The sequence below is a fragment of the Photobacterium sp. TLY01 genome (assembly GCF_021432065.1).
Taxonomy (GTDB): domain Bacteria; phylum Pseudomonadota; class Gammaproteobacteria; order Enterobacterales; family Vibrionaceae; genus Photobacterium; species Photobacterium halotolerans_A.
Window position 1 is genome coordinate 513,352 of the sequence record NZ_CP090364.1, and the last position, 230,686, is coordinate 744,037.

Consider the following 230,686-nt stretch of genomic DNA (forward strand, 5'->3'; position numbering starts at 1 on the left):
AGCCGCATCGGAGGCATAGACTGATCGGGAAAAAATGACATCTCCTGTACAAAGACTCCAGCGTAAGCTGGGACACGAATTTAAGAACAGTGAATTACTGACCCTGGCGCTCACTCATCGCAGCGCCAACGGGACGCACAATGAGCGTCTGGAGTTTCTGGGTGACTCTATCCTGAGCTTTGTGATTGCCGATGATCTGTATCATCGCTTCCCTAAGGTCGACGAAGGCGACATGAGCCGCATGCGCGCCACGCTGGTCCGGGGCAAAACGCTGGCGGAATTAGGCCGTGAATTCGAGCTGGGTGACCATCTGTTGCTGGGGCCGGGCGAACTGAAAAGTGGCGGTTATCGCCGTGACTCCATTCTGGCAGATTGTGTCGAAGCCATTATCGGGGCAATTTATCTCGACAGTGATATCGAATGTGTCCGCCAGATTGTGTTGCGCTGGTACCAGAGTCGTCTGGATACGATTCAGCCGGGTATCAACCAGAAAGACCCGAAAACCCGTCTGCAGGAATGTCTTCAAGGGCGTCGTTTGCCGCTGCCGGCATATACTGTAACTAAGGTGCAGGGTGAAGCGCACAATCAGGAATTCACTGTACAGTGCGACGTCTCGGGGCTGGATAACCCTGTGGTTGGTAAAGGCGGTAGTCGGCGCAAGGCTGAGCAGGCTGCGGCAGAACTGGCATTGAAGCAGTTAGAATCATGACAGAGAAAACACATTGTGGCTTTATTGCCATCGTTGGCCGTCCGAATGTCGGTAAATCAACACTGCTGAATCGTCTGGTCGGGCAGAAGTTGTCGATCACCTCGCGCAAGCCGCAAACCACTCGCCACCGGATTATGGGTGTGGACACCCGAGATGGTTACCAGGCGGTCTATGTGGATACCCCAGGGCTGCATATCGAGGAAAAGCGCACCATTAACCGCCTGATGAACCGTGCGGCCAGCAGCTCGCTGACCGATGTGGAATTAGTGCTGTTTCTGGTGGACGGCACCATGTGGACGCCGGACGATGAAATGGTGCTCAACAAGCTGGCGAAAAGCGGCCTGCCTGTGGTGCTGCTGGTCAACAAAGTTGATAACGTCAAAATGAAGTACGATCTGTTCCCGCATATGCAGGAGCTGGCGAAAAAAATGGACTTCAAGGCCATTGTCCCGATTGCGGCCAAACACGGCACCGGGATTGATGATGTCGAGAAGATCGTCCGCGATTGTCTGCCGGAAGGGGAGTATTACTTCCCGGAAGAGTATGTGACTGATCGCTCGCAGCGCTTTATGGCCTCGGAAATTATCCGTGAAAAACTGATGCGCTTTACCGGCGAAGAACTGCCCTATTCTGTGACCGTTGAAATTGAACGCTTTGACTACAACCCGGAGACCGATGGTTTTGATATCAACGGCCTGATCCTGGTCGAGCGTAAAGGCCAGAAGAAGATGGTGATCGGCAAAGGTGGCGAGAAGATCAAAACCATTGGCCGCGAAGCCCGTCTGGACATGGAAGATCTGTTCGAGCGCAAGGTGTACCTTGAGCTGTGGGTGAAAGTGAAATCCGGTTGGGCAGATGACGAACGCGCCCTGCGTAGTCTTGGCTATATCGACGATCTTTAAGGACAGCGATGGAAGGGTTGCAGCGCTGTTTTGTTCTGCACTCTCGTCACTACAGTGAGACGAGCCTGATCCTGGACGTCTTCAGCGAAGAGTCCGGCCGGATCACCCTGATGGCTAAAGGTGCCCGCCGTAAGCGCTCCAATCTCAAAGGAGCGCTTCAGCCATTTACCCCACTATTCATGAAATGGACTGGCCGTGGCAGTATGCCGGTGCTGACCCATGCCGAACCTATCAGTATCGGGCTGCCCATGCGCAGCTATATCCTGTATTCCGCCTTGTATGTGAATGAGATCCTGGCCCGGGTGCTGGAAGTTCAGACGCCTTATCCTGCGCTGTTTCTGGATTATCTCAATGTATTGCGGGAGCTTGCTCAGGCAGACAATCCCGAACCGGCATTACGGCGTTTTGAGCTGGCATTGCTGGATCACTTGGGCTACGGGGTGGATTTCCTACATTGTGCAGGCAGCGGGCTGCCTGTTGACGATGAAATGACCTATAACTATCGGGAGCAAAAAGGGTTTATGGCTTCAGTGGTGAGCGGGCAGCTGACGTTTACCGGTCGACAACTCAAAGCCATTGCCGCCCGGCATTTTGAAACCCAGGATCAGCTCAGGGCCGCAAAGCGCTTTACACGCATGGCCCTGAAACCGTATCTTGGCAGCAAACCATTAAAAAGCAGGGAATTGTTTATCCCTAGAGGAAGGAGTACCGCTACATGAAGAATATACTGCTCGGCGTCAATATCGACCACGTTGCAACTTTGCGTAATGCCCGCGGCACCCGGTATCCGGATCCGGTGCATGCAGCAGAAGTGGCAGAACGCGCAGGCGCTGATGGTATTACCATTCATTTACGCGAAGACCGTCGTCATATTACTGACCGCGATGTCCGTATTCTGCGTGACACCATTCAGACGCGTATGAATCTGGAAATGGCAGTGACCGATGAGATGGTGCAAATAGCACTGGACACTCAACCTGAGTTCGTCTGCCTGGTACCGGAAAAGCGCGAAGAGCTGACCACAGAAGGCGGTCTGGATGTGGTGGGTCAGCTGGACAAAGTGAAAGCGGCGACCGAGAAACTCTCTGCTGCAGGTATTCTGGTTTCCCTGTTTATTGATGCCGATCGCGCGCAGATTGATGCCGCGGTGGCCTGTGGCGCACCTTATATTGAGCTACACACCGGCCATTACGCGGATGCGACATCGGAAACTGAGCAACAGGCCGAGCTGAAGAAAATTGCCGCCGCCGCCAGTTACGCCCATGATCAGGGTATCAAGGTCAATGCCGGCCATGGCCTGACTTATCACAATGTCAAACCGATTGCGGCTCTGCCGGAGATTTACGAGCTCAATATTGGTCATGCCATCATCGGTCGCGCCGTGTTTGACGGCCTGCATAAAGCCGTGGCAGACATGAAAGCCGTGATGCTGGAAGCGCGCTGGTAACATGGCGATCGTCGGTCTGGGAACAGACATTGCTGAAATTGCCCGTGTCGAGCATGTACTCGACCGTGCCGGTGAGACGTTTGCCCGGCGGGTACTGACACCTGAAGAGTTAATCATTTTCAGTCAGCATAAGCAGGCTGGCCGCTACCTGGCCAAGCGTTTTGCGGTCAAAGAAGCGGCCGCCAAAGCGTTGGGTACAGGCATTGCCTGTGGTGTTTCGTTTCAGGATTTTATCGTCACCAATAACGAACGCGGTAAGCCAGAGTTAACATTGGCCGGGAAAGCGGCCGAACTGGCCGCGCAGATGGCGGTCCGCCATATTCACCTGACCATTGCCGATGAAAAACACTATGCTGTCGCGACTGTAATCCTGGAAACGGGCTGAGGCAGCGATGTGCATTTCAGGCAATTGAACAAAGGCCAGACGTCAGTCTGGCCTTTTGTTTTCCTGGACTCCGTTGTTACTGCCGGTAGGCCTGTGACGCCCTGACCACATTGTTCATTTCGTCGATTAGCTCGAACAGCTCCGGTTCCAGCTCGGTCGCTGAACTCCCGGCTTTGAGCTGGGTTTCCAGGGTGTAACAGAGGTTTTTCAGTCTTGGCACGCCACTGTAGGCGCAACTGCCATGCAGTTTGTGGATAGACGGCCACAGGTCAATGTCTTTGCCGTCCAGCACTTCATTGACCAGCATTTCCACTTCGGGCATAAAATCGAGCAGCATCTGCAGCATGTCCCGGGCCAGTCCTTCTTTGCCGGCAGCCTGTTTCAACGCCAGATCCCAGTCCCAGCTGACGTTATTGTTCGCTGTATCTGGTTTAACTGTTGGCGCTGCGGAAGCCACTGCAGGTACTGAACTGTTGTTCTGGGGCTGCGGAATCCATTTTGCCAGCATCTGCTGCAAAATCTGCTCTTCAATCGGCTTGGTCAGGTAATCGTCCATCCCGGCACGAAGCAAGCGCTCGCGTTCGCCGGCCATGGCATGGGCGGTGACCGCAATCACGGGCGTATGGCTGTTCAGTGTGGTTTCATGAATCGCCTCGCAAGCTCTGACGCCATCCATCTCAGGCATCTGAATATCCATGAAGATTAAATCAAAGGCTTTCTGCTGCGCGTATTCCACGGCTTTTCGGCCGCCGGTGGCGGTAATCACGGTTTCGACCCGTTCACTGAGCAGGGCGGCGATCAGCTTCAGGTTCGCCGGGTTGTCATCAACCGCCATCACAGTAAGAGGCAGCAGAGCATCGTTCGCGGCAGCCAGTGGCAGTGGCTCAGGCTCTTCCTGCGGATCGGTCTGGCCAATCAAGGCATCGAACAGTTTACGGCGGGCCAGCGGTTTACCCAGGCAAGCTGTCACTCCGGCACTGAGCAAGCGTTCGGACAACGCCAGTTCTGTGGTGGGCAGACATACCAAGACTTTGTCGGCCAGTTGCTCGGCTTTAAAGACTTTATCCAGAATGGTGGCCAGTGGCGGCTGTTCGCCTGGCGACAGGCAGAGCAGGGCAAAGTCGTGATGTTCGACATCGTCCTCCGGCATGTCGGCCCGGTAGGTCACATCTAGCCCGGCTTGCAGCAGGCGTTGCTGCAGCACGTTGGCCGCCTGCAGGTTGGGTTCGATCAGCAGCAGGTGGCGGTTTTTCAGCTCGCTGGTATCAATGGGTTGCGATACCGGCAGATCCGTTTTGGTGAGTTTGAGGGTAAACCAGAAGGTTGAGCCCTGATGCAGACGACTGGTCAGGCTGATTTCGCCCCCCATCTGAGTGACCAGTTTCTGGGTGATCACCAGCCCCAGCCCGGTTCCGCCGTAGCGACGTGAAATACTGGCATCAGCCTGGCTGAAGGCCTGGAATAATTGCGCTTGCTGGCGCTCTGAGATCCCAATCCCGGTATCGCGGACCATAAATTGCAATTCGAGGCTCTCATCGCGATCGGCTTTGAGCTCGACGGCAATGTCGATATTGCCGCGCTCGGTAAATTTCACTGAGTTACCGATCAGGTTGGTCAGCACTTGCTGAATTCGCAGCGGATCGCCAATCAGGCCGGTTGGGATGCGCTGATCAACCCGCAGGGTCAGTTCCAGACCTTTTTCGTGGGCGCTGGGAGCCAGCAGTCGCATGACTTCATCCAGCGAGTCGGTGAAGTCGAACGGAATATTTTCCAGCAGCAGCTTTCCGGCTTCCAGCTTGGAAAAGTCCAGAATGTCATTGATGATAGTCAGCAGGTTGTTGGCGGATTTTTCGATCGTCAGCAGGTAATCGTGCTGACTGGCACTGAGCCGGGTTTTGAGCATCTGGCGGGTAAAGCCGATGACGCCGTTTAGTGGGGTTCGCAACTCATGAGACATATTGGCCAGAAATTCGGATTTGACCCGGGCGGCTTCCTGCGCGCGCTTTTTGGCGATATCCAGCTCGACGTTCTGGATCTCGAGCTGCTCTAAGGTTTCACGCAGATCGGACGTGGCCTGATCGATGCTTTGCTGCATTTCGATGTGGTAGTCCGACAGCGAAATGGCCATGGCATTGATACCGTTTTTCAGGTTATCCAGCTCGCCCAGCAGTTCCCCTTCAATCCGGATATCGAGATGCCCGCGGCGGATCCGGTCCACCACACTGATCATGTGCGAAATCGGGCGGGTGACATCGCGCATCAGGCGATAGGCAAATAAGCCGGACAGGATCAGTCCCAGCAGCAAGACCATCAGCGCCGTAAAGACTTCCTGATACTGCTGCAACCGCAGCGGGCTCATGTCCATTTCAATGGCAATGTAACCCAGCGCTCTGGCCTGAAACCCGGGGGCGGACAGGTTACTTTGCTGGGCTTCTGTCAAAATCGGCGCCCGCATGATCATGGTGCTGTCATTGATGATGATATCAGGCAGGAAGGGGATCGGTTGATCATCGGGAAACATCAGCGCCTCAAAGTTCCGATGGAAATTTGAGGTGACAAACAGCTCATTGTTACCGTCGAACACCGCAATACTGCGTACAATATCGGAATGCTTGCGATGGGCATAGCTGATGGTGCGTCTCACCGCTTCGCGGTTATGGTCGGCCATGCCGTATTCAGTCGCAATCGCCAGCGGTTCGATGATGCTGGCCCCGGTATCAATCAGCTGATGCTCCAGATCACGATAGCGGCTCAATGTGAAAAATGCGCTCAATAGCAGGCCAATGATCAGGGTTGGTGCTAATGTCAGGGTGAAAACCCGGGCGCGAAGTCCGTATTTGGTCATGGTTACAAGAATTCGATTCTGTGGGAGAATTGCTGTCTATGCTGGTCACGCAAGCATGTTCCAGCCCTTAGCTTAATGAATCTTTACCGTAGCGACAATTGATGTCGATCCGGCGTTGCCCTGAAAAGGCGACAAAACACCGTGAGTTACAACATTATGGCACGCTTTTTTAAGCCGACTAAACGAATTGTCAGCGACACCAAACACAAAGAAGTGACGGTTACACGTCTCGACCATCTGGGCGCAGGTATCGCCCATCTTGATCGCAAGCCGGTTTTTATTCCGGGCTTGCTGCCTGATGAGCGTGCGCTGGTTCAGCTCACTGACAATAAAAAACAGTATGCCCGGGCGAAAGTTATCAAACGGCTGACGGACAGTCCTGAGCGCATTACACCTCAGTGTCCTGTTTATGACCAGTGCGGCGGCTGTAACTTGCAACATCTCTCTCATTCTGCCCAGGTATCAGCCAAGCGTCAGTCGCTGGGGGAGCTGATGGCGAAATTTGCGTTGGGCGCTGACAAGGAGACGGCAACAGCATTCGAGCAGGAAGCGCCGGTGACCGGAGAGACGTGGCAGTACAGACGAAGCGCGCGTTTCAGTCTCAGGGTGGAATCCGGTAAAGGGCTGTGTTTCGGTTTTCGCCAGGAGCAGAGCAAAGCCATCGTGGATATTGACCATTGCCCTGTGCTGGCCACTTCGCTGAACGCGCTGCTGCCGCCTTTGCGTGAATTGCTGGCGCAATTGCAGGGCCGCCGGAACCTGGGACATGTTGAGCTGGTCGAAGCCGATAATGGCCCTGTGGTGCTGATCCGGCATCTCAAGCCATTTTCTGACCCGGATATGACGAGAATTCAGCAATTTGCTGACAGTCATCATGTTATGCTTTTCCTCGCTCCGGAACCGGATGAAGTGATCCAGCTCACGGGTGACATGCCCAGCTATACAGTGAACGGCCTGACGCTGCAGTTCTCGCCCAAAGATTTTATTCAGGTCAATCGGACGGTGAATGCCCGGATGATTGCGCAGGCACTGGACTGGCTCGATATTCAGCCGCAGGACAGAGTCCTGGATCTTTTCTGTGGTCTGGGGAATTTCAGTTTGCCGCTGGCGCAGAAAGCACAGCAAGTTGTCGGTGTGGAAGGTGTTGAAGAGATGGTACAGCGGGCCAGTGCCAATGCTGCACTCAATCAGCTGACGAATACAGCTTTCTATCAGGGAAATCTTGAACAGGGCATTGAGTCGTTCAGTTGGGCCAGAGACGGTTTCGACAAAGTGTTGCTGGATCCGGCACGGGCAGGTGCCGCCGGGGTGATGAAAGAAGTGGCAGCGCTATCGCCCAGCCGGATTTTATATGTGTCCTGCAACCCGTCCACACTGGCGCGGGACAGTCAGGTCCTGTTGCTACAGGGCTATCAGTTGCAACGGTTGGGAATGCTGGATATGTTTCCCCATACGGGGCACTTAGAATCTATGGCGCTGTTTATCCGAACCTGATACCAGGCAGAGCCGACGAAGGCCGCTGGAAGTAAACAGGACGCCATCCGTAATCACGCTATACAGGACAGAATCATGGTCGCAGTTCGCGGTGCGCATTTAAAGGAAAACGCTAAATTTGAGTTGGTACCCTGGGTAGAGAGTCTGCTGCAGGATGCTAAAACCTCGGACCGTCTGATCCAAACCTATCAGCGCTGTGAAGCGCATCTGGACAACAAGGAAGCCGCCAGCCAGCTATTGTGGCGTGGCCGGGAGATGGTTGAAATTCTGGTGATGCTCAGTATGGATACCGACACCTTAGTGGCGGCCCTGCTGTTTCCGCTCGTGGAAGCCGGCTTCTATAAGAGTGATGAGATCAAAGAGGAATACGGTCAGACCATTTTGCAAATGGTCAAGGGCGTCAAACAGATGGCGGCGATCAGCCAGCTGAATGCCATCAAAGAAGGCGCGGCGCAATCGGCACAGGTCGATAATATTCGTCGCATGCTGCTGTCGATGGTGGACGACTTCCGCTGCGTGGTGATCAAACTGGCTGAGCGTATTTGTAATCTGCGCGAAGTCAAAGACGAGCCGGACAACGTACGTCGTGCGGCGGCGCGGGAGTGTTCCAATATCTATGCGCCGCTTGCTAACCGTTTAGGGATCGGTCAGCTGAAATGGGAAATTGAAGATTACGCGTTTCGCTACAAACATCCGGACACTTATAAACAGATCGCCAAACAGCTGTCTGAGCGGCGTATCGACCGGGAACACTATATCGACCATTTCGTAAAGGATCTGGACGAGTCGATGAAAGCCTCGAATATCAAGGCTGAAGTACATGGACGTCCTAAGCATATCTACAGCATCTGGCGCAAAATGCAGAAAAAGAATCTCGCCTTTGATGAGCTGTTCGATGTGCGTGCGGTGCGCATTATTGCGGATCAGCTGCAGGACTGCTATGCGGCGTTGGGGGTGGTGCATACCAAATACCGCCACCTGCCTAAAGAATTCGATGACTATGTGGCCAACCCAAAACCTAACGGTTATCAGTCGATCCACACTGTGGTGATCGGCCCGGAAGGCAAAACCATTGAGATCCAGATCCGTACCAAACAGATGCACGAAGAGTCTGAACTCGGGGTCGCCGCGCACTGGAAATATAAAGAATCCGGCACCTCCGCCGGCGCCCATTCCGCCTACGATGAGAAAATCAACTGGCTGCGCAAATTGCTGGCCTGGCAGGAAGAAATGTCCGACTCTGGCGAAATGCTCGAGGAACTGCGCAGTCAGGTCTTCGACGACAGGGTCTATGCCTTTACCCCGAAAGGGGATGTGGTGGACTTGCCCCTGAATGCTACGCCGCTGGATTTCGCCTACCATATTCACTCTGAAGTGGGGCATCGTTGTATCGGTGCCAAAGTGGAAGGGCGGATTGTGCCTTTCACTTATCATCTGCAAATGGGGGATCAGGTCGAAATCATCACCCAGAAAGAGCCGAATCCGTCCCGTGACTGGCTGAATCCGAACCTGGGCTTTGTCAATTCCAGCCGGGCGCGCGCTAAAGTCCATGCCTGGTTCCGCAAGCAGGACAGGGACAAAAACATGGCAGCGGGTCGGGAAATTCTGGAGCAGGAGCTGCAGAAAATCGGCGCCACCATGAAAGATGCCGAGTCCTACGCCCTGAAACGTTTTAACGTGAACTCGACCGATGAGTTGTTCGCCGGGATCGGGAGCGGTGATCTGCGGATCAATCAGGTCATTAACCACATCAATGCGCTGGTCAATAAACCCACAGCGGAAGAAGAAGATCAACAGCTGCTGGAGCGCTTAACCGAAGCGGGCAGCAAAGCCAGCCAGAAAAAACCGCAGCGTGATGCCGTGGTGGTGGAGGGGGTGGATAACCTGATGACCCATCTGGCCCGTTGTTGTCAGCCGATTCCCGGCGATGACATCGTCGGCTTTGTCACCCAGGGACGGGGGATTTCGGTGCACCGCAGCGACTGTGAGCAGCTGGAAGAGCTGCGTCATGTCGCACCGCAGCGGATCATTCATACCGTCTGGGGCGGCAGTTTTGCCGGCCGTTACACGCTGACCGTCCGGGTCACCGCTTCTGAGCGTAACGGCTTGATTAAAGATCTGACCAACACCATGCACAATGAAAAGGTGAAAGTGGCCGGCGTGAAAAGCCGGATCGATTTCAAAAAGCAGATGGCGATTATGGATTTCGATATCGAGCTGACCGATCTCGACAGCCTGGGCAGGCTGATCCTCCGCTTGGAGCAGGTGAAAGATGTCTTTGAAGCCAGACGACTGCACTGATCTCATCCTATCGACAAAACGGGCTCCGGCCCGTTTTGTGCTAAACAACAACCCGATACAGAGCACAGGAAAACCATCATGAGCGACAAGCCCATCAGCACCTTACTTTCTATCATGACGCAGCTGCGCGACCCGCAGCGGGGGTGCCCCTGGGATCTCAAACAGGACTTTGCCTCGATTGTGCCCCATACGCTGGAGGAAGCCTATGAAGTGGCTGATGCCATTGCCGAAGAGAACTGGGGGGATGTGAAGGAAGAGCTGGGCGATCTGTTATTTCAGGTGATCTTTTACAGCCAGCTGGCGAAAGAGCAAGGTTTGTTTGATTTTGATGAAGTGGTCGGCGCGATAAATCATAAACTGATTCGTCGTCATCCTCATGTTTTTGCAGATAAAGATTTCGCCGATGAAGCTGCAATACATGCGAACTGGGAAGCGGAAAAGGCCAAAGAGCGTGCAGAAAAAGGGCAGGATGACAGTATTCTGGCTAATATCCCTAAGGCAATGCCTGCGCTGAACCGGGCCGATAAAATCCAGAAACGTTGTGCCCAGTTTGGCTTCGACTGGCCAACACTGGGGCCGGTCGTTGACAAAGTACAGGAAGAAATTGACGAGGTGATGGAAGAAGCCCATCAGGCGGTACCCAATCAGGAACGCATCGAAGAGGAAGTCGGTGATCTGCTGTTTGCTGTGGTGAACCTGAGCCGTCACCTGAAAGTGAAACCGGAAATGGCCTTGCAGAAAGCGAACCGTAAGTTCGAACGCCGGTTTCGCGAAGTAGAACGCTGTGTGCGGGAACAGGGCAGGTCGATCGACGCTTGTTCCCTGGATGAGCTGGACGCGGAGTGGGAAAAGGTTAAGCGCAAGGAAAAGTCTGTTTCAGCATCAAAGTGAGCACTAACCCGCAAGCGGACTTTTCATCAAAGATAGTGGGCTTGATTTGGAACAAAAAGCGTCTGGGTTTACTGTGATAGTTTTCACGTTGTGGCAATAAAATGTGTCTGGTATACTAATTTCCCGTCCAGATACTTTTTATCCTCTACACCAATCTTCCAGGTTAAACATGACAACGAATTACATTTTTGTGACGGGCGGTGTTGTATCCTCCCTAGGTAAAGGTATTGCTGCAGCCTCACTGGCGGCCATCTTAGAGGCCCGTGGTCTGAAAGTGACCATGATGAAGCTAGACCCTTACATTAACGTTGATCCAGGCACCATGAGCCCGATTCAACACGGTGAAGTATTCGTTACGGAAGACGGTGCAGAGACCGACCTTGACCTTGGTCACTATGAGCGTTTCATCCGGACCAAGATGACCAAGCGCAACAACTTTACCGCCGGCCGTGTCTATGAAGACGTGCTGCGTAAAGAGCGCCGTGGTGACTATCTGGGTGCAACCATTCAGGTTATTCCTCATATTACTAACGCGATTAAAGAGCGTGTGATTGCCGGTGCTGAAGGCCACGACGTCGCGATTGTCGAAGTGGGCGGTACGGTTGGTGATATTGAATCCCTGCCATTTATGGAAGCGATTCGCCAACTGGGCGTGCAACTGGGCCGTGAGCGTGCGATGTTTATGCACCTGACTCTGGTGCCTTACCTGGCCGCGGCCGGCGAAGTGAAAACCAAACCAACTCAGCATTCTGTGAAAGAACTGCTGTCTATCGGTATTCAGCCGGATGTGCTGATCTGCCGTTCTGACCGGATGATCCCGGCCAATGAGCGTGCCAAGATTGCCCTGTTCTGTAACGTGCCGGAAAAAGCCGTTATCTCCATGAAAGACGTTGACTCGATCTACAAGATCCCTCAACTGATCAAGTCGCAGGGGCTGGACGAGCTGGTGTGTCAGCGCTTTGGTATTACCGCTCCGGAAGCTGATTTGAGCGAATGGGAGCGCGTGATTTATGAAGATGCCAATCCGACTGGTGAAGTGACAATTGGTATGGTGGGCAAATACACCGAACTGCCGGATGCGTATAAGTCAGTCAACGAAGCACTGAAGCATGCGGGCCTGAAAAACCGCCTGTCTGTGAATATCAAATATGTCGATTCGCAGGATGTTGAATCAAAAGGCGTAGAAATGCTGGCAGGTCTGGATGCGATTCTGGTACCGGGCGGTTTTGGTGGTCGTGGTGTTGAAGGCAAGATCATGACCGCGCAATATGCGCGTGAAAATAACATCCCTTATCTGGGCATCTGCCTGGGTATGCAAGTCGCATTGATCGAGTTTGCCCGTCATGTGGCGGGTATGAGCGGTGCTCACTCGACGGAATTTGATGCCAAGTCACCATACCCGGTTGTGGGCCTGATCACTGAGTGGGTCGACAGCGACGGTAACGTGGAAGAGCGCACGGAAGAGTCGGATCTGGGCGGTACTATGCGTCTGGGCTCTCAGCTGTGCCACCTGGAAGAAGGCAGCAAAGCCCGTGAAATGTACGGCAGTGCAACCATTCACGAGCGTCACCGTCACCGCTATGAAGTGAACAACAACCTGTTGCCTCAGCTGAAAGAAGCCGGCCTGAAAATCTCTGGTCTGTCTGCGGACAAGAAGTTGGTTGAGATCATCGAAATACCGAACCACCCTTGGTTCGTGGCGGCTCAGTTCCATCCTGAGTTCACCTCAACACCTCGCGATGGCCATCCTTTGTTTGAAGGTTTCGTCAAAGCCGCTGGACAGAACCAGCGTGGTGAGCTAGCCGAGAAATAAGTTACAAACAGCTGTTGCACATGGAGTGCGGCAGCTTTTTTTTCGCTTTTTTAAATCAAAATAAAGCAAGAGGAAACACTATGTCTAAGATCGTTAAAGTTTTGGGTCGTGAAATCATCGACTCACGCGGCAACCCAACCGTGGAAGCTGAAGTTCACCTGGAAGGTGGTTTCGTTGGTATGGCTGCGGCGCCATCTGGTGCATCAACGGGTTCCCGCGAAGCTCTGGAGCTGCGTGACGGCGACAAATCTCGTTTCCTTGGCAAAGGTGTACTGAAAGCCGTTGAAGCGGTGAACGGTCCTATTGCTCAGGCGCTGGTTGGTAAAGACGCGAAAAGCCAAGCGGACATCGACCAAATCATGATCGACCTGGACGGCACCGAAAACAAATCTAAGTTTGGTGCGAACGCTATCCTGGCTGTCTCTCTGGCAAACGCAAAAGCAGCAGCGGCCGCAAAAGGCATGCCTCTGTACGAACACATTGCTGAACTGAACGGCACTCCGGGCCAGTTCTCTATGCCTCTGCCAATGATGAACATCATCAACGGTGGTGAGCACGCAGACAACAACGTCGACATTCAGGAATTCATGATCCAGCCAGTGGGTGCGAAAACCCTGAAAGAAGGTCTGCGTATCGGTGCTGAAGTGTTCCACAACCTGGCAAAAGTACTGAAAGCCAAAGGTCTGAGCACAGCTGTTGGTGACGAAGGTGGTTTCGCACCAAACCTGGAATCCAACGCTGCAGCACTGGCTGCAATCAAAGAAGCGGTTGAAGCGGCAGGTTATGTGCTGGGTAAAGACGTAACGCTGGCGATGGACTGTGCTGCTTCTGAGTTCTACGACAAAGAAGCCGGCAACTATAACATGAAGGGCGAAGGCAAAATCTTCACCTCTGAAGAATTTAACTTCTACCTGCAGGATCTGGCGAACCAGTACCCAATCGTATCGATTGAAGACGGTCTGGACGAGTCTGACTGGGATGGCTTCAAGCACCAGACAGAACTGCTGGGCGATAAACTGCAACTGGTGGGTGACGACCTGTTCGTAACGAACACCAAGATCCTGAAAGAAGGGATTGAGAAAGGCATCGCGAACTCTATCCTGATCAAGTTCAACCAGATCGGCTCTCTGACTGAAACACTGGCAGCGATCAAGATGGCGAAAGATGCAGGCTACACCGCTGTTATCTCTCACCGTTCTGGCGAAACTGAAGATGCAACGATTGCTGATCTGGCAGTGGGTACAGCTGCAGGTCAAATCAAGACCGGTTCTATGAGCCGTTCTGACCGTGTTGCTAAGTACAACCAGCTGATCCGTATTGAGGAAGCGCTGGGCGAGAAAGCACCGTATCACGGTCTGAAAGAAGTGAAAGGTCAGGCATAAGTCTGAAGCTTCACTTGTGTCACTTTGAGTGACCCCGGATGATAAGCCGCTCAACAGAGCGGCTTTTTTCTGTCCGAATGGCGGGTCCGGAACTGGTCACCTAAGGCGCTTTGTGGGATTATTACCGCCTCAGAGGCTGATGAGATAGCCCGTCGACTTGTATTTATCATCCGAGAATGAGGCGAGCATGCGTGTTTTCAGTGCAGTGTTACTGCTGGTATTTGCCTGGCTGCAGTACGAATTCTGGTCCGGTAAGAATGGCATGTCTGATTATATGGCGCTTAAAAACAATGTGGCGTTGCAGCAAAAAGCCAATGCCGAACTGGTTCAGCGTAACCAGCAGATGTATGCCGAAATCAATGATTTGCACCAGGGCTTGGAAGCGGTAGAAGAACGGGCCCGGCATGAGCTGGGGATGATCAAACCCGGCGAAACTTTTTTCCGCATAGTCGGTGACCATTCCCTGTAGGGATCGTCACGCAGCGTTAATTTGACAGTAAACCCATCATGACTCAAACCTTAACCGCAGTCGTACCTGCTGCAGGTGTCGGCAGCCGTATGCAGGCCGACAGGCCGAAGCAGTATCTGGTGATTGCAGGCAAAACGATACTGGAACATACGGTAGACAGCCTGTTACAACACCCGGACATCGGGCGGGTAGTCATCGCAATTAGCGACGGCGATCCTTATTTTCATCAGCTGCCTTTGGCCCGTCGCCCGGAAATCGTCGTGGTATCGGGCGGCAGTGAACGGGCGGATTCAGTGTTTTCCGGCCTGGCCACACTGGCAGACGATGACTGGGTGCTGGTGCATGACGCGGCGCGTCCCTGCCTGCATCAAGATGATTTATCCCGTCTGATTGAACAGGCGCAGCAGCATGCCTTTGGTGCCATACTGGCCGCGCCGGTCCGCGATACCATGAAACGTGGCGATGGCCTGCAGTCTATTGCGTCGACAGTGGATCGTACCGACCTCTGGCATGCACTGACCCCGCAGATGTTTCGGGTCAGACAGCTCAGGGAGGCGATGGTCAAAGCTCTGGCACAGGGGGCGGTGCTCACAGACGAAGCATCAGCACTTGAATTTTGCGGCTTTTCGCCGCGGCTGGTGCCCGGGCGGGCTGATAACCTGAAAGTCACTCAGCCTGAAGATCTGGCACTGGCTGAATTTTACCTGCAGCAACGACAAAAGGAGCAGGCATAATGCGAATCGGACACGGTTTTGATGTACATAAATTTGGTGGTGATGGCCCGGTGATTATTGGCGGGGTGGCCGTGCCTTACGAGCAGGGTCTGATTGCGCATTCTGATGGTGATGTGGCTCTGCATGCCGTCTGTGATGCACTGCTGGGCGCGATCGGTGCCGGTGACATCGGGCGTCACTTCCCGGATACCGATGCGGAGTGGGCGGGGGCAGATAGCCGTCTGCTATTGCGTGACGTGTACGCCAAGGTGAAAGCGAAAGGCTATCGCCTGGGCAATCTGGATGTCACAATTATTGCGCAGGCACCGAAAATGGCGCCCTATATTGAACAAATGTGCCAAACCATTGCCGACGATCTCGACACCACGGTCGATAATATTAATGTAAAGGCCACAACGACTGAACGTTTGGGTTTTACGGGCCGCAAAGAAGGCATCGCCTGCGAAGCGGTTGTTTTGCTGCGCTCGATCTGACGCCGCCCCTTCCTGTGTAACGGAAAGAATATGACAATTGATATGGACAGCCTGAGCTGGCTGAATGGTAAGCCTGTCTGCCAGGGACAAAGTAAAGTTTGCCCGGAAGATTTTATCGTTAAAGAGCAACTGGGCTTTGACTTCACCGGCAGCGGTGAACATTTCATGGTGAAGATCCGCAAAACCGGCGAGAACACCAAATATGTTGTCAACGAGCTGGCCAAAGCGTGCGGGGTAAAATCCCGCGATGTCAGCTGGGCTGGCCTGAAAGACCGACATGCAGTGACAGAACAGTGGCTGAGTGTCCATCTGCCGGGGAAAGCCGACCCGGATTTGACGCAATTTGTCGCTGAGCACCCCGGTGTCGAAGTGCTGGCAACCGATCGTCATGACAAAAAACTGCGTCCCGGCGATCTGGCGGGGAATCATTTTGAGTTGCGTCTGACCGGTCTGGATAACCCTCAGGATCTGGAAGCGCGGCTAAAGCAGATTCAGCAGCAGGGCGTTCCGAACTATTTCGGGTCGCAGCGTTTCGGCCATGACGGTAATAACGTGGTCAAAGCCAGAGCCTGGGGCAATGATGAGTTTCGTGTCAGGGACAAGAGCAAGCGTAGCTTCTATCTGTCAGCTGCCCGTTCCTGGCTGTTTAACCTGGTGGTGTCCCAGCGGATTGCCGACGGCAAAGCTGCGACCTTATTCGCGGGCGACTGTGTTCAGCAAGTCGGCCGGGAAGACTGGCAACTGGTTGAGCAAGTCACGCCGGAATGGCAGGCAAAGGTGGATGCAGGCGAATGGCTGATTACTGCGCCAGTGACGGGTGACAATGCACTGCCCAGTCAGGGGGAAGTGGCAGCGTTCGAAATGGCTGTGATAGAACAAGAGCCATTGCTGCTGAAACTGATCCGCGATAACCGGATGCGGCACGAACGTCGTCCGCTGATGCTGCGCCCGGCAGACATGAGCTGGCAACTGCATGCTGATCAGCTGGAAGTAGCGTTCTCTTTGCCAGCAGGATGTTTTGCGACCGCGGTCCTGAGAGAGCTGATTGATGAGCCAGAACAAAAGGATGGCAGATATGCGAATTTTGATCAGTAATGATGATGGCATCTTTGCTGAAGGAATCAACACGCTGGCCGATACCCTTAAAGAGCTGGGTGAGGTGTATGTGGTGGCACCGGATCGTAATCGCAGCGGTGCTTCCAATTCCCTGACCCTGGAAACGCCTTTGCGTGTCCGTGAAGAAGGCATCCGGCGTATGTCGGTGGAAGGGACGCCAACGGACTGTGTACACTTCGCGCTGAACGAGTGGCTGACTGAAAAGCCGGATATCGTGGTGGCCGGGATTAATCACGGCGCAAACCTGGGTGATGATGTGCTGTATTCAGGGACAGTGGCTGCTGCGACGGAAGGGCATTTTCTCGGCGTACCGGCCATTGCCGTGTCTTTAGTCGGGCGTGAACATTTTGCCACCGCCGCCCAGGTCGTCAAAGAAGTGGTGGGGCGTCTGATGGCTCAGCCGCTGCCGAGCAATAAAATACTGAATATCAATGTGCCGGATGTGCCTTTGTCTGAACTGGGCGAATGGCAGGTGACGCGCCTGGGTGCCCGTCACCGTGCAGAAAAAATGGTCAGGGATGTCGATCCCCGCGGCAAAACGATTTACTGGCTTGGTCCTCCCGGGAGTTGTCAGGATGCAGGACCCGGTACAGATTTTTATGCGATTGAACACAAGCAAGTATCAATGACACCGCTTCAGGTTGATCTGACAGCACACGATGCGCTGGACGACCTGGCACAGTGGATGAAACAAGTGGAGAGTGACTGATAATGCGCTATGCGGAACAACGCCATAGCCTGATGGAATATTTGTCTCAGCAGGGGATAGCAGACCGTAGGGTATTGCGGGTCATGGATACGGTTCCCCGTGAGCATTTTATTGATGAAGCCTTGTCGCACAAGGCTTACGAGAATAATGCCCTGCCCATCGGGCGCGGGCAGACCATCTCACAGCCTTATATTGTGGCCAGAATGACAGAGTTGCTTGCCTTGCAGCCCGGCACGCGAGTGCTGGAGATTGGTACAGGCTCTGGCTATCAGACCGCAATTCTGTCGCGTATGGTCGAGCATGTGTACTCGGTGGAACGCATTAAGGCTTTGCAGTGGCAAGCCAAGCGCCGTTTCAAACAGCTGGACTTACATAATATCTCGACCAAGCACGGTGACGGCTGGCAGGGATGGGCAAGTAAAGGGCCATTTGATGCCATCATCGTGACTGCCGCCGCGGAGGTTGTTCCGCCTGCCTTGCTGGCGCAGTTGTCCGAAGGGGGGCGACTGGTGATCCCTGTCGGTGAGCAGCACCAGATGCTGAAACGTGTCCGTTTACTGGATGGCCACTATGTGACAGATGAAATTGCGCCGGTTCGCTTCGTGCCTCTGGTGTCAGGGGAGCTGGCGTAGCGCATGACAGGGTTTAGCGGAAAGAAGCACAAAATATCTATGGTACTGACAGCCTGTTTGTTGCTGTCGGCCTGTGCCACTTATCCGCCTGATGGCGCGAACTACGACAACACCCGGCCTGGTAGCTACCGGGGCAGTTACTACGAAGTGCAGAAAGGGGACACTCTTTATTTTATCTCTTACCTCTCGGGTCGTGATGTCAACGACTTGATTGCACTGAATCAGCTGGCTCCGCCATATACAATCTACCCCGGTCAGAAACTGTTTCTGTGGAAGTCCAAATACGTCGCCCCTCAGTTTGGTCACCGAGTGGCAGCTCAACCTGCGCCAGTCATCAACAAGAAACCGCCTGTGCCACCGAAGCGTGAAATTGTGCCGTATCAGCCAGCTGCTGTGGTCGGTCCAGTTTCTACTGCAGCTGTCGCTTCCGGTGCTGCGGGGGGGGCTGCAGTCGTGGTGGCTGCAAAACCACCAGTAAAATCAACGCCCCCGGCAAGTAAATCCGTCAATAAACCTGCGCCTGCTGCGAGCAATTCGGTGACAACACCTGCAAAAACCGTGCAAAAAAGCGTCAATAAAGATGTTGATCGCGCTCCCACAAAAGAGTACTCTCAAGACTCAAAAAGTAACAAAGTTGTTACAAGTAAGGCTGGTACAAGTGACAAGGCAGGCAAGACGCCAGCGTCTGTTGCTGACAAGGTTGATAACTGGGTTTGGCCGGCGAAGGGAAGAATTATTTCCCGCTTTTCCAGCAGTGATAATGGTAACAAAGGCATTGATATCGCAGGCCAGAGAGGGCAGGACGTCAACGCAACGGCTGCAGGGAAAGTGGTCTATGCCGGCAATGCATTACGGGGTTATGGCAACCTTGTCATTATTAAGCACAATGACGATTACTTAAGTGCTTACGCACATAACGACAGAGTACTCGTCAGGGAGCAAGATACGGTAACCGCAGGGCAAAAAATTGCTTTGATGGGCAGCTCGGGAACCAACAGTGTCCGACTGCACTTTGAGATCCGTTATAAAGGCAAGTCAGTGAATCCGCTCAAGTACCTGCCAAACTGACAGACGGCTCGGGCGTGATGAACCGGATTTGCAATACGCTATCTGGGAGGCGCTATGAGCAGAAGTAATGCAGCTACTGATATCGAAAACTATGAAGAGTTTGATGATGAGATGGAGCTCGATGTTGAAGAGCAGGAAGCCGACGTTTCAGCAAAATCAGACTCAGAGGTTGATGACGCAGACGAAGATTTAGACATCTCGTCCTACAATGTCACTCAGAAAGCACTGGATGCAACTCAGCTTTATCTCGGTGAAATCGGCTTTTCTCCTCTTTTGACTGCCGAAGAAGAAGTTCTCTATGCCCGCCGCGCACTGCGTGGTGACGAAATCGCCCGCAAACGCATGATCGAAAGTAACCTCCGTCTGGTGGTGAAGATCTCCCGCCGTTACAGTAACCGTGGTCTAGCGCTGCTGGATCTCGTTGAAGAAGGTAACCTGGGGCTGATCCGCGCGGTGGAAAAGTTCGATCCTGAGCGCGGTTTCCGTTTTTCCACGTATGCCACCTGGTGGATCCGTCAGACCATTGAACGGGCGATCATGAACCAGACCCGGACAATCCGTTTACCGATTCATGTGGTGAAAGAGCTGAATGTCTACCTGCGTACGGCACGTGAGCTGGCTCAGAAGCTGGATCATGAACCCACAGCGGAAGACATTGCTTTGCAGCTGGATAAATCGGTGGATGATGTCAACCGCATGCTGCGTCTGAATGAGCGGGTCGGTTCGGTCGACAACCCGATTGGCGGTGATACTGAAAAAGCGCTGCTGGATATTATCCCGGATGAGCGTTGCGGTGGCCCGGAAACCTCCACGCAAGATGATGATATGAAAACCTCTATTGTCACCTGGCTGCAGGAATTGAATCCGAAACAGCGTGAAGTGTTGGCGCGACGTTTTGGTCTGCTGGGTTATGAAGCATCGACGCTTGAAGATGTCGGTCGCGAGATTGGCCTGACCCGGGAGCGTGTACGTCAGATCCAGGTTGAAGGCTTGCGCCGTTTGCGTGACATGCTGACCCATCAGGGCCTGAACATCGAATCTCTGTTTAATCAGGAAATGTAAGCCGGTTGAACTGAAAGACAATTTGAAAGACTGTCTGCAAAGAGAGTTTGAGAAAGGACGTCAACTGGCGTCCTTTTTTCTTGTCATCCCGAAACCACCGCCGATGGCGGTGGTGATTGTTTGGGCGTGCAGGCAGGCTGCTTACAGCAATGCTTTTAAACGATAAAGCTCATCCAGCGCTTGTCTCGGTGTCAGCTCATCCGGATTCAGACGTGCCAGCGCTTCTTCGACTTCGCTGGGTTCAGGGATCAGTGACAGTTGCTGAGTCTCGCTGCGGTTCTGATTTGGCTGCTCAATGGCCTGCTGATGGCCCGTGGCTTCCAGCTGTTGCAATTTCTGTTTGGCCCGCTTGATGACAGATTTAGGAACCCCGGCCAGACTGGCAACCGCAAGGCCGAAAGACTTGCTGGCAGCCCCTTCCTGCACGGCGTGCATAAAGGCAATCTCATCCCCGTGTTCAATCGCATCCAGATGGACATTGGCCAGCCCGGGGATCAGTGACGGCAACTCTGTCAGCTCGAAATAATGGGTGGCAAACAGTGTCATGGCGGCGATTTTTTCCGCCAGCCATTCGGCGCTGGCCCAGGCCAGAGATAGCCCGTCATAGGTGCTGGTACCACGGCCGATTTCATCCATCAGTACCAGACTGTTTTCCGTGGCGTTGTGAAGAATATTGGCGGTTTCCGTCATTTCCACCATGAAGGTGGAGCGGCCGGAGGCCAGATCGTCCGAGGCACCGATCCGGGTGAAAATCCGATCCAGAGGCCCAATAGTGGCAGAATCTGCCGGCACGTAAGATCCGACATGGGCCATCAGGGCGATCAGGGCAGTTTGACGCATATAGGTGGATTTACCGCCCATGTTTGGCCCTGTGATGATCAGCATACGGCGATCCTGGTGTAACGCGATCGGGTTGGCAATGAAAGGTGCATCCAGCACCTGCTCGACGACTGGGTGACGGCCGGCATTGATATCTAGGCCGGGTTTATCGCTCAGCGTCGGGCGGCAGTAATTCAGGGTGTCGGCGCGTTCTGCCAGATTTGCCAGCACATCCAGTTCAGACAGCGCGGCTGCGGTCTGCTGCAACTGGGCCAGATGCGGCAGCAGGCTGTCAAACAGGGCTTCCCAGAGCTGTTTTTCCAGCGCCAGTGCTTTGGACTTGGAGTTCAGCACTTTATCTTCGTGCTCTTTCAGCTCAGGGATGATGTAACGTTCGGCATTTTTCAGCGTCTGACGGCGAACATAGTGGCTCGGGACTTTGTGGCTCTGGCCGCGACTGATCTGAATATAGAAGCCATGCACCTGATTAAAGCCGACTTTCAGACTGTCGATGTCATGGCGCTCACGCTCGCGTTCTTCCAGTTCAGCCAGGAATTTGGTGGCACCATCGGCCAGATCGCGCCATTCATCCAGCTCGGCATTGTAGCCGGGCGCCAGCACGCCACCATCACGGATAATGACAGGCGGGTTTTCAACAATAGCGTGCTCCAGCAGGCTGCAAATCTCGTCCATTGGCTGACTTTGCTGCGCCAGCTGGCGCAGTGATTCGCTGTTCAACTCGGCCAGCAGCTCAGCCAGTTCGGGCAGATGCTGCAGTGCCGTCCGCATACGGGCCAGATCCCGGGGCCGGGCCGAACGCAGTGCCAGTCGGGCCAGGATCCTTTCCAGATCGCCCATGTGGCGCAGCACGCCGGCCAGCTCGGCGAACAGGCCACTGTCTTTGAGGTTGCCGATGGCATCCAGACGCAGATTTAACTGCTGACGGTTTCTGACGGGCTGATGCAGCCAGCGTTTGAGCAGGCGGCTGCCCATCGGGGTGGCCGTCTGATCCAGCACGGAAGCCAGCGTATTGTCTGTGCCGCCAGCCAGGTTCTGGGTCAGTTCCAGATTACGGCGGGTCGCGGCGTCCAGGATCACCGACTGCTCCTGGGTATCCCGGGTGATGGCACGAATGTGCGGCAGCGCGGTGCGCTGCGTATCTTTCACATATTGCAGCAGGCAGCCGGCCGCACACAGGCCGAACTCATCGTTTTCAACACCAAAACCCACCAGATCGCGGGTGCCGAATTGCAGGGTCAGCTGCTGACGGGCAGTATCCAGATCAAACTCCCACACCGGGCGGCGGCGGGCACCTTTCATGTGGCTGAAAAGACCCGGCAGAGGAAAATCTTCCGGATACAGCAGTTCGACCGGGCTGGTGCGCTGCAGTTCAGCCTGCATGGCTTCTTCGGTTTCGGGCTCAATCAGCATGAAGCGGCCGGAGGTGATGTCCAGCGTGGCATAGCCGAAGCGGCCACTCTGACAGAAAATCGCCGCAATCAGGTTATCGCGTCTCTCCTGAAGCAGCGCTTCATCGCTGACGGTGCCCGGTGTGACAATACGGACAACCTGACGCTCAACCGGCCCTTTGCTGGTGGCAGGATCGCCAATCTGCTCGCATATCGCGACGGAAACGCCTAACTGAACCAGCTTGGCCAGATAACCTTCAACGGCATGATAAGGCACACCTGCCATAGGAATGGGCTGACCGTTGCTTGAGCCTCGTTTGGTGAGCGAAATATCGAGCAATTGAGACGCTTGCTTCGCATCATCAAAGAAGAGTTCATAGAAATCCCCCATGCGGTAAAACATCAGCACATCAGGGTTTTCAGCTTTAAGCCGCAAGTATTGCTGCATCATGGGGGTGTGTGTTTCTAAACCTTTTACTGTCACGCTGTTGCCCGCTTCAAACCGAGAAAAATCAGGCCGTCTAGGATACGTGAAAGCGGAAAAGGGGCAAAGGGGGGAAGTTCAATTTCATGTCGCGACAAATGCTTGAAGCCCTCAGATCATCCTAGTAAGGTGTCGGCATTGATTGTGTCCGGAGGAAAACCGATGGTGACGACATCTTTACCAGCACGGCTGGGGCAGGCGCTGAAATCCAAACAATGGCTCGCCACCACAGCGGAATCCTGTACCGGTGGTGGTGTCTCGGCCGCGATAACCGATATTGCGGGCAGCTCTGCCTGGTTCGACCGAGCATTTATTACCTACAGCAATGCAGCCAAGCAGGAGATGCTGGGCGTTCAACCTGACACCCTGGCTCAGTACGGCGCGGTGAGTGAGCCTGTGGTGCAGGAGATGGCGAAAGGTGCGCTGGCCCATTCACTGGCCTCGATTAGTGTCGCGATCAGCGGGATTGCCGGGCCGGATGGCGGCACGCCGGATAAACCGGTCGGCACGGTCTGCTTTGCCTGGGCGGACAGCACAGGCTGGCTTGTCGCCGAAACCTGTCATTTTCACGGCGACCGACAGGCGGTCCGTGTGCAGGCGGTCGATCGCGCATTGCAAGGCTTACTGGATCGCCTGAACACTCTGCAGTGAAGATCACACTCTGGGCCGGCCTGGCCGCCGGTCAGGAAAAAAATGCCATACAGTGCTAGACACTGTATGAATAGACAGTATACTAACCAGTAATTTGAATCTTGAATTAGCATCCGTTGGAGAGTCGAATGGACGACAACAAACAGAAGGCTCTTGCCGCTGCCCTGGGTCAGATCGAAAAGCAGTTCGGTAAAGGCTCCATTATGAAGCTGGGTGATAACCGTACGATGGATATTGAAACCATCTCAACCGGTTCCCTGTCTCTGGATATCGCACTGGGTGCCGGCGGCCTGCCAATGGGTCGTATCGTCGAAATTTATGGTCCGGAATCGTCAGGTAAAACAACCCTGACGCTGGAAACTATTGCTGCCGCACAGCGTAAGGGCAAAACCTGCGCCTTTATCGATGCTGAGCACGCACTGGATCCGATTTATGCCAAGAAGCTGGGTGTGGATATTGATCAGTTGCTGGTGTCACAGCCGGATACCGGCGAGCAGGCACTGGAAATCTGTGATGCGCTGGCCCGTTCCGGTGCTGTCGATATGATCGTGGTCGACTCCGTTGCCGCCCTGACCCCGAAAGCCGAAATTGAAGGCGAAATGGGTGATTCGCACATGGGCTTGCAGGCGCGTATGCTGTCCCAGGCGATGCGTAAACTGACGGGTAACCTGAAACAGTCTAACTGTATGTGTATCTTCATCAACCAGATCCGTATGAAGATCGGTGTGATGTTCGGTAACCCGGAAACGACCACTGGTGGTAATGCCCTGAAATTCTATGCCTCCGTTCGTCTGGATATCCGCCGTACCGGTGCGATTAAAGAAGGTGACGAAGTGGTGGGTAACGAAACCCGCATTAAAGTGGTCAAGAACAAGATCGCCGCACCGTTTAAACAAGCGGATACGCAAATCCTGTACGGACAAGGTTTCAACCGTAATGGTGAGCTGATTGACTTGGGCGTGAAGCAAAAACTGATCGAAAAAGCGGGCGCCTGGTACAGCTATAAAGGCGACAAGATTGGTCAGGGTAAAGCCAACGCGTGTAAGTACCTGACTGAAAATCCTGAAATCGCTCAGATTATTGATCAGCAATTGCGAGAGCAACTGCTGAACCCGGCCAATGTGTCAGAAGCCGATGCTGAGCTGGTCAGTGCCGATACTGATGCAGTTGATGCTCAGGATGAGGCTTTTTAATCACAACGTATGATGTCACGGCTGGATAGCTGAAGTCATTCTTTAACGGGCGCTGTACAAAGGTGAAAACACCAATGTCAGTGCCCGTTTTGTATTAACAGCCAATGTACCTGAGTATCCAGAGAGTACCGGGGCGGGGGCAGTAAGGCATCTGCCGGGTAAACGTGAATCGGGGAGGGAGAAAGGTGAAAAGGCCAGCGCCTAAAATCTCAGCGAAAGAAGCGGCTGTGGGCTATCTGTCACGGCGGGACCATGCCAAGCGCGAGTTGCAGCAAAAGCTCAAGCAACGGGGTTATAGCGAACAGGAAGTTAGTGACGCTGTCGCCTATTGCCAGGATTACAACTGGCTGGATGATGCCCGATATGCAGCCATGGCGGTGCGTAACGGGGTATCAAAAGGCTGGGGCATGCTGCGTATCAAGCAGGAAATGAAGATGAAAGGGGTGCATGATTTGTGTATCAAGCAGGCACTGGAAGAGGCTGAAGTGGATTGGTTTGAACAGGCCAGAGCGGTGGCACAACGCAAATTCGGTGACACTCAGATGGACACACCGAAAGAAAAAGCCCGCCGGCTGCGTTTTATGCAATCGAGAGGTTTTGACTTCGAGCAGATTCGCTATGCACTCGCGGTCGAAGATGAATACTGAAGCGGATTCGCCCATTGTGCTCACAGAACATTTCCCGTCAAACCCGCGTTGTTTTACAATAGCCGGTAAACCTTTTATCTTAGATTGATTAAACCTGCATGTTGGCTGAACTTTGGTGTTTGGCCTCAGGCAACTGGGCGCAGTTGCAGGCAGGGGGATTAACACAGCATTATTCAGGATTGTCCAATGTACATGAGCACTGATGAGATTCGCCGTGCGTTTCTTACGTTTTTTGAAAGTAAAGGCCACCAGATCGTCGAAAGTTCGTCGCTGGTTCCTGCCAACGACCCAACCCTGCTGTTTACGAATGCGGGGATGAACCAGTTTAAAGATACGTTTCTGGGTCTGGAAAAGCGTAATTACTCCCGAGCGACCACAGCGCAGCGCTGTGTCCGTGCTGGTGGTAAACACAACGACCTGGAGAATGTTGGCTTTACTGCCCGTCACCATACCTTCTTTGAAATGCTGGGTAATTTCAGTTTTGGGGATTACTTCAAAGAAGAAGCAATTCAATATGGCTGGGAATTTCTGACTGGCGTCCTGAAACTGCCGAAAGAGCGTTTGCTGGTTACTGTCTATCAGACTGATGATGAAGCCTTTGATATCTGGCACAAAGTGATTGGCCTGCCGGAAGACCGGATTATTCGTATCGGTGATAAAACCGGCGGTAAGGCGTATGAGTCGGATAACTTCTGGCAGATGGGCGACACCGGCCCGTGTGGACCATGTACTGAAATTTTCTATGACCACGGTGATCATATCTGGGGTGGTCCTCCGGGGTCGCCAGAAGAAGACGGCGATCGCTTCATTGAAATCTGGAACATCGTATTCATGCAGTTTAACCGCCAGGCTGATGGCCAGATGGATTCACTGCCTAAGCCCTCTGTGGATACAGGTATGGGGATCGAGCGTTTGGCTGCGATTATGCAAAACGTTCACTCTAACTATGAAATTGATATCTTCCAGACACTGATCAAAGAAGCTGCAGCCGTCATTGGTTACGACGATTTGTCGAACCAGTCTCTGCGTGTGGTGGCTGACCATATCCGTTCCTGTGCGTTTCTGATTGTGGATGGTGTCATGCCGTCGAACGAAGGACGCGGTTATGTGCTGCGTCGTATCATTCGTCGTGCGGTGCGCCACGGTAACAAACTGGGTGCAAGCGGTGCATTCTTCCATAAGCTGGTTGGCCCGCTGGCTGAGGTCATGGGCAGCGCAGGTGAGACACTGAAGCAGCAACAGGCCATGGTCGAGAAAGTGTTGAAGATCGAAGAAGAAAACTTTGGTCGCACCCTGGATCGCGGTATGTCCATCCTGAATGAAGCGATTGACGCTTTGGATGGCAAAGTGCTGGACGGTGAAACTGTCTTCAAACTGTATGATACCTATGGTTTCCCTGCCGATCTGACCAACGATGTTGCGCGTGAACGTGGTTTCAGTATTGATGAAGAAGGCTTCAACAATGCCATGGAAGCTCAGCGTCAACGCGCCCGTGAAGCTGGTCAGTTTGGGATTGATTATAACGACAGCGTCAAAGTGGATGCGGAAACTGAGTTTTGCGGCTACGACGGTACTCAGGGTGAAGGTCAGGTTGTAGCACTTTTCCGTGACGGTGAAGCGGTGGATTCAGTGGTTGCCGGTGACAAAGCGCTGATCATCCTGGATCACACGCCGTTTTATGCCGAATCGGGTGGTCAGTGTGGTGACACAGGGCTGCTTTTGGCTGACGGTGTTATTTTCTCGGTCGAAGACACTCAGAAGTTTGGTGACGCGATTGGTCATCAGGGCATCCTGAGCGAAGGTGCTCTGGCTGTCGGTGATCGTTTGACTGCTCAGGTTGACGCTAAGCGTCGTGCCGCGATCAGCCTGAACCACTCGGCCACGCACCTGTTGCATGCCGCGCTGCGTCAGGAGTTGGGTGAGCATGTGACTCAGAAAGGCTCACTGGTGAAGCCAGATGGTCTGCGTTTTGACTTCTCACATCTGGAGTCAGTGAAACCTGAGCAACTGCGTAAGATTGAACGCATTGTGAACGAACAAATCCGCCTGAACCATGTGATTGAAACCCATGTCATGGACATTGAAGCGGCGAAATCCAAAGGGGCGATGGCGCTGTTTGGCGAGAAGTACGATGACGAAGTGCGCGTACTCAGCATGGGCGATTTCTCGACTGAGCTGTGCGGCGGTATTCATGCTCGCCAGACAGGTGATATCGGCCTGTTCAAAATCGTGTCGGAAGGTGGGATCGCCGCAGGTATCCGGCGTATCGAAGCTGTAACGGGCGAAGGCGCCATTGCAGCTTTGCATGCACAAGACAGCCTGCTGGCAGAAACAGCCAGCCTGGTGAAATCTGATTCAGCGTCTGTGGCCATCAAAGTGAATGCCTTGGTTGCCCACAGCAAGCAGCTGGAGAAGGAAATCCAGCAACTGAAAGATAAGCTGGCCGCTCAGGAGAGCGCCGATCTGATCAATCAAGTAAAAGAAATTAATGGTACTAAGGTCTTGATTGCTAAGCTGGACGGTGCAGATAATAAAGCACTGCGTGGTATGGTAGACGAGCTGAAAAACAAGCTGGGAAGCGGTGTTGTTGTCTTGGGGAACGTTAGTGATGGCAAGGTTGGCCTGATCGCTGGTGTCACCAAAGATGTGATCACGAAAGTGAAAGCTGGTGATCTGGTGAATATGGTGGCTCAGCAAGTTGGCGGTAAAGGCGGCGGTCGTCCTGATATGGCTCAGGCCGGCGGTACAGATGCCGGCGCTTTACCGGCCGCACTGGACAGTGTGTCGCCTTGGTTGACCGAGCGCCTTTAATTCAGCGCTCTGACTGCAGAACGGCGATTTAAGTGTTGATGTTGACTGTGTTACAGTCGACATCAACCATGAAAAAACTGCTACAATTACAGTCAATTGAGTCGTTGAACCTGACAGAAAATGCAATGGTGGATGGTCAAGTACCGTTTTGGGGCTGATCTGAGTGGTACGCCGGATGCAGAAAGTGTTTGTGGTTGATTGTTAAAGTCTGGATAATCGCCCACTTCTCGCTGTTTCTTGAGCAGTGACCATGAACTCTATGGGCTTTTTTGCGTAAAAAAGCTTAATAAACACTAATTACAAGTAAGATTACTCAAGGAGCAATCGAATGCTAATTTTGACTCGTCGCGTAGGTGAGACGCTGATGATCGGTGACGAAGTCACCGTGACCGTACTTGGCGTTAAGGGAAATCAGGTTCGCATCGGTGTGAATGCGCCGAAAGAAGTGTCTGTTCACCGTGAAGAGATCTACATGCGTATACAGGCAGAAAAAGATACCGGAACACAAGGTTCAGGGAACTACTAATTCCTGTTTGATAAAGAGGTCGGCTATTGAGCTGGCCTTTTTTGTTTTTGCTCGCTGACAACAGGCCAGCTCAGTGAAAATGATGATGAAGGCAGCCCCCAGGCAGCTTTTGTTAGCGGTTTGGTGATTAAGTGTTCAGCCGGGTCTGGAATGGCGCTTTTTCTCAATAAAGTGTTTGACTTATTTCTGCCTGACAGTAATATGAGCGACCGCAAGACGGTGAGGTGGCCGAGAGGCTGAAGGCGCTCCCCTGCTAAGGGAGTATACGGTTTATCCCGTATCGAGGGTTCGAATCCCTCCTTCACCGCCATTTCTTTCAACAGCTTGAAAGTCATGGTATTTGCAATTTGCGCGTCCGTAGCTCAGCTGGATAGAGTACCTGGCTACGAACCAGGCGGTCGGAGGTTCGAATCCTCCCGGACGCGCCATATTTTTGAGGCAGGGCTCAAGGGCTCTGCTGAATAACTGTTTCTGCGCGCTCGTAGCTCAGCTGGATAGAGTACCTGGCTACGAACCAGGCGGTCGGAGGTTCGAATCCTCCCGAGCGCGCCATTATACAGTGTGGTGAGGTGGCCGAGAGGCTGAAGGCGCTCCCCTGCTAAGGGAGTATACGGTTTATCCCGTATCGAGGGTTCGAATCCCTCCTTCACCGCCATTCTTTCTTCAGTGTTTGCACTGACAGTAAGAAGTAAAGCCTGCGCGTCCGTAGCTCAGCTGGATAGAGTACCTGGCTACGAACCAGGCGGTCGGAGGTTCGAATCCTCCCGGACGCGCCATTATTGAAATTGCAATGTCACGCATTGTAAAAACACAAGTTTCTGCGCGCTCGTAGCTCAGCTGGATAGAGTACCTGGCTACGAACCAGGCGGTCGGAGGTTCGAATCCTCCCGAGCGCGCCATTATTTGTGTGGTGAGGTGGCCGAGAGGCTGAAGGCGCTCCCCTGCTAAGGGAGTATACGGTTTATCCCGTATCGAGGGTTCGAATCCCTCCTTCACCGCCATTCTTCCCAATAGCTAGAGTCCCTTTAGATATTGTGTAAGACCCTGCGCGTCCGTAGCTCAGCTGGATAGAGTACCTGGCTACGAACCAGGCGGTCGGAGGTTCGAATCCTCCCGGACGCGCCATATTTGATCAAGTATCAATGGACTGCTACTTCAAAAACTGATTCTGCGCGCTCGTAGCTCAGCTGGATAGAGTACCTGGCTACGAACCAGGCGGTCGGAGGTTCGAATCCTCCCGAGCGCGCCATCATTCCAAGTCGTGATAATTCACGCAGAAAATTCTGTGCGTCCGTAGCTCAGCTGGATAGAGTACCTGGCTACGAACCAGGCGGTCGGAGGTTCGAATCCTCCCGGACGCGCCATTATTTTCAAGTCTCAACGGACTGCTGCTTCATCAACAGATTCTGCGCGCTCGTAGCTCAGCTGGATAGAGTACCTGGCTACGAACCAGGCGGTCGGAGGTTCGAATCCTCCCGAGCGCGCCATCCTTTCGTACCGTGATCACATCACGAACACAATCTGCGCGTCCGTAGCTCAGCTGGATAGAGTACCTGGCTACGAACCAGGCGGTCGGAGGTTCGAATCCTCCCGGACGCGCCATTCTTGTTAACCCAGCCCCGGCTGGGTTTTTTTATGCCCAGCATTCCCCATGGTTTCTTTCTCTTTTCAGCGCGACCTCAACCACTGGCATTTCTGGATGGAAAGGGGTAGCTTTGGCTTGCCTGTACCATGAAGGCGATGGACTCCACCGGATGATAAGGAAAAGAACCATGACAATTCAACAGCTTGCTATTACCGCTTTTGGCGATGCCGATTGCCTTCAGCTGCAACCGGCCACGATCCCTGCACCTGAAGCACGTCAGGTACTGATCAATGTCGCTTATGCCGGCGTGAACCCGATTGATGCCAAAACCCGGGCAGGTTTAGGTTGGGCTGCGCAGCAAAACCGGGACAAACTGCCTTGGGTGCCGGGCTACGATATTGCCGGTGTGATCGCCGCCGTTGGTGAGGAAGTCACTGAATGGCGCGAAGGACAGCGCGTGTGCGGTTTTATCGGGTTTCCTTTACAAGGCGGTGGATACAGCGAGCAGGTACTGGCTGATGCGGACAGCCTGAGTCAGGTGCCGGACAGCGTCTCTTTAGCCGAAGCCGCGGCGTTACCATTGGCGGGGCAGACGGCTTGGCAGGCGCTGGAAAAAGCATCTGTGCAAGCCGGTGAGCGCGTTTTGATCTTAGCCGGTGCAGGCGGTGTCGGGCATCTGGCGATACAGCTGGCATGTCGCAAAGGGGCTGAGGTTGTAGCTAGTTGTTCGGCGGCAAATCTGGCATATCTCACTTCTTTGGGCGCACAGGCTGTGGATTATCAAAAGGGGGAGTTGGCCAGTCAGTTGCAAGCGGTTGATGTGCTGATCGATCTGGTTGGCGGTGATATAGGCATGGCGGCGTTGTCTTGTGTCAAACCGGGTGGTCGTGTGGTCACTGTACCGACCATCACGGCAGAAAGCGTGACAGCGGCAGCAAAAGTCACCGGTTTGCACGCACAAGGTATGCTGGTGTCACCTTCAGTGGCGCAGAACGATCAAATGCTGGCGATGATGGCAGAAGGCGCCCTGACCGTATTGATTGCAGACCAATTCCCGCTGGCACAGGGCGAGGAAGCACATCGTCAGATTGAAACCGGTCGCACCCGCGGCAAAATAGTTCTGGCGATGAAAGACTGACAATGGATTGGAGTTGGTCTGGCGAAGCCTTGTTGTGGGGGCTGTTTTTCACTGGCCTGCTCAGTGCAACCTTGCTGCCGGGAGGCTCGGAGGCCGGCCTTCTGGCCGCTCTCAGTGCTCAGTCACAGCCTGTATGGCTGCTGGTTACCGTGGTCACGGCAGGCAATACTGTCGGGGGTATGGTGAGTTTTTATCTGGGACGTTGCATACCCGATAAAACTTCTGAAGAAAATCAGAGTCATACTAAAGCAGTTACCTGGATAAAAAAATACGGTTACTGGAGCCTGTTGCTCAGCTGGGTCCCTGTGGTAGGTGACCCACTTTGCTTAGCCGCAGGCTGGCTGCGGATGCGGGCAGGACTCTGTGCCTTGTTGATTCTTATTGGCAAAGCCGTGCGGTACGTCATACTGGTGCTGCTGTTTTGATTTTTCACTCTGAAATAAATAGAAGGAAGGCGAACGTGCAAAAGCGGATTCTGAGCCTTGTGTTGCTGGTCTTGAGCGGATGCAGCAGTCAGACGCCCCCCGAACAGGCACAGTCACTGCCTGATGGTGTGCATTTAGTCGAAAGTGTATCGGACACCAGTGGTGACGTCGTGATCCCTTACAGCAAATATGTGCTGGATAATGGCCTGACGGTGATCCTGCATGAGGATAACTCAGATCCTATCGTGCATGTCGATGTGACTTATCATGTGGGATCTGCCCGCGAGCAATTGGGCAAATCGGGTTTTGCTCACTTCTTTGAACATATGATGTTCCAGGGCTCCAAACATGTCGGTGATCAAGAGCACTTTCGCCTGATCACCGAAGCTGGCGGCACCATGAACGGTACCACCAACCGAGATCGCACCAATTACTTTGAAACTGTCCCCTCGAATCAATTGGAAAAAGTACTCTGGCTGGAATCCGACCGGATGGGCTTCTTGCTGAGTGCAGTATCCCAGCACAAATTTGAGATTCAGCGTGCCACGGTCAAAAACGAGCGCGCGCAGCGCTATGAAAACCGTCCGTACGGCATGGTGAATGAGCGGATTGGCGAGGCGCTCTTCCCGCGTACTCATCCGTATTCGTGGCAGCCAATTGGTTATGTCGAAGATCTGGATCGGGTTGATGTCAACGATCTGAAAGCTTTCTTTCTGCGCTGGTACGGGCCCAATAACGCCACGCTGACCATTGGTGGTGATATTGATAAAGCGGAAACACTGGCATGGGTACAGAAGTATTTCGGCGGTATTCCGCGTGGACCGAAAGTCGACAACCCACCGAAAGTGCCTGTCACACTGGATGCTGATCGCTATCTGACTCTGGAAGATAATATCCAGCAGCCGATGCTGATGATGGCATGGCCGACCTCGTACAAAGGAGCGCCGGATGATGCGTCACTGGATATGCTGGCGAAAGTCATCGGGGGCGGGAAGAACAGTATTTTGTACCAGGCGCTGGTGAAAACCGGAAAAGTGGTGGATGCCGGTGCTTACCACGATTGTGGTGAGCTGGCCTGTACGCTGTATGTCTATGCCATCGGCCAGAGTGGTGAGCAGGGACGGCTGGACCGCATTTATGACGACGTGAGCACTGTGCTGAGCAGTCTGGCTCAGCGCGGTGTCAACCAGCAAGAACTGGACGAAATGAAAGGGATGGCCGAAGCTTCTGCCATTTTTGGCCTGCAGAGTGTGCATGGCAAAGTGGCGCAGCTGGCGGCTTACCAGACCTTTTACAGTGATCCAAACCGTTTGGGCACAGAGCTGGCCAACCTGCGCAGCGTGAAACCCGCGGATGTGGAGGCGGTTTATCAGCGCTATGTGGCCAATCAGCCCAAAGTGGTGCTCAGCACAGTGCCCAACGGGCGTACAGAAATGGCCGCAGCCAAAGCCAACTACAGTCCGGCAGAGCGGCTGATCCCCGAGCACAAATCCGTACAAAACGCTGAGCTGAACCTGCGCGAGCCACAGCACGAAAGTTTTGATCGCTCAGTCATGCCAGAGCCTTCTGAGCCGGTGACGGCTCAGGTGCCTGAGTTATACCGCTTCCAGCTGGCGAACGGTATTGAAGTACTGGGAACCCAGTACGACGAAACTCCGACCGTAGAATTACAGTTAGTTTTACCGGCAGGCCGACGCTATGAACCTGAAGGGAAAGAGGGGCTGGCTGAACTCACTGCCGCCATGCTGGCAGAAGACAGCAAACGTCATTCTGCCGAAGCGCTGGTTTCCCGCCTCGACAGGCTGGGCAGCACAGTTACTTTCTCGTCAGGTATGTACGGTGCTGTGGTTTCTGTCACGACCCTGAAGAAGCATCTGACTGAAACGCTGGCCATTATGCAGGAGCGCTTGTTTGAACCGGCTTTCAATGAAGATGATTTTTCCCGGGTGAAACAGCAGGCGCTGGAAGGCCTGGTGTATGATCATCAGCGCCCGAGCTGGCTGGTCAGTCAGGCCACCCGCGAGGTGCTGTACGGCAATACTGTGTTTGGCCGCCCTTCGGACGGCACGCTGGCGTCTGTCCAGTCAATGACATTGGCAGATGTGAAAGCTTTTTATCAGCGTTTCTACACCCCCAATGGGGCACAACTGGCTGTTGTTGGTGATGTCCAGCCCGCCGCGCTGACATCAGAGCTGGCGTTTCTGGCAAGTTGGCAGGGAGCACCTGCACCCAGTTATGTTACCCCAGTGCTGCCCACCCGGGCGAAACCGGCCATCTGGCTGGTCGATAAGCCGGGAGCACCGCAAAGCACAGTGCGCTTAGTGCGTCATGCGCTGCCGTATGATGCGACAGGGGAGCAGTTCGAGCTGCAACTGGCGAACTTTAATCTGGCCGGTAATTTTAACAGCCGGATGAATCTCAATTTGCGCGAGGATAAAGCCTACACCTATGGTGCCGGCGGCTATCAGAGCGGCAATAAAGAAGCCGGGCTTTCTGTGTTTTATGCCGAAGTGCGTGCGGATGTGACCTTAGCGTCGATCAAAGAGATGTTGAAAGAGCTGGACAATTACAGCCGTAATGGTGTGACGGATGATGAGCTGGCCTTTATGCGCCTTGCGGTCGGACAGCAAGAAGCACTGAGCTATGAAACACCGAGTGATAAAGCGGACTTGCTGCGGCAGATCATGACCTATCAGCTGGAGGATAATTTTGTGTCGCAACGCAATGCGATCACGGCCTCAATCAGCAAAGACAGGCTCAATGCATTGGCAGCCAAATGGTTTAATCCGAACGACTATCAGATTATTGTGGTGGGGGATGCGCAGTCATTACTACCGCAATTAAAAACACTGAATATGCCGGTTCATCCATTAAAACCTGTGCAATAAAAAACAGCATAATGACCGGCTGATTAAGCCCTGATTCAGATAAAGATATCAGCCGATACCCAATGTATCGGCTTTTTTTATGGCTGCCGTTACCCCAGGCAGGAAACCCTTTGCTAAATCAACAATAATCATGGTAATCAGCAAGAATTATGATTACCCTAGCTTCCCTGTGATAGTGATGATTGAGAACAGCCTGATGGATTTTTCACAAAGGTTAGAGAGGGTGTCGGCCAATCCGCAAGCGCTGACACAATTCGGTCGTGGCCTGGAAAGGGAAGCGTTACGAATCACCCCGCAAGGGAAGTTATCCACTCAACCGCACCCTGTCGGTCTGGGGTCGGCCCTGACTAATCAATGGGTCACGACGGACTTTGCTGAGTCTCTGCTGGAGTTTATTACTCCGGTATCACGAGATGTCGATGAGCTGTTATCTCAATTGTCCGATATCCATAAGTTCAGCTATAGCCAGCTGGGCAGTGAAATGCTCTGGCCTATGTCTATGCCTTGCTATGTCGGCGATGAGTCGGATATCGAACTGGCGCAATATGGCAGCTCCAATATTGGCCGGATGAAGACCCTCTATCGTGAAGGGTTGAAACGCCGCTACGGCAGCATCATGCAGATTATCTCAGGTGTACATTTCAACTTTTCTTTTCCGGATAGTTTCTGGCAACAGTTGTTTGGTGATCAGAGCGAAGATGAGCGGCAGGCTTCCGTGTCCGAGTCGTATTTTGCCTTGATCCGAAACTACTACCGGTTTGGCTGGCTAATCCCGTATCTGTTCGGTGCTTCTCCGGCGCTGTGTGGCTCATTCCTGAAAAAAGACGGCGCTAAGCTCGATTTTCAAAAAACAGGGAAAGGCACCTATTTTCTGCCGAAGTCGACCGCACTGCGTCTGAGCGATCTGGGGTATACCAATCATGCCCAGAGTGCCTTGAAGATTGGTTTTAATCATCTGGCTCAGTATCTGGACGGCTTACAGAAAGCGATTCATACACCGTCTGAAGAATTTGCGGACATTGGTGTGAAGGTTGACGGCCAGTTACGTCAGTTGAATACCAATGTGCTGCAGATTGAAAATGAGCTTTACGCACCGATTCGTCCCAAGCGAGTAACTAAGAGCGGCGAGAAACCGTCTGAAGCGCTGGCGCGGGGCGGGGTGGAATACATTGAAGTACGCTCACTGGATGTGAATCCGTTCAGCCCAATCGGTATTACGGCCGAACAGGTTCGCTTTTTGGATCTCTTCCTGACCTGGGCGGTATTGTCGCCTTCAGATGATATGGATGATGCTGAACTGGCTTGCTGGCGTGATAACTGGAAGAAAGTGGTATTGCAAGGGCGGGAGCCTGAGCTGCAATTGCAAATCGGTTGTCGCGGGGAACGTCTGCCGCTGCGTGACTGGGCGTTGCGGGTTTTCTCTGAGCTGGAGCAGGTCGCTGTGGCCATGGATCAGGCAAACGGTGGCAACCACTACCAGCAAACACTGACCACCCTGACTGGTTGGGTCAGTGATCCTGAGCTGACCTTGTCCGCGCAAGTCTTGCGTCACATTGAAGCCAACGAAGGCATCGGTAAGTTTGGTCTGGAATTAGCCGCTAAGCATGCGCAGTGGCTGGAGAAGCAGAGTTACAGCCGGTATTCCCAGGCCGAGTTTGAGGCAGAAGCGGCAGCCTCTGTGCTGAAACAGCAGCAAATCGAGCAGGCTGATGAGGTTTCTTTTGAAGCGTTTCTGGCCGATTATTTTGCGGATCTGCAACAAAATCCGTTTAAGAATGCCTGACAACAGAGATAAAAAAACGGGCAGCGACCTTGCTGCCCAATAAAATTACAATTTCGCAGGGATGACGACAGTTTGCACTGCCAGTCATAATATCAGACCTGCCGTTTTCACTTTGGTTCCAATTCAGGGAGTGAAAAATGCTTTTGGCAACAACAAAAGGGTTGGCACTGATATTGTTGGCTTTCATAACAACCGGTTGCGCAACACCTCCACCAAAGAATCAATCGAATTTATGCGACATTTTCCGTGAAAATCCCGACTGGTATGAAGATGCGGTCGACATGGAGAAGCGGTGGGGAACGCCCATTCAGGTCGCGATGGCTTTTATGCGCCAGGAAAGCGCTTTCCGCCATGATGCCCGTCCTCCCCGTCCCTATGTGTGGGGCTTTATCCCCTGGTTTCGCAGCAGCAGTGCCTATGGCTACGCGCAGGCACAAGACCCTGCCTGGGAAGATTACCAGCGTGCGACTGGCAGCTGGAGTTCACGGACCAGCTTTGACGACTCGCTGATGTTTATCGGCTGGTATACCGATGAAACACAGCGACAGCTGGGAATATCCAAGTGGGATGCTTACAACCAGTATTTGGCCTATCATGAAGGGCGAGGCGGCTATCGCCGCGGGACTTATCGCCAAAAGCCAACGCTGCTGCAAGTGTCCCGTAAAGTGGATCAGCAGGCGAAATCTTATGGCTGGCAATTGAAGCAATGCCGGCAGGAATTGGAAGATAACCGCAGCTGGTGGCCGTTCTGATCGGAAAGGACTGCCAGGCTATGACATGACAGGCAAAGGAGAAGGACACCATGCCATTATTAGATAGTTTTACCGTCGACCACACCAAGATGCATGCGCCGGCTGTGCGTGTTGCCAAAACGATGCAGACACCTAAGGGTGATACGATTACTGTGTTTGACCTGCGTTTCTGCCGCCCGAATCAGGAAATTCTCTCCGAGCGTGGTATTCACACGCTGGAGCATTTGTTTGCCGGCTTCATGCGTGCCCATTTGAATTCAGGGGCCGTGGAAATCATCGACCTGTCGCCCATGGGCTGTCGTACCGGTTTTTACATGAGCCTGATTGGTGAGCCGAGCGAGCAGCAAGTCGCTGAGAGCTGGCGTGCCGCGATGGAAGATGTGCTGACAGTGGCGTCTCAAGCGCAAATTCCTGAGCTGAATGAGTACCAGTGTGGGACTTACAGCATGCACTCACTGGACGAAGCCAAACAGATTGCGCAGGATATTCTGGATCGTGGCATTGATGTGAATAAAAACGATGAGTTAGCACTGCCAGACAGTATGCTGCAGGAGCTGAAAGTTAAGTAACTGTGATTGGCTGACAGTTTCAGGATGAAAAAAGCCACCTGTGACCCAGGTGGCTTTTTACTTGGATGCAAAGCGGATTAACCGGTTTTCTGCAACTGGGCCGGCAGAATTTTAACCAGTTTGATCATGTTATCGGAGATTTCAACAATCTCCATTTGATACCCGGCCACTGACACACTGAGGATACTGTCCGGGATATCTTCCAGATGTTCCAGAATCAAACCATTCAGGGTTCGCGGACCATCGGTCGGCAAATCCCAGTTCAGACTCTTGTTCAGTTCGCGGATATTGGCTGTGCCTTCAATCAGCAAACTGCCGTCACTTTGCGGGGTAATCTCTTCTGCCAGGGTGGGTGAGATCGAGGTGGTGAATTCACCGACAATCTCTTCCAGAATATCTTCTAAGGTAATCAGGCCCTGAATATCGCCGTATTCATCCACAATCAGGCCAATCCGCTCTTTGCGGCGCTGGAACTTCAGCAACTGGATATTGAGCGGCGTGCCTTCCGGAATGAAATACACTTTGTCGGCGGCACGCAGCAGATTTTCTTTGCTGAAATCGTTTTTATCCATCATCAGACGGTAAGCTTCCCTGACGCGCAGCATGCCAACGACTTCATCGATGTTGTCCCGGTACAAAACGATTCGGCCATGAGCCGCATGGCTGAGCTGGCGGACGATGGATTTCCAGTCATCATTGATATTGATGCCGACAATTTCATTACGCGGCACCATCAAATCTTCCACGGTGACGTTTTCCAGATCCAGGATCGACAACAGCATGTCCTGGTGGCGACGGGGGATCAGGCTGCCCGCTTCATTGACCACAGTGCGTAACTCATCTGAGCTCAGGGTGGCGTCGTTCATATTATCGACGCGCATGCCGAGCAGGCGCAGGAAACCATTGGTGATACCGTTGACAAACCAGACCAGCGGATACAGGAGTTTCATCAGGATCCGGAGCAGGATACTGCTGGAATAGGCGACTTTTTCAGGGTACAGCGCGGCCAGAGTCTTGGGCGTAACTTCAGCAAAGACCAGGACGGCCATGGTTAGTGCGCCGGTGGCGATGGCCACACCCAGGTCGCCGTACAGGCGCATTCCCAGGATGGTCGCGATAGCTGAGGCTAGAATGTTGACCAGGTTGTTGCCGATCAGAATCAGGCCGATCAGTCGGTCAGGCCGGTCGAGCAATTTTTCAACCCGCTTCGCCCCGCGGTGGCCCTGGCTTGCCAGGTGGCGCAGTTTGTAACGGTTGATCGACATCATGCCGGTTTCAGAGCCGGAGAAGTATCCGGAAATCAGGAGTAGTAATACCAGAAGGGAGAATAACGCTCCCGTGGATATATCGTCCAAAAAGTCAGTTCCTTGTATCGCTGTGGATGTGTACTCTGTACTGAATATGAGTAAGGGTGTCAAGACTGGGTCGTGAAGATGCTAACGGCCCGGCCAGGATTCATCCTGCTTAAGCATGGATAGTGTTGGTTCAATTGTCATCAGCTGCCGATAATGATTTCTTTGACAAAGCGGCTGCCGAAATAGGCCAGCGTTAGCAGAAATGCGCCAATCAGGCTGAACCAGACGACTTTCTTGCCCCGCCAGCCCATCCGGTAGTGCCCCCAGAGCAGCACGCTGTAAACCCCCCAGGCCAGAATCGAAAGGACCGCTTTGTGGGTTTTACCCTGAGCAAACATATCTTGCAGGAAAATAAAGCCAGTGATCAGTGTGACCGTCAGCAGTATATGACCGACCAGAATGATCTTAAACAACTGCCGTTCAACCAGCATCAGCGGTGGCAGATTCGGATTAAAAGCCAGCTTTTTATGTTTGAGCTTATAGTCCAGCCACGCCAGCTGAATCGCGTACAGTGTAGCGATCATCAGGGTCGAGTAGGCAAAGAGCGCCAGAGAAATATGTAACAGGATTTGAGGATGTGCCTCCAGGTGCGTAATGAAGCCCCCGGGTAGCACAGCCGCCGCCGCAAGATTAATCGCAGCAAAGCTGTAAATCACGGGCAACAGAAACCAGATCCGCATTTTGACCATCGCAAGAGTGGTGATAACGGCGATAATCAGACTGATGAGCGAGGCGACATTTAAGATACTCAGGTTCTGGCCGACGCCGCCCAGGATCAGATCTTTCAGAAACACAATATGTAAGATGATCGCCACTGTGGCACTGAAAAACACTGGCCGGGCCTGAATGCCATTATTATGGCTGAGCCCAGGTACGATAAACGCCAGCGCAAGCAGATAAAAACCAGCAGCAGAAAAGGCAATCAATATGTCCATAACACCTGAAAAGATCGTGAATCCGAACTGGTGAGTATACCTTGTGAACGGATAGCACGACAATGATACAAAGGGAACAATCGTGTGGGACAGAGCGCACTTTGCGGTCTGTTTCTGCGTTTTCAGCACGAATGTCTGGTGGATTTGTGCGACAGAAATGGCAAGAATTCTGTCACAGGCTGCATGTATGGCATGAAACCGGGTCACTGATTGCGGTATACTGGCCCGAAATGAGTGCGTAACGAGCGAGTCACACATGTTTGACAATTTAACCGAGCGTTTGTCGTCAACGCTGAAAAATATCAGCGGCCGTGGCCGTCTGACGGAAGACAATATTAAAGATACCCTGCGTGAAGTGCGCATGGCATTGCTTGAGGCAGATGTCGCGCTGCCGGTTGTCCGTGATTTCGTCAAGCGGGTGAAAGAACGCGCTGTCGGAACTGAAGTCTCTAAGAGCCTGACGCCAGGCCAGGAATTTATCAAAATCGTTCAGGCGGAATTAGAAGCCGTCATGGGCGAGACCAACGAAGCGCTGGACTTAGCCAGCCAGCCACCTGCGGTCATCCTGATGGCCGGCTTGCAGGGTGCCGGTAAAACCACCAGTGTGGGTAAGCTGGGTAAATTACTCAAAGAGCGTAATAAAAAGAAAGTACTGGTTGTTTCCGCCGACGTATACCGTCCTGCCGCGATTAAGCAACTGGAAACCCTGGCTGCTGATATCGGTATTGATTTTTTTCCGTCCAGCCCGGATCAAAAACCGGTGGCGATTGCCCAGGCGGCTATCGAGCACGGCAAGCGCAAATTTTATGATGTGGTAATTGTCGATACCGCAGGCCGTCTGCACGTCGATGAAGCCATGATGGACGAAATCAAGGCCGTTCATCAAATTGCTAATCCGGTCGAAACCCTGTTTGTGGTCGATGCCATGACAGGTCAGGATGCGGCCAATACCGCTAAAGCCTTTAACGAGGCGTTGCCGCTGACCGGTGTGATTCTGACCAAGGTCGACGGTGATGCCCGGGGTGGTGCGGCGCTGTCGGTGCGTCATATCACAGGTAAACCGATCAAGTTTCTGGGTGTGGGTGAGAAAACCGATGCGCTGGAGCCTTTTCATCCGGATCGTGTCGCCTCCCGTATTCTGGGGATGGGCGATGTCCTGTCACTGATTGAAGATCTGGAACGCAACGTTGATAAGGAAAAAGCCGAGCAGCTCGCGAAGAAATTCAAAGAGAAGAAAGGCTTTGATTTAGAAGACTTCCGTGGCCAGCTTCAGCAGATGAAGAATATGGGTGGCATGATGGGCATGCTGGATAAGCTGCCTGGAATGTCTCAGCTACCCGGCAATGTCAAAGACCAGGTGGATGATAAAATCTTCGTTCAGATGGAAGCGATTATTAACTCCATGACAGCAAAAGAGCGTGAGCGCCCGGAGCTGATTAAAGGTTCGCGCAAGAAACGTATTGCTGCCGGCTCCGGTACTCAAGTGCAGGACGTCAACCGTTTGCTCAAGCAATTTACCCAAATGCAGAAGATGATGAAAAAAATGCAAAAGGGCGGCATGAAGAACATGATGCGCAATATGAAAGGCATGATGCCGGGTGGCGGCATGTTCCCTGGACGCTAATTGCTTCAATTGCTTGTTTTTTGGTCTCGGTCGGCGATTTTACTGGTGAAAAAGTAGCTAAAGCAGTTGCATTCGCGGGGTGAAAGAGTAAAATTCCGAGGCTTTATTTGGCACGGGCCCCGTTTTTATGGCGGGGCCACTTTTATTTACAGTAATGCAAAGAGGACGATATGGTAACCATTCGTTTGGCACGTCACGGCGCGAAAAAGCGTCCATTTTATCACATCGTTGTTGCTGACAGCCGCGCTGCGCGCGACGGTCGTAACATCGAGCGTGTAGGTTTCTTTAACCCACTAGCTACTGGTCAGGAAGAGCGTCTGCGTCTGGACCTGGACCGTGTAAATCACTGGGTTGGTCAAGGTGCAACTGTATCTGACCGCGCAGCGAAACTGATCAAAGACGCTGCGAAAGCCGCTGCTTAAGATTGGTGAATGGGTAGTAGAGAAGCAATGAGTTCACACAACCAAGACCAAGTTGTTGTCGGTAAAATCGGTGCCACTTACGGTATCAAAGGGTGGCTCAAAGTTTTTTCCTACACAGAACAAGCCGAGAGCATTTTCGCTTATCAGCCATGGCTGATAAAGATGAAAGGGGAATGGCAGACCTTCCATGTAGAAGCATGGAAACGTCATGGCCAGGGGTTAGTTGCCAAGTTGCAGGGGCTGGATATCCGAGAGGATGCTCAGGTCATGACCAACGCGGAGATCAACGTCCCTGCCGACCAATTACCGGCGCTGTCAGATGAAGAATTCTACTGGCGCGAACTGATGGGCATGACTGTTGTGACAACTCAAGGTTACGACCTGGGTAAAGTAACAGACATCCTGGAAACCGGTTCAAATGACGTTTTAGTGGTGAAAGCCAACCTGAAAGATGCTTTCGGACAGAAGGAACGCTTAATTCCGTTCCTCGATGAGCAGGTCATCAAGTCGATTGATCGCACTGCTCAACGGATCGAAGTTGACTGGGATCCTGGATTTTAACCCATCAGTAAGAGCGTAAAGAACCATGCGGGTAGGAATAATTAGCCTATTCCCTGAAATGTTCCGGGCTATTACTGAGTTTGGGGTGACAGGTCAGGCGGTAAAAAAAGGCCTAGTGACGGTAGAGACGTGGAACCCCCGCGACTTTACCCACGATAAGCACCGTACGGTCGATGACCGACCTTATGGTGGCGGACCCGGTATGCTGATGATGGTACAGCCTTTGCGCGATGCCATTCATGCTGCCAAACTGTCTGCCAAAGGCCAGGCGAAAGTGATTTACCTCTCTCCTCAGGGCCGTAAGCTCGATCAGACGGGTGTTGAGGAACTGGCACAGAACCAGAATCTGATTCTGATTTGTGGCCGGTATGAAGGGGTAGATGAGCGCATTATCCAACAAGAGGTAGACGAAGAATGGTCTATCGGGGATTTTGTGCTGACGGGTGGTGAGTTGCCAGCCATGACCTTAGTTGACGCAGTCGTGCGGTTTGTACCGGGCGTTCTGGGTGACTTTGCGTCAGCAGAAGAAGATTCTTTTGCGAATGGCTTGCTGGATTGCCCGCATTACACGCGTCCTGAAGTGTTAGATGGTCAAGCTGTACCTCCGGTGCTCTTGTCCGGTAACCATAAGGAAATTAGCCGCTGGCGATTGAAACAATCGCTGGGCCGTACCTGGCTTAGAAGACCAGAGCTCCTGGAAAACCTAGCTCTGACTGACGATCAGGAGTGTTTGCTGGCGGAGTTTATCCGCGAACATCGGCAAACCATGAGTTAATTTAGTATCAGTTTATTCTAGGGTATATACCAATGAGTAATATCATCAAAGCTCTTGAGCAAGAGCAAATGAAAAAAGACCTGCCTGAATTCGCACCAGGTGACACTGTTGTTGTTCAGGTGAAGGTAAAAGAGGGTGACCGTGAGCGTCTGCAGGCGTTCGAAGGTGTTGTTATCGCCAAGCGTAACCGTGGTCTGCACTCTGCTTTCACTGTTCGTAAGATTTCTAACGGTGAAGGTGTTGAGCGTGCATTCCAGGCTCACTCTCCAATCGTAGACAGCATTACTGTTAAGCGTCGCGGTGCAGTACGTCGTGCCAAGTTGTACTACCTGCGTGAGCGTTCAGGTAAAGCGGCTCGTATTAAAGAGAAGCTGACCAAAAAATAAGAACGCGACACGAAAGACGCGTATTGAGAGGCCCGCCAATTTGGCGGGCCTTTTTTTGTCGCGACGAACCTGCCACCGCCGGGAAATAGTGAACCTACATGTGGTCTTACTCGCACGGGTACTTCTGCTTCATCATCGCAATATGCTGGTTCAGCATCTCTCTCAGTACTGACAGATTGATATCTTGCAGGCGTTTGATATACAGGCAGGACTTTCCCAGTTTATGTTTGCCGAGTTGTTCAAGCTGAGCCTGATGCGCGGCGAACCCCAGCATGAAGTACAGCGTCATTTTCCCCTGCCGTGGCGAGAAGGCGATCATCGGCCAGCTGAAGTGCTTACCGGCAGTGTTGCTGTAAAAGTAGGTGCCAAAGCCAATCAGGCTGTCTCCCCACAGCACAGCTGTTTTGCCGCTCAGTTCGTTCAAGAGTGCCAGTAACTGATGGCTATCTGCCTGTTGCTGGCTGTCGCTGAGTGCTGCGATAAAGGCGGTGACGCTGGCTTGGGTGGGACGGGTTTTGAGTGTGCTCATTGTATGATTCCTGAACTTGGGTCTGTGGCGAGTATAGTCGGGCAGAGAAACGGAGATGAGATAAAAAGTCAGGGTCGGAAACAGGGGATAAAAAAACCAGCCCGGAGGCTGGTTTTCAGTGATGTGCAAGATTAAGCGGTTTCCAGCTTGCCTTTGCTTTCACTTTCTTCTTGATCCAGGTCGATGTCGCCTTTGCCTTTAGATTTCACAATGACATAGGCTGTGATACCAAGCGTTGCGATCAGGCCGATAATTGTCGAGACCATCATGGGCAGACCGAAGCCCAGGGTGCTGTTGTTCAGAATAAAGGTGATCACAACTGTGGTCATGAAAATCGCCGGCACAGTGGTCACCCAGTGCAGTTTGTTGTGGCGCAGCAGATAAGCAGAAGCGGTCCACAGCATCATGACAGCCGTGGTCTGGTTCGCAAATCCGAAGTAACGCCAGATAATCCCGAAGTCAACCTGAGTCAGAATCCCACCGATAACAAACAGAGGCACGGCCATCAGCAGACGGTTACGCAGGCTCTTCTGCTCCATGTTGAAGTATTCAGCCAGAATCAGGCGGCTTGAGCGGAAGGCTGTATCACCGGATGTAATAGGCAGAATCACCACACCCAGGAAGGCGACCACGCCACCCACAACGCCCAGCAGGCCAAAGGATGCGCTGTAAACCACGTTGCCCGGTCCACCGTTTGCTACGGCATCAGACAGGTTTTCAACAGAGCCGAAGAAAGACAGTGCCAGCGCACACCAGATCAGGGCAATCACGCCTTCACCGATCATGGCACCGTAGAACACGAAGCGGCCGTTTTTCTCATTTTCCATACAACGCGCCATCAGTGGCGACTGAGTCGCGTGGAAACCTGAGATAGCACCACAGGCAATGGTGATAAACAGAGCTGGCCACAACGGCAGATCATTCGGGTTCATGTTGGTGAACATCTGGCTGACTTCATAGTCGCCCAGCAGGGTGTATTCGCTGGAAACGGCAATGGCAGTGATCAGGCCGACCGACATGAAGATCAGCAGGAAACCGAACAGCGGGTAGAAGCGGCCGATGATCTTATCAACCGGGACTATGGTGGCGATGATGTAATAAGCAAAGATGATCGCGACCATGGATCCCATAGAAACGGTCATGTCGGTTTGCTCGTTGACCAGGTTGGTGATCATGCCTGCCGGAGCAGAAACAAAGACCACGCCGACCAGCAGTAGCAGCACAATGGCGAAGATGTTCATGAAATGTTTGGCGCCATTGCCCAGATATTTGCCGGAAAGCGTTGGCACGGAGGCGCCGCCATTGCGCACCGACAGCATGCCTGAGAAATAGTCGTGCACGGCACCGGCAAAGATACAGCCCAGTACAATCCACAGCATGGCAGCCGGACCGTACAGTGCGCCCATGATGGGGCCAAAAATCGGGCCAACCCCAGCAATGTTCAGCAGTTGTACCAGGTACACTTTTTTCTTGGACATGGGCACATAGTCAACGCCATCCTGCATCGTGTATGCAGGTGTCTGGCGCTTTTCGTTAATGCCGAACAGTTTTTCAATAAAGGTACCGTAAATAAAGTAACCGCCAATCAAAGCAGCGACGCAAATCAGAAACCAGGCCATATCTGTGCCTCTCTCAGTGTAGGTAGTAGGGTTATTGAATCTTTTATCAGGCTGGCATCTTAACCGGTTGCGGCAAAGACACACGGCCTAAAAGACTGAGTGGCAGTATGGCGTGACTGAGTGGTCAATAAAGCGGTTGAGCGGCGGCGACAGAGGCCGAACGGCTGTGATTGAAATGAAGCGGTAGGTACTTAAGTGATGGGCTGCTAAGCGGATCAAGTCAGGGACTGACCAAGCGGAGTGGCTGTCCCTGATGATTGCTCAGCTCAGCCCGTAGCGATCTTTGATCTCTTTCAGATATCGCCGGCTCACCGGCACCTGCTGGCCATGTTGGGTTGTAATTTCTGCCAGTCCGTTCTCCAGCAGCTTGATCTCACGAATCGCCTGCGGGTGCACCAGATACTGGCGGTGGCATCGGATGAGCGGGGTTTTTTCTTCCAGCACTTTGAGGGTCAGCTGTGTGGTGGCCTTGGTGTCTTTGGTAACCAGGTGCACACCTGATAAATCAGAATGCGCCAGTTCGATATCTGCCGGGCTGAGCAGCAAGATACGGTGATGGCCACTGCAAGGAATCAGCTCGAGCATGTCGCTGATCAAAGGGGTGTAATCCGGCTGGCGCAGCTCGCGCTTCAGCTTGGCCAGCGTTTTTTCAAGCCTTGCCGGTTCGACCGGTTTTAACAGGTAGTCAAAGGCATTATCTTCAAACGCTTTGATGGCGTAGTCGTCATACGCGGTGACAAACACAATTTTGGGCATGGTCTCCGGATCCAGCATGCTCAGGAGCTCGATCCCTGTGATTTGCGGCATCTGAATATCCAGAAATACGACTTCGGGCTTGAGCAGATGAATCATCTTCAACCCTTCGATAGCGTTGGCGCCGCTGCCAATAATTTCGATGTCGCCGCTGTCATGCAGCAGCGCCATCAGCTCCTCTCGGGCATAAGGTTCATCGTCGATGACAAGTGCTTTGATCATGGTTGTCCGTTCTCCTTTGGCAGCGTGATGGTGGCCAGTGTCCATTGATTGGCTTCCCAGCTCATTTGCAGGCCATATGCTTTGCCATAGCGGTTTTTCAATCGTTTATCGACAATTTTCATGCCCAGACCGCTCTCTTCACCCACCGGCTGATACAAGCCTGCATTATCGCGCACTTCCAACACAATACGTTCATCATTCTGGTAAGCCTTGATGGTCAGTTTACCGCTGGCCAGCAAGTTTGACGTACCATGCTTGATGGCATTTTCGACCAGTGGCTGCAGGGTAAAGGTCGGAATTGTGATATTCAATAAGGCATCATCAATGTTGACTTCCACCTCGAGCCGGTCGGCAAACCGGGCGCGTTCAATTTCCAGATAGGCGTGTACGTGCTGCAGTTCCTCTTCCAGCGTGACAGTTTCTATATTCTGCTTCAGATTGCGACGGAAAAACTGGGACAAATGCTGAATCAACTGTCTGGCTTTATCCGGATCACGCCGGATCACTGCATTAATGGTATTGAGCGCATTGAACAGAAAGTGTGGATTCACCTGTGCCTGCAGCAGCCGCAGCTCAGCCTGAGTCAGCAGGGTTTGCTGGCGGTTATAGCGCCCGGTCAGGATCTGGTTCGACAAGAGTTTGGCAATGCCTTCCCCCAGGGTCAGATTGATGGTGGAAAACAGTTTACGTTTCGGCTCATAGAGTTTAATCGTGCCAATCACCTCATGGTTGCCGCCGATTAAAGGAATCACCAGCGCCGAGCCTAATTTGCACTTGTCGTAAAGCGAGCAGCAGTAGGGCACTTCATACCCGTCGGCATAGACCAGCTCGCAGTGTTCAATGGCTTGTTTGGTATGCTTGGAGGAAATCGGGGTACCCGGCAGATGATGATCATCGCCGATCCCGATAAAGGCGAGAATTTTATCTCGGTCCGTAATCGAGACGGCACCGACCCCGGTTTCTTCGTAAACGATACGGGCAATTTGCTTGGAGTTTTCCTGGTTAAATCCCTGACTGAGTATGCCTACCGAACGTTGGGCGATTTTCAGTGCCCGGCTGGAAAACGCGGCTGAGTATTTCTCATAAATGGTTTTTTTATCGCGGATAATGCTCATGAACAGGGCTGCACCCACTGAGTTGGCGATCACCATAGGCAAAGCAATGGCGCTGACCAGACTGTAGGCTTTATCAAAAGGTTCGGCCACCGCCAGAATAATCAGCATCTGCAGGATCTCGGCAACCAGGGTGATCGCAAATACGGTTAATGGTCGGAAAATGGCGTCGAAATTACTGCGGCGGACAAAATAGCTGTGCATGATACCGCCGATCAGTCCTTCCACTGTGGTGGAGATAGCACAGGCGACGTCGGTAAAGCCGCCCATACTGTATCTGTGCATACCACCGGTCAGGCCCACGGCAAAGCCCACAACCGGGCCCCCCAGCAGGCCCCCCATCACAGCACCGATGGCCCGGGTATTGGCGATGGCATCTTCGATGTGCAGACCAAAATACGTGCCTAAAATACAGAAGAGAGAAAACAGCACGTAGCAGGCAAAGCGTTGTGACAAACGGCCAGATACCGTGGTGATCGGCATAAACAGTGGTGTTTTGCTTAACAGGTAAGCCAACACCAGATAAACACTGAGCTGCTGCAGCAGGGAAAGGATGAGTTCCATAACGGTATCGGAAGTAAGCTAAATGGATGTTTATGGTAGCTGTCTTTGCCCCAAAGGCAATAATCTTGCTGTGTGTAAATATAAATTTACGAATGGTATTTTTTCTTTACAGGGTGTTGCTCCATGAAATATCAGTTGTTATTGTCTGTTTACTGACAGGGGAAATCCTGTTGTAACTAAAAATTTACGCCCAGGTATCGCAAAATCAGGATGGCCCCATGCAGAAAGATGTATTGAATAATGTCCACATTCAGGATGAACAAGTTCTTATTACGCCACAACAGTTAAAAGATAAATTGCCAGTCAGCGAGGCTGCGCTGTCGTTTATCGAGCAATCGCGTAAAACGGTTGCCGACATTATCCATAAGCGGGATCACCGTCTGCTGGTGGTCTGCGGTCCTTGTTCTATTCATGACGTCGAAGCGGCCAAAGATTATGCCCGTCGATTTAAAGAACTGGCAGCCGAGTTGGATGACCAACTGTACCTGGTGATGCGTGTGTACTTTGAAAAACCGCGGACGACAGTCGGCTGGAAGGGTCTGATCAACGACCCGCATCTGGATGGTTCTTTTGAGATTGAAGAAGGGCTGCACATTGCGCGCCAGCTGTTGATTGATTTGGTGGAAATGGGTATCCCGCTGGCCACAGAAGCACTGGATCCGATCAGCCCGCAGTACATCGGCGATTTGTTCAGCTGGGCCGCGATTGGTGCCCGTACCACGGAATCCCAGACCCACCGTGAAATGGCCAGTGGTCTTTCGATGCCGGTGGGTTTCAAAAATGGCACCGATGGCAGCCTGGGTACCGCGATCAATGCGATGCAGGCGGCCGCTTCCGGTCACCGTTTCATGGGGATTAACCGTGAAGGCCAGGTCGCACTGCTCAACACGCAGGGCAACCCGGATGGCCATGTCATTCTTCGCGGCGGGAAACAGACCAACTATGATTCAGTGTCGGTTTCTGAATGCGAAACTGAGATGAAGTCTGCGGGCCTTAATCCTGCCTTAATGGTAGACTGCTCTCATGCGAACTCTCGCAAGGATTACCGCCGCCAGCCGCTGGTTGCCGAAGATGTGATTCATCAGATCCGGGAAGGGAATCATTCCGTCATTGGTCTGATGCTGGAAAGTCATCTCAATGAAGGCAATCAAAGTGCTGATCTGGCGCCAGGAGAGATGGCGTATGGTGTGTCGATCACAGACGCCTGCATAAACTGGGAAGATACCGAAACCCTGCTGCGTCGCGCTCGTCAGGAATTAACCCCTTTCCTACAACAACGCATTAAATAATGGATTAAGAGACGAATGGTTGCGGAACTGAGCACACTACGAGATCAAATTGATGAAGTCGATAAGCAGATGGTCGCGCTGTTGGCGCGCCGTCTGGCTTTGGTAGAAGAAGTCGGTCATGTCAAAAGCCAGCACGGTCTGCCGATTTATGCCCCGGATCGTGAAGCCGCCATGCTGGCCTCACGGCGACAGGAAGCGGCTGACCAGGGCGTGCCGCCGGATCTGATTGAAGATATTCTGCGCCGCACCATGCGTGAATCTTATGCCAGTGAAAATGATTCGGGTTTCAAATGTCTGAAGCCGGAATTGCGCCCGATTGTCGTTGTGGGCGGTCATGGACAGCTGGGCCGTCTGTTCTGCCGCTTGTTTGAGTTGTCGGGTTATCAGGTACGTATCCTGGGCAGTCAGGACTGGGACAAAGCGGATGAATTGCTCAAAGATGCCGGCATGGTTGTGGTGACCGTACCGATTCATCTCACCGAACAAGTGATCCGCCGCCTGCCTCAACTACCGGATGACTGCATTCTGGCAGATCTGACCTCGATTAAGAGCGGGCCGGTGCAGACCATGCTGGAAGTGCATCAGGGACCTGTGGTGGGATTACACCCTATGTTTGGCCCGGATATCAGTAGTCTGGCCAAGCAAGTGGTGGTTTACTGTGATGGCCGTAACCCGGAAAGCTACCAGTGGCTGCTGGAGCAGATCCAGATTTGGGGCGCGAGTCTGAACCGGATCAGTGCCATCGAACATGATCAGGGGATGACCCTGATTCAGGCACTGCGGCATTTCACTTCGTTTGTGTATGGGGTTCATCTGGCCGAAGAAGATCCGCGCTTAGATCAGTTATTGTCGCTCAGCTCGCCGATTTACCGCCTGGAACTGGCGATGGTCGGACGGCTGTTTGCACAGGACGGGCAGCTCTATGCCGATATTATTATGTCTTCGCCGCAAAACCTGGCCATGATTAAGCGTTTTCACCAGCGCTTTGGGGATGCCATTGCCATATTGGAAAACAAAGATAAAGCGGCGTTCAAGCAGGCCTTTGATCAGGTGGAAGGCTGGTTTGGCGACTATGCCGGACGCTTTTTGAAAGAAAGCCAGTCGTTACTGCGTCAGGCGAACGATGCGACCCACAGAGGCTGATCGGATTGATGGTTGTTTAGTGATTGATTACTGTTGATCCAGAATGAGAAGGCCAGCGTTTGCTGGCCTTTCTGCGTTTATTCTTCCGGATAGTCGACTTCGGTTGGTTTGACGTTTTCGCTGGGATAACAGCCTAACACCTTGATAAATCGTGTCAGTCGGGTCAGCTCTTCCAGTGCCTGCTGCATGGCCTCAGATTTCAGATTCGTTTCAACATCCACATAGAACATTTCTTCCCATGGATTACCGATCACAGGGCGGGATTCCAGTTTTGCCATATTGATGTTGAGATTGCGTAGCACCAGCAGGCATTCAACCAGTGAACCGGGTTTCTGGCCGGTCGACATGATCAGTGTGGTCTTGGCCGGGATCAGCGGCGTGACATCGACAGCTTTCCGGGCGACAACAATAAAACGGGTAAAGTTTTCCTGCTGGTTGGCAATACCGGTTTTCAATGGCGTTAAGCCATACAGCTCGCCGCTGGAAGCATTGCCAATGGCGGCCACGTTGGGCAATTGCAGCTCGGCAACCTGCAGCATGGCATCGGCTGTGCTGGAAGTATATTCCTGCCTGATATCGCCCATGGTGCGCAGGTACTCACTGCATTGCTGGTGGGGCTGCGGATGGGAATACAGGGTATCAATTTGATCCAGCGAAGTCGGCACGGCTGTCAGCAGGCAGTGTTCGATCGGCTGGGTAATCTCGCCCACAATCGACAGGCTGGTGTGCTGCAGCAAATCGTACACTTCGTTAATCGATCCGGAACTGGTGTTCTCAATCGGCAGGACGCCATAGTCTGCCTGACCGGTTTCGACCACATTCACCACATCACGGAAATTGGAACAGCTCATCTCAACCAGCTTGGTTTGCTTGCGGCTGAAATACTGACGGCTGGCCAGGTTGGAATAGGATCCTTTGGCGCCCAGAAAAGATACGCGCACCACAGGCTGAAGGCTGTCAGGGTTGGTCAGCTTTTGCAGATACGCCTGTTGGAAGAGCACAGAATCTTCAATAATGGTGTGAAAGATTTGCGTGACGTAATTGGCATCCAACTGGTGTTGTTTACCTTCGTCTATCAGTCTGAGTAACAGTGCTTGCTCTCTTTCCTGATCCCGGACAGGCTTGGTGGTTTTGATTTTGCTTTTGGCGACTTCCAGGCTCAGCTGACGCCGTTCTGCCAGAAGTGCCAGAATTTCATTGTCTATCCGAGTGACATGGGTTCGGATCTCGTCCAGTGAGTGATAACTTTTGGTCATTCTGGTTCCCTGTCTGTACTTATTTTATTGTTGTGCTTACAAAAAAGCCTCCCGGTTGGGAGGCTTGCTGTTCGTCTTTCGCTTCTTTCTTGCGTAACGATAGCCCCCACTTATGGTGAGCGAAAAAAGAAGTGAAAGAAAAACAGTGCATATTGAATCATGTGTCAGTCAGTCTCGTGAATATGCTGGCTAAATATTGTCTAGGAATCACCCTATGGTCAGTCGATGATCTTGTCAAGAATAAAAAGCCCCGCCATGCGGCAGGGCTGGATAGGAAGGGTTCAGGCTTCGAAGTCTTCTTCTGCCATTTCGGCTTCAGTCAATACAGGCTTCTGGCTGTGACTGGCTCGACGGGCTTCCGATTTGTGGGATTGTTTGCTCAGCTGTCGCTCCAGTTTCTGATACATGTCTTTAATGGCGGCGTACATATTTTCCTGTTCAGAGGATGCCACTATGTTCCCCCCTGGAATGCCGGCTGTTGCTTCCACCTTGAAGTGCCGGTTGGGTTCTTGGCTGATCACAGCATGCTTGCCGATCAGCGGGACTTGAAAGCGCTCTAACTTACTGAATTTTTCTTCAATGCGCTCACGGATAGCAGGGGTGACATCAATGTTTTTGCCTGTGACTTCTACTTGCATAGTCTCTCTCCTGTTTTGCTACCCCTTGGTGGGTTAACTTCAGATTACTCTTCTTAATCGTGAATAAAGTGATCTGGATCAACTTTAATAAGTAAAATAATTCACCAATATATTTCTGTGACTTGTTCTGCTTTGTGACAAGAAAATGAATAAAAACCCCTTGTCGGGGACATAATGAATGCGGCAGTATGGAGTGAGTTGATGACTGGCGGCCAGTGCTGCTCAGGGGCGTTTTTCGGCCTGAAGCTAAGTGCTTACTTAGCCTTCAATGGCCAGAACGTGGTGTGATGAGATGCAGTGCGGTAATCTGCAAGAACAAAAAACGGCAGCCTTCTGGCTGCCGTTTGTCGTTTTCATTGCTCAGGGATCAGACCGGATTCAGATCAATCAGTCGCTGAGCATGTTCGGCCGGCGTTTCCAGACCAAGCTTTTCATATGCGGTTTGCATCAGCGGCAGCGACTGGCGTGCCGCTTCCGTATCCGGATACAGTCGCTGAATTTGCTGGCAGCGGTTCACGGCGGCCACCCAGGCTTCACGGCGGATATAAAAGTCGGCAGCGGCTAACTCGTAATTGGCCAGACGGTTTTTCAGATAAACCAGTCTGGCTTTGGCGTCTGCGGCGTACTGGCTGCTCGGGTAACGATCCAGCAGGCGCTTAAAGTCACGAAATGCCTGGCGAGCCGGTTCCGGATCTCTGTCGTGGCGATCAATATCAAACACATCGTGCATGAAAGAACGGTCCTGGGCCATGTGTGTCAGACCGCGCATATAGAGCACCCAGTCGGCTTTTTCATGGGTGGGATTTAATCGGGTAAAGCGATCTATGGTTGCTTCGCCCAGCGCCAGATCATCGTTCTTGTAATAAGCGTAAATCAGATCAAGCTGCACCTGCTCTGAATAAGCACCGAACGGATAACGGGAGTCCAGTGCTTCTAATCTTTCTATGGCGGTGACCCAGCTACCACTTTGTAAGGCTTGCTGAGCACTGCCGTACAGCTCAGAAGGCGGAATATCCGGTACCACTTCCTCTGTACTGGAGCAACCAGACACAATAGCGGCGGCAAGAAAGGTCGTGATTATCAGGCGTTTCATTGCGGCGTCAGTTTCCTTGGTCATAATTTATTTCTGTGATCCATTACGGTCAGCGCCGTTAACAGATACAATGACAACTAATATCTGTCATTTTACGCAGCGTTTAGGCTTTAGTCTCACGCTTTTTGAAAAAGTTCTTTATGGCACAGCAAATAGAGTTAAGCAACATAGTAAACGATAGTCAGCTTGGTCAACGTCTTGATCAGGCGCTGGCTGAACTGTTTTCCGATTATTCCCGTTCACGGATTAAAGACTGGATTCTCAATGGCAGCGTCTGCGTCAATGGCACAGTGGTGACCAAGCCTCGCCTGAAAATGATGGGCGGTGAAAAACTCACGGTTGTGGCTGAGATTGAAGATGAGGAGCGCTGGATCGCGCAAGACCTCCCGCTCGACATTGTCTATGAAGATGAGCATCTGCTGGTGATAAACAAGCCGCGCGATTTTGTGGTTCACCCGGGAGCCGGCACACCGGATGGCACTGTGCTGAACGCACTGTTACATCACTGCCCGTCTCTGGCAGAGGTACCGCGAGCCGGTATTGTGCACCGTCTGGATAAAGACACCACGGGCCTGATGGTCGTGGCGAAAACGATTCAGGCTCAGACCCGGCTGGTTCGTGCGCTGCAAAAACGCAAAATCACCCGTGAATATGAAGCCGTTGCCATGGGCAAAATGACCGGCGGTGGTGTGGTTGAAAAACCGATTGGCCGTCATTCGACGAAGCGTACCTCGATGGCGGTGCATGAACTGGGCAAGCCGGCGATTACCCATTACCGGGTTGCGGAGCATTTTCGTGAACACACCAGCCTGGTGCTGCGTCTGGAGACGGGACGGACCCATCAGATCCGTGTTCACATGGCATATCTGTCGCACCCGCTGGTGGGGGATACCCTGTACGGCGGTCGTCCGCGTCCGCCGCGAAATGCTTCTCCGGAAGTGATCCAAGCGCTCCGGGCGTTTGATCGTCAGGCGCTGCACGCTCGTATGCTGAGGCTTGATCACCCGATCACCGGAGAGTTAATGGAATGGCACGCAGAGACCCCCAAAGATATGGTGGCGCTTGTCGAGATCCTGCGTCAGGACAAACTTGACCATCCAGAGGATGATTACTGAGATGTGGATAACCCCAGACTGGCCAGCGCCTGAGAATGTCAAAGCCATCAGTACCACCCGCTCCGGGGGGATCAGCCTGGGGCCTTATGCTGGTCTCAATCTGGGGGATCATGTCGGCGATGAGCCGGCAGCCGTTGCGCACAATCGTCAATGGTTACAGCAACAACTGGGCTTAGTGCATGCACCCGCCTGGTTGTCGCAAACGCATAGCACCCGAGTGCTGGATCTGCATGAGCCGCTCACCCAGATCCCGAATGCGGATGCCAGCGTGACCCGGGAAACCGGTATTGCATGCACTGTGATGACGGCAGATTGTTTGCCGGTATTGCTGTGCGATCGACAGGGCACTCAGGTGGGAGCCGTGCATGCCGGGTGGCGTGGACTGGCTGACGGTATTCTGGAAGAAACGGTCAGGACATTTTCTGCTGAAGCTGATCAGATTCTGGCTTGGTTGGGGCCAGCCATCGGCCCGGCTGCTTTTGAAGTGGGTGGCGAAGTCAGAGCGCAATTCCTGGCCGATGATCCTGCAGCGGAAGCTGCATTTCAGCCTAAAGGTGAAAAATGGCTGGCGGATCTTTATCAACTGGCCCGATTGCGGCTACAGCGGCAGGGTGTAACCCAGATATTTGGCGGGACTGAATGTACCTATGCTGACCCAGCCCGCTTTTATTCTTACCGGCGTGATGGTGTGACCGGCCGACAAGCCAGCCTGATCTGGCTGTCACATTAATCTTCTCTCAATATTAAAAAGCGGCCTTGAGCCGCTTTTTAATATCCCTACAATTTATGCTTGAAAAGCACACGGCGCGCAACCATATACAAAGATAATGACAAGGTCATATCTAGAGTGGAGGACTTATGCGTCTTGACCGGTTTACAAGCAAATTTCAATTAGCGATTTCTGATGCGCAGTCGCTGGCTTTAGGACGAGACCATCAGTACATCGAACCTGTGCATTTGATGATGGCACTGATGAATCAGGACAGCAGCACCACGCGCCCGCTGCTGACTCTGCTGAATGTAGATATTACCCAATTGCGCTCCAGTCTGTCTGAACAACTCGACCGTTTACCTAAAGTCAGCGGTATCGGCGGCGATGTGCAGTTGTCTCATGGCATGGGCGTGTTGTTTAACATGTGTGACAAGCTGGCGCAGAAACGCAAAGACAAATACATTTCTTCCGAGCTGTTCATTCTGGCGGCGGTGGACGACAAAGGCCCGTTGGGCGAGTTATTGCGCAAGTTTGGCTTAAGTGCTGAAAAAGTTGAACAGGCGATTGAGAAAATCCGCGGTGGCCAGAAAGTTGATGACCCCAATGCCGAAGAAAACCGTCAGGCGCTGGAAAAGTTCACCATTGATCTGACCGAGCGTGCCGAGCAAGGCAAGTTGGATCCTGTGATTGGCCGCGATGAAGAAATTCGCCGAACCATTCAAGTTCTGCAACGCCGTACAAAGAACAATCCGGTCCTGATTGGTGAGCCGGGTGTCGGTAAAACGGCAATTGTTGAAGGTCTTGCCCAGCGTATTGTCAATGGCGAAGTGCCTGAAGGGCTGCGCAATAAGCGAGTGCTGTCTTTGGATATGGGGGCACTGATTGCTGGTGCCAAATATCGTGGTGAGTTTGAAGAACGCCTCAAATCAGTTTTGAACGAACTGGCGCAGGAAGAGGGCAGCGTCATCCTCTTTATTGATGAGCTGCATACCATGGTGGGCGCCGGTAAAGGTGAAGGCGCCATGGATGCGGGCAATATGCTGAAACCTGCGCTGGCTCGTGGTGAGCTTCATTGCGTCGGGGCGACAACACTGGACGAGTACCGTCAGTTCATTGAAAAAGACGCCGCGCTGGAGCGCCGTTTCCAGAAAGTGCTGGTGGAAGAGCCAAACGTTGAAGATACCATCGCGATTTTACGGGGCCTGAAAGAGCGTTATGCCCTGCATCACCATGTCGAGATTACCGATCCGGCAATTGTCGCGGCGGCCAGCTTGTCGCACCGCTATATCTCTGATCGTCAATTACCGGATAAAGCGATCGATCTGATTGATGAGGCAGCATCCAGCATTCGCATGCAGATTGATTCCAAACCGGAATCGCTCGACCGTCTTGAGCGCCGGATCATTCAACTGAAAATTGAGCAGCAGGCACTGTCAAAAGAAAACGATGATGCCAGTCAGAAACGATTGGCTGTTCTGAGTGAAGAGCTAGCTGGAAAAGAAAAAGAATACGCAGAACTGGAAGAAGTCTGGAACGCCGAAAAGGCAGCGCTATCCGGCACCCAACACATTAAGGCTGAACTGGAGCAGGCACGTACCGATATGGAAATTGCCCGTCGTGCTGGTGATCTGAACCGGATGTCTGAATTGCAGTACGGCAAGATTCCTGCGCTTGAAAAGCAATTGGATCTGGCGGCTCAGGCTGAAATGCAGGAAATGAGCCTACTGAAAAACCGGGTCACGGATGCTGAAATTGCGGAAGTTCTGTCCCGTCAGACCGGTATTCCTGTATCCCGTATGCTGGAAGGCGAACGCGATAAACTGCTGCGAATGGAAGCAGCACTGCATCAGCGGGTGATCGGTCAGGACGAAGCGGTGAATTCAGTGGCGAATGCGATTCGTCGCAGCCGGGCAGGATTATCTGATCCGAACCGGCCGATTGGTTCTTTCCTGTTCCTCGGCCCGACCGGGGTCGGTAAAACCGAGCTGTGTAAAGCGCTGGCGAACTTCATGTTTGACAGTGATGACGCCATGGTGCGAATTGATATGTCCGAATTCATGGAAAAGCATTCGGTTGCCCGGCTTGTTGGTGCACCTCCGGGTTATGTGGGCTATGAAGAAGGGGGGTACCTGACTGAAGCGGTTCGCCGGCGTCCTTATTCTGTCATTTTGCTGGATGAGGTTGAAAAAGCGCACCCGGACGTGTTCAACATTTTGCTGCAAGTGCTGGATGATGGCCGTCTGACTGACGGACAGGGCAGAACGGTCGACTTCCGGAACAGTGTTATTATCATGACATCGAACCTGGGCTCTGATCGGATTCAGGAACATTTTGGTGAGCTTGATTATGACGGTATCAAACAGTTGGTGATGGACGTTGTCGTTCATCATTTCCGTCCGGAGTTTATCAACCGGGTTGATGAAACCGTGGTTTTCCATCCACTGGGTGATAAGCACATTAAAGATATCGCGCGGATTCAGATTGGTCGTCTGAGCGCTCGACTGGAAGAAAAAGGCTTTGAACTGAAAGTTGATGAGTCTGCCCTGGATTTGATTGCAAGTGCAGGTTTCGATCCGGTTTATGGGGCTCGACCGCTGAAACGCGCGATCCAGCAATACATTGAAAACCCATTGGCTCAGGATATTCTTTCCGGGAAATTAACGGTTGATAAGCCCATTGTGCTTACAGCGAAAGATGAGCATATCTCTACCAGCCAATAAATTATGATGTTCACGTGAGAAAAGCCTGCCTTGAGCAGGCTTTTCTGTTTTTTGGCTTGAATTTGTAGATGTATTGGTCGTTAATTTACTTTTTGGTTAAATTTTGCTCTGTCGAAATTATTTTATGATTTTACGCTTGCCAAGATGAATGAACTCTCTATAATGCGCCTCCGTTGTCACGATAAACCGCACGGCTTAACGAGATAACAAAACGTTCTTTAACAATTTGACCATGCAATCTGTGTGGGCACTCGACAATGATACAGTCATCAAAGATTTTATCAGTGAACTGAGTGACCAAATGGTAGCGCTTTCTCGAAAGAGTTACCGGCACAGTCAATTCGTTTCAACTTCGGTTGGAACATCAGTAATCACTGAGCCGCTTCTCTTTAGAGAAGCAACAAAACTTTAATTGAAGAGTTTGATCATGGCTCAGATTGAACGCTGGCGGCAGGCCTAACACATGCAAGTCGAGCGGCAGCGACATCAACAATCCTTCGGGTGCGTTGATGGGCGGCGAGCGGCGGACGGGTGAGTAATGCCTGGGAACATGCCTTAGTGTGGGGGATAACCATTGGAAACGATGGCTAATACCGCATAATGTCTTCGGACCAAAGCGGGGGACCTTCGGGCCTCGCGCGCTAAGATTGGCCCAGGTGGGATTAGCTAGTAGGTGGGGTAATAGCTCACCTAGGCGACGATCCCTAGCTGGTCTGAGAGGATGATCAGCCACACTGGAACTGAGACACGGTCCAGACTCCTACGGGAGGCAGCAGTGGGGAATATTGCACAATGGGGGAAACCCTGATGCAGCCATGCCGCGTGTGTGAAGAAGGCCTTCGGGTTGTAAAGCACTTTCAGCAGTGAGGAAGAGGTGGTGTTTAATAGATGCCATCTTTGACGTTAGCTGCAGAAGAAGCACCGGCTAACTCCGTGCCAGCAGCCGCGGTAATACGGAGGGTGCGAGCGTTAATCGGAATTACTGGGCGTAAAGCGCATGCAGGCGGCGTGTTAAGCCAGATGTGAAAGCCCGGGGCTCAACCTCGGAATCGCATTTGGAACTGGCATGCTAGAGTCTTGTAGAGGGGGGTAGAATTTCAGGTGTAGCGGTGAAATGCGTAGAGATCTGAAGGAATACCGGTGGCGAAGGCGGCCCCCTGGACAAAGACTGACGCTCAGATGCGAAAGCGTGGGGAGCAAACAGGATTAGATACCCTGGTAGTCCACGCCGTAAACGATGTCTACTTGGAGGTTGGTGTCTTGAACACTGGCTTTCGGAGCTAACGCGTTAAGTAGACCGCCTGGGGAGTACGGTCGCAAGATTAAAACTCAAATGAATTGACGGGGGCCCGCACAAGCGGTGGAGCATGTGGTTTAATTCGATGCAACGCGAAGAACCTTACCTACTCTTGACATCCAGAGAACTTTCCAGAGATGGATTGGTGCCTTCGGGAACTCTGAGACAGGTGCTGCATGGCTGTCGTCAGCTCGTGTTGTGAAATGTTGGGTTAAGTCCCGCAACGAGCGCAACCCTTATCCTTGTTTGCCAGCACTTCGGGTGGGAACTCCAGGGAGACTGCCGGTGATAAACCGGAGGAAGGTGGGGACGACGTCAAGTCATCATGGCCCTTACGAGTAGGGCTACACACGTGCTACAATGGCGTATACAGAGGGCAGCAAGCTAGCGATAGTGAGCGAATCCCACAAAGTACGTCGTAGTCCGGATTGGAGTCTGCAACTCGACTCCATGAAGTCGGAATCGCTAGTAATCGTGGATCAGAATGCCACGGTGAATACGTTCCCGGGCCTTGTACACACCGCCCGTCACACCATGGGAGTGGGCTGCACCAGAAGTAGATAGCTTAACCTTCGGGAGGGCGTTTACCACGGTGTGGTTCATGACTGGGGTGAAGTCGTAACAAGGTAGCCCTAGGGGAACCTGGGGCTGGATCACCTCCTTACCTAAAGACTGTGTCGTTGATGCAGTGTCCACACAGATTGCCTGGTCGAAATGTAGAGAGCCACTCATGCTGCCCAACAGCATGGGTACGAATTAGCGAAACATGTTTCGCTGACAGAATTAGAGTCCCATTCGTCTAGAGGCCTAGGACACCGCCCTTTCACGGCGGTAACAGGGGTTCGACTCCCCTATGGGACGCCACGGGTCGTTAGCTCAGTTGGTAGAGCAGTTGACTTTTAATCAATTGGTCGCAGGTTCGAATCCTGCACGACCCACCATTCCTGCCACAGGAATGTAAAAATACAGTGGGCGATTAGCTCAGTTGGGAGAGCACCTCCCTTACAAGGAGGGGGTCACTGGTTCGAGCCCGGTATCGCCCACCACTCTCTAAATACTTTCTGCACGGATACGCAGATTCAATAGCTGAATTGTTGTTGGACCGATTTTCTGACGCTGAAAGCCTTTAGAAAGTGGTTATTGAAAGATAATTCACATGCTCTTTAACAATCTGGAAAGCTGACTAGTAAATTCAATCTTTGAGATTGAATCAAAAACTGTTTCGAGAGAAACAGAGTTCTCAAGCAACACACATTCAAGTGTCTTGTGTAAGAGTCCGGCGAATAAACCAATTGTCTCTTTGTCAGAGACGAACCTTGGTTGTTTGAACATACGAAACCTCTTGGGGTTGTATGGTTAAGTGACTAAGCGTACACGGTGGATGCCTGGGCAGTCAGAGGCGATGAAGGACGTACTAACTTGCGATAAGCGGTGATGAGGCAGTAAGAGCCACTTGAGTCACCGATTTCCGAATGGGGAAACCCAGCTGCATAAGCAGTTATCATCAGGTGAATACATAGCCTGGTGAGGCGAACCGGGGGAACTGAAACATCTAAGTACCCCGAGGAAGAGAAATCAACCGAGATTCCGGCAGTAGCGGCGAGCGAAACCGGATTAGCCCTTAAGCGTGTTTAGTGTCAGGTGAAGGTCCCTGGAAAGGGCCGCGATACAGGGTGACAGCCCCGTAACCGACGATGCTTTACACGTGAAAACGAGTAGGACGGGACACGTGTTATCCTGTCTGAACATGGGGGGACCATCCTCCAAGGCTAAATACTCCTGACTGACCGATAGTGAACCAGTACCGTGAGGGAAAGGCGAAAAGAACCCCTGTGAGGGGAGTGAAACAGAACCTGAAACCGTGTACGTACAAGCAGTAGGAGCAGGCTTGTCCTGTGACTGCGTACCTTTTGTATAATGGGTCAGCGACTTAATTTCAGTAGCAAGGTTAACCGTATAGGGGAGCCGTAGGGAAACCGAGTCTTAACTGGGCGTACAGTTGCTGGGATTAGACCCGAAACCAGGTGATCTAGCCATGGGCAGGTTGAAGGTGAGGTAACACTTACTGGAGGACCGAACCGACTAATGTTGAAAAATTAGCGGATGACTTGTGGCTAGGGGTGAAAGGCCAATCAAACCTGGAGATAGCTGGTTCTCCCCGAAAGCTATTTAGGTAGCGCCTCGGACGAATACTACTGGGGGTAGAGCACTGTTAAGGCTAGGGGGTCATCCCGACTTACCAACCCTTTGCAAACTCCGAATACCAGTAAGTACTATCCGGGAGACACACGGCGGGTGCTAACGTCCGTCGTGGAGAGGGAAACAACCCAGACCGCCAGCTAAGGTCCCAAAGTATCACTAAGTGGGAAACGATGTGGGAAGGCTCAGACAGCCAGGATGTTGGCTTAGAAGCAGCCATCATTTAAAGAAAGCGTAATAGCTCACTGGTCGAGTCGGCCTGCGCGGAAGATTTAACGGGGCTAAGTGATACACCGAAGCTGCGGCAATGCAATTTATTGTATTGGGTAGGGGAGCGTTCTGTAAGCGGTTGAAGGTGTGCTGTAAGGCATGCTGGACGTATCAGAAGTGCGAATGCTGACATGAGTAACGACAAAGGGGGTGAAAAACCCCCTCGCCGGAAGACCAAGGGTTCCTGTCCAACGTTAATCGGGGCAGGGTAAGTCGACCCCTAAGGCGAGGCCGAAAGGCGTAGTCGATGGGAAACGGGTTAATATTCCCGTACTGCTTATTATTGCGATGGGGGGACGGAGAAGGCTAGGTGGGCCAGGCGACGGTTGTCCTGGTTTAAGGGTGTAGGCTGCAGAATTAGGCAAATCCGGTTCTGCATTAAGGCTGAGACCCGATGTCGAGTCACTACGGTGATGAAGTCATTGATGCCATGCTTCCGGGAAAAGCCTCTAAGCTTCAGATAATAAGCAATCGTACCCCAAACCGACACAGGTGGTCGGGTAGAGAATACCAAGGCGCTTGAGAGAACTCGGGTGAAGGAACTAGGCAAAATGGTACCGTAACTTCGGGAGAAGGTACGCTCTTGGCGGTGAAGTCCCTCGCGGATGGAGCTACTGAGAGTCGCAGATACCAGGTGGCTGCAACTGTTTATTAAAAACACAGCACTGTGCAAAATCGAAAGATGACGTATACGGTGTGACGCCTGCCCGGTGCCGGAAGGTTAATTGATGGGGTTATCTTCGGAGAAGCTCTTGATCGAAGCCCCGGTAAACGGCGGCCGTAACTATAACGGTCCTAAGGTAGCGAAATTCCTTGTCGGGTAAGTTCCGACCTGCACGAATGGCGTAATGATGGCCACGCTGTCTCCACCCGAGACTCAGTGAAATTGAAATCGCAGTGAAGATGCTGCGTACCCGCGGCTAGACGGAAAGACCCCGTGAACCTTTACTACAGCTTGGCACTGAACATTGACCCTACATGTGTAGGATAGGTGGGAGGCTTCGAAGCAGGTACGCCAGTATCTGTGGAGCCGTCCTTGAAATACCACCCTTGTCGTGTTGATGTTCTAACGTCGCCCCGTTATCCGGGGTGCGGACAGTGCCTGGTGGGTAGTTTGACTGGGGCGGTCTCCTCCCAAAGCGTAACGGAGGAGCACGAAGGTGGGCTAATCACGGTCGGACATCGTGAGGTTAGTGCAATGGCATAAGCCCGCTTAACTGCGAGAATGACGGTTCGAGCAGGTGCGAAAGCAGGTCATAGTGATCCGGTGGTTCTGAATGGAAGGGCCATCGCTCAACGGATAAAAGGTACTCCGGGGATAACAGGCTGATACCGCCCAAGAGTTCATATCGACGGCGGTGTTTGGCACCTCGATGTCGGCTCATCACATCCTGGGGCTGAAGTCGGTCCCAAGGGTATGGCTGTTCGCCATTTAAAGTGGTACGCGAGCTGGGTTTAGAACGTCGTGAGACAGTTCGGTCCCTATCTGCCGTGGGCGCTGGATGATTGAAGGGAGTTGCTCCTAGTACGAGAGGACCGGAGTGAACGAACCGCTGGTGTTCGGGTTGTGTCGCCAGACGCATTGCCCGGTAGCTAAGTTCGGCATCGATAACCGCTGAAAGCATCTAAGCGGGAAGCGAGCCCTGAGATGAGTCATCCCTGAGGCTTTAAGCCTCCTGAAGGGCTGTTCGAGACTAGAACGTTGATAGGCAGGGTGTGTAAGCGTTGTGAGGCGCTCAGCTAACCTGTACTAATTGCCCGTGAGGCTTAACCATACAACACCCAAGGGGTTTTAGCGGACTCCATAAGCACTTGAATGATGTGCTGAGAACTTAAGTCAGATTTTCCAAGATTGTTGAACAAATTTTGCTTGGCGACCATAGCGCTGTGGACCCACCTGATCCCATGCCGAACTCAGACGTGAAACGCAGCAGCGCCGATGGTAGTGTGGGGTCTCCCCATGTGAGAGTAGGACATCGCCAGGTTTTCATTGCCCATCTTGGGTGATAGCTCGCATCTTTTGATACTTGCGATACTCATGTGCTAATGCACACTGCGCTTCTCAGTTCAAAATCTGCATCGCATCACGCAAGATGACCGAAACAAAGCAGTGCAGCGTAAGACTTTGTTGGGCAGAAAAATTGAGTGGAGCGGTAGTTCAGTTGGTTAGAATACCGGCCTGTCACGCCGGGGGTCGCGGGTTCGAGTCCCGTCCGCTCCGCCACTTCTTAGAGAAACCCAGTCAGCAATGGCTGGGTTTTTTGCTATCTGGAGATTGCAGTGCCTTTGGTTGTTCGTCACTGATGGATTGCCCAGAATGGGCGCCCCAAAAGTGCGTTGCACTTTGGTCGCGGGCCGGAATGCCGGACCATCGAGTCCCGTCCGCTCCGCCACTTATCAGAGAAACCCAGTCAGCAATGGCTGGGTTTTTTGCTGTCTGGCGATTGCAGTGTCGCCGGTTTTTCCTTGCTTATTGAAACCTCATGATCTGTCTTTGAACTCGCTATAGCAGAGGTAGAAACTGGTTACAATTTGGTTGGTTAAGCGCTTGCCTTCGATGTGAGGCTGTGAGAGGGTTAGGGCAATTTTTCTGGGACGATGAAAGACAATTTGCCATGAGTTTATTCTATGAGCGACAAGAAACCGCTGATGCTGTCACGATTACACTGAAACCGCATTCTTTGTACCTGATGCTGGTCATGCTTGCAGTCTGGTTAGGGAATGATTTCTTGTTAAAATCAGCGCCGATAGCGCAAATTATCATGCCGATATTTATTGTATTTATGGTGATACGTTTCTTTTCGTTAGTCAGAATACAGCGTGAAGTGCTGGTTGCCATGAAGCAGGGCCGGGTTACCACTCAGGGCAGCAAGTTCTCCTTCACAAATCCATTTCGTTATGTGATTCAAAAAGCACAGAGCTCAGACGCCTAAACCTTTCATTTCATGACATAGCCGTCAAATAGTGCGGCTATTCTTTCCTGTCAGGACATAGCTCCTGTAGCCAATGATGGCTTATTCCTGGCCAGTATGCAGGCATAATATCTGTGTTGTTATCGATATAGAGAAATGTATGCCAGCATTCAATTGGAAACCCCTGTTATTTGCCTGTTTAATTGTCAGTATTGGTCAGCTGAGCCTTGGCTTGGTGTTTCCCCTATTGCCCTGGATTGGGCATGATCTGGCGATTTCATCGGAACAGACACAATTGCTGGTTGCTATTTATCTGCTTGGATTTGGCCCCTCTCAGCTTATTTATGGGCCTCTTTCCGATGTCTTTGGTCGCAGGCCGGTCTTGCTGACCGGTGTTTTAATCGCGTTCCTTGGGGTTAGCGTTGTTCTTTTCCTGTCGGACTCTTTTTCCGGGTTGCTGATCGGCCGTTTTATTCAGGGCTGTGGTGCGGGCAGTGTTTCTGTGCTGGCCAGAGCGACCATTCGGGATAGCTACCAAAAACAAAATCTGGCAAAAGCGATGACCTGGCTGGCGATTGTCGCTGCCTTCACCCCAATTATGGCTCCTGTAATCGGCGGGATGATCAATCATTATCTGGGGTGGTTATCTGCTTTCATCGGACTGGTTGTTTATATTGCTCTGATTTGGCTGCTGCTTGTGTTCAGTTTTCGGGAAACCCTGAACACATCTGTTCAGGCGCCATCGGTGAAAAAGCTCGTCGGAAACTATCTGTCTTTATTTCGCGAACGGCATTTCATGACCTTTGCAGGGATTGGCTGGATTAACTTTGCCATGGTGATTCTGGCGATTTCTCAGATGCCCTACATTATGCAGGTTCAGATTGGGTTGAGTTCGGATCAGTACGCACTCTGGGCAATGGTACCCGCATGTGGCCTGCTTTTTGGCGGCTTATTGTGTCAGCGGCTCAGGCCAAAACTCGGCACGGCAAGAATGCTGCAGCTGGCCCCGTGCATGCAGTTGATATCGGCGGCTTTATATCTACTGGCGCCGGTTGATGCGGTTTGGATGTCGGCCGCGCACTTTATGCTGGCGGTGACCAACGGCATCGCCTTTCCTTGTGCGCAGTCGATGTTGCTGATCCCATACAGTGAAAAGGCAGGCACGGTTTCTGCATTATCCGGAGCTTGCCAGATGGTCGCAGCGTCTGTTATCAGTCACTTCTTGTTACAGGTCGGGATCAGCCAGCCTTGGCATCTTGGCGGGGTATTACTGGGGGCATCTTTAATTGGTATCTTACTGGTTCATTTGGGGATAAGCAGCGAATCAGGGCGTCAGGCATCGCTAGAGTTGAGTCAGCCTTGATCATCAGCTCAGATGAGAAACTTTCTCACACCAGAGATATTCTTCCATACTTAAGACACCGGATCGCAGTTCGCTGGGGAGGTTCTATGCGTCAGCTGATCTGTTTGGTGGTGATGATTTTGCTCTCGGCTTGTATGAGTCAGTATGAAGCGAATTTGTCACGACATGGTGAGTGGCAAGAGTTGGGAGCGTACCACGGAGAATATGGTTATCAGGAGTGGGAAAAAAAACGCCTGGGCCGACTGGGTGCGATGTCTGAATCTGACTATGAAAAATACCGAGCGGGCTACTTGCAGGGACGCTATGAGTATTGCACAGGCAAGAAAACCGTGACGACCGCGCTTAACCCGGGTTACCCGGATGAATGCAGACAGGACTCGAGTCAGTTCGGGCTGGCGGAAAGAGGCTACTGATAGAGATAAGAAAGGCTGCCATCGGCAGCCTTTTAAGTTGATGCAGACTGATTGTCAGCAATCAGTTGTTGCTGTGTAGCTCGCTGTTCAGTTCCACGGCGGTTTTGTTGGTCAGACATTCAATCGTGCCGGTCACTGAGTTACGACGGAACAGCAGATCAGATTTTCCAGCCAGATCGCGCGCTTTGACGGTGTCGACGACATTGCCGTCTGCGTCCAGCATGGTGACCTTGGTGCCGGCTGTCACGTACAGGCCTGACTCCAGCGTACAGCGATCACCCAGCGGGAATCCTAAGCCGGCATTGGCGCCCAGCAGGCTGTTTTCACCAATAGAAATCACCACTTTGCCGCCACCGCTCAGGGTACCCATGATCGAAGCGCCGCCGCCAATATCAGAGCCGTTTCCGACCACAACACCAGCCGAGATGCGACCTTCAACCATGCTGACACCCGTGGTGCCGGCGTTGAAGTTGATGAAACCTTCGTGCATCACTGTGGTGCCTTCACCGACGTGAGCACCGAGGCGAACACGGGAAGTATCGGCAATCCGCACGCCAGCCGGCACAATGTAGTCGACCATTTTCGGGAATTTATCAACACAGTCTACAGTCAGCACTTCGCCCTTCAGGCGAGCTTCAATCTGGCGCTCCGCCAGTTCAGGCAGATCGATCGGGCCTTGATTAGTCCACGCAATGTTGTGCAGCAGGCCGAAAATGCCGTCCAGAACCAGACCATGTGGCTGGACCAGACGGTGAGAGATCAGCTGAAGCTTCAGGAAACCCTCTGCCACAGAAGCTGGCGCTTGGTCGGCAGCCAAAATGACCAGCACCAGCGGTTGGCTGGATTGTGCTGCTTTTTCAGCAAAACCAGCGCTGGCTTGCTCGCCATTTGCTGCGAAAGCGCCGGCCAGTTCAGCCGCCTGAGCTGGGGTAATCTCAATCGCTTGATTACCTTCCTGATAATCAACAACTTTTGCGATGGTATCAACCAGAGCCTGAGCCGGATTGAGCAGCGGGGTCGGGAAGAAAGCTTCGATGATTTTACCGTCGCGGTTTTTGGTCGCGGTACCCAGGGCTAGAGAAAATGTCGCCATGATGAAATGGTCTCCATGTCAAAAGGGATAACGACTGCGCTCTGCAACAGTCAGTTTGATGATTCAAAAATTCTGATATGCCCATCATAAAGAGACTGAGCGGGATATTGAAGGGGAAATCAGCCATTCGCATGAAATTGACTGAGAAATGGTGAAAATAGCACTTTATCCTTATAGATAGTCAGTCTTTTTGCATAAAAACAGAGTGCAAAAAAACCTCCCGCAGGAGGTTTCTTCAAGGCGGGTCAGCCGGAATGCTGTCAGGCGGCTTCGCTGTCAGTAGCTTCCTGAACCGCTTCAGGTTTGGCGGGTTTTTTCTTGGCGGTTGGTTTGGCTTTTTTGGCGCCCAGCGCAACCAGCACTTTTTCACGTTCCTGAGCCAGGAACAGCGCTAATTCTTCCTGTTTGGCTTCGTCTTCAAGCAGTTTGCTTTCACTCAGAACAGCAAACAGCTCGTCAGCCATATCCAACATTTTATCGTAGGCATCAGCTTCAGATTTAGAGGTAAAAGTCATCTTCTCTTCTCCGTTGCGCTCTACTACATATTTGACGATAACAGCCATGGTCACCCTCTCCAGATATTGATTAACTGGTTTTTTATACAGTAGGATAGGGGCAGAGTCCAGTGCTGAGTTCTGACAGAAGGTGTTCTTGTGAGCCTGAGAGAAAAATTTGAACAAATTTATACCCGTGCTGCTGATCGCAAAGGAGGCGAGGCGGCGTTGGAAAGTTTGCTGTCGACCCCGCTGAGTGCAGAGGTGTTGGCCACCATTGGCGATGATCGCTGGCTGGCCGCCTTTACGCAGAAAGTGTTCCAGTCAGGGATGAGCTGGAAAGTGGTCAGGAGTAAGTGGGACGGTTTTGAGTCGGTCTTTTTTGGCTTTGATATTGAAAAGTTATTGCTGGTGCCGAACGAAATGTGGGAGCGAAAAGCCACAGATCCGGCCATTATCCGTCATCTTGGCAAAGTGATGACGATTCCGGACAATGCGTACATGATCCACAGCGCCGCGAAAACGCACGGCTCGTTTGCCGCGATGGTTGCCGCGTGGCCATCGGAAGACATCATTGGCTTATGGCGCTATCTGAAAAGCAAAGGGAAACGTTTGGGCGGCAATACCGGCCCCTATACGTTACGGGTGATGGGTAAAGATACTTTTATCCTCAGCCAGGATGTTGAAGCCTACCTGCGCAGTACCGGAATCATTGATGGCGGCCGGGACACCCAGCGCTCTCTGGCGGGGGCACAGGCCGCGTTTAACGACTGGCAACAGGAGTCGGGCCGGCCTTTATGTCAGATCAGTCAGATCATTGCTTTCAGCGGTGGCGATAACCGGATCTGACCCCGCTTGCCATTGCTGGCAGAAGGCAATAAATGCGGATAACAGCGGGCTGGTGTATTTATCTTTGTGGTACACCAGCCAGTATTGTCTTTGCTTGCTCAGCGTGATGGGTAATTCTGCCACCCTTTTTTCCTGTACTGCATGATAAACAGCACGCCGGGATAAGCAGGTCAGGCCCAGGCCGGCGGCGACACTGTTGATGATGGCTTCAGTGGTGTTGAGCTCGAAAGCCAGTTGCCAGTCATTGATATCGGGTGCGAGATGGTGCAGGAAATAATCCCGGGTGCCGGATCCGGCTTCCCTGAGTACCCATTCCGAGTGTTCCAGATCTGACAGAGACAGGCTGTTTTGTTTCAGCAATGGATGCAGAGGATGGCAGATAATCACCATTTCATCCTGAAGCCAGGGCTGGCTGATCAAGTGTTTTTCTGTGACCCGGCCTTCGACCAGGCCGATATCCAGCTCAAAATCACCTAACTTTTTCACGATTGCCGCGGTATTGCCGATCAGCAGGGACTGGTCGGTATGGGCTGTCTGCATCCTGAAATCCCGCAGCAGAAAAGGCGTGAGCTGATTGCCCACAGTATCGCTGGAGCCTATGGCCAAGCTGCCGGACAAGGCACCGGTTTGGCTGAATAGCTGCTCCATGCTCTGGGTGCGCTGGAGCAGTTCATCGGCCAAAGGTAGCAGGCGCTTGCCTTCGCTGTTCAGGGTCAGCCGGTTGTGATGGCGATCAAACAGGGGCTGGCTGAGTTGTTTTTCCAGCTCGGCCAGCGCCATGCTGACAGCCGGTTTGGTCAGAAACAGGCGTTCCGCGGCAGCCGTGATGGTTTTCTCCTGTGCCACGGCCACAAAGACTCTCAGTTGTTTCAGCGCAATGTTCATCGTGACTCTTATTAGGTTAAGTTGAATTGAACTCTTAGTTAAATTTATTCAATTATTCTAAACCATGTGAGCAAAGTACACTGTCTCCATCGACAAAAAGAACAAAAAAACGTATCGGATGTGATGGAGAGCTAATCATGAATCAAGTCTTGAAAGAGCGATTTGCCTTGATGCCGACACCTATGGCCGGATTGGCACTGGCGATTGCCAGCCTGGGCTGGTGCTGGGAAAACGCGGTGCCATTGCACGGTCTGGCGCAAAGCGGCAGTGCCGCGATTGCGGCTGTGATGTTACTGGGATTAGCGGTGAAGTTTGTCTTCCATCCTCAGTTACTCTGGCAGGATTTGAAGCATCCTGTGGTCGGCAGTGTCGTGCCGACTTTTTCGATGGCACTCATGGTGCTTTCCTCTGCGCTGGCGCGATACCTGCCGCATGCCGGGTGGGTACTATGGCTGGTCGCCGTGGTTTTGCATCTGGTGTTTTTAGCCTGCTTCGTTTTTCATCGTTTGAGCCGGTTTGAGTTGCACCATATGGTGCCCAGCTGGTTTGTGCCGCCTGTGGGGATCATCGTGGCTGATGTCACTTTTCCGGGGGGCGCCCTGGCACCCTTGGCGCAGGCCTTGATGGTGTTTGGCCTGAGTGCTTACGCCCTGATGTTGCCTGTGATGCTATATCGCCTGATTTTCTGTCATGAAGTGCCGGATGCCGCCAAGCCGACCATCGCGATTCTGGCGGCCCCGGCCAGCTTGTCACTGGCAGGTTATCTGACAGTAACGGCGCAGCCTTCCGTGCTGATCGTAGCTTTGCTGGCGAGTATCGGGTTGCTGATGACTCTGGTGATTTACCTGGCCTTCTTCAGACTGTTGCGGTTACCCTTCAGTCCGGCTTATGCCGCGTTTACGTTTCCTGTGGTGATCGGGGCGACCGCTTTGTACAAAACGGCCCATTGGATGAGCACTCAGCCCCTGCTGGCCGACTACGCGCACCAGGTTCAGGGGCTGGCTCTGGCTGAATTACTGGTCGCTACTGTGGTGGTCAGTTATGTCATCGTGCGCTATCTGGCTCATTATTGCGCCGCTGAGATTAGCTACCGCAGAGCGACGATGTAACGCGTTGAAGCCAAAGGACGGCGGTCATCGCAGGCACTGCTGTTTACACCCTGCGTGCCTTGATAGACAATCATGGCATGATTCTCTGCCTGCGAGCCTGATGCGTGTTTACTGTTTACCATTCCAACCAACTGGACCTGCTGAAGTCTTTACTGGTTGAGCTGATCCGCCGGGATCCGCTTTCAGACCCCTTTCTCCCTGAGCAGATTCTGGTGCAGAGTCCGGGCATGTCGCAATGGCTCAAACTCGAACTGGCACAGTCGCTGGGCGTGGCCGCAAATATTACTTTTCCCTTGCCGGCGACCTTCATCTGGGACATGTTCACCAAAGTACTGCAGGATGTGCCGGCACGCAGTGCCTTCAATAAAGATGCCATGACCTGGTCGCTGATGCAGGTGCTGCCCGGGTTGCTGGATCAGCCGGAATTTGCACCACTGGCGCGTTACCTGGAAGAGGATGCCTATCAGCAGCGTCGATTTCAGCTGGCCGGAAAAATTGCCGACATCTTTGACCAGTATCTGGTGTACCGGCCGGAGTGGATACAGGCATGGGAAGCGGGGCGCATTGACCCTGAACTGGCGGGCGATCACCCCTGGCAGCCGGTGTTATGGCAGGCGCTGTATGACCACATTCTGGCGCAGGGGCAATCGCCCTATCACCGCGCTAATTTGTATCAACAGTTTATTGAAACACTGACGCAGTACGCCCAGTCCGGGACGGAGCTGCCGGAGGGATTACCCAAACGTCTGTTTGTCTTTGGTATTTCAGCGCTGCCGCCACGCTATATGGACGCCCTGGCAGCCTTGGGGCAGCACATCGATGTGCATCTGATGTTTACCAATCCTTGCCGCCACTACTGGGGCGATGTCAGAGATCGCAAATATCTGGCCCGGCTGGCAGCGCAGCAGCGTCAGCAGGTGATCTGGCGGGATGAACACAGCGAGCAGGCCGGTGCCGTGGGCATACTCAAAGGCTCGCTGGAAGATAACCTGATTGACGAGTCCCATCAGGATGCCGCGGTTGGCAATACATTGTTAGCGTCACTGGGGAAGCTGGGGCGGGACAACCTGTATCTGCTGTCGGAATTACAGGCGTTTGAAGTTGATGCTTTTGTTGAGATTCAGCCCGACAGTCTGCTGCACTGCATTCAGTCGGATATCCTGAATCTGGAAGACAAAGTGAATGACCAGCTGCTGGCCGACAGTCAGCACAAACAGCCGGTTGAGGCGCAAGATCGCTCTTTGTCGGTGCACGTCTGCCATTCCCCGATGCGGGAAGTGGAGGTTCTCTATGATAATTTGCTGGCCATGCTGGATGCGGACCCCGATCTGTCGCCACGCGATATCGTGGTCATGGTCGCAGATATCAATGCCTACAGTCCTTACATTCAGGCGGTTTTCGGCAATGCGCCGACGGAGCGCTACCTGCCATTTTCCATATCTGACCGCAGCGCCGATCAGGAAAACCCTGTGCTGCTGGCCTGCCTGCGCTTGCTGGATTTACCCAATAGCCGTTGCCATGCCTCTGAGCTGACGGAGTTGCTGGAAGTGCCGGCTATCATGAAGCGGTTTAATCTTGACAGCGATCGCTTCATTCAGGTGAAGGGCTGGATTGAGGAAGCCGGCATTCGCTGGGGACTGGATGCCGGCACAGCGCGCGAATTTTCACTGCCGGTGCAGCAGCAAAATACCTGGCTGTTCGGGTTGCAGCGCATGTTGCTTGGTTATGCGATGCCTGCGCAGGCGGGGCTGTATCAGGGGATACTGGCCTATGATGAAGTGCAGGGCATGGATGCCGAGCTGGCCGGTCAGCTCAGTGTCTTTGTCGAGCAGTTAATCCATTACCGCCGGGTACTCAATCAGCCGCATTCGGCGCGTGAGTGGTTCAGTGTGCTGAACCAGTTGCTGGATGATTTTTTCAGCGTGGATACCGAGGGTGAACTGGTATTGCGTCTGATCCGCGACAAGTTGCAGCAACTGGAGCAGCAACTGGATGATGCCGGTTATCAGCAAGCGCTGACGCCTGCGGTCATGCGCGATTACCTTAATGACAAGCTGAGCGGCGAGCGTGTGAGTCAGCGCTTTCTGGCCGGTCAGATCAACTTCTGTACCCTGATGCCGATGCGTTCGATCCCATTCAAAGTAGTCTGTCTGTTGGGGATGAATGATGGGGTCTATCCGCGCACCATTGCCCCTGAAGGCTTTGATCTGATGGTGGGCCGCCAGCGTGCCGGTGACCGTTCTCGCCGTGACGATGACAGATATCTGTTTCTCGAAGCCCTCTTGTCTGCCCAGCAGCAGTTGTACATCAGTTATGTCGGGCGCTCGATTCAGGATAACAGTGAAAAAATGCCGTCCGTTCTGCTCAGTGAGTTACTGGATTACTGCCAGCAGGGATTTTGTCTGCAAGGGGACAGCGCGCTGGCTCCGGAGGATTCAGCGGAGCGTCTGATCCGCTGGTTAACTCACCACCATCCACTGACGCCATTCAGCCCGCTAGCCTTTCTGGGAAGCTCGCCCAGTTATGCGGCAGAATGGCTGCCCGCGGCACGACGAATCACTGTGGATAAGGTGGATTTCCTGTCGCAATCGCTGTCCCCGTTTGTTCTGACGGATCTGGCGGAGTCATCCGCTTCACTGCCTGTGATTGAAATGACAGAGTTGCAGCGCTTCTGGCGCCTGCCGGTACAGTACTTTTTTAACCGGCGTCTCAAGGTCTATTTTGACGCCGCCGCAGGGGCGATGGTGGATGAAGAACCCTTTGCACTTGATGGCCTGCAGAGTTATCAACTGCGGGCAGATTTACTGACGACTCTGCTTGAAGCGCAGACCCGGCCCGACGCTATGCACCGTTTTCAGGCGATGCAGCAGGCGGCCGGCACCTTGCCGATCGCAGCATTTGGTGAGCTGACTCTGGCGCAGGAAAAACAGCAGCTCGCCCCACTGGCCGAAAGGCTCGCCGCTTTGCTTGCCTCGCCGCTCGAGGATCCTGAAATTGATCTGCTGATGACGATCCCTTCAGGTCAGTGCCGATTGCAGGGGTGGATCCGCCATTACACCGCATCCGGGGTGATTCACTTCAGGCCCGGCAAAGTGCGGACGCAAGACCTGATTCATGCCTGGCTGGAGCATCTGGCGATGTCGGTACAGGGGATAACCGCCGACACCCATGTGCTGGGCATTGATAAGCATGTCCGCCTCCGGCCGGTAGAAAAAGAGTATGCCGCGGAGCAACTGAGTATGCTGACAGAAGGCTATCTGGCCGGGCAGTCATCCCCATTACCTTATTTCCCGCGCACAGCGCAGGCCGGCCTGGAGGCGCTACGGGACAAAAGCGGCAACTGGCTGACGGATGAAGAGAGTCTGGAAAAAGCCTTGACCAAAATGGCCGGGGTGTTTAACGACAGTTATCTGTTCAGCGGTGAAGGCAGCAATGCTTACATTGCCCGGGTCTGGCCAAACTGGCAGGACGATCTTGCCATTGAGGCCATGGATTGGGCACGGCGGGTGTTACAGCCTGTGTTGATGCATCTTGAAGAGATCGAGTAGAGAAGGGTGCGAGGTGGCCGCCGGCAAAATCGTTATCAGGTGTAGGGTGTTCACCGGTCGGCCACAAGGTCCAGAGGTAGACCAAATTTCTTGGCAGCGATACTACCGAAAGCCTGGCACCGAAAATGTGAAACGTATCCCATAGTGATAGATGAATCAGAATAAAATATGCTGGCTGAGCACCAATCAGTCAGAGATCACACAGTGCTTTGAAACCAGCGGCAGCTTTCCATCATTTATGCTGCCTGAAACTTAAATTATTGTCGCTGCGGCTGATGCACTGCGTGTTTGAGCCACAGCGAGCCTGACCACAGGAACCGGTTAACGATCATGACTTTGACCCCATCAGCAGAACTTGCTGCCATTACGCCACAAACACTGGAACCTATGGTGTTTCCGCTGCACGGCACGCGACTGATAGAAGCATCGGCAGGGACAGGGAAAACTTTTACCATCGCGACCTTGTACCTGCGTTTGCTGCTGGGACACGGTGATGCCAAGACGGCGTACCCGCAGCCACTGACGGTGGATAAGATACTGGTGGTAACCTTTACCGAAGCGGCAACGGCCGAGCTGCGCGACCGGATCCGCCGCCGCATTCATGATGCCAGGATCGCCTTCAGTCGCGGTATGAGCGAGGATCCTGTGTTGGCGGCCCTGCTACGAGATCTGCCGGATCATGCCCGATCGGCCGCCTTGCTGTTGCAGGCGGAACGGCAGATCGATGAAGCGGCGATCTTCACCATTCATGGCTTTTGCCAGCGTATGCTGACGCAAAACGCTTTCGAGTCAGGCAGCCTGTTTTCCAATGAATTCATCACCGAAGAAAGCCAGCTGCGGGCGCAGGTGGCGGCGGATTATTGGCGCCGGTATTTTTACCCGCTGCCCCGCGAGTTGGCGAATGAAATCCGTCGTTGCTGGCCGGCACCGGCAGCGCTGCTCAAAGACATCAATGCGTTTTTATCCGGCGCCCCGGTCACGCTGATGGCCCCGCCGCTGTCGGGCGATCTGACGCAGCTGCATCAGCACAATCTGCAGCGGATTGAGGCGGTCAAGCAGGGCTGGCGTGAGCATGCGGCAGATTTTCTGGCGCTGATCAGTAACTCAGGGGTGAATAAACGCAGCTATACCAAAACCAGTCTGCCCAAAGCCCTCGATGAAGTCGGACTGTGGTCCACCCAGCCAACGCTGGATTACAGCTTGCCCAAGGCGCTGGAAAAATTTGATCAGACGGTGCTGGAGGAGAAAACCGCCAAGGGCGCCGTGCCGTGGCATCCGGTGTTTGCTGCCATTCATGACTTGCTGGCCGCCAGACCCAGCGTCAGAGAGCCGGTTCTGGCCCATGCTATTCAGGCCTGCCGTGAACTGCTGGCCGAGGCCAAGTTACGTAAAGGCTGGCTGTCGTTTGATGATCTGCTGACCCAGTTGGCGGCGGCGTTACTGACAGATAAAGACATGGGTGAAGGCGCACTGGCTGCCCGGATCCGTCATTTGTATCCCGTTGCCATGATCGATGAGTTTCAGGATACCGATCCGCTTCAGTATCAGATCTTCAGCACGGTTTATATGCCCGACGAACAGGCCGGACCCGATGATATCGCTAAGGTATCGGGATTGTTCATGATCGGCGATCCCAAACAGGCGATTTATGCTTTTCGCGGTGCGGATATTTTTACTTACATCCGGGCAAGGCGACAGGTCAGCGCCCACTATACGCTGGGCACTAACTGGCGTTCGACTGCCAGCATGGTGGCAGCGGCGAACCGGGTGTTTGAACTGCCCGACAGCCCGTTTATTTATGACAGCGATATCCAGTTTTTGCCCGTTCAGCCCAGCCCGAATGCCCAGAGTAAGCACTGGCAACTCAACGGTGAACGTCAGCCGGCGTTGTGTTTCTGGCAGATGGACGCTGAGGCCCCGGTCAGTAAAGGGGAGTATCAACAGGCGATGGCGGAAGCGACGGCCGCACAGATTCAAGCCATTCTGACCCAGGCTCATGATCACCAGGCGTTATTGGTGAAAGGCAGCGAGCAGCGGCCGGTGTCAGCCGGCGATATCGCTGTGCTGGTGCGCACCGGATCAGAGGCGGCGCTGGTGCGTCAGGCGATGGCAGCTCAGGGCATACCCAGTGTGTACCTGTCTAACCGTGACAGTGTTTTTGCCAGTCAGGAAGCGGCAGATTTGCTGCGCTTGCTGGTGGCCGTGCTGCATCCTGAACAGGACACCAGCTTGCGGGCCGCCCTGGCCACTCCTTTGTTTGCGCTCAGCGCTTTTCAGCTCGACAGGCTGAATAACGAGGAAGACGAGTGGGAGCGCTGGATTGCGGAGTTTCGTGACTATCGCAGTCTGTGGCTGCGCCGCGGTGTGCTCCCTATGATCCGCCATGTGTTAACACGCCGCCAGATTGCCGAACGTCTGCTGGGTGAAAACGGCGGCGAGCGCAGGCTGACGGATTTACTGCATCTGGGCGAGTTGCTGCAGCAGGCCAGCCAGACGCTGGACAGTGATCAGGCCTTGATCCGCTGGCTGGCTGAACACATGGCGTCGCCAAACGGTAACAGCGACGAACAGCAACTGCGGCTGGAATCTGACAGCAACCTGGTGCAAATCGTTACTATCCACAAATCCAAAGGCCTGGAATACGAGCTGGTATTTCTGCCGTTTGTCTGCAGCTACCGCAGCACGGAAACCGCCTTGTTTCATGATCCCCAGTCTCAGCAGGCGGTGCTGGATGTCAGGGGGGAGGAGCGCAGTCTGGCGCTGGCCGAACAAGAGCGACTGGCGGAGGACCTGCGTCTGATTTATGTAGCGCTGACCCGGGCCGTGTATGGCTGTTATGTCGGTATGGCACCGCTGCGCAATGGCCGAAGCACCAAGGAACCGACCGGGCTGCATCTGTCTGCAATGGGCTATCTGATTCAGAATGGCAAAGAAGGCGGGCTGGCCGAACTGGCTGAGGCGCTCAATACGCTGGCGCAAAGTGAAGATATCTGTGTGGAAGTACCGCCCTCGCTGCCTGCATCGCCCTGGCAACCGGTGTTGACCGAGCAGCCAGTGCCGCAAGCGGCCCGCTTTTTACATCCCGTTGAACACAACTGGTGGATCACCAGCTATTCCGCTCTGGTGAAACAGGGCCACTCGGCGTTGGACGCCACCAGTGAATTGCCCGGTTTTGATACCGATTCATCGCAAGACAGCCTGCTGGATGATCCGGAGCAAGGCATGGCCCTTGCTGAACCGGAGCGCTCGGTGTTCACCTTTCCGAAAGGGGCCCGGCCGGGCACCTTCCTGCACAGTCTGTTCGAGAATATTGAATTCACTGATGCGGTCGACAGCGCAGCCACCACCCAGGTCATCACAGATTTACTGCGGCAGGAAAATTACGACCCCGAATGGCTGCCGGTACTGCAGCAATTGCTGACCCAGGTACTGAACTGTGCCCTGGATGGTCAGGATTTGCGTCTTGGCGCGCTTCAGCCGTCGCAGCGTCTGGTCGAGATGGAATTCATGCTGCCGATCCACCTGCTGTCATCGGCCCTGCTGAACAAAACGCTGGCCCGGCATGATACCTTGTCGGCCAAAGCGGGGGAACTGGGGTTCTCCACGGTCAGCGGGATGCTGAAAGGGTTTATCGATCTGGTGTTTGAGTATCAGGGGAAATATTACGTGCTGGACTGGAAATCGAACTGGCTGGGCGACACCCATGAGGCGTACCGGGGTGAGGCATTGAATACGGCGATGCGCGAACACCGTTATGATCTGCAATATCAGCTCTATGCCCTGGCGTTACACCGATTTTTGAAAAGCAGAAAAGCCGATTACGATTATCAGCAGCATTTTGGCGGTGTGTATTACCTGTTTTTACGGGGCGTACGGGCCGAAGATCACAGTGGTATTTTTCATGCCCGGCCAAGCCACGCACTGCTGAACGAACTGGAACAGTTGATTGACGGCCAGATCAGCCAGGGAGAGCCTGCCTGATGACGATGTTAGACCACGCAAGAGATACCGGGCCTGCTGCTGTCATCGCTCAGCTTGATCGACTGACCCGTCAGGGCATATTACGGCCGCTGGATAGCCAGTTTGCCAAGTTCATTTGCCAGTCGGTTAACGGACAGGATGATGAAGCCTCGCAACAGGTGCTGGCTGTGGCGGCTGCCTGGCTCAGTCAAGAGCTGGGGCGCGGCCATGTTTGCCTGCCGTTGGCGATGGTGAGCAGCGCGCCACTGGGGCTACCAAGAGAAATGGCAGAATCGCTGCTGGCGGCATTGCCGGCCGTCTGGCGCTTGCCCGCCAGCTGGCCAGCGGTACTGAGCCAGTCTGCTGCGGTGTCTGATGGCTCTCAGCCCACGCCTTTGGTGTTGATTGACAACCGGTTGTATCTGCATCGTTACTGGCAATATGAACAGACTGTTGCGCAGCGGTTGCTGGCATCCGCCGGGCAGGGAACTGTCCGGGGAGCGCGGCAGGCCAGCATGCTGAACATCCTGTTTTCACGCAATTATCACGCTGTGTATGACGCCCTGGCAGACTTGCGGCAAAGCGGCAATGACAGTGCGGAGCAGCGCCGGATGATGGTGTGCGATCAACTGGATGTGGTCGCCGCGGAAACCCTGAACTGGGAGGCGATCGACCGCGTGTTGTGTCAGGCGCAGCGCTTTTCCGATTTGGCGCCGCTGGATCAGCTGATCCCAGATGCCGCTTGTCTGAACTGGCAGAAAGTGGCGGCCGCGACTGCCCTCAGCCGGCAGTTTGCCGTGATCTCCGGCGGACCGGGGACCGGGAAAACCACCACAGTGGCCAAATTGCTGGCGGCACTGGTGATGCAGGAGCAGCCCGATACCGAAACACTGGATTTAACCTGTGTGCCCCATATTGTTCTGGTGGCGCCGACCGGAAAGGCGGCCGCACGCCTGACCGAGTCGATCGGCAAGGCGGTTCAGTCTTTGCCTGTGCCGCCGGCGGTTCAGTCAGCGATTCCGACCCAGGCCAGCACCCTGCACCGTTTGCTGGGTGCCATTCCGGGCCGGGCCGCTTTCCGCCATCATGCTGCGAATCCGCTGCATGCCGATGTGCTGGTGGTGGATGAAGCCTCTATGGTCGATTTGCCGATGATGGCCCGCCTGCTGGAAGCTCTGCCTGTTCATTGCAAGCTGATTCTGCTGGGCGACAAAGACCAGCTGGCTTCGGTGGAGGCGGGCGCTGTGCTGGGTGATATCTGCGCGTTTTCCAGTCAGGGTTACAGTGCCGGGCAAGCCAGGCAGCTCAGTGAGATGACGGGCTTTGTGCTGCCGGCCGGGCCATCAGGCGGGCAAAGTCCGGTCGCTGATTGTCTGTGTGTTCTGCAAAAAAGCTACCGTTTTCATGCCTTGTCAGGCATCGGGCAATTGGCGAAAGCCATCAACAGCGGCCAGCCCGACAGACTGGCCACTGTGTGGCAACAGAATTTTGCCGATATTCATCAGTACCCGCTCAGTGCCGAGCATTACCAGCGTCTGATCAAACAGATGGCCGTTTTCTATCGCCGCTATCTTGAGGCGATTGCTGAGGGGAAAGCCCCCGGTGAGGTCTTGCTGGCGTTTGCCAGCGTCAGGCTGCTGTGCGCACTCAGGGAAGGGGATTTCGGCGTGAAAGGACTCAATGTCCGTATTGAACGGCAACTGGCTAAAGAGGGGTTGATCGCCCCCGGCGAGGAAACCTGGTATGTCGGGCGGCCGGTGATGATCACCCGCAACGATCATGGTCTGGGGTTATACAACGGGGATATTGGGATTGCGATGCCAGACCCTGATGGCCGGACCGACAGCAAAGGCCGCCTGGCACTTCGCGTGTATTTCGACATGCCGGACGGCAGCATTCGCAGCTTCCTGCCCAGCCGCCTGCCGGAGCATGAGCTGGTGTATGCGATGACAATTCATAAGTCACAAGGCTCGGAATTTGCTGATACCCTGATGATACTGCCGCCGGATTTCAGCCCGATCTTGACCCGTGAGCTGGTGTATACCGGCGTGACCCGGGCGAAGGAAAGGCTGTATCTGTACGCTCAGCCGGAGGTGCTGCAGCGCAGTATTCAGCGCTGTATTGAGCGAGCCAGCGGGTTGGAAGCCTGCCTGAGCGAATGACAGCTTGGGCGAATAACAGCTGATCCGCCAGTCAGTGACTGGCGGTCGCGGTTTACAATGCCAGGGTGAGGATTTTTGAGCGCCGTTGCAGGTTATAAAGTGCCTGTTTCGCCATCGGTAAATCAGACACATCGATTTCGACAAAACCGTGTTCCCTGAACCAGTGCAGGCTGCGGGTGGTCAGCACAAAGAGTTGTTTCAGTCCCTGAGTGCGTGCCTGATGGCGAATACGGTTGAGTAGCAGGGAGCCGCGGTCACCGTCGCGATAGTCAGGATGTACGGCCACGCAGGCCATCTCGCCCATTTGTTCTTCCATAAAGGAATACAGCGCCGCACAGCCGATGATCAGGCCGTCACGTTCGATCACCGTAAATTGTTTGATTTCCTGCTCCAGTTGTTCGCGGGAGCGGCGAACCAGAATGCCATCCTGCTCCAGCGGGCGGATCAGCGCCAGAATACCGCCGATATCATCGATGTTCGCGCCCCGGACTTTTTCTGCACTGGCCATGACGATTTGCGTGCCTATCCCGTCGAAAGAGAATAGCTCCTGGATCAGGGCGCCGTCCTCTTTGTAGCTGATCAGGTGGCTGCGCGGCACACCGGCCCGGCAGGCGATCATCGCGCCACGCAGGAAACGCGCGGTACCGGAATCGGCTTTGTTTTGTTCCGTCAGCCGCTGCAGTGCGGCTTCGGCTTCAGCGGGCAGCATTTCCGAAACGATTTGACCATTTTCATCGCGAACGCCTTGGTGAGAGCAAAAGCCAATCAGCTTATCGGCTTCCAGCCGGATCGCCACCTGAGTTGCCACTTCTTCCGAGGTCAGATTGAAACACTCACCGGTGACCGAGCTGGCAATCGGGCCCAGCAGCACAATGCTGTTCTGATCCAGCTGGCGCCGGATCCCGTCGACATCAATGCGGCGAATCCGACCGCTGTGGCAGTAATCAATCCCATCATCAATCCCCAAAGGTTGAGCGATAACAAAGTTGCCGCTGACCACATTGATCTGTGAGCCCGCCATCGGGGTATTGTTCAGACCCATGGAGAAGCGGGCCGTGATATCTAAATGGAGCTGACCTGCAGCCTGCTTGGCAATTTCCAGTGAACGCTCATCGGTCACCCGGACGCTTTTATGGTACGGGGTGCTGTAGCCGTGCACATCAAGCAGGTGGGAGATCTGCGGACGGGCACCATAAACCAGGACGATCCGCAGTCCGAGACAGTTCAGCAGGGCGATATCATTCACGATATTGCGAAAGTTGTTATCGGCGATGGCTTCGCCGCCCAGCATAATCACCAGCGTCTTGCCGCGGTGGGCATTTACATAAGGCGCTGATTGGCGAAAGCCTTTCACCAGCGCAGTGCTTCTGAGCTTCACTCTGTCTTCCGTTACAAAAATTAATAGGGAACAAGCATGCCTGCATGTTGCCTGTTTCTCTTCTGCGCAGCAAGCATGAAAATCACTCAGGACGCGCAGCGCCGGGAGGAAAATATTGAGTCGAGATCCCATTCTGACATTAGGTACTTATTCGGTGAGTCGAAGCGACGCCAGATAAGCGTATAGTTCTAGAACGTGCGGATAACCGGCAATGTTAATGGCATTTAATAATTACACCCGGTGGCAGGCAGCCACAGTACTGTTTATTTTGGTCAGCGGTCTGGCTTTAAGTGGCTTTATCGCGGTGGGTGCCGCCAAGGGGGGATTATTTACCCCAACGCCTGAACCCAGTATTTATGGCACCTGGATAGAACAGGATGTGGCACCTTACGCCGCAGATCAGTTCGAACTCAGAGCCAATGGTGTCTATGTGTCAGGCCGTCTGGTCAGTACGACCTATGAATGGGATGGCAGCCAGTTGCGCTATCGCATGGGGGATGAGACTTACCGCTATACCTTTGAAGAAGGTCAGTTCATCCGCCAGCAGCCCGCACATTATGTGTCTTCGTTCGCACGACAGGGGGCCAAACAGGGCTCTTAAACGCCAGGGCGGGCTGCCCCGTATTTATTCTTCTTCCTTGAGCCGGGAAAACAGCTGATGGACCGGCAATTTATTCAGCGCCACTTTGCGCAGCGTATCGGCGGTCTGGGCGGTACCTCCCAGACAACGCTGGATCACCGTGTTGATTTGTTGCGGAGAATTGCCGTCACTGGCCAGATTGCGAATCCACTGATATTCGACAGCGTTTGGATCAAGTAAGGTTTCTTTGCCAACTTTAAACTGATTGTTCATGCCAGTCCTTCCTGAAATGTCATGATCTGGGGCGCAAAGCCCATGAAAAGGTGCTCTCATTGCTGTTTGTCGTTTTGTTGCCATGCTGACATTGTCTGTCTGCTGGGCAATGATGTCGTTTGTATGACGTTTTTATTAAACCGCTCTATTGTGACACTTATATGACAGTCAGTGCGTATTATTAATCTTTCGTGACAATCAAAACAAGACTTTGACATTGGTTATGATAAAACAGCCTAACATTGTGGCTTTATATAGACATGGTATGTCTGATGAGACCTGCCATACGTTAACCTGTCGATACTACTAAGGCATTTCTGTGTTCCAACAATTTTCCCTGCTAAGAAAACTGACTCTTGTTTCCTGCGTGTTCGGACTGGCCGCGTGTGCCAAACCGGTTGATCGCGGCCAGCAATACCTTGATGGCGAGTTTGATCATCTGCTGAACCCGGTGACCAATGTGGTCTCGGATAAACCCCGCGATTACAGCCGCTTTGAAGCCCAGGCAGAGCAAGTGCTCACCCGCTCTCCGTCTATGATGCTGCGTTATCAGAATTTGTATCAGCAGGTGAAAGACTGGGCAGCAAACGGTGGCGATCCGACAGCGTTCGCTCAGTATGGTTTGACGACTGAGCAGATGGGCGGCGGTGACGGTTACGGCAATGTGATGTTTACCGGTTATTTCTCGCCGGTGATCGAATTGCGTCACGCGCAGGACGACAAGTTCAAATACCCGGTTTATGCGATGCCCGAATGTAACGGCCAATGTCCGACCCGTGCCGAGATTTACAACGGCGCCCTGGCAGGTCAGGGCCTGGAGTTGGGGTATTCCGCCTCCAAACTGGATGTGTTCATGATGGAAGTGCAGGGCAGCGGTTTTGTTCATTTCGAGGACAATGACGAGCTGCAGTATTTTGCGTATGGCGGTAAGAACGGTCACCCTTATGTCAGCATCGGTAAAGTGCTGATTGAACGCGGTGAAGTGCCGAGGGAGAAAATGTCGCTCAAAGCGATCGCGGAGTGGGTCAGCCAGCATGATGATGCCACAGTGCGTGAACTGCTGGAGCAGAATCCGTCTTATGTTTTCTTCAAGCCTCGCGATGAGCTGGATGTCTTAGGCACGGCGGGTATTCCGCTCATGGCGATGGCATCGGTGGCGGCGGATCGGGAGTTTTTGCCGATGGGCAGTGTGCTGCTGGCGGAAGTGCCCCAACTGGATGCGGACGGCAACTGGAATGGTCAGCATGTATTAACCCTGCTGATGGCGCTGGATACTGGCGGCGCAGTCAAGCGCAATCATCTGGATCTCTACCATGGTATGGGCGCTCAGGCCGGAATTGATGCGGGCCATTACAAGCATTTTGGCCGGGTATGGAAGCTGGGGCTGACACCTGAAACCGACGCTGAGCTCACGGAACAGCGGATTGAAGCCAGTCAAAAACCCGTCGTATCGCCGGTGGATACCAGCCTGACCTTCAATGAAGAGGCCGTGATGGCCCAGCCTGCCCAGCAAGCGCAGGGACTGGACAACTGACCCCAGAGCGCGTATAAAACGCGCTCATTCTCAACACACTCTGACAGGCCGTTATGCAGTATCCCGACACTCCAGCATCAGACAATTATAACCAGCGTTTTGGCGGCACCCGCCGTTTGTATGGTCATCAGGAAGTTGAGATCCTGAGGGCTGCGCATGTCTGTGTGATTGGTATTGGCGGAGTGGGTTCCTGGGCAGCCGAAGCCCTGGCGCGCTCTGGTATCGGTCAGCTGACGTTGATCGACATGGATGATGTGTGTGTCACGAATATTAACCGTCAGATTCATGCCATGTCAGGGACGGTCGGTCGCAGTAAGATTGAGGTCATGGCCGAGCGCATTGCGTTAATCAATCCGGACTGCAAAGTGAACCTGATTGACGATTTTATTACCCCGGAAAATATCCCGGAGTACATCGGCAGTCAGTTTGATTACGTGCTGGATGCGATTGACAGTGTGAAGCCCAAAGCGGCGTTGCTGGCGTTCTGCAAGCGAAATAAAATCAAGGTGATTACCACAGGCGGTGCAGGCGGCCAGATTGATCCGACCCAGATCCAGATCGCGGATCTGGCCAAAACCATTCAGGATCCGCTGGCGGCGAAAATCCGCAATATGCTGCGCCGGTTTTATAATTTCAGCAAAAATCCGGCGCGCAAATTTGGTATCGACTGTGTGTTCTCAACCGAACAGCTCAAATATCCTCAGGCGGACGGCAGTGTCTGCGAGGCCAAATCGACCGCGGAAGGCCCGAAACGCATGGATTGCGCAACCGGGTTTGGCGCGGCCACCATGGTCACCGCAACATTCGGCTTTGTCGCCGTCTCCCGAATTCTGCAAAAACTGATCGAAAAGCACCGCTGACAGCAGGTGCGTGAGCCGTGTCTCAGCGGCTCACGTTGGTGATAATGGCATCGACGATGGCTTTCAGGCCGTTGCTGCGAGACGGGCTCAGGTGTGCCAGTAAGCCCAGCTGTTCGAAATACCTGTCGATGTCAAACCCCAGAATCTGCTCGGCAGTTTTTCCCTCGTAGGCGGCCAGCACCAGACAAATCAACCCTTTGACAATTCTGGCGTCAGAATCGGCGGCGAAATGGTAATACCCGTTTTCACAGTGCTGAACCAGCCACACCTGGCTTTCACAGCCACTGATTTTCACGTTCTCACTTTTCAGCGTTTCCGGCAAAGCGGGCAGTTGCTTGCCAAACTGAATCACGTGGCGGTATCTGTCTTCCCAGCCGCTGCTTGCCTGCATCCTGGCCAGAATGTCATCAGGGGTAATCGTGGTGCCGAACGGATGGCTCGGTAGATCGGTGGATACGGTCATGAACACTCTCTCTGGTTACAGCAGGTCACAGGCTTTATGCAAAGCCGCGACAAAGCAGGCAACGTCTTCTTCGGTATTATAGAGGGCAAAAGAGACGCGCAAAGTCCCGGTTAACCCCAGCGCATCCAGCATCGGATGTGCGCAGTGATTGCCGGCACGCAGCGTCACCCCTTGCTGGTCGAGCAGGGTGGCAATATCCTGATGATGAATACCGTCAACCACAAATGAAAACAGGCTGGTGTCGGGCTGTTGGCCGATAATCCGCAGACCTTCAATGTCTTCAATGCCCTTGATGGCCAGCTGGCACAGATGCTGAATATGCGCTTCTGCGCCCTGTCGATCAATGCTGCTCAGCCAGTGCAGGGTGGCTGCGAAGGCGATGACTCCGGAAATATTGGGGGTGCCGGCTTCAAATTTACCCGGCAGACCGGTGAACTGCGTGCCGTCAAACGACACCTTCTCCACCATTTTTCCTCCCCCATGCCAGGGCGGCATGGCTTCCAGCAGTGCCTGTTTACCGTACAGCACGCCAAGACCTGACGGGCCAAAGAGTTTGTGGCCTGAGAAAACGTAGAAATCGGCATCCATCGCCTGAACGTCTACCGCCTCATGCACGATGCCCTGCGCTCCGTCGACCACCACGATGGCACCTTTCGCGTGGGCCGCTTTGATCATGGTTTCTACCGGGTTTCGCGTGCCGGACACATTGGTGACATGCGCGACCGCCACGATCCGGGTTCTGGCCGTCAGGCGCTGATGAAAGGCAGGCATATCCAATGTGCAGTCAGGCAGCATCGGCAGTTTGACGACTTTTGCGCCGGTCTGCTCAGCAACAATTTGCCAGGGGACGATGTTGGCATGGTGTTCCAGTTCGCTGACCAGGATCTCATCGCCCGGTTGCAGGGTGCTGCGTGCGAAGGTCTGGGCGATCAGGTTTAAGGCTTCCGTGGCCCCGCGTGTCCAGATGATTTCTTTCGGGCTGCGGGCATGAATGAACTGGCGCACTGTTTCTCGCGCTTGTTCGAAACGTTGTGTCAGGCTGGCAGTCAGCTGGTGGCTGCCACGATGAACGTTCGCGCTCTGGCCGCGGTAGTAATGGTCCAGCGTCTGGATCATTGCCAGGGGTTTCTGCGCCGTCGCCGCACTGTCCAGGTAGACAATGGGGTGGTCTGAATCCTGCTGAACGGCAGGAAACTGAGCGCGGATAGTTTGAATGTCAAATGGCGCAGTCATGCTTAAACTCGTTGGTAGCCGATAAAGCGGATCATCCTCATTATTGGCCACGGAGGCAAGGGAAGCAGAGCCGATCGCATAAAAAAATGGCACCGCGTTGGGGCGCAGTGCCATAAAGAAGTTTTGACAGACAGGTCAAAAAAACAGGAAGTAAATCGGTAGCACTCCGGCTACCCGCCCAGAAGAGACCGGGCAATATGCAAACACAACATTGCAATCTGAGGGGTAAAAATCTGAGAAAACATTTGCGGTTAAGCAAAAATTACAGCGTGTTACCCTTGAGATTGCGGCGCCAATCTTAGGGTTTCTGTGGTACTTGAACAATCGACAATTTATAATGACCTGGATAAAAAAAACTAATGCAACCAGTATGGCAGGACATTATGTCAAGACGACTCCCACCACTTAATTCGCTGAAAGTATTTGAGGCTGCCGCCCGGCACCTGAGTTTTACCCGGGCGGCGGAGGAGCTGTTTGTTACTCAGGCTGCAGTCAGCCACCAGATTAAAGCGCTGGAGGAATTTCTGGGCCTGAAGCTGTTTCGCCGCCGGAACCGTTCCTTACTGCTGACCGAAGAGGGACAAGGGTATTTTCTCGATCTGAAAGATATCTTCAGTGCCATTTCCGATGCCACCGACAAAGTGTTGGAACGGGGTTCAAAAGGGGCGCTGACCATTAGTTTATCTCCCAGTTTTGCCATCCAGTGGCTGGTGCCCAGGCTGAGTGACTTTAATCAGCAGCATCCTGATGTCGATGTCAGAATCAAAGCGGTGGATCTGGATGAGGGGTCGCTGACCGATGATGTGGATGTGGCCATTTATTATGGTCGCGGAAACTGGCCCGGGCTGCGTTGCGACCGGCTGTATCAGGAATTTCTGGTGCCTGTCTGTTCCCCGATGCTGCTCAGTGGTCCTAAGCCGCTGAACTCTCTGGCTGATCTGCAAACACATACCCTGTTACATGACGGTTCACGCAAGGAATGGAAAAACTACATGCGTGAGTTCGATATTCCGGGCGCTAATGTCAACCAGGGGCCGATTTTCAGTCACTCGACTATGGTGTTGCAGGCTGCGATTCACAGCCAGGGCATTGCACTGGCCAATAATGTGCTGGCGCAGCCGGAACTGGAAGCCGGCCGCTTGGTCTGCCCGTTTGATGAGGCGTTGCTGAGTAAAAATGCTTTCTATCTGGTGTGTCAGGAAAAGCAGGCCGAGACCGGCCGGATTCAGATCTTCCGTGACTGGGTGCTGGAGAAAGCCCGCAAAGAGCAGGAAGAGGGGCCGCTTCCCCAGCCTGAATATCAGGCTGAGGCCATGGCCTGAATTCGCGCTGCTTATTCAGCCGTCCGGAACTGGAGGGGGAGGCCATTCCGGACGGGCGTCGGCCTGACGTTATGCTGGGGTCAGGTATTTATCACCACTGATATTATTGGGCTGAAATTGGTGATCCAATAAGCTCAGATCGGCTTCACTGAGCGGATGCTGAGCCGCTGCGACATTCTGTTTCAGATACGTCAGATGGCGGGTACCGGGGATCGCGGCGATATCATCCCCCTGAGCAAGCAGCCAGCTCAGACAAACCTGCGCTGTCGTCATCTTGTTCCGTTCAGCAACATCGGATAACAATTGAAACAAAGGTTCGTTCTGGTTGAGGTGATGGGCGTCAAAGCGAGGAATATTTTGACGGAAATCGCCGGATTCCAGTGCAATATCTGATTTGACTAATCCCCGGCCAAGCGGGCTGAAGGCAATAAATCGTGTCTGGTTGGCTCTGCAGGCAGCCAGCACGTTCTGCTCAGCTTGGCGGCTCCACAGAGAATATTCCGACTGAACACAGGCAATCGGATGGACCTGATTGGCTCGATGAATCTCATCTGCGGTGACCTCTGACAGCCCGATCGCACGAATCTTCCCTTGCTGAACCAGGGTTGCCATGGCGTCGACACTTTCCTCAATCGGGGTGTCGGGATCGCGGCGGTGCAGGTAATAAAGATCAATGGTTTCCACGCCAAGACGTTTCAGGCTTTTTTCACAAGCACTGATGATGTATTCCTTCTGACCGTTATAGGAGCGGCGAAAGTTGCCATCAGGAAGGATTTCCGGATGGCGGACAATACCGCATTTGGTTGCGATAAAAGGACGTTGACTGGATTGGCGTAAGAATTGACCGATCAAGGATTCGTTGTGGCCATCGCCATATAAATCTGCGGTATCAAACATGTTCACCCCAAGCTCAACAGCCGAGTGCATGACCGCCAGAGAGCGATGATCGTCTTTTTGACCGTAAAACTCCGACATTCCCATGCAACCCAGTCCGATGGGATGAATGGCAATGTCTTCGTGCAGTGTGATGGTTCGCATAAGATGGTTTCCTCTTGGTCTTGTGGTTATTGCATTTCAAGGAGTACAACGCTGCAACTGAAGCCGGCCCCGGCACTGATCACCAGAACGCGGTCCTTTGACTGGAGTTGACCACTCTGGCGCAGCAGGTGTAAGCCCAGTAAGCCGTCACTGGCACCGGTATGACCGATTTCTCTGCCGAACTGCCAGGCATTGTGGGTGGCCAGATCACCGAAGTAGGCTTCATAGGTTTCTTCCCGGATACTGTTTCCGACAAACGGGGGGATCAGCCAGCGGGCTGGGCGCTCACTGAGGTTGTACTGATTCAGTAAGGAATGCCTGAGACGGGTCAGCGCCTGTTGAATGGGTTGAACAAATCCTTCCCGGGAGAATGCCTCCAGAAAGCTTTTCTTGGTTTGGCGGATATCATATTCACTCAGGTAGCTGTCGGTTGTTTCCGGGGACGGAAGCGGCAGTCGGTGTAATCTTTCCAGCGCCGGCAGGCTGCAAATGTCAAAATGCAGAATTTTGGCAAAACCCGATTGTGCCGATACAGTTGCAGCCACGGCGGCATCGCCATAGATCAGGCCATAGTCGCCCAGCCAGCGATTGAAACCCGATTCTGAAAACCTATCCGCAGTGACTAGCAGTCCGACGCGATCAGCCTGGATGTGAGGTGCCATCAGTTTCAGCGCGAGAAAGCCACCGTTGCAACCATGCTGAATACTGACAGGGAGCGCATGATCAACCTTTAACTGGTGCTGCAGATAGGCAGCCGGACTCCACAGCCGGGCATGGCCGTGGCGGTGGATGGAGGCATAACTCAGGGTTGCAACTTGCTCTGGCGCATGACCGCTTTCCGCCAGTGCTTTTTGTGCGGCAAGTAATCCCATGTCTGCCGGGTACAGTTCGTCTTCAATCGCTGCACTGAAATACCCATCACGCTCGGCATTCGGAACATCGTATTCACGGGCTTCAATGGCCTGCTGTGTCGTCATACGGCGTGCAGGCAATGTGATATCCAAACCTGACAGATACATACTCATTCCTTACCCCTTCAGCACATAAGCCAGTTTCCACGCCAGATTGATTGCATCCTGCATCCCTGTATTCATATTCAGGCCTCAATAAACGCTTGGGTATAACGAAATGCCCGCTGGTTTGCTTTACTGTCAAACCGGGAACCATAACCCCCTGTGCCAATCTCTTCTTTGGTGAAGCTGTGCTGGGCATTACCGAGCAATGAGACTTGCCAGTCATTGCCCACAGTTGCCATTTCATCAGCAAAGCGATTGACTTCCTGCATGGGAATATGCGGGTCGTTTGTGCCTTGAATGAGCAAAAATTGGGTGGTGTTTGCTTGCTGGAGAGGCGACGGTGAAGACGGGGTTCCATGGATTGAAATTACTTTTTCCGCCCGCGCTTCTGAGCGGCCGGTTTCAAAAGCAATACTGCCGCCAAAGCATACACCGGCATAGCTGAGCTGCTCTTGTGTTGTCCCCAGACATTCGGCATACACTGGGGCCAGTGCTGCCATTTTCTCGCGCAGCGCCAGCGGGTTACTCAGCGTCTGGCGGATAAAAGGGTCAGCATGGATTCCATAGTTTTTGGGCTGATTGTTCATACCATAAATATCGGTCAGTAACACTTTGCCGGACAGCGCCATCGCAAGCTGTTCAGCTTTCCGGACGGCATAATCTGTTTTACAGCCTTCCCAGTCAGGGAAATAAACAAGATGATGATTGTCTCCGAAATCAAAAAGTTCGCCGTTATATTGGCCATCGGGGGCGGTGATGATCAGTTGCATGTGTTGTATTTCTTCCTTGTGTGTGCCCCTTTCCTTTGAAAGGAAAGGGGGAATATGTTTGGTTAAGCGGCGACAGGTTGTGCTGATTTTTGGGTACTGATCGTCAGGCTGAGTAACAGACCCACCACACTGACTGCTGCAGCAATTAATGGCAGTAGCCCCAGTTCAACGCCGCCATCGATACTGATGCCACCCAGCCAGGCGCCACCAGCGTTGCCCAGGTTGAAGGCGGCAATGTTGAAGGCAGAAGCCAGAACCGGTGCCTTACCGGCTTCGGAAAGGACATAGGTCTGCAAGGATGGAATCGTGGCGAACATGGCCGCGCCAAACAGGAAAGTCACGATAACCATGGCAATGGTGGAGTGAGTCGCGAAGTACAGAGCGACGAGCGCAAGAATCAGTGCCATCAGTGTGACGCGCATACCAAAGACGATGCCTTTATTGGACAGGCGAGCCCCCAGGGGATTACCAACCGCCATTCCGAAGCCAAACAGCAGCAGCATGGCAGGGACGTAATCAATCGACATGCCGGTCAGTTCGGTCAGCATCGGAGAGATGTAAGTAAAGGCTGTGAAGGTGCCGCCGAAACCGAAGATAGTGATCAGCAGGGCGCGAATCATCCCAGGCTGTGCCAGCGCTCGGAATTCTGCGGCCAGATTGCTTGTTGCTTCCTTCTTAATGGATGGCAGTAATTTGGCAATCGACAGTGCAGACAATACGCCCAGAACGGCAATGACGTAGAACGCAGAGCGCCAGCCCAGTTCCTGACCAATAAATGTGCCCAGCGGCGCACCGAAAATGTTCGCCAGTGTGGCGCCCATAAACATGGCTGCGATAGCACTGGCCTGCTTGTCGGCCGGAACCAGTTTGGTGGCAACAACAGCACCCAGACCAAAGAAGGTCGCCTGAGCAAGTGCGGTCACCAAACGTGCAACCAGCATGGTTTCATAACTCGGGGCGATCGCGCAGGCGATGTTGCCCAGAGTAAACAGCAGCATGAGTCCAATCAGGACAGGTTTTCTTTTCAGGCCGACCAGGAAGGGGGTCAGGAACGGTGCCCCCAGAACAACACCGAGCGCGTAGCCGGTGACTAAAAACCCGGATTGGCCGATGGTGATACTGAGATCGTTCGCGACTTCCTGCAATAACCCCATGATGACAAATTCGCTGGTGCAGATTGCAAAAGCGCCGATAGCAAGTGCCCAAATAGCAATTGGCATTGATTATTCTCCTATTTAATTGTGTAACTGAATATTACTGTGGTGTAATGCTGCATGAATCTGGAATAAGTAAAAACACGCTTTTATTTTTTTGACTCATTAGTAAAGGTTTTGAATGGACAAACTCACCAGCATGAATACGTTTGTAAAAGTGGTTGAGCAGGGAAGCTTTGCTGCGGCAGCAAATGAACTGGCTTTATCTTCAACGATGGTCGGAAATCATATTCGCTATCTTGAGGAGTTATTATCGACAAAGCTGATTTACAGAACGACAAGAAAACAGAGCCTGACTGAAGCCGGAAGGATTTATTATGGTCGTTGTATTGAACTGTTAAGTCAGATTACTGATGCAGAAATTGAAATTAAGGAATTTCATGATATGCCGAGAGGCTTGCTGCGTGTGAGTGCTCCGATCACTTTCGGTAATGTTTGCCTTGCATCAGAAATACATGAATATATGGCTCAGGTACCTGAGGTAGAACTGCAATTAATTTTGAGTGATTACTGTGTCGATCTGGTGAATGATAACTATGATGTTGCGATTCGGATCGGCGAGTTGCCGGAGTCGGGTATGGTTGCACGCCCGCTCAGGCCTTATCGCTTGGTCACCTGTGCATCCCCTGATTACCTTGAAAAACACGGTACGCCGAAAACCCCTGCTGATCTGGCTCTGCATAATTGCCTGTCTTTTAGTTATCACCACATTTTACGGCAATGGACATTTCATCAAAATGGTCAGGATTATCCGGTAAAGCTGAATGGTAATCTCAGTATTAATAATGGGCAGGGATTAAAAGCAACCGCTCTCAGTGGCGTTGGTATTATCATTCAGCCGGAGATATTGCTGCATCAGGAACTGAAAAGTGGGAAATTGGTTGAAATTCTCCATGATTTTGCAATTCCGTGTCGGCCAATGAATTTAATCTACTTACCAGACCGGAATATGCCGCCTAAGTTAAGGAGCTTTATTGACTTCATTGTAAATAAATGGGGGTATTAAACCGTTTTATTTATGAGAGAAAAAACAAAAGAGCAGATTAATGCTCCTATTGTTCTATGGCATTGTTAATCTTCTTTATAGTTAAGGAGGTTAATATGAAAAGGATGTTGTTTTTTATTTCTAAACTATCAATTATATTGACTGCATTGATTGCGTCACAAAGTCTTTGGGCAAAGAAAATTGATCATGTGGTTTTGGTACATGGTGCTTTCGTGGATGCATCCAGCTGGAATTCTGTGATGTCTATTCTGCTGGATAAAGGCTATCAAGTCACAGCCGTACAAAATCCCCTGACGTCTTTAAAAGATGATGTCGAGGCCATTCGACGGGTTTTAGACCGCCAGACTGCAGACACAATACTGGTCGGTTATTCCTGGGCTGGTGTGCCAGTGACTGAGGTTGGGAACCATGACAAGGTCAAAGGACTGGTTTATGTGGCAGCAATGGCGCCGGATAAAGGTGAATCCATTCATACATTGCAGCAAATCAAAGCAGAACAAGCCACCATGCCTGGTCTGCAAAGTGTGATTGATGATGGGTATGGCAACTATCTGATTGATCCTGCCGGATACCACTTTGCCTTAGCTCATGATGCAGATCCGGCAAAAACCCGGCTGATGGCGGCGTCGCAGATCCCGATGTCTATTGCGGCGTTTGATGAAGTCGTGGAGCAGGTCGCCTGGAAGACAAAACCTTCCTGGTATGCGGTGTCCTCAGAAGACAAAATCGTGTCACCGCAACTGCAGTTCTGGATGGCAGAGCGGATGGGTGCTCATACCATTTCCGTACCATCCGGACATGCATCGATTTTGTCATACCCGGATAAAATTGCCGCTCTGATTGATACGGCTGCCCGACTGTCTGATTAATCTCAAGTCGGATTGGCTATTGAAATGATGTGAGGGTCAGTAGTACTGTGCAAACCCTTGATCCACTGTAAAGCGGGTCAAGGGTTTTTTATTTTATCAGGGGGATGTTTGGTGGATTATTTAATCGACATGCCAGAAAACGGCCAGTTTACTGCGACCTTTCTGTTTGCCCACGGCGCTGGCGCCGGGATGGATCATGCGTTTATGACGGCGATTGCCCAAGGCTTGGTTGCTGAAGGGATTCGCGTGGTACGTTTCGATTTTCCCTATATGGTGAAACGGCGGGAAGACGGTAAAAAGCGCCCACCGGACCGGCAGCCAAAGCTGCTGACGGACTTTCAGCGTCATATTGAGCATTTCAGTCAGGATGGGCCGCTGGTGATCGGCGGCAAATCAATGGGCGGTCGCATGGCCAGCCTGATCGTCACAGAGGCGGCCGAATCGGCACCGGATGTGCGCAACTGTCAGGACAAGGTCTGCGGCATTGCCTGTCTGGGGTTCCCGTTCCATCCGCCGGGTAAACCGGAGAATTTTCGCGGCGATCACCTGAAAACGATCGCTGTCCCGACCCTGATCCTGCAAGGCGAACGCGATACCTTTGGCACCCGTCCTGAGGTGGAAGGGTGGTCTTATGCCGACACAGTGACGCTGTCTTTTCTGCCGGACGGTGACCACAGCTTCAAACCACGCAAAGCCTCGGGTTTCAGTGAAGCCGGTAATCTGGCGCAGGCTGTCGCTGTGCTGGCCCGCTTTATTCACCAGTGCGTATCAAACTAAGATCATTCCATGAATAAAAACACAGAAGGACAGAGTGAATGCAGAGCCGGAGCATGATTATTTTTGCCGCGATCAGCGGTGCCATTGGGGTCGGTTTCGGGGCCTTTGCCGCCCACGGGCTGAAAGGGCATCTCAGCCCGTATTTGCTGGATGTGTTTCAAACCGGTGTGGATTACCAGCTCTGGCACAGTCTGGCTTTATTTGGCTGTGGTATTTGGGCACGCAATTTTTCTGCAAAAGCGCTATCATACGCGGCCCTGTTATTTGCTGTGGGGATCTGTCTGTTCAGTGGCAGCCTTTATCTGCTGGCATTGACGGGGATGAAGTGGCTTGGTCCCGTAACACCACTGGGGGGACTGTGTTTTATTCTAGCCTGGTTGTCACTTGCTGTGGCAGCCTGGCGTTCTGCGTGAGGACTCGTGGTGAATCAGGTTCTGTTGTACTGCCGTCAGGGATTTGAAAACGAATGTGCCGGAGAGGTGCAGGATAAAGCCAATAAACTCGAATTGTTTGGCTTTCCGCGTGCGAAGAAAAATACCGGTTATGTATTGTTTGAATTTTATCAGGCAGGGGATGCGGATAAGTTCGTACAATTACAACCGTTTTCTGAGCTGATTTTTGCCCGTCAGATGCTGGTCGTGACAGCACGTCTGGAAGATTTACCCACAGATGATCGGATCAGCCCTATTCTGGCTGAGGCGGACGCCTTGCCGCGTTGTGGCGATCTGCGGGTAGAAACCCCGGACACCAACGAAGCCAAAGAACTGCTGAAGTTCTGCCGCAAGTTTACTGTGCCATTGCGTCAGGCATTTCGTAAGCAAGGGGCTTTGTACGCGAAAGATAACCCGAAAAAGCCGGTGTTGCACTTGTGCTTTACTGAGCCAGGCTGTTGTTTTATCGGCTATTCCTACACCAATAACAACTCGCCGTTTTTCATGGGGATCCCACGGCTGAAATTCCCGGCGGATGCACCTAGCCGTTCTACCCTCAAGCTGGAAGAGGCATTTCATGTCTTTATTCCGCGTGAAGAGTGGGATGAGCGACTGGCCTCAGGGATGTGGGGCGTGGATCTCGGGGCGTGCCCGGGTGGCTGGACCTATCAGCTGGTCAAGCGCTCCATGTTTGTCCATGCGATCGATAACGGACAGATGGCCCAGAGTCTGATGGATACGGGGCAGGTGAAGCATCATATGGTGGATGGCTTTAAGTTTGAGCCACCACGTAAGAATGTGACCTGGCTGGTGTGTGACATGGTTGAAAAACCAGCCCGTGTTGCGCACTTGATGGGACAGTGGCTGATTAAGGGCTGGGCCAAAGAAACCATCTTTAACCTGAAACTGCCCATGAAAGGTCGTTATGAGGAAGTGTTGCAGGATATTGAAAACCTGAAAGTATTTCTGATTCAGAATGGCTTGAAATTCCGCCTGCAGGCCAAGCATTTGTATCATGACCGTGAAGAAATCACTGTTCATATCCAGAGCCTGGATAACCGTAGTCCTCACTAGCCGATCATTTAGCGGCGGGCAGTTCAGCCCGCCGTCTGAAATCGGATATCCTGCAAATTAAAGCCAAGCTCTAAATCGGTTTTCAGCCTGGCTACCGCTTTACTGGCTCTGGCGCTGTCTTTGTTGGCTTCAATTTTCTTGCGCCATTTCTCCGGGAGATTGTCGGCGGACAAAATACTGTCGAGATCCGGGTACTGCTGCAACAATTCACACGCCGCCTTGGGGCCGATTCCCGGTACGCCCGGAATTTTGCTTGAGCTGATCCCCGCCAGTCCCCAGTAATCGGGCAGTTGCTCGGGACGAACCCCGAATTCTTTTGCGATGAAGGGGCTGTCCAGCCAGCGCTGCTGAAAGTAATCGCGGATCATTACAGTCGGGCGCAGAAGCTGACAGTAGCCTTTGTCGGTCGATACGATCGTGACCTGGCCGCCATGATCGGCCACTTTGAGCGCCAGGGTGGCAATCAGATCATCAGCTTCATCCCCATCAGACAGCAGGGAGTCGACACCCAGTGTCATGAAGTCGTCCTGGATCTGCTCCATCCCAGCCTGCAGTTCCGGCGGCATCGGTTTGCGCCCTTCTTTGTAATTGGGCAACAGCTCAGCCCGCCAGCCTCTGTCATCACCATGATGGTCAAACACCGCCACGATATGGGTTGGCTGGCTGATGGCAATAATTTTACCCAGTGCCTGACAGCACACTTTACTGGTGTTGGCGATATCGGGCTCGCCCGGCTGGGCGGCATGGACACGGCGGATCAGGTTGAGAGCATCAATGATGACTAAGTGTATGGACATAAATTTCAACAATCGTAAAACAGGGCCTGCTGGCCCTGTATTCTACGTTGCATGGCAAATTATTTCACCATATCGGGGTGGGTGAGGATCCGGTAGCAGGGAATATACTCGCTGCCGGGCAGTTTCATGCGCCGCTGCGCGACGAAGTTTTTAAGCAGCTTATCCATGCGTTTCATCAAAGACGGATCCCCGTTGATCAGAAACGGGCCTTTGCGCTCAATTTCCTTGATCCCCTCTTCTTTGACATTACCGGCGACAATGCCGGAAAAAGCGCGGCGTAAATTTGCGGCAAGTTGTTCCGGCCGCTGATTGAAATGCAAATCCAGACTGCCCATGGCCTCATGAGTGGGTTCAAAGGGCAACTGAAATTCCGGCGGGATTTTCAACGACCAGTTGTAACAGTACGCATCTCCGGTTTCCTGGCGGTACTCCTTGGTTTGCGGCATGGCTGCTTTCATGATGCGGGCCACTTTTGCCGGATCATCAATGACAATCTGATAATGCTTGGTTGCTTCTTCACCTAAGGTATCGCGGACGAAGCTGTCCAGGGTGCGGAAATACGGCTCACTGCTTTTCGGACCGGTGAGCACCACAGGTAAAGGTTGATCCTGATTTTCCGGGTGCATCAGAATCCCGATGATGTAGAGCAGTTCCTCTGCGGTGCCGGCTCCCCCGGGGAAAATAATGATACCGTGGCCGACACGGACAAAGGCTTCCAGGCGTTTCTCAATATCTGGCATGATCACCAGTTCATTGACGATAGGGTTTGGCGGCTCGGCGGCAATGATGGAAGGTTCGGTCAGGCCAATAAAGCGGCTTTTACCGTATCTTTGCTGAGCATGGCCGATGGCCGCGCCTTTCATTGGCCCTTCCATGGCACCGGGTCCGCAACCGGTACAGATATTCATCTCACGAAGCCCTAGCTGGTGGCCGACATCCCGGGTGTACTGATACTCTTCCGGGTTAATGGAGTGGCCTCCCCAACAGACCACGATATTGGGATCTTCCCGTGAGCGGACGGTCTGGGCATTTCGCAGAATACTGAAGATGAAATTGGTGATGTGCGGTGCACTGGTCAGGTTTAAATCGTTGCGCTGGTTGACATGTACGTTGACGTAAATAATGTCCCTTAGCACGGCAAACAGGTGTTCCTGGATACCGCGAATAATTTTACCGTCGACAAAGGCGTGTTCAGGTGGATCTTTGAGTTCGAGTTTTATCCCACGCTCTCTTCTGAGAACATTGATATCAAATGATTTATTGAGTTCCAGCAGTGCGTTGGAATCGTCACTGTTACTGCCTGAGTTGAGAACAGCCAGTGAGCAGTTGCGGTAAAGGCGATACAGGTCGCTGGCCGCTGTGGCTTTCAGACTGTCCACTTCGAGCTGCGACAGCAGCGTCATGGCGCCAACCGGACTGATATGTGTAATCATGCTTACCTCCCTGGAGACGAATACAGACGCCAGATACGTCTGTATGTAAGCGATTTTCCTGGCGGATAAAAGATCGACCGCGGATGGAAATACCGGACATTTTTCCTGGTCCGTATTATTGAACATACACAGGCTTATCAGGTTTGCCTAGGGTTGGGTGAAAAAAAAGAGGTTGTGTAGCAGTGAGTTAGAGCCTGGGAGAACCGCTGACTGAGTGAATTATCAGTGATTAAGCGATCCAGATCAGGTGGTTGCGCCCGGCGTGTTTGGCGCTGGCCAGGGCTTTTTGTCCCCGCTCGATGACTTTGGCTGGCGTGTCGGTATCATCAAACAGCGTCGCGCCGAGAGAGGCAGAAACGGTGACGTTCTTGTCTCTGAACCGGAAGGGAAGTTGCAAAATCGCTTCACGGATACCGGACAGCCGGCGATGACGTTCCTCTTCTGTGATATCTGGCAGGATCAGCATGAACTCATCATTGCCGACTCGGGCGATAAAGTCGGTATCCCTGAGGTGTTGATGCAGGGTACGGGCAATGATTTTCAGCACTTTGTCGCCAGCCTGAAAACCATAGGTGTCATTGAGATCCCCGAAATGATCGAGATTGATAACCGCCAGACACAGCGGATGCTGATAGCGGATCCAGCGGCGGTATTCGTGTTCGAGCCGGTCATGAAAGGCTGCCCGGTTGTAAACGCGGGTCAGTGGGTCAAGGAAAATCCGGCGTTGCAGATCTTCAATCTGACGATGCTGATTCTGTGTTTGCTGATACAGGTGTTCGGCACGATTCTGGTGATAGTGCAGTTGCTCCAGCAGCGCCTGTTCACGGTTTTCCAGCGAGCGCTGGCGCTCGACCAGTTGTTTGAGTGAAGTATCCAGCGCATGTGCGGCGCCGCGCCAGCTTTCCAGGTTCGTGTACTGAGACAGCGCCTGGTGGAAGCGATCGGACAGTTGCCCCAGCTCGGCAGTCAGTTCAGAACGGTGTTTGTGCAGGGCTTGTCCCTGATCGGCGGTCTGACGCGTTGTTTGTTCCAGGGCAGCCAGATCACCGCTGATGACATCCAGAAATTTCTGTGAATGGCGACGTTCGTGAATAAAGCTGTCCAGCGCCAGACGCAGCACTTCCAGGCAAAGCTCGACCAGTGAAATAGGCGCGACACCGGCGAGTAACTGGTGCCGTATCGCCAATAACTGTTCGCCGGATTCTCCCTCAGCATCAAGCTCTGTGATAATCTGCTGCAGCTCGTTGCACAGCTTTTGCTGTAAATCGTCGTCTTTTGACCTGGATTCCCGTTCGATGCTGACCGGGACGGTCAGGAGTTTCAGTGCCCTGTCATACAGTCCGAATAGCTGGGTGATTTGCTGGTGGCTGTGGTGAAGAGAATCCGGTGCCTGAGACAGCAGATCATGAATGTCGCGTTTGAGCTGAACGGGCAGGGCAGGGATACGTTTCAGGCTTTCAGAACTTTGCCGGATCAGTTCAGAGAGGCGTTCCATGGTCGAATGGGTGGAGGTTTGCCGGAGCAACAACCGTTCGACCTGAGCCAGATGCGGCACAATTTTGCTGATATCTTTGTTTTGCTCGAGATCGGTACGCAGGATATCCAGCCGTTTGTCCAGCTCGCTGTCCAGGCCTTTGCAGGCCACGGACATACGAGCAATCAGGCGTTTTAAAATAACGATCTCACGACGCGATTTTAATGACACATCGCGGTAGGACAATTGAGCCTGATCCAAACGCAGCTTCAATTCACTCACATCAGAAGCTGCATTATATTTCGCAGTCACGTCGACTAATGATTACCTTATCTACCCATCCGTTACAGCCAGCGCCAGGCACTGGACAAGCTCGGATGTTAGCAAAAATGTTCTGATGAGTTGAACATTATTAGCGGCTTGTTTTGTCAGACACAAACGCTCGTGTGCTTTTTATGCGATTTCGTGATCTTTGTGCTTCTAAACTGCGGAAATACTGAGCGTTTTCTCTTCACAGATGCCGGTGCCAGTCATATTCCTGATGGGATGAGGTCTGGACTCGGACCAAACCTTTATCCATTGCCAGTATGCATGCCCGGCGGATATTCTCGCCGGCAAAGCTGGCGGCCGGGGCCGCTTCGATGGCACTCAGGTGAACCCACTGGCTGCCCGTTTCGGTTTTGCTGATCTGGCGGGCAGCATGGGTGGCCATCAGCAAAATGTCGAGTAGCTCCTGATCATTAATGGCGGTGCAGGCTCGTGGCAGGAATGGATACTCGGCCATCCCGATGCGTACCCGGCTGTCGAGCTGCCTTTCATTCATGAAGCTGTCCACCAGTTGTCTGATGGAGTCAGCCAGTTGCTGAGGGGCGCTTTCCAGGCGCGAGTTCGGCTCGATGTACAAGAACATGGCATCAGAAAAATGGTACAAACGGGCCGGTTCGCAAATCTGGGCCTTGAGGTAATCACCAAACTGGCGTTCCAGTTCCAGCCCCTGCTGATAACCATGTTCCAGATAGACATGTTTGAGGAGCGGGACTTCAAACAGCGCAAAACGCAACCGATCACTCAGGGGTTCGTTGATAATTTCTCCCAGGTGCCACTGTTCGAAATGCGCGCTGCTCTGTTGCAGTGAGCTGGAGAGTCTGGCATTGAGCATTCTCAGATTGCGCAGACCGCTGCGGGGGTGGGTGTAGAATTCATCCCGCAGCAGTGTCAGTCGTTCTCGCCAGCGGCGTGCAGCTCTGTGGCGGTACCAGAGCACCAGCAGGGCCAGCAGCAAGCCGAACAGCAGCACTGTGGTCATGTTTTTTTGCTGATACAGGGCTTTTTCTTGCGAGAATTGCTGGCGTTCCAGCTCTTCCAGCTGCAGTGCCCGTGCCATCATCCGCTGTTGCTGGCGGAACACTTCGGCATTACTTTTGACCTGATTTTCCTGCAAAGAGGCATACAGCTGCTCGTAACGACGCTGGCTCAGCAGGGCGTTGTAGTAGTCTTTCTGCTTCTCAAATGCAGCTGACAGGCTGGTTTCTCCCTGCATTTGTAAAGCCGGCTGGGCCTTGGGCAAACGGCTGGCCGCCAGCAGGGCTGCCTGAATGGTCGAAATTGCCTGCTCTGTTTTTTCTTCTGCCAGCTCCAGTTGCCCCTGAAGCAGCTGCGTCTGGAGCTGGGTGATCTCATCGTCGCTTTCCTGCGCCAGCTGACGGGCATGGTGCAGGTATTGTTCGGTTTTCGGGTAGTTATAGAGTTTGAGATAGACGCGGGCGATACTCAGGCGCAGCTTGGCAGAGCGAGTGGGCAAGCGGAGCTGATTTTCCTGATCTAAGGCATTGAAATAATGCACCAGCGCAAGGTTGTAGCGGCCCTGCTGTTCGTAAATACTCGCTATCAGCGCCAGGGTGCGGGCCAGCGGAATGGTGCGATTGAAATGTTCGAAAAACTCTCCGGCCTGTGTTGCGTGCTCCAGGGCTTTGTCAAACACTTTACGTTCATCGTAGAGTGTCGCCAATTCCAGATTGGCGATCGCCATTTTGCCGTGATCGTCTGTTTCCTGGGCCAGCCAGTAGCCGCTCAGCAAGCGATCCAGGGCCAGATCATAGTGCTGGTGCCGTAAATAATGCCTTCCGTGATTGAGCAGGAAGTTGATTTCTTCTTTGGGGGCGTCAAGCTCAGACAGATCACGCTTGGCGCGGATATACATTTTTTCTGCCACTCTTTCATCGCCCAGAGTGGATTCCATATCGGCGCGCAGCATCAGTAACTGGTACTGGAGTATTTTGATTTGATCGCTGCGTTGCAGTTTCTCATCACCGGCAATCACCTGATCGATTTTATCCAGCCGGGCTGCCGCGGAGGAGGCATCGCCCATCCCGTGCCACAGGATTTCTGCATGAATGAGCTGGGTTTCGAGCAAGGTATAGCTGAAGGCATTTTCAACCGCCAGTGCTTCAGCTTGGTTGATGGTGTGAATGGCATCGCTTTGCGCATTGAGCAAAGACTGTGCTCTGGCTTTGATTTGCAGGGCATTGATGGTGCTCAGCGGCGTGCGGACAGAGTGGTCAGTTTCTTCATTGACATGAACGCGTGAGTTGTCGGCAGGCACACTGAGCCGGCGTTGGTTCAGATAGCGTTCGGTGATCTCCAGTGCTTTTTCCGGGCTGGTTTCCAGCAGGAGATCCGCATCGGCCAGAATCGGAGTGGCATAAATTTTCGCCTGAGCCGGCAGGGCTGTGAGAAACAAAAGCAGGATGCTGAAGAGCCAGTAACGACAGTTCATAGCGCACTTATCCATCAGGAAACACGGCCCTCATATTACTGCCTCATGACGTCAAGTCCAGCAAAGTAAAGTGATTTGCCGGACTTGACTGCTAAGCAGGCGAGCCTTTACTGACGTGCCATGCGATCGTTATTGCTTGGCGTCTTGCCCTGATTGGTACGGTAAGGGTTAATATCCAGACCGCCACGGCGGGTGTAACGGGCGTAAACAGTCAGTCGCTCCGGCTGACACAAACGCATGAGATCTGTGAAGATGCGCTCGACACATTGTTCGTGAAATTCATTGTGATTGCGGAAAGAGACCAGGTAGCGCAGCAGCTTTTCACGATCGATCCGCTTGCCTTTATAGGCAATCCGCACGCTGCCCCAGTCTGGCTGGCTGGTGATCAGGCAATTCGATTTCAACAGGTGGCTGTGCAGCACTTCCTCAACCACCTCGCCACTGGCGGCATTGTTGAGCAGATCAGGATCAAAGTCGAAACTGGTAATCTCAATATCCTGATCATCGATACATTCACCGGCAAAATCCACGATAGGCTGATCGGTAAAATCACTCAGCGGCTGGATAGTCACGTCCACGTCCATCCCGGCGCAGGCTGATAAATCTTTCTGCAGAATATCTGCCACTTCCTGCCAGCTGCCGAAACGGGTATTGTTCAGGCTGTTCAGGAAGAGTTTGAAAGACTTGGATTCAATCAGGTTAGGGCTGCTGGCGGGCAGGCGTACTTCACCGATAGCCACCTGCGGCAGTCCTTTGCTGTTGAGCCAGGATAGCTCGTACAGTGTCCAGATGTCATACCCGGTGAATGGCAGGTCGTCGCTTAGCGACAGATCATCACGATTTAGCTTACGCGGCACGGCCTGCAGCAGAGTGGGATCGTATTGATCTTTGTATTCGCTTTTTTGGCCAAGAGTTAAACCGGCTAGTTCTTTCGCGTCTTTGTATTTGCTCATATTGTCCTGGACACACACACTTGGATTAGAATAGGCAAAGTTTACTGAATCTTGCTTGAGGTTGCGAATGAATCATCCTGTAACGGCCGCATTGGCTGAATTTTCTTCCCATTTTATTAACGTGTGGCACGATGAGCGCGCCTGTCTGCCCTGCAGCAGCGATCTGATTGGCCTCACATCTCCTTGTGTTGAAACGGATAATGGCGATACCGTGAGCTGGAAGCCGGTAGCGCGTGAGCCTGCTGGTCGTTTTGATGCCGTTGAAACGGGGATTGAACTGCGCCTGCATCCGGATATTACTGCGTTTTACGGCAGCTTTTTCAGTGGCGATATGGCTGCTCGCTTTAACGATCTGGAATTTGATCTGTTACAGGTGTTTAGTGAATCGGATCATCAACGTTTGCAGGAGAATATTCTGGGTCACCTGGTCACTCAGCGCCGGTTGAAACTCAAGCCGACTGTCTTTATCGGGGTGATGGAGGCAGAAGATCAGGTGATCGCTATCTGTAATCTGACCGGCAACGTCATTCTCGAGACGCTGGGCAAACCAGACCGGGAGGTGCTGGCGTACGATGTCGAGACCTTTATCCGCCAGCTCGAGCCTGTTGTGAAGGTGAGTTAAGCCATGTATGTCGTTGAACTACAGTTTGAATGCTTTGACAACACCACAGTTGCGGCGGTGGAGCAGGCGATCAATGGCCTGATGGATGCGCTGCGTTATAACGGCCAGGTGCTGGGGCGGGAGTTCCCTGTCGTGATGGATGAGGCTGTGTTTAAAGTGCGGGCTGTCTGTCCGGAGAAAACCAGCCTGCATAGTCAGTTTCACAGCCCGCAGGTAAAAGCGGGGATCAACCGGCTGACACAGGCCAGTTTGCTGGCCCCGAAAATTAAAGTGTTGGGGCGTGATATCAATTCGGAAGCCACTGCCGAAGAAGCTCCGGCATGGCAGGTGCTGTATACCACGTATGTGCACACCTGTTCGCCGCTGCGCAGCGGTGACAGCTTATTGCCGATCCCTTTGTACCGGATACCGGCGACGTTTAACGGCGATCATAAAGCCTTGGTCAAATGGCAGACCGAATGGCAAGCCTGTGATGAAATTCAGATGGCCGGAGGCTGTAAGGCCGAACATGCGGCTTTGCACGAAATCCGTGACGCCGACAGCGATTTATTCCGCCGAGGCTGGGATTTACGCGGCAGAATTGAATACCTGACCAAAGTGCCTACCTATTATTATCAGTACCGGGTGGGGGGGATCAGTCTGGAGACGGAGGCAAATCGCCCTTGTCCTAAATGCGGACAAGCCTGGCGAGTGGATGAGCCGATCCACGGTATCTTCCACTTCAAATGCGATCCATGCCGGCTGGTGTCCAACCTTTCCTGGGATTATCAGTAGTCGCGGCTTGTCACCGCCCGTCGCTGGCAGGCAACGGGCGGTGAGTGCGCGTAAAATGACGGGTTATGTGTCTTGCAGCGTTTGCTCCAGAGCGGACAGGCGTGCTGTCAGGCTGGCGACTTGCTGCTCCAGCGCGGCAATGCGCTCGCTGTCGCTGAGCTGTGCTGTATCGCGGGTTTTTATCTCTGGCACTTTGGCATGCTGTTTCCAGCTTTTAAGGGCCTGAATGATCACAGGCATAGGCAAAGGCTCACTCAGGCGGGCTTTGACCAGCGCGACACTGGGCTCTTTTCCTTCCGCGATGAGCGTTGAGATGGCGCGTTCCAGCGCATCGGTAATTGCAGATGACATACTTCTTCCTGAAAGAGTGGCTCGGGTTCATTTATTTTCGTAGCAAAGTGTCCAATTGATCAATCACTTCGCACCAATCGGCATCTGCAGCCATCGATTCTTTGAGAAAACGGCGCTGGGCGGGTTGCCAGAAATCAGCCTGGGCGATGGTTTCGCCCTGCTTGAGGTTATGGTCGCGAATGAAGCCCTCTATTGATTCCTTGGATGAATTCATTCCTAACTGATTGAATAAACTGTGTAAGTCATGGCTGAATGTTTCCATCTTGCTATCCCCCTACTGGTGTTTGCAATAAGTATAGTGGGGAATAGCCGTCAATTCGTCTCTGTAATTTGTGAGAGATCGCTTACAAGCCTGTAAGACATACTGAAATCTTGCTATGGCGGTTAGCCTAAATGAAAGTTAATTTGCATTTATTATCAATCACTTAGTTCTGGTTTGTGCATGGGGTGTAATCCGGGGTGCTAACGGGTGTTTCCAGTGTGCTTGTTCGAGCCGGGATATAGCGTAATCTTAACCCTGTCGGAAGGAGCTGACACGGAACAGGAACATGAGCCACGGAGTTGGCAGTCTCAGGAAGAGACACGGTCTTCAGGATGAGGGCTGACATGGAGAGTTCGGAAACTGCAGGATGCAGTCAGTGCAAGCAGGATGTTTGCCGTCAGGATGACACAAGGATGATGCTTCAGGAAGAAGCCAGGGACACCGCCAGGATGGCTGTTGAGAGTTAACCCGGGATGGGGAACGGGTCAGGAGACCAGGACACTTCAGGATGAAGTTCAACAAGGGAAGCGCTGAAGGATACAGCATACAAAGGAATGATGCAGGGAGCACCGTTGTAGTAGGAAGCTACAGGTAAGACCTAAGGGCGCAACGCAAGTTGCGCCCATTCTTTTATAACTGGCATGTCGCATAGCACTCGCTCCAACAGCCCGCCCACTTCTGCTTTCTTGTCTCATACCCTGTATTGGCGGTACTGAACTGCGACGGCTTTTTACGCCTTATACCATTTCATATTTTGCCTGCAATCTTGTAAGCGATCTCTCACAAAATCGTGAGAAATATGCGTTTCCTGTTATCTATCCCAACGCACAAATATAGAAATTTAACTTTAAATTCAATGTCTTATGTTTTTGTTTGTTCGTGAGCCGATCTTTGGGCAATGAGCAAGTTAAAGACAGTACTGTGCCCGGCGCGTAATTATCGTAGTCTTAGAGGTGTCGAAGGAATTGACACACGGAACAGGAAAACGGCCAGGGAGCAGGGTCGGTTACGGATGATAGTGAAGGCGAGGACAGCTTTCACGCTAGGGATGGTTCAGGACATGGCGGGATGCCGGCTGCAGTATTCAGGATGATACTGCTCAGGACGAGACAGGGATACTTTCAGAACGAAAGCAGGGACACCGCCAGGAAGGTCGAAGAGAGTTATTTCAGGATGAAGTAACGGATCAGGAGATCAATGGACACGTTCAGGATGAGCGTTTAAAGGAAAATCGCCGACGGATTCCGGCGCATCAAAGGAATGAGGCAGGGAGCCTATGTGTAGCCGGATTGCTGCAAGTAAGACCTAAGGGCGCAACGAAAGTTGCGCCCGTTTTATTTTGTGGTGTGGCAAAACCGGCGCGGAAAACCGTTCAGCCCGGCATATGGTGTGGCGGCACATAAAATTGTACCGGGCGCAGTCCCTTGAAGGTGGCCGATCCCTGATACGCATCAGCGCCGTCAGCTGAAAACTCAAATAAGTACAGGGTTTGCCAGCACCAGTTACCTGCATCATCTTTCAGGCGGTGCGATCCTCTGGCCACACTGAGCACCTGCAACCCTAGCTGCTGGCAGCGTTGAGTAATAAATTGCTGGGCCAGCTCGCTCTGCCGCCTTTGCTGCCAGAACAGGTAGCCCAGTATGGCCAGTGCCAGTATGCCAAGTAAATTATCCATCCGTGGGATGTCCTTTTTAGTTCCGTTTCATTGTTTTATTGGCCGCGAGTGGCTTGTTGCAGCCGGGTAATGGCCTCAGTCAGCTCGGCATTGGCAGTGCTGTGCAGCACCTGCAACATAGTACCGCGCAGTGCTGGCAGCATGACGAGATCGGCAAACAGCTGATTGAATAAATTCTGATCCTGAGTCTGGGCCAGGCGCAGCAAAAACTGGCTGGCTGAATCTATGTCAGCTAACCCCTTCCAGCATCGGCCGGCAATGGCAACCAGCATTTCAGGATGGCAAAGTTCAGGCTTTGCCAGTATGCCCTGAAGCTCCCGGTTCAGCATAGCCGTCTCGGCACCTGACATGGCACGCAGCAACGCAGACAACAGGAAAATGTCGGTTTCTTGTGCAGCGAGCTCGTGTTGAATACGTTCAGCCAGACGCTCAGACAGCGCCACAGGCAACTCACAGTGTTCCAGACAGCCCAGCAACGCGTACAGCGGCGTCATAGGGAGATTCTGCAGCGCCTTGCGCAGGGCGGTCGCGTTATTTTCCTGCTTCATACGGGCGCAGATATCTGCCAGTCCCTGTAAGCCGACGCCCTGCCATTGTGCCCAATCCAGTTTACCGCTGAGATAGACCTGAGCATGTTCGTAATACTGGCTGGCTGGCAACGCCAGTTGCTGACGCAAATGGGCGTGGAAGATCGCCATTTTGTCGTCTTTTGGCTTGAAGGTGTACGGGTTGGCCGCCAGCTTTTCCTGCTCTTCTTCTGTCGGCACTGCATTGAGAGTGGCGCCCATGGCTTCGATGACATACTTAATGAAATCACCGACTGCAGCCTGTTTGAGTAAGCCCCGCTCATCCAGCGGCAGCCTGAGGAACCAGATCCACGGAGGATTGCCCGGCTGCCAGAATGAAATCGACAGGTGAGCATGCTGCTGTAACGGCCATGGATAAGGCTGGCGGTTATCTTCAACTGCTTTGAAGGTGTCTCGCTCGATTTCACAGACCCGGCGGCCCAGATCGAAAATCTTATACTGGCATCCGGCATTGTCCAACAGTTGGGTCAGGGTGTGAAATTTATCCTTGGGCATGCTACTGGGCTCCTAGAGTTTGACGGCTTATGGTGGCGCATTATAGGGAGTTGAGCGTGAAGATGGTATCCTTGCGCGCCAGTTGTCCGGCTGAGCTCACCCTCAGCTATCAAGTGAGTTATGTTGATCCAGGAGTACAGCATTGGATTGTTACGAAAAAACCACCCGTTTACTGGTACGGTTAGAACAGCAGTTACGCGCGCAAGGACTGTGGCAGCAAAGCCCGCCCAGTGAGGAAGCGCTGGCCAGCACTGAGCCATTTGCCATTGATACGCTGACATGTGCCGAATGGCTGCAATGGATTTTTCTGCCCCGTATGTATCATTTGGTCGAGGAAAGGCTGATGTTGCCGACTCAGTTCAATATTTACCCTTACGCGGAAGAGTCCGCCAAACTGGAACCTGAACTGGCCGGTGTGTTGCCGCTGATTGCTGAACTGGATCACTGGCTGGGCGGCGCGAACCAATGACAGAGCCAAATACTGAACTTGAGATCCTGTACCAGGATGAATATCTGGTAGCCGTCAACAAACCGGCCGGCATGCTGGTGCACCGTTCCTGGCTTGATCGTCACGAAACCCGTTTTGTGATGCAGACCCTGCGTGATCAGCTCGGTGGACAGCATGTGTTTCCGTTACACCGGCTCGACAAACCGACCTCTGGCGTACTGTTATTTGCACTCTCAAGCGAGATGGCCGCTGAGATGATGCCAAAATTTGCGGGCCGGGAGGTGAATAAAACCTATCATGCTGTGGTACGGGGCTGGGTGAAAGAAGCTGCAGTCCTGGATTATCCGCTCAAAGAAGAGCTGGATAAGATGAGCGACAAGCGGGCCTTGCAGGACAAAGCGCCGCAGGAAGCTGTCACCGCGTATCGTCCGCTCGCCAGAGTGGAAACCCAGATCCCTGTCGGCCGTTATGCGACCAGCCGCTATACCCTGATTGAAATGAAACCGGAAACCGGCCGTAAACACCAGCTGCGCCGGCACATGCATCATCTGAGTCATCATATCATTGGTGATGTGAACCATGGTGATGGCCGGCACAATCGCATGTTCAGGGAAAATTATGACTGTCACCGACTGATGCTGCATGCTTCTGCGCTGCAATTTATTCATCCGGTTACCGGTCTGCCGATAGAGATTCGTGCATCCGTGGATCAAAGCTGGCAGAGTGTGATGCAGGCCTTCCAATGGCCGCTGTCTTATCTGGACGAATAAAATCATCGTTTTTGATTGCAGGATCGCGCATTTGTGTTTCGGCATTTGCATCTGACAGGTACAGCGTTCAGAGTAATCTCAGGTTTTTGAAATTTATACAGGGAGTGAGGTGTGACTGTGATGGCAACGATTGGTGTATTTGTGGGCTCCGTGTTTGGCGGGGCTGAGGAAGTTGCTGAAGAAATCGTCAGCGAGCTGAAAACCCATGGCCACGATGCGGAACTGTTCACAGATCCCAGTCTGGATGATTTTCTTGCTTACCGGGATCAGGTCGCGCTGGTGGTTACTTCCACCACAGGGCAGGGGGAGATCCCCGAAAACCTGTTACCGCTGTATACGGCGCTGAATGATCAGTTCCCGCTGATGCCGTCGCTCAACTATGGCGTGATAGCGATGGGGGATTCCAGTTACGGTGAGGACAGATACTGTGGCGGTGGCCGGCAGTTTGACGCATTACTTCAGGAGCTGCAGGCTAAGCCCGTGACTTCGCGTCTGGATATTGATGCCTGCGTCAATTTTGATCCGGCGGAAGCGGCGCTGCCCTGGCTGCAGGATTTTATGAAAAAAGTGCAGTAATTCAAGTCGCTCACACAGCAGTATTCAAACAGGGCACCACAGCAGGTGCCCTGTTTCTGACTTACGACTTATCACTTCAGTTTGGCCAGATCGGATTCGATCTCGGCAATTTTATGGCTGACCACCTGTTCCAGATGGCGTAAATCGTCCAGAATCTTTTTCTTGATGTCGACATCGGTGTGGCGTTTTTTGGTGATTTTATCTAGCTCGTCGGTCACAAAAGTCAGCTTGCGGTTGATCTCCGAGACTTCCTTGGCTTCACGGTTGCCGCTGTTTACGATGACAGACTTAGACTGGCGTTGAAATTTGAACTTCATGCTTTTGGCAAAAAGCTCTCCTTTTGCTTTGGCGAAGTAGATTTTCAGAATGTCATTCGCAGCTTCCTGGCGCAGACTATAACTTTCAATGCGTTCAGGGTGTTCGATGCCCAGGCTGGTAAGGTTGGGGTACATGGCGGCCTCGTGTTGTTTCAGTCAATAAACCGTCTGCGCTCAGTACAACAAATGCGAACCCAAGTGGCATTTCACTGGCGTTGATAGAGGCAGTTTGTTGCTACTCTAGCAATTTATGCGGGTTAAATCTTGCATGCGGCGCAGAATCTGCGTCAAGGATTCGCAACAGCCCGTCATGTTTCGATGACGGGCTGACTGCTTTGGCTATGTCGCGTCGTCAATACGTTCAATCAATGCCGCCTTGAGCGCCGACTCCTGCTCTGTGGTCAGTTGCTGACCTTCCTCATTGACCAGAATAAAAAAGTCTTCTGCTCGTTCCCCTATGGTGGTGATCTTGGCGGCCTGCAGACTGACATTCAAGTCTGCAAACACTGAGCCTATCCGGGCAAGCAGTCCCGGCATGTCCAGCGCCACCAGCTCCATCATGGTCTTTTTGCCGGTTTTGGTTGGCAGAAAATCGACCTGGGTTTTGACGTTGAAATGGCGCAGTTTGCGCGGCGGACGCTTATTGCGCCGCACCGACACCATAGTGTCCAGGGCATGGATAAGATCGTCCCGAACTGTGGCGCGGCGGTTGTCCGTCAGAGGATCGCCGTTTGGATCGAGCACCATGAAGGTATCTAAGGTGTAGCCATCTTTACTGGTCATGATTTGTGCATCATGAACGCTGAGGTTTTTCTTATCCAGCTCGGCCACGACAATGGCAAACAGCTTGGCTTTGTCCCGGCTGTATACGAACACTTCGGTACCGCCACGGGTCGGCTTTTTACTGATCAGGATCAGTGGCTCATCCGGATTATCATGTTTCAGCAGCGCTTCGGCATGCCAGGCAATCTGCTGGTGGGTGTGACGCAGAAAATAGTCGGCTTTAAAACGTTGCCAGAGCACGTCGACTTCACGCTGGCTGAAGCCCTGGCTGCGCAGCAGGGCAGAGGCCATCTGCTGGTTGTGACGAATACGTTCGCGGACATCGGGCGGGTTTTCAAGGCCGCGGCGCAGCGCTTTCTGGCTGGAGTAATACAGCTCGGCCAGCAAGGTGCGCTTCCAGCTGTTCCACAGCTCCTGATTGGTGGCGCAGATATCTGCCACAGTCAGGCAAATCAGATAATCCAATCGCTCCTCATCGCGCACTGCCTTGGCAAATTCCGTGATCACATCCGGATCATAGATGTCTCTGCGCTGAGCGGTGACAGACATCAGCAGGTGATTTTTGACCAGCCAGGTGACCAGATTGGCTTCCGGACGGGACAAACCATGCTCAAGACAGAAACGGTAGGCGTCGTCTGCTCCGAGCTCGGAATGGTCGCCGCCTCGTCCTTTGGCGATGTCGTGGAAAATTGCCGCCAGTATCAGCAATTCTTTTTTCTGAATACGCGGATACACTTCACAGCAGATAGGGTGCAGCTCCCGGTTGGCCGGATCGCTGAATTTGTTCATGTGTTTGAGTAGGCGGACACTGTGCTCATCAACGGTATAAACGTGGAACAGATCGAACTGCATTTGCCCGACGATTTGGCTCCACTGTGGCAGATAAGCGGCAAGCACACCGTGGCGGTGCATCAGGCGGAAAGCTTTGTTCAGGGCATTTGGCTGGCGCACCAGTGCCATGAATTTTTCGCGGGCTTCAGGAATATCGACCAAAAAGCGGTTCAGACGCCGGCGAGCAGTGCGTAACTGGCGCAGCGTGGGGGCTGAAATGCCTTCTATCTCTGAATTGCCTGCGATATGCAGGAACATGTCGAGAATGGTTTCCGGACGCGCCTGAAACAGAGCGGGTTTCCTGGCTTCGATCAGGTTGCCGACCAGGCGGAAATCTTCATCCAGATCGACTGTGGTTAAGGTATCGCCGTTTTTCAGGATGGCCTGATCAAACAGCTGCAGCAGCATTTTATTGAGTTCAGCAACGCGTCTGAGCGTTCGGTAGAACTCTTTCATCATCATTTCGACCGGCTTGTTACCTTCACCGGTATAACCCAGTTTTTGCGCCACGGAGGCCTGATGTTCGAAGGTCAGCCGGTTATCGTAACGTTTGAGCTCGCTATGCAGGGCAAATCGGATGCGCCACAATGAGGCCTGGCATTCATATAACTCACGGTATTCAGCATCGGTCAGAAATCCGAATCGGCTCATTTCCAGCAGGTTGGTCGCGCCGAAATGGCGGCGGGCGACCCAGCTCAGGGTGTGAATGTCCCGCAGACCGCCGGGGCTGGATTTGATATCCGGCTCCAGGTTGTAAGTGGTGTCGTGATAGCGGGCATGACGGATGCGCTGCTCTTCGACTTTGGCACGGTAGAAGGCTTCACTGGGCCAGAACTTGCCGGAATTGACCTGATCCTGTAATTGCAGAAAGCTGTCTTCGCTGCCACACAGCAGGCGGGCTTCCTGAAGGTTGGTGGCCACGGTCAGATCTTCCAGCCCGATATTAATACACTCTTCAATGGTACGGACGCTGTGACCCACTTCCAGCCTGAGATCCCACAATAGGGTCAGAAATTCACTGATTTGTTTGCCTGTGTGGTTGTCAAGCGGGGTGGCACTGAGCAGCAGGATGTCAACGTCAGACAAAGGATGCAGTTCGCCGCGACCATATCCGCCAACCGCGACCAGTGAGAGATCGTCGCGCTGATCAAGCCCGAACTGGGGCCAGAGATGGCGAAGCAGTTGGTCAATACAGTCAGCTCTGGCTTCGACCAGTTCAGTCACCGGGACATGCTGGGAGAAGAGTAGCTGCTGCTGCTCGTTGAACTGATCCAGCTCAGCCTTGAGCACGGCCAGTCGCTGACCTGTGTCTTCGCCGCTGGTTGGTGTGTGTGGATCGGATTGTGTCTGTGTCATTGCTGTCCATGCCATGTTGAGGTGTCAGTGCCGGGCCAAAGTTTTTCCCCGGGTATGCGTGATTGCCAGGGGAAACGACCATCTTTCTACTCTAGCCTGATTTACAGCAACAAAAAAGCCAGCAATGTGCTGGCTTTGAGTCAATCATCAGTTGTTGTTTCACTGCGTGGCGGATTAGGCGTTTTTCATCACCCGCGGCAGGCTTTCTTCTTTACGCAGGGTCAGAATTTCACAGCCGGTATCAGTGACCAGCAGTGTGTGCTCCCATTGCGCCGATTTCTTGCCGTCGACTGTGTAGACCGTCCAGCCGTCCTCATCATCAAGGAGACAGCCGAATTTACCGGCGTTGATCATTGGCTCGATGGTGAAACACATGCCCGCTTTCAGCACAGTCCGGTCGGCGTTTTTATAGTGGACCACTTGCGGCTCTTCATGGAATTCATCACCGATGCCGTGGCCACAGTAGTCTCTGACGATGGTGAAACGGCTGTTGCCGTTCTTCACAAACTTCTGGATCGTGGTGCCAATTTCACCCAGTTTGGCACCTGGCTTCACTTTCTTGATGGCCTGATACAGGCTTTCCTGCGCGACACGGCACAGGCGTTTGTCTTCGAGTGAGACTTCGCCCACTTCGAACATCTTAGAAGTATCGCCGTGGTAACCATCTTTGATGACGGTGATATCAATGTTGATGATATCACCGTCTTTCAATACGTCTTGCTCACTGGGGATCCCGTGACACACCACATGGTTGATTGACGTACAGATGGATTTGGGGAAACCGTGATAGTTCAGCGGAGCCGGGATCGCACCCTGGGTTTCGGTGATGTACTCATGACAAATCCGGTTCAGCTCTTCAGTGGATACGCCAGGTTTGACATACGGCTCAATCATTTCCAGGACGTCGGCGGCCAGTTGGCCGGCCACGCGCATCTTTTCAATTTCTTCAGCCGTCTTGATCTTAATGCTCATGCAAACTTCTCTGCTCTGTCAGTCTCTATACTTTATATGGTATCAGCGGGAGCGGAGGATGAAAACTGACTTTGGTCTGCGCAGAAGATTTTGACTGGATTTTTGCGGTCTGAATATGGTATAAAGCGCGCCGTAATTTGGCATATTGTGCTTCGGCGAAAGTCAGCACAGCGGGTCAGATTACAAAAACATTATTTTATTTAATCACTCACACATATCGACACGTGCTCCGGGGTGCCCAAGGCTTATGCGTAAGTCGGCCGTAATCAGGTCAAGGGTCGGTAGCATGGGGTATGTGGACGCCTAACCCCAATTGAGGAATATTCAATGGCAACTGTATCAATGCGCGACATGCTGAAGGCTGGTGTACACTTTGGTCACCAAACCCGTTACTGGAACCCTAAGATGAAGCCATTCATCTTCGGTGCTCGTAACCGTGTGCACATCATCAACCTTGAAAAAACTGTACCAATGTTCAACGAAGCGCTGGCAGAAATCAACAAGATCGCTGCTCGCAAAGGTAAAATCCTGTTCGTTGGTACCAAGCGTGCTGCAAGCGAATCTATCAAAGACGCGGCAAACAGCTGTGATCAGTACTACGTGAACAACCGTTGGTTGGGCGGTATGCTGACTAACTGGAAAACTGTTCGTCAGTCAATCAAGCGTCTGAAAGATCTGGAGACTCAGTCTACCGATGGTACTTTCGACAAGCTGACTAAGAAAGAAGCGCTGATGCGTACTCGTGAAATGGAAAAACTGGAGAAATCTCTGGGCGGTATCAAGAACATGGGCGGTCTGCCAGACGCGATGTTCGTTATCGATGCTGATCACGAGCACATTGCTATCAAAGAAGCGAACAACCTGGGTATCCCAGTATTCTCTATCGTAGATACTAACTCTAACCCAGACGGCGTAGATTACGTTATCCCAGGTAACGATGATGCAATCCGCGCTATCCAGCTGTACACAGGTGCTGTTGCAGCTACTGTTACTGAAGCTCGTAACCAGGACATCGCTGTTCAGGCTGAGCAAGACGGTTTCGTAGAAGCTGAGTAATCAGTCGCTCCTTTGAGCATCTTAAGTTACCTTGTGTAAACTAAGTATGGTTAACAGGGGCCGTTTACAGGCCCCTGATTTTTACACCAAGATTTAAAAACTGAGGATATAACAATGGCAACAGTTACAGCTGCCCTGGTTAAAGAACTGCGTGAGCGTACTGGCGCAGGCATGATGGAATGTAAAAAAGCCCTGGTTGAAGCGAATGCTGATATCGAGCTGGCCATCGAAAACATGCGTAAGAGCGGCGCTGCAAAAGCGGCTAAGAAAGCAGGTAACATCGCTGCTGAAGGTTCTATCATCATCAAGAACAACGACAGCCTGGCTGCGCTGGTAGAAGTGAACTGCCAGACTGACTTCGTTGCTAAAGACGGCAACTTCCTGACTTTCGCGAACGAAGTAGCTGATGCTGCTCTGGCGAGCAAAGCGGACATTGCTGAACTGCAAGCTCAGTTCGAAGAGAAGCGTGTTGCACTGGTTGCTAAGATTGGTGAGAACATCTCTATCCGTCGTGTTGCTTACATCGAAGGCGAGAAAGTCGCTTCTTACCGTCACGGCGACCGTATCGGTGTTGTTGTTGCAGGTAACGGCGAAGACGAAACCCTGAAGCACATTGCAATGCACGTTGCAGCTTCTCGTCCAGAGTACGTGAACCCAGAAGACGTACCTGCAGAAGTAGTTGCGAAAGAGCGTGAAGTTCAGGTTGAAATCGCCATGAACGAAGGCAAGCCTCAGGAAATCGCTGAGAAGATGGTTGAAGGCCGCATGAAGAAGTTCACTGGTGAAGTGTCTCTGACGGGTCAGCCTTTCATCATGGAACCTAAGAAGTCTGTTGGTGACGTTCTGAAAGAAAACGGCGCTTCTGTTTCTACCTTTATCCGTCTGGAAGTCGGTGAAGGTATCGAGAAAGCAGAAGGCCTGAGCTTCGCTGAAGAAGTAGCTCTGGCGCAGAAAGGTTAATCTTTCGCAAATTGCTTATAGAAGACCGTGGCCAAGGCTGCGGTCTTTTTACAACTCCATATCTCAATCGTAAGCCTGGAAGGTACAATAAATGACCACGAATCCTAAACCGACTTATCAACGGATCCTGCTGAAACTGAGTGGCGAAGCGCTGCAGGGCGACGAAGGTTTTGGTATTGATGCCCATGTGCTTGATCGCATGGCTCAGGAAATCAAAGAACTGGTAGAGCTGGGCGTACAAGTAGGTCTGGTTATCGGTGGTGGTAACCTGTTCCGTGGTGCAGGTTTGGCTGCTGCGGGTATGAACCGAGTTGTGGGCGATCACATGGGTATGCTGGCGACTGTGATGAATGGCCTGGCCATGCGTGACGCGCTGCACCGTGCCTATGTGAACGCGAAAGTAATGTCAGCCATTCCGCTGAACGGAGTCTGTGACAGCTATAACTGGGCAGAAGCAATCAGCCAGCTTCGTCAGGGCCGGGTGGTTATTTTTTCTGCCGGTACAGGCAATCCTTTCTTCACAACAGATTCAGCTGCCTGTCTGCGCGGTATTGAAATTGAAGCTGATGTTGTGCTGAAAGCCACAAAAGTGGACGGTGTTTACAGCGACGATCCAGTTAAAAACCCAGAAGCGGTTCTTTATGATAAGCTAGGTTATCAGGACGTTCTGGAACAAGAGCTGAAAGTCATGGATCTCGCCGCCTTCACACTGGCGCGTGACCACGGTATGCCGATTCGTGTATTCAACATGAATAAACCGGGTGCACTGCGTAAAGTTGTGATGGGTGAGCCGGAAGGTACCTTGATCGCTCACAGCGAGTAAGGGCGCAACATATTGATAGGGTAGGAAAACAGCTTCCTGCTAAGACCGACTATTCAAGGGTACAAACGTGATTAACGAGATTAAAACTGATGCGCAAACGCGCATGGACAAAAGTGTTGAAGCACTGAAAACTCAGCTGGCAAAAGTGCGTACTGGTCGTGCACATCCAAGTTTGCTGGACGGTATTCAGGTGGAATACTACGGATCTAACACGCCGCTGCGTCAGGTAGCTAACGTCATTGCTGAAGATGCCCGTACCCTGGCCATTACGGTATTCGACAAGGAACTGACGCCTAAAATTGAAAAGGCGATCATGATGTCGGACCTGGGCCTGAACCCATCTTCTGCCGGTACTGTCATTCGTGTACCACTGCCACCACTGACAGAAGAGCGCCGTAAGGACCTGGTGAAGGTTGTTCGCGCTGAAGCAGAGCAAGGCCGTGTTGCCATTCGTAATATTCGTCGTGATGCCAATGCCGAAGTGAAGGCGTTGCTGAAAGATAAAGAAATTTCAGAAGACGATGATCGTCGTGCTCAGGATGACATCCAAAAGCTGACGGATGCTGCTGTAAAGAAAATTGATACCATTCTGGAAGCGAAAGAAAAAGAGTTGATGGAAGTCTAAGGTTTTCCTTACTTTTTATTGACTCTGGCTTGATAAGCTCTAAAGCGCTGTGCGTGCAGCACGGCGCTTTTTTGTTGAGGGAAAAGTATGACAGAGCATACAAGCAGCACTGAATGGTACAGCCAGAATCTTCCTAAGCATGTCGCGATCATTATGGATGGCAACGGGCGTTGGGCGAAGGCGAAGGGTAAAGCACGGGTGTTTGGCCACAAAGCCGGTGTTGAAGCCGTGCGTAAAACCGTCTCTGCTGCGAGCCGTCTTGGGATACAGGTCGTGACCCTGTTTGCATTCAGCAGTGAAAACTGGCGCCGCCCGGAAGATGAAGTGTCTTTGTTGATGGAACTCTTTCTGACCGTTCTGGGCCGGGAAGTGAAGCGTCTACACAAAAATAATATCCGTCTGAAAATCATTGGCGATACCAGCCGCTTTAGTCAGCGTCTTCAGGATAAAATCACTGCAGCTGAAACCTTAACCGCTTCTAATACCGGCATGGTTCTGAATGTGGCTGCTAACTATGGCGGGCAGTGGGACATTCTCCAGGCCACTCAGGCACTGGCCCGCGAAGTGGCGGAGCAGGGGCTGACCCCGGATGATATCACCGAAGACATGCTGGCAACTCGCTTATCCACCAGTGGCCTGCCTGATGTCGACCTTCTGATTCGTACCAGTGGCGAATGCCGTATCAGTAACTTCATGCTGTGGCAAACCGCCTATGCCGAGCTGTATTTTACACCTCAGCTCTGGCCTGATTTTGACGAAAATACCTTAGCAGACGCGATTGCCTGGTTCATGGATCGGGAGCGTCGTTTCGGTTGTACGGGTGAACAAATAAAAATGTTACTGAAAACTCAGTAACGCCAAAGAGGGTAGCGTGGAAAATGGAACCCCGCTGCCATTCTGAAAACAAGCTCGTGGCTTGTTGGATTGCTGCCAAGCACTATATTGCTGAGAAGCGACAACGATAAATAATAACGAGAGGAACAAGCTTGCTTAAGCAACGAATTTTGACCGCATTGGTTCTGGCACCTTTGGTGGTTGCCGGAATTTTCCTGCTACCTTTTTCGGGTTTTATGTTGGCTATTGCAGGGATCACCCTGGCTGGCTTCTGGGAATGGACCCAGTTTGTTAATCCCCGTTCACGCCTGCTGGCGATGGTACCCCCTGTTTTCGTCTTACTGGCGTCTTTTCTGGCTCTCCCTGCGGATGCCATCGAATTGGGCCATATACAATTACCACATCACATCATGTTAGCGGCAGGTGGTGCCTGGTGGTTATTTGCCTGCCTCCTGGTTGTGACCTATCCGAACCAATCCGGCTTTTGGGTTCGCTCAACTGCGCTGCGCTATCTGTTTGGTTTACTGACATTGATCCCCTTTTTCTGGGGCGTTGTGATGTTACGTGCTGTTAACTATGCTGAATCTCCCTATCTGGGCGCTAAACTGGTGATGCTGGTGTGTTTACTGGTCTGGGCGGCTGACAGCGGTGCGTACTTTGCGGGCAAGCGATTTGGCCGCCGTAAAATGGCCCCCAGAGTCAGCCCGAATAAAACCCTGGAAGGACTTGCCGGTGGTGTGGTGCTCGCTGTTGTCGTCGCGTGGGCAACTGCGAAATTGCTGGGGGTAACTTTTCATAGCAGCGGTGCGTTATTAGTCACAGTTGTTCTGACTGTGGTTGCTTCTGTCTTTGGTGATCTGGCAGAAAGTATGTTTAAACGGGTTTCCGGTATTAAAGACAGCGGACAGATCTTACCCGGCCACGGTGGTATCCTTGACCGGATAGACAGCCTGACGGCAGCATTGCCCGTTTTCGCATTGCTCTATCTCTGGCTGATCTGAGACCTGATTCGGGGGAAGCGGGTAACCACTTCCCCCATTTTGATTTTGATACCCAAGACAGTGTGTTGACTCTGGGTTTACACACGGATTGGAAATGAAAGGTAGGATGACGGCTGGTCACAGCCAAATCTGTAAAGTAGTGAAGGTATGCGTAAGTTAACCATTCTGGGTGCAACGGGATCAATTGGCACCAGTACACTGGCAGTGGCGGCAAACAATCCTGACCAGTTTGAGGTGGTCGCGCTGGCTGCGGGCACAGATAGCCGTAAAATGTTTGAACTGTGCTGTCAGTGGCAGCCCAGGTATGCTGCGATGGCCTCTGAGCAGGCTGCTCGTGAGCTGTCTGAACAGTTGAAAGCGCACGGTTTCGCTACTCAGGTGCTGTCAGGGGTTGCTGGCATGTGCGAAATAGCTGCGCTGGATGAAGTGGATACCGTGATGGCCGCCATTGTCGGGGCTGCCGGACTGATGCCGACTATGGCTGCGGTCAAAGCCGGTAAACGTGTGCTGCTGGCCAACAAAGAAGCTCTGGTGATGTCCGGGCAGATGTTTATTGATGCTGTTGCGAAGTATGGCGCAGAATTATTACCGGTAGACAGTGAACATAATGCGATTTATCAGTGTCTACCTTTAGATGTTCAACAGCAGACCGGGCGCTGTGATCTGTCTGCAGCTGGGATCAGCAAGATTTTGCTGACCGGCTCTGGTGGTCCCTTTCGCTATACCGATCCACAGGATCTGGCGACTGTGACCCCGGAAATGGCCATTGCGCATCCAAACTGGTCGATGGGACCCAAGATTTCCGTCGATTCGGCCACTATGATGAATAAAGGGCTGGAATACATAGAAGCCCGTTGGCTGTTTAATGCATCAAGGGAGCAACTGGAGGTGCTGATTCATCCCCAGTCGGTCATCCACTCTATGGTACAGTACAAAGATGGCTCGGTACTGGCGCAGATGGGGTTGCCGGATATGCAGACGCCCATTGCCTTTGCCATGGCCTATCCTGAAAGAGTGGATGCAGGTGTGAAACCGCTTGATTTTACTCAGGCGGGTGAACTGACTTTTATGGCGCCGGATATGTCGCGTTATCCATGCCTGCAGCTTGCGATCGAGGCGTGCTACAGTGGACAGGCGGCAACCACGTCGCTCAATGCGGCCAATGAAGTGGCAGTGGCCGAGTTTCTGGCCGGTGCAATACGTTTTACCGATATCGCGCGGGTCAACCAGCAAGTGCTGGAGCGGATTAACCTGGCAGAGCCGCGGAGTCTGGCGTGTGTGATGGCCTTGGATGCTGATGCACGACAGCTGGCGCAGCAAGTGATTCAGAAGGTAGCTAGATAATGGGAATTTTGTGGAATTTGGGTGCCTTTCTCGTTGCGCTGGGCATTTTAATTGCGGTGCATGAATTCGGGCACTTCTGGGTTGCACGCCGTTGTGGTGTGTATGTCGAGCGCTTTTCAATTGGTTTTGGCAAACCGCTCTGGCGCCGTGTCGACAAACAGGGCACCGAGTACATACTGGCCATGATCCCGCTTGGCGGTTATGTCAAAATGCTGGATGAGCGGGTCGACACTGTGCCGGCCGAACGTCGCCACCAGGCTTTCAATCACAAGCCGTTGTGGCAAAGAAGTGCCATTGTGGCGGCAGGCCCTATGGCGAATTTTGTTTTTGCTATCTTTGCCTATTGGGTTGTGTACCTGATTGGTGTTCCTGCGGTGAAGCCGGTGATCGGAGAGGTCGCGCCACAATCAATCGCGGCCCAGGCCGGGATTGAAAGCGGTATGGAACTTAAGTCTGTTTCTGGCATCCAAACTCCGGATTGGGAATCTGTCAATATGGCCATGATCAGCCATATTGGTGATGAGACGATGACGCTGACAGCCGTCCCGTCAGAGGAGTCTTACGAAAAAACATTCAATCTGGATTTGCGCAACTGGTCTTTTGATCCGGAAAGTGAGCGTATACTCACTACGCTGGGGGTGACCCCGTTCTCACCGCCGATCACGCTGGAAATTGGTCAGCTGGTGGATAACGGAGCGGCCAAAAAAGCCGGCTTCGAAATCGGAGATACGATTGTCGCGATCGACAACCAGCCGATTACGCAATGGCAGCAGGTGGTTGATGTGGTTCGCGCCAGCCCGGAGCAAGCACTGACTGTTGAGCTGCGCCGTGGCGACGAGCTGGTTGAAGCCTCGCTGACGCCCATTAGCAAAGAATTGCCGAGCGGTGAGTGGGTTGGATATGCTGGCTTTGCGCCTGTCATGTCTGAGTGGCCGGAGGATCAGCGCTTTGTTCGTCAGTATGGCCCTGTAGAAGCCATTGGTGAAGCGACCGAAAAAACCTGGCAACTGGTGACACTGACCTTTGATATGGTGACCAAGCTGGTGACCGGGGATGTGGCACTGAAAAATTTAAGTGGCCCGATTTCTATCGCCAAAGGTGCGGGAACAACGGCTGATTACGGCATCGTGTACTTTTTGGGTTTTCTGGCTTTAATCAGCGTGAACCTGGGTATCGTGAACTTGTTGCCTTTGCCTGTGCTGGATGGCGGGCATTTACTCTTTTTTGCAATTGAAGCTGTGACACGACGTCCTGTTTCAGAGCGTATACAGGATCTTGGCTATCGTCTTGGATCTGTGATTTTAGTCGTTTTGATGGCTGTCGCGCTCATAAATGATTTTACCCGCCTTTAATAAGTGCGTTTTTAGCAAGGAATAATCAGAACAGTAATGGCGATGAAGAAACTGTTAGTCGCATCCCTCTTGCTTGGCAGCAGTGTGGTACATGCGGAACAATTTGTGGTGGATGATATCCGCTTTGAGGGATTACAGCGTGTAGCCTTAGGTGCTGCATTGCTGAAAACGCCTGTCAGAATTGGTGATTCGGTCGATGAGCGTGACGTCGCGGATATGATTCAGGCCTTGTTTGCTTCCGGTAACTTTGAAGATATTCAGGTTTTCCGTGAAGGCAATGCGTTGGTGGTCAAAGTCATTGAACGCCCGACCATCGCCAGCATTACGTTTTCTGGCAACAAGGCCATCAAAGACGAGCAGCTTCAGGAAAACCTGAACGCCTCTAAGATCACGGTCGGTGAAGCGCTGGATCGCACGACGCTGAGTAAGATTGAAAAGGGCCTGGAAGATTTCTACTACAGTGTGGGTAAATACAATGCCAGCGTTAAGGCCGTTGTGACCCCATTGCCGCGAAATCGTGCGGACCTGAAATTTGTTTTTACCGAAGGCGTCTCAGCGAAAATTCAGCAAATTAATTTCATTGGTAACAGGGTGTTTACCGATGAAGAACTGCGCGACAAATTCAATCTGCAGGCCGATGTCCCCTGGTGGAACTTTCTGGCCGATGAAAAGTATCAGAAACAGGTCCTGGCGGGTGATCTGGAAACCCTGCGTTCTCAATACCTCAACAACGGTTACCTGAAGTACAAGCTTGAATCAACCCATGTGTCGATCTCCCCGGATAAGAAAGGGGTATACATCACCCTGAATATCAATGAAGGCCAGCAGTATACGGTCAAGGGCGTCAAATTCCGCGGTAACCTGGTTGGCGCGCAGGGCGAACTGGCCGGGCTGGTCACTTTTAAAGAGGGCGATATTTACAACGGTGCGAAAGTCACAGGGTTGGAAGAATCAATCAAACGCCGGCTTGGTGAGTTGGGCTATGCCTACCCGCAGGTGAATACCATTCCAGAGTTTGACGATGCCAACCAGCAGGTGTCCCTGCTGGTGAACGTGGAGCCAGGCAAACGTATTTACGTGCGTAATATTGCGTTCTCTGGCAATACCTCCACCCAGGATGAAGTGCTGCGCCGCGAAATGCGTCAGATGGAAGGCAGCTGGCTGAATTCCAAGTCGATTGAACGGGGTAAAGAGCGTCTGAACCGGACCGGCTTCTTTGAATCGGTGGATGTACAGACAGTGCGTGTTCCGGGCACCGACGATCAGGTTGATGTTCAGTACAAGGTGAAAGAAGCCAACGCCGGTAACATCAACTTTGGTGTCGGCTATGGTACTGAATCCGGGGTCTCTTTCCAGGCCGGTATTCAGCAGGATAACTTCCTGGGAACGGGGAACCGTTTCGGTATCAGCGCCATGATGAATGATTACCAGAAAAACGTCAGTGTCGAATACCGCGATCCGTATTTCACGCTGGATGGCATCAGTCTGGGCGGTAAAGTTTACTACAACGAATTTGAAGCCTCTGACGCCAATATTTCTGACTATACCAACCAGAGTTACGGTGCCAGTCTGACCTGGGGCTTCCCGTACGATGAACTGAATTTCTTCGAATTTGGTCTGGGCTATGACCATAACAAGATCTCGAATACCGAAGAGTATTATCAGATCGAAAAATTCAAACAAATTCATGATTTTGATGAAGCGAACACGTCTATCGAGCTGGATGATTTTGACTGGTCGGTGTCCTGGACCCGCAATAACCTGAACCGTGGCTTCTTCCCGACGGCGGGTAACCATCAGCGTGCAACCTTCCGTATGACAGTACCGGGTTCTGATGCCCAGTATTTCAAAGCACAGTATGATGTCCGCCAGTACTTCCCGCTGACCGAAGAACAGGATTTTACGCTGTTGCTTCGCGGCCGGCTGGGCTATGGTAATGGTTATGGCACAACGGATAATGGCAGCGATCAGCTGTTGCCATTTTATGAAAACTTCTATGCAGGTGGCTTTTCGACCTTGCGAGGGTTCCGTTCCAACACGGTCGGTCCGAAAGCTGTTTACGTTGGCGGTTGTGATACCGGCGGTAGCATAGGCGGCAACAACAGTTGTGCGACAGGTTCAGATGATGCGGCGGGTGGTAATGCTGTCGCACTGGCCAGTGTTGAGTTGATCGTCCCAACACCGTTTGCTTCTGAAGAAGCACGGAATCAGATCCGTACCAGCTTGTTTATTGATGCCGGTAACGTGTGGGACACAGAATACGATTTGAGCGGACAGGACGGTGATTTTCTGTATGACTATTCAGATCCTTTCCTGATTCGTGCTTCATATGGTGCGGCTTTGCAGTGGATGTCGCCAATGGGACCTTTGGTCTTTTCGGTCGCAAGGCCACTGAAGAAATACGATGGTGATGACGAAGAGTTCTTTACCTTTACCATCGGACGCACATTCTAACCCATGAAGGAGAGAGCCTTTGAAACAGTGGATTAAAGCAGCCGGACTTAGCCTGGTCGTTCTGTCATCATCAATGTATACCCAGGCTGCAGCAGCAGCTGAGAAGGTCGGTTATGTTGCGACAACGCAAGCGATGGCACAGTTGGCACAGCGTTACAACTTGCAGGATAAGCTGCGTAACGAGTTTCAGGGACGGGTAACCGAGTTGCGCTCGCTGGAAACGAATATCAAATCCAAGTTGGAAAAGCTCAAACGTGATGGTCAGCTGATGAGCGCCAGCGACAAAACGAAACTGCAAAATGAGCTGCAAACCCTGGACAGTCAGTTTAAGCAGAAAGCACGTGCCCTGCAGGAAGATCAGGCGCGTCGTGCGTCGGAAGAGCAGCAAAAGCTGGCCATGAAACTGCGTACGGCGATTCAGGATGTGGCGAAACGTGAAGGCTACGACATGGTTGTTGATGGTCAGGCAATCCTGTTTGCCAACCCGAAAGATGATCTGTCTGCGAAAGTGATGTCAGCGGTGAAATAAAGGGATCTTGTTTCTCTGAATGCTGATGAGTGAGTACACCGGGAAGGGAATCATGGCCCGTCTGGTGTATTCACTGTTAGTATTCAAAATGACATTATTATGTGAACATTGTTCAAATTGTGGGCGTTTCTGCGTTATCCCTTTGCATTGTCTCTTACTCCGCAGATAATAAGGCGCAGTACGTACAAAACGAAAGATTAAGGTAAATAATGGCTGCATTGACGCTTGCTGCATTAGCAGAAAAATTAGGTGCGGAGCTGCGTGGTGACGCAGCGGCCGAAGTCACAGCAATTGCAGGGTTGGGTCAGGCCGGCGCCGGCCAGATCACTTTCCTTTCCAGCAGTAAATACCGTCAGCATCTGCAAACGTGCAAGGCGACGGCGGTGATGTTGACACCCGCTGATGCTGAATATTTCGACGGCAATGCACTGATCGTGAAAGACCCTTACCTGGCCTACGCTAAAGTGGCTCAATGGCTGGATTCCACCCCCGCCAGTGCTGTAGACATTGCGCCATCAGCCTATATTGCCCCTGACGCCATTCTGGGTGAGGGCGTCGCCGTTGGCCATAATGCCGTGATCGAATCCGGTGTGGTGCTGGGCGATCATGTTCAGGTGGGTCCCGGCTGTTTTGTCGGTAAAGGTGCACGCCTTGGCAGTCGCACTAAGCTATGGGCCAATGTCAGTATTTATCACAATGTGGTGCTGGGCGACGACTGCCTGGTTCAGTCGGGGACTGTGATTGGCTCGGATGGCTTTGGCTATGCCAACGATAAAGGCCAGTGGCAGAAAATTCCTCAATTAGGCACGGTGCGCATTGGCAACAGAGTAGAGATCGGAGCTTGTACCACGATTGATCGGGGTGCACTTGAGGATACCTTGATCGCTGATGGTGTTATCATTGATAACCAGTGCCAGATTGCCCATAACGTTTCCATTGGTGAAAATACGGCTGTTGCCGGTGCAACGGTTATGGCTGGCAGCCTGAAAGTCGGTAAACATTGTTTTATCGGCGGAGCCAGTGTGTTCAATGGCCATATGGAAATCACCGATGGCGTAACAGTGACAGGCATGGCTATGGTCATGCGACCGATTACTGAGCCTGGCGTGTACTCATCCGGTATCCCACTACAGACTAACCGGGAATGGCGTAAAACAGCGGCACGTGTTCTGAAAATTGAAGAAATGAATAAGCGATTGAAATCTGTAGAGAAAAAACTCGAAAAAGATAACCAGTAGTTTTTCATTCATATTTTTGCCGCTTTCTGGCCTGCGTCACTGACCGCGTAGGCCATTTACGTTTTTGTCCGGCGCATTATTAACTTTTTAGACAGGAATGCAGTTTTGACTAGCGAAAACAAAACGCTGAATATCACCGAGATCCAAGCGCTTCTTCCACACCGTTACCCTTTTCTGATGGTTGATCGTGTTGTGAACTACGAAGAAGGCAAAACACTGACAGCGATTAAAAACGTTTCCGTCAATGAGCCGCAATTTACCGGCCACTTTCCGAAAATGCCTGTTTTTCCTGGTGTCCTGATTCTTGAAGCCATGGCACAGGCCACAGGCTTACTGGCATTTAAAACCTTTGGGGCGCCGGCAGAAAATGAACTGTATTACTTTGCCAGCATTGATAATGCGAAATTCCGTAAACCTGTTGGCCCTGGTGACCAGTTGGTGATTGAAGTGGAATTCCTGAAAGAGCGCCGTGGTATTGCCATGTTTAATGGCATTGCGAAAGTGGACGGCGATGTTGTGTGTTCCGCTGAGTTGAAATGCGCGAGACGAGAGTTTTCATGATTCACGAAACAGCACAAATTCACCCATCCGCGGTGATTGAAGACGGTGTGAAAATCGGTGCCAATGTCAGCGTTGGCCCTTTTACTTACATCGGCAAAGATGTCGAAATTGGCGATGGCAATGAGATCATGTCGCATGTCGTCATCAAAGGCCCGACCACCATTGGTCAGGACAATCGCATTTTTCCTTATGCCATTGTTGGTGAAGAATGCCAGGACAAGAAATACAACGGTGAGCCGACCCGCCTGGAAATTGGTGACCGCAATGTGATCCGCGAAAGCGTACAGATCCATCGTGGCACAGTTCAGGATAAAGGCGTCACCATTGTTGGCAACGACAACCTGCTGTGTGTCAATGCGCACGTGGCGCACGATGTTGTGATTGGGAACCATACCCATATTGGCAATAACTCGATTCTGGGTGGCCATGTCGTGGTTGGTGATTACGCTGGTGTGATGGCGCTGTCAGCCATTCATCCATTCTGTACTGTAGGCGCTTACAGCTATGTTGGTGGTTGTTCTGCCGTGGTCCAGGACGTCCCGCCTTATGTGCTGGCTCAGGGTAACCACGCCACACCGTTCGGACTGAATATAGTCGGTTTGCAGCGGAACGGTTTTGAAAAGCCAGAAATTCATGCCCTGCGCCGTGCCTATAAAGAGATTTACCGTTCAGGTAAAACTCAGGCTGAGGTGAAGCCGGTCCTGGAAGAGATGGCAAAAGACTGGCCATCGGTTGGTCTGCTGCTTGATGCACTGAACAATACCGAACGCGGAATTATTCGCTGATATGAGTAAGCCACTTCGAATTGGAATCGTCGCCGGGGAGATCTCCGGCGATATTTTAGGGGCCGGCTTTATCGAAGCGGTCAAAGCGCGTTACCCGGATGCCGAGTTTGTCGGCGTTGCCGGTCCCCGCATGCAGGCGCTGGGATGTGAAGCCCTGTTTGATATGGAAGAGCTGGCGGTGATGGGGATTGTCGAGGTGCTCGGCCGGCTGCCTCGTCTGTTTCATATCAAAGCCGAGCTGGTGAAGTATTTTTCGGCCAATCCGCCGGATGTGTTTGTGGGCATCGATGCGCCAGATTTCAATCTGCGTCTGGAAAAAGACCTGAAAGCGCAGGGGATCAAAACTGTTCATTATGTCAGCCCGTCGGTCTGGGCCTGGCGGCAGAAGCGGATCTTCAAAATTGAAGCGGCGACCAATCTGGTTCTGGCCTTCCTGCCCTTTGAAAAAGCCTTTTACGATCAATTTAACGTCCCGTGTGAATTTATCGGTCATACCATGGCAGATGCCATTCCGTTAGAAACCGATCAAGCCGCGGCCCGGCAAAAGCTGGGACTGGACAGCGATAAACGCTGGCTGGCGGTGCTACCCGGTAGCCGTGGCGGTGAAATGGGGCTGCTTGCTGAGCCTTTTATTCAGACCTGCCAGTTACTGAAAGCCAAACACCCTGAACTGGGTTTTATGGTAGCACTGGTGAACGCCAAACGCCGTGAACAGTTTGAACAGGCTTGGAAGGCGACTGCGCCCGAACTGGATTTTGTCCTGGTGGATGACACCGCCCGCGATGTCATGACGGCATCAGATGCAGTGCTACTGGCTTCCGGAACCGTGGCGCTTGAATGTATGCTGGTGAAGCGCCCGATGGTGGTTGGCTATAAAGTCAAACCGCTGACAGCCTGGTTAGCCAAACGCATGCTGAAGACCAAATATGTGTCATTGCCCAATATTCTGGCGGACAGGGAACTGGTGCCTGAACTATTGCAAGATGAGTGTGTGCCGGAAAAACTGGCTGCAGCGGTTGCACAGAGCCTGACGGCCGACAATCATGCACTGATGGCCGAATTTACCCGCTTGCACCAACTGATTCGTTGTGATGCGGATAAGCAGGCCGCCGAAGCCGTGTTGAGGCTGATCGGCAAATCATCTGGCCATAGCCTGTAATCGTAGACCGGACAGAGTGAGACACAGAATGCAATACGAACCTTTTGTATACCCGGATGCCCGATTGATCGCTGGGGTGGACGAGGTGGGCCGTGGCCCCTTGGTCGGCGCTGTCGTGACAGCCGCTGTGATTTTAGATCCGGCCAGGCCCATTGTCGGACTTGCTGACTCGAAGAAGCTGAGCGAGAAAAAGCGCCTGGCGCTGTTTGACGAAATCCAGGAAAAAGCACTGAGCTGGTCACTGGGCCGCTGTGAGCCGGAAGAAATTGACGCGCTGAATATTTTGCAGGCCACCATGGTCGCGATGCAGCGCGCGGTGGCTGGCCTGACGGTCCAGCCCGATTATGTTTTGATCGACGGTAACCGTGTGCCATCGTTACCTGTGCCGGCACAGGCCGTGGTGAAAGGGGACATGCGGGTGGCAGAAATCAGTGCGGCATCCATACTGGCCAAAGTGACCCGCGACAGGGAAATGGAAGCGCTGGATGCACTCTACCCGGCCTACGGCTTTGCCCAGCATAAAGGTTATCCGACCAAAGCCCACTTTGCTGCGCTGGAAAAACACGGCGCGATTGACCAGCACCGTAAGAGTTTTAAGCCAGTTCGAGAGCGAATTGCGCAAAATTTGAAGTAATGGCTTTCGGGCACTTGCGTTGACGAAAAATCATTTTAGACTCAACCCCAGTTTGTGTCTTAACCGCTGAATTGACGACATCATCATGGCAGAACCACGCTTTATACACCTGCGCATCCACAGCGACTTTTCCATGGTCGACGGCCTGAGTAAGGTCCCGCCTCTGGTCAAGAAAGTGGCAGAGCTGGGCATGCCCGCCATGGCACTGACAGATTTCACCAACCTGTGCGGCTTGGTGAAATTTTATTTTGCGGCTCATGGCGCGGGTGTGAAGCCGATTATCGGTGCGGATTTCAAAGTGCGCAGCGATGAGAATGGCGAGGAGCTGTCTGATCTCACTGTCCTGGCGGCAGACAATGACGGCTACAAAAACCTGACCTTGCTGATCTCCCGCGCGTATCAGCGCGGTCATGTGCAACACATGCCTGTGATTGACCGCGACTGGCTGGTCGAGCAAAAACAGGGATTAATCCTGCTATCGGGCGGTAAAACCGGTGATGTCGGACAAGCCTTGCTCAAAGGTAATCAGGCGGCGGCAGAACGCTGCGTGGCCTTTTATCAGCAACATTTCCCCGACAGTTATTATCTGGAGCTGGTCCGTACCGGCCGGCCGGATGAAGAAGCGTATCTGCATTTTGCGATTGAACTGGCCGCGCAAGCGGACTTGCCCGTAGTCGCAACCAATGATGTGCGTTTCATCAGTCCGGATCAGTTTGATGCCCATGAAATCCGTGTTTGTATTCATGATGGCTATACCCTGGTCGATCCCCGCCGTCCTAAAAATTACAGTGCTCAGCAATACCTGCGCAGTGAAGAGGAAATGTGCGAGCTGTTTGCCGACATTCCGGAAGCACTCGAAAACTCGGTAGAAATTGCCAAGCGCTGTAACGTGACGGTCCGGTTAGGAGAATATTTCCTGCCGAACTTCCCGACCGGTGACATGACGACGGAAGATTTCCTGGTTCTGAAATCGAAGGAAGGTTTGGAGCGACGTCTGGAATTCTTATTTCCCGATGAAGAAGTGCGCAAAAACCGCCGCCCTGAATATGACGAGCGTCTGGACATTGAACTGGAAGTGATCAACCAGATGGGGTTTCCCGGTTACTTCCTGATCGTAATGGAGTTTATCCAGTGGTCGAAGGAGAACGGTGTCCCTGTCGGCCCGGGGCGTGGCTCGGGTGCGGGTTCTCTGGTTGCGTATGCGCTGGATATCACGGATCTCGATCCGCTGGCTTTTGATTTGCTGTTCGAACGTTTCCTGAACCCGGAACGGGTATCCATGCCGGACTTTGATATCGACTTCTGTATGGATAAACGGGATCAGGTGATCGATCACGTGGCCGAAATGTACGGCCGGGATGCGGTCTCTCAGATCATCACTTTCGGTACCATGGCGGCCAAAGCCGTGATTCGTGATGTGGGCCGGGTGCTGGGCCACCCTTATGGCTTTGTCGATCGCATCTCCAAGATGATTCCGGCCGAGCCGGGCATGACCCTGGCAAAAGCCTTTGAGGCCGAACCTCAGCTGGGTGAAGTGTACGAGGCCGATGAAGAAGTCAAAGATCTGATCGATATGTGCCGGATACTGGAAGGGGTCACCCGAAATGCCGGTAAACACGCCGGTGGGGTGGTGATCTCGCCGACCACAATCACGGATTTCGCGCCGCTCTATTGTGACGCCGAAGGTCATCATCCGGTCACACAGTTTGATAAGAACGATGTCGAAACCGCGGGACTGGTGAAGTTCGACTTCCTGGGCTTGCGGACATTGACCATCATCGACTGGGCACTGGGCATGATTAACCCGCGCCTGGAAGCACAGGGTAAGTCGCCGATCAATATTGCGGCGATTCCGATGGATGATGCCAAGTCGTTTGCCATGCTGCAGCGCTCTGAATCCACCGCTGTATTCCAGCTTGAATCGCGCGGCATGAAAGATTTGATCAAGCGGCTGCAGCCAGACTGCTTTGAAGACATGATCGCTCTGGTGGCCCTGTTCCGTCCGGGGCCGCTGCAATCTGGCATGGTGGATAACTTTATCGACCGTAAGCATGGTCGTGAAGAGATCTCGTATCCCGATGCCACTTATCAGCACGAATCGCTGAAAGAGATCCTGGAGCCGACCTACGGCATTATTCTGTACCAGGAACAGGTCATGCAAATTGCCCAGGTCCTGGCCGGTTACAGCCTGGGCGGTGCGGACTTGCTACGCCGTGCCATGGGTAAGAAAAAGCCGGAAGAGATGGCCAAGCAACGAGCCACGTTTGAAAGCGGCGCCGTGAATAACGGGGTGGACGGCGAGCTGGCGATGAAGATCTTCGACCTGGTAGAGAAATTTGCCGGTTACGGCTTCAACAAATCGCACTCGGCCGCGTACGCACTGGTCTCGTATCAGACACTTTGGCTGAAGGCGCATTATCCGGCTGAGTTTATGGCGGCGGTCATGACGGCCGATATGGACAATACCGATAAAGTGGTCGGTCTGGTGGAAGAATGTCAGCGGATGAACCTGCAGATGCTGCCACCGGATGTGAACAAGGGATTGTACCGCTTCACCGTGGATGAGGAAGGCGCCATTGTCTACGGCATCGGCGCGATTAAAGGGGTGGGTGAAGGCCCGATCGAAAATATTATCGCGGCACGGGAAAAAGGTGGTCATTTTAAGGACTTATTTGATTTCTGTGCCAGAATAGACACCAAGAAGGTTAATAAACGTGTCCTGGAACGCTTGATCAAAGCGGGGGCGATGGACCGGCTCGGGCCAAACCGTGCCGCCATGATGGCCACACTGGACGACGCGCTGAAAGCCGCGGGTCAGCATCATCAGGCCGAGGCATTTGGTCAGGCAGACATGTTCGGCGTCTTGACAGCGGCACCGGAAGAGGTGGAAAAAGCCTACGCCAATATTCCGGAATGGCCGGAGAAAATCTGGCTGGAAGGAGAGCGGGACACGCTCGGTTTGTACCTGACGGGACACCCGATCAACAGCTATGTGCGTGAACTCAAGCACTATGTCACCTGGCGCCTGAAAGACGCCCATCCGACAGGACGGGATAAGGTCGTGACCATCGCCGGACTGGTGATTGCCGCCCGGGTGATGACAACCAAACGCGGCACCCGGATTGGGGTGCTGACCTTAGATGACAGGTCGGGGCGCATGGAAGTCATGCTCTTCTCCGATGCTTTGGATCGATATCTCGATCTGATTGAAAAAGACCGGATTTTGGTCGTTTCCGGACAGGTCAGCTTTGATGATTTCAATGGTGGCCTTAAAATGTCTGCACGTGAAGTCCTTGATATTTCTGAAGCTAGAGAAAAGCACCTGCGGGGTCTTGCTATCTCGCTGACGGAAGGGCAGATTGATCACACATTTTTTGAGCGTTTCAGCAAAGCGCTGGAGCCGCACCGGGCAGGTACTGTCCCGGTAAATATTTATTATCAGCGTTCGAATGCTCGCGCTAAACTTACCCTTGGCACCGAGTGGCGGATAACGCCAAGTGATGATTTAATCACTGATCTCAAAGTGTTACTGGGCGAGCAGCAAGTCGAATTTGAGTTTAATTAATGAGTCCGGCACCTGTCAGACAGGTCGCTACTGATGGACAAAGGATTACAAGTGGTATGAGCCTGAACTTCCTTGATTTTGAACAACCCATTGCCGAGCTAGAAGCCAAAATTGAAGCCCTGCGCGATGTATCGCACCGTGATAAATCGGCCTCGGTTGATCTGGACAAAGAAATTGCACAGCTTGAACAAAAAAGCCTGGAACTGACCAAAAAGATTTTTGGCGATCTGGGTGCCTGGCAGGTTGCACAGCTGGCCCGTCACCCGCAGCGTCCGTATACGCTGGATTATATCGAGCATATCTTTACTGAATTCGATCCGCTGGCTGGCGATCGTGCATTTGCCGATGATAAAGCCCTGATCGGCGGGATTGCCCGTCTCGATGGTCGTCCGGTAATGGTGATTGGCCATCAGAAAGGTCGCGAGACCCGGGAGAAAGTCTTGCGTAACTTTGGTATGCCTAAACCTGAAGGCTACCGTAAAGCATTACGCCTGATGAAAATGGCTGAGCGTTTCCGCATGCCAATCATCACTTTTATTGATACCGCAGGCGCGTACCCTGGTGTGGGTGCCGAGGAGCGCGGCCAGTCTGAAGCCATTGCTATGAATCTGAAAGTCATGGCCGGTCTGAACGTGCCAGTGATCTGTAATGTGGTCGGTGAAGGCGGTTCGGGCGGTGCACTGGCGATTGGTGTCGGTGATTGCGTGAACATGCTGCAATACTCGACCTATTCAGTGATCTCACCGGAAGGCTGTGCGTCGATTCTGTGGCGTGATTCAGATAAAGCACCACAGGCAGCTGAAGCGATGGGGATGACAGCGGATCGCCTCAAAGAGCTGGGTCTGATTGATAACATCATTGAAGAGCCGCTTGGTGGTGCGCACCGTAATGTACCGGCGATGGCTGGACGGATCAAGCAACAGCTGCTTAATACACTGAACGATCTGGAAGCGCTGGATGAAGACAGTCTGCGTGAGCGTCGTTATCAGCGTTTGCTGAGTTACGGCTACTGCTGATATTGACTTCCGGTTATTGATGAACGGGTCGCCAAAGGCGGCCCGTTTTGCTATCTGCGGCGCGCTGTTGCTGCACGCGGACTAAAGCGGCACTAACACCTGCCCCTGCGCTGAGATAAGATAGCGCTATTGCCACACACCACAGAGCAGAATTGCTGATATCTATGCTGTTGACTCATTTCTCTGACACTCTCTTGCGCCTTTGTCCGCAGCCATCACAGCTGGTGCTTGCCCTCAGCGGTGGGCTGGACTCTCGTGTGCTATTGCATCTTCTGAGCCGGTTCAGACAAAAACACCCAAGTTATCAGGTGTTGGCAGTACATGTGCACCATGGTCTGAGCCCGAACGCGGATCGCTGGGCAGAACAGTGCAAAGTCTGGGCTCAGCAAGATGCGGTGTCATTGTACTGTGAACGGGTCAGCGTGCACGCGGGGAGCCGGATCAGTCTGGAGCAGGCCGCCAGAGCAGCGCGTTACGAGGCATTAGCGAAATATGTTGGTTCACAACAGTACCTGCTCACTGCACAGCATGCCGACGATCAGCTGGAAACTGTCTTGCTGGCCCTCAAACGCGGCAGCGGCCCTGCGGGTCTGGCGGCCATGCCAGAGGTCAAACCCTTTGCCAATGGTTCACACATCCGCCCTTTGCTGGATGTCAGCCGTGCTGAGCTGCACGCCTATGCTGATGCGCATCATCTGGACTGGGTCGATGATGAGAGTAACCAGGACAGGCGCTTTGACCGTAATTTTTTGCGGCTGGATATTGTGCCGGCACTGACATCCCGCTGGCCGGGATTGCGGCAGGCCGTCGCACGCAGCGCGACACTGTGCGGTGAGCAGCAATCCTTACTTGAATCCTTGCTGGCAGACAAACTGAACCAGATTGTTGCGCCAGACGGCAGCATAGCTCTGAGCGCCGTAACGGATGGGAAACAGGGCAGAGCGTTGGTGCGTCTTTGGTTGCAGCGACAGGGCCTGCCTGTTCCTTCCAAAGCACAACTGGAACAAATCTGGCTGGCGGTCTGTCTGGCCCGAGACGATGCCAACCCCTGCGTGTCGCTGGCCGGATACGAAGTACGTCGCTTTCAGTCCCGTCTGTACGCTGTCCGTCCGCGGCAGGATGTAACGAAGTGGCAAAGCGACATGAGCCTGGATACTCCTTGCACCTTACCTGCTTCGTTGGGTGAGGTTACGCTCAACAGTCACTCTGGCGGAACGCTTCGTCGCCCTGAGCCGGGTGAACGGGTGTGGGTTGCGTTTGATCCCAGCGGTCTGCAGGTCCAACCGTTGGGACGGGCTGGTCGCCGTAAGTTGAAGAAGCTCTTTCAGGAGTATGGGGTGCCCAGCTGGCGCCGGCGTCAGACCCCCTTGCTGTTTTATGGTGATCAACTGGCCGCAGTGGCGGATGTATTTGTAGTGAAAGGCTTTGAAGGGAATGAATGTGAGTTCGTCTGGAAGTGTGATCACCTACACTGACACCGGGGTCAGGAATGTAGATAGTCAGGCAGTGTTTGAATGTCGATATAAATAAAATAATGAGGATCTTATGAAAAAAGCAATGACGCTGACACTGGCCGCGACACTATTTTCACTCCCTGTGATGGCTGCGGGTGATGCAGCCGCCGGCAAGGGAAAAGCAGCCATTTGCGCGGCTTGCCACGGTGCTGATGGTCAGGCGGTGATTCCCGGGTATCCGAATCTGAAAGGTCAGAACGAGCTGTATCTGGTGAATGCGCTGAAAGCCTATAAGAATAAAGAACGTACAGGCGGTAACGCCATGCTGATGCAGCCGCAGGCGGCGATGCTCAGTGATACTGATATTGAGAATCTGGCAGCTTATTTCTCGCAAATGCAGTAACGGCTCGCTTTATCCGCCCTTGCCGGGCGGATAATTTCCTTCCTATTCTCGCCATGATTAAACAATCCTCTTGCTGCTGTAATTTTGACCGGTTGAATGCACTGATATTGATAAAATCCCCCAACAATTATATTGTACTAGTTCACTGATACGATAAGGTTGTAAAGCATGGCAGGAACACGCGAACATTTTGGCTCACGGATGGGCTTTATCCTCGCGGCTGCAGGGGCAGCGGTAGGATTAGGTAACATCTGGGGGTTTCCTACGCAAGCGGCCAGTAATGGCGGCGGCGCATTCCTGCTGGTTTATCTGTTGATGATTCTGGTGGTGGCTTTCCCAATGCTGATCGTGGAAATGGCGATTGGCCGCTATGGGCAGGCAAACCCGGTAGACAGTATGCGCAGCCTGAGCGATCACCCAACGGCCAAGCGTGCGGGCGCATTGGTGGGCTGGATTGGCCTGATGGTGCCATGTCTGGTACTGGCGTTTTACAGCATCGTCGCTGGCTGGCTGGTAACTTTCCTGCTGGCTGCTGTGACCGATATTCTGGGGATGGCAGAGCTGACGGCCTGGCTGAAAGGTTTTTCAGTTTCCCGTAACCTGTTTGGGGCGGCTATTTTTTATTTGCTGACCATCTTGATTGTCCAAAGCGGGGTGAAGCAGGGTATCGAAAAGTGGTCAACTCGTCTGATGCCGGCACTGTTTGTCCTCTTTCTGCTGCTGTTTGTGTATATCATGACGCAAGACGGTGCGATGGAAGGCCTGAAGCATTACCTGATCCCTGATTTCAGTAAAGTGCTGGAACCTAAACTCCTGCTGGCTGCCATGGGCCAGGGCTTTTTCTCCCTGACGATCGGCGGTTGCTCCATGTTGATTTACGGCTCTTACCTGAGCAAGAAAGAGAGCCTGCCGAAAATGGCGCTGAGCGTTACCCTGGTGGACACGGCGGTGGCTTTTATTGCCGGTCTGGTGGTGTTGCCTGCCATGTTTGTTGCGATGCAAAAAGGAGTGGCCATCTACGCTGAAGACGGCTCCTTGCTGGGTTCGGATACGCTGGTGTTTACTGTGCTGCCGCTGCTGTTCGACAGCCTGGGCTTGGCCGGTCAGTTCATTGCGCTGGTGTTCTTTGTGCTGATGACCATTGCGGCGCTGACGTCTTCGATATCGATGCTGGAGTGCCCGGTGGCTTTGGTCAGTGAGCGCTTTGAAACGGGCCGTAAAGCGACAAGCTGGGTTCTGGGCGGAGTGATTGCGGTATTCAGTGCGGTGATTATTTTTAACTTTGGTCAGCTGTTTGGTTTGGTCGCCACCATAGCGACCCAATATTTCCAGCCGGTTGCAGCTTTGTTGTTCACTGTGTTTGGTGGTTGGGTATGGTCACGTCACCGTAAACTGAAAGAGCTGAGCGCAGGCAGCCCGGCATTGGAGCAGTCCTTGTTCTGGAAAATCTGGCCTGTGTATCTGAAGTTTGTCTGCCCTGTGCTGGTGATTGCGGTATTGGTGTCCTCGTTCAGTTAACTGAGTGGCGAGAACAGAACATAAAAAACGGAAAGCCTGGCTTTCCGTTTTTATGTGTGCCATTAGCGAAATTGTCTGGCGTCAGGCAAATAGTCAAATCCGGCGGCAGTCAGCCGGGCGATCAGTTTCTCTTTGTCGATCTCGTAGTAGCGGACCAGAGCGTCCAAGTCACCAAATTCATCACGAATCTTCATATTGACGATGCTCATCAGCATCACAGGATCCATGGTTTCGAATGTCTTGAGGTTCATTGTGCATCCTCGTGATCGCTGATCAGTAAATTCGCAGCGGCAAAGGCAGCTTGCTCCCGGATGGCCATTGGCACATCAGAACTGGCCGCGACGTCATTTAAGGCACGGACGGCGCAGGCAATCGCGGCAGGGATATAGCCCTGCTCGCCGCTGCCAATTTGGCTGTAACTCTGGCGGATCAGTTCGCAGCAGTCAGTGACTTTCATTGTGTCTCCTGAATAGGGTCATGATAGATGAGTCAGAGCTTACCGTTATCGGTGATTGAGATCGAGCGCAGCGGGTTATTTAGAACGCTTGTGCTGATAGAGCTGGCGATCGGCACGCTCAAATAAACTGACGGGAGTATCACCGCGCCGGTAAGGCGTTGCGCCAATTGAGGTGCCTATCTCCAGGCTGCGCAAGGTATGGTCTTGCTCAATACGTGTCATCACACGGTGAATAACCTTGCGGGCGGAGTGTTCAGAGGCTGGTTGCAGCAAGAGGACAAACTCGTCCCCGCCCATGCGGTAACAACGATCAGAGGTACGGACAGATTGTTTCAGGATCGATGAAAATCGGCGAATCACGTTATCGCCATCCAGATGACCATACTTATCATTGACCTGTTTAAAGTTATCCAGATCAAACAATAAGAGCACCAGGCCAACCTGGCGGCGCTCACTCATGGCGATGGCATGCAGTATGTCCTGATCCAGGCAGCTGCGGTTGCGCAGGCCGGACAGATGATCCCGCATCGCCATTTCCTTGATCCGGCGATATTCTATTGCACTGAATAATGGGCCGGCCAGCAGCCTGTGGTAGGTGTGAAGTAGGTTGATTTCATCCTGATCCAGCGCATAAGGCGTGTCGTACTGGATCTCCCCCAGTGCGTGATCGGCATAGCGCAGGGCGAAGCACTGGCGGTTGTCTGTGCCTTGCCCGTGGCGTATCAGGGTTGTGGTGGTTTCATGGCGCCACAACATACGACTGATATCAATCTGTTTCTCAACTTCCAGCGCAAAGACTTCCAGCAGCACAGACAGCTCAGGCTTGCCCTGCATTTTTTGCAGGATAAGCAAGCGCAGATCCGCACCCAGCGGTTTGGCCCGGGTTCTGCTGATGTCAGTTTGCTTTTTGTGCCAGATAATGGGATCCATCACTAATATCATTGATAAGCAAGGGTTTTAATATATGAGATTTTGGAACCAGATCAATAGAAAATGGAATGAAATGAAAATCTCCCATTGTTTTTATTCTAAAAACGAACGTAGCTCACTTTCTCGCGCCTGAGCATCCAGGTAGCCGAGATTGATCAGCGCGTGGATGTAATTGGGCTCGAAAAGAATATAGCTGGTCAGGGCTGCATCGTCTTTAGGACTGATCCCCAATACGCGCATCAGAGAGCGGGCACCCAGCGGCATATGGTGATAGAAAGCCTGAGCCAGAGGCTCAAACGACTGACTCGGGTACAAGTGCAGGGTATCAACCGATTTGACGGCCATGTGACGTCTTTCATCGTCAGGCAACTTACTGAGCAATGTATTGGTGTATTCCAGATGTTCCAGTTCAGCGGCCATAGTATCACTGAAAATGGTATCCATCAGGTGGCCGGTTAACATGCCCACCCCTGGGGCTTGAGTGGGATCCTGCGGCCGTAATCTTTGATTGATCAAGTCGATAATCAGAATCTTATCGGCACCCATTTTCATCGACGGACGCAGTGGGGTCAGCTGATTGATCGATCCGTCGCCATAGTATGCCTGTCCAATCCTGCTGGCCGGAAAGACAAAAGGGATGGCTGAGGAGGCAAGCAAGTGCTCTGTGTTGATAAGAGACCGGCGTCCTTTGGATTTCGAGTAAGTCCAGGGCGTAATACTCTGTTGCCCCTGAAAAAAGCTGACAGTTTTGCCGCTTTTATAGCTTGAGGCCGTAATAGAAATGCCGTGCAGATTGCCCGCCATAATCTGCTGCTCCAGCCGGCCGTAATTATTGACCTGATTGAGCAACTGACGCAACGGCCGATTATCCAGCAAACCGAATGGCGGTCTGGGGTGATGACCCGCCCGCAGCCTGGTCAGCAGTTGATGTGACAAGTGCTGGGTGATGCCCCAGCTGCTGGAGCGGAACACCCGTCTGCTGTGCAGGCGCGCCCAGATCCATTCCAGCTTTTTCACGCCTAAGCGAAAACAGGACGCATAGCAGGCAATCGCCGTGGCGTTGATCGCACCGGCAGAGGTGCCACTGTAAATCACAAAAGGGCTGTGGTGATTGCGGGGATACCATTCAGAAATGGCTTTGAGTACGCCAACCTGATAAGCCGCTCTGGCACCGCCACCGGAAAGCAGAAGACTGATTTTTGGCTTTTCCTTGCCCATGCAAAACGTTCCACTCAAGATACTAAACAGATGCGACAGACACTGGTGGCGTCTAGTCTAGTGATAATACTCAGTTTATTTGTAATTTAAACTGGGTAACTGTGGCACAGACACAAAAAAGCCTCCAAACGGAGGCTTTTCGTTACGATCACGAGTCAATCAGCAAAAGCTTAAGCCAGCTTTTGCTTGATGAAGGTAGCAATGTTGTCAGCAGCCACCGGCTCTTTCGTGCCTGTACGGCGATCTTTATATTCCACTTCACCGTTTTTCAGGCTGCGATCACCGATCACCACAGTATGTGGCACGCCGATCAGCTCCATGTCAGCAAACATGACGCCTGGACGTTCTTTACGGTCATCAAACAGCACTTCAATGCCGGCAGCCGTCAGCTCTGCATACAGGGCTTCCGCAGCCTGCTGGACTTCTTCTGACTTATGCATGTTCATCGGTACAATGGCGACCTGGAATGGCGCAATAGCGTCTGGCCAGATAATGCCGTTCTCATCGTTGTTCTGTTCGATTGCCGCGGCGACCACACGGGTACAGCCAATACCGTAACAGCCCATTTCCATCACGGCCTGCTTGCCGTTGGCATCCAGTACAGTGGCACCCATAGATGCCGAGTAGTTGGTTCCCAGTTGGAAAATATGACCCACTTCGATACCGCGCTTGAGCAATATCGTGCCTTTGCCGCATGGGCTCGGATCACCTTCCATCACGTTACGCAGATCTTCGACACGACCCAGTTCGACGTCTCGTCCCCAGTTGATGCCAAAGTGGTGTTTGCCGTCAACGTTGGCACCAGCGCCAAAGTCGCTCATCACGGCAACGCTGCGGTCAACGATGAACTCAACAGGCAGACCGACAGGACCCAGAGAGCCCGGGCCTGCATTGACAACGGCGCGGATTTCTTCTTCAGTCGCAAACTCCAGCGGTTTGGCAACACAATCCAGGTTTTCTGCCTTCACTTCGTTCAGCTCGTGATCACCGCGCACAATCAGGGCGATTAATTCAGCGTCTGATTCTTCAGAAGCTTTCACGAACAGCGTCTTCACGGTTTTCTCAATCGGCAGGCCAAATTGCTCAACCAGCTCAGCGATGGTTTTCGCGTTTGGTGTATCCACCAGTTTCATCTCTTCCGTTGGCGCTGCACGCTCAGTGGCGGGTGCCAGCGCTTCGGCTTTTTCGATGTTGGCGGCATAGTCCGACTCGGTCGAGAAGGCAATCAGATCTTCACCACTTTCGGCCAGAACGTGGAACTCGTGCGAGCCGCTGCCGCCGATAGAACCTGTATCTGCCAGGACAGCGCGGAAATCCAGCCCCATACGACTGAACACGTTGCTGTATGCACGGTACATATCGTTGTAGGTGTCTTGCAGGCTGTCTTTATCCAGATGGAAAGAGTAGGCATCTTTCATGATGAATTCGCGAGAGCGCATCACACCGAAACGGGGGCGTACTTCATCACGGAATTTAGTCTGGATCTGGTACAGGTTCAGCGGTAACTGCTTGTAGGATTTCACCTCATTCCGCACCATGTCAGTGATGACTTCTTCGTGCGTCGGGCCCAGTACAAACGGTCGGTCATGGCGGTCAGCAATGCGCAGCAGCTCAGGACCGAATTTGTCCCAGCGGCCAGTTTCCTGCCACAGTTCAGACGGCTGAACCACAGGCATCAGTGTTTCGACTGCACCGGCATTGTTCATTTCTTCACGAACAATGGTTTCGACCTTACGCAGGACACGCAGACCTGTAGGCAGCCAGGTGTACAAACCTGAGGCCAGCTTACGGATCATACCTGCACGTAGCATCAGCTGGTGGCTGATGACTTCTGCGTCGTTTGGAGTCTCCTTCAGGGTAGAAAGAAGATATTTACTGGTACGCATTGATGGTATCCGTTGGTAATTATGAGGATTAATATTGAGAGCAGTATATTAGCAGCGTATCGGCCTTTCGCCAAAGGGAACCCGAGGCTTATTGGCTGTCCGGTGACCTCAGTCACCGGAAAACAGGCTAAGTATAGTCTGCAGGGGCTGCTTACCCGGGGGCCACAATTTCTTCGACCAGAACTTTATCGTCTACAAACCGGAAGCGTACGTTGTAATCAAACAATAAGACGCCATAGCGTTTTTCATCTGTTTTCCCTTTCTTGTAAGCCGGGCGCGGATCCTGCGCCAACACTTCTTCAATCACAGCTTTCTGATAATCCGCATCTTCGCCATCAAGCTGAGCCAGTGCGGCGGGAGTAAACTCCACCGGGAGCAGTTCAGGGGTTTCTGCTGCAAAGCCGCCGCTGGCATCCGGCACACTGTCTGAATAGGGAATATAGGGTTTGATATCTATGACAGGTGTACCGTCAACCAGATCTACACCGGCCAGATCCAATAGCACCTGACCTTTTTCTTGTCGTATGCCCATCAGTTTAACGGCTGACATGCCTATGCCGTTGGGGCGAAATGTGGCCCGGCTGGCAAAGACGCCAATGCGGTCATTACCGCCCAGTCTGGGCGGTCTTACGGTCGGGCGCCAGCCTGCCGACAGGTTCTGATCAAATAAAAACAGCAGCCAAAGATGGCTGAATTGTGCGATGCCTCTGACTGCTTCCGGTGTATTGGCATCACCAGTTAATGCCAGAGTTGCTCTGGCACTGGGCACCAGCCCGGGCTGGCGAGGGACGGCGAACTTCTCTTTGTAGGGGGAGTGGATAACACCAATCGGTTCAATCTGAAAAGTCATTTTCTCTGTCATTAAACGCATGTCGCTGCAATTCATATCCGCCAGACCTTAGCACATCTCAATCTGGTGTGGCTGAAAATCTTGTTGTAGGCAAATGCCATTAAGTGTTATGTTATATTATAACATTTAGTGCGAGGAGGCATGATGAAACCAGATATCCATCCTGAATACCGTAAAGTGGTCTTTCACGACACCAGCGTAGATAAATATTTTATTGTCGGTTCGACACTGAAGACAGACAAAACCATCACCTGGGAAGACGGCAAAGAATACCCGTATTTTTTACTGGATGTGTCTTCAGAGTCCCACCCGTTTTATACCGGTAAGCAGCGGGTCATTAAGACAGAAGGTCGGATGGCTAACTTTACTCGTCGTTTTGCGGCGTTTAGCAAATAAGGAAGAAAAATGAAGGTATTAAGCTCACTTAAAAGCGCCAAACAGCGTCACCGGGATTGTCAGGTGGTCAAGCGACGTGGCCGCATCTACGTGATTTGTAAATCCAATCCACGCTTTAAGGCGGTACAGGGTACGGTGAAAAAGAAGAAGTAAACGATCAGGCTGTTTGGCCGCTTCCCTGTCCCCCCCTGAACAAAAAAAGCCCCTTTGCAGGGGCTTTTGATATGTTATCTGGCTGATGTGACGAGGCGGATGAATTACCAGCCTTTAACGATGCCACCTTTGAAGATCTCCATCGCAGCATCGTTCACTGCGTCGGACTGGTATGCCTTGATAAACGTCTGCACGTTTTCGGCATTCACGTTGTCTTCACGGGCAACAATCAGGTTCACATAAGGTGATTCTTTGCCTTCGACAAAGATACCGTCATGATCCGGTGACAGGTCGATCGTGCTGGCATAGGTGTTGTTGATAATGGCCAGTTTGACATCGTCCAGAGAACGCGGCAGCTGCGGCGCTTCCAGCTCAACAATCTCCAGGTTCTTTGGATTTTCAACGATATCCAGCACAGTGGCTGTCAGGCCTGCGCCTTCTTTCAGTTTGATCAGACCTTGTTGTTGCAGCAGCAGCAGTGAGCGGCCCAGGTTGGTTGGATCGTTTGGTACTGCGATTTGATCGCCGTCTTGCAGTTCATCGATAGAAGCGATTTTGCTTGAGTAGGCGGCAATCGGGTAGACGAAGGTGTTACCGGCAATCGCGAATTTGTAGCCACGGTCTTTCATTTGCTGATCCAGATAAGGTTTATGCTGGAAAGCGTTCACGTCGATTGAGCCTTCTTCCAGCGCCGCGTTTGGCGACACATAGTCGGTGAAAGTGATCAGCTCAACGTCCAGACCATATTTGTCTTTGGCTTCTTTGGCGGCCACTTCAGCTACTTGCGCTTCAGCGCCGGCCATCACACCTACTTTGATTTTGCTGTTGTCAACGGCAGCGGTTGGTTCTTGTTTCTCACCACAGCCGGTCAGTGCCAACGCTGAGGCCAGACCCGCGACTGCAAAGAAATGTTTAATATTCAGAGCCATTGTACTTCTCCTATTGTTCAGGGAATCCCTGTACTTTGTTGTCGTTGTATTGCTGTAACTTATCGGTTTCGCCGGAAAGCCATGTCCGGCGAATGTGAGTTTTCTGTTGTGTTCCCGTCAAACTTATCTGTGGTCAACGCGGCGGACCAGATGATCCCCGGCAGACTGAATCAGCTGCACTAAAATGACCAGCATAATCACGGTGATCATCATGACAGTGCCGTCAAATCGCTGATAACCATAGCGAATACCGACATCACCTAAACCACCGCCGCCGACTGTACCTGCCATGGCCGAGTAGCTAACCAGAGTGACCAGGGTGATGGTCACAGCATTAATAATGCCCGGCAGCGCTTCTGGCAGCAGCACCTTGCGAATGATTTGCACCGGTGTGGCGCCCATAGCCTGCGCAGCTTCCACCAGGCCGCTGGGCACTTCGAGCAGTGCGCCTTCGACTAAGCGCGCAATAAAAGGAATGGCGCCGACTGTCAGTGGCACGATGGCCGCCGCTGTCCCGATAGAGCTGCCTACCACAAAGCGGGTGAACGGAATAATGGCGACCAGCAGAATAATAAATGGGATCGAGCGACCGATATTGACGATGCCACCCAGCACTTTATTGAATCCCGGATTGGCCAGCAGGCCGTTCGGTTTGGTCAGGTGCAAAGCGACACCCACAGGAATACCAATCGCAAAACCAATCAGGCCGGATGCGAAGACCATCATCAGGGTTTCGCCTAAAGCGTCCGTCAGCAGACCAATCAGGCGTTCGTTGGTTTGCCACCAGGTGGCGATAGAATCAAGCAACATAACCCAGCACCTCTACATTTACTTTGTGTTCGCGAAGGAAAGCGATGGTTTGTTGTGTCGCTTCTTCAGAGCCAAAAAATTCTGCCAGCATCAGGCCGAACTTCACACCGCCTGCATAATCCATGTCGGCACTCAGAATGTTGGCATCAATCCCGAATTGGCGGGATGCCTGACTGAGCAGTGGTGCATCCACAGAAGCGCCTGTGAACTCCAGCCGTATCAGAGGATAGTTGCTCTCTGTGCGCTCGGTTTCCAGCCGGGCTTGATAATCTGCCGGTATCGACAGATCTAAAGTAGAACGGATAAATTCTCGTGCCAGTTCTGTTTTCGGGTGGGCAAAGATATCTCCCACCGGACCTTTCTCGACCAGCTCGCCGTTGCCGATGATGGCCACTTCGGAGCAGATGCTTTTCACCACATTCATCTCATGGGTGATCAACAAAATGGTCAGGTTCAGTTTGTGATTGATTTCTTTCAGCAATTCAAGAATGGACTGAGTGGTGGCCGGATCCAGGGCGCTGGTGGCTTCGTCACACAGCAGGACTTTCGGATCAGAGGCCAGCGCACGGGCGATCGCCACGCGCTGTTTTTGTCCGCCGCTGAGATTAGACGGGTAGGACTGGTGCTTGTCTGCCAACCCAACCAGATTGAGCAATTCAGTCACTTTGCGTTTGATTTCCGCTTTTTCCGTGCCGGCCAGTTCCAGCGGCAGCGCGACGTTGTCGAACACGGTACGAGACGAGAGCAGGTTAAAGTGCTGGAAAATCATGCCGATTTTACGGCGAGCCAGTGTCAACTCCTGATTTGAGAGCTGAGTCAGATCGATACCATCAACAATGATATGCCCTGAGGTGGGCTTCTCAAGCAGGTTAACGCAACGTATCAGGGTACTTTTTCCTGCACCGGACGCACCGATGACACCAAAAATTGTGCCTTGCTCGATCCTGAGATTGATATCGCGTAAGGCGTGGATGTCTTTATCCCCGACCTTGAAGGTTTTATTGACCCTGTTGATCTCTATCATGCTGTGTCCTGCTACTGCTTTTTTAACTTGCTTGCTGTGTTGTAAACCAGCATAGCTTTATGGTCGTCATTTCGCCTAAATTAGTATTTTTGTGTGTGGTTTAGGCGATAGACCTTGTCATCTTCTTGTGTTGCCGGAATATTTCCGTGTCATCTGTTGTGGGATGCTAGGGTGTCTAGATGGCTAAGTCAATAGATATTTTTACGTCTAGACGGCCAAATGAAAAAACTCTGATGTTCAGCCGGAAAAGTGTCAGCCCGTCTGCCTGAGGATAAAGAGATGATTCCGCGTGTCAGCCATGCCATAATTTAGCGAATTTGATTTCTATCTTTAGGTGATCGCTTGGCTAAGCCTGCTGTGTTTATTGATCGTGACGGCGTCATTAACGTTGATCACGGCTATGTCCATACTGTCGACGACTTTGACTATATCGAAGGGGTGTTTGACGCCTGTAAGAAACTGAAAGCACAGGGCTACCTTCTGGTGCTGGTGACCAATCAGGCCGGTATTGCCAGAGGTATGTATACCGAAGATGAATTTCTGACCCTGACAGAGTGGATGGACTGGAATTTTGTCGATAACGGTGTCGAATTTGACGGCATCTATTACTGCCCGCATCACCCGACAGAAGGAAAGGGCGACTATCTGCAAGATTGTGATTGCCGCAAGCCAAAGCCAGGCATGTTCATTTCAGCCCGGGATTTCCTGAAAATCGATATGGCTCGCTCTGTGATGATTGGTGATAAAACCGATGATATGACAGCGGCGAAAGCGGCTGAAGTCGGCACCCGGATTCTGGTGCGTACCGGTAAGCCAGTCACGCCGGAAGGGGAGGCACTGGCATCGGTGGTGCTCGACAGCGTCGCGGATGTACCGGCCTGGCTAGCCGCCAACAAATAGTTATCCGGCACTGCAACGTTCAAAAAAACAGACACGCTCAAAACGTGTCTGTTTTTTTATATCCTGAGATTGATCACCCGATGGCCTGCCTGATGGGCAAGACTATCAGGACAGTATTTTCCCTCTGACGCAAGGGTAAATATAACTTCATGTTTTTATTGTCAAAGAGTGAGCTGGCTGCTGTTTGGATCATCATTAGTGACTCAACCAACTGCTATACTCACTACACCAAGGAACAGGATGACAATGACAGGAGTCATTTCGCTTCATGCTTTCATACTTTTTGCGCCGTTTGGCGCTGGTCATTCCCACTTTTATCGGCATTACGGTTCTGATTTTTGCCCTTACCCGTTTTGTGCCGGGCGGACCGGTCGAACGGATGCTGGCCAATATTCAGGCGCAGCAAAGTATGTCTATGTCCCCGTCCATGGCAGGGGAAAGCAATGCGCTGTCAGAAGATCAACTGGCCGAGCTCAATGCGTTCTACGGATTAGACAAGCCGGTATTTGAAGCCTATTCCGAGTGGCTGATGAAAATGCTGCATCTGGACTTCGGGCTGTCGACCCGTTACTACGAACCGGTTTGGGACATGATCATGGACAGGTTGCCTGTGTCCATGTTCTACGGTGGCGTGACCTTTTTTCTCAGTTATTTTATTTCGATTCCTCTGGGATATTACAAAGCCCTAAAACACGGCAGCGGCTTTGACTCCGGGTCATCAATTCTGATTTTTGTCGGTTATGCCTTGCCGGGTTATGTGGTTGGGGTGATGTTGATTACGCTGTTCAGCTATCACCTGGAATGGTTTCCAATGGGGGGCTTTGTCAGCGACGACTTCGATGACTATGAATCATTCTGGCAGCAGGCAAAAGACATCCTCTGGCATGCCTGCCTGCCGCTGATCTGTTATTTGATTGGCGATTTTGCCACCCTCACAATGACAATGAAAAACAACATGATGGAAACGCTGTCAGCGGATTATATCCGTACCGCAATTGCCAAAGGGTTGCCATTTACAACCGCGGTTCGCCGCCATGCACTGCGCAATAGTCTGATTCCTATTGCCAGCCATTTTGGGAACTCTTTACTGTTCTTTATGACCGGATCTTTTCTGATTGAGGTGATATTCAACATTGATGGTATCGGTCTGCTGGGATATGAATCCATCATTGAGCGGGATTATCCGGTGGTGATGGGAATCGTCGCGATTAATGCTGTGTTACTGATGCTGGGCAATATCATATCCGATGCGTGTGTTGCCATGATTGACCCCCGAGTGAGATTCGGAGCCTGAGATGCTGACCCTGAGCCCGCTGACAAAAAAGAAAATCCAGCGTTTTAAAGCGATCAAGCGTGGCTACTGGTCACTGATCATCTTATCCGTACTACTGGTGCTATCCTTGTTTGCTGAGTTTTTGATTAACAGCAAAGCGCTGATCGTCAAATATCAGGGGGAGTACTATTTTCCGGTTGTCAGTGATGTGTTGCCGGGGACTCAGTTCGGCCAGGTGTACCAAAGCGAGGCACAGTACCGGGAATTACAGCAGGCCTTTGCACAAAGCGAGACAGATAATTTCGTGCTGATGCCGCTCGTGCCCTGGAACCCCTATGAGCAGGATTTTAGCGGTGATTTTCCTCCCACCGCGCCGGACGCCGAGTCCCGGCATTATCTTGGCACCGATACCATAGGGCGGGATATTTTAGCCCGGCTGGTGTACGGGTTTCGGATTACGATGGGGTTTGCCTTGCTGACCATGGCCATTTCCTATGCCATCGGTACAGCCGTCGGTTGCGCGATGGGCTTTTGGGGCGGCAAGTTTGACTTGCTGGTTCAGCGCTTTATCGAAATCTGGTCCATGGTGCCTTTTCTCTACGTCATCATGATCCTTGTCTCGATTACCCAGCCTTCGTTTACGTTGTTTGTCGCCATCAATGTTTTGTTCGGCTGGATGGGGATGACCTGGTACATGCGCACCATGACCTACAAAGAAGTGGCCCGGGATTATGTGATGGCCGCCAAGGCGCTGGGCGCCTCAAACTGGCGGATTCTTTACGCCCACATTTTGCCCAATGTCATGGTGATGATCGTGACATTGGCCCCATTTACCATCGCGGCTAATATTACGGCGTTAACCGCACTGGATTATTTAGGCTTGGGCTTAATGCCGCCGACACCCAGTTGGGGAGATTTACTGCAGCAGGGAAAATCGAATTTAGGGGCGCCCTGGATAGTCATGACCGTGGTGACGGCCATCGTGCTGGTCCTGGTGATGGTGACCTTTATTGGCGAGAGTGTACGCGCGGCTTTCGATCCGAAAAAATTTACCCGTTATAGTTAATAAAGACGTGTCGCCAGATAACAAGGATGTACCATGAGAAAAATACTGAACATATTCGCTTTTGGAGTCATCACACTTGGTTGTTTACCGGCATGGTCTGCCGAGTTGCCGGTTGGCTTGAAGTGGGAGTCCAATCTGCATGAGCCGCGTTTTGCCTCACCACAAGCCAAATTCGGTGGCACCTTCAATACCTATATTGAAAGTTTTCCGCAGACCTTTCGTATCGTCGGACCGGATTCCAACGGCCGATTCCGTACCTGGTTGCTCGACAGTCGCCCCGCCGCGGTGACCCGTCACCCGGATACCAAGGCCTGGATCCCGGATATCGCCACCGAATGGGCTTATGGCAATGACGACAAAACCGTCTATTTTCGGATTAACCCTAACGCCAGATGGTCTGATGGCAAGCCGATTACTGCAGATGATTTCACCTATGTGCTGACGTTTATGCGCTCCAAAGACATCGTCGCACCCTGGTATAACACCTTTTATACCCAGCAGATTGCCGATGTCATCAAATACGATGATCATACCTTTGCTGTGGTTTCGGCAGAAAAACGCAATAAAGAAGAGTTAATGCTGTACACCAATCTGCAGCCTCGTCCGGCTCATTTCTATCAACCGAAAGTCGATAAAAACAAGGATGGAGTAGAAGATAACTTTGTTCGCTATTACAACTTTAAAGCTGAGCCGTCCGCCGGACCGTATTACATTGACGATATCAAAAAAGGCAAGTCGATCACCTTCAAACATGTCGGCAAAGACTGGTGGGGATACTCAAACCCCTATTATCTGTATCGCTATAATGTCGAGAAAATTCGCGTCAAAGTGATACGTGACAAAGACATTGCCCGTCAGCACTTTGAAAAAGGCAATCTGGACTCCTTCTGGCTGGACACCCCAGAGCTGTGGCGCGAGAAGTCGGATACCCCCAATTTTGAGCATGGTTATATCCATAAATTCTGGGGATATAATCAGGTCCCTATGGGCGCGGGTGGATTGTGGATCAATACCGCCAAGCCATTGCTGGGGAATCTGGATATCCGTAAAGGTCTGGCATTCGCCACAGATTTTGATGGCCTGATTGAGAAAGTCTTACGAGGTGATGTCATCAGAAAACCCAATCCCATGGGGGTCGGGCATGGTGATTACACTAACAGCGAGCTGAAAGCGCCGCCGTTTGACCCGGATACCGCGATTGCGTATTTTACACAAGCGGGTTTCGGAAACATTGGCCCGGACGGTATTCGGGTTAATAATAAAGGGCAGCGCCTTTCATTTGCCATCACCTACAGCTATGGCTATTTGACCCCACAAGTGGCTTACCTGAAAGAGCAGGCCAAACTGGCTGGGCTCGAATATACCCTGAATCTGATCGACGGCTCATCGGCATTTAAATATGTGCTGGAGAAAAAACACGAGCTCTCTTTCCACTCCATGGGCACCAGCGAAATCCCCCAATACTGGGAGTATTTCTACTCTGAAAACGCCAATAAACCGCAGAATAATAACTTCACCAATTACAGCACTCCTGAATTAGATCAGCTGATCCTGGCCTATCGCTCCGAATTTGACTTGAATAAAAAGAAAGCACTCGCCAAGCAAATACAGGCCATTGTGGATCAAGCCAGCGTCATTATTCCCGGTTACATGCGCCCTTATGCCCGCGAAGCTTACTGGCGCTGGCTGCAGATACCGCAACCGGCGATGACAAAGTCCACTGAGTTTCTTTTCCCGTCGGGTACCTTCCGGGATCTGGGCACCTATTGGATTGATGATTCGCTGAAGCGAGAAACGAAAGCGGCGATGAAGTCAGGCAAAACTTTCGAGCCCGTCACCATTATGGAAGAGGCCTACAAGCTGTAAGCGGGGGAAAGGCGAGATGAACGACCATCAGGTTATTCTGCAGGTAAAAGATCTGGAAACTGAGTTTTGCACAGATGACGGTGTGGAGAAGGTACTGCACGGCGTATCATTTGATGTCAAAAAAGGCCGTACCCTCGGACTGGTCGGCGAGTCCGGATCTGGAAAAAGCGTGACGGCCATGTCTGTCATGGGCCTGCTGCCAAAGCCTTATGGCCGGGTAACCAAGGGGAAAGTGCTGTACCGCAACACCAACTTGCTTGAACTGTCCGCCCGGGAGATGTGTGCCATGCGTGGCGATCGCATATCCATGATCTTTCAGGACCCGATGACAGCACTCAATCCTGTGTACACCATAGGTAAACAGCTCAATGAAGTGCTGGCGCTTCATCGTCCGGAACTGAGCAAAAAGGAACGTAACCGTTATTCACTGGACATGCTGAAAAAAGTGCAGATACCCATGGCTGAAAAACGTCTGCACGAATATCCGCACAGCTTGTCCGGTGGCATGCGGCAAAGGGTGATGATTGCCATGGCGCTGGCCTGCAAGCCAGACATCCTGATCTGTGATGAGCCGACAACGGCGCTGGATGTCACGATCCAGGCCGAAATCCTGAAATTGATGCAGGCACTGCAGGATGAAACCCAAATGGCGATGATCTTTATTACCCATGATTTGGGCGTCGTGGCGGAAATTTGTGATGATGTGGCTGTGATGTATGGCGGTAAAGTGCTGGAAACGGCCGACGTGTTTGCGTTGTTCGACCATCCCAAGCATCCCTACACCCAACGGCTGTTAGGATTGATGCCCAGCGCTGAACGTCCAAGCAAACAAATGATTCCCCTTGAACCTATCGATCCATCCAGGTTTCCGGAATTTGGGGAATAGAGTGGCAACTGCGTCAAGGAACGGGTGTTTTCATGGATGACATTTTGCGTATTGAGAACCTGAAGCAGCACTTTGTTTCAGGAAAAGGGATATTCAAAAAGGGCTACACAGTGAAAGCTGTTGATGGTGTTTCTTTTTCAATCAGAAGAGGAGAAACCTTAGGGCTGGTTGGTGAATCTGGTTGCGGTAAAAGTACACTGGGCCGAACCATTCTGAAGCTGTATGAGCCGACAGAAGGCAACATCTTTTTTGACGGTAAGGATATTACGCATTTGTCTCCTCGCCAGATGCGCCCGCTTCGAAAAGAGATGCAGATTGTGTTTCAGGATCCGCTGGAATCGCTGAATCAGCGACATACAGTCGGCATGATTCTGGAAGAGCCATTTATTATCCATAATGTAGGAACACCATCTGAGCGTAAGCAATGGGTACTAGAGTTACTCAAAAAAGTCGATTTACCTGCCACGGCTGTCAACCGCTATCCTCACGAGTTTTCTGGCGGGCAGCGTCAGCGAATTGGTATTGCACGAGCGATTGCGCTCAAACCGAAACTGTTAATCTGTGATGAATCCGTCTCTGCCCTGGATGTCTCTGTCCAGGCGCAGATACTGAATTTGTTACTGGCGCTGCAGCAGGAGATGAAACTCACCGTCATTTTTATTTCTCACGACTTGTCAGTCGTAAAGCATGTGTCAGACAGAGTCGCTGTGATGTACTACGGCAAACTTGTTGAGATAGGAACGGCTGATGAGATTTATCATGCGCCGAAAGCGGATTATACGAAAACCTTATTAGCAGCGATCCCTATCAGCCATCCATCGCAACGGAAAAGACCTGCAACACCACAGTAATTTCCTTTTAAGACAGATGAAATGTGCTGTTTTTAGGCGGTATGTTTTGGTGTTGTTTAAAAAATAGACCAACGAAATAAAATTCAAAAAAAACTATTGCGCTGTAAGAGCATCTCTCTATAATGCGCCCTCGTTGTCACGATAAACCGCACGGCTTAACGAGATAACAAAACGTTCTTTAACAATTTGACCATGCAATCTGTGTGGGCACTCGACAATGATACAGTCATCAAAGATTTTATCAGTGAACTGAGTGACCAAATGGTAGCGCTTTTTCGAAAGAGTTACCGGCACAGTCAATTCGTTTCAACTTCGGTTGGAACATCAGTAATCACTGAGCCGCCTTTCTTCGGAAAGGCAACAAAACTTTAATTGAAGAGTTTGATCATGGCTCAGATTGAACGCTGGCGGCAGGCCTAACACATGCAAGTCGAGCGGCAGCGACATCAACAATCCTTCGGGTGCGTTGATGGGCGGCGAGCGGCGGACGGGTGAGTAATGCCTGGGAACATGCCTTAGTGTGGGGGATAACCATTGGAAACGATGGCTAATACCGCATAATCTCTACGGAGCAAAGCGGGGGACCTTCGGGCCTCGCGCGCTAAGATTGGCCCAGGTGGGATTAGCTAGTAGGTGGGGTAACGGCTCACCTAGGCGACGATCCCTAGCTGGTCTGAGAGGATGATCAGCCACACTGGAACTGAGACACGGTCCAGACTCCTACGGGAGGCAGCAGTGGGGAATATTGCACAATGGGGGAAACCCTGATGCAGCCATGCCGCGTGTGTGAAGAAGGCCTTCGGGTTGTAAAGCACTTTCAGCAGTGAGGAAGAGGTGGTGTTTAATAGATGCCATCTTTGACGTTAGCTGCAGAAGAAGCACCGGCTAACTCCGTGCCAGCAGCCGCGGTAATACGGAGGGTGCGAGCGTTAATCGGAATTACTGGGCGTAAAGCGCATGCAGGCGGCGTGTTAAGCCAGATGTGAAAGCCCGGGGCTCAACCTCGGAATCGCATTTGGAACTGGCATGCTAGAGTCTTGTAGAGGGGGGTAGAATTTCAGGTGTAGCGGTGAAATGCGTAGAGATCTGAAGGAATACCGGTGGCGAAGGCGGCCCCCTGGACAAAGACTGACGCTCAGATGCGAAAGCGTGGGGAGCAAACAGGATTAGATACCCTGGTAGTCCACGCCGTAAACGATGTCTACTTGGAGGTTGGTGTCTTGAACACTGGCTTTCGGAGCTAACGCGTTAAGTAGACCGCCTGGGGAGTACGGTCGCAAGATTAAAACTCAAATGAATTGACGGGGGCCCGCACAAGCGGTGGAGCATGTGGTTTAATTCGATGCAACGCGAAGAACCTTACCTACTCTTGACATCCAGAGAACTTTCCAGAGATGGATTGGTGCCTTCGGGAACTCTGAGACAGGTGCTGCATGGCTGTCGTCAGCTCGTGTTGTGAAATGTTGGGTTAAGTCCCGCAACGAGCGCAACCCTTATCCTTGTTTGCCAGCACTTCGGGTGGGAACTCCAGGGAGACTGCCGGTGATAAACCGGAGGAAGGTGGGGACGACGTCAAGTCATCATGGCCCTTACGAGTAGGGCTACACACGTGCTACAATGGCGTATACAGAGGGCGGCGAGCTAGCGATAGTGAGCGAATCCCACAAAGTACGTCGTAGTCCGGATTGGAGTCTGCAACTCGACTCCATGAAGTCGGAATCGCTAGTAATCGTGGATCAGAATGCCACGGTGAATACGTTCCCGGGCCTTGTACACACCGCCCGTCACACCATGGGAGTGGGCTGCACCAGAAGTAGATAGCTTAACCTTCGGGAGGGCGTTTACCACGGTGTGGTTCATGACTGGGGTGAAGTCGTAACAAGGTAGCCCTAGGGGAACCTGGGGCTGGATCACCTCCTTACCTAAAGACTGTGTTTTTGATGCAGTGTCCACACAGATTGCTTGGTTAATATGTAAAGACGCAACAGTGTCCCATTCGTCTAGAGGCCTAGGACACCGCCCTTTCACGGCGGTAACAGGGGTTCGACTCCCCTATGGGACGCCACTTTCTAACTGCACTTGCGAGTGTGATTAGAAAGTGGCTTTTTTCTCCCCGGAGAAAAGAAACACATGCTCTTTAACAATCTGGAAAGCTGACTAGTAAATTCAATTTTAAAGATTGAATCAAAAACTGTTTCGAGAGAAACAGAGTTCTCAAGCAATACACATTCAAGTGTCTTGTGTAAGAGTCCGGCGAATAAACCAATTGTCTCTTTGTCAGAGACACAACCTTGGTTGTTTGAACATACGAAACCTCTTGGGGTTGTATGGTTAAGTGACTAAGCGTACACGGTGGATGCCTGGGCAGTCAGAGGCGATGAAGGACGTACTAACTTGCGATAAGCGGTGATGAGGCAGTAAGAGCCACTTGAGTCACCGATTTCCGAATGGGGAAACCCAGCTGCATAAGCAGTTATCATCAGGTGAATACATAGCCTGATGAGGCGAACCGGGGGAACTGAAACATCTAAGTACCCCGAGGAAGAGAAATCAACCGAGATTCCGGCAGTAGCGGCGAGCGAAACCGGATTAGCCCTTAAGCGTGTTTAGTGTCAGGTGAAGGTCCCTGGAAAGGGCCGCGATACAGGGTGACAGCCCCGTAACTGACGATGCTTTACACGTGAAAACGAGTAGGACGGGACACGTGTTATCCTGTCTGAACATGGGGGGACCATCCTCCAAGGCTAAATACTCCTGACTGACCGATAGTGAACCAGTACCGTGAGGGAAAGGCGAAAAGAACCCCTGTGAGGGGAGTGAAACAGAACCTGAAACCGTGTACGTACAAGCAGTAGGAGCAGGCTTGTCCTGTGACTGCGTACCTTTTGTATAATGGGTCAGCGACTTAATTTCAGTAGCAAGGTTAACCGTATAGGGGAGCCGTAGGGAAACCGAGTCTTAACTGGGCGTGCAGTTGCTGGGATTAGACCCGAAACCAGGTGATCTAGCCATGGGCAGGTTGAAGGTGAGGTAACACTTACTGGAGGACCGAACCGACTAATGTTGAAAAATTAGCGGATGACTTGTGGCTAGGGGTGAAAGGCCAATCAAACCTGGAGATAGCTGGTTCTCCCCGAAAGCTATTTAGGTAGCGCCTCGGACGAATACTACTGGGGGTAGAGCACTGTTAAGGCTAGGGGGTCATCCCGACTTACCAACCCTTTGCAAACTCCGAATACCAGTAAGTACTATCCGGGAGACACACGGCGGGTGCTAACGTCCGTCGTGGAGAGGGAAACAACCCAGACCGCCAGCTAAGGTCCCAAAGTATCACTAAGTGGGAAACGATGTGGGAAGGCTCAGACAGCCAGGATGTTGGCTTAGAAGCAGCCATCATTTAAAGAAAGCGTAATAGCTCACTGGTCGAGTCGGCCTGCGCGGAAGATTTAACGGGGCTAAGTGATACACCGAAGCTGCGGCAATGCAATTTATTGTATTGGGTAGGGGAGCGTTCTGTAAGCGGTTGAAGGTGTGCTGTAAGGCATGCTGGACGTATCAGAAGTGCGAATGCTGACATGAGTAACGACAAAGGGGGTGAAAAACCCCCTCGCCGGAAGACCAAGGGTTCCTGTCCAACGTTAATCGGGGCAGGGTAAGTCGACCCCTAAGGCGAGGCCGAAAGGCGTAGTCGATGGGAAACGGGTTAATATTCCCGTACTGCTTATTATTGCGATGGGGGGACGGAGAAGGCTAGGTGGGCCAGGCGACGGTTGTCCTGGTTTAAGGGTGTAGGCTGCAGAATTAGGCAAATCCGGTTCTGCATTAAGGCTGAGACCCGATGTCGAGTCACTACGGTGATGAAGTCATTGATGCCATGCTTCCGGGAAAAGCCTCTAAGCTTCAGATAATAAGCAATCGTACCCCAAACCGACACAGGTGGTCGGGTAGAGAATACCAAGGCGCTTGAGAGAACTCGGGTGAAGGAACTAGGCAAAATGGTACCGTAACTTCGGGAGAAGGTACGCTCTTGGCGGTGAAGTCCCTCGCGGATGGAGCTACTGAGAGTCGCAGATACCAGGTGGCTGCAACTGTTTATTAAAAACACAGCACTGTGCAAAATCGAAAGATGACGTATACGGTGTGACGCCTGCCCGGTGCCGGAAGGTTAATTGATGGGGTTATCTTCGGAGAAGCTCTTGATCGAAGCCCCGGTAAACGGCGGCCGTAACTATAACGGTCCTAAGGTAGCGAAATTCCTTGTCGGGTAAGTTCCGACCTGCACGAATGGCGTAATGATGGCCACGCTGTCTCCACCCGAGACTCAGTGAAATTGAAATCGCAGTGAAGATGCTGCGTACCCGCGGCTAGACGGAAAGACCCCGTGAACCTTTACTACAGCTTGGCACTGAACATTGACCCTACATGTGTAGGATAGGTGGGAGGCTTCGAAGCAGGTACGCCAGTATCTGTGGAGCCGTCCTTGAAATACCACCCTTGTCGTGTTGATGTTCTAACGTCGCCCCGTTATCCGGGGTGCGGACAGTGCCTGGTGGGTAGTTTGACTGGGGCGGTCTCCTCCCAAAGCGTAACGGAGGAGCACGAAGGTGGGCTAATCACGGTCGGACATCGTGAGGTTAGTGCAATGGCATAAGCCCGCTTAACTGCGAGAATGACGGTTCGAGCAGGTGCGAAAGCAGGTCATAGTGATCCGGTGGTTCTGAATGGAAGGGCCATCGCTCAACGGATAAAAGGTACTCCGGGGATAACAGGCTGATACCGCCCAAGAGTTCATATCGACGGCGGTGTTTGGCACCTCGATGTCGGCTCATCACATCCTGGGGCTGAAGTCGGTCCCAAGGGTATGGCTGTTCGCCATTTAAAGTGGTACGCGAGCTGGGTTTAGAACGTCGTGAGACAGTTCGGTCCCTATCTGCCGTGGGCGCTGGATGATTGAAGGGAGTTGCTCCTAGTACGAGAGGACCGGAGTGAACGAACCGCTGGTGTTCGGGTTGTGTCGCCAGACGCATTGCCCGGTAGCTAAGTTCGGCATCGATAACCGCTGAAAGCATCTAAGCGGGAAGCGAGCCCTGAGATGAGTCATCCCTGAGGCTTCAAGCCTCCTGAAGGGCTGTTCGAGACTAGAACGTTGATAGGCAGGGTGTGTAAGCGTTGTGAGGCGCTCAGCTAACCTGTACTAATTGCCCGTGAGGCTTAACCATACAACACCCAAGGGGTTTTACGGACTCCATAAGCACTTGAATGATGTGCTGAGAACATAGTCAGATTTCCATGATTGGAAAAGATTCCGCGCGCTGTAGGTAGCGCAGGAATAAAGTGCGACAGCAAGGCAAAGGCTGAATCGAGCGAAGGCATGTACATGAGTACATAACTGAGTGAGAAAGGGCTTTAACACAGCTGGCGTGCTTTAGGACAAGCGGAAGATTTTCACCAAATTTTGCCTGGCGACCATAGCGCTGTGGACCCACCTGATCCCATGCCGAACTCAGACGTGAAACGCAGCAGCGCCGATGGTAGTGTGGGGTCTCCCCATGTGAGAGTAGGACATCGCCAGGCTCTGATTGCCAATTTGTCTACTGTAGCTTGCCGCTTTTGAGTGCTACGATGCTCATGTACTGAATGTACACTGCGCTTCTCGCATCAAAATCGTCATCGCACAGCGACAAATGATCCAAACAAAGCAGTGAAGCGTAAGACTTTGTTAGGCAGAAAAATTGAGTGGAGCGGTAGTTCAGTTGGTTAGAATACCGGCCTGTCACGCCGGGGGTCGCGGGTTCGAGTCCCGTCCGCTCCGCCACTTATTAGCTAGTAATAGCTTGCAGGGGATTAGTTCAGCCCGGTAGAACGTCGGTCTCCAAAACCGAATGTCGGCGGTTCGAATCCGTCATCCCCTGCCACTTTTTAAAAGCCTCGTCATCAGACGGGGCTTTTTCGTTTCAGACAGTCAGCGCGTTGCGCTGATGTCGGCGGCTGGTACGCCAGCCCGCAGAGGTGCCAGTCCGATCGTTCGTCATCCTTTGTCACTTTGAAAAGCCTCGTCTCCGGACGGGGCTTTGTTGTTTCTGATATGTCTGGTCAGTGTGTATGGATACAGATTTGTGAGCTGTATCTGGGTGTTTTCTTCTGAGTGGATCTGAGTTGCAGAGATTGCGCTTAGGTGTGGAAAATATCTGATGATAGTATGGTCAAATCAGAGATGGATGCAGGTGTAGAATGTTCAGAAAGCTCGCCATTGTTGTTGGTTTAACCCTGCTGGTTGCCGGAGGCGGAACCTATTACTCATTTGATATCCCTGAGCAAGCGCAGGTGACAGACGCAGTGCAGGGAAAACAGTACAGTATTCATTGCCTTGATGCTAAGCCGAAAGCGGCCATTGATCGGAATGGAATGCTTCAGGTTACAGTCTGGAATATCTATAAACAGCAACGTGACACTTGGCAGGCAGCACTGGAAACATTCAGTGCAGACAGTGATCTGGTATTGATCCAGGAAGCCAAGCTGAGTGAATCTTTTCGCCACTATCTGGCGCAGAGTCCATGGCAGGTCACGATGGCAAATGCTTTTGCTTTTCTGGATACGCCTGCGGGCGTGATGAATCTTTCGCGCCATCAGGCGGCACAGACATGCGCTTATCTGGCTGTTGAACCCTGGTTGCGTATTCCAAAGTCTGCGTTGCTAGCCAGATTCCCGCTGACGAATGGGCAGCAGCTGACGGTGGTGAATCTGCATGGGATAAATTTTGCGTGGGGACTGGACGAATACAGGGCACAGTTTGACGCTTTGTCAGAACAGCTCGAACAAGCCAAGGGACCTGTATTATTGGCCGGCGACTTTAATACCTGGCGCGAAGAGCGTATGGCTGTGGTGGCCCGTTTTATTGAAGAGTTGGGTCTGCATGAAGTTACCCTTGATAAAGATCTGCGTACCCGGGTTCTCGGCTGGCCACTTGATCATTTATTTTATCGTGGCCTTCTGCTGGAACAGGCTGAGGCACCGGGAACCGATGCCTCAGATCATCATCCAATCATAGCTCGTTTCAGGCTGTTAGAATCAGAAGCGGCCAAACAGTGACGACCAGCAACCAAGGCAATGTGGCTATCACAATGGCTTTGGCTCGCTCAATGCCACACCACAGGCTGACTGCTATATAGCTCAGTGCAATGTACCAGGGTGCGAGCAAAGGGATGCTGGAGGCGAAAGCTGCCCAGGGGTGATTCATCGGCAGTTTGATAAATGCATTCAGGCTGTTTAAATCCGCGGCATTTGGCAGGACTTGTGATGGATTGAACAATATATTCAGATAACTGGCTAAATCACCGATCAAGGTCGGCAGTAGAATAAAGCAGCTTGCAGTCAGCCACTTGCCGAAAGGTTGCGGAGCATTGCTGTTCTTTGTTGCCAGATTTAACCACAATGCCAGCATAAAAATGCTGGCAGTACGACCTAAAATATCACTGAAAACTTCACCGGCCAGCAGCACTTCCCGTGACAGCCAATCCAGTTGATTTTCTTGAGTTAACTGAGGTATCTGAGTGCGAAGTGTTTCCTGCAGCCAGGTCAGATCGACCTGATTAAAGTAGCTGCCCCATAAACCAAAGGGGGTGAGTATCAATAGCAGATAGGGGAACAGCGCCCATTTGGGGCGCTGATGCAGTGCGGTGAAGCAATCTACCGGGGAGCGAAACAAGTCCAGTAAAGCGATCAATGGATTGCTTGACGGCGTCATACGCTCACCTTAGTGACATCGACAAACAGCTTCAGTTTTTGGCCCGGCTTGAGGTACTTCTGACTGCCCAACTGATTCCATTTAATCACATCTGCCAGTTTCACATTGAAACGATCAGCGATAGCGCTGAGGTTATCACCGCTGCGGACTTCATAGAAAACTGTTCTGATCACCCCGCCGTTTTGGCTGGTTTTCCAGATATTCAGCTTTTGTCCGACGCGAAGCGTTGATTGCTTGCTTAAGCCGTTCCATTTCATCAGCTCTTTAATGCTGACTTTTTGCTTTTTCGCGATCGTCCACAGACTGTCGCCGGATTCTACCTTGTAAATCGTGCGATATCCGCTGCCGTGGCTGACCTGGGAGCGTACTTCGGTCAGGCTTGGGAAGGCATTTTCACCATTCATCGCCACAGGGATCAAAATATACTTACCGGCCCTGATGTTTGAGCCTGCCATTTTGTTCGCCCGTTGAATGAGATCAACTGAGGTGTGGTGCTTTTTGGCCAGCACGCTCAGGCTGTCACCGGCTTTGACCTGATAGCGTACGACTTTCATGCCCTGCCGGCCATTTTCTTCAAAAGATTGCTTGAAAGTCGCAACCTTATCTACCGGTAGCAGGAGGTGGGTCTGACCTTCGGGGGCCGTTGCCCACTGATTATAAGCAGGATTGAGCGATTTCAGCTCTGAAAGCGAAAGTCCTGCATATTTAGCGGCCATCGCCAGATCCATTTGGGTTTTTGGATCAACGGTTTCAACTGCAGGTTCATTGGCAATGAAAGGAATATCAACACCGTATTTGCTTTGATTCCGGACGATGTCAGCAACGGCCAAGAGTTTGGGAACATATCCGCTGGTTTCTTCCGGCAGGTCCAGTGACCAGAAGTCCGTCGGTTTACCGGCTTTTCTATTCTCACGAATTGCCCGGAATACTCTGCCTTCACCTGAGTTATAAGCTGCAAGCGCATGTAACCAGTTGCCATCAAAACGGCGGTTAAGGTACTCAAGCAGGTCAAGGGCTGCTTCGGTCGACTGGATCACATCACGACGACCGTCGTACCACCAGTTTTGCTTCAGGCCAAATTGGCGGCCTGTGCCCGGGATGATTTGCCATAAACCAGCCGCGCGGCCATGGGAATAGGCAAACTGATCAAATGAGCTTTCTACGATAGGTAGCAGCACCAACTCAAGCGGCATGCCACGCTTTTCGACGGCATCAGTAATATGATAGAGGAAGGGTTCTGCACGTGAAGCGACGATAGTCAGATGCCCGGGGTGGCGAAGATACCAGTTGCGGTAATAATTAACGCGTTTGTTATCCGGAACATCGAGCTTCAGCTGCATCGCAATGCGCTGCCATGCATCGTCCTGTTCCTGTGGCGTTACCACAGGAGCAGGCGGTTCAACCGCAGTCACTTGTGTTTCCAATGCGGTCACTGACTGGTCTTTGGTGCTCGGGTGTTTTGCTGTGGGAGCTGTGTTGTTATTATTTTGCGCTGCGGCTGAACTTTCCTGATTCGTTGCCACAGGCTCTTGTTGAGAATTTCCTGTTATTTGGCAACCAGCCAGAAGCAGCGCACTTGCTAAAAAAAATCGGGATTTCATGTAACCTGCCTTTTGCCAAAATCGCAGGTGATAATACTTGGCGAAAGGTGCAGGTTACAAGTGACCGTCCTTCAAAAATTGTCCTTCCAACGTCTGAGGGCTGCGAAGGTTTCCAGGTCACTGTCGTTAACCGCTTTATCTGAAACAGCTTTTTTGATACTAGGTTGATCACAACGTAAAAACGGATTAACGCGTTTTTCCAGCCCTAAAGTCGTTGGAATCGTGCTGATTCCCCGGGCACGTCGCTGACTGACCTCTTCTCGGTAGCGCTGCAGGTGAGGATTATCCTGCTCTGCAACTAACGCAAAGGCCAGGTTACTACTGGTATATTCATGTGCACAGAAAACTTCTGTTTCGTCTGGCAATGCGGTTAATTTTTGTAACGAATTGTACATCTGAGCTGCCGTGCCTTCAAAAAGACGGCCACAGCCAGCCGAGAACAAGGTGTCGCCGCAGAAAAGCTTGCCGTCGCCAACGTAGGCAATATGTCCCGAGGTATGGCCGGGCAAACCCAACACCATGAAACGTTCGCCAAAAATATCGACCTGATCGCCATCCTCGACCGACTGTGTTAAACCGGGAATGGCTTCAGCGCCAGGACCGACTATCTTGCAGGCAGGGAAAGCTCGTTTCAGTTCACTGATGCCGCCAACATGATCATGATGGTGATGGGTGATTAGTATCGCTTCAAGTGTCAGATTGCTGGTGTTTAAGCGATCCAGAACAGGCGTCGCGTCGCCGGGGTCGACAACCACACAGCGATTATCCGGCCCTTGAATTAGCCAGATGTAATTGTCGCTAAATGCAGGTATGCTCTTAATCGTTAGCATGAAATTGTCTCCAGTCCTTGATGTGTGAGTCATCATTTATGAAGCCAGCCCGCACAATAAAAGAAATCGATACACCCTCTTCCTGGTCTCAGCTGGTTCAGGGAGAATGGGCGGCACAAATGCTTCAGGCTCAGCTGGATGAATGGTGGCCGAGACTCTTTGGCTACCACATGCTGAAGTTGGGCGGCCTGAGCTGCGAATTCGTCAGTGGCCATTGTAACATCCGTCATCAGGTTTGTATTGATCGCGATAATCCGCTTCGGAATCTTGAAGCGGATCCAATGGCATTACCTTTTCTTGAAAAATCCTTTGATGCCTGTGTGTTAGCACATCAGCTGGATTTCTGTGGTGATCCCCATTCGCTGCTCCGCGAAGTGGACAGGGTACTGGTCGATGACGGCTATCTGCTGATCACGGGTTATAATCCGCTGAGCTTGCATGGCATGCGGGGATTGCTGCCCTGGAACCGGAAGCGTGCGCCCTGGTCGGGACGTATGTTCATGCCTATCCGGGTTAAAGACTGGCTGGGTGTGCTGAATTACGAAGTTGTGTTTCATGAAAATCTGGCCATTTTACCGCCGACAAGGTATCCGGCATTCTCTGCCTGGGCTGAGAGCATGTTGTCGGGTTCTTTCTCCGGCATCGGTGGAATTTATCTGATTGTGGCCAGAAAGCGAACTTTCCCGCTCAAGCCGATTAAGCCAAGCTGGAAGCTGCGGCGGCAACTGACACCAATCAGCGTCAATTGCCGTACTCAGGTGAACAAGAAGTCGTCAGGATAAGCGTGGCACAAAGCTGTCAGCTTTCCTGATAACCGGTATCGTCTTTGGAGGGGGATTCGGCTGCCTGACGGGCCAGCTCATCACAGCGTTCATTTTCCGGATGACCGGCATGGCCTTTTACCCAATGCCAGCGGACTTGATGGCGCTGGGTTTCCTGATCGAGCTGTTGCCACAAATCTGCGTTTTTTACCGGTTTTTTATCTGCGGTTTTCCAGCCGCGCTTTTTCCAGTTGTGGATCCACTGTGTGATCCCCTGACGCACATATTGGCTATCAGTGGTTAAATCTACCTCGCAAGATTCTTTGAGGCTGGCCAGTCCGACTATGGCCGCTAACAGTTCCATGCGATTATTGGTGGTCATGAAGAAGCCATCATTAAGCTCTTTGACATGGCCTTTATAACGTAAGATTGTGCCATAGCCGCCAGGGCCTGGGTTGCCGAGGCAAGAACCGTCGGTGAAAATCTCTACCTGCTTGGTCATCTTTGGTAGTATTCATCTTTATTAAAACTCTAGTCTGACATAACCGATACTATGAAAGCCACCAATGAACGCATAATTGTATTTGATACCGAAACCACAGGTATGAATATGACCGGCCCTCACTATGAAGGGCATCGCATCGTTGAAATCGGTGCAGTGGAAATCGTGAACCGGAAATTCACCGGACGGACTTTCCACGTCTACATCAAACCGGATCGGCCGATTGATCCAGAAGCCGTCGCCGTTCATGGTATTACGGATGAATTTCTGCGCGATAAACCTTCCTATGCTGACATTCATCACGAGTTTATGGACTTTATCCGTGGTGCTGAGCTGGTGGCGCATAACGCCCCCTTCGATATCGGCTTTATGGATTATGAATTCAGAAAGCTAGACGCTTCGATCGGAAAAACCACTGACTTTTGTTCGGTGACCGATACCCTGGATATGGCGAAGAAAATCTTCCCGGGTAAACGGAATAATCTGGATATTCTTTGCTCGCGCTACGGTATTGATAACTCTCACCGGACGCTGCACGGCGCTTTGCTCGATGCTGAGATCCTGGCCGATGTGTATCTGATGATGACCGGTGGGCAGACCTCACTGGCCCTCAATGCCGCTGGTGAAGAAAGTGACAGTGGTGCAGAAAGCGGGATACGCCGTCTGGCCTCCGGAAGGAAAACATTAAAGATTATTCGTGCTTCTGCCGATGAACTAGATGCGCATGAAGCGCGTTTAGATATCATCGAGAAAAAAGGTGACGTCACACTCTGGCGTCGATAGGAGAAGCATGCGAAGGCTAGCATTACTGTCTACATTGATTCCGGTGTTGCTTGGCACGCAAAGCGTGCAGGCAGCGTCCTGGCTGGACAACCGGTTCCGGGTTGATCCGACCGTCAAGCAAGTGGCCTTCGTGGTAGAAAGAGAAACCAAGAACCAGAATGTGGTCTTGGTCCGGCCGGACGGGGTGAAATACTATCCGTGGCGACATCCGGACAATGTCGCCTGGCACGAAGAGCCGGGCAGAGACATCATCACGATTGAAAACCCAATGCCGGGTCCCTGGCAGGCGGTTGGTCGGGTCAGTGATAAGAATCAGGTGAAGGTGCTTTCCAACCTCAAGCTGGATGTAGCACCGCTGCCGGAAAGATTGTATCAGAGCGAATCATACAAATTTACTGCTCGTCTGACACAAGATGGCGAGTTGCTGACCGACAGAGATTTTCTCGACAGTGTCAAAATGTCGGTGAATTTCTTTGAATATGTGGACGAGCCTGAAGCACAATCGGAAGATGCACTGCCCACGCCCCTGTCACTAGGGGAATTTGTCGATGATGGCTTAAACCTTGATGAAGCTCCGGGAGACGGGGTATTTACTGTCGCCCTGCCTGTTCATATCCAGCCGGGTCGTTACCGGGTGAAGATCACCTCGGGGAATGGCATTTTTCTTCGTACCCATGAGCAGCAGGTCATGGTTTATCCGCCACCGATTTTGTCCTCTTTTATTCAGGCGAGAGCACCGGAAGATCCGCATCAGCTGGTGGTGACCTCGGAGGAAGGCATGATCGAGCCGGGGTCTGTGTCTGTGCATGTTGAGCAGGAAGCCCCGGATGGCAGCGTGACAATCAGCCAGGAGCAGTCTCAGCCAGAAACAACCAATCTGGACGTTGCCGTTCCGAACTTGCAGCAGCCTGGCAGCTATGCCTGGTCCGGGTGGGTGTATGCAACGGACACCTATAAAAAGCGGCCTTTGGTTTTCCCGTTAGAAAAAAGCCACTTTGCGATTACGTCCGTTTTGCAATTAGATAAAAATCTGGCGGAGTACCGTGCACGGCAAGAGGAAAAAGCCCGGCTTGAAGCTGAAAGACAGCGACTTGCAGAGCAATTGGCCGCCCGCAGCCAGGCATGGAAGCTGATTCTGGCGGGTAACGGTGTGATGATATTGATGGCGCTGGTCTTTGTGATACTGAGAAGACGGCGAGCAAAATCGATTGAAGCAGAGCCGGAAGCACCGAAATTAGAAATTCCACCAGATGTGAAAGTCTAGCCACATAAGGCGCGGTAAATCCTGAGCTGGGTCTCAGGCTGAACAAATCAGATAACATAAAAAAGGGAAGCGCAATGCTTCCCTTTTGGTTTGTGCTTTCAACAAGCAGATATGTTTACGCAAGCAGGCAGAAGCAAATCGTTACGCAGCATTCTCAATGTCTTTCTGCGTATCAGCCACGCCTGCGACTAAACGCTGGGGGTCGAAGTCATCCACATTGATGGTGCGCAGACGACCCGCTTCAGCGCGTCGTAGCAGCTCAGCTTCATCTTCGTTGATAGCTTTCAACTCAAGGCCAGTGTCGGCCACTTGATCCAGCTGCATGAATGGCAGTTTTTTGCCCGCCGCCTGACACACACGGTCGTATAAAGGTTCTGCAGCCAGAATGTCTTTCAGCGCTTCTTCCATCATACCTGCCGGGTTCGTCTCAATCGCTTCCAGGAACTGACCGCGGCCTAACCGGTCACGGGTTTCACACGGTGTCTGCAGCATCACAGCCAGCTTGTGATCCAGTTTGTCGCTCGGTTGCACTCGAGACAGACCGCGCGGTAATATCAGAACGCGCAGCAGCCCGGCAACAGCACGGTTAGGGAAGTTGCGCAGGAACTGGTCGATGGCTTGCTCGGTCTGATACAGCGCATCTTGCAGGCCCCAGTGAACCAGCGGCAGATCTTCTTGCTTACTGCCGTCATCGGCATAACGTTTCAGGGTCGCAGAGGCCAGATACAGCTGGCTCAGGATATCCCCCAGACGTGCCGACAGGCGCTCTTTACGTTTCAGTGAACCACCCAGAACAGCCATAGACATATCAGACAGCAAAGCCATGTTGGCACTGTAGCGGTTCAGTTGCTGGTAGTATCGCTTGGTCGCATCTTTACGCGGTGAAGAAGACCCGCGACCGTCGGTCAGACCCAGCCAGAATGAGCGCATCAAATTACTGATCACAAAACCAATATGACCGAACAGTGCATCATCAAAGTCGATCAGAGCCTGACGCTGGTCTTCGTTGTAGGCAGCGTTCATTTCAGTCAGCACGTAAGGATGACAGCGAATCGCCCCCTGACCGTAGATAATCATGGAGCGGGTCAGGATATTGGCGCCTTCAACGGTGATCGCGATCGGTGCACCCTGATAGCCTCGAGCCAGGAAGTTGCTTGGACCCAGGCAGATCCCTTTACCGCCGATGATGTCCATCGCGTCGATGATGCCGCGCTGGCTGCGGTGCGTACAGTGGTATTTTACGATAGCTGAAATTACCGACGGTTTTTCACCGAGATCGATACCGGAGACCGTGAGGCTGCTGGCGGCGTCCAGCACATAAGCATTACCGGCAATACGTGCCAGCGGCTCTTCAATCCCTTCCATTTTACCGATAGGCAGTTTGAACTGACGACGAATACGTGAGTAAGCACCGGTTGCCAGGGCTGTCGTTTTGAGGCCGCCTGTGGTGTTTGATGGCAGAGTGATACCGCGACCAACCGACAGGCACTCCACCAGCATGCGCCAGCCTTGCCCCGCCATTTCCTGACCACCAATGATGTAGCTCAGCGGTACGAAAATCTTGTCACCCTGAGTCGGACCATTCTGGAACGGCACGTTGAGCGGGAAGTGGCGGCGACCGATTTTCACGCCGTCTAAATGCGTTGGGATCAGGGCACAGGTGATCCCCAGTTCTTCTTCATCACCAATTAAATGCTCTGGATCGTACAGCTTGAAAGCCAGGCCCAGAACCGTGGCCACAGGTGCCAGCGTGATATAACGCTTGTTCCAGGTCAGCTCCATCCCCAGGATTTCTTCACCCTGCCACTGACCTTTTTTGACAATACCGAAATCCGGAATGGCACCGGCATCAGAGCCTGCCTCCGGACTGGTCAGCGCAAAACAGGGAATTTCTTTCCCTGCCGCCAGGCGAGGAAGGTAGTGATTTTTCTGCTCTTCTGTGCCGTAGTGTTGCAGCAGCTCACCCGGACCTAATGAGTTAGGTACGCCCACGGTGGACGACATCACCATAGAGACACTGGACAGTTTTTGCAGCACCAGTGATTGCGCATAAGCCGAAAATTCCAGACCACCAAACTCTTTTTTGATGATCATGGCGAAGAATTTCTTGTCCTTCAGGTATTGCCAGACTTCAGGAGGAAGATCGGCCATATCATGGGTGACTTCAAAGTCATTGACCATGCGGCAAACTTCATTGACCGGGCCTTCCAGGAAGGCTTTCTCTTCTGCACTCAGGCGTGGCGCAGGAATATCATGCAGTTTGTTCCAGTCCGGCGCACCGCGAAACAGATCGGCTTCCCACCAGACCGTGCCGGCGTCGATTGCTTCTTTTTCTGTCCGCGACATTTCAGGCATCACGCCTTTGAAGGCTTTCAGGGCAGGTTTGCTGAGTAATTTCTGGCGGATGGCCTGCAGGTTCAGTGGCAATGCAATGATCAGAAACGCCAGCCAACTGTACTCGCCGGTAATGTCCAGCACAGTACCAACAGCAAGCGCGACGGCGAAAACAAGGGTGAAGGTTCTGAGGCTGGCTCTGTGATAAGCGAGCACTCCGGTTATCCCCAACAACCCCAGCAGGTACACGAGTGTAGCCATTCTTTCTTCTCCTTATCAGGGATATTCCCTTAGGGTATTTTTAGTGAATTTTATATTCGGGTAAGAGGTCATACCACTTGATTTGATTGTAAGGTAATCTTTGGCGAAATGTAAAAATCTTTTTTCGATTTTGCTGAGTAGGTTCTCATCGTCATTTGATGAAAGAGGCAACAAAAAGGTGGGATAAGTAGCAGGAAATCGGTTTCCTTATCAGCCTGGACGCTGATATGAGGGGAAAATCACTGCAATTGCTGCCTGCTCAGTCGACACTTCCTAGTGTTTCTGGGTAAACTGCCTGTCAGGGCATATCCGGCAGGGAATTCCTTGCTTTACACAACAATTCACAGAGAAAAGCCTATGTATCAAGATCTCATTCGTGCCGAACTGACTGAAGCGGCGGACGTTCTGAACCGATTCATCAGCGATGAAAAAAATCTGGCGGATATTCAGGCTGCCGCAAAGCTGCTGGCAGACTCGTTCAAACAAGGCGGTAAGGTGTTGTCCTGTGGTAACGGCGGCTCGCACTGTGATGCGATGCATTTTGCTGAAGAACTGACGGGGCGCTACCGGGATAATCGTCCTGGCTATCCGGGTATCGCAATCTCTGATCCCAGCCATCTGTCTTGTGTCAGTAATGATTTTGGCTATGAATATGTCTTTTCCCGTTACCTGGAAGCGGTGGGAGCGAAAGGCGATGTCTTGTTTGGTCTGTCAACGTCCGGCAATTCAGCGAATATTTTGAAGGCCATCGAAGCGGCAAAAGCGAAAGGCATGAAAGTGATTGCGCTGACCGGTAAAGACGGCGGCAAAATGGCCGGGATTGCGGATGTGGAAATTCGCGTACCGCATTTTGGTTATGCAGATCGAATTCAGGAAATTCACATTAAAATCATCCATATTTTGATCATGCTGGTAGAAAAGGAAATGGAAGGCACCGAGTAATTCGGTCACCTGACAGAGGGCGAAGGAAAGATGTGTGAATTGCTTGGCATGAGTGCCAACGTACCTACTGATATTTGTTTCAGTTTCACTGGCTTGATGCAGCGCGGCGGACGCACGGGTCCGCATGCTGATGGCTGGGGTATTACCTTTTATGAAGGTAAAGGATTTCGTACATTTAAAGATCCTAAACCCAGCTGCCACTCTAAAATTGCTGAGCTGGTGCAACAATACCCGATTAAAAGCTGCGCGGTGATCAGTCATATCAGACAGGCGAACCGGGGGGGAGTGTGTCTGGAAAATACACACCCCTTTACCCGTGAGCTGTGGGGGCGCTACTGGACCTTTGCACATAATGGCCAGCTGACAGGCTATGAAAACCTGGAAGCGGGGCGGTTTCAGTCGGTGGGTGACACAGACAGCGAAATTGCCTTCTGCTGGTTGATGAATCAGATTGACAGCAAATTTCCCCAGCCTCCGGAAGACTGGAGCCAGATCTTTGAGGTGGTGGCTGAGTGTTGCGATGAGCTGAGGAAGCTTGGGGTATACAATATGCTGCTCAGTGATGGTGAGTTTGTGCTGACTTACTGTACCAATAACCTGCACTGGATCACCCGGCGGGCACCTTTTGGCAAAGCCTCACTGATTGATGAAGATGTCACCATTGACTTTCAGCAAGAGACCACACCCAATGATGTGGTGACTGTGATTGCCACTCAGCCGCTGACTAATGATGAGCGCTGGCACAAAATGGCCACGGGCGAATTTGCCGTCTTTCATTATGGCGAATTGATTAATAAACGGGTGCCGGACATCCCGCAAGATCTCCCCTCATCTGCCAGTTAACTATTTCTCTGGCGAAAAAAATGCGGCTTTTAGAGCCGCATTTTTGTATTCAGTGCCTGAACGATCACTCTTCCGAGGCGTAACCCTGCTGTGGCAAACGTACACCATCCAAAAAGGCGGCGTCATCTTGCATGATCACACGTCCTTGCAGGAACCACTGGCAGACTAACGGGTAAATACGGTGCTCTTGCTGCTGAACCCGTGCCATCACATCTTCCGCTGTATCGTCAGCAAAAATAGGCACTTTGGCTTGCAGAATAACCGGGCCACCGTCTAATTCCTCGGTGACAAAGTGCACACTGGTGCCGTGCTCCGTGTCCCCCGCATCCAGCGCGCGCTGGTGAGTGTGCAGACCAGTGTACTTCGGTAGCAGAGACGGGTGGATATTCAGCATACGGCCCTGGTAGTGACGGACAAATTCACCGCTCAGGATGCGCATATAGCCAGCGAGCACCACTAAGTCCGGCTGATAGCCATCAATGAGATCGGCCAGAGCGCGGTCAAAGCTGTCGCGGTCGGCATAATCTTGCGCAGCGAGGTGGGCCGTTGCAATACCGGCTACTCGCGCCCGCTCCAAGCCATAGGCATCCGATTTATTGGAAATCACGGCTGCAATGCGGCCGTTATCGATCACGCCATTTTCACAGGCATCAATGATGGCCTGTAAATTAGAGCCGCTGCCTGAGATGAGGACAACAATGTTTTTCATTGCTTAGCGAATCTCCACCTGGGCTTCACCCTCGGCAGCATCCGCAATGGTTCCCAGCAGCCAGGCGCTCTCACCTTCAGCGTTCAGCAGCGCAACAGCTTGCTCCGCCTGCGTCTGAGGCAAGGCAATGACCAGGCCAACGCCACAGTTAAAGGTGCGGTACATTTCGTGCGTTTCAACATTGCCCGCAGTTTGCAGCCAGTTGAACACAGCCGGCCATTCCCAGCTTTTGCCATCAATGACGGCTTTTGTGCCCTGAGGCAGTACGCGTGGGATATTTTCCCAGAAACCGCCACCGGTAATGTGAGAGATAGCGTGCAGGTCGCAGCTTTCCATCAGCTTGAGGACGGATTTCACATAAATACGGGTTGGCTCCAGCAGGTGGTCGGCCAATGGCTTGCCGTCCAGATCCTGAGTCAGATCGGCCTGTGACACTTCAAGGATTTTACGGATCAGAGAATAGCCGTTTGAGTGAGGACCACTGGATGCGACGGCAATCAGTGCATCGCCAGCTTTCACTTTGGTGCCATCGATGATTTCAGACTTTTCAACCACACCGACACAGAATCCGGCTACGTCGTAATCTTCACCATGGTACATGCCCGGCATTTCTGCCGTTTCACCACCGATCAATGCACAGCCAGACTGCACACAACCTTCACCGATACCGCCCACGACGCTTGCTGCCGTATCCACGTCCAGCTTGCCTGTTGCATAGTAGTCGAGGAAAAACAGGGGTTCTGCACCCTGGACAATCAAATCGTTGACACACATGGCGACCAGGTCGATACCAATGGTGTCGTGCTTTTTCAGATCCATCGCCAGACGCAGCTTGGTTCCTACACCGTCTGTGCCAGAAACCAGTACAGGCTCTTTGTACTTGGTTGGCAGTGAGCACAGGGCGCCAAATCCACCCAGACCACCCATGACTTCAGGACGAGTTGTGCGTTTGACTACACCTTTGATTCGATCAACCAAGGCATTCCCTGCATCAATATCGACACCTGCATCTTTGTAACTAAGAGAAGAATGATTACCGCTCACAACAGATCCTCACCGGTTAAATCGCAAAATCCGCAGTATGATAACAGCAGTCAGGGCGGAAAGGAAAACGTTTGCGTCAAATATTCCTGCTGGGTGAAAGCCAAGCAGATAAGCTGCTATTCCCTACCTGTAAGACTATGGACTAGTGTATAATAGATCGATTTTTTTGAAATTTTGTTGTGTAGGAGTCCAAGATGAAAGTCGTTGAGGTAAAACATCCGCTGGTGAAGCATAAAATTGGCCTGATGCGTGAAGCCGACATCAGCACCAAGCGGTTCCGCGAGCTGGCGACTGAGGTGGGGAGCCTGCTGACTTACGAAGCGACGTCTGACTTCGAAACAGAGAAAATTACCATTGAAGGCTGGAACGGCCCGGTTGAGGTCGATCAGATCAAAGGAAAGAAAGTGACCGTGGTGCCGATTCTGCGTGCCGGTCTGGGTATGATGGATGGTGTGCTGGAACACATGCCAAGTGCCCGTATCAGTACGGTGGGTATTTATCGCGATGAGGAAACGCTCGAGCCTGTGCCTTATTTCCATAAGCTGGCATCAAACATTGATGAGCGTATGGCACTGGTGGTTGACCCGATGCTGGCGACTGGCGGCTCGATGATTGCGACCATTGATTTGCTGAAAGAGCACGGTTGTAGTGCGATTAAAGTGCTGGTACTGGTGGCTGCACCTGAGGGCATCGCGGCCCTTGAGAAAGCGCATCCGGATGTAGAGCTGTACACAGCGGCTATTGATCAGAAGCTGAATGATAAAGGCTATATCGTTCCAGGTCTGGGCGATGCCGGTGACAAAATCTTTGGTACCAAGTAACAGCAGATAACGCGCAAAAAAAACCGGCAGTTTGCCGGTTTTTTTGACGCTGTCTATTTGCTCAGAGCCATGGGCTCAGGCGTCATTCGACTCCATTTGCGCATTGTCCACGACCTTACTTTCCCCCAAGTCTTTTGGCAGCACCAGATTCAGGATAATGGCCACGATACCGCACAGGCTGATCCCCTGCAGGCTGAATTCGCCGATGCCAAACGCCATACCGCCGATGCCAAATACCAGAGTCACAGCCACAATCACCAGATTGCGTGATTTGTGCAGATCGACCTGGTGCTTAATCAGAGTATTGAGGCCGACGGTCGCAATCGAGCCGAACAGCAAAATCATGATGCCACCCATCACAGGAACGGGAATGGTTTGCAGTACAGCACCCAATTTACCGACAAAAGCCAGAATGATGGCCGTGACTGCACTCCAGGTCATGATGGCCGGATTAAAGGCTTTGGTCAGCATCACGGCCCCGGTGACTTCTGAATAGGTGGTATTGGGCGGCGCGCCGAACATAGATGCTGCAATGGTTGCCACGCCGTCACCGGCCATGGTGCGATGCAGCCCCGGTTTTTTGAGGTAGTCTTTGCCCGTGACATTCGAAATGGCCAGCATATCACCGACGTGTTCAACAGCGGGAGCAATGGCAACGGGAATCATGAACAGAATGGCATTGATATTGAATTCCGGCATGGTGAAATTCGGCATAGCCAGCCAGCTCGCCTGCTGTACCGGTGTGAAATCAACCACCCCGAATGCCAGGCTGGTGGCATAGCCGGCCAGAATACCTGAAATGATTGGCACGAGTTTGAAGATGCCTTTGGCAAATACGCTGACCAGAATTGTCACCAGCAGTGAGACACTGGCTATCCACAAAGCGGCATCACCGGCAACAATCTGGATTGCACCATCGCCACTTTTACCCAGCGCCATATTGACCGCGGCAGGTGCCAGTCCTAAACCGATCACCATAATGACGGGGCCGACCACCACAGGTGGAAGCAGTTTATGAATAATGCCGACACCGCGAACTTTGATCACACTGGCCATGATCAGATAGATCACACCAGCCATCATCAGGCCACCGAGGGTTGCAGGGATCCCCCAGGTTTGAACGCCGTACAGAATGGGAGCAATGAAAGCAAAAGAGGAAGCAAGGAAGATGGGGACACTGCGTTTGGTGATGACTTGAAAAAGTAAGGTGCCAATGCCGGCGCCGAACAGGGCGACATTGGGATCCAGGCCGGTTAAAAGTGGCACCAGAACCAGCGCACCAAATGCTACAAAAAGCATCTGCACACCTTGTAATATCTGCATCATTGTCACGAATCTCCCTTGATATAAAAAAATCGCGCAATGCTAGCACAAGCGCAAACGTTTCCCCAATGATCCTGAATATTAATTTTATAACTTTGTCATTATTGTGGCGTGAAAGGCCAACCCCCATTCGCGGGCTGTGATTTCATTTTGCCGGCGGCAAGCGGAAGCCAGACAAATCGGTCTGATGTCAGAAAGCTAACTTGTCCCCGTTTTTGGTATTTTTTTATGGTAAATAACGTCATTTTTTGCCAGCTAAGGTATAGTGAGTCCTGTCAATTTGCTGACGTCTGGTTATGGCGCTTCTGCAGCCAATAACGTTTACAACCGGGTGACTTTCATCCTTAATTAACCATGATATTCGACGAGTGATTTATGTGGCGTGTTGCTTTTTTTCTTGTAGCGCTGATGACCATGCCGCTGCAGGCGGCTACAGTGAATACTTTATATCAGGCTCAGGTGCCTTTGCCTGACTCTGACCGACAGACGGAGCAGACCGCGCGGGTTGCCGCATTGCAGCAAGTGCTGGTGAAAGTGTCCGGACAGCGAGACATCGCCGGCAACGAGGTTATTCAGAAAGCGCTGGAAAACAGCAGCGCATATGTCAGCCAGTTAGGGTATGGCAATGAGCAGGGGCAACCTGTACTGGAAATTAGTTTCGACAGCGAGAAAATCCGTACGTTGCTGACGCAGGCCAATGCCACCTTTTGGTCAGAGCAACGTCCCACTGTGCTTGTCTGGCTGGTTGAGGAGGCGAATCGTGATCGCGCCATCGTGTGGGATCAGACAGGAAACCGTCTTCAGGGGCAATTGAATCAGGCCGCGGCACAGCGTGGTATACCCGTTCTGCTGCCTATCGGTGATTTTCAGGACGTGACTGCGATCAGTGTGCCGGATTTGTGGGGCGGTTTCTCGCAGCCGATTGCAAATGCCAGTACCCGCTATCAGCCTGATGCTGTGCTGATTGCACGCGTTCAGCGTGGTAGCGGCAGTATGCAAGTGGCCTGGCAGCTGTTTCCGGGATCACCGGCCGCCATGCTGGACGGTGACTCGGCACCAGTTGAAGGGCGCCATAGCGGAGACGGCGCGGCAGCCTTGACGGCTATGATGGATCAGGTTGCCGATAACCTGGCAGCACGCTATGCCGTACAGTTGGGTGGTGTCGCTGACGGTGGTTTTGCCATTGACGTGGCGAATGTACGTCGGGTTGAAGACTTTTTTCAGTTGGAGAAACTGCTGAAGGATCTCAGCTCAGTGGCCTCAGTGAATGCCAGCCATTTGCAGGGGGACAAAGTCCGCTTTGCGATTCGGTTGTTGAGCAACGAGCAGGCCTTTGCTCGCGAGCTGAGTATGGAACCCAAAATTCAGGCGCAGCCGGTTTCGTCGCTGGTACGTGATGTCACCTTTGAGCAGCACTCTGCAGGGGAGATAACCTCAGCTAGTCAGGAAGGTATGATTGTGCCGACGTCCCGGGAAGGATCGGCGTCTGAGCCTTTGCCTCAGTTGGATGTGTCTGCACCTCAGGGCGCAACATCAAATGTCGGCCAGTATTACTGGAACCCGAACGCCTGATGGTCGATGGTCATCACATCTGAAAGAACCCCGGCTCAGTGCCGGGGTTTTTATACTGACATTATTTATCGCCGTGGGCTTCGCGCTCTTCCCGCTCAACCTGAGACAGCTTTTTCAGCTTGTTACCCAATTCCCGTCCCCGTGCCCGAGCAAACAGGATGTTGGCGAAAAAAGCCGCGGTGGTCAGTCCGAGCTCAATCAACGCCAGCCAGCGCTCCCCGCCATCTACCCAAAGCAGGGTCAGGGCATGCAGAAAATAAAACATCAGAATGAAGTTTGCCCAGGCATGGGTATAAGGTCTCCCTTGCACGATGCCTTTGAGGGGAAGTAATAAAGGCAAAATCCACAGCCCGGCAACCACATAGTTGTTCAGGTGCGGGTGGGGCGAAATCACGCTCTGCCACAGAAAAACCCACAACAGCAAAGACAGGTTCACTGTCAGTGAGAAGTAGTGTAATTTCCGGGTTGAGGGGCTCATTGGTTTCATATGGGTATCCGTATCTTAAAACTGCACAAGTGCGGCAGGATCATACTGATTGATGCAATTGCCTGGCTGTCTGGGCCAGCCTTTTCCCTAAGGCTTGCGCCAGAGCGGCTTCGTCTGGTGTCAGCCCGTCATTCTGGTTGAGGTGCGAAGCGCCGTAGGGCGTACCGCCAGACTGTGTGGTATGCAGCAGTGGTTCTGAGTAAGGTAGCCCTAATACCAGCATACCGTGATGCAGCAGGGGTAAAAGCATGGATTGCAGTGTCGTCTCCTGTCCGCCATGCATGGAAGACGAAGCCGTAAACACGCAGGCGGGTTTGCCGATCAGGCTGCCCGAGAGCCATTGTGCACTGGTACTGTCGATAAAGTGTTTCAGCGGCGCAGCCATATTGCCAAAGCGGACTGGGCTGCCCAGCGCCAGCCCCTGGCACTGCTCCAGATCTGCTACTGAAACATAGGGATCGCCTTGTTCCGGCGTGTCTTCCAGCTCACCGTTCGCGCGAATGTCCGGTACGGTACGCAACACGGCTTCACATCCTTCGACTTGTCCGATACCCCGTGCAATTTGTCTGGCGAGTTGGCGGGTGCTGCCATGGCGGCTGTAGTAGAGCACCAAAATCGACAGCATTACAGGATATCCAATACTTGCTCGGGCGGACGGCCAAGGGCCGCTTTATCGCCTTTGACCACGATAGGGCGCTCAATCAGTTTGGGATGGGCAACCATAGCGTCGCGCAGTGCCTGCTCTGAGACTGAGTCGTCGCCCAGATTCAGTTCTTTGTAAATATCTTCTTTGGTTCGCATCATCTGGCGGGCAGAATCAAATCCCAGCTTTCGCTGCAACTCGGCTAATTGCTCAGCTGAAGGCGTTTCTTCCAAATATTTAATGATGTCGGGCTGAATGCCTTTGCTCTCGAGCAGGGTTAAGGTTTCCCGGCTTTTTGAACAGCGTGGATTGTGATAAATGGTGACAGACATAATCTCTCCCGGATTGTCGGTATTTTATTGTCAAGACAAAGCCCGCCAGATGAAGCGGGCTGAATCACGAATCGTCAGGTGAAGCGGCGCGCTGGTCAGAGATCGGCAAATCTGGCCCGGGCCAGACGAAGCTGATCAATACGTGCATCATATCTGGCCTGATCCAGCGAGCCAACCTCGACCATCTGGCTGGCCTGGATATAATTCTGGATCGCTTTTTCCCAGTCGCCGCGCAATGCCATGACTTCCGCTCGTGCTGCCAGTTCGCCGTCTCTGCGTCCTGTGCCGGCATAGGCTTCGGCCAGCATGCCCCAGCCATTCACATCGTCAGGGTTATCGTAGGTAAAACGACTGAGCAGCGACAGGCTGTCTTTCGCCCGGCCGGCTTCAAGGTAGGCATGGGCCAGATTGAGTCTGAGTACGGCATTTTCCGGGTTGGATTTCAGCGCTTGCTGTAAGCGGTTGATGGCGCTCTCATAGCGCTTCTCGAACAGATCCAGATCGGTTGCTGAATCAATAAAGAAACGGTTACCCGGCTCGGCCTGCAGCAACGGCATCAGTTGTTCACGCGCCTGATCATATTTTCCGCTGTCCATATACACCAGGGCTTTACCGTAACTCACAGCCATTTTGCTGGCACCATGCGCTTCTTTTTCTTTGCGGTTGAACCAGTCCAGCGCATTACGGCTGTCCAGATTGGCATACCGCGCGATGATTCTGGCCTGAGCCAGCAGATAACTTTCTGAGACAGGGACTCGGTGAGGCGGATATTGGGCGGCCCGGCTGCGGGTATCTGCAATACGTGATTCAGGTAAGGGGTGTGTCAGCAACATCGCGGGTGGTGTGCTGGCATAGCGGTACTGATCGGCTAAGCGGCCAAAAAAGCCGGGCATTGCCTGAACATCGAACCCGGCTTTGGCTAAGGTCGCGATCCCGATCCGGTCTGCTTCCATTTCATTGCTGCGGGTGTAGTTGATCTGGCCCTGCACTGAGGCTGCGGTGGTTGCCTGCATGGCGGCGATGCCCGCTTCCGGTGCAGCAATCGCCAGCATCAGAGAACCAATCAGAGCCGCCATGGTGGCCGGGGATTTCTTGGCCTGATCTTCCATGCTTCTGGCCAGATGGCGCTGAGTGATGTGGGCAATTTCGTGCGCCATGACGGAAGCCAGCTCGCTTTCACTCTGGGCATGGAGGAACAGCCCGCTGTGCAGGGCGACATGACCGCCAAAAAAGGCAAAGGCGTTCACTTCCCGGTTCTGAATCAGAAAAAACTCAAATGGTGTACGCACATCCTGCGCATTGGCCACTAACCTGTGTCCCAGATCTTTCACATATTCGGCAAGCAGAGGGTCATTAATAATCGGTTTACTGGCCCGCAGCAAGCGCATGTAGGCATCGCCGTATTCCAGCTCTTTTTCGATGGTCAGTGTGGAGGCTGCTGTTGTCCCTATCTCGGGCAGATCTTCCAAAGAAGCCTCAGCCCGGCTCACCGGCGCTGTGCTCAGCAAAGCACACAGCAGCAAACAAACGGGCTTTTTGACAAATCGATGCTTAGAAATGGTGATCATCTTCATTCGTATGTTGATATTCCGGTTGCTGCGGGATTGGCAGTAAATCAATCTGCGCGCCTACAGGTATGACAACAAAACCTCTGGGGTGTTTCTTTCTTGTCGTCATAATGTTATTTACAATAACTTGTTGGATAATAACCGCCTGTGCCTGAGAATGGAAATACCTAAGCTGGATTTAACCAAGACCCGTTGTCCGCTGGCTTTATTGATGGCAAAACGCAGCTGCCATCAACTCAAGGCAGGGCAGCCGTTAGAGATACATCTCTGTGATACCGGCTCAAGAAAAGATATACCACGCTATTTGTTGAATCATGGGTTTCAGGTTCAGGTTCAAACAGATAACCCCAAGTTACTTGTAATTACCGTTACTAGAAGGTTGTGACGCTCATATGCTCGAAATGATTAGTCGCTGGTACCAGCGCAGATTTTCTGATCCGCACGCGGTCAGTTTGGTGGCGATCCTCCTGGTGGGCTTCATCACCATCTATTTTTTCGGCAACCTCATTGCACCTTTGCTTGCCGCCATCGTCCTGGCTTACTTGCTTGAATGGCCGGTGATGTATCTGACCCGGATGAAAGTGCCAAGAACACTGGCCGTGACGCTGGTACTCTTGCTGTTTTCCGGCTTGATGGTGATGGCAGTTTTTGTGTTGATTCCGGTTATTTGGCATCAGATCAGTAATTTAATCTCTGATGTGCCCAGTATGTTTAACGATTTGCAGCGTTATGTCTCCAGCCTGCCGGAGCGATACCCCGAGCTGGTTCAGCCGGAGCAGATCACCGCGGTGATGAACAACCTGCGCGCTAAAGTGCTGGGGATGGGTGAGAGTGCGCTGAAAGGATCCGTTGCCTCGCTGCTCAGCCTGGCTACTCTGGCAGTTTATTTGATCCTGGTGCCCTTACTGGTCTTTTTCTTGTTGAAAGACAAGGATGAAATGCTCAGATCATTCAGTCGTATCCTGCCCCGTAACCGTCGACTGGCCAGTAAAGTGGGCGCTGAGATGAACCAGCAGATTTCAAATTATATCCGCGGCAAGGTTACTGAAATTTTTATCGTTGGTATTGTCAGTTACATCACTTTTGCGCTGCTTGATTTACGTTATGCCTTGCTACTGGCGGTGCTGGTCGGTTTTTCGGTCTTGATTCCGTATATCGGCGCTGCAGCCGTGACTTTGCCGGTTGCTATGGTCGGGCTGTTCCAGTGGGGGCTGACGCCAGACTTCTGGTGGCTGCTGGTGGCCTACGGCATTATTCAGGCGCTTGATGGTAATGTGCTGGTTCCCATACTCTTTTCTGAAGCGGTGAACCTTCATCCGGTGGCTATCATCATATCCGTACTGGTATTTGGCGGCCTGTGGGGCTTTTGGGGCGTATTCTTTGCCATTCCGTTAGCCACACTGGTGAAAGCGGTCTGGAATGCATTGCCGGCCACCGATCTTAGTGAAGAGACGCCTTAACGATCACTCCGGCAGTTATCGCACAGGGAGGTTGTGTGAACAGACCACTGAAGATGTTCCTGCTGACCTGTCTGGCGATGCTGGCGTTTGCTGCCAATTCACTGCTGAACCGGGTGGCCTTGTCGGACACGGCCATCGATCCTGCCAGTTTCACGCTGATCCGCTTGCTGGCGGGCGCCGTATTTTTGTGGTTCATTCACGCGTATCGCCCTTCAGGTGAGCGTCTGAAGCGCAAAGCGAGTGTGGGGGGAAACTGGCTGTCTGCCGCGGCACTGTTCATCTATGCTGCCGGCTTTTCTTTTGCGTATCTCAGTCTAACTGCAGCAACAGGCGCATTGTTGCTGTTTGCGGCGGTACAAATCACCATGATGGCTGTTGCACTGAGTCGGGGAGAGCGGCTCAATGCCATGCAAATACTTGGTTTTACTCTTGCCTTGACAGGTTTGGTGATCCTTTTGTTACCCGGCGTATCTGCGCCGTCCTGGCAGGGTGCTGTTTTGATGCTGGTGGCGGGGGTGGCTTGGGGGATATATACCCTCAGAGGGCAAGGCGCTACCGACCCGCTCCAGACAACGGCGGGGAACTTTGTACGGGCTGTGCCCTTCGCTTTATTGTGCTGGTTTGTCTGGGGAGCCGCTGAACCGGATGCCATCGGTGTGTGGTATGCCGTGCTTTCCGGCGGGTTAGCCTCGGGAGTCGGCTATGCGATTTGGTATAGTGTCTTGCCCTCGCTGAGCGCAATGATAGCGGCGACCGTTCAGCTCAGTGTGCCCGTTCTGGCGGCCGTCGGCGGTGTGCTGCTGTTGTCTGAATCTGTAACATTACGCTTACTGGTCGCTTCAATGGCGATTCTGGGCGGCATCGCGATCGTGATTGGGGCCAGAAAAACACAGCGTCAGAGCCCTGATGTCAAAAGCACAAAGGCCGATTGACGGCCTTTGTGGAATGTCGGCAGGTTTAGCTGTTGCCGTTCAGATAGGCCAACACGACCTCGTGGTGATCTTTGGTTTTGAATTTATTGAAGACATGTTCAATCACGCCGTCTTCGTTAATCAGAAAGCTGATCCGGTGCAGGCCATCGTATACTTTGCCCATGAATTTCTTTTCGCCCCAGACACCAAACTGCTCGGCAACCGCATGGTCCTCATCAGAGAGCAGGGTGAAATTCAGGTTGTCTCGCTCGATGAATTTCGGCAGGCGTTTGACCGGATCAATGCTGATCCCCAGCACGACGACGTTCAGCGCATCCAGCTCCGATTTGCTGTCGCGTAATCCGCAGGCTTGTACTGTGCAGCCCGGCGTCATGGCTTTGGGGTAAAAATAAGCGAGTACTTTTTTACCTTTGAAATCGTTCAGGCTGACAGGCGCACCATTCTGATCTGGCAAAGTGAAGTCAGGTGCAGGAGAACCTGCAGTCAAGGTTTGCATGTGTTGTTCCTTAATAGTCCGAGGTTACTTGGGTAAATGGCCGGTAAAGTTCACTGTACCTGTGACTTGCACAGCCTGGCACAGGGCTTCAAATTCTTCCTGTAAGGACATCAGATTACAGCCTTCGGGCAGGTTCGTGCTGAGCTGCAAGGTCAGCTGGTCCTGCTCACCGTTCTCGTCATCTTCCTGCGAATGAGCACTGAGGGCGGAAATGTCTATCTGGCGACTGGCACAAAAATGGGTAAATTTTTCTATCAGCCCCGGCGCATCATTGCCTTCAATGTGGAAGTCGGCGGTATAAGGGTAGAAGCGGTGTTCGTGCTTGGTGGTCCTTTTCATCACGGTCAGCAGATCAAACTGTTGCGCCTGCAGCGGCAGGGTGGCTTCCACTTTTGCAATGGATGCTGCTGTACCCGAGAGTAAGAGGATGAAGGTGAATTCACTGCCAAAGATGGCCAGTCTGCTGTCTTCAATATTGCAGCCGCTGAGTGAGATATGGCGGGTAATTTCATCAGTAATACCCGGGCGATCAGAGCCGATTGCGGTGATGACGAGGTAGTGTTCCATACAGTTTCACATTGATGACCTTTATGCTTGCATGGTAGCACAGCCAACTTATCTCCTGCCACGAAGTTACCGGCGCAAATGATGATATTGTTATGAATGGTATATTTTGTTGTTAAATCCGCTGGTCATGGTGCAAGCCACTGGTTTAATCCACTTTTGACAGGGGATCACAGGACAGAATGAACGCACAGGATATGGTCAGGTATGACAGCTATTTTACATTCGACTTGCTTGTGTTTACCGCCACTGAAAAGTACCATGAGAAATCAATAAAAAAGGGAGATCGACATGTTTACTGGTAGCATGGTAGCGCTAGTTACGCCCTTGGATGAAGTCGGCGAAGTTGATTACGCCAGCCTGAAATCCTTGGTTGAATATCATATTGCAGCGGGTACAGACGCGATTGTCGCTGTCGGTACCACAGGTGAGTCAGCGACTCTGACGGTTGAAGAGCATGTCAAAGTTGTCCTTAAGACTGTTGATTTTGCACAGGGCCGTATCCCGATTATTGCCGGTACAGGCGCGAATGCCACCCATGAAGCCATCACTTTTAGCAAACTTTTCTCGGGTACGGGTGTAGCAGCGTGTCTGACTGTCACGCCGTATTACAACAAACCGACTCAGGAAGGTTTGTATCAGCATTTCAAAGCGATCTCTGAAGCCACCGATCTGCCGCAGATTCTGTATAACGTACCGGGCCGTACCTCGGTAGACATGCTGCCAGAGACCGTTGCCCGTCTATCCAAGCTGGATAATATTATCGGCATCAAAGATGCGACAGGCGATTTATCCCGAGTAGAAAAAACACGGGAACTTTGTGGGAAAGATTTCCTCCAATTCAGCGGTGATGACGCAACAGGTCTGGAATTTGTGGCCCGCGGTGGTCACGGTGTGATTTCTGTGACAGCCAATATTGCAGCACCCGATATGGCCACCATGTTCCAACTGGCCTTAAAAGGCGATCTGGATGAGGCGAAGGCCATCGATGCTAAACTGATGCCACTGCATAAGCACCTGTTTGTTGAGTCCAACCCCATTCCGGTGAAATGGGCAGCACAGCAACTCGGACTGATTCAGCACGGCACACTCCGTTTGCCATTAACGCCATTGAGCAAAGAGGCTGAACCTGTGGTGTTGCAAGCGTTGAAAGATGCGAAACTGCTGCCTTCACTGGCTACCGCATAGGAACCTAAGAACTCTACATGAATGTGAATTACAGGCTGGCCGTTACGGCTGTCATGGTTGCGGCTCTGGCTGGCTGTTCAGGCAGCGCAGAGCGACGCCGACAGGCGAATCAGGATTTTAATTATCTGGACACAGCGCCGTTAAGCAGCTGGAACAGTCCCAGTGGCTCTGCAGCCACGGTGTCGAATGAGTACGCGATCCCATCGAAAGAGTATCCGGGTGCGATTGGCAGAGCTGTCGACATTCGTCCACCGCAGCAAGTTCTGGCCTTGATCCCGGGTGCCAGAACCGCGCACAACAGCGACGGGACTGTGAGTCTGGAGCTCGTGAATTCAGCGGAGCTGGACGAGCTGTGGACACTGACCAAACGGATGGCCACTGAGCGGAATATTGCGTTGGACGTTAATACGGCCCAGATGCTTGAAACCGGGTGGGTGAGCTGGAACAACGAAGATGAAGATACAGAAGTAAGCAGTCGCTATCGGATTTCCCGTTCCACTGACAACGGCCAAAACCTGTATACTATCAAGCTGCTCGACTGGCGTGAAGGTGGCGTAGAGAAGCCTGTCAGTCTGGTGAATCAGGAGCGTTACAGCATTCTGATGACCAACCTGGTGATGGCGAAGTACGATGCTTATGAGCGAGAGAAAGCCAGGTTACGTGCTGAAGAACTGGTCAAACAGATCCCGATCACCATGGGACAGGATCGCAGTGGCTTGCCTGTGATTATTGCTCGCGCGCCTTACAACGTATTCTGGGAACGTCTGCCAAGCCTGTTACAGATGCTGGGCTTTACTGTTGACGGACGGAATCGCTCGCAAGGTACGGTTGATGTGAGTTTCCGGAATCCGGATGAAAGCTTCTGGGTGGATTTAGGCATTCAGCCGGTCCAATTAGAAAACCGCGATTATAAGTTACAGCTAGGTGATTTGGGCAACCGGACTTCAATTACAGTGACAGATGAAGACGGCAAACCCATCACAGACGAGGCCCTCGAGAGCATCGCTCCTGTATTAGCTGCTGTGATTGATAAAGATAATCAGAGTTGATGATCTGCTATCGGCTCGGTAACACGAGCTGATAAAAATAACCTCAACAAAAAACGCTTCGGCATCTGAAAGGATTACCGAAGCGTTTTTTTATACTGTGCGGCCGGAACTCTGGCGTTTTACTTTACTTCTTCGCCTTTCGCCTGCAGATCAGCATGGTAGGACGAACGAACAAAAGGTCCGCAGGCAGCGTGAGTAAAGCCCAGCGCCAGTGCGATTTCTTTCAGTTCATCAAACTCTGAAGGCGGCACATAACGTTCTACCGGCAAGTGATGACGGCTTGGAGCCAGGTACTGACCCAGAGTCAGCATGGTGACACCGTGTGCGCGAAGATCCTTCAGCACTTCCACAATTTCTTCTTTGGTTTCACCCAGTCCCATCATCAGACCAGACTTGGTCGGTACATCAGGGTGCATTTCGCCAAATTTTTTCAGCAAATCCAACGACCATTGGTAGTTCGCACCCGGGCGGGCCTTGCGGTACAGGCGCGGTGCGGTTTCCAGGTTGTGGTTGAACACATCGGGTGGGTTATCACGCAGGATTTCCAGCGCGTGATCCATACGACCACGGAAGTCAGGAACCAGGGTTTCAATTTTAATGTCAGGGTTCTTCACCCGAATTTCACGGATACAGTCAGCAAAATGTTGCGCACCACCATCACGGAGATCGTCACGGTCAACTGAGGTGACAACCACATAACGCAGTTTCATGTCGGCGATGGTCTGAGAAAGCTGAACCGGCTCTTCGGCATTCGGCGGCAAAGGGCGGCCGTGGGCAACGTCACAGAACGGGCAACGGCGTGTACAGATAGCACCCAGAATCATGAAGGTTGCAGTACCGTGGCTGAAACACTCAGCCAGGTTCGGGCAAGAGGCTTCCTCACACACAGAGTGGAGGTTATTCTTGCGCATCGCCGCTTTGATATCCTGAATACGCTGCGTATCAGCCGGAAGCTTGATTTTCATCCACTCCGGCTTACGCAGCATTTCGCGAGGCTTTTCCTCTGTTTCCATGTTACGAACAGGAATCAGGGCCATTTTATCGGCGTCACGGTATTTGACACCAGGTTCAATTACGATCGGTTTGCTCATGATTAATTGCTTTCCGTTGTCCACTCTATGCTCTGGTAACCGAGCAGTTTCACTAACTCATCGACAAGTACAGGTTGCACGTCAGCCAGTTTTGTTGGGCCATTTAGCTTGGCTAGCTGAGTCATTTCCATACCCGCATAGCCGCAGGGATTGATGCGCAGAAACGGTGTTAAATCCATGTCGACATTCAGCGCCAGACCATGAAAAGAACAGCCGCGACGGATACGTAGGCCGAGTGAGCAGATTTTTTTACCGTCGACATACACACCAGGTGCATCAGGACGGGCGTTGGATGCTACACCGAAGCGGGATAGCGTGTTGATTACGGTGTTTTCAATGTGTGTGACCAGTTCGCGGACGCCCAGTTTATGGCGACGCAGGTCAATCAACAGATACATCATTTGCTGTCCGGGACCATGATAGGTCACCTGTCCGCCACGATCGCTCTGAAAAATGGGAATGTCACCGGGATTGAGCACGTGTTCCGCTTTGCCGGCTTGACCCTGAGTAAAGACGGGAAGGTGCTCAACCAGCCAGATTTCGTCGACCGTATCGTCATTGCGATCAGCGGTAAAGTGATGCATGGCCTCATAAGTCACAGAATAGTCTGTCAGGCCCAGATTGCGGACAATGAGATTTTGTTGCACATTTCACCCATGCTGTCTGTCGGTCTCAGCAGAGAACCTTTCGAGACCAATAATGGTGCATTATAAATCGTGGCGGCTAAAATTTCAGCCGCCAATTGCTCGGTAGGACCAGGTATCAGAGCACGACGCGAACAATGTCGATCTCACCCAATTCTTTATACAGGGTTTCTACCTGCTCAATATGCGTCGCTGTGATAGTGATAGACACGGCACTGTAAGTCCCTTTTCCGCTTGGTTTCACAGAAGGGGTATAATCGCCAGGCGCATGGCGCTGTACAACGCCTACCACCAAATCAGGCAGCTCAGGCTTGTTGAAGCCCATAACCTTGAAAGAAAACTGACAAGGGAACTCGAGTAAATCTTTAAGTTTTGGCTGTTCTTGCTGTTGCATGCTGAACTCCCAGGAAGGTATGCGGTATATCACAATTTAGGGCAGCATATTAATGGCTCGCAGTCCATAACACAAGTCAAGCATAGGAGCAGGGTAGCAGGCCTCAGCGCAAAAAAGAAAAAGGACAGCGAGGCTGTCCTTTCTCAAATCAGGCGGCTTAGCTCAGCCAGCCTTTAAAGAGCAAGACGATATAGTCAATCAAGCGGCTGAAAATACTGCCTTCATTAACTTCGCTCAGCGCCAGCAGCGGGTATTCCGCTACGTCTTCATCGCCCAGGCGGTAGTATAGTTTACCGACTACATCACCTTTTTGAATCGGAGCTTTTAACTCTTTTTCCAGCACAAAGTTAGCTTTCAGATCTTTGGCTGATCCGCGAGGCAAGGTCACGAATGTATCCTGACTCACGCCCAGAGAGACTTCATCGTTGTCGCCCATCCAGACTTTTTCAGTGACGAAGGTTTCGTTGGCTTTGTGCGGCGATACGGTTTCGAAGAAACGGAAACCGTAGTTCAGTAATTTCTTGCTTTCAGCTTTCCGTGCATTGGCGCTCTTGGTGCCCATGACGACTGCAATCAAACGCATCTGACCTTCGGTCGCGGTACTGACCAGGCTGTAACCTGCGTTGTCCGTGTGGCCGGTTTTCAGACCGTCGACATTGAGACTTTTGTCCCACAGCAGGCTGTTCCGGTTAAATTGCTCGATCCCGTTGTAACGGAATGATTTTTCTTTATAGATGGCGAATTCTTCCGGGACATCACGGATCAGCCCCTGCGCCAGTAAAGCCATATCATAAGGCGTGGTATACAGGTCATCGTTGTCCAGGCCGTGCACGTTGGCAAAGTGTGTTGAATCCATGCCCAGTGATTTCGCCCAGCCATTCATCAGATCAACGAAGGAGTCTTCAGAACCGGCGACGTGCTCAGCCATGGCCACACAGGCATCATTGCCCGACTGGATAATAATGCCGCGGTTAAGATCTGCGACTTTGACTTCGCTGCCCACTTCAATGAACATTTTTGATGAGCCCGGGAAATTTTTTGCCCAGGCATTTTTGCTGATGACGACAGTATCATCCATCGAGATGTTACCGCGTTTGATTTCCTGACCAATCACATAACTTGTCATCATTTTAGTCAGGCTTGCAGGTGGAATCTTGTCGTATTCCTGTTGCCCGGCAAGAATTTTGCCTGAGTGATAATCCATCAGGACATAACCTTTAGCAGCTATCTGCGGGGCTTCTGGAACGACGGCGGGTGCCGCTGCCGCTGAAAGACTAGTCAGTAAAGCGGTTGAAACAGCGACAGAGCGAAAAAATGCAGCAGATTTATTCATGATATTTGTTACTTGGGTTACGGATATCAAAAAATTGGAACCACTATATCAGATTGAGCTTGTTTAAACAGTTCTCAACCCGAGGAATAGTGGCTCATTGAGGAATCTTGTGAAATTTTTACATTCATTTGTCAGACTTTGCGCTGACAAATTAGTTCAACTCTCGTTGTTCAGAAACAACAAAGGCTTGCGGAAATTGGTTTGCCCGGGCTTTGTTTCGTTGTATCTCCGCTTCCGCGGAGTCAAGATACGGCCCCAGACGCAGCCGGTAGACAGTCGCGGACTCGGCCTGTTTTACTTCCACCTGAGTATTGAACTCTGATTTGAGCTTCTGTGCAGCGAGCTGGGCTGTGCTGAGATCACTGAAGGCCGCCAATTGCACAAAGAACCATTTGGGGTTTGCACTTTGCCACTCTGCGGTGGAATCTGGTTTCGGCATCTGCAACAGCTCAATTCTGACCGGCGCGGTGCCGTGGCCAACCACATCCAGCTTGGTGGCTGCGGCCATGCTGAGATCGATGATACGTCCTTCATGGAACGGGCCGCGGTCGTTAACCCGGACAATGGCGCTTTTACCATTATTGGTATTGGTCACTCTGACATAGCTGGGCAGCGGTAAGGTTTTATGGGCTGCTGTCATTGAGTACATGTCATAAATTTCGCCGTTAGACGTTTTGTGACCATGGAATTTCTTGCCGTACCATGAGGCCAGGCCTTCTTCGCTAAAAGGCTGTTCGGCCGGTACAATACGGTAGGACTGGCCTCTGAGTGTGTAATCCGAGTTACCGGCCAGACTTTTGGGCTCGTATCTTGGCTGGGCATCTTCAATATGGTCCAGCGTCGGGGAACGCTCTGGCGCGCGGTCATCTTTGATCTGATAACGGTCTGATTGGGTGGTGCTGCACCCTGCCATGAGCAGGGCGACACTGAGTGAAAAAGCGAGTGATTTGGACACTGTGTGCATCAGTTAGCCTTGGACAACATTTTTCTGTGGGTGTGGATAGACATCAGAATACCGAAGCCTGCCATCAGGGTGACCATGGAAGTACCGCCGTAGCTGACCAGGGGCAGGGGTACACCCACGACAGGTAATAAGCCACTGACCATGCCTATATTGACAAATACATAAACAAAAAAGCTCAAGACAATACTACCAGCCATCATACGGCCGAAGGCAGTTTGTGCCCGGCTGGCCAGCAGCAGCCCGCGGCCGATCACGAACAGATACAGGGCCAGCAGGCCGATGACCCCGGACAATCCCCATTCCTCGGCGATGACGGCAAAAATGAAGTCGGTGTGACGTTCCGGCAAAAACTCCAGCTGTGACTGGGTGCCGTGGAGCCAGCCTTTGCCGGTAATTCCGCCTGAGCCAATGGCAATTTTCGACTGAATGATGTGATAACCGGCGCCGAGTGGATCGGATTCCGGGTTAAACAGTGTCAGGACCCGGGTGCGCTGATAATCGTGCATCAGGAAAAACCAGAGCACCGGGATGAACGCACCGATCAGCATGCCGGCAAAAATAATAATCCGCCAGCTGATGCCGGACAGAAAAAGCACAAATACCCCGGATGCGGCGATCAGGATCGAGGTGCCCAGATCGGGTTGTTTGGCGATCAGAATGGTTGGTACGAAAATCATCAGGGTAGCGATGATGATATTTTTCAGGCTGGGGGGAAGTGGGTGGTTTCCGATAAAACGGGCCACCATCAAGGGGACGGCCAGCTTGATCAATTCAGAGGGCTGGAAACGGACGACGCCCAGATCCAGCCAGCGTTGTGCCCCTTTGGAAATTTCACCCACCAGCAGGACGCCCACCAGCAGCAGTAAGCCGACCCCGAACAGATAGGGCGCCCAGGCCTCATAATGGCGAGGGGCGATCTGGGCGAGGATAAACATCACTGCCAGCGACAATAACATACGCACGGCCTGACGCTCCATCATGTCCAGGTTCTGGCCACTGGCACTGTACATGACGACCAGAGCGAATCCCATCAGCGTCAGGATCCCCAATAATAAAGGAACGTCTATGTGCAGGCGATCACTCAAGGTGGTTTTGCTGCCTGCCGCTGCCATGATACTCATTGCGAAACCTCAGCCAATGTCGATTTATCTGTGTCATCGTGTTTGAGCAGCATATGGTCGAAAATCTGCCTGGCGACCGGCCCCCCATTACTGGAACCGCCGCCGGCATTCTCAAGCACCATGGCTACTACGTATTCAGGGTGTTCAAAGGGAGCAAAAGCCGTGAACAGCGCGTGGTCTCGCAAATGTTCTTCAAGCTCTTCGGCGTTATATTCTTCATCCTCGGCCAGACCGAAAACCTGCGCTGAGCCGGATTTGCCGCCAGCTTTGTATTCAGCGCCATAGAAAGCGCGTCTTGCTGTACCGCGGCTGCCATGCAGTACCCGGTACATGCCGTCTTTGGCGACCTGCCAGTATTTCGGATCGACGCCCGTAATCGGTGGGAAGACGTCATATTTGGCGGGGGTTTCACCCTCGGCATCCATAATGCTTTTCAGCAAGTGTGGCGCCCGGACAACACCATTATTGAGCAGTACTGTGGTTGCCTTGGCGATTTGCAGTGGCGTCGAAGTCCAGTACCCTTGTCCAATCCCGACAGGAATGGTGTCACCCTGATACCAGGGCTGGCGGAAACGGGCCTGTTTCCATTCGCGGGTCGGCATGTTGGCTTTGCTCTCTTCCGCAATATCAATCCCGGTATATTCACCGTAGCCAAATTTGCTCATCCAGGAAGACAGTCTGTCGATTCCCATGTCATAGGCAATCTGATAGAAAAAGGTATCGACTGACTCTTCAATGGCTTTGTGGATACTCACTTTACCGTGCCCCCAGCGCAGCCAGTCCCGGAATGGCCGGCTGTTGGTGTTCGGGATTTTCCAGTAACCGGGATCGTTGCGAGTTGTTCGGGTCGTGATGACGCCTTCAGCCAGGGCTGCCACAGCAATCGCGGGTTTGACGGTTGACGCCGGCGGATAAATCCCCAGAGTGACGCGGTTGACCAGCGGTCTGTCTTTGTCATTGAGCAATTCGCTGTACTGCTTTGAGGATATCCCATGCACGAACAGGTTCGGGTCATAACTTGGGCTGGATACCATCGCCAGCACGGAGGAATCTTTCGGATCCATCACCACCACAGAGCCCCGTTTGGCCTTGATGTACTCCTCACCGGTTTCCGGATCGATTTTCTTCTCGGTCAGCAGATCTTTCACATACAGCTGCAAGCCAATATCCAGATTCAGGCGCAGATCTTTGCCCGGCACAGGCGGCACATACTTCAGGGTGCGGATGATACGACCGCGGCTGTTGACCTCGACTTCCTGGTAGCCTGAGGTGCCGTGCAGCAGGTCTTCATAGTATTTTTCAATCCCCAGCTTGCCGATATCCCGGGTGGCTTTGTAGTTGTTCAGGCGCTCTTCTCTGTCGAGCATTTCCAGGTCCCTGTCATTGATTTTTGCCACATAACCAAGAACATGGGTGAGTGCATCACCATAAGGATAATAACGTTTCAGGTAGGCTTTGACCTCAACCCCCGGGAAACGGTGCTGGTTGACGGAGAACAGGGCGACTTCTTTTTCAGTGAGCTGGTTGCGCAGGGGAACAGAGTTAAAACGCCGGGTACGGCGACGCTCTTTGTCAAACCGCTCCACTTCTTCTTCTGTGATCCCCAGCAGCGATTTCAGTCGGGCAAAAGTATCATCCAGATCCGGGACTTTCTCTGTGACCACTTCCAGCGAATAGACCGGCCTGTTTTCGGCCAGTAAAACACCGTTGCGGTCATAAATCATGCCGCGGTTTGGCGAGACAGGGACAATTTTGATGCGGTTGTCATTGGAGCGAGTCTGATAATCCTCAAACTCACTGACCTGAATATGATAGAGATTTGCAATCAGAACGCCAATCAAGGCCACAATGCCGACAAAGGAGAAGACCGCCCGTCTGAAAAACAGAGATGATTCGGCCTGATGATCCCGGATTTGAAGTCGCTTTCTGCGCATGCCGTTTATTCCCTGTGGTATGGGTGATTGGCTGTGATGCTCCAGGCCCGGTAAAGGCTTTCGGCCATCACAATACGCACCAGCGGATGTGGCAGCGTTAACGGAGACAAAGACCAGCTTTGTTCAGCGGCGGCTTTACAGGCCGGCGCCAGACCTTCGGGCCCGCCAATCAGTATAGACACATCCCGGCCGTCCAGTTTCCAGCTTTCCAGCTGATCGGCCAGTTGTTCTGTGTCCCAGCGTTTGCCCGGAATATCTAAGGTGACAATACGGTTGCCTTTGGCAACGGCGGCCAGCATGGCTTCGCCTTCTTTTTGCAAAATGCGCGCGATATCAGCGTTTTTACCCCGTTTACCTGCTGTAATTTCAATCAGCTCCAGCGGCATATCTTTCGGAAAACGACGACGGTATTCTTCAAAGCCGGTTTCTACCCATTTGGGCATTTTTGTGCCGACCGCAATCAGTTGCAACTTCATCCGTCAGTTAGCCCCAAAGCTTCTCCAGTTGGTACAGCTGACGCGCATCTTCTTGCATGATGTGCAGCATGACGCTTCCCAAATCCACCACGACCCACTCAGCGTCTTCTTCGCCGCTGATGCCAAACGGCGGGAAGTCTATCTGTTTGGAGGCTGTGTTGACATTATCGGCAATCGAAGCGACATGGCGATTGGAAGTCCCGGTACAGACGACCATGAGATCAGTAATACTGGATTTGCCGCGAACATCCAGAGTGACGATGTCCAGAGCTTTCATGTCATCAATTTTGTCGATGACGAAGTCATGTAGTTCTTGTAGCTGCAAAGGGGTCTCCCTCAATTCAGTCTTCTCTTGTGTTTAGAGTCAGGTGAGCCGATCGGGTTCACATTTTAACCCTGGAGTATATCATGCTCAATTCCGGCTGACGCTTGAGTGGTGTGGTGATGTACAGATTTTTTGAGCATCAGCCAGTTTTAACAATAATTTGCCTGAGGTGTCAGTGCGGCAGTAAAGGTAAGCCCTTACTCAGCCCGCACATCATGGCACACAATGTGCTCAAACCGGGCCAGACACTGGTGTCGTAGTCTGTCTTTGCCTGGCGTTCAAGCTGACTCAGTTGTTGAATAGCCTTGAGCAGGGTTGGTAATGGCAGCCGGTGCAGGGCGCCCACATAGAGTTCACGTCGATTCTGCCAGACCCGAAAATTCTCGAGAATCCGGTTCAGCGGAATACCCTGTTGACCCATTTCCTGCATGCGGTACAGCTGCGTCAGTTCACGCTGTAATGTGCGCAGAACAATAATGGCTTCGACCCCTTCAGCTTCGAGCTGGCGCACAATGCGTTGACTGCGTTTTGCCTGACCGGCCAGTAGGGCATCGAGCAACTGGAATGGGGTGTAGTGATTATGGCGGTTGAGCGCTTCCTGAATCCGGGGGAGGGTCAGGGTGCCGTCGGGATAAATCAAGGTGAGTTTGTGCAGGCTTTGTGCCAGTGCCAGCAGGTTTCCTTCATGCCATTGCGCCAGAATCTGAATGGTTTCTGCATCGGCAGTCAGCCCCAGTTGCTGACAACGCTGCTGGATAAAGCGGGGCAGCTGGCGGGCGTCTGGGGTATTGCAGGGCACGTAAATGCCCTGAGTGGTGAGTGCTTTAAACCAGGCACTGCTTTCTTGCTTTTTATTGAGGCGCGGGCTCTGCACCAGCAACAGGATATCCGGGTGCAGGGCATCAATCACAGTTTGCAATGATTTGGCCTGGGTCGCAGTGATCCCGCTGTCCGGCATGATCAGTTCAATGATCTGGCGCGAAGAGAACAGACTCAGCGCCTGACAGTTATCCAGGACTTCGTTCCAGTCCAGCTGATTATCGATGTTGTAGCTGTGGCGTTCGAGAAAGCCAGTGTCTCTGGCCTGCTGCCGCACGCGATCAGCCGTTTCCTGTAACAGCAAAGGTTCGTTGCCAGCAAGCAGGTAAGCGGAGGCTAAGCCTTGTTTTAACCGCTCAGCCAATTGTTCCGGGTAGACCCTCATTGTGCCGCGCTGTCCATGGTGTCGAACATCTGATCTGCAGCCTGTTTATCGGTATCGGTTTCTGTCTCAATCGTGGTGACACTGCCGTCGTTGGCCGGTTGTTCTGCATCGTCAGCATCCAACTGATTCAGATCGGCGGTCAGACGGGCCAGCTGGCGCATAATCTGGCGTGAGGCCTGCTGACGCATCTCATCTTGTAACATATCGCGCTCCACCGACTTTGCCAGTGCAGTGAGCGGGTTATCCAGGAAACTGCGGTTCACTTTGGTGGTAAAGCGCTTGGCGCCTTTTTCAGGCACCACCACCTGATAGCTGACGGTATAGGTCAGTTCGTACTCGGCAGCCCGGCTGTTCTGGTACAGAGATAAGGTGCGCTCCCCCAGTGACTCGCTTAGCAGGTGCAGATTGGGCACCTGAGACGATGGTGGCACGGCTTCAATCCCGTGCAGTTTGAACTGGGATTTCACCATACGGGTCAGCGGTCCGTATTTATCAAAGCTGGTCAGCGACAGGCGGGCAATATCGTCGGGCAGCATGTAGTTCCCCCGCAAATGAAAGCCGCATGATGCAGTGGCCAGTGCCAGTACAACGACAAAGACCAGACGGAAACGGGACAGTAGGGATGACGCTGCGCTCACCGTGTCGACTCCTTAGTAATCAATTCGAGAGAGTAAGAGAAAACGCCTTCCCACTGGGAAGGCGTTGTTGGCATGCCTGTTTAGTTTGCAACGATGTTCAGCAGCTTGCCCGGCACGTAAATGACCTTACGAATGGTTTTATCGTCGGTGAATTTGGTGACGTTCTCGTCTGACAGTGCCAGCGCTTCGACCTGATCTTTTTCGGCATCTGCCGCGACAGTCAGTTTAGCGCGTAGCTTGCCATTCACCTGAACGATGATGAGTTTCTCATCTTCTACCATCGCGCTGTCATCGGCAACCGGCCAGTCAGCATGGTCAACCTGAGACTCACCCAGCGCATGCCACAGCTCAAAGCAGATATGCGGGGTGATTGGGTACAGCATGCGAACCACAGCTTTCAGGGCTTCGTCCAGCAGGGCGCGATCCTGAGCGCTGTCTTGCGGCGCTTTACCCAGTTTGTTCATCAGCTCCATAATCGCTGCGATTGCCGTGTTGAACGTCTGACGACGGCCAATATCATCGCTGACTTTGGCGATGGTTTTGTGCACATCACGGCGCAGCGCTTTCTGATCGGCGCTCAGTGCTGAAGCATCCAGAGCTTCGACCGCACCTTTGGCTGTATGTTCAAAAACCAGTTTCCAGACACGTTTCAGGAAGCGGTTGGCGCCTTCCACGCCAGACTCCTGCCATTCCAGCGTCATGTCGGCCGGCGAGGCAAACATCATGAACAGACGCACGGTATCCGCACCGTACTTATCAACCATTTCCTGCGGATCGATGCCGTTGTTCTTCGACTTCGACATCTTGGTCATGCCGGAGTGCACCAGCTCGTGACCTTGCTCGTCAGTGGCTTTGGTAATGCGGCCTTTCTCGTCACGCTCCAGCGTCACTTCTGTTGGCGAAACCCAGACTTTGGCGCCTTTGTCACTGGTGTAGTAGAAGGCATCTGCCAGCACCATCCCCTGACACAATAGCTGTTTGAACGGCTCGTCGCTGGTGACCATGCCGCTGTCGCGCAGCAGTTTGTGGAAGAAGCGAGAGTAGAGCAGGTGCATACAGGCGTGTTCAATCCCGCCGATGTACTGGTCAACCGGTAGCCAGTAGTTGGCGGCATCAGAGTCCAGCATTTCGTCAGCTTGCGGTGAGCAGTAACGCGCGTAATACCAGGACGATTCCATAAAGGTATCGAAGGTATCAGTTTCGCGCAGCGCCGGTTCACCGTTAAAGGTGGTTTCGGCCCAGCTTTTGTCTGCTTTGATCGGGCTGGTCACACCGTCCATCACGACATCTTCCGGCAGGATCACCGGCAGTTGATCGGCCGGCACCGGATGGACTTCGCCGTCTTCTGTGGTGACCATAGGAATCGGTGCACCCCAGTAACGCTGGCGGGAAACCCCCCAGTCACGCAGACGGAAGTTGACGGTTTTCTTACCTTTCCCTTCGGCTTCCAGCTTGGCGGCGATTGCATCAAAAGCCGCCTGGAAATCCAGACCGTCGAACTCGCCAGAGTCGAACAGCACGCCTTTTTCGGTGTAAGCTGCTTCGCTGATATCCAGTTCGCTGCCGTCGGCCGGCTTGATAACCGGGACGATGTCCAGCCCGTACTTGGTGGCGAATTCAAAGTCGCGCTGATCGTGGGCAGGTACCGCCATCACGGCACCTGTGCCGTAGTCCATCAGGACAAAGTTCGCGACGTAAACCGGTACGCGGCGGCCGTTCAGCGGATGGATGGCATACAGGCCGGTGGCCATGCCTTTCTTCTCCATAGTCGCCAGTTCGGCTTCAGCGACTTTGGTGTTCTTGCATTCTTCGATGAAGGCAGCCAGCGCGGGATTGTTCTGAGCGGCGTGATCAGCCAGAGGATGACCCGCGGCGATGCCGACATAAGTCACCCCCATCAGGGTGTCCGGGCGTGTGGTATAGACTTCCAGTGGGGTGTTCTGGCCTTCAACGGCGAAAGACAGTTCAACACCTTCTGAGCGGCCAATCCAGTTGCGCTGCATGGTTTTGACCATCTCAGGCCAGCCTTCCAGGTTGTCCAGGTCGTCCAGCAGCTCCTGGGCGTAGGCTGTGATCTTAATGAACCACTGCGGAATTTCCTTTTGCTCTACCGGCGTATCACAACGCCAGCAGCAGCCGTCTTCAACCTGCTCGTTGGCCAGTACGGTCTGGTCATTCGGGCACCAGTTGACGGATGAGGTTTTCTTATAGACCAGGCCTTTGTTATACAGCTTGGTAAAGAACTCCTGCTCCCAGCGGTAGTATTCCGGGGTACAGGTCGCAAACTCACGGTTCCAGTCGTAACCAAAGCCCAGCAGTTTCAGCTGGTTCTTCATGTAGTCGATGTTTTCGTAAGTCCACGGCGCTGGCGCGGTGTTGTTCTTTACCGCGGCGTTTTCTGCCGGCAGACCAAAGGCGTCCCAGCCGATTGGCTGCATCACATTCTTGCCCTGCAGGCGCTGATAGCGGGAAATCACATCACCGATGGTGTAGTTACGCACGTGGCCCATGTGCAGGCGTCCACTCGGGTACGGGAACATGGAGAGACAGTAGAATTTTTCTTTATTAGGGTCTTCACTTACAACAAAGGTTTGGTTGTTGTCCCAATGTTCTTGAACCTTAGGTTCAATGTCCTGTGGACGGTATTGTTCTTGCATCGATGACTTCCGGAATCGTTGTGAGTTAATACAAACACAGTCAAAATAATCGACATAGAATAACTAAAGGTAAAGGGAGCAACAATAGCTGAGGCCGAATCGGCCGGTTATTCTCATCATTCAGCCACGGATTGCCCGTCGCGGACTGGTTACTGACCCAGAGTTATGTGTCAGAGTGCTTATTTCTGGCGGATTATGCCTAGGAGAAACTCACATGGCGAAAGAAAAAGACGCGTATGAATCCATGTTGGAAGAGATCACGGAAGCCCTCAAGCATAGCCCTGATGAGCTCAGACACTGGATTGAGACCAGTGAAAAGTATCGCACTGCGGCCAGTGACATGACCAAAGATGAACTGGCACTGATCCGTGCGTATTTCAAACGGGATCTGAAAGAATTCGGGCAAAACGTACAGGAAAGCCCGGCCCCTTTCTCTGAAAGTCCGTTTTACAAGCTGGTGGCTGAGACGATTTGGGAGGGACTGGCAGAGGTGACGGATAAAACGCAGCTGGAATGGCTGGAGGTGATGGATGACATCAAGCATCAGGGCATCTATAAAGCCGGTGAGGTGGTCGGCCTGGGGAATCTGGTCTGCGAGCAGTGCGGACACCATCAGCAGTACACGCATGTCCGCACCATTGAACCCTGCACTAAGTGTGGGCACACCCAGTTCACCCGACAGCCTTTAGCCCCGTAAATCCCCGGCTAAAAAAACAGGGAGCTGTGGCTCCCTGTCTGGCGTATTTGGTGCTGGCTTTAGTGGACACCTTCTTGTGGGGTGGTGTCCCTGAAATCGCCCCGGCGGCGCTTGATCAGCAGCCAGGAAACGGCAACGGACCAGAGCAGGTACAGATAAAGCGGCCAGCTGCCCAGCGTGGTGTAGGGTGTCAGACCCTTGGTCGGGGTCACCGTGGCACGCAGGACACCGGTTTCGAACTGCGGCAGCTCTGCAATGATTTGGCCCTGGTGATCAACAACGGCTGTCACGCCTGTGTTGGTGGCACGCAGTAAGGGCTTACCCGTCTCAAGAGCCCGCATCTGAGCGATTTCCATGTGCTGATGCGGACCAATGGAGCGGCCGAACCAGGCATCATTGGATAAGGTCAGCAGCATGTCGGTGTCTATGCCCACATTCTGGCGTACCTGCTCGCTGAACGCGATTTCATAGCACAAGGCCGGAGCCAGCGCATAGCCGTTGGCGTCCAGATTGGACTGGATAAAATTGCCACGGCTGAATGATGACATCGGCAGATTGAAAAACGGCGCAATCGGGCGCAGTAAATCACCGAAAGGGACAAACTCACCAAACGGCAGCAGATGATGCTTACTGTACCGGCTGGCGCTATCGTAATGATACTCACCGTCACGATTGATACCCAGTGTCAGTATATTGTTGAAAAACTCCCCCTGTTCGGTTTTATCAAGCACGCCTGTAATCACCGCACTTTGATTGATGCGGGCGGCTTCATCGAGATGACTGAGGAAGGTTTCCACCTGTTTTTCCAGGGCAGGGATCGCCGCTTCCGGCCAGATGATGATATCGGCATCCCAGTTTTCGCGGGTGAGATCCAGGTATTTCATCAGAGTTGGCCAGCGCTGTTCAGGCTGCCACTTTAATGCCTGTGGGACATTGCCTTGCACCAGGGCAACTTTGACCGGCTTGTACGGTTCAGGTTGCACCCATTCAATGCCCTTTACCTGGTACGCCAGCAGCAAGACCAGCACAGGTACGGTCAGCGGTCGCCAGTTACGGTAATAACCGGCGGCCACCAGCGCGCCACAGCTCAGCACCAGTGCGAGGGTCAGGCCTTCAACGCCAAGTATCGGTGCGAAACTGGCCAGCGGGCCGTGAATTTGCCCATAGCCCATCCACAGCCAGGGAAAACCGGTAAACAACCAGCCTCTGACCCAATCCAGCAGCAGCCAGAAAACCGGGCCCAGCAACATCAGCTGATGGAAGGGTTTGCCCTGACCGAAGCGGGCAAACAAGGCACCAAACAAGGCTGGGTAGAGCGCCAGATAACCGACCAGTAGCACCATCAGGAACAGACCGGCAATGACGGGCATGCCACCAAAGTCAGCAATGCTGACATGGACCCACCAGACACCACTGCCAAATAATCCTAACCCCCATGCTAAACCTGTCCAGAAAGCGGTTTTAGGGCGCTGGTTCTGCAGCAGGGTCAAGAAAATAATCAGGGAGAGCGGGGCAAGGTACCAGAGTTTATAAGGGGCGAAAGACAGGGTTGCCAGTGCGCCGGCAGGGGCGGCCAGCAGCAGCCGCCCCATCAGGTTTAGATTGTCGATTCGTCTCATCAGGGCGTCATCGTTGGTTGGTGTGCCTCCTGCGGCACGGTCACTTGTAACTGAATGACCCGGCGGCTGTCTGCAGCGGTGACTTTGAACGCATAGCCTTCCAGCTCGACCACTTCACCGCGGGTAGGCAGGTGACCAAAGCTGGTCATGACCAGTCCGCCTATGGTGTCGATATCATTCGCACTGAAGTTGGTCTGGAACAGCTTGTTGAAGTCATCGATTGTGGTCAATGCCTTCACATTCCAGGTGTGCTTACTGAGCTGACGGATTTCCTGCTCTTCCTCGTCGTCAAATTCATCTTCGATTTCTCCAACGATTTGCTCCAGAATATCCTCAATGGTGATTAAGCCGGATACGCCACCAAACTCATCGACTACGATAGCCATATGGTAGCGTTCTTCCCGAAATTCTTTCAGCAGGCGATCCACCCGCTTGCTCTCCGGCACAACAACCGCCGGGCGCAGAATCGCGCTGAGGTCAAATGGCTCGCTGTCCGGGCGCAGGTAGCGCAGCAGATCTTTGGCCAGCAGAATACCTTCAACGTGATCTTTATCATCACTGATGACCGGATAGCGCGAGTGCTGGGCATCAACAATGATATCAATGAGGTCTTCAACCTTCTGTGAACGTTCTATGGTGGTCATTTGGGAGCGGGGAATCATGATATCCCGAACCCGCATCTCAGAAATCTGGATCACACCTTCGAGCATGTCACGGGTGTGGTGATCGATCAGATCATTTTCTTCGGAATCACGGATCACATCGACCAGTTCTTCCTTATTCTGAGGCTCGCCCTGAAAGAGCTGGCCAATACGTTCAAAGAAGGTCTTTCGACTCGGACCGTCAGAATTTTGGGGGTTATCGTCGTTCATTGCTTTCTATTCAAATATGTGGACAGCGCCACGGAAGGCCGGCGTCGCCACAGGCGCAGCCGACAGTATCTTAGCCAAAGACAGCCAAAAGCTGATGTTAGTATTGGTCAGCTTCGTAAGGATTGGCAAACCCTAAACCTTGCATTATCTCGGTTTCCAGGGCTTCCATTTCTTCGGCTTCTTCGTCATCAATATGGTCATAACCTAGCAGATGAAGTGAGCCGTGTACAACCATATGTGCCCAGTGGGCAAACAGGGGTTTACTCTGCTCCTGAGCTTCCTTTTCAACGACCTGACGACAGATAATCAGATCGCCCAGCAGTTCCAGTTCCACTCCAGGCGGTGCCTCAAACGGGAAAGACAACACATTGGTTGGTTTGTCTTTTCCTCTGTATTCACGGTTCAGCGCCTGGCTTTCGGCTTCATCTACCAATCGCACCGTGACTTCCGCTTCGGTTTGAAACGGGGTCACCGCTGCGTCCAGCCAGCGCTGAAAGTCAGCCTCAGTTGGCATGCCACTCTCATCAGCGGTGGCTAGCTGTAAATCCAGATAAATAGACATCTGTATGATTATTCCGTTTCTGGGCTGGCCTGGCGTGCTTCCTGCTGTTCGCGGCGACGTTGTTCAGCCAGTTTTTTCTGTTTCTGATCTTCTGTTTCCCAGGCTTCATATGCCTGAACGATACGTGCCACAACCGGGTGACGAACCACGTCCGAGGCCTGGAAGAAGTTAAAGCTGATCTCATCCACATCGGCCAGCACTTCAATGGCGTGGCGCAGACCGGAACGCGCACCGCGGGGTAAGTCGATCTGGGTGACGTCACCTGTGATTACGGCCCGTGAGTTAAAGCCGATCCGGGTCAGGAACATTTTCATCTGTTCTACGGTCGTATTCTGGCTTTCATCGAGAATAATGAAGGCATCGTTCAGTGTCCGGCCGCGCATATAAGCCAACGGTGCCACTTCAATGACATTACGCTCAATCAGTTTTTCTACGCGCTCAAAACCCAGCATTTCAAACAGGGCGTCATAGAGCGGGCGCAGATATGGATCGACCTTCTGGCTCAGATCCCCCGGCAGGAAGCCCAGTTTTTCACCGGCTTCCACGGCAGGGCGGGTCAGCAGAATACGGCGGATTTCCTGACGCTCCAGCGCATCAACCGCAGCGGCAACGGCCAGGTAGGTTTTCCCCGTACCGGCAGGACCAATCCCAAAAGTGATGTCGTGACCGACCATATTGGCAATGTACTGTGCCTGGTTCGGTGTGCGCGGCTTGATGACGCCTTTTTTGGTCTTGATGTGAATTTCTTTGCCGTAAGGGATGCTGGAACTCACATCCTGCTCCAGCACGCCCGATTCTTTAATCGCCAGATGAATCTGCTCAGGCTCAATATCCGGGATCACGTTGCGCACCGGAGCGGTGTCAACATACAGATTCTTCAGGATATTGGCGGTGGCTTCGGCAGTGTGTGGCTGACCCACGATGCTGAAATTGTGGCTGCGGTGGTTAATTTCAACGCCCAGACGGCGTTCCAGCTGCTTGATGTTGTCGTCGAAAGGACCGCAAAGGCTGGCCAGGCGGTGGTTATCGGCGGGTTCGAGATTCAGTTCAACAGTAATAATTTTGCTCAAGATTTGCCTCTCAGTGGGCCACCCACTGTGACGGGTGGCCGGAATAGTTGGGCACAGGCAGAAATTTCTGTCCTCTTATTAAGGAGTATAAACGCCTACACCTATTTCATCTTCTTTACGGGTTTTTTCCATGACCTCGCTGGGAGACATGGCAATCCGCAGGTTCATGTCGGCTTCAGTGCGGACAAGCTCACCACGCAGGGAATTGTTGAAAACATCCGTGATTTTGACATCAACAAATTGGCCGATCAAATCCACCGAACCTTCAAAGTTCACCACACGGTTGTTTTCCGTCCGGCCGCGCAGCTCCATGATGTTCTTTTTCGACGGACCTTCAACCAGGATACGCTGTTCAGTATCCAGCATCTGACGGGAGTAACGCATCGCCTGCGCATTGATCTGCTGTTGCAGTTCATACAAACGCGCTTTCTTCACGTCTTCAGACAGGTCACAAGGGTAATCGGCCGCCGGCGTACCCGGGCGTGGCGAATAGATGAAGCTGAAGCTCATGTCAAAGTCGACATCGCGGATCAGTTTCATGGTGTCCTGAAAGTCCTGATCGGATTCGCCCGGAAAAGCCACGATAAAGTCGGAGCTGATGGTAATGTCCGGGCGCGCCTTACGCAGCTTGCGGATCTTGGACTTGTATTCGATGGCGGTGTGCGGACGTTTCATCATCGCCAGAATACGGTCTGAACCGCTCTGTACCGGCAGGTGCAGGAAGCTCACCACTTCCGGCGTGTCTTCATAAACGGCAATGATGTCGTCGGTGAACTCAATCGGGTGGCTGGTGGTGTAGCGAATGCGATCGATACCGTCAATCGCGGCCACCAGACGCAGTAATTCAGCGAATGTTGCAATCTCGCCGTCATGGGTTTCGCCACGGAATGCGTTCACATTCTGGCCCAGCAGGTTCACTTCACGGACACCTTGCTCGGCCAATTGCGCGATTTCAAACAGCACGTCATCGAGTGGACGGCTGACTTCTTCCCCGCGGGTGTATGGCACCACGCAGAAAGTACAGTATTTAGAACAACCTTCCATGATAGACACGAACGCGGTCGGGCCTTCGGCCCGCGGCTCTGGCAAGCGGTCGAATTTCTCAATCTCCGGGAAAGAGATGTCCATGACCGGTGCGTCGGAAGACTGCGACTTGCTGATCATTTCAGGCAAACGGTGCAGTGTTTGCGGGCCAAAGATCACATCGACATAGGGTGCGCGTTGCCGGATGGAATCTCCTTCCTGAGTGGCGACACATCCACCCACGCCAATCACCAGGCCGGGTTTTTTGTCTTTCAGTGTTTTCCAGCGGCCCAGCTGGTGGAAGACTTTTTCTTGTGCCTTTTCGCGAATAGAGCAGGTGTTCAGTAGCAGTACATCGGCTTCTGCTGGTTCTTCTGTTAATTCATAACCGCCATTGGCGTTGAGAAGATCGGCCATCTTGGATGAATCGTATTCATTCATCTGACAACCCCAGGTTTTGATAAGCAGTTTCTTCGCCATGTCTAACTCTTCACTCGTCGTGTTAATTCAGTGCATTTACGTTGCGTTCGCAGCGTCAGAGGTCGCCTCTGGGGCCGCCTTAAATTGCAAGCCGCGTATTGTACTGCTTTCGACACGGCGTGACCAGATCATCCATGCTGATTATAAAATCAGCAGCAGGCGTGTCTCTGCTCTGCGGCAATTGGCACAGATCAAGCTTCAGTACCAAAGATGACAGAAAAGAGGCCGCAGAAAATGTTGAGTGTAGTAAACCCGCGTAAAGCCGTTAGAATGTCGGCTAAGTTATGAAATGAGATACCTGCATGGAACAGTTTGATATTGTGATTGCTGGCGGCGGCATGGTGGGTGCTGCGGCAGCATTGGGAATGGCCCGGCAGGGACGCAGAGTGGCAGTGATTGAAGGTCAGCCGCCGGTGCCATTCGATGCCGGGCAGGAGATGGATCTGCGTGTGTCTGCGATTTCTGCCCAGTCGGTCACTCTGCTGACTCGCCTGGGGGCATGGTCACATATCCAGGCCATGAGAATGTGCCCATTCCGGCGTCTGGAAACCTGGGAGCATCCGGAATGCCGTACCCGGTTTCATGCCAGTGATCTTGGGTTAGCTGAGCTGGGCTTTATGGTGGAGAACCGATTGATTCAGCTGGGTCTGTGGCAGGCGTTTGAAAGCCATTCCAATTTGTCACTGATCTGTCCTGCCCGTTTAGCGCATTTTCAGCGTGCTGGTGATGGCTACGAGATCACATTAGATAGCGGTCAGGTGCTGCAAACCCGCTGGTTGGTGGGCGCTGACGGGGCCAATTCCCGTGTTCGTCAGCAGGCTAATATCGGGGTGACGGCCTGGGATTATCGTCACCATTGCATGCTGATCAGTGTTGAAACCGCGCTGGCCCAGCAAGATATTACCTGGCAGCAGTTTACACCGCACGGCCCTCGCTCTTTTCTGCCGATGCCGGGTCACAGTGGTTCACTCGTCTGGTATGACAGTCCTCAGCGGATTAAACAGCTTACAGCCATGTCGGCGGAGCAGCTCGAACAGGCTGTGCGGCATGAGTTTCCGCCAGAACTCGGCGACGTTCGTGTGTTGAATAAAGGCAGTTTTCCGCTGACACGCCGCCACGCCCAGTCTTACTATCAAGACGGGATAGTCTTGCTGGGTGATGCCGCCCATACCATTAATCCGCTGGCGGGGCAGGGCGTGAACCTCGGTTTTAAAGACGTTGATGTACTGCTCGATGAAATGGCGCATGGCGGCGAGCACTGGTTCGCAGAGCAGGTGCTTCAGCGCTATGAGAGGCGCCGACGGCCCGATAACCTGATGATGCAGACTGGGATGGATGTGTTTTACTGTGCCTTCAGCAATGATCTGAAACCCGTTGCCTTGCTGCGAAATCTTGGCCTGAAACTGGCCGAGCATACGGGACCGCTGAAACATCAAGTGCTGAAGTATGCGCTTGGTTTATAAGCGACATGGTAACTGACTTCTAAGCCACCTCTGTGTGGCTTTTTTATCTGCGTGTGAAAAGAGATGTGAGCAAAAAAGAGGTGTTGGGGCGGCTGTGTTTTTTAGAAATAAAAAAACCAGCCAAAGTGCTGGTTTCTTAAGAGATATGATCCACTGAAGATATCTCAATGTTTTACAACCCCTGTCTGAACAGAGAGTTGGTGCGGAGGGAGAGACTTGAACTCTCACGTCCTTGCGGACACTAGCACCTGAAGCTAGCGCGTCTACCAATTCCGCCACCACCGCAACATGGTGAAAGAGACTGAGTCTCTCACTTTTTTTGACACCTTAGGTCAGTATCAATATGGCAGGGCTACCTGGATTCGAACCAGGGAATGGCGGCATCAAAAGCCGCTGCCTTACCGCTTGGCGATAGCCCTAAAGTCTCAGAACAATGTAAAAGTCAATTGGTGCGGAGGGAGAGACTTGAACTCTCACGCCCTTGCGGGCACTAGCACCTGAAGCTAGCGCGTCTACCAATTCCGCCACCACCGCGTGTATTGACTCTTTTCCATTTTCAACCTTGGTAGGGGATGAAAATGGTGGCTACGACGGGATTCGAACCTGTGACCCCATCATTATGAGTGATGTGCTCTAACCAACTGAGCTACGTAGCCATTTTCAAAACGCTAATTTAACAGCGTGTTGTTAATGGCAGGGCTACCTGGATTCGAACCAGGGAATGGCGGCATCAAAAGCCGCTGCCTTACCGCTTGGCGATAGCCCTGCTGGTGATCTTTTCAGATCTAAGTCGTGTTAACTTTCACTCACAACTAAAAATTTGGTGCGGAGGGAGAGACTTGAACTCTCACGTCCTTGCGGACACTAGCACCTGAAGCTAGCGCGTCTACCAATTCCGCCACCACCGCACGTGGTATTCAGTTTGCAATGTAACTCTGTATCACAGTACCGGCCGAAACCCACACTGTAAAATATGGCAGGGCTACCTGGATTCGAACCAGGGAATGGCGGCATCAAAAGCCGCTGCCTTACCGCTTGGCGATAGCCCTAAATGGTGCGGAAGGAGAGACTTGAACTCTCACACCTTGCGGCGCCAGAACCTAAATCTGGTGCGTCTACCAATTTCGCCACTTCCGCAAATTGTATGATGCATATGCATCTGAAAAGTCACTGGTGCGGAGGGAGAGACTTGAACTCTCACGTCCTTGCGGACACTAGCACCTGAAGCTAGCGCGTCTACCAATTCCGCCACCACCGCATGTGTGACTTTTCGTGCTGGGTGAAACTCACCCGGTTCCCTTTCCAGGGATGATCCCGATAATATTATCGAAACCTGAAACATGGCAGGGCTACCTGGATTCGAACCAGGGAATGGCGGCATCAAAAGCCGCTGCCTTACCGCTTGGCGATAGCCCTAAATGGTGCGGAAGGAGAGACTTGAACTCTCACACCTTGCGGCGCCAGAACCTAAATCTGGTGCGTCTACCAATTTCGCCACTTCCGCAAATTGTCTGCCTGTCAAGGCAAGGATGTCATTGGTGCGGAGGGAGAGACTTGAACTCTCACGTCCTTGCGGACACTAGCACCTGAAGCTAGCGCGTCTACCAATTCCGCCACCACCGCGTGGAATGACATCTTTTTTCTCACATGTTGTGAGATGGTGGCTACGACGGGATTTGAACCTGTGACCCCATCATTATGAGTGATGTGCTCTAACCAACTGAGCTACGTAGCCACTTTGTGTTAAACGCCGGCGTTGCCTACGTCAAGTAATGTGGCAGGGCTACCTGGATTCGAACCAGGGAATGGCGGCATCAAAAGCCGCTGCCTTACCGCTTGGCGATAGCCCTGCAGAATGTCACAAAGAATTGTGCAATTCAAGCAAGAAATGGTTACTTGTCCACTTCTTAAGTGTTCACCTCAGAGATTGGTGCGGAGGGAGAGACTTGAACTCTCACGCCCTTGCGGGCACTAGCACCTGAAGCTAGCGCGTCTACCAATTCCGCCACCACCGCAATACGCTGGGTGAACGATTCATCTTCGAATGATGAATTTATGGTGGCTACGACGGGATTTGAACCTGTGACCCCATCATTATGAGTGATGTGCTCTAACCAACTGAGCTACGTAGCCATACAATTTTTATCACGCCGACAAATATGTCCACGCTGAGTAAGATGGCAGGGCTACCTGGATTCGAACCAGGGAATGGCGGCATCAAAAGCCGCTGCCTTACCGCTTGGCGATAGCCCTAAATGGTGCGGAAGGAGAGACTTGAACTCTCACACCTTGCGGCGCCAGAACCTAAATCTGGTGCGTCTACCAATTTCGCCACTTCCGCATCTTACTGATTTTAATCACCATTTCAAGTGGTGATATGGTGGCTACGACGGGATTTGAACCTGTGACCCCATCATTATGAGTGATGTGCTCTAACCAACTGAGCTACGTAGCCAACGTGTCCGAAACAGTCAGCGCAGGCGCTGTCCTATACAGGGTCGCTGTCTCGGGAACGGGGCGCATTATGCGTATACCAGCTTTGAGCGTCAATAGTTTTTTTAATTATCCCCGTAAAATCTGACTGTTCGATGGTTATTTGGACGAAATGGCCGAATGCCATGCTAGATGTGTGATTTCAAGGGTAAAAAAGAAGCAAGTGGGACAATGAAAATAAAAAAGCCGGCAGAAGCCGGCTTTGTTCGTCTGTCTTGACGATAAGTTACACGTTAAAGCGGAAGTGGACGACGTCGCCATCTTTCACGATGTAATCTTTCCCTTCCAGACGCCACTTACCGGCTTCTTTCGCGCCGTTTTCACCGTTAAACTCGATGAAGTGCTCATAACCGACCACTTCGGCACGGATAAAGCCTTTTTCAAAGTCGGTATGGATTTTACCGGCAGCTTGAGGTGCGGTTGCGCCAATTGGGATAGTCCAGGCGCGAACTTCTTTGACACCTGCAGTGAAGTAAGTCTGCAGATTCAGCAGTTCATAGCCTGAGCGGATCACACGGTTCAGGCCCGGCTCTTCAATGCCCAGATCTGACAGAAACTCTTCACGATCCGCGTCATCCAGTTCAGCAATTTCAGACTCGATAGCCGCACAGACAGGGACAACGACAGCATTTTCTTTGCTGGCGTGTTCAATCACCATATCCAGGAACGGATTATCTTCGAAGCCGTCTTCGCTGACATTGGCGATATACATGGTCGGTTTCAGAGTCAGGAAGTTCAGGTAATCAATCGCTGCTTTTTCTTCTTTAGTCAGCTCAACTGCACGCGCCATGCCACCTTCTGTGAGTGTTGGCAGCATTTTTTCCAGCACTGTGATTTCGAATTTCGCGTCTTTATCACCACCTTTGGCACGTTTGGCCTGACGCTGAATAGCTCGCTCACAGGTATCCAGATCCGCCAGAGCCAGTTCCAGATTGATGATTTCGATGTCTGCTAATGGGTTGATCTTGCCAGCAACGTGCACGATGTTGTCGTTTTCGAAGCAGCGAACAACGTGGCCAATCGCATCGGTTTCACGGATGTTGGCCAGGAATTTGTTACCCAGACCTTCACCTTTGGACGCACCGGCAACCAGACCGGCGATGTCCACAAATTCCATTGTGGTCGGCAGGATACGCTCCGGGTTGACGATCGCAGCCAGCTTATCCAGACGCAGATCCGGTACCGGAACCACACCTGTGTTTGGTTCAATCGTACAGAACGGGAAGTTAGCGGCTTCGATACCCGCTTTTGTCAACGCATTGAAAAGTGTGGATTTACCTACGTTTGGCAGGCCCACGATACCACATTTAAAACCCATGGCTTGAAACCCTTTAGTGATGTTTCCGGCATCCGGCACAGTGCGGGATGATGAAAAAGTCTGTATGAACTTAGTCGGCTTTGAATGAATGTAGCCGGTTTTGCGCCTTGGTCAGGCCGTCTTTCAGCCAGATATCAAGGCAGCGAACGGATTCGTCTACCGCGGCGTCAATCTGAGATTGTTCGCCGGAAGGGGCTTTACCCAATACGAAGCCGGTCACTTTATTTTTGTCGCCGGGATGACCAATGCCTACCCGAAGACGGTAAAAGTTTTTGTTGTTGCTCAGCTTGCTGATGATATCCCTTAACCCATTATGGCCACCGTGGCCGCCGCCTTGTTTGAATTTGGCGACTCCGGGGGGCAGATCCAGCTCGTCATGGGCAACCAGAATTTCTTCCGGCGATATCTGATAAAAATTCGCCAGTGCGGAAACGGATTTACCAGACAGATTCATAAAGGTGGTGGGGATCAGCAAGCGAAGATCGTCACCATTCAGCTGGATCCGGCCAGTTAAGCCAAAATACTTTGGATCGTTTTTCAGGCTGATATTGTGGATCCGTGCCAACTCTTCCACGACCCAGGCACCCGCATTGTGGCGGGTTTTGGCATATTCCGGACCTGGGTTTGCCAGGCCAACCAGTAAACGGATTTTTTGACTCACGCTGGTCTCTCTATGTCATCGGGATCAAATCGCGCGCTATGTTAACACTGCTGCAGAGATAAATAAAAACAAACACGCCCCGCACAGGGCGGGGCGTGTTGACTGTCATTCTGTTTGCTGAGCGATTAGTGCTCAAACATCGCAGAGATAGACTCTTCGTTGCTGATGCGGCGAATCGCTTCAGCCAACATGCCTGACAGAGTCAGTACAGAGACTTTGCCTGTATCCAGCATGGCCTGAGACAGTGGGATAGAGTCAGTGACGATCACTTCATCAATCACAGAGTTTTTGATGTTCTCTGGGGCGTTGCCTGAGAAAACCGGGTGAGTCGCGTAAGCGAACACACGCTTTGCACCACGCTCTTTCAGCGCTTCAGCAGCTTTACACAAGGTACCGCCGGTGTCGATCATGTCATCAACAATGATGCAGTCACGGCCTTCAACATCACCAATCAGGTGCATGACCTGTGACACGTTGGCGCGTGGGCGACGCTTGTCGATGATCGCAATGTCAGTATCATCCATCAGTTTGGCGGTTGCACGGGCACGGACAACACCACCAATGTCTGGAGAAACCACCACTGGATCTTGCAGGTCTTTGGCCAGCATGTCTTCCAGCAGAACGGGCGAACCGAAGATGTTGTCTACCGGCACATCAAAGAAGCCCTGAATTTGCTCGGCATGCAGATCAACAGTCAGCACGCGGTCAACACCCACGTTGGACAGAAAATCAGCAACAACTTTCGCTGTAATAGGAACACGAGCAGAACGGACGCGACGGTCTTGGCGGGCATAGCCAAAGTAAGGGATAACCGCGGTGATACGACCAGCAGAGGCACGGCGCAGGGCGTCGATCATTACGACCAGTTCAATCAGGTTATCGTTGGTTGGGGCGCAAGTCGATTGGATGATAAAGACGTCGCTGCCGCGGACGTTTTCATTAATCTGAACACAGACTTCACCATCGGAGAAACGGTTCACTGTCGCGTCTCCAAGTGAAATGTAAAGACGGTCAGCGATGCGTTGGGCTAGCTCTGGTGTAGCGTTACCAGCAAACAGCTTCATATCAGGCACGGGGTAAACCTCAATTGCGTCCAAGTTGTATTTACTGACTTTCCGCAGTATGTCCGCTCAGGGCGGTCATCAAAGGTGAATGATTCACCCCTTTGGCGACAAAACCATGGAGCCAGTCGGGTAATTTTTTCAGGGTTGCAGTAGCCGCTTGCTGAGAGCTAAATTCAGCAAAAACACAAGCGCCAGTGCCGGTCAATCTCGACGGCGCGTATTCTAACAGCCACGAAAGCGCCTTATCAACCTCAGGGTAAATTCTTCTGACGATTTTTTCGCAATCGTTTTCGTAATTGCCGGCTAATAACACAGATAAAGGCCGTATTGGCGTGTTTCGGGTTAGATCGGGCGCTGTGAATATATCTGCGGTTGCAATGGCGACCTCTGGCTTAGCAACCAGATACCATTTCTCTTCCGGTTGCGCGGGTTGGAGTTTTTCTCCGATCCCTTCGGCAAAGGCACTGAAACCCCGGACAAACACGGGCACATCTGCCCCCAGTGTTAAACCAATCTCGGCCAGTTCGTCTGTACTGAGTCCGGTTTGCCATAAATAGTTTAAGGCGACCAAGGTTGTCGCGGCATTCGATGAGCCGCCACCCAGACCGCCACCCATCGGTAAAACCTTGTCAATCTGAATCGCAGCGCCAGCCTGAAGGCCTGCTTTTTTGCGCAGGGCATCCGCGGCGCGGTAAATCAGATTTTGCTCGAGTGGCACACCCTGAATCGCCGGGGTCAGGGTTATCTGCTCGTCAGCTCGTGCCGTGATCGACAAGGTATCGCCGTAATCTAAAAACTGAAACAGCGTTTGCAGTTCATGGTAACCATCCGGACGTTGCCCTGTGATGTAGAGAAACAGATTAAGTTTAGCGGGTGCTGGCCAGCTTGTCGTTTGTGTGATCATTTTTTGAATGCGCGTCAATTCTTTTGGGTTTGCCAACGGTTGATTATCAGGGTTACTCGCTGTTTGCCTTGTGAAAGGACTAATCTGGCAGGCAGAGCGGGCGACGTTGTTTCATCATAGTCGTTATAGTCCAGTTGCCATCGCTGATCACCCACTTGTTTGGTTAAGTAAGCAACGCGGTTTTGTGCATTGAGCTGATAGGTATCCGCGCCAGTCGGCAGGCCGAGCAGCCAGTCCCGCATCTGATTTACGGGCAAGGCAATATTGGTCAGTGATAAGACGAGCTGAGCAGCGTCGCTGCCCTGATGGCGCTGGCCTTCATTATCAATCAGCACGGCACGGCCGGGCTGGGTGTCCAGTTTCAGCAGCGTTGTACCCAGAAAGTTAGTCAGCAGCAGATGATCGGCACCCGGATTGGTTTTCCAGTTTAGATTCGCACTGAAACGTTGCGCCGGGCTGATGTAGCCCAATTTGCCTGTTGCCTGATAGGTGGTGACTGCCGACAATGCCTGTTTGTGGCTGTTCCAGTCGGTGATTTTTCCGGTGGGCGGTGTCGTGGTACAGCCTGCCAGCAACAAAGCCAGAAAGGCCAGAGTGGGGGCTTGATGTTGCTTTTTTCGCGGCAAAACCGACGGCAACGAAAATGAGAACCCAAAGAGAGGCGCAAACGCCATTCGCATAACATGTCCCTTATACGGCAGGTAACTGAATCATGTGGAAGTAAAAGAATCATAGCATGACTTGTCTGATGAAATCTCTTTCATGGCCCATCGGCTCAATCAGAAAAGGACTGTAAACTGTGCCATGACATTTCCGGTATTTGTCTGTAAAGTCAGGATTTGTGCTGACGTCTGAGCGATAAAATGATGCGCTGGCAGACAGATTCGAGTCATATCCTTTTATTACGCAGGGTCATCAAGTAAAATGACCTGCTGGATCTTTATCATCGGGTAGTAGGTAACACCATCTCCATGACCTTGCTTGCTTTAGGAATCAATCACAAAACAGCGTCTGTAGACCTGCGCGAGCGTGTTGCCTTTTCGCCGGAAAAACTGACCGAAGCCTTGCAGACTCTGGCTCAGCATCCGGAAGTTAACAGTGGCGTGATCGTTTCTACCTGCAATCGCACGGAGATCTATTGTGATGTCAATCACACTGGGCCCGGAGTGATGATTGACTGGTTCAGCCGCTTTCATAATTTGTCAGCGGAAGAGCTGATGTCCAGTCTCTATTTTCACGAAGAGCAGGCCGCGGTGCGTCACCTGATGCGGGTGGCATGTGGACTGGATTCACTGGTGTTGGGTGAGCCGCAGATTCTGGGACAGGTCAAGCAGTCGTATTCCGATTCCCGCGACCATGACAATATGCATGGCATGCTGGAAAAACTGTTTCAGAAAGCCTTTTCAGTGGCAAAGCGCGTCAGAACGGAAACGGATATTGGTGGCAATGCAGTGTCGGTTGCTTTTGCAGCTTGTACGCTGGCCAAGCAGATTTTTGAATCAATGAGTGAAGCCAGAGTGTTGCTGATCGGTGCCGGTGAAACCACAGAGCTGGTGGCCCGGCACATGGTTGAGCACGGTTGCCGCAGCCTGATGATTGCCAATCGCACCCGGGAGCGCGCTCAGGCGCTGGCAGATGAATTTGGTGCTCAAGTCATTAGTTTGCCTGAGATTCCGGACCATATACACAATGCGGATATCATTATCAGTGCCACAGCAAGTCCATTGCCGATTGTCGGCAAAGGCATGGTTGAGAAAGCGCTGAAAAAGCGTCGCCATCAACCGATGCTGCTGGTCGATATCGCCGTACCCAGGGATATCGAAGCTGAGGTCGGCGAGCTGGATGACGCCTATTTATATTCAGTGGACGATTTGGAAAGCATTGTTGAACGAAACCGCGAGCAGCGCAAAGTGGCGGCGATCCAGGCCGAAGCCATTGTCAGTGAAGAAAGTGCGGCATTTATGCGCTGGCTACGCTCGCTGGAAGCGGTCGACAGTATTCGCCAGTACCGTTGCTACGCTGATGATATTAAAAATGACTTACTCAGCCGCAGTCTGCAGGCATTGGCCAATGGCAGTGCACCGGAAAAAGTGCTGGCAGAGCTCAGCAACCGTTTGACGAATAAGCTCATTCATGCGCCAACCAAGGCTATGCAGCAGGCCGCGCATGACGGCGAACCTGAGAAACTGGCCCTTATTCGTGAAACGCTTGGTTTAGGTACATTGAAAGATCAGTCGGCGGACTGACTCAGCGTTTTCGTATGCATTAATTTTTTTGATCGCGCCTTGCCGAACCGGTTGAAGGCGGATCCTTGTTCGGATCTGACGTAGTACACATGATGAAACCGTCTATTTTAGCGAAATTAGAATCTCTGGTTGAACGCCACGAGGAAGTGCAGCATTTGCTGGGCGATGCCACGATCATTGCCAATCAGGATAAATTCCGGGCTTTATCTCGTGAATATTCGCAGCTAGAGGAAGTGAGTCAGTGTTTCCGGGCTTACCAGCAGGTGCTGGCCGATCTGGAAACCGCGGAAGAAATGGCCGGGGAAGAGGATCCGGAATTGCGCGAAATGGCGCAGGAAGAAATCAAACAGGCAAAAGAAGAGATTGAACGGCTGGAAGACGAGTTACAAGTCTTGCTGCTGCCTAAAGATCCCAATGATGAACGCAACTGTTTCATCGAAATCCGAGCCGGCGCCGGTGGCGATGAAGCCGGTATTTTTGCCGGCGACTTGTTCCGCATGTACAGCAAATTTGCTGAAAGCCGCCGCTGGCGGGTGGAAGTGATGAGCTCGAATCAGGCGGAACACGGTGGCTATAAAGAAATGATCGCCAAGATCAGTGGGGAAGGGGCCTACGGTATTCTGAAATTCGAGTCAGGCGGACACCGGGTGCAGCGTGTGCCAGCGACGGAATCTCAGGGCCGTGTTCATACTTCTGCCTGTACTGTGGCCATTCTGCCGGAAATCCCGGAAGCGGAAATCCCGGAAATCAATGCCGGTGATTTGAAAATTGATACCTTCCGTGCCTCTGGTGCCGGTGGTCAGCACGTGAACACCACAGATTCCGCTATTCGCATTACGCACCTGCCAACCGGCATTGTGGTTGAGTGTCAGGATGAGCGTTCGCAGCACAAAAACAAAGCGAAAGCCATGTCTGTGCTGGCAGCCCGTATTATCAAGGCCGAAGAAGAGAAGCGCCATGCGGAGGAAGCCAGCACAAGGCGTAACCTGCTGGGCTCTGGTGATCGCTCGGATCGCATTCGAACCTATAACTACCCGCAAGGCCGGGTCTCTGATCACAGGATCAACCTGACCCTCTATCGCTTAAATGAAGTGATGGAAGGTGAGCTGGAAAGTCTGATTGATCCTGTTGTGCAGGAACACCAGGCGGATTTGCTTGCAGCCATGGCTGATCAGCACTGATGAATCCCGCCATCGAAGTTGCGCTTAAGCAAGCGGTCACGCAACTGATTAATGCCGGTTCTGACAGTCCGCAGCTTGATGCTGCGGTCTTGTTGTGTCATGTGCTGGAGAAGCCCCGCAGTTACCTGCTGACCTGGCCTGAAAAAGTGCTGACCGACGAGCAGTCTGCCGCGTTTTCAGCGCTGCTGGCGCGTCGTGAATCGGGTGAACCGGTCGCCTATATTACAGGTGAGCGTGAGTTCTGGTCACTGCCGCTAAAAGTAGCACCGCATACCTTGATCCCGCGTCCGGACACGGAACGGCTGGTGGAAGCGGCGCTGGAGAAAATTCCTGCAGCAGCGTCGGTACTCGATTTAGGTACCGGAACCGGGGCGATTGCGCTTTCTCTGGCTTCTGAGCGTCCGGATTGTCAGTTCACTGGTATCGACTTGCGCCCGGAAGCGGCGGCACTGGCTGAAGAAAATCGTCGCGCGCTGCAATTACAGAATGTGCGTATCTTATGCGGTAGCTGGTTCTCGCCACTGTCCGAAACTGAACGGTTTGATGTGATTGTCAGCAATCCGCCTTATATTGATGCCAACGATCCACACCTCGTCAGAGGTGATGTGCGATTTGAACCCCGAACGGCATTGGTTGCAGAGGACGCGGGTCTGGCGGACATTCGCCGTATTTGTGTACAAAGCCGGACATTTTTATCGCCAGGTGGCTGGTTACTGCTGGAGCATGGCTATCAGCAGGGCGAAGCCGTCCGGGGCATTTTTTACAATCTAGGTTATCAACAAGTGATAACGGTTCAGGATTATGCCGGACAAGACAGGGTAAGCTTAGGCTGCTGGTCTGTCTGAGGCCGTCTGGCCAGTCATGATTCGAAGGAAACGATAAAGAGAAAAACCAGATGTACATAGCATTAAAACATTTTCACCTGACCATTATTGCCATGAGCGTGCTGTTATTTGTGGTGCGTTTTGGCCTGATGATGGCCGATTCAGCGCTGATGCAGAAAAAAGCCCTGAAAATAACGCCCCATGTGGTTGATACCTTCTTGCTGCTGAGCGGCGTCGCCCTAGTGGTGTACACTGGCTTTACGCCTTTCACAGCAGGCGCTGGCTGGCTGAATGAGAAACTGACCTGTGTGCTGGCTTATATCGCACTGGGTTTTTTCGCGTTGAAATACGGCAAGAACAAAGTCTTTAAAACCTTTGCTTTTCTCGGCGCGTTAGGCTGGCTGGCAATGGCCGGCAAGCTGGCGGTCACGAAAATGCCGTTGCTGGGGTAAAGCCATGTATTTCTCAGATGAAGACAGAGATTTCGAGGCATCTGCGCTGGTCGAAGGTGCCATTGAGATCATGGTGGATCTGGAGCCGGATTTTCCGGTGGCCTGGGTACGCCATCAGTTACAAAAAATGGCCAAAGATGTCGAAGCGGCATTGATGTCAGAAACCAATCCACAGCTGAGACTAGAGGGGCTGCTGCGCCTGTTTTATCGTGAGTGGGGGTTCTGTGGTGATCGCCATCAGTACTATGCGGCTGAAAATGCCTATCTGGACAAGGTGATTGAACGTCGTAAAGGCATTCCGGTCAGTCTGGGGGCCATTATGATTTATCTGGCGCAGCATCTGGAATTACCGGTCACAGGTGTGGCTTTCCCGACCCAGTATATTTTGCGTGTCGACTGGCCCAACAGTGAGCCTCAGTTTATTAATCCGTTTGACGGTGAATTTGTCAGCCGTCAGACACTCAGTGCCTGGCTGCGAGGACACAAAGGTCCGCTGGCACCCTGGCGCGAAAGTTATCTCACCACCACCAGCCATACAGATGTCCTGGCGCGATGGCTGACGGTATTAAAAAGTGCTTTGCTGCGGGAAGAACAGTATGCCGATGCTTTACGCTGCAGCGATCTGGCCTTGTCGCTGCGTCCGGGCGATCCCCATGAAATTCGCGACCGCGGCTATATTTATCAGCAATTAGAGTGCAGCCATGCCGCCGCGATGGACTATGCCTATTTTATTGAGCAGTGCCCGGAGGATCCGGCTGCAGAATTGCTGAAACTGCAAGTGAAAGTCTTGAATGCAAACCCGCAGGTGCTTCACTGATCGCCTGCGGAACAGACCAAATGACAGAGAAGAAGAGTAGCATCATGGAACAGAAAGTGGTTCGTATTGGCGATATTGATGTCGCTAACGACAAAGCCTTTGTGCTGTTTGGTGGCATGAACGTGCTGGAGTCGCGTGATCTTGCGATGCAGATCTGTGAGCACTATGTCAAAGTGACTGAAAAGCTGGGCATTCCTTATGTGTTTAAGGCTTCCTTTGATAAGGCGAACCGTTCTTCGGTCCATTCTTATCGTGGTCCCGGCATGGAAGAAGGCCTGAAAATCTTTCAGGAACTGAAAGATACCTTCGGTGTGAAAATTATTACTGATATTCATGAACAGTATCAGTGCCAGCCTGTTGCCGACGTGGTGGATGTGATTCAGCTGCCGGCTTTCCTCGCACGCCAGACCGATCTGGTTGAAGCGATGGCCAAAACCGGTGCCGTCATCAACGTGAAGAAACCGCAGTTCATGAGCCCGGGTCAGGTGGGTAATATCGTTGAGAAATTTGCTGAATGTCACAACGATCAAATCATTCTCTGCGAGCGTGGCGCGCTGCACGGTTACGATAACCTGGTCGTGGACATGCTGGGTTTTGATGTTATGAAGAAAGCTTCCAAAGGCAGCCCGATCATTTTTGACGTCACCCATGCCCTGCAGTGCCGTGATCCGCTGGGCGCTGCCTCCGGTGGTCGTCGTGAGCAAACGGTGACGCTGGCGCGCGCAGGTATGGCGGCAGGAATCGCCGGACTGTTTATGGAAGCGCATCCGAATCCGGATGCTGCGCGCTGTGATGGCCCTTCCGCATTCCCATTGGATAAACTGGAACCCTTCCTTGCTCAGATCAAGCAGCTTGATGATCTGGTGAAAAGCTTCGAAACGATCGACATTGCATAAGGTGAATCTGGGCTGAACCTGATACGGGGATGGCCGGAGAATCTCTGAGACAAACAAAAGGGGGGTGTCATGACTGACACCCCCCTTTTTCTATCCGCTGAATGCTGATTACAGCTTAAAGCGGCTGATTTCCTGTTGCAGTTCGTGAGACAGCTCTGACAGCTGCGATGCCTGCTGCGCCGCTTCGCTTGCTTCCTGAGCCAGCTCGTTCGACACATCTCTGATCCCTTCGGTGTTACGGGTGATCTCAGAGGTTACAGATGACTGCTCTTCAGCGGCGGACGCAATCTGAGTGGCCATATCGCTGATATTGGTAATGGCCGAGATGATTTGCGCCAGGCTGGCAGAGGCGGCATTGGCATCATCGACACTGGTTTCAGCCAGACGGCGACTGTCGCCCATAATGCCGACCGCACGACCTGTGGTCTGCTGCAGCGTTTCAATCATCTGCTGAATTTCCTGCGTCGAAGCATGGGTGCGTTGGCTCAAGACCCGCACTTCATCAGCCACGACCGCAAAGCCACGGCCTTGCTCACCCGCACGGGCAGCTTCAATGGCAGCATTGAGCGCCAGCAGGTTGGTTTGTTCAGCAATATTCTGAATGGTCGACAGAATGGTGGTAATGCTCTGCGCGTGGGTGTTGAGCTCACCAATGACGTCTGTCGCGGTTTCTACTTCACCAGCCAGATTGGTAATCGAATGCTGGCTCTGATCAACCTGCTCGGCACCGTGTTCTGCCGCCTGAACCGTTTCGGTTGAGGTGCGGGCCGTGTTATCAGCATTCCCGGCAATTTCCTGCGTGGCAGCTGCCATTTCGTTGATGGCGGTGGCCACCATGTTGATTTCATCCTGCTGGTGGCGTATGCGTGTGCTGCGCTCTTCTGCTTGGGAGGCTGTCTGATGCGCCTGCAAGGTCAGCGAGTGAGAGACATCACGCAGACGCGTGACCATGCCATGCATGTTCCCGACAAAACGGTTGAAGTTATGCGCCAGCTGGCCAACTTCGTCGTCGCTGCGTGGCTCAAGGCGCTGAGTCAGATCGCCTTCACCTGTGGCAATCTCGGCCAGTGCGTCAGAGACACGGCTGAGGTCACGGAACAGGAATCCAACCAGCCATGCGACAGCGGCCAGCACAATCAGCGTAATAATGACGGAAGTGATAATCAGGCGGCTCAGCAACTGGCTCTGGCTGGCTTCTTCGGTGGCCTTGTCCATTTCCAGGCCTAGAATCCACGGCGTGCCTGGCACTTGTGCAAAGTACAGTAGTTTATCCACACCCTGAATCGTCTGGTTCAACACGGTTCTGTTACTGACCGAACGCTGAATCTGGCTGATGCTTAACGCTTCACTGTAACCATTAATGGGTTTGAGCAGCAAAGACTGATTAGGGTGCGCCAGGAAAGTATTATCCTGCGAGTTGATGAGCATGGCGTAAGCATTCTTACCGGCATCCAGGCTGATCACATCGGAAATCAGCTGATCAATCAGTACATCAGAACCAATAACGGCCTCCAACTGGCCATTCTTTTTGACCGGTTCAGCCAGAGTGACCAGCAACGCGTTGGTAATGGCGTCCTGATAGGCGGTGGTAATGATAGGCTTGTTCGCCGATTTGGCATCAATATACCAGGGGCGTTGACGGGGATCGTAACCTGCACGGTTTCGCTCAGGGTAGGAGCGGAACATTTCACCGGCAGCAGTGCCAAAATACATTTCATCAAAACCACCGGCGATGCGCGCCTGCTGCAGGTATGGCACAGGGTCTGAGGTTTCCAGGTAAGGTTTAATCGCACTGGTGATACTGCGGCGGATCTCAATCCAGTCACTGATCCCTTTGGTCGCGGTTTTGCTTAAGCTGTCGGCACGGCTAAAAATGCTGTTTTGCGTTTGTTGATAAAGTTGGTTTGCGGCCAGCCATGTCAGCGCGGTTGCCATAACCACGACGGCAGATAAGCTGGCTCCTATGAGTTTTTGCTTTAGGGTCAGTTTCATGATGAGTCTCAATGGATGGAACAGAAGCTGATATCAATATTATTTACTTTTCATTGCACAAAAATTGTGACAAATGAAGAAAAACAATACGGAGAATTCTATATAGCTATACGACGGTTGTATATGGAAATTTAACTTTTTAAGGTGACTGATTATTGACGGTTTTTTGGTTAAAAATTTGTCACTTAAGATCACTTGTAGTGAGTACCAGGACATAAAAAGCAAGAAAAAGGACAATATCTTGTTCGGTTGGGTCTCACAGTAGTAACAGCCAATGTGCCAGAGAGAAAACGTAAAAATAAAACAATATATTATTATCTGTTTTATAGTGATAGAAATAATATTAATTTCATCAGTCTTTAAATGATTGATTTCTATACTCATACCTATTGTTAATGTCTAAAGTGTTTTTAACTCAGGCATTAACTTCATAATTATCAGTAATGCACCTTGTTGACTATTGTTATAGTTGAATATAGCATCCGCCTGTTTGGTCATCATCAAGGATGTAACAATGAGTATAAAGACAAATCATGGATGTGATAAAAAACCGCAACTGGTTATGTTTACCGGGGGCAGAGACAGTACCCTTGCCGCCAGCTATTTAATGCTAAATGGTATTCCGGTTCATTTGTTTACCGCTAATAGTGGTTGCGGGTTACACAGAAAGCTATTGCCTTTACGTGTAGAGGAGTTGAAAGACAGATTTGGCGATTTAGTGCTAACGCATGAAGTGGTAGATATCAGTGGTAGTTTCAGAAGTATTGCAATAGAGAATATTGAAAGCGATTTTGCCAAGTATAAAAAGAACCTGATATTGCTGGGTGAAAAAATGGCGATTCATGCCCACGTGATCGATTATTGCACTCGAAATGGTATCGATATTATTAATGACGGTATCGTTGAATACCAAAAAGAATTTCCAGAGCAGCGTTTAGTCGCAAAAGAATATTTTGTCGATTATATGAAACGGTTCGGTATTACCTATAACAGCCCTGTTTATCACATGGCCCAGTCACAAGATGAAGTAAAGTATCGCCTGCTGCAGTTAGGACTATCGACAAAATCACTGGAAGGTGTGTCGATTTTTGGCGATTCAGCCACCATCGCTTCTGATGAAACCATTTTGGAATATCTGGCGGACAAGGAAAGTCTTTGCGATGACATTATTCATTTTCTGTCAGGTAAACTGAAAAATTATCAAGCATTGAGAAAAGCATCCTGAACGCATTGATACGTTTGTATCTGATATGTTTGACGATGCATTAATGATGTAAGAGTGCTGTTGATACGGCACTCTTATTGTCTTTCGAGAGAAAAGTGACTCTGGAAATGAAAACGATAAAAAAATATGCTGCTGTTATATGCCGAGCCGGGAAAATTTTGCTGGTCAGGAAAAAAGGGACAGATATGTTTATCTCTCCGGGCGGTAAACCCGAAGACGGTGAAACGAAAAAAGCGTGCCTTGAACGGGAGTTAAACGAAGAGCTCGGCGTAGAGCTGGTGAGCGCTGAATATTTTGGCACATTTACTCGAAAAAGTGCTTTTGAAGACACTTTGGTAGAGATTGAAGTAGATATTGTAAAGATATTCGGTCAGCCGAAACCATGTTCTGAAATTGCAGAAATAGCCTGGATGGATGGAGAACACCTGGAAAATGGGGTCGCGATAGGCAGTGTTTTTGCTATTGATGTTATTCCTTCTCTGATCAGAAATGGGTTAGTCAGGAAGTCTGGGAAGAAAATCAATAACGATCTTCCTAATATGCTGGTGTTTGATATTGATGGTACTATTGCTGACGGCGGAATTGTCAGTGACAAAATGAAAGCAGCCCTCCAGACAATCAAAGATGGGTCATCATCCCGTCTGGCATTTGCGACATCCCGAGCTCCCAGGGGGGCGAGAAAAGCATTAGGCGATCTGTGCCGTGAAGTCCCTGTCATCTGCTGCAATGGTTCAGTCATTCTAGATGAAATGCATCAGCAGACGCTTGTGTCCGGTTTGTCGCAAAAAGACGTGAATACCATAGTTCAGTTTCTCGATGAAATGGAGGTAAGCTATTTTCTCGAGTACGGGGATAAGTTTGCCATGTCTGGCAATGAGTTATTATTTCCGGAAATGCTGGCTTATGAAGATAAAGAGACGTTAGATAAAGCAAGTCCGACCTGGGATCAGGGGGTCATAAAAATATCTTGCCGCTCAGAGCATATTCATCAAAAATTGATGCCATTGTATAAGAGCCTCAGTGAAAGTATCGCATTTAACTTTCATGGTGATGATACAGCTGAGCTGAATTGCGATTTCACAGACAAATATAAAGCGCTGAATCTCATCAGCGGAATTAGCCATTATAACCTTATCTGCTTTGGCAATGATGACAATGATTTTACGTTGTTATCGAATGCTTCTGAAGGTTATGTCATCGGTAATGAGTTGCCCGGATTAGAAAGTAGCATGAATGTATCACGCTTGGTCCGAAATGATGATGATATCATTGATAAAATACGACTGTATTTAGCGGGCAATGAATAAAGTGACCAAGCCAAGAATGTTAGTTGATTCTTCATCGATACACCCGGATCTCGTCAAGGCTCTTGGCCCGGGAATGGAAGGGAAAGCATACTATAAGTCCTATTACCGACTGAAATTGGATGTTCAGGAAAAACTGAGAAACATGTACTGCCCTGAACATGATTTATTTATGTTCACTAATACCACGGACTGTCTGGTCAACTTTTTATTTGCCTGCCAGTTAAATAAGGTTAGCGTCAATATTGATTTTGCTGATGAACAGCATTACCCGCAATACCAGTCTTTATTTCAATTATTCTCTAAAGGGAATATAAGTGGTGGCCAACCTGAGATACAACTGGTGACACACCTGTCTCCGGTTACAGGTAATCTTATTGATTTAGGTCAGTTGCATGGCCATTCAATACTGGCAGTGGACGGTGCGCAGTCATTTGCGACCGTGCACCATCACGATCTGATCGCACACTCGGATGTTTTCTTTGCGCCTCTTCATAAGCATGCCGGGCTGCATATCGGTATTGCTTTGCTGGCTGTCAAGAAATCACATCCGCTAAATCAACTGCTCAGTAAGACCTTAGACACAGCCAGTAACGGTGCCCGTTCATTACGGGACTTGATGGCGCTGGATAAACGGCTGTCCTCCGCTCATCCGCAATGTTTCAATAATGCTTTTATCCACATCTCACCCGCCACTGAGGCGCTGCTAAATCGTAATGGTGTAACAGTGATTTCTGCCGGGAAAAGCCACATGGTGGTACTTGAGTGTCAGTCGCCGGTGTTCAGACAAAAGCTGGCGCCATTGTTTTCATGTAAGCCAATTAAAAATACACATAGGCTGCGTATTTCAGTCTGTCATATGACGGATAACATGCGCGGCAATGTCGATTTTTCTGAGGCGTTTTATCAGTCGCTCCGGTTAATATTTGATGAGGATAACCATGCTAAATAAAGGGCGCCATTTAGGGGTTCTGCTTGCCGCTTTCAGCTTCCTGATGTTCAGTGTTATGGATGCATTGGGTAAACAGCTCTCTTCAGATTACAGTTTTGCCCAAATTACCTTTTTCAGCTCTGTATTCAGTCTGATCCCCATTATATTCATGTTAAATGGCAACAGTCTTTCATCAGTACTGGTAACCACGCAGTACAGATACCATCTCGCTCGTGGGATCATTATTCTCGCCATGCGGTTTTCAGCGTTATTTGCCTTTAGCCAAATGGATTTTGCTGACACTTTTTCAATCATTTTAACCGGTCCGTTACTGCTTTGCCTGCTATCACCGGTTTTTCTTGCTGAACGCATTTCTGTCTATCAGCTGCTGTGCGTGTGCCTCGGGTTTGCAGGAACGATAGTCGTGCTCCGCCCGGGAATGGTGACGTTTAATCTTGGTGTACTTGGTGCCTTAGCGGCTGCCCTTTGCTTTGCTCTGAATACTATCGTGATGAGAAAGATGGGGCCAAAAGAAAGCCCGGCTGCTGTCCTGTTTTATGGCATGTTGTTTAATATTCTGGCCTCCGGGTTGCTGCTGACCAACAGTTTTACTGTACCTACGTGGAGCGATCTGGGATTGTTCATTCTTTGTGGCCTCAGTGCCGGGCTTGCGCAGTTGTGCATTTTCCTTGCATTGAAAAGGGTATCGGCTTCAGTCACAGGTATGATGCAGTATACCTGTATCGTATGGGCTGGCGTGATTGGTTATATCGTATGGGATGATATCCCTGATAATTTTGTTATTTTGGGGTCATTGCTGATTGTTATCAGTGGCTTAATGAATATTCGGCATGCGACGAGACAGGTGGCTTAACTGGCGAAGCACTAGTAGGTGGTGTCAGGATAAGTCTCTGGAGTATTAATTGCATATGGATGTTTAGACGTCTGGATGTTGACACGTTTGGATGTAAGTTTTAGGCTATGCGACCAATTCGAAACAATGCCCTGTAGAGATAATGTTGCACGCCAATCCACACACACGTTCAGACTCGCCGTCTCCTTCCGCGCTGGCACTGCTGCCTTTGGCGGTTTTCCTGTCGCTCTTTATCGGTGTGGGCAGCTATCTGACCTGGCAGGGGGTTGATTTCGCCTTCTACCAGTTACCGGCACCGGTTGCGGCTCTGCCTGCCATCCTGGTGGCTATTGTGCTGAGCAAAGATGCGCTCAACAAAACCATTGAAGATTTCATGCGGGGCGTGGGCCACAGCGACATCATCGCCATGTGTATGATTTATCTGCTGGCCGGTGCGTTTGCAGCCGTCGCGAAAGCCACGGGAGGAGTGGATGCAACCGTCAATCTCGGTCTGTCTTTATTACCCCCCAGCCTGATCTTGCCGGGTATTTTTGTCATCGCTGCCTTTATTGCTACGGCAATGGGAACTTCAATGGGCACAATTGCTGCGGTAGCGCCGGTGGCATTGGGCATTGCTGATACAGCCGATCTGGATATTGCTTTGACTGCCGGTGTCGTGTTGAGTGGTGCCATGTTTGGCGATAATTTGTCGATTATCTCTGATACCACGATCGCCGCGACCCGCTCTCAGGGCTGTGCAATGCGCGATAAGTTCCGCGAGAACATCGCCATCGCGTTGCCAGCTGCACTGGCGGCCATCTTGCTGTTTCTTTTCCACTCCACACCCTCTGAAGCACCGACGGTCACCAGCATCGAATGGTTGAAGGTTTTACCCTATATCACGATTCTGGTCCTCGCTGTGTCTGGTGTGAATGTTTTTGTTGTACTGAGCTTGGGCATTATTCTGGCTGGTGGTGTGGGTTTAATGTCAGTGTCTGACTACAGTCTGGCGAGCTGGAGCAAAGATATTTATGCCGGATTTGGCAACATGCAGGAAATCTTCCTGTTATCTCTGTTGATCGGCGGTATGAGTGAGCTGATGCGTCGTCAGGGAGGCCTGGCATTTCTGACGCTGTTAGTCAGTAAACTGATCAGCGGTTTCGGTAAAAAAACAGACGGTGATCAATCGCAAAAAGCGAGCGAAATGGGTATTGCAGGGCTGGTCAGCCTGACCAATGTCTGCACCGCCAATAACACAGTGGCCATTATCGTCGCAGGGGGCGTAGCCCGTGAACTGGCAGAGCAAAATGCCGTGACGCCACGCCGCTCGGCCAGCTTGCTGGATATATTCTCATGCGTGATTCAGGGCGTGCTACCGTACGGTGCGCAGGCGCTGTTGCTGGGTTCGGTATTCGGGCTGTCGCCACTCGCGGTTGTCAGCCATTCTTATTATTGTTTCTTTCTGGCGGCCAGTGCACTGATTGCGATATTTATAAAGCACCAGCAAATCAGAACTGCAGCGGCCTGAAGCGGCGTACCCGTTTGTCGAAAAACACCCCTTTAACGGGGTGTTTTCTTTCTAACTTCTTCAAAAATAAAAATGATATCGATTGCATAGTGATCCAATTAACACTATGGTGAAATCGCCTGCCACCTCGCATTTGATTACTTTACACTGAGCGCTGTTTTTGGCCACAGCCACCGCCAAGGAAAGGAGGTGAGCCATGAGAGTTGACTGTGTAAGGTGATGAAATGAAAAATAAAATGTTTACCCGCACTGCCTTGTCTGCGGGATTGCTGATGGTATTGGCCGGCTGTGCTAGCCAGGAACAAGCCGACACCTGGCAACCAGACCAAACCTATAAGCTGACAATTCTTCATACCAATGACCATCATGGACGTTTCTGGCATAACCGCGACGGTGAGTACGGTATGGCGGCCCGCAAGAGCTTGCTGGATGACCTGAGGAGAGAAGTGGCAGAAGAAGGCGGTACCAGCCTGCTGTTGTCTGGCGGCGATATCAACACAGGTGTGCCTGAATCGGATCTGCAGGATGCAGAGCCCGATTTCAAAGGCATGAACATGCTTGGCTACGACGCCATGGCACTGGGTAACCATGAATTTGATAATCCGCTCGATGTGCTGCGCAAGCAGGAAGGATGGGCTAACTTCCCGATGCTGTCAGCCAATATTTATGACAAGGCAACAGGTAAGCGCTTGTTCCAGCCATACCAGATTTTCGAGCGACAGGGGATCAAAATTGCCGTTATCGGCCTGACCACTGAAGATACCGCCAAAATCGGTAACCCAGAGTACATAGGTGGGATTGAATTTCGTGATCCGAAAGCGGAAGCCAAAGCTATCATCGCTGAGCTGAAAGAGACGGAAAAACCTGATCTGATTATTGCCGCGACCCACATGGGTCATTATGCCGACGGTAAGCATGGTGTGAATGCGCCGGGAGACGTTGCGCTGGCGCGATATCTTGAACCGGGCGATCTGGATATGATTGTCGGTGGCCATTCTCAGGAACCCGTCTGTATGGAAGGGCCGAATATAGCCAATCCGTCATTTAACCCCGGCGAGGATTGCAAACCGGATCAGCAAAACGGTACCTGGATTGTACAGGCGCACGAGTGGGGCAAGTATGTGGGCCGCGCTGATTTCGAGTTCAGAAACGGTGAGCTGAATATGGTCAGCTACGATCTGATCCCGGTTAATCTGAAGAAAAAAATTAAGCTGGCTGACGGCCAGTCCCAGAAAGTCTTTATTGAGCAGGAGATTCCTCAGGATCCCACGGTGAAAGCCTTCCTGACACCCTATCAGGAGCGCGGTCAGGCGAAGCTGAATATTAAGATTGCCCAGTCGAATGGCAAACTGGAAGGCGACCGTAATGTTGTGCGTTTCCAGCAAACCAATCTGGGACGTTTGATTGCCGCCTCTCACATGCAGCGCGCCAAAGCTGATTTTGCGGTGATGAACTCAGGTGGTGTCCGGGACTCGATTCCTGCCGGTGACATTACTTATAAAGATGTGCTGAAAGTACAGCCATTTGGCAACATGGTGACCTATACCGATATGACCGGGGCCGAAGTGCTGGACTATCTGGGCTCTGTGGCGACCAAGCCTGTCGATTCAGGGGCATATGCGCAGTTCTATGGTGTTACCATGGATATCCTGGACGGCAAAATCAGCAACGTGAAAATAGGCGGCAAAGCGCTGGTGCCAAGCAAAACTTATCGCTTTACAGTGCCCAGTTTTAATGCAGCCGGTGGCGACGGTTACCCTAAGCTGGTTGATCATTCCGGCTACGTGAATACCGGATTTGTTGATGCGGAAGTACTGAAAGATTACCTGGAAGCCAACAGCCCGATTAATGTTCATGCGTTCGAGCCTAACGGCGAGATTATGTACCGTTAATTGCTACTGAAGCTCTGTAATGCAGATTCAAGCTCACTTGTTCAGGCAGGTGAGCTTTTTTATTGCTCTCAGGGCTGATACTGGCTTGGCGGGAAGATACCTGTTAGCTATAGTGGGTAACGATAATTATGCCGGAGGACAGGATGACACCCGCTATAAATCTCGCAAAAAAGCACAAAATTGCTCACAAAGTCCATCAGTATCTGCATGATCCGAACAATACCAATTTTGGCATGGAAGCGGCGGAGGTGTTGGGGCAGGATCCGGCCCGGGTATTCAAAACCCTGCTGTTTTCCTGTAATGGCGATCCCAGGCAGTTGGCGGTGGCCATAGTACCTGTGGCTGGCATGCTGGATCTGAAATCGGCGGCAAAAGCGGCAGGGGCCAAAAAAGCGGAAATGGCCGATCCGGCCATCGCTGAAAAAACGACGGGTTATATTGTTGGCGGAATCAGTCCTTTAGGTCAGAAAAAACGCTTGCCTACTTTTCTGGATGATTCTGCCAGGGACTATGACACGATTTGTGTCAGTGCGGGTCGCCGGGGACTGGAAATTGAATTGGCGCCCAAGGATCTGTTGCAACTGACCTGTGGTCAATTGGCGGCGTTAGCCCGTTAATTATTCTAACAATTTATTCCATTTACGACAGGCTGAGTATCGGCCGCAGGAGACAAGGATGACGCTCAGTATCTGGCTTTCATTACTGATGATTTGTATGTTAGGGGCAATGTCACCCGGGCCGAGTTTAGCTGTTGTGGCGAAACACAGTCTGGCGGGCGGGCGCTTACATGGGATTGTAACCTCCTGGGCTCATGCATTTGGCGTTGGCGTCTATGCGTTCCTGACGCTGCTCGGGCTGGCGGTTGTCCTCAAACAGTCGCCCACACTCTTTCAGATCATCACCTATTCAGGCGCGGCTTATCTGGCGTATCTGGGGATCAATGCCCTGCGCTCGAAAGGGGGCGTTGCGGCAAAACTGGCGGCAGGCGAACCTGCGAGTATGGCCGCTGCAGCCCGGGATGGCCTGATGATCTCTATGCTGAACCCTAAATTGGCGCTGTTTTTTCTTGCACTGTTCAGTCAGTTTGTGGCTGTCGGGAG

200 protein-coding genes, 38 tRNA genes, 6 rRNA genes and 1 other annotated feature (2 of these 245 running past the window's edge) are annotated in these 230,686 nt (G+C 52.2%); of the genes, 144 read left to right on the top strand and 100 right to left on the bottom strand.

Annotation, left to right across the window (positions count from 1 at the left end; all coding sequences use genetic code 11):
- The 6 genes in view from lepB to acpS are tightly spaced (at most 10 nt apart) and all read left to right on the top strand, a layout consistent with a single transcriptional unit that may run on beyond the window.
- Positions 1-24, top strand: the end of a protein-coding gene (gene lepB, locus LN341_RS02525) for a signal peptidase I (RefSeq protein WP_234203976.1). The gene continues 876 nt to the left of window position 1, outside the view; 24 of the gene's 900 nt are visible here — the last part of the coding sequence; the start codon falls outside the window, past its left edge; the stop codon is at positions 22-24.
- Between the two features lie 10 nt (positions 25-34).
- On the top strand, positions 35-709 hold the full coding sequence (rnc, locus tag LN341_RS02530; RefSeq protein WP_234203977.1) for a ribonuclease III: 675 nt from the start codon (positions 35-37) through the stop codon (positions 707-709).
- A complete protein-coding gene (gene era / locus LN341_RS02535) occupies positions 706-1,611 on the top strand; it encodes a GTPase Era (protein WP_046222277.1) in 906 nt (301 codons plus the stop codon). Before rnc ends, era begins: the two co-directional genes overlap by 4 nt.
- A gap of 8 nt (positions 1,612-1,619) precedes the next feature.
- A complete protein-coding gene (gene recO, locus LN341_RS02540; protein ID WP_234203978.1) occupies positions 1,620-2,330 on the top strand; it encodes a DNA repair protein RecO in 711 nt (236 codons plus the stop codon).
- Entirely contained in the window at positions 2,327-3,058 is a 732-nt protein-coding gene (pdxJ, locus tag LN341_RS02545) for a pyridoxine 5'-phosphate synthase (protein ID WP_046222279.1), read from the top strand. Before recO ends, pdxJ begins: the two co-directional genes overlap by 4 nt.
- Before the next feature lies 1 nt (position 3,059).
- Complete coding sequence (gene acpS / locus LN341_RS02550; protein ID WP_046222280.1) at positions 3,060-3,443, top strand: holo-ACP synthase; 384 nt, start codon at positions 3,060-3,062, stop codon at positions 3,441-3,443.
- Between the two features lie 76 nt (positions 3,444-3,519).
- On the opposite strand, the gene barA is transcribed toward acpS, so the two are convergent.
- Positions 3,520-6,288: a two-component sensor histidine kinase BarA gene (gene barA, locus LN341_RS02555; protein ID WP_234203979.1), complete on the bottom strand. Its 2,769-nt coding sequence runs from the start codon at positions 6,286-6,288 to the stop codon at positions 3,520-3,522.
- 156 nt (positions 6,289-6,444) lie between these two features.
- Between barA and rlmD the strand changes: the two genes are divergently transcribed.
- The 13 genes from rlmD (at position 6,445) to rpoS (ending at position 20,432) form a co-directional block, all read left to right on the top strand.
- Entirely contained in the window at positions 6,445-7,782 is a 1,338-nt protein-coding gene (rlmD, locus tag LN341_RS02560) for a 23S rRNA (uracil(1939)-C(5))-methyltransferase RlmD (protein WP_234204841.1), read from the top strand.
- 75 nt (positions 7,783-7,857) lie between these two features.
- Positions 7,858-10,083 carry a GTP diphosphokinase gene (gene relA, locus LN341_RS02565; RefSeq protein WP_046222283.1) on the top strand — a complete coding sequence of 742 codons (2,226 nt, stop codon included), beginning with the start codon at positions 7,858-7,860 and terminating at the stop codon, positions 10,081-10,083.
- A 78-nt stretch (positions 10,084-10,161) separates the two neighbouring features.
- On the top strand, positions 10,162-10,974 hold the full coding sequence (gene mazG / locus LN341_RS02570) for a nucleoside triphosphate pyrophosphohydrolase (RefSeq protein WP_120513278.1): 813 nt from the start codon (positions 10,162-10,164) through the stop codon (positions 10,972-10,974).
- Positions 10,975-11,143: 169 nt separating this feature from the next.
- Positions 11,144-12,787: a CTP synthase gene (locus LN341_RS02575; RefSeq protein WP_046222285.1), complete on the top strand. Its 1,644-nt coding sequence runs from the start codon at positions 11,144-11,146 to the stop codon at positions 12,785-12,787.
- Positions 12,788-12,867: 80 nt separating this feature from the next.
- Positions 12,868-14,169 carry a phosphopyruvate hydratase gene (gene eno, locus LN341_RS02580; RefSeq protein WP_046222286.1) on the top strand — a complete coding sequence of 434 codons (1,302 nt, stop codon included), beginning with the start codon at positions 12,868-12,870 and terminating at the stop codon, positions 14,167-14,169.
- Positions 14,170-14,356: 187 nt separating this feature from the next.
- Positions 14,357-14,638 (top strand): cell division protein FtsB, encoded by a 282-nt coding sequence (ftsB, locus tag LN341_RS02585; RefSeq protein WP_046222287.1) that lies wholly within the window; start codon positions 14,357-14,359, stop codon positions 14,636-14,638.
- Positions 14,639-14,676: 38 nt separating this feature from the next.
- A complete protein-coding gene (ispD, locus tag LN341_RS02590) occupies positions 14,677-15,372 on the top strand; it encodes a 2-C-methyl-D-erythritol 4-phosphate cytidylyltransferase (RefSeq protein WP_046222288.1) in 696 nt (231 codons plus the stop codon).
- Complete coding sequence (gene ispF / locus LN341_RS02595) at positions 15,372-15,845, top strand: 2-C-methyl-D-erythritol 2,4-cyclodiphosphate synthase (protein ID WP_046222289.1); 474 nt, start codon at positions 15,372-15,374, stop codon at positions 15,843-15,845. Before ispD ends, ispF begins: the two co-directional genes overlap by 1 nt.
- Before the next feature lie 30 nt (positions 15,846-15,875).
- Positions 15,876-16,940: a tRNA pseudouridine(13) synthase TruD gene (truD, locus tag LN341_RS02600; RefSeq protein WP_234203980.1), complete on the top strand. Its 1,065-nt coding sequence runs from the start codon at positions 15,876-15,878 to the stop codon at positions 16,938-16,940.
- Entirely contained in the window at positions 16,921-17,670 is a 750-nt protein-coding gene (surE, locus tag LN341_RS02605) for a 5'/3'-nucleotidase SurE (RefSeq protein WP_046222291.1), read from the top strand. Before truD ends, surE begins: the two co-directional genes overlap by 20 nt.
- Before the next feature lie 2 nt (positions 17,671-17,672).
- Positions 17,673-18,302: a protein-L-isoaspartate(D-aspartate) O-methyltransferase gene (locus tag LN341_RS02610; RefSeq protein WP_234203981.1), complete on the top strand. Its 630-nt coding sequence runs from the start codon at positions 17,673-17,675 to the stop codon at positions 18,300-18,302.
- A 3-nt stretch (positions 18,303-18,305) separates the two neighbouring features.
- Positions 18,306-19,370, top strand: a complete 1,065-nt coding sequence (locus tag LN341_RS02615; protein ID WP_234203982.1) for a peptidoglycan DD-metalloendopeptidase family protein — start codon at positions 18,306-18,308, stop codon at positions 19,368-19,370.
- Between the two features lie 54 nt (positions 19,371-19,424).
- Entirely contained in the window at positions 19,425-20,432 is a 1,008-nt protein-coding gene (gene rpoS, locus LN341_RS02620) for an RNA polymerase sigma factor RpoS (protein ID WP_046222294.1), read from the top strand.
- 141 nt (positions 20,433-20,573) lie between these two features.
- On the opposite strand, the gene mutS is transcribed toward rpoS, so the two are convergent.
- Positions 20,574-23,111 (bottom strand): DNA mismatch repair protein MutS, encoded by a 2,538-nt coding sequence (gene mutS, locus LN341_RS02625; RefSeq protein ID WP_370643726.1) that lies wholly within the window; start codon positions 23,109-23,111, stop codon positions 20,574-20,576.
- 195 nt (positions 23,112-23,306) lie between these two features.
- Here mutS and pncC point away from each other — a divergent pair, with 195 nt between their 5' ends.
- From pncC to luxS, 23 genes are all read left to right on the top strand, one after another.
- On the top strand, positions 23,307-23,795 hold the full coding sequence (gene pncC, locus LN341_RS02630) for a nicotinamide-nucleotide amidase (RefSeq protein WP_046222296.1): 489 nt from the start codon (positions 23,307-23,309) through the stop codon (positions 23,793-23,795).
- Positions 23,796-23,923: 128 nt separating this feature from the next.
- Positions 23,924-24,988, top strand: a complete 1,065-nt coding sequence (recA, locus tag LN341_RS02635; RefSeq protein WP_046222297.1) for a recombinase RecA — start codon at positions 23,924-23,926, stop codon at positions 24,986-24,988.
- 185 nt (positions 24,989-25,173) lie between these two features.
- A complete protein-coding gene (gene recX / locus LN341_RS02640; RefSeq protein ID WP_234203984.1) occupies positions 25,174-25,635 on the top strand; it encodes a recombination regulator RecX in 462 nt (153 codons plus the stop codon).
- Positions 25,636-25,821: 186 nt separating this feature from the next.
- Complete coding sequence (gene alaS, locus LN341_RS02645; RefSeq protein ID WP_234203985.1) at positions 25,822-28,446, top strand: alanine--tRNA ligase; 2,625 nt, start codon at positions 25,822-25,824, stop codon at positions 28,444-28,446.
- 328 nt (positions 28,447-28,774) lie between these two features.
- Entirely contained in the window at positions 28,775-28,972 is a 198-nt protein-coding gene (gene csrA / locus LN341_RS02650; protein WP_027253546.1) for a carbon storage regulator CsrA, read from the top strand.
- Positions 28,973-29,190: 218 nt separating this feature from the next.
- Positions 29,191-29,282 (top strand) — tRNA-Ser (locus LN341_RS02655).
- Positions 29,283-29,323: 41 nt separating this feature from the next.
- A tRNA-Arg gene (locus LN341_RS02660) sits at positions 29,324-29,400 on the top strand.
- A gap of 47 nt (positions 29,401-29,447) precedes the next feature.
- A tRNA-Arg gene (locus LN341_RS02665) sits at positions 29,448-29,524 on the top strand.
- Between the two features lie 11 nt (positions 29,525-29,535).
- A tRNA-Ser gene (locus tag LN341_RS02670) sits at positions 29,536-29,627 on the top strand.
- A 44-nt stretch (positions 29,628-29,671) separates the two neighbouring features.
- Positions 29,672-29,748, top strand: a tRNA-Arg gene (locus tag LN341_RS02675).
- A gap of 46 nt (positions 29,749-29,794) precedes the next feature.
- Positions 29,795-29,871, top strand: a tRNA-Arg gene (locus tag LN341_RS02680).
- A gap of 10 nt (positions 29,872-29,881) precedes the next feature.
- Positions 29,882-29,973 (top strand) — tRNA-Ser (locus LN341_RS02685).
- 47 nt (positions 29,974-30,020) lie between these two features.
- A tRNA-Arg gene (locus tag LN341_RS02690) sits at positions 30,021-30,097 on the top strand.
- Between the two features lie 47 nt (positions 30,098-30,144).
- Positions 30,145-30,221: transfer RNA gene (locus tag LN341_RS02695), tRNA-Arg, on the top strand.
- A 38-nt stretch (positions 30,222-30,259) separates the two neighbouring features.
- A tRNA-Arg gene (locus LN341_RS02700) sits at positions 30,260-30,336 on the top strand.
- Between the two features lie 46 nt (positions 30,337-30,382).
- Positions 30,383-30,459: transfer RNA gene (locus tag LN341_RS02705), tRNA-Arg, on the top strand.
- A 38-nt stretch (positions 30,460-30,497) separates the two neighbouring features.
- Positions 30,498-30,574, top strand: a tRNA-Arg gene (locus LN341_RS02710).
- Between the two features lie 170 nt (positions 30,575-30,744).
- Positions 30,745-31,695 (top strand): NADP-dependent oxidoreductase, encoded by a 951-nt coding sequence (locus LN341_RS02715; RefSeq protein WP_234203986.1) that lies wholly within the window; start codon positions 30,745-30,747, stop codon positions 31,693-31,695.
- Between the two features lie 2 nt (positions 31,696-31,697).
- Positions 31,698-32,120, top strand: coding sequence for a YqaA family protein (locus LN341_RS02720; RefSeq protein WP_046222489.1), 423 nt, complete (start codon positions 31,698-31,700; stop codon positions 32,118-32,120).
- Positions 32,121-32,155: 35 nt separating this feature from the next.
- On the top strand, positions 32,156-35,008 hold the full coding sequence (locus LN341_RS02725; protein ID WP_046222488.1) for a pitrilysin family protein: 2,853 nt from the start codon (positions 32,156-32,158) through the stop codon (positions 35,006-35,008).
- Between the two features lie 193 nt (positions 35,009-35,201).
- Positions 35,202-36,791: a glutamate--cysteine ligase gene (gene gshA, locus LN341_RS02730; RefSeq protein ID WP_234204843.1), complete on the top strand. Its 1,590-nt coding sequence runs from the start codon at positions 35,202-35,204 to the stop codon at positions 36,789-36,791.
- A gap of 137 nt (positions 36,792-36,928) precedes the next feature.
- Positions 36,929-37,543: a hypothetical protein gene (locus LN341_RS02735; protein WP_234203987.1), complete on the top strand. Its 615-nt coding sequence runs from the start codon at positions 36,929-36,931 to the stop codon at positions 37,541-37,543.
- 50 nt (positions 37,544-37,593) lie between these two features.
- Entirely contained in the window at positions 37,594-38,112 is a 519-nt protein-coding gene (gene luxS / locus LN341_RS02740) for an S-ribosylhomocysteine lyase (RefSeq protein WP_234203988.1), read from the top strand.
- 77 nt (positions 38,113-38,189) lie between these two features.
- On the opposite strand, the gene LN341_RS02745 is transcribed toward luxS, so the two are convergent.
- Together LN341_RS02745 and LN341_RS02750 are read right to left on the bottom strand one after the other, a co-directional pair.
- A complete protein-coding gene (locus LN341_RS02745) occupies positions 38,190-39,467 on the bottom strand; it encodes an HlyC/CorC family transporter (RefSeq protein ID WP_046222485.1) in 1,278 nt (425 codons plus the stop codon).
- Between the two features lie 140 nt (positions 39,468-39,607).
- Positions 39,608-40,402, bottom strand: a complete 795-nt coding sequence (locus LN341_RS02750) for an inner membrane protein YpjD (protein WP_046222484.1) — start codon at positions 40,400-40,402, stop codon at positions 39,608-39,610.
- Between the two features lie 256 nt (positions 40,403-40,658).
- Here LN341_RS02750 and ffh point away from each other — a divergent pair, with 256 nt between their 5' ends.
- From ffh to rplS, 5 genes are all read left to right on the top strand, one after another.
- Positions 40,659-42,026 carry a signal recognition particle protein gene (ffh, locus tag LN341_RS02755; RefSeq protein ID WP_046222483.1) on the top strand — a complete coding sequence of 456 codons (1,368 nt, stop codon included), beginning with the start codon at positions 40,659-40,661 and terminating at the stop codon, positions 42,024-42,026.
- A 170-nt stretch (positions 42,027-42,196) separates the two neighbouring features.
- On the top strand, positions 42,197-42,448 hold the full coding sequence (gene rpsP / locus LN341_RS02760; RefSeq protein ID WP_027253536.1) for a 30S ribosomal protein S16: 252 nt from the start codon (positions 42,197-42,199) through the stop codon (positions 42,446-42,448).
- Positions 42,449-42,475: 27 nt separating this feature from the next.
- Positions 42,476-43,009, top strand: a complete 534-nt coding sequence (rimM, locus tag LN341_RS02765) for a ribosome maturation factor RimM (protein ID WP_046222482.1) — start codon at positions 42,476-42,478, stop codon at positions 43,007-43,009.
- Between the two features lie 25 nt (positions 43,010-43,034).
- The gene (gene trmD, locus LN341_RS02770; protein WP_234203989.1) at positions 43,035-43,784 is read left to right on the top strand and encodes a tRNA (guanosine(37)-N1)-methyltransferase TrmD; all 750 of its coding nucleotides are present in this window, start codon (positions 43,035-43,037) and stop codon (positions 43,782-43,784) included.
- Between the two features lie 32 nt (positions 43,785-43,816).
- Positions 43,817-44,170, top strand: coding sequence for a 50S ribosomal protein L19 (rplS, locus tag LN341_RS02775; protein WP_046222480.1), 354 nt, complete (start codon positions 43,817-43,819; stop codon positions 44,168-44,170).
- A gap of 106 nt (positions 44,171-44,276) precedes the next feature.
- Here the strand turns inward: rplS and LN341_RS02780 are convergent, their stop codons facing one another.
- From LN341_RS02780 to LN341_RS02795, 4 genes are all read right to left on the bottom strand, one after another.
- Positions 44,277-44,699, bottom strand: a complete 423-nt coding sequence (locus LN341_RS02780; RefSeq protein WP_234203990.1) for a DUF1801 domain-containing protein — start codon at positions 44,697-44,699, stop codon at positions 44,277-44,279.
- Positions 44,700-44,830: 131 nt separating this feature from the next.
- Positions 44,831-46,318 (bottom strand): carbon starvation protein A, encoded by a 1,488-nt coding sequence (locus LN341_RS02785; RefSeq protein WP_234203991.1) that lies wholly within the window; start codon positions 46,316-46,318, stop codon positions 44,831-44,833.
- 261 nt (positions 46,319-46,579) lie between these two features.
- On the bottom strand, positions 46,580-47,293 hold the full coding sequence (gene btsR, locus LN341_RS02790; protein ID WP_046222477.1) for a two-component system response regulator BtsR: 714 nt from the start codon (positions 47,291-47,293) through the stop codon (positions 46,580-46,582).
- Complete coding sequence (locus LN341_RS02795; RefSeq protein ID WP_046222476.1) at positions 47,290-48,969, bottom strand: sensor histidine kinase; 1,680 nt, start codon at positions 48,967-48,969, stop codon at positions 47,290-47,292. Before LN341_RS02795 ends, btsR begins: the two co-directional genes overlap by 4 nt.
- Positions 48,970-49,187: 218 nt before the next feature.
- Here LN341_RS02795 and LN341_RS02800 point away from each other — a divergent pair, with 218 nt between their 5' ends.
- A complete protein-coding gene (locus LN341_RS02800) occupies positions 49,188-50,258 on the top strand; it encodes a 3-deoxy-7-phosphoheptulonate synthase (RefSeq protein ID WP_046222475.1) in 1,071 nt (356 codons plus the stop codon).
- 15 nt (positions 50,259-50,273) lie between these two features.
- Complete coding sequence (gene tyrA, locus LN341_RS02805) at positions 50,274-51,401, top strand: bifunctional chorismate mutase/prephenate dehydrogenase (RefSeq protein ID WP_234203992.1); 1,128 nt, start codon at positions 50,274-50,276, stop codon at positions 51,399-51,401.
- Between the two features lie 77 nt (positions 51,402-51,478).
- Here the strand turns inward: tyrA and pheA are convergent, their stop codons facing one another.
- From pheA to bamD, 3 genes are all read right to left on the bottom strand, one after another.
- Positions 51,479-52,657 (bottom strand): prephenate dehydratase, encoded by a 1,179-nt coding sequence (gene pheA / locus LN341_RS02810; protein ID WP_046222473.1) that lies wholly within the window; start codon positions 52,655-52,657, stop codon positions 51,479-51,481.
- Positions 52,658-52,695: 38 nt separating this feature from the next.
- Positions 52,696-52,816, bottom strand: a sequence feature (Phe leader region).
- A gap of 122 nt (positions 52,817-52,938) precedes the next feature.
- The gene (gene hpf, locus LN341_RS02815; protein ID WP_046222472.1) at positions 52,939-53,295 is read right to left on the bottom strand and encodes a ribosome hibernation-promoting factor, HPF/YfiA family; all 357 of its coding nucleotides are present in this window, start codon (positions 53,293-53,295) and stop codon (positions 52,939-52,941) included.
- Between the two features lie 367 nt (positions 53,296-53,662).
- Positions 53,663-54,388 (bottom strand): outer membrane protein assembly factor BamD, encoded by a 726-nt coding sequence (gene bamD / locus LN341_RS02820; RefSeq protein WP_046222491.1) that lies wholly within the window; start codon positions 54,386-54,388, stop codon positions 53,663-53,665.
- 140 nt (positions 54,389-54,528) lie between these two features.
- Between bamD and rluD the strand changes: the two genes are divergently transcribed.
- From rluD to LN341_RS02885, 13 genes are all read left to right on the top strand, one after another.
- Complete coding sequence (gene rluD, locus LN341_RS02825; RefSeq protein ID WP_046222471.1) at positions 54,529-55,503, top strand: 23S rRNA pseudouridine(1911/1915/1917) synthase RluD; 975 nt, start codon at positions 54,529-54,531, stop codon at positions 55,501-55,503.
- 1 nt (position 55,504) lies between these two features.
- The gene (pgeF, locus tag LN341_RS02830) at positions 55,505-56,233 is read left to right on the top strand and encodes a peptidoglycan editing factor PgeF (RefSeq protein WP_234203993.1); all 729 of its coding nucleotides are present in this window, start codon (positions 55,505-55,507) and stop codon (positions 56,231-56,233) included.
- A gap of 128 nt (positions 56,234-56,361) precedes the next feature.
- Positions 56,362-58,935, top strand: a complete 2,574-nt coding sequence (gene clpB / locus LN341_RS02835) for an ATP-dependent chaperone ClpB (protein ID WP_234203994.1) — start codon at positions 56,362-56,364, stop codon at positions 58,933-58,935.
- Between the two features lie 409 nt (positions 58,936-59,344).
- Positions 59,345-60,896: ribosomal RNA gene (locus LN341_RS02840) — 16S ribosomal RNA — on the top strand.
- Between the two features lie 124 nt (positions 60,897-61,020).
- Positions 61,021-61,096: transfer RNA gene (locus LN341_RS02845), tRNA-Glu, on the top strand.
- 1 nt (position 61,097) lies between these two features.
- A tRNA-Lys gene (locus LN341_RS02850) sits at positions 61,098-61,173 on the top strand.
- Positions 61,174-61,202: 29 nt separating this feature from the next.
- Positions 61,203-61,278: transfer RNA gene (locus LN341_RS02855), tRNA-Val, on the top strand.
- Between the two features lie 308 nt (positions 61,279-61,586).
- A 23S ribosomal RNA gene (locus LN341_RS02860) occupies positions 61,587-64,476 on the top strand.
- 94 nt (positions 64,477-64,570) lie between these two features.
- Positions 64,571-64,686, top strand: a 5S ribosomal RNA gene (rrf, locus tag LN341_RS02865).
- The 16S, 23S and 5S rRNA genes sit together here with 4 tRNA genes alongside, the layout of an rRNA operon.
- Before the next feature lie 162 nt (positions 64,687-64,848).
- Positions 64,849-64,925 (top strand) — tRNA-Asp (locus LN341_RS02870).
- A gap of 391 nt (positions 64,926-65,316) precedes the next feature.
- Positions 65,317-65,634, top strand: coding sequence for a hypothetical protein (locus tag LN341_RS02875; RefSeq protein WP_046221983.1), 318 nt, complete (start codon positions 65,317-65,319; stop codon positions 65,632-65,634).
- Positions 65,635-65,773: 139 nt separating this feature from the next.
- Entirely contained in the window at positions 65,774-66,976 is a 1,203-nt protein-coding gene (locus tag LN341_RS02880) for a multidrug effflux MFS transporter (RefSeq protein ID WP_234203995.1), read from the top strand.
- A gap of 86 nt (positions 66,977-67,062) precedes the next feature.
- Positions 67,063-67,389, top strand: coding sequence for a DUF2799 domain-containing protein (locus tag LN341_RS02885; protein WP_046221985.1), 327 nt, complete (start codon positions 67,063-67,065; stop codon positions 67,387-67,389).
- A gap of 61 nt (positions 67,390-67,450) precedes the next feature.
- Here LN341_RS02885 and dapD read toward each other — a convergent pair whose 3' ends face one another.
- Positions 67,451-68,482 carry a 2,3,4,5-tetrahydropyridine-2,6-dicarboxylate N-succinyltransferase gene (gene dapD / locus LN341_RS02890; RefSeq protein ID WP_046221986.1) on the bottom strand — a complete coding sequence of 344 codons (1,032 nt, stop codon included), beginning with the start codon at positions 68,480-68,482 and terminating at the stop codon, positions 67,451-67,453.
- 260 nt (positions 68,483-68,742) lie between these two features.
- A complete protein-coding gene (locus LN341_RS02895; protein WP_234203996.1) occupies positions 68,743-69,045 on the bottom strand; it encodes a YebG family protein in 303 nt (100 codons plus the stop codon).
- Between the two features lie 90 nt (positions 69,046-69,135).
- Between LN341_RS02895 and LN341_RS02900 the strand changes: the two genes are divergently transcribed.
- On the top strand, positions 69,136-69,825 hold the full coding sequence (locus tag LN341_RS02900; protein WP_234203997.1) for a DNA-3-methyladenine glycosylase I: 690 nt from the start codon (positions 69,136-69,138) through the stop codon (positions 69,823-69,825).
- Here LN341_RS02900 and LN341_RS02905 read toward each other — a convergent pair.
- Positions 69,772-70,710 carry a LysR substrate-binding domain-containing protein gene (locus tag LN341_RS02905; RefSeq protein WP_234203998.1) on the bottom strand — a complete coding sequence of 313 codons (939 nt, stop codon included), beginning with the start codon at positions 70,708-70,710 and terminating at the stop codon, positions 69,772-69,774. The genes LN341_RS02900 and LN341_RS02905 overlap by 54 nt on opposite strands.
- Before the next feature lie 137 nt (positions 70,711-70,847).
- On the opposite strand from LN341_RS02905, the gene LN341_RS02910 reads away from it, so the two are divergent.
- The 4 genes from LN341_RS02910 (at position 70,848) to recD (ending at position 81,489) form a co-directional block, all read left to right on the top strand.
- Positions 70,848-71,819, top strand: coding sequence for a TDT family transporter (locus LN341_RS02910; RefSeq protein ID WP_234203999.1), 972 nt, complete (start codon positions 70,848-70,850; stop codon positions 71,817-71,819).
- Between the two features lie 104 nt (positions 71,820-71,923).
- Entirely contained in the window at positions 71,924-75,367 is a 3,444-nt protein-coding gene (gene recC / locus LN341_RS02915) for an exodeoxyribonuclease V subunit gamma (protein ID WP_234204000.1), read from the top strand.
- A gap of 336 nt (positions 75,368-75,703) precedes the next feature.
- A complete protein-coding gene (gene recB, locus LN341_RS02920; protein ID WP_234204844.1) occupies positions 75,704-79,348 on the top strand; it encodes an exodeoxyribonuclease V subunit beta in 3,645 nt (1,214 codons plus the stop codon).
- Entirely contained in the window at positions 79,348-81,489 is a 2,142-nt protein-coding gene (gene recD / locus LN341_RS02925; RefSeq protein WP_234204001.1) for an exodeoxyribonuclease V subunit alpha, read from the top strand. Before recB ends, recD begins: the two co-directional genes overlap by 1 nt.
- Positions 81,490-81,541: 52 nt before the next feature.
- On the opposite strand, the gene argA is transcribed toward recD, so the two are convergent.
- Positions 81,542-82,867 carry an amino-acid N-acetyltransferase gene (gene argA, locus LN341_RS02930; RefSeq protein ID WP_120513906.1) on the bottom strand — a complete coding sequence of 442 codons (1,326 nt, stop codon included), beginning with the start codon at positions 82,865-82,867 and terminating at the stop codon, positions 81,542-81,544.
- A 211-nt stretch (positions 82,868-83,078) separates the two neighbouring features.
- Here argA and LN341_RS02935 point away from each other — a divergent pair, with 211 nt between their 5' ends.
- Positions 83,079-83,468 carry a DUF2850 domain-containing protein gene (locus tag LN341_RS02935; RefSeq protein WP_082095849.1) on the top strand — a complete coding sequence of 130 codons (390 nt, stop codon included), beginning with the start codon at positions 83,079-83,081 and terminating at the stop codon, positions 83,466-83,468.
- A 24-nt stretch (positions 83,469-83,492) separates the two neighbouring features.
- On the opposite strand, the gene LN341_RS02940 is transcribed toward LN341_RS02935, so the two are convergent.
- Positions 83,493-83,720, bottom strand: a complete 228-nt coding sequence (locus tag LN341_RS02940; RefSeq protein ID WP_046221995.1) for a hypothetical protein — start codon at positions 83,718-83,720, stop codon at positions 83,493-83,495.
- A 337-nt stretch (positions 83,721-84,057) separates the two neighbouring features.
- Here LN341_RS02940 and mltA point away from each other — a divergent pair, with 337 nt between their 5' ends.
- Positions 84,058-85,254, top strand: a complete 1,197-nt coding sequence (gene mltA, locus LN341_RS02945; protein WP_082095857.1) for a murein transglycosylase A — start codon at positions 84,058-84,060, stop codon at positions 85,252-85,254.
- A gap of 53 nt (positions 85,255-85,307) precedes the next feature.
- Positions 85,308-86,114, top strand: a complete 807-nt coding sequence (tcdA, locus tag LN341_RS02950) for a tRNA cyclic N6-threonylcarbamoyladenosine(37) synthase TcdA (protein ID WP_234204002.1) — start codon at positions 85,308-85,310, stop codon at positions 86,112-86,114.
- 22 nt (positions 86,115-86,136) lie between these two features.
- Here tcdA and csdE read toward each other — a convergent pair whose 3' ends face one another.
- Both csdE and csdA read right to left on the bottom strand, forming a co-directional pair.
- Entirely contained in the window at positions 86,137-86,577 is a 441-nt protein-coding gene (gene csdE / locus LN341_RS02955; RefSeq protein WP_234204003.1) for a cysteine desulfurase sulfur acceptor subunit CsdE, read from the bottom strand.
- Positions 86,578-86,592: 15 nt separating this feature from the next.
- Complete coding sequence (gene csdA, locus LN341_RS02960) at positions 86,593-87,810, bottom strand: cysteine desulfurase CsdA (protein ID WP_234204004.1); 1,218 nt, start codon at positions 87,808-87,810, stop codon at positions 86,593-86,595.
- A gap of 383 nt (positions 87,811-88,193) precedes the next feature.
- Between csdA and LN341_RS02965 the strand changes: the two genes are divergently transcribed.
- Positions 88,194-89,132 (top strand): transcriptional regulator GcvA, encoded by a 939-nt coding sequence (locus LN341_RS02965; protein ID WP_046221998.1) that lies wholly within the window; start codon positions 88,194-88,196, stop codon positions 89,130-89,132.
- Between the two features lie 69 nt (positions 89,133-89,201).
- Here the strand turns inward: LN341_RS02965 and LN341_RS02970 are convergent, their stop codons facing one another.
- The 5 genes from LN341_RS02970 to LN341_RS02985 form a co-directional block, all read right to left on the bottom strand.
- Positions 89,202-90,170: an aldo/keto reductase gene (locus LN341_RS02970; protein ID WP_234204005.1), complete on the bottom strand. Its 969-nt coding sequence runs from the start codon at positions 90,168-90,170 to the stop codon at positions 89,202-89,204.
- Positions 90,171-90,196: 26 nt separating this feature from the next.
- Complete coding sequence (locus tag LN341_RS02975) at positions 90,197-91,195, bottom strand: ketoacyl-ACP synthase III family protein (RefSeq protein ID WP_082095850.1); 999 nt, start codon at positions 91,193-91,195, stop codon at positions 90,197-90,199.
- 3 nt (positions 91,196-91,198) lie between these two features.
- On the bottom strand, positions 91,199-91,264 hold the full coding sequence (locus LN341_RS21860; protein ID WP_370643727.1) for an FAD-dependent monooxygenase: 66 nt from the start codon (positions 91,262-91,264) through the stop codon (positions 91,199-91,201).
- 2 nt (positions 91,265-91,266) lie between these two features.
- On the bottom strand, positions 91,267-91,956 hold the full coding sequence (locus tag LN341_RS02980) for a dienelactone hydrolase family protein (RefSeq protein WP_234204006.1): 690 nt from the start codon (positions 91,954-91,956) through the stop codon (positions 91,267-91,269).
- Between the two features lie 62 nt (positions 91,957-92,018).
- A complete protein-coding gene (locus tag LN341_RS02985) occupies positions 92,019-93,176 on the bottom strand; it encodes an MFS transporter (protein WP_234204007.1) in 1,158 nt (385 codons plus the stop codon).
- Positions 93,177-93,291: 115 nt separating this feature from the next.
- On the opposite strand from LN341_RS02985, the gene LN341_RS02990 reads away from it, so the two are divergent.
- The 5 genes from LN341_RS02990 (at position 93,292) to rlmM (ending at position 97,327) form a co-directional block, all read left to right on the top strand.
- Entirely contained in the window at positions 93,292-94,176 is an 885-nt protein-coding gene (locus LN341_RS02990) for a LysR family transcriptional regulator (protein ID WP_046222006.1), read from the top strand.
- Between the two features lie 95 nt (positions 94,177-94,271).
- The gene (locus LN341_RS02995) at positions 94,272-95,045 is read left to right on the top strand and encodes an alpha/beta hydrolase (protein ID WP_234204008.1); all 774 of its coding nucleotides are present in this window, start codon (positions 94,272-94,274) and stop codon (positions 95,043-95,045) included.
- A 108-nt stretch (positions 95,046-95,153) separates the two neighbouring features.
- Positions 95,154-95,822: an alpha/beta fold hydrolase gene (locus LN341_RS03000; protein WP_234204009.1), complete on the top strand. Its 669-nt coding sequence runs from the start codon at positions 95,154-95,156 to the stop codon at positions 95,820-95,822.
- A 38-nt stretch (positions 95,823-95,860) separates the two neighbouring features.
- Complete coding sequence (locus LN341_RS03005) at positions 95,861-96,235, top strand: DUF423 domain-containing protein (RefSeq protein WP_046222008.1); 375 nt, start codon at positions 95,861-95,863, stop codon at positions 96,233-96,235.
- A 9-nt stretch (positions 96,236-96,244) separates the two neighbouring features.
- Positions 96,245-97,327, top strand: a complete 1,083-nt coding sequence (gene rlmM, locus LN341_RS03010; protein WP_234204010.1) for a 23S rRNA (cytidine(2498)-2'-O)-methyltransferase RlmM — start codon at positions 96,245-96,247, stop codon at positions 97,325-97,327.
- A 23-nt stretch (positions 97,328-97,350) separates the two neighbouring features.
- Here the strand turns inward: rlmM and xni are convergent, their stop codons facing one another.
- The 5 genes from xni to queF form a co-directional block, all read right to left on the bottom strand.
- Entirely contained in the window at positions 97,351-98,124 is a 774-nt protein-coding gene (xni, locus tag LN341_RS03015) for a flap endonuclease Xni (RefSeq protein WP_234204011.1), read from the bottom strand.
- 59 nt (positions 98,125-98,183) lie between these two features.
- The gene (ppnN, locus tag LN341_RS03020; RefSeq protein ID WP_046222011.1) at positions 98,184-99,557 is read right to left on the bottom strand and encodes a nucleotide 5'-monophosphate nucleosidase PpnN; all 1,374 of its coding nucleotides are present in this window, start codon (positions 99,555-99,557) and stop codon (positions 98,184-98,186) included.
- A gap of 229 nt (positions 99,558-99,786) precedes the next feature.
- The gene (locus LN341_RS03025) at positions 99,787-101,313 is read right to left on the bottom strand and encodes a GGDEF domain-containing protein (protein WP_234204012.1); all 1,527 of its coding nucleotides are present in this window, start codon (positions 101,311-101,313) and stop codon (positions 99,787-99,789) included.
- A gap of 229 nt (positions 101,314-101,542) precedes the next feature.
- Entirely contained in the window at positions 101,543-103,807 is a 2,265-nt protein-coding gene (locus LN341_RS03030; protein ID WP_234204013.1) for a lipopolysaccharide assembly protein LapB, read from the bottom strand.
- 107 nt (positions 103,808-103,914) lie between these two features.
- Positions 103,915-104,760, bottom strand: a complete 846-nt coding sequence (gene queF / locus LN341_RS03035; RefSeq protein ID WP_234204014.1) for an NADPH-dependent 7-cyano-7-deazaguanine reductase QueF — start codon at positions 104,758-104,760, stop codon at positions 103,915-103,917.
- Positions 104,761-104,827: 67 nt separating this feature from the next.
- Here queF and syd point away from each other — a divergent pair, with 67 nt between their 5' ends.
- Both syd and LN341_RS03045 read left to right on the top strand, forming a co-directional pair.
- Positions 104,828-105,382 carry a SecY-interacting protein gene (syd, locus tag LN341_RS03040; protein WP_234204015.1) on the top strand — a complete coding sequence of 185 codons (555 nt, stop codon included), beginning with the start codon at positions 104,828-104,830 and terminating at the stop codon, positions 105,380-105,382.
- A 3-nt stretch (positions 105,383-105,385) separates the two neighbouring features.
- Positions 105,386-106,156 carry a Zn-ribbon-containing protein gene (locus LN341_RS03045; RefSeq protein ID WP_234204016.1) on the top strand — a complete coding sequence of 257 codons (771 nt, stop codon included), beginning with the start codon at positions 105,386-105,388 and terminating at the stop codon, positions 106,154-106,156.
- Between the two features lie 63 nt (positions 106,157-106,219).
- Here the strand turns inward: LN341_RS03045 and LN341_RS03050 are convergent, their stop codons facing one another.
- From LN341_RS03050 to LN341_RS03065, 4 genes are all read right to left on the bottom strand, one after another.
- Positions 106,220-106,507 carry a hypothetical protein gene (locus LN341_RS03050; protein WP_234204017.1) on the bottom strand — a complete coding sequence of 96 codons (288 nt, stop codon included), beginning with the start codon at positions 106,505-106,507 and terminating at the stop codon, positions 106,220-106,222.
- Between the two features lie 31 nt (positions 106,508-106,538).
- Positions 106,539-106,769 (bottom strand): DUF2789 domain-containing protein, encoded by a 231-nt coding sequence (locus LN341_RS03055; protein ID WP_120513921.1) that lies wholly within the window; start codon positions 106,767-106,769, stop codon positions 106,539-106,541.
- A 1,372-nt stretch (positions 106,770-108,141) separates the two neighbouring features.
- Positions 108,142-108,444 (bottom strand): DUF3301 domain-containing protein, encoded by a 303-nt coding sequence (locus tag LN341_RS03060; RefSeq protein ID WP_234204018.1) that lies wholly within the window; start codon positions 108,442-108,444, stop codon positions 108,142-108,144.
- Between the two features lie 35 nt (positions 108,445-108,479).
- Positions 108,480-109,526, bottom strand: coding sequence for a DUF3549 family protein (locus tag LN341_RS03065; protein WP_234204019.1), 1,047 nt, complete (start codon positions 109,524-109,526; stop codon positions 108,480-108,482).
- Positions 109,527-109,668: 142 nt separating this feature from the next.
- Between LN341_RS03065 and LN341_RS03070 the strand changes: the two genes are divergently transcribed.
- From LN341_RS03070 to LN341_RS03080, 3 genes are all read left to right on the top strand, one after another.
- Entirely contained in the window at positions 109,669-109,995 is a 327-nt protein-coding gene (locus tag LN341_RS03070) for a YqcC family protein (protein ID WP_234204020.1), read from the top strand.
- Complete coding sequence (gene truC, locus LN341_RS03075; RefSeq protein WP_120513925.1) at positions 109,992-110,744, top strand: tRNA pseudouridine(65) synthase TruC; 753 nt, start codon at positions 109,992-109,994, stop codon at positions 110,742-110,744. Before LN341_RS03070 ends, truC begins: the two co-directional genes overlap by 4 nt.
- Before the next feature lie 120 nt (positions 110,745-110,864).
- The gene (locus tag LN341_RS03080; protein ID WP_234204846.1) at positions 110,865-111,320 is read left to right on the top strand and encodes a flavodoxin; all 456 of its coding nucleotides are present in this window, start codon (positions 110,865-110,867) and stop codon (positions 111,318-111,320) included.
- A gap of 71 nt (positions 111,321-111,391) precedes the next feature.
- Here the strand turns inward: LN341_RS03080 and LN341_RS03085 are convergent, their stop codons facing one another.
- The 3 genes from LN341_RS03085 to map form a co-directional block, all read right to left on the bottom strand.
- Positions 111,392-111,772 carry a DUF3461 family protein gene (locus tag LN341_RS03085; protein WP_120513926.1) on the bottom strand — a complete coding sequence of 127 codons (381 nt, stop codon included), beginning with the start codon at positions 111,770-111,772 and terminating at the stop codon, positions 111,392-111,394.
- Between the two features lie 204 nt (positions 111,773-111,976).
- Entirely contained in the window at positions 111,977-114,607 is a 2,631-nt protein-coding gene (glnD, locus tag LN341_RS03090) for a bifunctional uridylyltransferase/uridylyl-removing protein GlnD (protein WP_234204021.1), read from the bottom strand.
- A 174-nt stretch (positions 114,608-114,781) separates the two neighbouring features.
- On the bottom strand, positions 114,782-115,579 hold the full coding sequence (gene map, locus LN341_RS03095) for a type I methionyl aminopeptidase (protein ID WP_046222023.1): 798 nt from the start codon (positions 115,577-115,579) through the stop codon (positions 114,782-114,784).
- Positions 115,580-115,906: 327 nt separating this feature from the next.
- On the opposite strand from map, the gene rpsB reads away from it, so the two are divergent.
- The 20 genes from rpsB (at position 115,907) to LN341_RS03195 (ending at position 138,890) form a co-directional block, all read left to right on the top strand.
- Entirely contained in the window at positions 115,907-116,635 is a 729-nt protein-coding gene (rpsB, locus tag LN341_RS03100) for a 30S ribosomal protein S2 (protein WP_046222024.1), read from the top strand.
- 114 nt (positions 116,636-116,749) lie between these two features.
- A complete protein-coding gene (gene tsf, locus LN341_RS03105; RefSeq protein WP_046222025.1) occupies positions 116,750-117,595 on the top strand; it encodes a translation elongation factor Ts in 846 nt (281 codons plus the stop codon).
- Between the two features lie 91 nt (positions 117,596-117,686).
- Entirely contained in the window at positions 117,687-118,418 is a 732-nt protein-coding gene (gene pyrH / locus LN341_RS03110; RefSeq protein ID WP_027251665.1) for a UMP kinase, read from the top strand.
- A gap of 67 nt (positions 118,419-118,485) precedes the next feature.
- On the top strand, positions 118,486-119,043 hold the full coding sequence (gene frr / locus LN341_RS03115; protein ID WP_046222026.1) for a ribosome recycling factor: 558 nt from the start codon (positions 118,486-118,488) through the stop codon (positions 119,041-119,043).
- A gap of 87 nt (positions 119,044-119,130) precedes the next feature.
- The gene (locus LN341_RS03120) at positions 119,131-119,898 is read left to right on the top strand and encodes an isoprenyl transferase (protein ID WP_046222027.1); all 768 of its coding nucleotides are present in this window, start codon (positions 119,131-119,133) and stop codon (positions 119,896-119,898) included.
- A 131-nt stretch (positions 119,899-120,029) separates the two neighbouring features.
- On the top strand, positions 120,030-120,878 hold the full coding sequence (locus tag LN341_RS03125; RefSeq protein ID WP_046222028.1) for a phosphatidate cytidylyltransferase: 849 nt from the start codon (positions 120,030-120,032) through the stop codon (positions 120,876-120,878).
- Between the two features lie 147 nt (positions 120,879-121,025).
- Positions 121,026-122,222 (top strand): 1-deoxy-D-xylulose-5-phosphate reductoisomerase, encoded by a 1,197-nt coding sequence (gene ispC / locus LN341_RS03130; RefSeq protein WP_234204022.1) that lies wholly within the window; start codon positions 121,026-121,028, stop codon positions 122,220-122,222.
- Entirely contained in the window at positions 122,219-123,574 is a 1,356-nt protein-coding gene (rseP, locus tag LN341_RS03135) for a sigma E protease regulator RseP (protein ID WP_046222030.1), read from the top strand. Before ispC ends, rseP begins: the two co-directional genes overlap by 4 nt.
- Positions 123,575-123,610: 36 nt before the next feature.
- Complete coding sequence (gene bamA / locus LN341_RS03140; RefSeq protein ID WP_046222031.1) at positions 123,611-126,028, top strand: outer membrane protein assembly factor BamA; 2,418 nt, start codon at positions 123,611-123,613, stop codon at positions 126,026-126,028.
- A 19-nt stretch (positions 126,029-126,047) separates the two neighbouring features.
- A complete protein-coding gene (locus LN341_RS03145) occupies positions 126,048-126,557 on the top strand; it encodes an OmpH family outer membrane protein (RefSeq protein ID WP_046222032.1) in 510 nt (169 codons plus the stop codon).
- A 209-nt stretch (positions 126,558-126,766) separates the two neighbouring features.
- Positions 126,767-127,795 (top strand): UDP-3-O-(3-hydroxymyristoyl)glucosamine N-acyltransferase, encoded by a 1,029-nt coding sequence (gene lpxD, locus LN341_RS03150; protein WP_046222033.1) that lies wholly within the window; start codon positions 126,767-126,769, stop codon positions 127,793-127,795.
- Positions 127,796-127,900: 105 nt separating this feature from the next.
- On the top strand, positions 127,901-128,356 hold the full coding sequence (gene fabZ, locus LN341_RS03155) for a 3-hydroxyacyl-ACP dehydratase FabZ (protein WP_027251674.1): 456 nt from the start codon (positions 127,901-127,903) through the stop codon (positions 128,354-128,356).
- Positions 128,353-129,141: an acyl-ACP--UDP-N-acetylglucosamine O-acyltransferase gene (gene lpxA, locus LN341_RS03160; protein ID WP_046222034.1), complete on the top strand. Its 789-nt coding sequence runs from the start codon at positions 128,353-128,355 to the stop codon at positions 129,139-129,141. The genes fabZ and lpxA overlap by 4 nt, the downstream gene beginning before the upstream one ends.
- A gap of 1 nt (position 129,142) precedes the next feature.
- Positions 129,143-130,300 (top strand): lipid-A-disaccharide synthase, encoded by a 1,158-nt coding sequence (gene lpxB / locus LN341_RS03165; RefSeq protein WP_234204023.1) that lies wholly within the window; start codon positions 129,143-129,145, stop codon positions 130,298-130,300.
- Positions 130,301-130,328: 28 nt separating this feature from the next.
- Entirely contained in the window at positions 130,329-130,934 is a 606-nt protein-coding gene (gene rnhB, locus LN341_RS03170) for a ribonuclease HII (protein ID WP_046222036.1), read from the top strand.
- Positions 130,935-131,019: 85 nt separating this feature from the next.
- Positions 131,020-134,499: a DNA polymerase III subunit alpha gene (gene dnaE / locus LN341_RS03175; RefSeq protein WP_234204024.1), complete on the top strand. Its 3,480-nt coding sequence runs from the start codon at positions 131,020-131,022 to the stop codon at positions 134,497-134,499.
- A gap of 56 nt (positions 134,500-134,555) precedes the next feature.
- Positions 134,556-135,515: an acetyl-CoA carboxylase carboxyl transferase subunit alpha gene (gene accA / locus LN341_RS03180; RefSeq protein WP_234204025.1), complete on the top strand. Its 960-nt coding sequence runs from the start codon at positions 134,556-134,558 to the stop codon at positions 135,513-135,515.
- Positions 135,516-135,679: 164 nt separating this feature from the next.
- Entirely contained in the window at positions 135,680-136,990 is a 1,311-nt protein-coding gene (gene tilS / locus LN341_RS03185; protein ID WP_046222039.1) for a tRNA lysidine(34) synthetase TilS, read from the top strand.
- A gap of 70 nt (positions 136,991-137,060) precedes the next feature.
- Entirely contained in the window at positions 137,061-137,372 is a 312-nt protein-coding gene (locus tag LN341_RS03190; RefSeq protein WP_046222040.1) for a cytochrome c, read from the top strand.
- 168 nt (positions 137,373-137,540) lie between these two features.
- The gene (locus LN341_RS03195; RefSeq protein ID WP_046222041.1) at positions 137,541-138,890 is read left to right on the top strand and encodes a sodium-dependent transporter; all 1,350 of its coding nucleotides are present in this window, start codon (positions 137,541-137,543) and stop codon (positions 138,888-138,890) included.
- 62 nt (positions 138,891-138,952) lie between these two features.
- Here the strand turns inward: LN341_RS03195 and LN341_RS03200 are convergent, their stop codons facing one another.
- The 6 genes from LN341_RS03200 to tsaA form a co-directional block, all read right to left on the bottom strand.
- Complete coding sequence (locus LN341_RS03200; RefSeq protein ID WP_234204026.1) at positions 138,953-139,141, bottom strand: DUF4250 domain-containing protein; 189 nt, start codon at positions 139,139-139,141, stop codon at positions 138,953-138,955.
- Positions 139,138-139,347: a YaeP family protein gene (locus tag LN341_RS03205; protein ID WP_046222043.1), complete on the bottom strand. Its 210-nt coding sequence runs from the start codon at positions 139,345-139,347 to the stop codon at positions 139,138-139,140. Before LN341_RS03205 ends, LN341_RS03200 begins: the two co-directional genes overlap by 4 nt.
- A gap of 75 nt (positions 139,348-139,422) precedes the next feature.
- On the bottom strand, positions 139,423-140,277 hold the full coding sequence (locus tag LN341_RS03210; protein ID WP_046222044.1) for a GGDEF domain-containing protein: 855 nt from the start codon (positions 140,275-140,277) through the stop codon (positions 139,423-139,425).
- A 93-nt stretch (positions 140,278-140,370) separates the two neighbouring features.
- Positions 140,371-141,495 (bottom strand): patatin-like phospholipase family protein, encoded by a 1,125-nt coding sequence (locus LN341_RS03215; protein WP_046222045.1) that lies wholly within the window; start codon positions 141,493-141,495, stop codon positions 140,371-140,373.
- Between the two features lie 170 nt (positions 141,496-141,665).
- Positions 141,666-143,381: a proline--tRNA ligase gene (locus LN341_RS03220; RefSeq protein WP_234204027.1), complete on the bottom strand. Its 1,716-nt coding sequence runs from the start codon at positions 143,379-143,381 to the stop codon at positions 141,666-141,668.
- A 151-nt stretch (positions 143,382-143,532) separates the two neighbouring features.
- Entirely contained in the window at positions 143,533-144,231 is a 699-nt protein-coding gene (tsaA, locus tag LN341_RS03225) for a tRNA (N6-threonylcarbamoyladenosine(37)-N6)-methyltransferase TrmO (RefSeq protein ID WP_234204028.1), read from the bottom strand.
- Between the two features lie 144 nt (positions 144,232-144,375).
- On the opposite strand from tsaA, the gene LN341_RS03230 reads away from it, so the two are divergent.
- The gene (locus LN341_RS03230; protein ID WP_234204857.1) at positions 144,376-144,627 is read left to right on the top strand and encodes a type B 50S ribosomal protein L31; all 252 of its coding nucleotides are present in this window, start codon (positions 144,376-144,378) and stop codon (positions 144,625-144,627) included.
- Between the two features lie 9 nt (positions 144,628-144,636).
- A complete protein-coding gene (gene ykgO / locus LN341_RS03235) occupies positions 144,637-144,780 on the top strand; it encodes a type B 50S ribosomal protein L36 (protein ID WP_027251689.1) in 144 nt (47 codons plus the stop codon).
- Between the two features lie 104 nt (positions 144,781-144,884).
- On the opposite strand, the gene LN341_RS03240 is transcribed toward ykgO, so the two are convergent.
- From LN341_RS03240 to metN, 3 genes are all read right to left on the bottom strand, one after another.
- A complete protein-coding gene (locus tag LN341_RS03240) occupies positions 144,885-145,709 on the bottom strand; it encodes a MetQ/NlpA family lipoprotein (protein ID WP_046222048.1) in 825 nt (274 codons plus the stop codon).
- Positions 145,710-145,832: 123 nt separating this feature from the next.
- Positions 145,833-146,519 (bottom strand): methionine ABC transporter permease, encoded by a 687-nt coding sequence (locus LN341_RS03245; protein WP_234204029.1) that lies wholly within the window; start codon positions 146,517-146,519, stop codon positions 145,833-145,835.
- Entirely contained in the window at positions 146,509-147,543 is a 1,035-nt protein-coding gene (gene metN / locus LN341_RS03250; RefSeq protein WP_046222050.1) for a methionine ABC transporter ATP-binding protein MetN, read from the bottom strand. Before metN ends, LN341_RS03245 begins: the two co-directional genes overlap by 11 nt.
- 342 nt (positions 147,544-147,885) lie before the next feature.
- Between metN and gmhB the strand changes: the two genes are divergently transcribed.
- The 13 genes from gmhB (at position 147,886) to LN341_RS03315 (ending at position 161,474) form a co-directional block, all read left to right on the top strand.
- Positions 147,886-148,443, top strand: a complete 558-nt coding sequence (gmhB, locus tag LN341_RS03255; RefSeq protein ID WP_046222051.1) for a D-glycero-beta-D-manno-heptose 1,7-bisphosphate 7-phosphatase — start codon at positions 147,886-147,888, stop codon at positions 148,441-148,443.
- A gap of 268 nt (positions 148,444-148,711) precedes the next feature.
- Positions 148,712-149,737 (top strand): ABC transporter permease subunit, encoded by a 1,026-nt coding sequence (locus tag LN341_RS03260; protein WP_046222052.1) that lies wholly within the window; start codon positions 148,712-148,714, stop codon positions 149,735-149,737.
- A gap of 1 nt (position 149,738) precedes the next feature.
- Complete coding sequence (locus LN341_RS03265) at positions 149,739-150,782, top strand: ABC transporter permease (RefSeq protein ID WP_046222053.1); 1,044 nt, start codon at positions 149,739-149,741, stop codon at positions 150,780-150,782.
- A 33-nt stretch (positions 150,783-150,815) separates the two neighbouring features.
- Positions 150,816-152,648: an extracellular solute-binding protein gene (locus LN341_RS03270; protein ID WP_234204030.1), complete on the top strand. Its 1,833-nt coding sequence runs from the start codon at positions 150,816-150,818 to the stop codon at positions 152,646-152,648.
- A gap of 16 nt (positions 152,649-152,664) precedes the next feature.
- Positions 152,665-153,534 (top strand): ABC transporter ATP-binding protein, encoded by an 870-nt coding sequence (locus tag LN341_RS03275; RefSeq protein ID WP_234204031.1) that lies wholly within the window; start codon positions 152,665-152,667, stop codon positions 153,532-153,534.
- A 32-nt stretch (positions 153,535-153,566) separates the two neighbouring features.
- Positions 153,567-154,385: an ABC transporter ATP-binding protein gene (locus tag LN341_RS03280; RefSeq protein ID WP_234204032.1), complete on the top strand. Its 819-nt coding sequence runs from the start codon at positions 153,567-153,569 to the stop codon at positions 154,383-154,385.
- A gap of 369 nt (positions 154,386-154,754) precedes the next feature.
- Positions 154,755-156,306: ribosomal RNA gene (locus LN341_RS03285) — 16S ribosomal RNA — on the top strand.
- Positions 156,307-156,374: 68 nt separating this feature from the next.
- A tRNA-Glu gene (locus LN341_RS03290) sits at positions 156,375-156,450 on the top strand.
- A 264-nt stretch (positions 156,451-156,714) separates the two neighbouring features.
- A 23S ribosomal RNA gene (locus tag LN341_RS03295) occupies positions 156,715-159,604 on the top strand.
- Positions 159,605-159,843: 239 nt separating this feature from the next.
- Positions 159,844-159,959: ribosomal RNA gene (rrf, locus tag LN341_RS03300) — 5S ribosomal RNA — on the top strand.
- Positions 159,960-160,123: 164 nt separating this feature from the next.
- Positions 160,124-160,200: transfer RNA gene (locus LN341_RS03305), tRNA-Asp, on the top strand.
- Positions 160,201-160,223: 23 nt separating this feature from the next.
- A tRNA-Trp gene (locus LN341_RS03310) sits at positions 160,224-160,300 on the top strand.
- Positions 160,301-160,616: 316 nt separating this feature from the next.
- Positions 160,617-161,474: an endonuclease/exonuclease/phosphatase family protein gene (locus LN341_RS03315; RefSeq protein ID WP_046222606.1), complete on the top strand. Its 858-nt coding sequence runs from the start codon at positions 160,617-160,619 to the stop codon at positions 161,472-161,474.
- Here the strand turns inward: LN341_RS03315 and LN341_RS03320 are convergent.
- The 3 genes from LN341_RS03320 to gloB form a co-directional block, all read right to left on the bottom strand.
- Positions 161,440-162,129: a YIP1 family protein gene (locus LN341_RS03320; RefSeq protein WP_234204033.1), complete on the bottom strand. Its 690-nt coding sequence runs from the start codon at positions 162,127-162,129 to the stop codon at positions 161,440-161,442. The two genes, LN341_RS03315 and LN341_RS03320, sit on opposite strands and share 35 nt — an antisense overlap.
- A complete protein-coding gene (locus LN341_RS03325; protein WP_046222604.1) occupies positions 162,126-163,730 on the bottom strand; it encodes a LysM peptidoglycan-binding domain-containing protein in 1,605 nt (534 codons plus the stop codon). The genes LN341_RS03320 and LN341_RS03325 overlap by 4 nt, the downstream gene beginning before the upstream one ends.
- 71 nt (positions 163,731-163,801) lie before the next feature.
- On the bottom strand, positions 163,802-164,560 hold the full coding sequence (gloB, locus tag LN341_RS03330; RefSeq protein ID WP_234204866.1) for a hydroxyacylglutathione hydrolase: 759 nt from the start codon (positions 164,558-164,560) through the stop codon (positions 163,802-163,804).
- 38 nt (positions 164,561-164,598) lie between these two features.
- Here gloB and LN341_RS03335 point away from each other — a divergent pair, with 38 nt between their 5' ends.
- Positions 164,599-165,342, top strand: coding sequence for a methyltransferase domain-containing protein (locus LN341_RS03335; RefSeq protein ID WP_082095887.1), 744 nt, complete (start codon positions 164,599-164,601; stop codon positions 165,340-165,342).
- Between the two features lie 16 nt (positions 165,343-165,358).
- Here the strand turns inward: LN341_RS03335 and rnhA are convergent, their stop codons facing one another.
- Positions 165,359-165,823, bottom strand: coding sequence for a ribonuclease HI (gene rnhA / locus LN341_RS03340; RefSeq protein ID WP_046222601.1), 465 nt, complete (start codon positions 165,821-165,823; stop codon positions 165,359-165,361).
- A gap of 51 nt (positions 165,824-165,874) precedes the next feature.
- On the opposite strand from rnhA, the gene dnaQ reads away from it, so the two are divergent.
- Together dnaQ and LN341_RS03350 are read left to right on the top strand one after the other, a co-directional pair.
- Positions 165,875-166,606, top strand: a complete 732-nt coding sequence (dnaQ, locus tag LN341_RS03345) for a DNA polymerase III subunit epsilon (protein WP_046222600.1) — start codon at positions 165,875-165,877, stop codon at positions 166,604-166,606.
- A gap of 7 nt (positions 166,607-166,613) precedes the next feature.
- Positions 166,614-167,870 (top strand): TIGR03503 family protein, encoded by a 1,257-nt coding sequence (locus tag LN341_RS03350; RefSeq protein ID WP_234204034.1) that lies wholly within the window; start codon positions 166,614-166,616, stop codon positions 167,868-167,870.
- Between the two features lie 141 nt (positions 167,871-168,011).
- On the opposite strand, the gene fadE is transcribed toward LN341_RS03350, so the two are convergent.
- Entirely contained in the window at positions 168,012-170,465 is a 2,454-nt protein-coding gene (fadE, locus tag LN341_RS03355) for an acyl-CoA dehydrogenase FadE (RefSeq protein ID WP_046221579.1), read from the bottom strand.
- A gap of 357 nt (positions 170,466-170,822) precedes the next feature.
- On the opposite strand from fadE, the gene lpcA reads away from it, so the two are divergent.
- The gene (gene lpcA / locus LN341_RS03360) at positions 170,823-171,407 is read left to right on the top strand and encodes a D-sedoheptulose 7-phosphate isomerase (protein WP_046221578.1); all 585 of its coding nucleotides are present in this window, start codon (positions 170,823-170,825) and stop codon (positions 171,405-171,407) included.
- A gap of 30 nt (positions 171,408-171,437) precedes the next feature.
- Positions 171,438-172,250 (top strand): class II glutamine amidotransferase, encoded by an 813-nt coding sequence (locus tag LN341_RS03365; RefSeq protein ID WP_046221577.1) that lies wholly within the window; start codon positions 171,438-171,440, stop codon positions 172,248-172,250.
- Positions 172,251-172,314: 64 nt separating this feature from the next.
- Here the strand turns inward: LN341_RS03365 and purN are convergent, their stop codons facing one another.
- Positions 172,315-172,959 carry a phosphoribosylglycinamide formyltransferase gene (gene purN / locus LN341_RS03370; RefSeq protein WP_046221576.1) on the bottom strand — a complete coding sequence of 215 codons (645 nt, stop codon included), beginning with the start codon at positions 172,957-172,959 and terminating at the stop codon, positions 172,315-172,317.
- Positions 172,960-172,962: 3 nt separating this feature from the next.
- Entirely contained in the window at positions 172,963-174,003 is a 1,041-nt protein-coding gene (gene purM / locus LN341_RS03375) for a phosphoribosylformylglycinamidine cyclo-ligase (RefSeq protein ID WP_234204035.1), read from the bottom strand.
- 194 nt (positions 174,004-174,197) lie between these two features.
- Here purM and upp point away from each other — a divergent pair, with 194 nt between their 5' ends.
- Entirely contained in the window at positions 174,198-174,824 is a 627-nt protein-coding gene (gene upp / locus LN341_RS03380) for a uracil phosphoribosyltransferase (protein ID WP_046221574.1), read from the top strand.
- A 75-nt stretch (positions 174,825-174,899) separates the two neighbouring features.
- Here upp and LN341_RS03385 read toward each other — a convergent pair whose 3' ends face one another.
- Positions 174,900-176,150, bottom strand: coding sequence for a uracil-xanthine permease family protein (locus LN341_RS03385; protein WP_234204036.1), 1,251 nt, complete (start codon positions 176,148-176,150; stop codon positions 174,900-174,902).
- Between the two features lie 372 nt (positions 176,151-176,522).
- On the opposite strand from LN341_RS03385, the gene LN341_RS03390 reads away from it, so the two are divergent.
- Positions 176,523-177,719, top strand: a complete 1,197-nt coding sequence (locus LN341_RS03390) for a DUF2066 domain-containing protein (RefSeq protein WP_234204037.1) — start codon at positions 176,523-176,525, stop codon at positions 177,717-177,719.
- Between the two features lie 61 nt (positions 177,720-177,780).
- On the opposite strand, the gene LN341_RS03395 is transcribed toward LN341_RS03390, so the two are convergent.
- The 4 genes from LN341_RS03395 to LN341_RS03410 form a co-directional block, all read right to left on the bottom strand.
- Entirely contained in the window at positions 177,781-178,206 is a 426-nt protein-coding gene (locus LN341_RS03395) for a DUF2069 domain-containing protein (protein ID WP_234204038.1), read from the bottom strand.
- Between the two features lie 40 nt (positions 178,207-178,246).
- Positions 178,247-178,831 (bottom strand): NAD(P)H:quinone oxidoreductase, encoded by a 585-nt coding sequence (gene wrbA, locus LN341_RS03400; protein WP_046221570.1) that lies wholly within the window; start codon positions 178,829-178,831, stop codon positions 178,247-178,249.
- Entirely contained in the window at positions 178,831-179,181 is a 351-nt protein-coding gene (gene arsC / locus LN341_RS03405) for an arsenate reductase (glutaredoxin) (RefSeq protein ID WP_046221569.1), read from the bottom strand. The genes wrbA and arsC overlap by 1 nt, the downstream gene beginning before the upstream one ends.
- A gap of 95 nt (positions 179,182-179,276) precedes the next feature.
- Entirely contained in the window at positions 179,277-180,749 is a 1,473-nt protein-coding gene (locus LN341_RS03410; RefSeq protein ID WP_234204039.1) for a M48 family metallopeptidase, read from the bottom strand.
- A gap of 211 nt (positions 180,750-180,960) precedes the next feature.
- Between LN341_RS03410 and LN341_RS03415 the strand changes: the two genes are divergently transcribed.
- From LN341_RS03415 to LN341_RS03425, 3 genes are read left to right on the top strand one after another with little or no spacing between them, the layout of a single operon-like run.
- Entirely contained in the window at positions 180,961-181,134 is a 174-nt protein-coding gene (locus LN341_RS03415; RefSeq protein ID WP_370643728.1) for a sulfurtransferase TusA family protein, read from the top strand.
- Between the two features lie 7 nt (positions 181,135-181,141).
- Positions 181,142-182,209 carry an AI-2E family transporter gene (locus LN341_RS03420; RefSeq protein WP_046221568.1) on the top strand — a complete coding sequence of 356 codons (1,068 nt, stop codon included), beginning with the start codon at positions 181,142-181,144 and terminating at the stop codon, positions 182,207-182,209.
- 35 nt (positions 182,210-182,244) lie between these two features.
- Entirely contained in the window at positions 182,245-183,141 is an 897-nt protein-coding gene (locus LN341_RS03425; protein ID WP_234204040.1) for a DMT family transporter, read from the top strand.
- Positions 183,142-183,166: 25 nt separating this feature from the next.
- Here the strand turns inward: LN341_RS03425 and bcp are convergent, their stop codons facing one another.
- Positions 183,167-183,637 (bottom strand): thioredoxin-dependent thiol peroxidase, encoded by a 471-nt coding sequence (gene bcp, locus LN341_RS03430; protein WP_234204041.1) that lies wholly within the window; start codon positions 183,635-183,637, stop codon positions 183,167-183,169.
- A gap of 24 nt (positions 183,638-183,661) precedes the next feature.
- Positions 183,662-184,204, bottom strand: coding sequence for a glycine cleavage system protein R (locus LN341_RS03435; RefSeq protein ID WP_046221565.1), 543 nt, complete (start codon positions 184,202-184,204; stop codon positions 183,662-183,664).
- A gap of 288 nt (positions 184,205-184,492) precedes the next feature.
- Here LN341_RS03435 and dapA point away from each other — a divergent pair, with 288 nt between their 5' ends.
- Positions 184,493-185,389 (top strand): 4-hydroxy-tetrahydrodipicolinate synthase, encoded by an 897-nt coding sequence (dapA, locus tag LN341_RS03440; RefSeq protein ID WP_046221564.1) that lies wholly within the window; start codon positions 184,493-184,495, stop codon positions 185,387-185,389.
- A gap of 17 nt (positions 185,390-185,406) precedes the next feature.
- Positions 185,407-186,438 (top strand): outer membrane protein assembly factor BamC, encoded by a 1,032-nt coding sequence (bamC, locus tag LN341_RS03445; RefSeq protein WP_234204042.1) that lies wholly within the window; start codon positions 185,407-185,409, stop codon positions 186,436-186,438.
- Between the two features lie 119 nt (positions 186,439-186,557).
- Here the strand turns inward: bamC and lipA are convergent, their stop codons facing one another.
- The 12 genes from lipA to leuS form a co-directional block, all read right to left on the bottom strand.
- Positions 186,558-187,529: a lipoyl synthase gene (gene lipA, locus LN341_RS03450; protein WP_046221562.1), complete on the bottom strand. Its 972-nt coding sequence runs from the start codon at positions 187,527-187,529 to the stop codon at positions 186,558-186,560.
- 2 nt (positions 187,530-187,531) lie between these two features.
- Positions 187,532-188,176: a lipoyl(octanoyl) transferase LipB gene (gene lipB, locus LN341_RS03455; protein ID WP_046221561.1), complete on the bottom strand. Its 645-nt coding sequence runs from the start codon at positions 188,174-188,176 to the stop codon at positions 187,532-187,534.
- A 115-nt stretch (positions 188,177-188,291) separates the two neighbouring features.
- A complete protein-coding gene (gene ybeD, locus LN341_RS03460) occupies positions 188,292-188,567 on the bottom strand; it encodes a DUF493 family protein YbeD (protein ID WP_046221560.1) in 276 nt (91 codons plus the stop codon).
- 157 nt (positions 188,568-188,724) lie between these two features.
- Positions 188,725-189,900: a serine hydrolase gene (locus LN341_RS03465; RefSeq protein WP_046221559.1), complete on the bottom strand. Its 1,176-nt coding sequence runs from the start codon at positions 189,898-189,900 to the stop codon at positions 188,725-188,727.
- A gap of 151 nt (positions 189,901-190,051) precedes the next feature.
- On the bottom strand, positions 190,052-190,864 hold the full coding sequence (locus LN341_RS03470) for a septal ring lytic transglycosylase RlpA family protein (RefSeq protein ID WP_046221558.1): 813 nt from the start codon (positions 190,862-190,864) through the stop codon (positions 190,052-190,054).
- Positions 190,864-191,985, bottom strand: a complete 1,122-nt coding sequence (mrdB, locus tag LN341_RS03475; protein ID WP_046221557.1) for a peptidoglycan glycosyltransferase MrdB — start codon at positions 191,983-191,985, stop codon at positions 190,864-190,866. Before mrdB ends, LN341_RS03470 begins: the two co-directional genes overlap by 1 nt.
- Entirely contained in the window at positions 191,982-193,919 is a 1,938-nt protein-coding gene (gene mrdA / locus LN341_RS03480; protein ID WP_234204043.1) for a penicillin-binding protein 2, read from the bottom strand. The genes mrdB and mrdA overlap by 4 nt, the downstream gene beginning before the upstream one ends.
- Before the next feature lie 5 nt (positions 193,920-193,924).
- Complete coding sequence (gene rlmH / locus LN341_RS03485; protein WP_046221555.1) at positions 193,925-194,395, bottom strand: 23S rRNA (pseudouridine(1915)-N(3))-methyltransferase RlmH; 471 nt, start codon at positions 194,393-194,395, stop codon at positions 193,925-193,927.
- A 7-nt stretch (positions 194,396-194,402) separates the two neighbouring features.
- On the bottom strand, positions 194,403-194,720 hold the full coding sequence (gene rsfS / locus LN341_RS03490) for a ribosome silencing factor (protein ID WP_046221554.1): 318 nt from the start codon (positions 194,718-194,720) through the stop codon (positions 194,403-194,405).
- Positions 194,721-194,892: 172 nt separating this feature from the next.
- Positions 194,893-195,924 (bottom strand): DNA polymerase III subunit delta, encoded by a 1,032-nt coding sequence (gene holA / locus LN341_RS03495; RefSeq protein WP_234204044.1) that lies wholly within the window; start codon positions 195,922-195,924, stop codon positions 194,893-194,895.
- On the bottom strand, positions 195,921-196,562 hold the full coding sequence (gene lptE, locus LN341_RS03500; RefSeq protein WP_046221552.1) for an LPS assembly lipoprotein LptE: 642 nt from the start codon (positions 196,560-196,562) through the stop codon (positions 195,921-195,923). Before lptE ends, holA begins: the two co-directional genes overlap by 4 nt.
- A gap of 80 nt (positions 196,563-196,642) precedes the next feature.
- Entirely contained in the window at positions 196,643-199,219 is a 2,577-nt protein-coding gene (leuS, locus tag LN341_RS03505) for a leucine--tRNA ligase (protein WP_234204045.1), read from the bottom strand.
- 214 nt (positions 199,220-199,433) lie between these two features.
- On the opposite strand from leuS, the gene LN341_RS03510 reads away from it, so the two are divergent.
- Positions 199,434-199,916, top strand: coding sequence for a zinc ribbon-containing protein (locus LN341_RS03510; RefSeq protein ID WP_046221550.1), 483 nt, complete (start codon positions 199,434-199,436; stop codon positions 199,914-199,916).
- A 59-nt stretch (positions 199,917-199,975) separates the two neighbouring features.
- Here LN341_RS03510 and lnt read toward each other — a convergent pair whose 3' ends face one another.
- From lnt to miaB, 5 genes are all read right to left on the bottom strand, one after another.
- Positions 199,976-201,535, bottom strand: a complete 1,560-nt coding sequence (gene lnt, locus LN341_RS03515) for an apolipoprotein N-acyltransferase (RefSeq protein ID WP_234204046.1) — start codon at positions 201,533-201,535, stop codon at positions 199,976-199,978.
- Positions 201,535-202,407, bottom strand: a complete 873-nt coding sequence (corC, locus tag LN341_RS03520) for a CNNM family magnesium/cobalt transport protein CorC (RefSeq protein WP_046221548.1) — start codon at positions 202,405-202,407, stop codon at positions 201,535-201,537. The genes lnt and corC overlap by 1 nt, the downstream gene beginning before the upstream one ends.
- Positions 202,408-202,504: 97 nt before the next feature.
- Positions 202,505-202,969, bottom strand: a complete 465-nt coding sequence (gene ybeY, locus LN341_RS03525) for an rRNA maturation RNase YbeY (RefSeq protein ID WP_046221547.1) — start codon at positions 202,967-202,969, stop codon at positions 202,505-202,507.
- 8 nt (positions 202,970-202,977) lie between these two features.
- On the bottom strand, positions 202,978-204,042 hold the full coding sequence (locus LN341_RS03530) for a PhoH family protein (RefSeq protein WP_234204900.1): 1,065 nt from the start codon (positions 204,040-204,042) through the stop codon (positions 202,978-202,980).
- Positions 204,043-204,117: 75 nt separating this feature from the next.
- Positions 204,118-205,542, bottom strand: coding sequence for a tRNA (N6-isopentenyl adenosine(37)-C2)-methylthiotransferase MiaB (gene miaB / locus LN341_RS03535; RefSeq protein WP_046221545.1), 1,425 nt, complete (start codon positions 205,540-205,542; stop codon positions 204,118-204,120).
- Between the two features lie 302 nt (positions 205,543-205,844).
- Here miaB and LN341_RS03540 point away from each other — a divergent pair, with 302 nt between their 5' ends.
- Complete coding sequence (locus tag LN341_RS03540; protein WP_234204047.1) at positions 205,845-207,005, top strand: 2-octaprenyl-3-methyl-6-methoxy-1,4-benzoquinol hydroxylase; 1,161 nt, start codon at positions 205,845-205,847, stop codon at positions 207,003-207,005.
- Between the two features lie 198 nt (positions 207,006-207,203).
- Here LN341_RS03540 and LN341_RS03545 read toward each other — a convergent pair.
- From LN341_RS03545 to lolB, 24 genes are all read right to left on the bottom strand, one after another.
- Positions 207,204-207,290: transfer RNA gene (locus LN341_RS03545), tRNA-Leu, on the bottom strand.
- Between the two features lie 59 nt (positions 207,291-207,349).
- A tRNA-Gln gene (locus LN341_RS03550) sits at positions 207,350-207,424 on the bottom strand.
- Between the two features lie 28 nt (positions 207,425-207,452).
- A tRNA-Leu gene (locus tag LN341_RS03555) sits at positions 207,453-207,539 on the bottom strand.
- Between the two features lie 45 nt (positions 207,540-207,584).
- Positions 207,585-207,661, bottom strand: a tRNA-Met gene (locus tag LN341_RS03560).
- Positions 207,662-207,696: 35 nt separating this feature from the next.
- Positions 207,697-207,771: transfer RNA gene (locus tag LN341_RS03565), tRNA-Gln, on the bottom strand.
- A 55-nt stretch (positions 207,772-207,826) separates the two neighbouring features.
- A tRNA-Leu gene (locus LN341_RS03570) sits at positions 207,827-207,913 on the bottom strand.
- Positions 207,914-207,979: 66 nt separating this feature from the next.
- Positions 207,980-208,054: transfer RNA gene (locus LN341_RS03575), tRNA-Gln, on the bottom strand.
- Positions 208,055-208,057: 3 nt separating this feature from the next.
- Positions 208,058-208,142 (bottom strand) — tRNA-Leu (locus LN341_RS03580).
- Between the two features lie 34 nt (positions 208,143-208,176).
- Positions 208,177-208,263: transfer RNA gene (locus tag LN341_RS03585), tRNA-Leu, on the bottom strand.
- Between the two features lie 83 nt (positions 208,264-208,346).
- Positions 208,347-208,421, bottom strand: a tRNA-Gln gene (locus LN341_RS03590).
- A 3-nt stretch (positions 208,422-208,424) separates the two neighbouring features.
- A tRNA-Leu gene (locus LN341_RS03595) sits at positions 208,425-208,509 on the bottom strand.
- 32 nt (positions 208,510-208,541) lie between these two features.
- Positions 208,542-208,628, bottom strand: a tRNA-Leu gene (locus tag LN341_RS03600).
- A gap of 35 nt (positions 208,629-208,663) precedes the next feature.
- Positions 208,664-208,740 (bottom strand) — tRNA-Met (locus LN341_RS03605).
- 40 nt (positions 208,741-208,780) lie between these two features.
- Positions 208,781-208,855: transfer RNA gene (locus LN341_RS03610), tRNA-Gln, on the bottom strand.
- A gap of 78 nt (positions 208,856-208,933) precedes the next feature.
- Positions 208,934-209,020 (bottom strand) — tRNA-Leu (locus LN341_RS03615).
- A gap of 41 nt (positions 209,021-209,061) precedes the next feature.
- Positions 209,062-209,138, bottom strand: a tRNA-Met gene (locus LN341_RS03620).
- Positions 209,139-209,183: 45 nt separating this feature from the next.
- Positions 209,184-209,258, bottom strand: a tRNA-Gln gene (locus tag LN341_RS03625).
- Positions 209,259-209,261: 3 nt separating this feature from the next.
- Positions 209,262-209,346 (bottom strand) — tRNA-Leu (locus LN341_RS03630).
- Positions 209,347-209,383: 37 nt separating this feature from the next.
- A tRNA-Met gene (locus LN341_RS03635) sits at positions 209,384-209,460 on the bottom strand.
- 264 nt (positions 209,461-209,724) lie between these two features.
- Complete coding sequence (gene ychF, locus LN341_RS03640) at positions 209,725-210,816, bottom strand: redox-regulated ATPase YchF (RefSeq protein ID WP_046221542.1); 1,092 nt, start codon at positions 210,814-210,816, stop codon at positions 209,725-209,727.
- A 70-nt stretch (positions 210,817-210,886) separates the two neighbouring features.
- Positions 210,887-211,477 carry an aminoacyl-tRNA hydrolase gene (gene pth, locus LN341_RS03645; RefSeq protein WP_046221541.1) on the bottom strand — a complete coding sequence of 197 codons (591 nt, stop codon included), beginning with the start codon at positions 211,475-211,477 and terminating at the stop codon, positions 210,887-210,889.
- A 125-nt stretch (positions 211,478-211,602) separates the two neighbouring features.
- On the bottom strand, positions 211,603-212,550 hold the full coding sequence (locus LN341_RS03650) for a ribose-phosphate pyrophosphokinase (RefSeq protein WP_046221590.1): 948 nt from the start codon (positions 212,548-212,550) through the stop codon (positions 211,603-211,605).
- A 31-nt stretch (positions 212,551-212,581) separates the two neighbouring features.
- Entirely contained in the window at positions 212,582-213,445 is an 864-nt protein-coding gene (gene ispE / locus LN341_RS03655) for a 4-(cytidine 5'-diphospho)-2-C-methyl-D-erythritol kinase (protein ID WP_046221540.1), read from the bottom strand.
- A gap of 14 nt (positions 213,446-213,459) precedes the next feature.
- Positions 213,460-214,125, bottom strand: a complete 666-nt coding sequence (gene lolB / locus LN341_RS03660) for a lipoprotein insertase outer membrane protein LolB (protein ID WP_234204048.1) — start codon at positions 214,123-214,125, stop codon at positions 213,460-213,462.
- A 291-nt stretch (positions 214,126-214,416) separates the two neighbouring features.
- On the opposite strand from lolB, the gene hemA reads away from it, so the two are divergent.
- The 6 genes from hemA (at position 214,417) to kdsA (ending at position 219,861) form a co-directional block, all read left to right on the top strand.
- Positions 214,417-215,691, top strand: a complete 1,275-nt coding sequence (gene hemA / locus LN341_RS03665; protein WP_234204049.1) for a glutamyl-tRNA reductase — start codon at positions 214,417-214,419, stop codon at positions 215,689-215,691.
- A 92-nt stretch (positions 215,692-215,783) separates the two neighbouring features.
- On the top strand, positions 215,784-216,872 hold the full coding sequence (prfA, locus tag LN341_RS03670) for a peptide chain release factor 1 (protein ID WP_234204902.1): 1,089 nt from the start codon (positions 215,784-215,786) through the stop codon (positions 216,870-216,872).
- Entirely contained in the window at positions 216,872-217,717 is an 846-nt protein-coding gene (prmC, locus tag LN341_RS03675) for a peptide chain release factor N(5)-glutamine methyltransferase (protein WP_234204050.1), read from the top strand. Before prfA ends, prmC begins: the two co-directional genes overlap by 1 nt.
- 50 nt (positions 217,718-217,767) lie before the next feature.
- Positions 217,768-218,148, top strand: a complete 381-nt coding sequence (locus LN341_RS03680) for a SirB2 family protein (RefSeq protein ID WP_046221537.1) — start codon at positions 217,768-217,770, stop codon at positions 218,146-218,148.
- Between the two features lie 4 nt (positions 218,149-218,152).
- Positions 218,153-218,965, top strand: a complete 813-nt coding sequence (locus LN341_RS03685; RefSeq protein ID WP_120510171.1) for a SirB1 family protein — start codon at positions 218,153-218,155, stop codon at positions 218,963-218,965.
- Between the two features lie 44 nt (positions 218,966-219,009).
- Positions 219,010-219,861 carry a 3-deoxy-8-phosphooctulonate synthase gene (gene kdsA / locus LN341_RS03690; RefSeq protein WP_046221535.1) on the top strand — a complete coding sequence of 284 codons (852 nt, stop codon included), beginning with the start codon at positions 219,010-219,012 and terminating at the stop codon, positions 219,859-219,861.
- A gap of 108 nt (positions 219,862-219,969) precedes the next feature.
- On the opposite strand, the gene LN341_RS03695 is transcribed toward kdsA, so the two are convergent.
- Positions 219,970-221,853 (bottom strand): methyl-accepting chemotaxis protein, encoded by a 1,884-nt coding sequence (locus tag LN341_RS03695; RefSeq protein WP_234204051.1) that lies wholly within the window; start codon positions 221,851-221,853, stop codon positions 219,970-219,972.
- A 514-nt stretch (positions 221,854-222,367) separates the two neighbouring features.
- Between LN341_RS03695 and LN341_RS03700 the strand changes: the two genes are divergently transcribed.
- The 8 genes from LN341_RS03700 to LN341_RS03735 all read left to right on the top strand — a co-directional run.
- Positions 222,368-223,078, top strand: a complete 711-nt coding sequence (locus LN341_RS03700) for a hypothetical protein (RefSeq protein ID WP_234204052.1) — start codon at positions 222,368-222,370, stop codon at positions 223,076-223,078.
- Positions 223,079-223,185: 107 nt separating this feature from the next.
- On the top strand, positions 223,186-224,385 hold the full coding sequence (locus LN341_RS03705) for an HAD hydrolase family protein (RefSeq protein ID WP_234204053.1): 1,200 nt from the start codon (positions 223,186-223,188) through the stop codon (positions 224,383-224,385).
- On the top strand, positions 224,378-225,334 hold the full coding sequence (locus LN341_RS03710; RefSeq protein ID WP_234204054.1) for a DUF6024 family protein: 957 nt from the start codon (positions 224,378-224,380) through the stop codon (positions 225,332-225,334). The genes LN341_RS03705 and LN341_RS03710 overlap by 8 nt, the downstream gene beginning before the upstream one ends.
- Positions 225,324-226,187, top strand: a complete 864-nt coding sequence (locus LN341_RS03715) for a DMT family transporter (RefSeq protein ID WP_162940889.1) — start codon at positions 225,324-225,326, stop codon at positions 226,185-226,187. The genes LN341_RS03710 and LN341_RS03715 overlap by 11 nt, the downstream gene beginning before the upstream one ends.
- A gap of 142 nt (positions 226,188-226,329) precedes the next feature.
- Complete coding sequence (locus LN341_RS03720) at positions 226,330-227,694, top strand: Na+/H+ antiporter NhaC family protein (protein WP_234204055.1); 1,365 nt, start codon at positions 226,330-226,332, stop codon at positions 227,692-227,694.
- 224 nt (positions 227,695-227,918) lie between these two features.
- Positions 227,919-229,586 (top strand): bifunctional UDP-sugar hydrolase/5'-nucleotidase UshA, encoded by a 1,668-nt coding sequence (ushA, locus tag LN341_RS03725; protein WP_234204056.1) that lies wholly within the window; start codon positions 227,919-227,921, stop codon positions 229,584-229,586.
- A gap of 143 nt (positions 229,587-229,729) precedes the next feature.
- Positions 229,730-230,203 (top strand): Cys-tRNA(Pro) deacylase, encoded by a 474-nt coding sequence (gene ybaK, locus LN341_RS03730; RefSeq protein WP_046221529.1) that lies wholly within the window; start codon positions 229,730-229,732, stop codon positions 230,201-230,203.
- A gap of 58 nt (positions 230,204-230,261) precedes the next feature.
- Positions 230,262-230,686, top strand: the 5' portion of a protein-coding gene (locus LN341_RS03735; protein ID WP_046221528.1) for a LysE family translocator. It continues 190 nt past the right edge of the window; only the first 425 of its 615 coding nucleotides appear in the window; it begins with the start codon at positions 230,262-230,264; its stop codon lies beyond the right edge, outside the window.

What these genes read in the sequence shown, in the direction of transcription:
- rnc (WP_234203977.1), top strand. Translation starts at nt 35, where the DNA reads ATGACATCTCCTGTACAAAGACTCCAGCGTAAGCTGGGACACGAATTT.
- era (WP_046222277.1), top strand. Translation starts at nt 706, where the DNA reads ATGACAGAGAAAACACATTGTGGCTTTATTGCCATCGTTGGCCGTCCG.
- recO (WP_234203978.1), top strand. Translation starts at nt 1,620, where the DNA reads ATGGAAGGGTTGCAGCGCTGTTTTGTTCTGCACTCTCGTCACTACAGT.
- pdxJ (WP_046222279.1), top strand. Translation starts at nt 2,327, where the DNA reads ATGAAGAATATACTGCTCGGCGTCAATATCGACCACGTTGCAACTTTG.
- acpS (WP_046222280.1), top strand. Translation starts at nt 3,060, where the DNA reads ATGGCGATCGTCGGTCTGGGAACAGACATTGCTGAAATTGCCCGTGTC.
- barA (WP_234203979.1), bottom strand. Translation starts at nt 6,288, where the DNA reads ATGACCAAATACGGACTTCGCGCCCGGGTTTTCACCCTGACATTAGCA.
- rlmD (WP_234204841.1), top strand. Translation starts at nt 6,445, where the DNA reads ATGGCACGCTTTTTTAAGCCGACTAAACGAATTGTCAGCGACACCAAA.
- relA (WP_046222283.1), top strand. Translation starts at nt 7,858, where the DNA reads ATGGTCGCAGTTCGCGGTGCGCATTTAAAGGAAAACGCTAAATTTGAG.
- mazG (WP_120513278.1), top strand. Translation starts at nt 10,162, where the DNA reads ATGAGCGACAAGCCCATCAGCACCTTACTTTCTATCATGACGCAGCTG.
- LN341_RS02575 (WP_046222285.1), top strand. Translation starts at nt 11,144, where the DNA reads ATGACAACGAATTACATTTTTGTGACGGGCGGTGTTGTATCCTCCCTA.
- eno (WP_046222286.1), top strand. Translation starts at nt 12,868, where the DNA reads ATGTCTAAGATCGTTAAAGTTTTGGGTCGTGAAATCATCGACTCACGC.
- ftsB (WP_046222287.1), top strand. Translation starts at nt 14,357, where the DNA reads ATGCGTGTTTTCAGTGCAGTGTTACTGCTGGTATTTGCCTGGCTGCAG.
- ispD (WP_046222288.1), top strand. Translation starts at nt 14,677, where the DNA reads ATGACTCAAACCTTAACCGCAGTCGTACCTGCTGCAGGTGTCGGCAGC.
- ispF (WP_046222289.1), top strand. Translation starts at nt 15,372, where the DNA reads ATGCGAATCGGACACGGTTTTGATGTACATAAATTTGGTGGTGATGGC.
- truD (WP_234203980.1), top strand. Translation starts at nt 15,876, where the DNA reads ATGACAATTGATATGGACAGCCTGAGCTGGCTGAATGGTAAGCCTGTC.
- surE (WP_046222291.1), top strand. Translation starts at nt 16,921, where the DNA reads ATGCGAATTTTGATCAGTAATGATGATGGCATCTTTGCTGAAGGAATC.
- LN341_RS02610 (WP_234203981.1), top strand. Translation starts at nt 17,673, where the DNA reads ATGCGCTATGCGGAACAACGCCATAGCCTGATGGAATATTTGTCTCAG.
- LN341_RS02615 (WP_234203982.1), top strand. Translation starts at nt 18,306, where the DNA reads ATGACAGGGTTTAGCGGAAAGAAGCACAAAATATCTATGGTACTGACA.
- rpoS (WP_046222294.1), top strand. Translation starts at nt 19,425, where the DNA reads ATGAGCAGAAGTAATGCAGCTACTGATATCGAAAACTATGAAGAGTTT.
- mutS (WP_370643726.1), bottom strand. Translation starts at nt 23,111, where the DNA reads ATGATGCAGCAATACTTGCGGCTTAAAGCTGAAAACCCTGATGTGCTG.
- pncC (WP_046222296.1), top strand. Translation starts at nt 23,307, where the DNA reads ATGGTGACGACATCTTTACCAGCACGGCTGGGGCAGGCGCTGAAATCC.
- recA (WP_046222297.1), top strand. Translation starts at nt 23,924, where the DNA reads ATGGACGACAACAAACAGAAGGCTCTTGCCGCTGCCCTGGGTCAGATC.
- alaS (WP_234203985.1), top strand. Translation starts at nt 25,822, where the DNA reads ATGTACATGAGCACTGATGAGATTCGCCGTGCGTTTCTTACGTTTTTT.
- csrA (WP_027253546.1), top strand. Translation starts at nt 28,775, where the DNA reads ATGCTAATTTTGACTCGTCGCGTAGGTGAGACGCTGATGATCGGTGAC.
- LN341_RS02715 (WP_234203986.1), top strand. Translation starts at nt 30,745, where the DNA reads ATGACAATTCAACAGCTTGCTATTACCGCTTTTGGCGATGCCGATTGC.
- LN341_RS02720 (WP_046222489.1), top strand. Translation starts at nt 31,698, where the DNA reads ATGGATTGGAGTTGGTCTGGCGAAGCCTTGTTGTGGGGGCTGTTTTTC.
- LN341_RS02735 (WP_234203987.1), top strand. Translation starts at nt 36,929, where the DNA reads ATGCTTTTGGCAACAACAAAAGGGTTGGCACTGATATTGTTGGCTTTC.
- luxS (WP_234203988.1), top strand. Translation starts at nt 37,594, where the DNA reads ATGCCATTATTAGATAGTTTTACCGTCGACCACACCAAGATGCATGCG.
- LN341_RS02750 (WP_046222484.1), bottom strand. Translation starts at nt 40,402, where the DNA reads ATGGACATATTGATTGCCTTTTCTGCTGCTGGTTTTTATCTGCTTGCG.
- ffh (WP_046222483.1), top strand. Translation starts at nt 40,659, where the DNA reads ATGTTTGACAATTTAACCGAGCGTTTGTCGTCAACGCTGAAAAATATC.
- rpsP (WP_027253536.1), top strand. Translation starts at nt 42,197, where the DNA reads ATGGTAACCATTCGTTTGGCACGTCACGGCGCGAAAAAGCGTCCATTT.
- rimM (WP_046222482.1), top strand. Translation starts at nt 42,476, where the DNA reads ATGAGTTCACACAACCAAGACCAAGTTGTTGTCGGTAAAATCGGTGCC.
- trmD (WP_234203989.1), top strand. Translation starts at nt 43,035, where the DNA reads ATGCGGGTAGGAATAATTAGCCTATTCCCTGAAATGTTCCGGGCTATT.
- rplS (WP_046222480.1), top strand. Translation starts at nt 43,817, where the DNA reads ATGAGTAATATCATCAAAGCTCTTGAGCAAGAGCAAATGAAAAAAGAC.
- LN341_RS02780 (WP_234203990.1), bottom strand. Translation starts at nt 44,699, where the DNA reads ATGAGCACACTCAAAACCCGTCCCACCCAAGCCAGCGTCACCGCCTTT.
- LN341_RS02785 (WP_234203991.1), bottom strand. Translation starts at nt 46,318, where the DNA reads ATGGCCTGGTTTCTGATTTGCGTCGCTGCTTTGATTGGCGGTTACTTT.
- btsR (WP_046222477.1), bottom strand. Translation starts at nt 47,293, where the DNA reads ATGATCAAAGCACTTGTCATCGACGATGAACCTTATGCCCGAGAGGAG.
- LN341_RS02795 (WP_046222476.1), bottom strand. Translation starts at nt 48,969, where the DNA reads ATGGAACTCATCCTTTCCCTGCTGCAGCAGCTCAGTGTTTATCTGGTG.
- LN341_RS02800 (WP_046222475.1), top strand. Translation starts at nt 49,188, where the DNA reads ATGCAGAAAGATGTATTGAATAATGTCCACATTCAGGATGAACAAGTT.
- tyrA (WP_234203992.1), top strand. Translation starts at nt 50,274, where the DNA reads ATGGTTGCGGAACTGAGCACACTACGAGATCAAATTGATGAAGTCGAT.
- pheA (WP_046222473.1), bottom strand. Translation starts at nt 52,657, where the DNA reads ATGACCAAAAGTTATCACTCACTGGACGAGATCCGAACCCATGTCACT.
- hpf (WP_046222472.1), bottom strand. Translation starts at nt 53,295, where the DNA reads ATGCAAGTAGAAGTCACAGGCAAAAACATTGATGTCACCCCTGCTATC.
- bamD (WP_046222491.1), bottom strand. Translation starts at nt 54,388, where the DNA reads ATGAAACGCCTGATAATCACGACCTTTCTTGCCGCCGCTATTGTGTCT.
- rluD (WP_046222471.1), top strand. Translation starts at nt 54,529, where the DNA reads ATGGCACAGCAAATAGAGTTAAGCAACATAGTAAACGATAGTCAGCTT.
- pgeF (WP_234203993.1), top strand. Translation starts at nt 55,505, where the DNA reads ATGTGGATAACCCCAGACTGGCCAGCGCCTGAGAATGTCAAAGCCATC.
- clpB (WP_234203994.1), top strand. Translation starts at nt 56,362, where the DNA reads ATGCGTCTTGACCGGTTTACAAGCAAATTTCAATTAGCGATTTCTGAT.
- LN341_RS02875 (WP_046221983.1), top strand. Translation starts at nt 65,317, where the DNA reads ATGAGTTTATTCTATGAGCGACAAGAAACCGCTGATGCTGTCACGATT.
- LN341_RS02880 (WP_234203995.1), top strand. Translation starts at nt 65,774, where the DNA reads ATGCCAGCATTCAATTGGAAACCCCTGTTATTTGCCTGTTTAATTGTC.
- LN341_RS02885 (WP_046221985.1), top strand. Translation starts at nt 67,063, where the DNA reads ATGCGTCAGCTGATCTGTTTGGTGGTGATGATTTTGCTCTCGGCTTGT.
- dapD (WP_046221986.1), bottom strand. Translation starts at nt 68,482, where the DNA reads ATGGCGACATTTTCTCTAGCCCTGGGTACCGCGACCAAAAACCGCGAC.
- LN341_RS02895 (WP_234203996.1), bottom strand. Translation starts at nt 69,045, where the DNA reads ATGGCTGTTATCGTCAAATATGTAGTAGAGCGCAACGGAGAAGAGAAG.
- LN341_RS02905 (WP_234203998.1), bottom strand. Translation starts at nt 70,710, where the DNA reads ATGAACATTGCGCTGAAACAACTGAGAGTCTTTGTGGCCGTGGCACAG.
- LN341_RS02910 (WP_234203999.1), top strand. Translation starts at nt 70,848, where the DNA reads ATGAATCAAGTCTTGAAAGAGCGATTTGCCTTGATGCCGACACCTATG.
- recD (WP_234204001.1), top strand. Translation starts at nt 79,348, where the DNA reads ATGACGATGTTAGACCACGCAAGAGATACCGGGCCTGCTGCTGTCATC.
- LN341_RS02935 (WP_082095849.1), top strand. Translation starts at nt 83,079, where the DNA reads ATGTTAATGGCATTTAATAATTACACCCGGTGGCAGGCAGCCACAGTA.
- LN341_RS02940 (WP_046221995.1), bottom strand. Translation starts at nt 83,720, where the DNA reads ATGAACAATCAGTTTAAAGTTGGCAAAGAAACCTTACTTGATCCAAAC.
- tcdA (WP_234204002.1), top strand. Translation starts at nt 85,308, where the DNA reads ATGCAGTATCCCGACACTCCAGCATCAGACAATTATAACCAGCGTTTT.
- csdE (WP_234204003.1), bottom strand. Translation starts at nt 86,577, where the DNA reads ATGACCGTATCCACCGATCTACCGAGCCATCCGTTCGGCACCACGATT.
- csdA (WP_234204004.1), bottom strand. Translation starts at nt 87,810, where the DNA reads ATGACTGCGCCATTTGACATTCAAACTATCCGCGCTCAGTTTCCTGCC.
- LN341_RS02965 (WP_046221998.1), top strand. Translation starts at nt 88,194, where the DNA reads ATGTCAAGACGACTCCCACCACTTAATTCGCTGAAAGTATTTGAGGCT.
- LN341_RS02970 (WP_234204005.1), bottom strand. Translation starts at nt 90,170, where the DNA reads ATGCGAACCATCACACTGCACGAAGACATTGCCATTCATCCCATCGGA.
- LN341_RS02975 (WP_082095850.1), bottom strand. Translation starts at nt 91,195, where the DNA reads ATGAGTATGTATCTGTCAGGTTTGGATATCACATTGCCTGCACGCCGT.
- LN341_RS02980 (WP_234204006.1), bottom strand. Translation starts at nt 91,956, where the DNA reads ATGCAACTGATCATCACCGCCCCCGATGGCCAATATAACGGCGAACTT.
- LN341_RS02985 (WP_234204007.1), bottom strand. Translation starts at nt 93,176, where the DNA reads ATGCCAATTGCTATTTGGGCACTTGCTATCGGCGCTTTTGCAATCTGC.
- LN341_RS02990 (WP_046222006.1), top strand. Translation starts at nt 93,292, where the DNA reads ATGGACAAACTCACCAGCATGAATACGTTTGTAAAAGTGGTTGAGCAG.
- LN341_RS02995 (WP_234204008.1), top strand. Translation starts at nt 94,272, where the DNA reads ATGAAAAGGATGTTGTTTTTTATTTCTAAACTATCAATTATATTGACT.
- LN341_RS03005 (WP_046222008.1), top strand. Translation starts at nt 95,861, where the DNA reads ATGCAGAGCCGGAGCATGATTATTTTTGCCGCGATCAGCGGTGCCATT.
- xni (WP_234204011.1), bottom strand. Translation starts at nt 98,124, where the DNA reads ATGTCCATACACTTAGTCATCATTGATGCTCTCAACCTGATCCGCCGT.
- ppnN (WP_046222011.1), bottom strand. Translation starts at nt 99,557, where the DNA reads ATGATTACACATATCAGTCCGGTTGGCGCCATGACGCTGCTGTCGCAG.
- LN341_RS03030 (WP_234204013.1), bottom strand. Translation starts at nt 103,807, where the DNA reads ATGAACTGTCGTTACTGGCTCTTCAGCATCCTGCTTTTGTTTCTCACA.
- queF (WP_234204014.1), bottom strand. Translation starts at nt 104,760, where the DNA reads ATGAGCAAATACAAAGACGCGAAAGAACTAGCCGGTTTAACTCTTGGC.
- syd (WP_234204015.1), top strand. Translation starts at nt 104,828, where the DNA reads ATGAATCATCCTGTAACGGCCGCATTGGCTGAATTTTCTTCCCATTTT.
- LN341_RS03045 (WP_234204016.1), top strand. Translation starts at nt 105,386, where the DNA reads ATGTATGTCGTTGAACTACAGTTTGAATGCTTTGACAACACCACAGTT.
- LN341_RS03050 (WP_234204017.1), bottom strand. Translation starts at nt 106,507, where the DNA reads ATGTCATCTGCAATTACCGATGCGCTGGAACGCGCCATCTCAACGCTC.
- LN341_RS03055 (WP_120513921.1), bottom strand. Translation starts at nt 106,769, where the DNA reads ATGGAAACATTCAGCCATGACTTACACAGTTTATTCAATCAGTTAGGA.
- LN341_RS03060 (WP_234204018.1), bottom strand. Translation starts at nt 108,444, where the DNA reads ATGGATAATTTACTTGGCATACTGGCACTGGCCATACTGGGCTACCTG.
- LN341_RS03065 (WP_234204019.1), bottom strand. Translation starts at nt 109,526, where the DNA reads ATGCCCAAGGATAAATTTCACACCCTGACCCAACTGTTGGACAATGCC.
- truC (WP_120513925.1), top strand. Translation starts at nt 109,992, where the DNA reads ATGACAGAGCCAAATACTGAACTTGAGATCCTGTACCAGGATGAATAT.
- LN341_RS03080 (WP_234204846.1), top strand. Translation starts at nt 110,865, where the DNA reads ATGGCAACGATTGGTGTATTTGTGGGCTCCGTGTTTGGCGGGGCTGAG.
- LN341_RS03085 (WP_120513926.1), bottom strand. Translation starts at nt 111,772, where the DNA reads ATGTACCCCAACCTTACCAGCCTGGGCATCGAACACCCTGAACGCATT.
- glnD (WP_234204021.1), bottom strand. Translation starts at nt 114,607, where the DNA reads ATGACACAGACACAATCCGATCCACACACACCAACCAGCGGCGAAGAC.
- map (WP_046222023.1), bottom strand. Translation starts at nt 115,579, where the DNA reads ATGAGCATTAAGATCAAGACGGCTGAAGAAATTGAAAAGATGCGCGTG.
- rpsB (WP_046222024.1), top strand. Translation starts at nt 115,907, where the DNA reads ATGGCAACTGTATCAATGCGCGACATGCTGAAGGCTGGTGTACACTTT.
- tsf (WP_046222025.1), top strand. Translation starts at nt 116,750, where the DNA reads ATGGCAACAGTTACAGCTGCCCTGGTTAAAGAACTGCGTGAGCGTACT.
- pyrH (WP_027251665.1), top strand. Translation starts at nt 117,687, where the DNA reads ATGACCACGAATCCTAAACCGACTTATCAACGGATCCTGCTGAAACTG.
- LN341_RS03120 (WP_046222027.1), top strand. Translation starts at nt 119,131, where the DNA reads ATGACAGAGCATACAAGCAGCACTGAATGGTACAGCCAGAATCTTCCT.
- ispC (WP_234204022.1), top strand. Translation starts at nt 121,026, where the DNA reads ATGCGTAAGTTAACCATTCTGGGTGCAACGGGATCAATTGGCACCAGT.
- bamA (WP_046222031.1), top strand. Translation starts at nt 123,611, where the DNA reads ATGGCGATGAAGAAACTGTTAGTCGCATCCCTCTTGCTTGGCAGCAGT.
- lpxD (WP_046222033.1), top strand. Translation starts at nt 126,767, where the DNA reads ATGGCTGCATTGACGCTTGCTGCATTAGCAGAAAAATTAGGTGCGGAG.
- lpxA (WP_046222034.1), top strand. Translation starts at nt 128,353, where the DNA reads ATGATTCACGAAACAGCACAAATTCACCCATCCGCGGTGATTGAAGAC.
- lpxB (WP_234204023.1), top strand. Translation starts at nt 129,143, where the DNA reads ATGAGTAAGCCACTTCGAATTGGAATCGTCGCCGGGGAGATCTCCGGC.
- rnhB (WP_046222036.1), top strand. Translation starts at nt 130,329, where the DNA reads ATGCAATACGAACCTTTTGTATACCCGGATGCCCGATTGATCGCTGGG.
- dnaE (WP_234204024.1), top strand. Translation starts at nt 131,020, where the DNA reads ATGGCAGAACCACGCTTTATACACCTGCGCATCCACAGCGACTTTTCC.
- accA (WP_234204025.1), top strand. Translation starts at nt 134,556, where the DNA reads ATGAGCCTGAACTTCCTTGATTTTGAACAACCCATTGCCGAGCTAGAA.
- tilS (WP_046222039.1), top strand. Translation starts at nt 135,680, where the DNA reads ATGCTGTTGACTCATTTCTCTGACACTCTCTTGCGCCTTTGTCCGCAG.
- LN341_RS03190 (WP_046222040.1), top strand. Translation starts at nt 137,061, where the DNA reads ATGAAAAAAGCAATGACGCTGACACTGGCCGCGACACTATTTTCACTC.
- LN341_RS03195 (WP_046222041.1), top strand. Translation starts at nt 137,541, where the DNA reads ATGGCAGGAACACGCGAACATTTTGGCTCACGGATGGGCTTTATCCTC.
- LN341_RS03200 (WP_234204026.1), bottom strand. Translation starts at nt 139,141, where the DNA reads ATGAACCTCAAGACATTCGAAACCATGGATCCTGTGATGCTGATGAGC.
- LN341_RS03205 (WP_046222043.1), bottom strand. Translation starts at nt 139,347, where the DNA reads ATGAAAGTCACTGACTGCTGCGAACTGATCCGCCAGAGTTACAGCCAA.
- LN341_RS03210 (WP_046222044.1), bottom strand. Translation starts at nt 140,277, where the DNA reads ATGGATCCCATTATCTGGCACAAAAAGCAAACTGACATCAGCAGAACC.
- LN341_RS03215 (WP_046222045.1), bottom strand. Translation starts at nt 141,495, where the DNA reads ATGGGCAAGGAAAAGCCAAAAATCAGTCTTCTGCTTTCCGGTGGCGGT.
- LN341_RS03220 (WP_234204027.1), bottom strand. Translation starts at nt 143,381, where the DNA reads ATGCGTACCAGTAAATATCTTCTTTCTACCCTGAAGGAGACTCCAAAC.
- tsaA (WP_234204028.1), bottom strand. Translation starts at nt 144,231, where the DNA reads ATGACTTTTCAGATTGAACCGATTGGTGTTATCCACTCCCCCTACAAA.
- LN341_RS03230 (WP_234204857.1), top strand. Translation starts at nt 144,376, where the DNA reads ATGAAACCAGATATCCATCCTGAATACCGTAAAGTGGTCTTTCACGAC.
- ykgO (WP_027251689.1), top strand. Translation starts at nt 144,637, where the DNA reads ATGAAGGTATTAAGCTCACTTAAAAGCGCCAAACAGCGTCACCGGGAT.
- LN341_RS03240 (WP_046222048.1), bottom strand. Translation starts at nt 145,709, where the DNA reads ATGGCTCTGAATATTAAACATTTCTTTGCAGTCGCGGGTCTGGCCTCA.
- LN341_RS03245 (WP_234204029.1), bottom strand. Translation starts at nt 146,519, where the DNA reads ATGTTGCTTGATTCTATCGCCACCTGGTGGCAAACCAACGAACGCCTG.
- metN (WP_046222050.1), bottom strand. Translation starts at nt 147,543, where the DNA reads ATGATAGAGATCAACAGGGTCAATAAAACCTTCAAGGTCGGGGATAAA.
- LN341_RS03260 (WP_046222052.1), top strand. Translation starts at nt 148,712, where the DNA reads ATGCTTTCATACTTTTTGCGCCGTTTGGCGCTGGTCATTCCCACTTTT.
- LN341_RS03265 (WP_046222053.1), top strand. Translation starts at nt 149,739, where the DNA reads ATGCTGACCCTGAGCCCGCTGACAAAAAAGAAAATCCAGCGTTTTAAA.
- LN341_RS03270 (WP_234204030.1), top strand. Translation starts at nt 150,816, where the DNA reads ATGAGAAAAATACTGAACATATTCGCTTTTGGAGTCATCACACTTGGT.
- LN341_RS03275 (WP_234204031.1), top strand. Translation starts at nt 152,665, where the DNA reads ATGAACGACCATCAGGTTATTCTGCAGGTAAAAGATCTGGAAACTGAG.
- LN341_RS03280 (WP_234204032.1), top strand. Translation starts at nt 153,567, where the DNA reads ATGGATGACATTTTGCGTATTGAGAACCTGAAGCAGCACTTTGTTTCA.
- LN341_RS03315 (WP_046222606.1), top strand. Translation starts at nt 160,617, where the DNA reads ATGTTCAGAAAGCTCGCCATTGTTGTTGGTTTAACCCTGCTGGTTGCC.
- LN341_RS03320 (WP_234204033.1), bottom strand. Translation starts at nt 162,129, where the DNA reads ATGACGCCGTCAAGCAATCCATTGATCGCTTTACTGGACTTGTTTCGC.
- LN341_RS03325 (WP_046222604.1), bottom strand. Translation starts at nt 163,730, where the DNA reads ATGAAATCCCGATTTTTTTTAGCAAGTGCGCTGCTTCTGGCTGGTTGC.
- gloB (WP_234204866.1), bottom strand. Translation starts at nt 164,560, where the DNA reads ATGCTAACGATTAAGAGCATACCTGCATTTAGCGACAATTACATCTGG.
- LN341_RS03335 (WP_082095887.1), top strand. Translation starts at nt 164,599, where the DNA reads ATGAAGCCAGCCCGCACAATAAAAGAAATCGATACACCCTCTTCCTGG.
- rnhA (WP_046222601.1), bottom strand. Translation starts at nt 165,823, where the DNA reads ATGACCAAGCAGGTAGAGATTTTCACCGACGGTTCTTGCCTCGGCAAC.
- dnaQ (WP_046222600.1), top strand. Translation starts at nt 165,875, where the DNA reads ATGAAAGCCACCAATGAACGCATAATTGTATTTGATACCGAAACCACA.
- LN341_RS03350 (WP_234204034.1), top strand. Translation starts at nt 166,614, where the DNA reads ATGCGAAGGCTAGCATTACTGTCTACATTGATTCCGGTGTTGCTTGGC.
- fadE (WP_046221579.1), bottom strand. Translation starts at nt 170,465, where the DNA reads ATGGCTACACTCGTGTACCTGCTGGGGTTGTTGGGGATAACCGGAGTG.
- lpcA (WP_046221578.1), top strand. Translation starts at nt 170,823, where the DNA reads ATGTATCAAGATCTCATTCGTGCCGAACTGACTGAAGCGGCGGACGTT.
- LN341_RS03365 (WP_046221577.1), top strand. Translation starts at nt 171,438, where the DNA reads ATGTGTGAATTGCTTGGCATGAGTGCCAACGTACCTACTGATATTTGT.
- purN (WP_046221576.1), bottom strand. Translation starts at nt 172,959, where the DNA reads ATGAAAAACATTGTTGTCCTCATCTCAGGCAGCGGCTCTAATTTACAG.
- upp (WP_046221574.1), top strand. Translation starts at nt 174,198, where the DNA reads ATGAAAGTCGTTGAGGTAAAACATCCGCTGGTGAAGCATAAAATTGGC.
- LN341_RS03385 (WP_234204036.1), bottom strand. Translation starts at nt 176,150, where the DNA reads ATGATGCAGATATTACAAGGTGTGCAGATGCTTTTTGTAGCATTTGGT.
- LN341_RS03390 (WP_234204037.1), top strand. Translation starts at nt 176,523, where the DNA reads ATGTGGCGTGTTGCTTTTTTTCTTGTAGCGCTGATGACCATGCCGCTG.
- LN341_RS03395 (WP_234204038.1), bottom strand. Translation starts at nt 178,206, where the DNA reads ATGAAACCAATGAGCCCCTCAACCCGGAAATTACACTACTTCTCACTG.
- wrbA (WP_046221570.1), bottom strand. Translation starts at nt 178,831, where the DNA reads ATGCTGTCGATTTTGGTGCTCTACTACAGCCGCCATGGCAGCACCCGC.
- arsC (WP_046221569.1), bottom strand. Translation starts at nt 179,181, where the DNA reads ATGTCTGTCACCATTTATCACAATCCACGCTGTTCAAAAAGCCGGGAA.
- LN341_RS03410 (WP_234204039.1), bottom strand. Translation starts at nt 180,749, where the DNA reads ATGATCACCATTTCTAAGCATCGATTTGTCAAAAAGCCCGTTTGTTTG.
- LN341_RS03415 (WP_370643728.1), top strand. Translation starts at nt 180,961, where the DNA reads ATGGCAAAACGCAGCTGCCATCAACTCAAGGCAGGGCAGCCGTTAGAG.
- LN341_RS03420 (WP_046221568.1), top strand. Translation starts at nt 181,142, where the DNA reads ATGCTCGAAATGATTAGTCGCTGGTACCAGCGCAGATTTTCTGATCCG.
- bcp (WP_234204041.1), bottom strand. Translation starts at nt 183,637, where the DNA reads ATGCAAACCTTGACTGCAGGTTCTCCTGCACCTGACTTCACTTTGCCA.
- LN341_RS03435 (WP_046221565.1), bottom strand. Translation starts at nt 184,204, where the DNA reads ATGGAACACTACCTCGTCATCACCGCAATCGGCTCTGATCGCCCGGGT.
- dapA (WP_046221564.1), top strand. Translation starts at nt 184,493, where the DNA reads ATGTTTACTGGTAGCATGGTAGCGCTAGTTACGCCCTTGGATGAAGTC.
- bamC (WP_234204042.1), top strand. Translation starts at nt 185,407, where the DNA reads ATGAATGTGAATTACAGGCTGGCCGTTACGGCTGTCATGGTTGCGGCT.
- lipA (WP_046221562.1), bottom strand. Translation starts at nt 187,529, where the DNA reads ATGAGCAAACCGATCGTAATTGAACCTGGTGTCAAATACCGTGACGCC.
- ybeD (WP_046221560.1), bottom strand. Translation starts at nt 188,567, where the DNA reads ATGCAACAGCAAGAACAGCCAAAACTTAAAGATTTACTCGAGTTCCCT.
- LN341_RS03465 (WP_046221559.1), bottom strand. Translation starts at nt 189,900, where the DNA reads ATGAATAAATCTGCTGCATTTTTTCGCTCTGTCGCTGTTTCAACCGCT.
- LN341_RS03470 (WP_046221558.1), bottom strand. Translation starts at nt 190,864, where the DNA reads ATGCACACAGTGTCCAAATCACTCGCTTTTTCACTCAGTGTCGCCCTG.
- mrdB (WP_046221557.1), bottom strand. Translation starts at nt 191,985, where the DNA reads ATGAGTATCATGGCAGCGGCAGGCAGCAAAACCACCTTGAGTGATCGC.
- mrdA (WP_234204043.1), bottom strand. Translation starts at nt 193,919, where the DNA reads ATGCGCAGAAAGCGACTTCAAATCCGGGATCATCAGGCCGAATCATCT.
- rlmH (WP_046221555.1), bottom strand. Translation starts at nt 194,395, where the DNA reads ATGAAGTTGCAACTGATTGCGGTCGGCACAAAAATGCCCAAATGGGTA.
- holA (WP_234204044.1), bottom strand. Translation starts at nt 195,924, where the DNA reads ATGAGGGTCTACCCGGAACAATTGGCTGAGCGGTTAAAACAAGGCTTA.
- leuS (WP_234204045.1), bottom strand. Translation starts at nt 199,219, where the DNA reads ATGCAAGAACAATACCGTCCACAGGACATTGAACCTAAGGTTCAAGAA.
- LN341_RS03510 (WP_046221550.1), top strand. Translation starts at nt 199,434, where the DNA reads ATGGCGAAAGAAAAAGACGCGTATGAATCCATGTTGGAAGAGATCACG.
- lnt (WP_234204046.1), bottom strand. Translation starts at nt 201,535, where the DNA reads ATGAGACGAATCGACAATCTAAACCTGATGGGGCGGCTGCTGCTGGCC.
- corC (WP_046221548.1), bottom strand. Translation starts at nt 202,407, where the DNA reads ATGAACGACGATAACCCCCAAAATTCTGACGGTCCGAGTCGAAAGACC.
- ybeY (WP_046221547.1), bottom strand. Translation starts at nt 202,969, where the DNA reads ATGTCTATTTATCTGGATTTACAGCTAGCCACCGCTGATGAGAGTGGC.
- miaB (WP_046221545.1), bottom strand. Translation starts at nt 205,542, where the DNA reads ATGGCGAAGAAACTGCTTATCAAAACCTGGGGTTGTCAGATGAATGAA.
- LN341_RS03540 (WP_234204047.1), top strand. Translation starts at nt 205,845, where the DNA reads ATGGAACAGTTTGATATTGTGATTGCTGGCGGCGGCATGGTGGGTGCT.
- ychF (WP_046221542.1), bottom strand. Translation starts at nt 210,816, where the DNA reads ATGGGTTTTAAATGTGGTATCGTGGGCCTGCCAAACGTAGGTAAATCC.
- ispE (WP_046221540.1), bottom strand. Translation starts at nt 213,445, where the DNA reads ATGATCACACAAACGACAAGCTGGCCAGCACCCGCTAAACTTAATCTG.
- lolB (WP_234204048.1), bottom strand. Translation starts at nt 214,125, where the DNA reads ATGCGAATGGCGTTTGCGCCTCTCTTTGGGTTCTCATTTTCGTTGCCG.
- hemA (WP_234204049.1), top strand. Translation starts at nt 214,417, where the DNA reads ATGACCTTGCTTGCTTTAGGAATCAATCACAAAACAGCGTCTGTAGAC.
- prfA (WP_234204902.1), top strand. Translation starts at nt 215,784, where the DNA reads ATGAAACCGTCTATTTTAGCGAAATTAGAATCTCTGGTTGAACGCCAC.
- prmC (WP_234204050.1), top strand. Translation starts at nt 216,872, where the DNA reads ATGAATCCCGCCATCGAAGTTGCGCTTAAGCAAGCGGTCACGCAACTG.
- LN341_RS03680 (WP_046221537.1), top strand. Translation starts at nt 217,768, where the DNA reads ATGTACATAGCATTAAAACATTTTCACCTGACCATTATTGCCATGAGC.
- LN341_RS03685 (WP_120510171.1), top strand. Translation starts at nt 218,153, where the DNA reads ATGTATTTCTCAGATGAAGACAGAGATTTCGAGGCATCTGCGCTGGTC.
- kdsA (WP_046221535.1), top strand. Translation starts at nt 219,010, where the DNA reads ATGGAACAGAAAGTGGTTCGTATTGGCGATATTGATGTCGCTAACGAC.
- LN341_RS03695 (WP_234204051.1), bottom strand. Translation starts at nt 221,853, where the DNA reads ATGAAACTGACCCTAAAGCAAAAACTCATAGGAGCCAGCTTATCTGCC.
- LN341_RS03700 (WP_234204052.1), top strand. Translation starts at nt 222,368, where the DNA reads ATGAGTATAAAGACAAATCATGGATGTGATAAAAAACCGCAACTGGTT.
- LN341_RS03705 (WP_234204053.1), top strand. Translation starts at nt 223,186, where the DNA reads ATGAAAACGATAAAAAAATATGCTGCTGTTATATGCCGAGCCGGGAAA.
- LN341_RS03710 (WP_234204054.1), top strand. Translation starts at nt 224,378, where the DNA reads ATGAATAAAGTGACCAAGCCAAGAATGTTAGTTGATTCTTCATCGATA.
- LN341_RS03715 (WP_162940889.1), top strand. Translation starts at nt 225,324, where the DNA reads ATGCTAAATAAAGGGCGCCATTTAGGGGTTCTGCTTGCCGCTTTCAGC.
- LN341_RS03720 (WP_234204055.1), top strand. Translation starts at nt 226,330, where the DNA reads ATGTTGCACGCCAATCCACACACACGTTCAGACTCGCCGTCTCCTTCC.
- ushA (WP_234204056.1), top strand. Translation starts at nt 227,919, where the DNA reads ATGAAAAATAAAATGTTTACCCGCACTGCCTTGTCTGCGGGATTGCTG.
- ybaK (WP_046221529.1), top strand. Translation starts at nt 229,730, where the DNA reads ATGACACCCGCTATAAATCTCGCAAAAAAGCACAAAATTGCTCACAAA.